Raw genomic sequence first — 230,686 nt, forward strand, 5'->3', positions numbered from 1 at the left:
AAGATTATCTATATTTGTGTTCATTTTTAGGGTTTTCACTTGCAGTGAAGCGGTTGATCTATTCCTATCATGAACAACTTGAAAAAACAGTTATTTTCAGTACCGTCAGCAGAAATGAATTAAAAATTAAAAATTAAAAGTTAAAAATTGAATTACCAATTACCAATTACCAATTACCTAACTCCTGGTTGAAAATTACGCAATCTTAAAGCATTACTAACTACAGAAACGGAAGAAAATGCCATTGCTGCACCGGCAATAATTGGGTTCAGTAACAAACCCAAGAAAGGATAGAGAATACCCGCAGCAATGGGAATACCAATGATATTGTAAATAAAGGCAAAAAATAGATTTTGACGGATATTATTAATGGTAGCGCGACTGAGTTGAATAGCTGTCACAATGGCTTGTAGATCTCCAGAAATTAAAGTAATATCACTAGCAGCGATCGCCACATCTGTTCCTGTCCCGATGGCAATTCCCACATCTGCTTGTGCTAATGCCGGCGCATCATTAATTCCATCTCCTACCATAGCCACAATTTGAAATTTATTCCCTACTTTTCTTTGCTGTAATGATTTAATTATCGCGGCTTTTTGGTCTGGACGCACTTGGGCAAAAACTTGATTGATACCAACTTGATCAGCAATTGTTTGGGCAGTTTTTTGATTATCACCTGTTAACATTACCACTTCTAACCCTAATTTTTGCAGGGCTTTAACTGCTGTTAATGATGAAGGTTTAAGGGCATCAGCAATAGCCATAATTGCTTCTAAATTACCATTTACTGCTAACCAAATTACTGTTTTTCCTTCACCTTCCCAATGGCTTTGATGGGGTTTTAAAATATCTGTATCAATTCCTAATTCTGTAAACCAGCGTTGTGTGCCAACTTGTACTAATTTATCATATACAATTCCTTGAACACCACTACCAACAATAGCTAAAAAATTCTTGACATCAGCTAAACTCACAGCTTGACTTATCGTATATTTCACCACTGCTTCCCCTAAAGGATGTTCAGAATTTTGTTCTACACTAGCAGCTAATTTTAATAACTGAAGTTCATTCCCATTTGCTGTACCTTTAATAGTCACAAAATCTGTAACTGTGGGTTTACCTTGAGTTAAAGTTCCAGTTTTATCGAGAACAATCGTATTTATTTTATGTGCTAATTCTAAACTTTCAGCACTTTTAATTAAAATCCCATTTTCTGCACCTTTACCAGTTCCTACCATCACAGAAGTAGGAGTAGCTAAACCCAAAGCGCAGGGACAAGCAATAATTAAAACTCCCACCATTGTCATCATTGCTAAAGTGAAATTACCTGTAATACTAAACCAGATGATAAAAGTAAAAATTGCGATCGCAATTACAGCCGGCACAAACCACCCAGTTACTTGATCTGCTAACCTTTGAATTGGTGCTTTTGAACCTTGTGCTTCTTGGACTAACTTGACAATTTGCGCTAAAAAAGTATCCTTACCCACCCGCGTGGCTTTAAACTTAAAACTACCAGTTTTATTAATTGTTGATCCAATCACCTCATCTCCTGGTTGTTTTTTCACAGGTACACTTTCACCTGTTACCATTGCTTCATCTACCGTAGAATTACCATCAATTACTTCACCATCTACAGGAATTTTTTCACCAGGACGGACTAAAATTAAATCATTAACTATTACTTGATTAATAGGAATATCCATTTCCAAATCATCTCTTATTACCCTGGCTATTTTCGCCTGCATTCCCATTAATTTATGAATAGCTTCTGAAGTTTGTCCTTTAGCCCGATGTTCAAAAAATCGCCCTAACAAAATTAAAGTAACAACCATTGCTGCAACTTCATAATAAACATGAATTTCTAAGCCTTGGGAAATAAACATCCCTGGAAAAAGCGTCACAAATAAAGAATAGAAATAAGCCGTACCTGTCCCCAAAGCAATCAAAGTATCCATCGTTGCAGTGCGGTGTTTCAAAGACTTCCAAGCATGGCGGAAAAAAGACCCACCACACCAAAACTCAACAGGTGTTGTTAATACCAATTGGAACCAAGGATTATGAAAAAATTTAGGAACAAAAGGCAAATGTAATCCCGTCATCATTGGTAAAGAACCAAAAAACAGAATAATACTAATTACAATCCCGGTTGTTAACTTGAGAATGAGTTCCCGTTCTGCTGCTAATTTACTCGCTGCTTCTGCTGTATCCTCACCTTCTGTTTCTAACTGAAAAGATGAATAACCAGCATCTACAATTGCAGCTTGAATTTTCGCTAAATTTGTTTGTTTAGGTTCATAATTAATAGTTATCTGTTCTGCACCAAAATTAACATGACAATCAATAACTCCAGCAACGGCTAAAATTGCCTGTTCAATATTATTAGCGCAAGAAGCACAACTCATCCCTTTAAGTTTAAGCCTAAGATTATTCATATCACCTCTTATAATTAACTAATTACCCAGATCACCGACTTCTTGAAGAAGTCGGTGATCTATACGATCTATACTTCACCTATTGGTGTAATATATCATTTTAATCAGTTTCTTGACTTTCACCTATCTTACATTGCGGATTCTGGATATAGAAATGTATGTTACAAGTTATTTATTCTGACGAATTTTTAGATCACAAAACGGGAATCTACCACCCAGAAAAACCTGAACGGTTGACAGCAATAGTCAATGCTTTAAAAGCTGCAAATTTTGCCGAGAAAATTACCTGGAAACTACCTACACCCGTAATATCAAAACCATCTTTAATGTCTTGGATAGAAAGTGTTCACCCTATAAACTATATTAAAAAGGTTAAAGATATCTCCTCCTCCGGTGGTGGTTATTTAGACGGAGATACTCCCATTTCTCCCCGCAGTTATGATGTAGCATTATTGGCAGTTAGTGCTTGGTTAGATGGAGTAGATACAGTTCTTGATACAGCAAACAAAGCTTTTGTATTAGCACGTCCACCTGGGCATCATGCGGTAAGTGATACAGGAATGGGATTTTGTTTATTTTCTAATGCTGCAATTGCAGCTTTATATGCTTTGCAACAGCCTAGAATTCAGCGCGTTGCTATCCTAGATTGGGACGTACATCACGGAAATGGGACGGAAGCAATAGTAGAAACTCACTCAGAAATTGCTTATGTTTCTCTTCACCAGTATCCAGCTTATCCCGGTACAGGGAAAACTTCTCAACAAGGTTCACATAATAATGTCTTAAATTTACCTGTTCCCCCTGGTAGCGATATTACCGTCTATCAACCATTGTGGGAAAGAAAAATCTTACCCTTTTTAACTAATTTTTCGCCAGATTTACTGATTATTAGTGCTGGTTATGATGCTAATACTAATGATCCTTTAGCGAGTGTAAATTTGCAACCAGAAGATTTTGGTTTATTTACAGAATACTGTTTAGGTATAACCAAAAAAATTATGTTTGGTTTAGAAGGTGGTTATGATTTACCAAGTCTGGCTGAATCTGTAATTGCTACTATTAAACCTTGTATATGTTAGTATTTTTTAGTTAGTAAAATTCAGAATTTTGTTTTTTACTAATTTTATATTCCACTAGATTTAAGACTTTACCACTCTCGTTAATCAGATCATACTCTCTACCAATTTTACCTCCCATTTTTTCCGCAACCCTACGGCTGGCGGTATTTGCTTTATCCAAATCATATCTAAGATATTCATAATCTAAGTTTTCTTCAGCCCATAATTTCAGGGCTGCAATTGTTTCTGTGGCGTAACCTTGTTTATATGCTGATTTTTTCAGCCAAATTCCATATCGGGGGTATTTACTATTAATTTTATGTATCCCACTACATCCTAAAAACTCTTGAGAATCTTTCTTTAAAATCACAATTACTAACTCTTCTCCTTTTTCCATTTTTAGTAAAGATTGATGAATGAAAATTTCAGTATCCTGAATTTTTTTCGATGGTTTTGAAGATAAATAAGTCGTAACTTCCTGAGTAAATTCTCTAAAAATATCTGCCTTATATTCCATTGATATAGGCTGTAATAACAGACGGTGTGTAGATATCTTGAATTGGAGGAGTTCCATAGTTAGCACCAAAAGCTAAGTAATTATTAGAACAATCAAAATTACAACAATACTGCTATCAAAGTAGATCCAATTTTTACTTTCAGTGTTTTTTAGTATTGTACTTAACCGAATATAGTTAAAAGTTATCAAATTTTTAGTAATAAAATTTTGTCATCATGTCATGAAAGAGCTAAAGTTTTGTTAAGATCCGATTACAAGGAATTCAGTCACCTGGCTGTGAAGAAAAATTAGATAGTACCAGTAGCTGTATAAAGTTCAGAAGGTGAACAAATGACCACCTATATTTTTTTTGACCAAGCTCTTCAGATGCTTGTCAGTGCCTTTCTTGCGTCAGCTATCATGCTAATCGCCGTTTCAAGTATAGGTTTAGCCGTGATTGAAACCATTGAAAAAACAGGAGACAGTTAAAACTACGCTTCAAAGTAGGGACAGGGCTGAAAAAGTCAATAAGTAGTTTATTCTGTTGACGTTTCTGCCTTTTGTCCAATTTTTGGTTCTGTACCCGCAATTAATCGCTCAATATTGGTGCGGTGACGGATAATTACATATAAGCCGCCAGCAAAACCAAGAAGAATATAGGCTAAAGGTTGATGAAAAATTACCATTAAAATAGAAACCGCTACAGCCCCAGCAATAGAACTTAAAGACACAATTCTCGAAATGGCAATTACTACTGCAAAAACCCCTAATGTTGATAATCCTACTTGCCAACTAATAGCTAACAAAATTCCCACACCACTAGCCACAGATTTACCACCAGTAAAGCCGAGAAAGATTGATTTACTATGTCCTAAAAGGGCAGCTAAACCAGCTAAAGTGACTAAATAAGGTTGCCAAATTTCGATATTGACAATTGGTGGAATTAAGTTTTGAGTAGTAGCAATACTAAATAAAGCGTAACCTAAATTTATTGCTAATCCTCCTTTCAAAGCATCAATTAATAATACAAATGCCCCGGGAAGTTTTCCCAAAGTTCTCAGAACATTAGTTGCACCAGTTGAACCAGAACCAACTTCCCGAATATCAATTCCTTTTAATAGCTTACCTGCCAGATATCCAGTCGGAAAAGAACCAAAAAGGTAAGCTAAGAAAATCACCACTCCACACAAACTTAACCAAAGAAACATAAATTTGTCAGTTGTTAGTTGTCAGTTGTCAGTAGGGGCGAAGCATTTGGAAGATAAATTATCGGTCATTGCCAAAAATAGTTCTCCAGATGCTTCGCCCGTACAGTTGTCAGTTGTCAGTAGGGGCGAAGCATTTGGAAGATAAATTATCGGTCATTGCCAAAAATAGTTCTCCAAATGCTTCGCCCGTACAGTTGTCAGTTGTCAGTAGGGGCGAAGCATTTGGAAGATAAATTATCGGTCATTGCCAAAAATAGTTCTCCAAATGCTTCGCCCGTACAGTTGTCAGTTGTCAGTAGGGGCGAAGCATTTGGAAGATAAATTATCGGTCATTGCCAAAAATAGTTCTCCAAATGCTTCGCCCGTACAGTTGTTAGTTGTTTTGCCAATCACCAATCACCAATCACCAATGACTAATTAAAAATCATCGTCAAAATTCCGATCTTTCATAGTTTTCGGGTCAGGGGCAAAAGCTAACCAGAGAGGGAATTGCAGTAAAGCTAAACTAATTTGTTCCTCAGAATCATCAATGATAATAAAAGGCATTTGATTGGCTGTAACTAATCTCTCGGCTTTTTGGGCTAAAGCTGTCGGTGCTTCAAATAATACCACACCTCTGTCGGGGCCAAAATCAGGACGACCAATACCTAAACAATCTTGTAAACCGCGTCGCCATTCGCCTAAACGTTCTGGAGTATTTGCTAAAATCAGAGTTCGCACCCTGTCCCCATATAGTTGATGTAATATCGAAACTGCCGACGAAGCAATTAAAATATTCTGTAAGCGGCTACCCATTGTCCGCAAAGCACCCCGTCCACCTAAGGTAAATAACCAATTTGATAGTTTTTCGGCGTGAATTGGTTCAAAAGTCCGGCGTAACTGCCAGGGTGGTCCATAATAATCTGGCTGGTTACGATATTGGTCAAGCAAGCGGCGGATTTTTTTAGTAGTATCCTGAAACTGCTGTTGGCCAAGTTGTGGGGCTTCTAATTGTTCTTTAACAGGTTTTGCTTCTCCCTGTGGTGGTTTTTCCCGTTCTCGGACAGGTTGTACCAGTTGCATTTGTTCCGCCGCTGATGCCAAATCCTGTAAACTGCCTGTGAGATAGTCCTTAAAACCCTGTACCCGAATTGCTATATCTTGAGAAGTCCCCGCAAAAGTAGTCCGCATTTCATTGCGAATGCGTTCTTGACGACGTTCGAGTTGTTCTACAGAAATTTGTAAAGTTTGTTTGCGTTGTTCTAACTGCGATAATGACTCTTGGACAACTTGCGAAAGTGCGATTTGGGTTACACTTACTTGCTTCTGAAGGGTTTCATAAGTAATTTCCAATTGAGTAATTTCTGCTTTTAAGTCTGCTGACCTATGCTGCAACTGGATTACTTTTTGCGCTGGTTGTGTATATAGTGAATCTGCCGATTCTAATGCTGTTGTTTCTGTGGTTAATGACGTTACCAATTCACCAGATGCTTCAGCTTCTAATTCTAAATCAGCAGATGGTTTTTCTAGTATTTCATCTGTAGGAGGTTGCACTTCTATTTTTTCTAACCACTTATTTATGGTTTCTGGAGTTTGAGATTCTTCTGGGTTCATAAACAACAATATAAATTTTCAGACTTACTGAATTCAGCTATGAAATTCTCTTACTTTAATTTATGGCTGACACCGCACTATCAAAACTCTTCCCTTTGCGCCTTTGCTCCTTTGCGACTCTGCGCGAAACAACAAAATCTAATCAATGCGTGGACAACGTTCTTCTAAACAAGATTTTAAGGTTTTGGGGTCAAATAAAATTGGCAAAAAGTGAATACTGTTCACTTCTTTAAAATAGAACAAAATGGGAACTCGATTCCAGAATATTCGCCAATTTTGCCATTCTTGGTAAGGAAAACGCTTAATTAACTTTTCTCCTCTATAAAGATCAAAATCGGTAGCGGTAAATTGAAAGCGTAGTGTTACAGCTTGCAACATCAAAAACAAACCCAATAACGTCAATATTCCTCCCAACCAAGGTTGTACTAATAGTACGGGAATAGCGCCCAAGACTAAGACAACAGGAATATTGTAACTTGGCTTTAGTTCTACTGTTGATATGGTGTTAGGTGTCAATGAACTGGTCAAAATCTTTTCTCCTACTTTACATAATTCGTAATTCTTAACGACTCTATCTTGCCTCTAAATCATTTTACTAATCCACTACCCGGCCCCTGAAACATGACCCAAGACAGAAAGAAGTTGCTAATGAATATAACTAATAAGGCAGTGACAACAGCAGTTGTTGTTGATTGTCCCACACCTTTAGCACCTCCAGTAGTGGTTAAGCCCCAACTACAACCGATAATGGCAATTAACACACCAAAGCAAGCGGCTTTAATCATAGCACTGCCAATATCCCAGATATCGAGAAAGTCACGCGCTGAGTCTAGAAATACTGTATCTGAAAGGTTGTAAATATGAGTGGCTATAAGCATTCCCCCAGACATTCCTGTAATTAAGGATAACAAAGTTAAAATCGGCAGCATGATGAAGCAAGCCAGAAGCCGGGGAATGACTAGATAATCAATAGGATCTGTTTTTAACATTAACAGAGCATCTATTTGCTCTGTAACTTTCATTGTGCCGATTTCTGCCGCAAAAGCCGAACCTACCCTTCCAGCTAAAACTACTGCTGTTAATACGGGGGTAAGTTCTCTCGTCAATGCTACTGCTAACACGCCACCAACGAGGTTTCCTGCCCCAAAATTGATGAACTCCCTTGCTACCTGAATTGTAAATACTGCACCCACGAATATGGCTGTTAATAGGGCAATAAAGAAGGAATCGGGTCCAACTATTGCCAATTGTTCTAGGGTGTTCCGACGGTGAATTTTACCTTGGATTAGGTGAAATAAGACTTGTCCACCTAAAAATATCGCGGCCAGCAATCGCTGACTCCATGTTTCTAAACTGGATTTAGCCATTGGTCACTGGTAGTGGGGAATGGAATTAACATTACTAATATGCAAATTATTAACTTAGTTTACGACTAGTCTCATAAAATTGAGCGAGTTTTTACAGTGTTTTTACTTCTAGTAAACTGCACACTGAGATACAAACCCTGATTATTTCATGGTTTTACAGATTTGAAACATCGCAAACACTAAATGCACCTGGAGTAACTATTACCAGTACAACTTAATGAAAACTTAAGATTCTTGACGAAATGAATGTTTGGGAGCGATCGCCAGTATTGTAGAGAGTGGCAGATAAATTTTCGGCTATCTCTCAAGTTACCCACTATCCCGGTCTCACAATGACTATTTTTAGTAACTTTTTTCGCTCTCTCATCCTCACCACCATTTTTAGTTTTCTTGTCCCTGTCTTCTTCATTGGGGGTTTGTTGGTGGTTTTATGCCTTTTTGGCTATGTCCCTGGGCTACAAGGGATAATTTCCGATGTCTCTATCCAAATTCTGCATTTTCTCGCCACTTTCGGCAGTGGTAGTTCCTTCAACGGTCTCTTGACAATTGGTCTGACTTGTGGCTTTGTCGGGGCGTTATTTGATATCTATGTTTATTACCGCTATCAAATTCTCCGCACTGACTCTTAAAAGTTAATAACGCATTAAACCAGTGTTGATTATTTACACAATCAAAAACAAGTAATCTTAACCAGTCGTGAATTTTAGCTAATTTTTCTAAAAGCTATTGGCCTTGGGCTGGAAAATTCTGTTTTTTAATGTCCTTATTTTCCCAAATGCTTGTGCAGTGCAGTGGTACGACACAATATTTTTAGATGTCTATATTTAGTAAAAGCAAATATTTTTCAATACTTGTCTTTTGCTCCTTAAACATACCAAATAAAACTACACATCAAATCTAAAAATTTCCTAAAGCTTTTCAATAATGATCTAGCTGCTAACTTTTATTCATAGCCAGGAGAGGACAAAACAATTCAAAATAAAAAATTGTTACTCCCTGTCCCCTTCCCAAGCCCTAATTCCCAATCGGATTAAAGGTAAAGCCCGTTAGCTTCACCCTAGGCGTTCTATATTAAAGATATTCACAAAGATTAAAAAGTTATTTGATTGCCCATGATTTGGCCATTTAAGCCCAACTTTCGGAAACAAATTGCGCGGATTGAAGTTAGCGGTGCTATCGCTGGTGCAACCCGTAAGCACGTCCTAGAAGCCTTGAAAACAGTAGAAGAAAGTAAATTTCCCGCTTTATTACTACGCATTGATAGTCCTGGGGGTACAGTGGGAGACTCCCAAGAAATCTACAGCGCCCTCAAGAGATTAGCTAAAAAAACCAAAATTGTCGCCAGTTTTGGCAATATTTCCGCCTCTGGTGGCGTTTATATTGGTATGGGGGCAGAACATATCATGGCGAATCCAGGCACGATTACAGGCAGTATTGGGGTGATTTTGCGAGGAAATAACCTAGAAGTGCTGCTGGAAAAAATTGGCGTTTCTTTTAAGGTCATTAAGTCAGGACCCTACAAAGATATATTAGCTTTTGATCGGCAACTAACAGAACCAGAAGAAACTATTCTGCAAGACTTGATTGATTGTAGCTATCAACAATTTGTGGAAACGGTAGCAGAAGCTCGTTCACTGACTGTAGAAAAGGTAAAAAGCTTTGCTGACGGCAGGATTTTTACCGGACAGCAAGCCTTAGCATTGGGCGTTGTCGACCGCTTAGGAACAGAAGAAGATGCACGACGGTGGACAGCAGAATTAGTAGGACTTGATCCGGAGAAAACTCTTTGCTATACGCTAGAAGAACGGAAACCATTTTTGAGTCGTGTTTTACCGGGAAGTCGTCAAGCTAAATCGGTTATTGGTGCGGGAATCAATTGGCTAGAATTTGAAGTTTCTACCAGTGGTTTACCTATGTGGTTATATCGTCCATAGTAAAGTTGTCATTGGTCATTAGTCATTAGTCATTAGAAGTAGGAAACAACTGACAACTGACAACTGTACGGGCGAAGCATTTGGAGAACTATTTTTGGCAATGACCGATAATTTATCTTCCAAATGCTTCGCCCCTACTGACAACTAACAACTGACAACTAACAACTGACAACTGACAAAAGGAGGATTTTAGAAGTGGAATGGCAAATGCGAGCAATTCGGGGTGCAACAACCGTTGCAGAAAACAGCGTCGAAGCAATTCGAGATTCAGTGACAGAATTATTAGATGAATTGGAGCAAAGAAATCAACTCCAACCGGACGATATGATTAGTGTGACTTTTTCAGTAACAAAAGATTTAGATGCTATTTTCCCAGCAGCGATCGCTCGCAGTCGTCCTTTGTGGGATAGTGTAGCTATGTTGGATGTTCAACAAATGCACGTTGAGGGCAGTTTACCGCGCTGCATTCGCTTTTTAATTCACGCTAATTTACCAACATCTACCCCCATTCACCATATTTATTTACGTCAAGCAGCTAAACTGCGTCCAGATTGGAGTTTACCCCAAACGTTACAAACTTCACAGCACGTATTGGAGACGAAAGTTTAAAATTAGCAGGTCAATAACATAATTAAAGTTAGCGCATTCATGAGCTATTACAGTGGTGACGCGGCTGCTCAACCTGCTGCTATTGGTGGGAGTATTTTCACTCATCGGGGTACTGGTGTATGTGTGAAATTAGACGCTTTTTTGAATATTCTCACCAAAGGTGAAGAGCCGCTTGTCATTGTCACCAGTGAAGGTTATTTTACGAAAATATATAAGTATGTGACGGCGTATAAGGGTTTTGTATTTTTCACAGAATCCTTAGATAAATTGGAATTTAGTAGCAATATTGAAGTGATATACGCGCAGAGTTTAGGGACGGATATTTGAAGTGACAATTGACAAGGTAAAATATTGAAAATAACTATTTAACTGGAAAAATTTGGTTGTCTTTCAATATCTGACTAGATTGGCATATATAAGACTAATTTTGAAAAAAGATGCCAAAAAAAATTAGAGAGCTTAAGCAAATGCTTGTCCAGGCTGGTTTTACAGAACTACCAGGAAAAGGAAGTCATACTAACTGGATACATCCCCTATATTATGGAAAGGTAACGATTTCAGGCAAAGATGGAGCAGATGCTAAACGCTACCAAGAAAAGGAAGTAAAACAGGCAATTGAGTCAATAGTGGATAAGAAAGAAGATGAATAAACTCAAGTACCAAATGATAATTCAGTGGTCTGAGGAAGATAATTGCTTCTTAGTAGGATTCCCTGATTTTCCAGGACAAAAATGGCGCACTCATGGGGATACTTACGAGTTAGCCGTAACCAATGGAATTGAAGCCTTAGACTCTCTTATTATTGCTTACGAAGCTGCGGGTGATGCACTTCCAAAACCGACAGTTTGTAATGCGGCATAGGCAAGCATTGAAGTAAAATAACCCAACAATGCTGGTTGGGTTTTCTGACCTGGTTTTTGGGTTGATTAAATCATATTATTACGTATAATTACTGTATGTTACTAAGCCAATAGTTAATACATTATACTCACTGTTGTTGTCTTAAATACAAAATCGGGCGATCCTTGGTTACAGAATCCTTAGATAAATTGGATTTTGGTAGCAATATTGAGGTGATTTACGCGCAGAGTTTAGGGACGGATATTTGATAAAATAAATCAGATGGCGGATAAATATTAATCCCTTGCTGGTTATCAAATATATTCGACATTGTGTTAAAAAGATAATTAAAGCTTCTGCTGCTTTATCTAGCAGGAGTTTCAGCATATATGTCACTTTACTTAGGGCAAAGAAATCGTAACGGGTTAACCGATAGACAAATAGAATATTGTATTGAGGCTTGGCAAGTCTTATGTGGTGATGAGGATAGAATCCTAATTACAGATGAAGCCAATATAAATAGTTCTCGAACGCGTTTTGTAGAAGATAGAAATGTTGTTGATTTAGGAGCAGATGCTTATCCTGGAAATAACTCTAGTGCAAATTCTCGAATGTCTGTCCTTGCCTGTTTAGCTCACGAATTATCACATATGCAACGTTTTGATAGGGAATATAGGCGACCTTTGGATATGCCTGATATACTTATTGATGAAGCTGAAACAAGTTTGAATGCTTCTTTTCATATTGCGCTCGGTTCAAAAGATAGAGAAGACTTAATAGAAGATGCAAGAGATAGACTAATCGAATGGTTAGATAATCAATCCCAGTCAAGAGAATAACTATGATTACAAGAGTAGAGCCAAGTGGTGTAATCCTAAAAGATATCTGTGAGATTCAAACAGAAAAGTGTGTTGCCAAAGATTCACCAGCAGCTATTACGGCTGTATGGTATTCTCCAGGACGTAAACAGGTTAATGTATGTCGCTCCTGTCTCGATGAAATGGTACGCAGGGGAGAATGGGAGGTTAAAGGTGCTAGGTTAAGTCCTCGCCCTGATATAACTATTTTTGATGCAGAAGGAAAAATTCAGCTAATAGCAGAAGTTAAGAAGATATCTCTATCCGCAACATCTGCCCAACTTCGGCGTGCAACTGAAATCAGACGTAATTTACTAGCACACTCAGCCATACGAAATACTCCCTTCTTTCTCATTGCTTTTCCTGATAATTTCTATTTATGGAAAGAAGAAACACCTGATAGAGATCACGAATCAGCAGACTATCAATTTAATGCCAAGAATACTATTAAAAACTATGCAGAGAAAAGACAAATTTCTCTAGAAGAAATGTCTCCACAAGAGTTTGAGTTATTAGTTTATGATTGGTTAAGAGATTTAGTTAATTCTCAAAGCTCCAAAGATAGTTTAGAATGGGCAACTACATCAGGACTTTATGATGCTATCAAAGATGGTTCAGTTGCAATGAATGTTACATTACCAGAAACATCACATTCTGTGTTGATTTAGTGTGTAAGAATAATAGCTTATACCCAATAAAAGTTTAATAATTCAGGTAAGGTGATAAGATCCCCGACTTCTGTGATCAATTTATTATTTATGGACAGAATAAATAAAAGAAGTCGGGGATCTGGGTATCAACAAGTATCACAGATGAATACTTACAACTTCAGATGTAGAAAAACACATCAATGGTGATGAAAATGAATACCTATGAAAACATCATAGACAAACTCAAAAAAGTCCTTCTTCTGCAATAACCCAGAAGTTTGCGGACTACCCTTTTCATCCAATAATGGCTTCATCAAATAATAAGCTGGCTGATAATTATACCAAGGAATCGAAGGCCAGAGATGATGAATTAAATGGTAATTCTGTCCCAAAATCAGAATATTGAGAACCTTACCAGGATAGACGCGGGCATTTTTCCAGCGATTTCGCTCCACAAAGGGACGGTGGGGTAAATAATCAAAAAAGAACCCCAAAGTTATTCCAATCACAAAAGCGGGAATAAACCAAAAGTTAAGAATATAGCCCAAAAAATGATATTGGACAGAAATATAAACAATAGTAATGACAATTAAGCGACTAATAAACCATTCTAGTAGTTCATAATTCCGCCATAACCGTCTTTGGAAGAAAAATACCTCATGGTACAAAAATCTCACCGCAATTAACCACAGGGGACCACCTGTAGAAACATAATGATCTGGGTCATCTTTAGGGTGATTTACATTACCATGATGCTGTAAATGTACTCGTGTAAATACTGGAAAAGCAAAAACTAGGATTAAGGCACTACAATGCCCTAAAATAGCGTTAACAATGCGATTGCGATGGGCAGACTGGTGACAAGCATCATGAATCACCGTTCCTGAACAATGTAACGCCAGAGTATTTATACTAAAACATAACCAATCTGGCCATTCCCAACACCAATACCCAAAGTTGGATAAAACCAACATGATCACCACTACTAAAAACAGTAGTAACGTCGGGTTAAAATCACCAGGAGGTGATAAAAGTTCTTTTGGGGGGATTGTCAGTGGCTTTTGTGCCTCCGACGTGAGCATTACTAACTCCTTTAATAATCAATCTTTACGGATCATACTATTAATCTTAGTTAAGAGTAAAGTTATGTAAAGCAAGATTTATTCACAGTCTGGCTGCAGAATCAATAAATCAGGCTATGATTCTTTGCTAAACCAGCGCTGTAGACAAAAAACTCTCCCAGAAGCAGGTTGCCGATCAGATTAGTGTACGATATCAAATCTATACCATAATTACCTCTCTAACCGCTTATAACATTGATATAGCAGTTACTCAAAAAGAGAGTCCGTTTAATTCATACCAATTTGTAAAATGATGGCGATTAATGGAAAAATGGGTGTTGCTGATTTGAGGTATGAACGTGATTTTTAATGATGTGAAAACTCTTGTAGAGACGTTCCATGGAACGTCTCTACACCTCAATTCATACTTGGTTTCAGCAAGTCCGAAAAATGATTTGCTGATACAGTCAGTATTTCATCATCCAAAATCTCAAATTTCAAATGGTATGAGACAACATGACGATTAATTCCCAGGTAGATCCCAAAAATCTTGAACCCAGCCCATGACGAAATTAAGAGATTCTCAGCGCCGAACTAAAATTGTTGCTACTATTGGACCTGCTACCAGCAGCCCAGAAATGCTAAAAGCGATTATTGAAGCGGGCGCAACAACCCTGCGGCTAAACTTCTCCCATGGAACTCATGCTGATCATCAGCGCAGTATTCGGTTAATTCGGCAAACCGCTTTTGAACTGAATAGACCAGTAGCAATTCTGCAAGACTTACAGGGGCCAAAAATTCGCTTGGGGCGGTTTGAAACTGGCTCTATAATTCTAGCAAAAGGCGATCGCTTCACGTTAACAAATCGCCTCATCGAAGGAACACAGCAAATAAGCTGCGTTACCTACGATTACTTAGCAGATGAAGTTCCCGTTGGTTCAAATATCCTCCTCGATGATGGCAAAGTCGAAATGGTAGTAGAGGAAATTAACCGCGAAAAAGGTGATTTACATTGTCGGGTTACAGTTCCCGGTAAACTTTCCAACAACAAAGGTGTTAACTTTCCGGGAGTTTACTTATCCATTAAAGCCATGACCGACAAAGACCGCGAGGATCTGATGTTTGGTCTAGACCAAGGTGTTGACTGGGTAGCCCTTTCCTTTGTTCGCAATCCCCAGGATATTATCGAAATTAAAGAACTAATTTCCAGCACTGGCAAAAATGTGCCTGTGGTTGCCAAAATCGAAAAGCACGAAGCCATTGAACAAATGGAAGCAGTTCTATCTTTGTGTGATGGGGTGATGGTGGCTAGAGGTGATTTAGGGGTAGAATTACCCGCCGAAGATGTACCCGTACTGCAAAAGCGGCTCATTGCGACAGCCAACCGTTTGGGTATTCCCATCATTACCGCCACCCAAATGCTCGATAGCATGGTCAGCAACCCCCGTCCCACCCGTGCGGAAGTATCTGATGTCGCCAACGCGATTTTAGACGGTACAGACGCGGTCATGCTTTCCAATGAAACCGCTGTTGGTAGTTTTCCAGTGGAAGCTGTAGCTACTATGGCCAGAATTGCTGAACGGATTGAACAAGAAGAAACCCTGAACACCAACTCCCGTCTGTCACGAGATAACAGGCGTTCTATTCCCAATGCGATTAGCCAAGCCGTTGGTCAAATTGCGGAAAATTTGGGCGCGGCGGCAATTATGACTTTGACACAAACCGGGGCTACAGCCCGCAACGTTTCTAAGTTCCGTCCCAAAACCCCAATTTTAGCCATTACACCTCATGTCAATGTGGCAAGACAGTTACAGATGGTATGGGGAGTTAGACCGCTGTTGGTGCTAGAATTACCTTCTACGGGTCAGACATTCCAAGCGGCTATTAATGTTGCCCAGGAAAAAAACCTCTTAACTGAAGGTGATTTAGTCGTCATGACTGCTGGTACACTTCAAGGCGTTTCTGGGTCAACGGACTTGATTAAAGTAGAAATAGTCACTGCCGTACTCGGTCAGGGAATTGGTCTAGGACAAGGTTCTGTAAGTGGCCGCGCTAGGGTAGTTCATAATGCTATGGATGCCAGTAATTTCAACCCTGGTGATATTTTGGTGGCATCCCGCACTGGTGTTGATTACGTAGAAGCAATTCGCAAAGCCGGGGGGATTATTACTGAGGAAGAAAGTCTCACAAGTCACGCCGCTGTTATTGGTTTACGTCTTGGTGTGCCTGTGATTGTGGGTGTCAAGGAAGCGACACAGGTAATTAAGGATGGGGCGATTTTGACTTTGGATATGCAGCGAGGTTTAATTTACTCTGGTGCTGTGGGAACTTAAATTCAATCGCTAATCTAATAATCTCATAGCATTAGCACTGCCCCGACTATGAAACAGATAAGTGGAAGCAGTGCTTTTTATTGACACTCTGCGGTCTAAAGACACGCAGATTCTTTAAGACTTGCTTAAAAAGGATAGTCAATTATCCTCCTAGACGCTCAAGGCAACTACCAGTACGACAGGTATTGCAATTGCGCTTACTTTTGATTTTTTTTTGCTGCTTTTGTGAGTCCATCAATTTTTAATGTTAAACGCTCCATGATTTACCATTGCTTGTTTACCCAGGCTACGGCTATGCCGAGACGAGATAAATCAGGGGTTTCTCCTTAATAAAACACTTCTTTGCGCTGATGGTTATTCCTACTTGCTAATTAATTCTATCATGTCACCGCGAATAAATTCGCCGTTGGCACTTCCTCCACTGTCTAAGAGGATGTTTGAAAAGTGGTATTCCGTAATTTTCATCACATTGCTACCCCCCTTTCCCCTTGTAAAGGGGGGAAACAATAAAAATCCAGTTCCCTCCCCTTTACAAGGGGAGGGTTAGGGTGGGGTAAAAAATATTTGATACATCAACCATAACTTTTCAAACACCCTCTAAAGCCAAGTGGCTTCCGTGCCTTTCGTTCTATTTGGTGATACTTTTGTGATAGGGTCCTATTGAATTGACTTTCTTAATTCTTTGAGAACTTTACCAATACCAACGAAATCGGTATCCTTATAAAGTTTCCTGAGATTTTCTGCCTCGCTGGTGAGAATAATGCCATTGTAGGCAACAATGGCATCGTTCAGCTTGTTGATATCTACATTTATTGCCGCACCAGATTGAGCAATAACAAGAATAGGTTTCAAAGCTTTAGTGCTGGCTACTAGCTGTCCTGATGTTGCTTGGGCTAGGGGCTGATTTGGTAAGGAACCTTGAGTAGAACCAAACAAACCTGTGAGAGATGTGACTAGTGCTGTTACTAGTTGTGGGGAAATACCCGCAGCAGTGAAGCTGTTTGTCAGAGCTACCGCAACTTGTTGTGACCCAGCACCGCCTGTCAGCAGTGAAGCAACGTTAGCAGCACTACCACCGCCTGTTGTACCACCACCTGTTGTACCACCACCTGTTGTACCACCACCTGTTGTACCACCACCTGTTGTACCACCATCTGTTGTACCGCCTGTTGTACCACCTGTTGTACCGCCTGTTGTACCGCCTGTTGTACCACCTGTTGTACTAAGAGCCTGAGTAATAGCAGCAGCCACCTGATTCACAGTAACCTGGACTTGCGGTGAAAGAGTGATCACAATAGAGTTTCCCGTTGCACCGTTTGTTACAGTGATACCAGGTGAAGTTGGTTCTACAGTTGCTGCTGAAACGGTAATTGTAAGTGATGCCGTAGTTGTGTCACCAGTTGTGCCACCAGTTGTGCCACCAGTTGTACTAACCGCCGACAGACTACCTGTTGTGGAAACACCAGTTGTAATGGCGGGTGAAACACCAGATATGATGGGAATGGTGATAGAAATTCCTGTTGCTGTTGTTGCTGTTACTGCTGGTGTTGTTGTTCCTCCTATCGTTGTTGTTGTTGTTGTTGTTGTTGTTGTCGTTGGCGTGGAAAAACCACTAGTTTGTGAAGCACCAGTAGCAGCACCACTGTCAACTCCAGCCGTACCTTTACTAACTTGGGCTTGGTTTGGTAATTGCCAAATAACGGATAGTACAGGACTAAGACTGAGGGCAAAAAGGAGATTTCTGATTTTCAACATGATAATGATTCTTTAAATATTGAAGTGTTTATTTAGGCAAGAAATTGAAACCATAACCTACACTCAAGGAGAATACTGTGCCGCCTGCGGTGTTCTCAGTGAGATCCGAAGCTTGGGCTGTAATTGTTAAGGGTAAAGTCGGCACAGGAACAAAGGAAGCCCCAACGTTGAAACCAATTCCACTCCAACCTAGACCTACACCTACTTGGGGATGAACTTGCACACCTGCTCCAGCAAATACACCCGTACTGGCATTACCTTGCCTGAAATCGCCACCCCCAGCCCCTAGTGAGAAGGAGATAGGCATTTTATTAACAGGATCATTAGGCTTTAAAAGGGAGTAAGTTGTTACCACGCCATAAACGCTGGAAGGTCTAATAGGTTCAATACTAGCTTCAGTCTTATACTGAGCAAAGGTTTTCCAGCCAGCAGCTACACCGACTTGATTGGTTCCTTTGGCATAGACAATGCGGTGAGCTTTGAGGTCAAAAGTTCCATTACTACCAAATCTTTTGATACTACCGTTGTTGAAGGATAATTCCAAACCAACTGTTTTTTGGGAATTTCCTAAGCCAAAACCGAGACTGGTACTTCCGTCTATATCATTTAGACTGTTACCTCTCGTACCAGCGGTTGCCCCTGATGCTCCTATAAAAGCGTCACCCATGTTAGCTCCGAAGGCACTGGGAGCAGCAAAACTGAGTCCTGGTGGGTAAGTTGGCTTAGGTAATACTATCTTGGCTTTGATTAGGGGTTCAACTAATAACTCTTGGCGGATTTTATTGAGATCATTGGTATCACTGTCGGCATTTTGGGCAATTAGTTGTTTTTGCCCAGGAGTAGATTCAACCTTTGGTTTTAAGTCTGCGGCTGTGAATACTTGTTTGGTATCGGCTAAAGAAGTGGTTGTTGTCGTTTGATCTGTAATTAATTCATTATTGAGATTTGCTGCTACCATGTCATCTGCCGCAGATGCGGAATTAACTGAGATAGTTGTTCCCAGCAGTAAGCTTGGTAAGGTTAGCCATAAACTCAAGTAGACAAAATGTCTTAAATAATTGACTAGTCTAATAGAATGCTTTTTTATCTTCAAAATATTACTCCTCACAAGATGTTATGCAGTGGCAAAAATCTATAAACAGATATAGCTAGGTACAAAAAAATGTTTAACTCTGACTGAATTAACATTCAGGCAAAATAACTAACTATTTTGTGTATAGACCGACAAAGACTTGGGCAGACACTTGTGATTATACAGGGAATATAACTTTAAAGGCAAGCATTAGATACTGTCCGTTTGCTGATTTTGAGATCCAAAGGGGAATTAAAGCCTTGATGCAAAAGGAACTCAGTGATTTTCAAGTAATTCTGTAATGATTCTTAAAATTTATGATCATTCCAGAAGGCTTTCAGAGGCGATTATTTAAGGAACAGGGATAGCATAAATCATAAAATGGTGAAAATCCTACAAGCAATAGAAAATAACATTTATGGATCGTTGTTTACGGAAATACCCTCAATAATCTTTACAATTTAACTTGTGCTAAATGACTGCGGGGGTTATAGGTACGGATAGCTCGAATTTTTTCATAGTATTCCCGCTCTTGGGGTGTGAGGTCTTTTGGGGGAGCGATCGCTACTTTCACAAATTGATCACCACGTCCGCCTTTAGCTACAGGCCAACCCTTACCACGTAAGCGCAGAGATTGACCAGAACGAACTCCCGCAGGTAATTTGACACTAACATGACCATCGGGTGTGGGTACATCTATCGCTGCACCTAATGTGGCTTCATCAGGGGTAATTAAGACTTCGCAAACCAGATTGTCCCCTTCAAGTTGGAAAAAAGTATGGGGTTGTAATTCTACCTTTAAGTATAAATCTCCCCGTTGTTGACTCATGGGGTTAATTTGGCCTTTTCCTTTCACCCGTAGACGAGTCCCAGTTTTAGCGCCACCAGGAATACGCACATCAATAGTTTCGTTGCCTAAACTAAACCGTTTTTGAACACCGGAAAATGCTTCGGCAAAAGTTAAAATAATTACAGCTTCTGTATCTTGTGTACCACCAGCACCGCCATCTTGAAGACCAAAATCGTTAAAACCGCCACCTGGTCTACCTGGAGAAGTTCGATAAGAGTAACTTTGTCGTCCGCTGCCAGGACCTGCACCACCAAATAATTCAGTTAAGAAGTCATTAAAACTGCCGTATTGACCAAAATCAACTCCCCCCATATCCCCAGGACCACCACCGGGAAAACCTTGACCAGCTTGTTTCCAATATTGACCAAATTGGTCGTATTTTTTGCGTTTATCTGGGTCTGATAATACTTCGTAAGCCTCATTAACTTCTTTAAATTTGGCTTCAGCCTGTTTGTTATTGGGGTTAACATCAGGATGAAATTTACGGGCTAGTTTGCGAAAAGCTTGTTTAATTTCTTCTGAAGTGGCAGTTTTACTAATTCCCAACATTGCATAATAGTCTTTAAAGTCGGTTGCAGCCATCTACTAGCCTCCTGTAGAAGTTTAGGTTATGTTTTTTTTCTAAGATATGAAATTTACTATTAATCAACCTTTGTGGGGGCTGAGTTTTTTCTGTGGACTGTTTCCTTTTATTTGGTCTAGTACAGCACGGCGCAAATAAACCAACCATTCTTAATCGCCAAAAAGCTTGCTGAATATTACTTTTGACTTCCGCCTTGCGGTACTAGTGCCAGGCAAAAGATTCTGATGTTAAACTAACAAACAATTGCCAAAATTAAGTGTGGTTCTTGCTGAATGTACTGGCGCAATTCCCGTACTCTTGCCATGATGAACAGAAAATAAGTTCATCTATTCCTTCTTCTTTACTGGGGGGAGCATCCCGGAGTTGACGGGACATTCGGAGAATTATCTCTTCAGGAACTTGGCGAATCCGGCTTTGATTCCTTGCTAAACATAGCCAAACTGGAGTTCTCACCCAAACCCCCATAATATAACTAAAGCCACAATTACGGGCTAGGGTAATCACTTCCCGGCGATTTTTCCTTTGGGCGTTGGTAGCATCGAAAATCACCCCTTTATCTGCGGTTATGGCTGTTTGCAATTGTTGTTCCAGTTCCCGCCAAATTAGCAGCCAAGGTCCTTGAATTGCTTCTGAACCAAAAAGCTGCCCCCGGATAGCATCTGTGGAAATTAGCTGCATCTGGGGGCATTCTGTGAATAATTGTTTTGCTAGGGTTGATTTACCGCTACCAGGAAGACCAATTAGCAAAATTAATTTAGTCATAGGGAATAGGGAATAGGGAATAGGGAACAGGGAACAGGGGACAAGAAAGATAAATCATCCAATTACCAATTACCAATTACCAATTACCAATCACTACTAACTAAATGATTGTACCATCAGGAATTACAGCATTTTTGAGAACAACAACAATGCCGCTACGGATGTAGAAGCCTTGCTTTTCTCGTTCTGCTTCTTGGATGTTGTCTTTATTGATAATTTTCACATTGTGACCAATGCGGGCATTTTTATCAATGATGGCACGGCGAATAATGGTGTCTGTACCAATACCGACGGGAATATCATTTTCCTCTAAACTGCATTGTCTTTCAACAGATGGTTGATAATAGTCAGCGCCCATGATTAGGGTTTCTTCAATTACAGATCCTGATTCTATGCGCGATCGCACTCCCAAAACTGAATGTTGAATGCGACAATCTTTCAAAATACAACCGTCACCAATCATAGATTCTGTGATTTGGCAATTCAGCAGTTTAGAAGGTGGTAAATAACGAGCGCGAGTATAGATTGGTGCTGCTTCATCGTAGAAGCTAAAGGGAGGAAGGGGTTGCTTCGTCAGGGCTAAATTAGCCTCATAAAAAGATTCAATTGTCCCAATATCTTCCCAGTAGTCATCAAATAAGAAGGCTTGAACGTTGTGATCTTTAGCAGCTTCGGGAATAATCTCTTTACCAAAATCAGTTTGTTCTAAAGATTGTTTCAACAACTTAATCAAAACATCTTTTTTAAAGACATAAATCCCCATGGAGGCGATATATGGCTGTAATGCGGCTTGTTCTTTTGTCAATCCCAATATGGTGGTATCAACACGCATTTGTGCTAAAGCTTCACCTTTGGGTTTTTCGCTAAAATCAATTACCCTACCCGATTCATTAATTTTCATCAAGCCAAAATCGGAGGCGCGACGATCATCCATGGGAATGACGGAAAGTGTAATATCAGCATTTGTATCTCTATGCCGCTGGATAAACTGCCGGTAATCCATGCGGTAAAGGTGATCACCGGAAAGAATCAGAAATTCTTCTACATCCCACTCTTGTAACATCCAGATGTACTGACGCACAGCATCAGCCGTCCCTTGGAACCAGTTGGGGTTTTCTGGGGTTTGTTGTGCTGCTAACACTTCTACAAACCCATCACTAAACCCACTGAAGTTGTAAGCACGGGCGATGTGACGATTCAGAGAGGCTGAGTTAAATTGAGTCAGGACGTAGATTTTGAATATTTCGGAATTGATGCAGTTGCTAACAGGGATATCTATGAGACGATATTTCCCGGCCACTGGTACTGCTGGTTTGGCGCGGAGTTTAGTTAACGGATAAAGCCGAGTCCCCGCACCCCCACCCAGAATAATTGCTAAAACTTTTTTCACAAAATTTCTCCCAACTGCCTTTCACTCTCATCTCCAGTTTAGGACTGTATGTAACAACTGATAAAGGGGGATCAAAGAATCTTAGGGATGAATTTTTGAGATGGTAGTAAATTAGCCAAAATAGAACTTATGTACTATAGTGGTGGGTGGCAGGAGAGTCTAAATTTATAGTTGAAGCAGTATTGCCAATATGAACATTTTGTGCTACTTTTAAGTAGCAATTTACTATTAAAGTTATCATGTTTCAACAACTATCACTATTTGAAGATAGAAATACTCATATTGCTAACTGTTTTTATAGAAGCATTGAGGAGTCTGGTTTTAACTATCAAGAAATTGATATAGGTGATATCACATTTAAAGCAGGACAAACAGAGTCAGTACATAGATGGTATCGGCTGACCCCTAGCTATTCGCCAAATTTAGTTCGCTTTTTTATTGATATATTTAAAATTAGTAAAGATGATTTTGTCGTTGATCCATTTAGTGGTAGAGGCACAACAGTTATTGAATGTCAGAAGCATGGAATTAAGGCTATGGGAATTGAGATTAATCCTCTACTTCAGCAAGTGGGAAATAAGTCGTTACTATGGAATATTGATAATACGCATTTAATTAATATTTATCTTGAAGAAATATTTGATACGATTAAAAAATATCAGACATTTTCACTAGAAGATGTTATTGAGATATTCAATACCAGAGTTCCAATTATTCATAATGTCTTTCGTTGGTGGAAAATTCATGTGTTAAAGAATTTGATTATTTGCCGTGAGATAATGAATCAGGAAAAATATAATCCTATTTCTGAATATATCTGGTTATCTTTGAATAAAGCGTGTTTAGATTGTGCAAATATTCATAGAAATCATCCAACTATTACATTTGATGATAATCATCAGAGGGAGATAGATGTTTATTTGGAAATTAGTACAAATCTCCAGAACATAAAGGAAGATTTGATCAAGCTCAATCAAAAGCAAATATTATTTTCAAATTTTAACTCCATTATAGTCGGTAATTCCACAAACAACTTACAAAATACGATTATTAATCGTTCTATAGATTTTGTAATTACTTCACCTCCCTATCCAAATCGTTATAGTTATATTCATCAAACCAGACCTCAATTGCATTTCTTAGAACTATTAGAAGATATTAGTGAAGCTACGGAAATAGATTTACAAGCAATAGGTGGAACATGGGGTAGAGCGACTTCAATTTTACAGAAGGATTTAATTATAGTTCCTGATGAGATTAAGCCATATCTTTCTTACTATGATGAGCTTAAAAATCAAAATATCTTGATGTGTAATTATGCCACCAAATACTTTATTGATTTGTGGAAACATATAAAATGTTTAAAACAGAGCGTATCCAGAAATTTTCAAGGTGTTTACGTTGTGGGTAATTCTAGGCTCTCAAATGTAGAGATATTTACAGAGGTGATTTTGGGGCAGCTTTTTCAACACGAGGGTTTTGAAGTTGAGAAAATAATTTCCTTTAGGAAAAGGGGTGGTAAAAAACGTTTGTATGAAACAGCAGTATGTATTAAAAATTAGAGAAAATATGAGAAAATATTATCTATCTCTTTTTTCAACAACTCTGAATTTCTCTGAAGGAAATTATAAAGGTCGAAACCAGTAATAGTATGAACTAAATCAAAACTGTTTCTTCCTTCATAGAGTTCCCAACTCTTTGATAATCTAAGTACAGGGCTTTTTAAAGATGTATTGCAGAAAATTAACATTACAGGCAGAATTTCGTAAGACTTCAAAGCTAAGGACGTATCATAATCAGCCTGAATTCTTTTAGAATCACCAATTTGATAGCATGAACGGACTTCAAATCCTATTCCTTCATATTTAATCCAATCTGAGGGAATATTTTGATTGAACTTATCTTTTCTGATTAATCCATCAGTGGATCGAACCTGGTCACGTTTACCAATTTTAACATTGACACTAAAGTGTAGTTCATTCTCATTTAATCCAAAACTCTCTTTTAATAAATAGGCAAATAAATTCTCATACATATCACCAAGTTTGCGATGTAAGGAGGTTACAAGATTTCCTCCCACTCTGGCAATAATGTATCTTTCGTCGTCCAAACCTAAAGAGCCAAAAGCAGGATCATTAGCTATTAATTGCTGAAATTCCTCTTTGTTATTGACACCAGAATAGCTTTTATAAGGTTTAAATTTTGAAACTTTTCTAATATTTCCTATAGCTATATTCAGTAACTCATCTTCATTTATCATTTTGTGTTTTCTCCATTTTCTATTGGATTATCAAACAAATCTTTAGCTGTAACTTGAAGAGCATCAGCTAAACGAAAAATATTCATTAAACTAATATTTCGTTCACCTCGCTCTACAGCACCAATATATGTACGATGTAAGTCAGATTTTTCAGCCAATTCATCTTGGGAAAGTTTTAAACTTTTTCTGAAATAGCGAACTCTGATCCCAAAAGCGTCCATTCTAGCATCCATATTTAAAAAATGTGTGCTTCAATAGAGTAAACATTTTACCTCATCAAAACCAAATTATTATATAATTTTATCTGACCTTGACTCTGTTTATAAAAAATTATGGCTTTCAATTTAGACCTGATTTAGCTCATTTCCTTTACCCAGAAATAGCGATCGCAAAAAACTGTATTTGGGGCTTGACAATTGATTTAAAATTTGTTATCATGAAGTTGATAAGGAAGAACTATCTTGAAATAAAACCAATTATTCGTGAGGTTTGATCGTGGTTATTACTCAAACCAGTCCCCCCAATATTACTCAGGATATAACAACAACTCACTTCACTCCAGATGAGTATCGAGTGATGGAGGAAACCGCAGCCGAAAGACATGAATATTGTAACGGAGAAATTATTGCAATGGCTGGAGGTTCAGAAGTTCATAGCCGTCTTACCGTCAATATTACTACTTTACTTAATGTAGCTCTCAGAGACACTAATTTTCAAACTTATAATGGGGACTTAAGAATCTGGATTTCTGAGTTTAATCATGGTACTTATGCTGATGTTCTTGTAATTAATGGTGAACCGGAGTTTAACGGTGAGCGCACTGACGAAATTCTCAATCCTCTGGTAATTGTGGAAGTTTTATCACCCTCTACTGAAGGTTATGATAGAGGTGATAAATTTAGAAAATATCGCTCACTTCCTAGCTTTTGCGAATATCTGCTAGTTAGCCAAACTGAACCCTATATTGAGCATTATCACAAACTTGATGATAGTAGCGATAGCGTTCGCGGAGCGTCCCGGAGGGAACTAGCGCTGCTGCAAGCAGTTCGCTGGCAATGGCAAGTTTACGATCATCTTGATCAGTCTATATTAGTACATAGTTTAAACGTAGAAGTCCCCCTTGCTGAAGTTTATCGCCGCATTAATTTCTAAAAGCTGACTCACGATTTATACTAAACACGGTTGGGAAATGGACTTTTACGAAATCATGAAAAACCTAGATTTGTAGGGGTTTAGCACTGCTCATTGGTGTCAACTTAAGTTAGAAATGGCTTATCTATTGGCTTTCACACCCACCAGGGAATAAATTCCCTGTCTAATAGCTCAAGTCCGTTAAAACGGACTAATAAATTTTCCTAGTATTCAGTCATCTTTAGATGACTTCCGCTATTAGACTGGGAATTTATTCCCAGGCGGGTTATGGGTTTTACGTTAAGTTGACACCAATGAGCAGTGCTAAACCCCTACCCACAGAATCAAATAATTAAGCCGTGTTGAGTATATAGCGGTAATCTTTAAAGCTGGTTCGTTACAGTTAATTAAGCGATCGCCTAATTCTAATGCTTGAGCAATGTTACCCAAGCGAATGGCGTTGGCTAGTTGTAAACTATTAGCAGCACTTTCACAAGACTAATTCTTTCACCATATCCCCATTGACTGTTTTACCCAAAGCTTATGTTTTGAGCTTTTCTAGTTCGGTGAATATCAGTCGTGTATGATTGCCTGTGTAATCAATCAATACTTTGTAAGCATCGGTGGTGAGTGTTACACTTACTTCGTCAGCTAAAGTACGAGCTTGCTGTATTAATGCTTGGGTTTGCCATTGGGGAATGAGAGGAAATTCCTGTACCTGTGCGTACTCCAGTAGTAATTTGACTGATTTATTTCTCGCGTCAGGTTTGTGAGTGTTGGTGATCAGGAGGGTATTTGTTGAGGGAATTTTGGGGAGAATGGACTCTAACTGCAACAAAATTTCTTTTGAACAAACTCCCAGTAATGTGCTGTTGGTGTACTAATCTTCCTCCACTCCCAACTGGTGGTGTCATGATATCGGATAATGCTTGAGGAATGGTTTCTTTAGATTCTGGGGGGTATTCTGTATAGTTGAAGTTTGCCCATTGTTGATCTAGAGTGTGGGTTTTTAGTTGTTTGATGGTGCGAGTTAGAAAGAATTCGTTTTCACCACGGTAAATGTTGTTCCTTTTACACTATTTTTTGCTATAACATATTGACTTTTGCACATTTTTGTGAGAATTATATAATAGTAAACAAATTAGCAAAATAAATACAAATGAAAACATACAAAATTATTACTTTGGGTGCATCAGGATCAGGAAAAACTGTATTTCTAGCAAGTATGTTTAGGGCACTAGGAATTCAAGCAGATCATGGTTTCTACCTTCATGTTAAAAATCCCAGACAGCAAAGATTACTCAATGCTATTTATACAGAAATAATTGCTGGAGATATTTGGCCTAAAGGAACGAGATACAGTGAGATATCTGAGTGGACGTATATCTGTCGTGTTAAAAATCCTGACGATCTTAAATACTATGATGCTTGTGAGTTTGTCTATTTTGATTATGCTGGAGGACGACTAACTGATATGAATGAAGAGGACACAGAGTTGCAAGATATTATTAAAAAATCTGATGCTCTTTTGGGTCTGATTGATGGAAAAAAAATCCAGGCTTTAATGACTAATGACAACCAATCAGATATTGATTCGTTTCTTAATAAAGATTTACCCAACATTATTCAATGGATGTCAGATTGTCAAGTACCAATTCATTTTGTGATTAGTAAATGGGACTTACTTGAAAAAACGTTTTCTTTAAAACAGATACGCGATCGCCTTATCGAAATTCCTGAATTTCAAATGTTAGTCCACAAACGCAATCTAGCAAATTCTCCAGTTCGACTTATTCCAGTTAGTTCTGTTGGGTCAAATTTTGCAAATCTTGAATCTGATGGAAGTATGAAAAAAATACCTGGTGCAATTCCTAAGCCTTTTCAAGTTGAAGTACCTATTTCTTGTGTTTTTCCAGATGGAATGAAAGCGCAACTTGGTGAATTATTACAGAAAAGAGAACAACTGGAAAATCAAAAACAAAAAATAGTCCAACAAAATCCATTATTACAATTCATGCAAACTGCTGGTAGTTTTGTTGTTGATGTTCTTTTAGAACAAATGTTAGATCAATATTTACCTGGTGAGCTTAAAATTGCTAAACCATTACTAAATAAATTAGATGATTTATTATTTTCTCAAGCACGAATAAAAAACAAAGAAAATCTTGATAAATTACGCGCTGAGAGAGATAGTTCTCTTAAAATAGTAACAGATGACGCAACAGCTTTAACTCATGCAATTGATAGCTTTTTATATATTCAAGATAAACTTGAATTAGACTTTCCTGAATCTGAACTTATTCTTCAATAATCGAATCGAAAACTAATTTTCATGAATAACTATAAAATTATTACTTTAGGAACATCTGGTGCTGGTAAAACTGTATTTTTGGGAAGTCTTTTTAACCAGTTATCAATCCAAGGTGAAGAGGGCTTTTTTCTAAAAGTAGCCGACATTAAAAAGGAACAAAAGCTCAGAAAGATTTACACAGAAATAAGTGCTGGAGATATTTGGCCTGATGGAACGAGAGATGTTACTGATTGGACTTTTACTTGTTGTGTCAAGAATTCCAATTTAGATAAATATCCAGTTTGTCAGTTTACCTATATTGACTATAAAGGAGGACTCCTTACAGATATAGGTGAAGAAGACGACAGCATTATTTTGAATATTCAAGAAGAAGTTAGCAAAGCTGATGCAGTTTTGGCAATTATAGATGGTTTCAAAGTCTATCAGTTTATGGAGGAGCAGAGTCAAAATAATGAGGATAGATCACTATGGTCAAATAGGGATAGATCGCTATGGTTACATACGGATTTGCCTAGCATAATGCAACTAGTAGACAATTGTGGCAAGAACACTCCAGTTCACTTTATTATTAGTAAATGGGATTTGCTGGAAAATCACTACAATTTATCAGAAGTGCGAAATTGCCTGTTAGCTAAAGTTCAAGAGTTTAAGGATGTGGTTGATAGTAGACAAAAAGCAGGCTGCCCAATACGCATAATTCCTGTCAGTTCTGTTGGTAGTAAATTCGCAACTCTCCAACCGGATGGTTCAATGAAAAAGAATCCTGGAGTTATTCCTAAACCATTCCAGGTAGAAATTCCTCTGGTTTGTGTTCTAATTGATAGAGTAAAAGCTTATATTAACTCTTTAGAACCAGACAAAGAATACATTCAAGAATCAGATCAATTTAAAGATAATTTTGTTTTTTTAACCAGGCTAATTCAGTCTTTTTTAAATAAAGAAGCTGAACTGCTACTTCGAGATAAAGAAGAACGACTGAAGGAAGTCAAAAATGACCGAACAGCACTCAATTACTTAGTTGGTGTTTTTTTAGAGCATCTTGAGAAATTTGAGAAAGATTTTGCTGACGCTAATCTAGGTGGAGAAATTCTTTTTCCTTCTCCAAATCCATCTGTAACATCTCCCCAGACTACTCGATCAAAGGCATCTCTAACTCGGACTCTGATTGGACATCAAAAGGTGGTGCTTTCTGTTGGTTTTACGTCCGATAGTCAAATTATTTTTAGTTCCAGTCACGATAAAAGCATTCGATTTTGGCAAGTTGCATCAGGAAAATTAAAAGGAACTGTTAATGAAACATCAGGGCTTGTACTGGCAAGTCTTAGTAAAGATGGACAACTATTATTTACCACCAGTGAAGATAAAAGCATTAAGGTCTGGAATGCTAATACAGGAAAACGCTTACATAATCCGTTGAAGGGTCATTTTGATAGAATTAATGCCTTAATAGTTAGTCCCGATGGACGAACGCTCATCAGTGGTAGTCAGGATAAAACTGTGAAGGTTTGGAAATTGGAAACTGATGGGGGTCAGATAATTCACACATTAATGGGACATAACGGTTTTGTTTATACACTCGCTGTTTCTCCTGATTGGCGTATTGTAGCCAGTGGTAGCAGCGACAAGACAGTATTTTTGTGGGATATTGAGAATGGTAAATTACTTCATTCCTTAGATAAGCATCCTGGCTTTGTTCGCTCTCTGGTTTTTAGCCCCGATGGACAAACACTAATTAGCGGAGGTTATGGTAACAATTTGTATATATGGGACTGGAAAGTCCGCAAGTTGCTGTATAGTTTGGAAGGCCACGATGGATCGATTATGTCGCTCGCTATTAGCTCAGATAGTCAGATTATTGCTAGTGGAGGTGAGGATCGCACAATCAAACTTTGGGATTTATCAACCGGAACTCTATTGGATACTTTGACTGGGCATAATGGTATAGTTAAAACTCTAGCTTTTAGTCCAGATAATCAAACATTGGCTAGTGGTTCTGAAGACAACATGATCAAAATTTGGCAAATTGTATAAATTATTAGTTCAACTAAACTTATGAAGGCCAACGTCCCTAATTATTTAACTCAAGCGATTTTGTTAACTATATTCTGTTGTCTACCATTTGGTATTGTAGCTATTGTTTACGCTGCTCAAGTTAATACAAAATTACAAGCAGGAGATTATGAAGGCGCAATTACAGCATCAGATAATGCTAAAAAATGGTGCTGGATTTCTTTTGTAGCTGGAATTTTGTTCTTAATATTGTATGTTGTTTTGATGATAGCAAGTCAATCATAATTACAACGACTATTATTCTTTATTCACAAGAGTTTTATGCTATCGAGAAATCTTGCCTCCCAGCCCTTATCTCCTCTAGACAAAAGACGATTGAAAGTAGCTATTTTATCAGGAATCATTCTGATTTTAGCCGTTATTCTATACTACTTTAATCCTTCGATACCGGGGCGACTTTATCCACCTAGCCCCTTTCGCACTTTAACTGGTTTTTATTGTCCGGGCTGTGGAACACTGCGGGGAATTCATCAGTTACTTCATGGTCATCTTTGGACGGCTTTTGATCTAAATCCTCTGATGGTATTGTCATTACCTTATCTTTTCTACTCCTATGTTTGCTACAGTTTTCCTGCATTTACAGGGCGTAAACTTACCCAAATTTTCATCAAGCCTACTTGGATTTGGTGGACACTAAAAATCATTTTGGTCTATTGGATTTTGCGGAACATTCCCTTCCCACCGTTTTCTTGGCTTGCTCCATGATGAGCCATCTTTGGGTTTCGGCATTTTCAGCAATGCAATTTTTGTGAAATCTTTTTACTTAACGAGGTTTTTACATATCTTATTACTAACAAAATATTTGAAATATTTTTGTTAGTAATAAGATATTGCAAATATTAACTACATCTGTATTTTCAAATTAGGGAATTGTTTTTTGTTTCCACTTTAAATAAACAAGGTTAGACTGGATTATAGGAAAAATGTAGTGATTCTGAAAGCTGAAAGTATTTCAGCATAAGTATCAGGATTTTGATTTTTTTATTTCTACCTATTTGGAGTATAGCAGTATGATTGTTGAAGCTTGGCATTTTTTAGTAAGCCGAAATCGCCATCTAGATTACAGAACAGTGGTAGCTCCTGATTTTATCTGTCAATCTAAGATTTCTAATTTATTGGCTAGAGTAGCTGAGGGAGATTTAACAGAATCAAAAAGAGGATTGATTAGACAAATTACTGGCTCAAAAGCTGGAGACTTTACTATAGTTTTTCGAGTTATTAAGGCAACGGAAAAATGTCTAAACCCTGAAAAAGAAAATGATATATTGAAGGATCAATTTGGTAGAGAAATATATTTAATTGAGGGTGTTGTTATTAAGGGAATTCGGAACAAAAAAGATTGTTTTGTTGCTGATCAAGATATTGAAGAAGCTCATAATTTGTTAATGGAAGCTTACAGGCAATTTTGGGAGTATAGCGAACCAAATTCAGCCATTTCTTCGCATAAATTTTCCTTAAGTATGAACAATACTAGTAGTTATTTACAACTAGAAGAATTAGAACCCTTCCATTTTAGCTCTAAACAGCAAACTCCTCCTACTACTAAACCAAAAGTTAATTTAGTTGCTTTTTTAGTTCCTATTATTGTAATACTGATTATTGCTATCTGGCTCACCACCATAGGATATCCATTTGGAAAAAGTATTGCAGATGGATGTACTACTATCCAAGAGGTCAATATACTATTTAAGAGTGAAGATAAAATTAATTCTATTATCGATGATAAGCGAAAACAGTGGCAACAAGAATATCCCAAAGCTCAAATATTTCTTAACGGTTCATTGAAAGTGCAGAACTTGAAGAAATGGAAATTTCTAAACGAAAGAGAACAACTAGTAAACAAAAAAACTCAATATACTCTTCTTCTAAATAAAGATAATAGCTTGCAAATGCAATATCATCCTCTTGACTTAGCGATCACTCAACTTCGTAACCAAAAAGTCGTTGATGAAACTACTATCCAAGCAAAAATTATTAATCAAAAGGAATGTATACCCCGTCCATCTTGAAAACTGGATATTTTTCCAACTCTATATTGATACCAGTAGGTAAAGCATTTTGCAGCCTCTCAAATATCAGCAGAGGTTCAGAGTGGGAGAAGAACATACCATCAGTATCACTTTCAACCTGGATACCTCCCGCTTTTTCAATCACATCAATCATGAATCGCAGAATCCGTCTACCATAAGCTGTAACCAGTGCAGCAGCTTCCATATCGTTAAAACCAACACCAGAAGTCCCATAAAAGCCAAACAACGAGTTGATTAACACTTTGAGAGCAGCTTCAGCTTGTTTAGCAGCTTTCTTTACTAGGAATCAGCCCTACTGTATTTCATATATTACTCCCATTCCCGTAACTGCTTATGCACTACGGCTAAATACCACATATAATCATCAATTTTATATTCATCAGCCGCTTTAACTATATATTCCTGCGCTAACTCTAAATTATTCTCAGCTTCATAATATAAACCCAAATAAAGATGACTGTAAAACTTACCTTTTAATCCTGCCAATTTTCCCACATTCAAAACATCATCTATTGTACAATTACCTGCAAATAAATCATAGATAGATTTCATGATTTTTCGCGGATCATTTTTCACGGGTAATAAAGAATTACGAGCTGCTGTAACACCGGATAATCTAGCTATGCAAAGATATCTCCAGACAGTTTCTTCCACATCTTGAGCATTAACAGTTAAATCAATTTCAAACTGTTTTGCACCTTGAGCAAATCGTTCTGCATAATAATAACTTAACCCGCGTTGCCAAAGATAAGGAGTAATTTGAATATCTAACTTTTCTGCATGATCAAAATCTTGAATTGACTCGGTAATTTTTCCTAATTTAAAATAAACCATACCTCGTCGAACATAAGCATTAACATTATTTGGTTGAACGTTAATGGTATTGTTACACTCTTGAAGTTGATTTTCTAAGGAATTGGTAAAAAACATTTTGGTAATGAAATTTGCTACTTTTAATCTAGTTCTCTGCGTCCTTCTAATGCTCTGGCTAAAGTTAATTCATCAGCATATTCTAAATCACCACCGACGGGTAAACCAAAGGCAATACGAGTTACTTTAGTAAATGGTTTTAGTAATTGACCGATATACAATGTTGTGGTTTCCCCTTCGATACTGGGACTAATGGCTAAAATCACCTCTTGGGGTTTTTGTTCACTTACTCGTCTGACTAAAGCTTGAATGGTTAACTGTTCTGGTCCAATACCATCCATAGGGGAAATTACACCACATAAAACATGATATTTACCTTTAAATTCACGGGTTTTTTCTAAGGCAATCACATCACGGGAATCTGCAACTACGCAAATAGTTGTATTATCTCGTTGAGGGTGACGACAAATTTCACAGACTGGATCTGATGAAAGGTGAAAACAAACTTTACATAAACCTACCTGTTTTTTCGCGTCAACAAGTGCTTGGGCTAAGGCCTCTACCTCTGCTTCTGGTCTTTTTAAGATGTGCAAAGCTAATCGTTGGGCGCTTTTGGGTCCAACTCCGGGTAGCCGTTGCAATTGTTCGATTAATCTGGCTAGGGGACGTGCGTAAACCGTAATTCTACCTCCGGGGTTTTTTCTATTTTACAGTTAAATTATGTTTCGCGCAAAGGCGCAAAGGAGCAAAGACGCAAAGTTGGAGGAATTTTAACCAGTAAATATTATAATCATGATTTATGCGAAGAGATTCACTTTTTTATAAACTCTTTCAACAATATCCATCTTTGTTGTTTGAACTGTTGACAGATCCGCCGATTAATGCTCAGGCTTATCGCTTTGATTCTGTGGCTGTTAAAGAACCAACTTTTGCAATTGATGGTGTGTTTTTACCGCCAGAAAGTGATGGACAAGGAGTAGTATATTTTTGTGAAGTGCAATTTCAAAGAGATGAGGAATTGTATGAAAGAATATGCGCGGAAACTTCACTATATTTTTATCGTAATCGCAAAAGGTTTTGTGATTGGCAAGTAGTGATTATTTATCCATCTCGAAATACAGAACAAAATGACATTTATCCTCATCGGGGATTTCTCAACAGTCCTCAAGTACATCGGGTATATTTAGATGAATTGGGAGATATTCAAGAATTACCATTAGGTTTAGGTGTCATGTTACTAACTACTCTGGGAGAAAGTCAAGCCCCAGCAGTAGCTAGATATTTATTAACCAGAACCCATGAGGAGATTGTCACACCATCAAGTCAAGCTATGATGGAGATGATCACGACAATCATGGTCTACAAGTTTGAAAATCTGAGTCGTCGGGAGGTAGAATCAATGTTAGGAATTACACTCAAAGAAACTAGAGTTTATCAAGAAATTAAAGAAGAAGGCAGAGAGGAAGGACTGGAACAAGGCAGAGAAGAAGGACTAGAGGAAGGACTAGAACAAGGCATAGAACAAGGCATAGAACAAGCTACAATTAATTTGGTGATTCGACAATTAACAAAGCGGTTTGGTAAAATATCTCAGAGAAAGATAAAATCTATTTCTGGTTTACCATTATCTGTGTTGGAAGAATTGAGTGAAGCTCTTTTAGATTTTCAGAGTTTGAATGATTTGCAATCTTGGTTGTTAATCCATACTCCGGCAAAAACTGACTAACTATGTATTCTCGGTTCTGGGTGTAAGGTTGATAATAATTGACTTTCCACCTCTGCTAATTCGTCTAATCTGTCCATGACGATTTTTCGGTCAAAATAGGTATCAGCTAAAACCCAATACATCCCAAAATGTCGGGCTTCTGATGCCATTAAACTGCGGTAAAATGCGGCTAATTCTGGTTCTGGACAGTTAGCAGCTAGGAGTCCTAAGCGTTCATGACTACGGGCTTCTATTAAGCCGGTGACGAGTAAGGAGTCTAAAAATCTCTGGGGTTCTTGTCCCCGAACTTGGGATTTTAACCCTGCACCGTAGGGGGGTGCGGATAGGGCTGCTAGTTTGATGTTACGGCGTTCTAGCCATTGATTGACGAGTTCAAAGTGTTCTAGTTCTTCACGAGCGATCGCTGTTAACTCTCTCACCATTTTAGCATGAGATGGATAGCGAAACATCATATTTAATGCTACTCCTGCGGCTTTGCGTTCACAGTGGGAGTGATCTAGTAAGATAATATCAAGGTTAGCGATCGCTTGCTCTACCCAAGCATCACTGGTAGGTTGTTTGAGGGCGTTGATTGTGGGTAAAGGTGAACTTAACACAGCGAAAAACTCCAAATTGAACAATTTAGCTCATTAATTTTAATCTTAAATCAGCTTCTGCATCTTTGGATAAGTTTCTTAATGTTTTACTTTTGAATTCCGTTCTCTGATCCTATCAATTGTGTTTATTAACAGACACGAACGGTAATTTTAATAAACTGATAAAATTAAGATCTCTGGTTTCTTCCGATATACCTAATTGAATAGTTTCTGGTTGGGGCGGATAATAACGAGATTGAAAAATTAGATCCCATATAGTTAATAAACTTGTATAATTACTATTTAAATATTTTGTTAATTGACAATGATGAGCGCGATGATAATTAGGTGTAACAATAAAATAACTCAGGAATTTATCTATTTTAAAAGGTAAGGCAAAATTACTGTGATGAAAAACTAATGATACCGCAAATAAAGATTCATATAATATCCAAGCGTTTGGTGTAATTCCCAACAGATAAATTAACCCAATTTTGGGAATATTGGCAACAATAACTTCTCCTGTATGAAAGCGGTAAGCTGTGGATATATTCATCCATCTATCTGTATGATGGACTTTGTGAAAACGCCAAGCAAAACCCCAAGTGTGGATTAATCTATGCCACGTATACATATACAAATCAAGCAATAAAAAAGAGAGAATAAAATGTAACCAGGGTAAATTAATATCATAAAATAATCCCCGCCATAAAGTTGGTTTCCAGAGAGAATTTAAGATTAAAATAACAGTTAAATTAACCACAAAAAAATTTATTAACCCCAAAATTAAATTGTGAATAACTCTTTTAATGGGATTTTGACGATATTGAAAGAAAGGAACTAAGGTTTCCAGAATTCCAAATATAACGATACTGCTGACAATAGCCAGAGATTTATATTCCATTTTGTTTGATGTCCTGATAATCCTGGCATAGCTGGGGCAATTTTTTCTCTTTCTTCATGAATTTTACCATGAATATTTTCTTCAAGAACAAGATCCCCGACTTCTTAGAGAAGTCGGGGATCTGAAACTCTCAAATTTAAGAAAACTTGGTTAAAAATCCCAATAATTGCTTAGTTCTTGGTGTTAGTAGAGTTTTACGATAAGCGTCTGCGGCTTTTTTAATGGCTTCCGCTTGAGTGGGATAAGGATGAATTACACTACTCAGTTTACTTAAACCAATATTATTAACAATAGCTGTAGTAATTTCCGAAATCATCTCCCCTGCATGATTAGCAACTATGGTTGCACCGAGGATTTGATCTGATCCTTTTTTGTGATGAATCTTTAAAAAACCAGATTCTTCATGATCTGCGATCGCTCGGTCTATACTTTTAAAAGGAATCTTAATAGTTTCTATTTCTATACCTAATTTTTTCGCTTCATTTGCATACATCCCCACATGAGCAATTTCCGGGCTGGTATATGTCACCCAAGGCATCACTAAACTACTGAGTTTAGATCGTCCCCAACCAAAAGGCGAAAACAGGGTATTTTTAATCACAATTCGCGCTGCCGCATCTGCCGCATGAGTAAATTTCCAATTCATGCAGATATCACCAGCGGCGTAAATTTTGGGATTTGTGGTTTGTAAATAATCATTCACTTTTACACCCCAGGTTTGATCATATTCTACACCCACTGCCTCTAAATTCAAATTTTCCACATTGGGAGCCCGTCCCGCACCAACTAATATTTCATCAACTGTCACCGAATCTCGTTCACTATTCACAGAAAAATATAGGCGTTTTCCTTCCGTAACTGTAACAACTTCTTCTAATTGACAATTTAATACTAAACGAATACCTTCATCAATTAAAACTTTTTGCAAAATCTCCGCTGCTTCTGAATCTTCCTGATTTAAAATATGTGAACCTCGATGAAATAATGTCACTTCACAACCCAAACGCTGAAATGTTTGTGCTAATTCACAGCCAACAGGTCCACCACCAATTATGGCTAATTTTTCGGGTTTCTGAGTTAGGGAAAAAACAGTTTCATTAGTTAAATAACCTGCTGCTTCAATTCCCCGAATTTTCGGTTTAACAGCCCTAGCACCAGTAGCAATGACAGCTTTTTTAAATTTTAATGTTTGCTGATCAACTTCTATAGTATTCTTGTTTATAAATTTACCATCACCTAAAAAAACATCAATTCCTAAACTTTTAAATCTTTCCACAGAATCATGATGACTAATACTCGCCCGAATGCGTCTCATTCTCTCCATAACTGTGGCAAAATCCACATCAAATTTCTGAGAAATATTAATCCCTAAATCTTTGGTTTTTCTGATTTCTTCAACTACACGAGAAGAACGAATTAAACATTTAGAAGGAATACAACCAAAATTTAAACAATCTCCTCCCATGAGATTTTTTTCAATTAATGCCACTTTTAAACCCAAATCTAATCCCGCAGCCCCCGCAGCGACAACCAAACCCGCAGTTCCCCCACCAATTACTACTAAATCATAACAATCAGCCCTTTGGGGATTTACCCAATTATCTGGATGAACATTTTTGAGGAGTTTTTGATTATACTCATCCATGGGACGAATTGTGACTCTTGGAGATTCTGAAGTTGACATTAGTATTACCTCTGAATGGTTAAGTATAAACTATGTTTTTGATTATATGATCTGTTATTTATAAATACATTATCATCAGAAATTTATCGGTTTTATATTTAACAAAATTACTAAAATTATTGAAAAATAAAAAACAAAGAATTTTTATAAGTTCTCATCTTCTAAAGCTTTCTTAGCTATCTTCGTGACATAAACTGTGACAGCAATTGTTGCTATCAACCCCATGATTTGAATTACCCAGTGGAGAATGATGTTTCCAGGTTGATTTTTACTGCCAATTAAGGCTATATCTCCTACTAAAGATCCAAAATAAACATACATAATTGTTCCAGGAATCATCCCCACTGAACCAATTAAATAGTCTTGAAAAGAAACACTAGTAATTCCGAAAGCATAGTTTAATAAATTGAAGGGAAAGAGGGGAGAAAGTCGAACTAATAGGACAATTTTTAATCCTTCTTTACTAACTGCTTTATCAATGATGGCAAATTTTTTGTAACTAGATATTTTTTCTTTTACCCAACCTTGCGCTAAATAACGTCCTCCTAAAAATGCTGCTATAGCACCTAATGTAGCCCCAATAAAGACATATATAGAACCCCAAATTACACCAAAAATTACCCCAGCACCCAATGTCAGCAGTGCAGCCGGTAAAAAAGCTAGAGTAGCTATAATATAGATACCAATAAATACTATTCCTCCTATAGCACCAAGGCTATTAATCCACTGTAAAGCATTCTGTAAAAATTCTTGAAGATTGGGAGAAGATACTTTAACAGATTCTTGAATTACAGAAAAATCTATTGCTGATAAAAGGGTAATAATCATAAAAATTCTCTATAATTTTGGGGAAGAGTACCAATTACGAATTTGGGTTGGAGAAATACCGAGTAAATAAGCAATGACAATCATTTGATTCAAAATAGTCGTTTGGATAATTCCTTTTTTTAACCATCTGCGAGGTGAGGTAATTACGGGTGTTGGTAATAGGTGAATTTTGCCCAGAGGTTTTAATTTTCTCATCATTGCAAAGTCTTCCATAATTGATATTGGCGGGAAATTACCAACTTGCTGAAATACATCTTTGGTGAGAAAAATAGCTTGATCACCATAGGGCATTTGCCAAAGATGCGATCGCCATTTTACACCAAATTCTACCAAACGCAACCCCCAATTAGGGGCATTTATCCGTAAAGCAAACGCACCAGCCACAATTCCCGGTTTTGCTAAGGTTGTGCGAATCATCTGCTCGAAATTAGTCGGTAAACGGGTATCAGCATGGAGAAATAGGAGAATTTCCCCACTAGCAGCCATAGCACCTGTATTCATTTGATTAGCACGTCCGGGAGGAGAAATAATTACCTTAACATTCAATGATTTAGCGATTAATAATGTTTCATCTTTTGAACCACCATCAACTACAATTATTTCTACATTACTACTAGATTGACTGCTAATAATTGCTTCTTTAATATTATCCGCTTCATTGAGAGTGGGAATAATAATAGAAATTTGAGCATTCATGTTGACAAAAAGATTTAAATTAACTATTCTGTGATTTTGTGCAAAACTCCACTGCGAATCATCATCTGCGGCCAAATTAACAGAAAAAATCCCATCCAAATCAATAATGGAATAGCAACTAAAATTGTTAACCAAATAATTTTGAAGATTAACCAACTACCGCTGATTAATGTTAAACTGGTTAGGATAATTGACCAAGGTTGACACCACCAAGGTTTAGATTGCCAAGGACTAATGGTTTGTTGTTCAGACATTTTTTGATTTAATCAGTAAACCTATACCTTACCTCATATCTTGCACTTAATCAAGAAACAGGGAAAATGCAAATGTCAATAACTCAGCCCTAAAGGGACTGAGCTTGTAAGAAATCAAGACTTACGTGTTTGACTAGCTCATTGAGACGCAATTTGGTACGAACTTCCGAATACTTCTCTAGTTCGGATTATCTTCAAGCTATCTTGTAATGGCGTTGGTTAAAGCCAAGACATCTTGATTGCGTTGAGCGAAGGGACATTAAACTTTACTCGAAGGATTATCTCTTTATGCGAGTACCCGTAATTTCAGTAGACAATACGCCATTAATGCCAACTAAACCTAGTCGAGCAAGACGATGGATCAAATGCGGTAAAGCAATCGGCAAATTCGATAAACTTGGCATTTTCTATGTCCAGTTATTAGCCGAATCAAGTAATACTGAAACGCAAGAAATAGTTCTTGGTTTAGACCCTGGTAAACTCTTTTCAGGTATAGCGGTTCAGTCCAAAAAGTTCACCTTGCAAATGTTGCATTTAGTTTTGCCTTTCAAAACGGTCAAAGACCGAATGGATCAACGATCAATGATGCGGCGTAATAGGCGAGGAAGGCGAATTAATAGAAAGCTATCTTTCAACAAACGCAATCATCGTCAAGCAAGATTTGATAATCGTCGTGGCTCAAAGTTGCCTCCAAGTATTAGAGCAAACAAAGACTTGGAATATCGAGTAATTAGTTTACTCCTCCAACTTTACCCAATAAAAACAGTTGTTATTGAAGAGGTTGAAGCACGAGGTAACAAAGGCTTTAGTCCCGTCATGGTTGGACAGAGATACCAAATTAGCCGACTATCAAAACTTACAAATGTCGTTTTAAAGAAGGGCTGGGAAACCTCAAACCTTCGTAAGTACCTGGGATTGCATAAAGAAAAATCCGATAAATCTTTGCAAATACCAGAAACACACGCAGTTGATGCGGTTGCCTTAGCAAGTTCTGAATTTGTTAAATACCAGACGTGGGAAGGTGCTAAAAATCATGGCGCATCTTGGATAGGAGGGGTTGATATCACAGAGTCTCAATTCACCATTGTGCGTCGTCCTCCAATTAGTCGTAGACAACTCCATTTAATGACTTTTAGTGAAGGTGGTAATCGTCGGAAATATGGAGGCACTACAACTCGTCATGGCTTTAGAAAAGGTGACTTTGTGGAAGCCACTCAAGGAAGTAAAACTTTCTTTGGTTGGGTTAGCGGAGATACTGAAAAAGCAGTCTCTGTTAGTGACGCTAATTGGAAAAGATTAGGACAATGCACTGTTAAAAAAGTTAAGTTGATTCTAAGATCAACAAGTCTAATTATTACGGCGGTTAAAACCGCCCGTGTCGCTTCCCTCTCAGCACTAAAGTGACTGAGTTTCCCGCTTACCGCGAGGTCTTATGAAAATTGCTTCTGATCCTTACAGACGTTATTAGCAACTGTCAAATATTTAAACAAGGGGAGAATCTCAACAGTTCTGAATTTCTCAACTATATTCATCATCAACATAAGATTCATATATTTCAGGCGTTTCAGTGGAAGTAACAGAATCAGATAATTGAAAACTATCATCTGTCATGCGGATGATTTCTCCAGAAAAGAACTTTGCTAGACTTTCCGCAGCTTTAACCACACCATCATGATCCCAACTTGATGGCGATGGTTGCACTGGTGCTGCATTGGTAACAACAGGCTCAACTCGGACTGGTACGGGTGGTGGTGCGGATACTGTAGCTACTGGCTGTGGTACGGCTGAGGGTGGCTGTGGTGTGGGTTGCGGGGCTGGAGGTTGGTAATTAGATGTAGGTTGGGGTGGTTGTTGATAGGATGTAGGTTGGGGTGGTTGTTGAACGGGAGTAGAATTTTGTGGAGGTGGATTTCGCTTAGTTGATGTGGCGTTGGCAGTGGTAGCTTTTTCTAAGGTAACTTGAATTTCCTGCTGGAAGGTTTGTCTAAAGGCCGTAGTGATGATCGGTAGATAAGATTTCACTTTGTCATACCAAACCGCTTTTACACCTACACGAGCAACTACACCATTAAATTCCATTAAATGGCACATTTGACCCAATAATGCTTGTGTGGGTAGCTGCTGAATATGTCCACGGACTTGTTGCCAAAGTTGAGTTAAATTGTATTGTGAACCTTCTCCTACTGGCTGTATTGGTTCTGGTTGATGGTTAGTAGGTGGTGGTGCATATACAGGTTCTGACGTGGGTACTGGTGCAAAATTCACAGATGAGTTGTGATTTGTGGGCGGATATGCTGGTGGTGCAGCAGCGGGAGGATAAGCTGGAGTGACAGCAGTTGTATTAACTTGCTGAGAAATATTTGCAGTTTGGATTTGAATATTGGCGCTGGGTAATAATCCTAATAATGTTACTTCTAACCATAAACGAGGTTGAGTGGTGTTTTTTAGTTGTAATTCTGCTGTTCTCAGGTGTTGTTGTCCTCGTAAGATGGTACTAATATCAAATTTTTGGGCAAAGTCAACTAATGATGTCCAAGTTGATTCAGTACAAGCAACTAAATCTTGACGATTGGGAGCGGTTTTAGCTATGAGGAAATCTCGATAAAAAGCGGCGAGATTTTGGAGAATGATCAGGGGTTCTCGACCTCGATCTAGGATTTTCCGGGTAGAGTCTAGGACTATTTCGGCTTGATCTTGAGCGATCGCTTCTAATAGTCCAAATAGGTCTTTTTCGCTGACTGAACCTACCAAATCCCAAACCTTATCCGGTGTCACTTCCCCAGCAATTAAAGCTAATTGATCAAGTAAACTTTCTGCATCTCTTAATCCTCCTTGGGCAATTTGTCCCACCAGAGTCAGAGAATCATGAGAAATATGAATACTTTCCTTAGCGGCAATATACGTTAAATGTTTTACCATTGCCTCTAACTGAATCCGTCGAAAATCAAACCTTTGACAACGAGAAATAATTGTTGGTAATACCCTTTGTGCGTCTGTTGTAGCGAGGACAAAAACAACGTGCTTAGGTGGTTCTTCTAGGGTTTTAAGTAACGCGTTGAACGCTGCGGTACTTAGCATATGACAGTTATGTACTAGTAATCCATTAGCGACAAAGTTATGATTATCCTCAACTTCAAGATCATAAACTCGCTCAACTCCAGCGAGGTGAACAGATTCGACCTTCTCCAAATTTGTAATCCATTGCGGGTATGGAATATTGCTTGAAGTCTGCCACCCATTTTCTACTAGTGGTTGCTCCCATCCAGATGTAGTAGTACTGCTTACTGGTGCTACTTCTGGTGTAAAACTTTGCGGCTGCTGGGTATCCCATTGCTGTAAGCCAGTTAGCAATGAGGTGATTTTCTGCGGAAGAGAATCCTTCTGTATGTAGTTGAATTTGTGGGCTTCCTTGTGGACTGAGACTGAGTGAACCATCATCGCAAAACCACCAAGCAATCCCTTCTGGGGTGATTCTATTAAGCCAGTCCATAGAGACGGTTTTTTGTGACCGACTTGGCTTAACGATGTTAAAAACATCTTTGAGTTGGGGATGACAAGCTGTGTTACAGGTGACAGAAATATTTCCGTAGCCTTGATTAACTGTAACCCGTAGTTTGGGACGCAATTCTGAAAGTCGGGAAGCTTTGTATTCCAACCAATCTTTTTGACTGTCTGCGTGTGTCCAGCATAATCTAGGAAATCTGCTGCATTTATTGGGGTAAGTGATTGAGCAATCTCCCAATAATGTTCCGTAGATGAGTCCCAGTTGATCTGGTTGGATAAACCCGGCTTTGGCAAGAAATTTTTCCGTTCTAAGTTCCCAATTTCCGTGTCCTTTTTTGTATGGATGTTTTGTCCAGTGAGACTGGATACTTTTGATGCCTTTGCCTTTTTTTCGTAAAAAGTCTGGGATATCCAGCTTTTCTCCACATCTGCAAGCACACAGAGGTCGGAGTAATTCCGCTTGTTGAAGAATAGATTCCCAATCGTATAATTTTTGTCCGTATGTATTACCTTTGAACTGGTGTCCACTAACAAATCTTCGGGTACGTCCGTCAACACCAAACTTGTAAATGAGCGTGTCGCATCCACATTCACAGGGGATAGTATCTTCATTCCTGCTTTTACGTCTTTGGCTGCTATCCATCCCTGGTCAGTCCTGATTAAATGATTAATTGTACACTTAATTTCTCTGTGAGTTGTTTTGATCACTAAGGTCTGCTTTTCCCCTTGATCTAACCAACGGACAACTTTTTTAAACTCCCATTTTTCAGAGGAGTCATTGTAACTAAGAACTCTCTGACCTTGAATATTCGGGTTATCAAGGCGGACAATTCCGGCATCTGTGAGAATCAATGAGTCTCCAGTCAGGCATTCATCAATCACATAAACTTTATAACGACACTGCATCGGGGCAAACTGCGCCCTTTCAATCAGTTCACGGATATTATCAACACCCGTATTACTAGCAGCGTCAATTTCAATCACATCAGTAGAATAGCCTTTAGTAATACCCTGACAGATTTCACAAACACCGCAGGGTTGGGGGGTTGGCTGGTTGCCTTGGAGACAATTGAGAGATTTAGCGAGAATTCTCGCACTGGAAGTTTTTCCTGTACCTCTAGGGCCAGTGAACAAATAGGCAGGGGCGATTTTCGCTGAGAGAATGGCATTAGTTAGGGTAGTAGCGATCGCCTCTTGACCCACCAGTTCAGCGAAACTCTTTGGCCGATACTTATGGTGCAGGGGTTCGTAAGACATGGAGACAGGTTTAAATCCGTATATCCCAGGTAAATTTTAGGGTTTTACCATTCTAACAACTCATGGTAATTTTGCCTCAGACATAGCCGCTAGTACCGCAGGGCGGAAGTCAAAAGTCAAAAGTCAAAAGTCAAAACTAATATACAGTCAAAATAAATTTGACGAACTACTAGTCACTCACACCGCTAAAATTTTATTAAGCAACATCAATGGTGCATCAAATGTTTAAGCGGCTAATTCAATGGCTCAAAAAATTTTTTCGGCACTTGTTTGGTGGTAAACAAAATTTTACCCCCAGTCGGGAACAAGTCCCCAAAGCAGTAGTTCCACCCCTCACTGACACAGATTTAGAATTTCTCTTTACAGAACTACTAGAAGGAGTTCATCAGGTCAAGGGAGAAACTTGGGCGCAAAAATGGTTACATAATCTTGAACACCGTGTTAGCACCCAACAGTGGCTAGAATGGTTAAATCGTTTTGGTGACAGATTATTAGCATCTTCTAAACCCCATAATGAATTAGCAGCCAGATTAGTTCAACTTGGTGAGTTAGGGGTTGGGGAAATCAGCAATCTGTCCTACGATATAGGCATGAAAGTCTTAACAGGCAATCCAGGAGAACCAGTTTGGGAATACGAAGGTCCCGATGCAGTAGAAAATAATCTTTTAATACCTGCCAACACGGAAGAAAATTTACCAGAAGGGGAATATAAAACTGTCAGCCTAGATGAATTGTTGATGATGTTGCAGCAGGATGAAACCCTATGCGAGCAAATCTCCCAACAACTAGGAGTGGAAACAAATAATCCAGAAGAAATTATTCAGGTATTAGTTAGTCAGTATAATGAAGCGAACGAGTCTTCTGAATCACAAGGATAAATCCCAGTGACCGAAAAGACGGGACACAAGCCCGGTCCTTCCAGGACGGCTTTATGTTAAAATTTGGTCATAGTCGCCATAGGGCATTGGGAGACTTTAAACGGACATGGAGGGACGATAAGACCACTTGTGGCGGGTTCTGGCGAAGTGTCAAGTGTTTCCCCGCACCTTCAGGTCGGTGAGTATGTCAATAAGTTTGATTTGTGCGGTGTAGCTATCAATATTTTTACGTGGGTCTATTTGGTTTTCTAGTCCATTCCGTAACTAATAATTTTTTTTGACACAAGGATAGCTACAATCTAGGAGAAAGAAAATCCCATAAATTGGCAGATGTTCAGGTGGCTCTTGCAGTGGCTTAACAAATTTTTACAGTCCCCCTTGACTATCCTGGGAATCACCGATTCCCAGGATAGTCAAGGCAATCTGGTGGCAGATCAACCACCAGAACTCACGAATGCGGATCTAGAGTTGTTATTTAATGAACTACTAGAAGGTGTGCATCAAGCGCGGGGACAACAGTGGGCGTTGAAGTATTTGCAGCGGATGGAACCAAGAATTACAGTTGATCGGTGGATAGATTGGCTGTTGATATTTGGGGACAAATTATTAGCTTCTCCCGCACCGAATCTTCCTTTAGCCAAGCGCATGGTGAAACTGGGTGAGTTAGGTATTGGTGAGGTTAGCAACCTGGCCTATGATATTGGGATGCAGCTATTGCGGCGCAACCTCAATCAGGAGTATGAGCGCAAGCAAGAGTCACAGGAGTTGGAAAGTTCCATCCCCACAGCAGAGGAGTTAGATACTCCTGGTCAGGAATTGCTCCGCCAATTTGAGGAACAAATCTGGCAAGATCAGAATGTGGAAAGTGTGACTAATCCATCAGTATCCCAAATGGTTGAGGATCTCTTCACTGGTCAGTCTGTAGGGTTAAGTAATGGGTCTTTAGCTGAGAATGCAGTTAAGACAGAAAATGACTATCACAGTTATGAGTATAGAATTCAGGAATTTTCCCAGAATGCTGCGGAAATAATTGCCGATCCAGAATCTCCCAGGGAGAAAAGCTGGAACGAGTCTTTGACGAATATAGAACCGCAGTTAGCATCCACTTTAGATGAGTTGGTGGTGCGGTTGGAGCAAAGTAGCAATCTTGTCCAGCATTTAGCGTCGGAATTGGCAATTCGTGATCGGCAACTTGTCCAGCAATCAACATCACAAATAGTTGTTACTAATCCGGCGGAAAGTTTATTTTATGAGGGTTTACGGCAGGCTAAAGCTGGAGATTTGTTAAATGCTTTGGCTTTATATGAACGGGCAAGTCAAATCCAACCTCATGTTTATGAGTATTGGTTTAATCAGGGTTTAGTATTATTTTACTTGCAACGGTTTTCCGAAGCGATCGCTGCTTATGACCAAACACTGGCTCTCAAACCGGATTTTTATCAGGTTTGGTATAGCCGAGGCAGTATTCTGGGCGAGTTGGGAGACTTTGATGCGGCCATTGCTTCCTTTGATCAAGCGATCGCTATTAAACCAGATTACCAAGCAGCTTGGTCTAGCAGAGGTTTAGCATTACTCAAGTTAGGTTTAATTGGGGAAGCTATTGATAGTTATGATCAAGCGGTGAATTTAGAACCCCAAGATTCTGAAGCTTGGTACTACCGGGGGATAGCTTTGGCTGTGGTTGAGCAATATGCAGAAGCGATTGCTAGTTATGATCAAGCTCTCAATCTCCAACCCAACTATCATGAAGTGTGGATTGATCGGGGTGTGGTGCTATTTAATTTAAAACAATGGTTAGAAGCAATTGAATCATGGGATCAAGCCCTGGCCATTCAGCCAGAATTTTATCTAGCTTGGTATAACCGGGGTGTGTCCTTTGAACACTTAGGTCGTCGGGAAGATGCAATCTCATCCTATCAACAAGCGATCGCCATCAAACCCGATTTCCACCCAGCCTGGTATAACCAAGCCGTAGCCCTATTTTACCTAGACCGTTCTGCCCAAGCTATATCCGGCTATGACAGGGCTTTAGAAATTAAACTAGACTACTGGGAAGCTTGGCTAGGAAGGGGTGCGGCGGCTGGTCATCTCACCCCCCACCAATCATCACTAATTGTAGTTAGTAACATTTCTGCATCCAATCCTGCCCTTAACTTAGGCGGCTATGAAGGTAAATTAGCAAGTTATCAGACAGGTTTGAAACATCTTCGCCCGGATACTCACCCAGAAGGTTGGGGAAGATTACGTATAGCTATTGGTAATACTTACTACGAGCAAGCAAAAAAAACCACCACACCTCGTGATTATTGGCATCATGCCATGTCCGAATATCAACTGGCACTATCTACGCTGACACCAGAAGATTTTCCAGAATTGCATTTGGATATTTTGCAATCTCTGATGAAAGTGCTTGTCTGTTTGGGGGAAACAGTAGCGGCACAGGAATTACAAAAATGGGGAATTGAATTATTACAACAATTACTCACTCAGCCGAATCGGACTGATGAAAATAAAAAACAACTGGTACTAAAATTTGCAGGTTTGGGACAACTAGCAGTTGATTTAGCTGTAAATACAGGAGATTTAGTAGAAGCTTGGGAAATTGCTGAACAGGGGAGAAATAACTGTTTACAGTTGTTAATGCCTGATTTGAATTATCAACTTGAGTCAGGAGATTATCGCTCTATTCAACAATTACTGAATCCCACCACAGCCATAATTTATTGGCATCTTAGCCCAGCCGCTTTGCACACATTCATTATCAAAGATCAAGCCCCAGCTCCGATTTTACTGTTTACACCCATTCAGGAGACAGAAGGAATTCCCGAAGCAATAAAACGCTTAATTGAATTTGAACATTGGTTAGCAGATTGGCAAGAATCATCAACACTATCAAAACTATTGCAGTTGCAAAATATCTTGAATATTTCCACAATTACTCAAGAATTGGCAGGGATAGATACAATAATTTTAGTTCCCCATCGGGACTTGTATAAATTACCTTTGCACAGTTTATTTAATCTGTCTTTTGCTTCAGTATCTTCTGTAAATGTGGCAAATTACAATATTACCTATTTGCCTAGTTTAGCTATGGGAATTTATTTACAATCTCAATCATCCTCCAATGGGCATCAACATCATGGTCTTCCGGCTTATCCCTTACTCAAATCTGATAAATTAGCATCAGAAATTATCAGCGAAACCTTGGCTATTCCTCAGGATTTTCTCAGTTATTAATGTTTAACCTTTAGAGGTTGTTTGAAAACTTTTTCGTGTGGGATCTGATCCCCCTAAATCCCCCTTTCCAAGGGGGACTTTGAGGAATTTAGCCCCCCTTTGTAAGGGGGGTTGGGGGGATCTCGATTAATTCTGATACTTTTCAAACATCCTCTTAGCCATTGCACGGCACTTTCCACATCTGCAACTTGTTCTCCTGGGGGTACAGGTGGACGATTTACCATCACCACCTTTATCCCTAGTTTCCTAGCGGCGATAATTTTGGGATATGTGGCACTACCACCGCTATTTTTGCTGACAATGGTATCTATATTGTATTTGAGGAGAATTTCTTGTTCGTTTTCTAAACTAAAGGGACCGCGATCGCATAAAATTAATCCAGGTGGAACGACAACATCAGCATTTGGTGGATCAATCATCCGCATTAAAAACCAAATTTCCTGTAAATGTGCAAAAGTCGCAATTTCTTGTCTACCAATTGTTAAAAATACTCGGTTAGCTTGATTTGCTAAAACAGCAGCAGCAGCCAAATTATTTTCTACTTCTAACCAATAATCATCCTTGAGTTTTTCCCAAGCTGGACGAATTACCATTAATCGAGGAATACCTACTTCCTGAGTCGCTGCGGCTGCATTCTCAGAAATTTGATTAGCAAAAGGATGAGTAGCATCAATTAATATATCAATTTGCATTTCTCGCAGATAAGTCACCAATCCGGCTACACCACCAAAACCGCCTATTCGCACATTACCAACAGGAGCAGCAGGTTCACGGGTACGACCGGCTAGAGAGGAGATAGCCTCAATACCAGGAATATTTGCTACCTTAGCAGCTAATTCTACCGCATCACCAATTCCACCGATAATTAAAACCCGCAACATATCAATTTAAGACAAATGGGATTGAAGCCAGCAGTTTAAGTTTAACTAATACTAACCAGTTTCTCTGTGTTCATTGACTAGTACTGCAGGGCGGAATTAAAAATTAACAATTAAAAATTAAAAAGCAGATTGTATAAGCTTTTTAGGGACTTTTAATGGTTATCTTACTTACGCTGTACTGTACTAGATTCTAAAGTTTTAACTTGATTTTGGAGTTTTTCTAAAGTTTGTAAATGGGATTGGTGCAATGAATTACTTAGCCAAATCAAACTCCCACTAAATAAAGTTACTGTAATAACTAAAATACCTGTTAACAATTTCACCTGTAAATGCAGACGTTTTATCTGATCAATTTGATTTTCCTCTGGAATCTGAGAAATACTAACTAAACTGAGATTTTCATTTTCTGTCATCACCTCCAATCTCTTTTCTTCTACTCTTATAAATGTAACTTTACCTTGCAGCCATCCAGTAATCAAATCAGGGCAATTTTTCTTAAACCATTGCCAAGCCAGTATTTTAAATGCAGGTTTAGATATTTTAGTCATAAATTTTAGAGTTTTATTGAGAGTTCCAAACTTAAATTTTTGATTTACTAAATTAGTTGAACCAACATCATAGAGACAATCCATGATGGATTTAATTGTAATTTCTTCCTGATAAATCAAAGTTTTTACTAATAACCTAAGTTCATTAATTAGTTGTTTCTCTTTCTCTTTCTCTTGAGACTGTTGTGTTAAATGATTTGATATTTTTATTGATTTAGACATATTTCAATAATAAATTTTGAAGTTTTCCACGTTTTCCTCATACCAAGTCACGTTAATTCAGGAAATGAGATAGGACTGACAAAACGACCTACTTATCTACCCTGATTTCCTGTTCCTCATTCCCTCCCTTAAAAGCTAGTACCGCAAGGCGAAAGTCAAAAGTCAAGCCTAAGACGGTATAGGCTTTTGGGCGATTTAGAATGGACGTTTGGCGTAGCTCAGTTGAGACGTTGGTTGATTTACGCCCTTGTGTACTAGTTAATATCCTGGCAAATCTAAGGCAATTAATAACGCTTGCTCCAAATGTGCCATGACAACTTCAGAAAGTATTCCTCTTAAACGCAAAAAGCGGGTTTTAGATAACACCCGCACCTGATCTGCCATGGCGATTGAGTCTTTCTTGAGTCCGCCATCTGGTGATAAAATTAAAACTTGAGTAGGGTAAACTCGCTTTCCGTCTTGATAGGTGGTACAGGGTACTGCTAAAACGACTGGGCTGGATAGATTAATTACATCGCGACTAACAATAATCACTGGGCGAGTTCCTCCCTGCTCCGAGCCTTCAGTCATTTCTAGACGCGCATCATAAACCTCACCCCTTCTCATCTTGGCGATTCCCCTAACTGCAACGCCTCCCACTGCGCGGTAGCAAATTCTACCTCTAGTTTTAAGACCTCTGCTTGATAATCTGGATCATTAGCCATTTCTGCCAATGCGGCATCAATTTCGGATCGCTTTTGTAAGGCTAGTTCCCTTCGTAAAGCCTGAGCGACAAAATCATTCCGACTTTTAGCTTTCCCTTCCATAACTGCCTTATCTGTAGCTTCTAGCAGTTCCCTGGGAATGGTTAATGTCGTGCGAACGGTTTCTGTTTTCATAGAGCGTTCATTATTTGATGACTGAAGTGATGTCTTATATCATATCGTTTTACGCATCAATTTAGTAAATTTAAGTTGGTCATTAGTCAATTGTCAGTAGGGGCGAAGCATTGGGAAGATAAATTATCGGTCATTGCCAAAAATAATTCTCCAAATGCTTCGCCCGTACAATTGTCAGTAGGGGCGAAGCATTGGGAAGATAAATTATCGGTCATTGCCAAAAATAATTCTCCAAATGCTTCGCCCGTACAGTTGTTAGTTGTAAAACTCTTGGTTATTTTTTGATTTACTTTTCAATTTAGCACCTAAAATACCCCAAATTGTGGCAATCTGAGAAGTATAACCGCTGGCAATCTGATATTTTAGCTACAGAAAATCTACCTATTTAGATTATGCAAACTCTGCCGACTTTGGAAATTACCAACACTACATCTAGTCAACCAACCTTTGATACCACCATCAAACGCCGCAAAACCCGCGCTGTACAAGTGGGAGATGTCACCGTTGGGGGAGGATATCCAGTGGTGGTACAGTCAATGATTAATGAAGATACTCTGGATATTGATGGTTCTGTCGCTGGCATTCGTCGTCTCCATGAAATAGGCTGCGAAATTGTCCGCGTCACTGTTCCTAGTATTGGACACGCTAAAGCACTGGCGGAAATTAAACAAAAATTAATTCAAACTTACCGTGATGTGCCAATTGTAGCCGACGTACATCACAATGGCATGAAAATCGCCTTGGAAGTTGCCAAACATATCGAAAAAGTGCGAATTAATCCAGGTTTGTATATATTTGAGAAAGCAAATACCAGCCGCACCGAATATACAAAAACTGAATTTGACGAAATTGGCGAAAAAATCCGCGAAACCTTGGCACCGCTGGTAATTTCCTTGCGTGATCAAGGTAAAGCTATGCGAATTGGCGTAAATCATGGTTCTTTGGCGGAAAGAATGCTATTTACCTATGGTGACACCCCGGAAGGGATGGTGGAATCTGCCTTAGAATTTATTCGCATTTGTGAATCTTTGGATTTTCATAATGTCGTAATTTCCATGAAAGCCTCACGAGTTCCTGTCATGGTGGCTGCATATCGGCTTATGGCTAAACGCATGGATGATTTAGGCATGGATTATCCTCTTCACCTGGGCGTAACAGAAGCAGGTGACGGGGAATATGGCAGAATTAAATCTACTGCGGGTATTGCCACATTATTGGCTGACGGTATTGGTGACACAATCCGCGTCTCTTTGACAGAAGCACCAGAAAAGGAAATTCCGGTTTGTTACAGCATTCTGCAAGCTTTGGGTTTGCGGAAAACAATGGTTGAATATGTGGCTTGTCCTTCTTGCGGACGGACTTTATTTAACCTAGAGGAAGTGCTGCACGTAGTCCGGGAAGCTACTAAACATTTAACAGGTCTGGATATTGCTGTGATGGGTTGTATTGTGAATGGACCTGGCGAAATGGCCGATGCTGACTATGGATATGTTGGTAAAAACCCTGGTTATATTTCTTTATATCGTGGTCGGGATGAAATTAAAAAAGTTCCAGAAGCCCAAGGTGTAGAGGAATTGATTAATCTGATTAAAGCCGACGGACGTTGGGTAGATCCTTAATTAATAAAATTTTTACTTCTATCTCTCCGGTGAATTACTTAATTTTTTATCTGACCGCGAATAACCCAAAGATAGAAAATTAGTAATTTTGCAGGAGGCAGAAGGTTTATCGCAGATGAAGATCTAACTTCAACGGAACGCCAGCAATCTTCAGATCAGGGATTCTAAAATTTTTTCAAAAAACCCCTTGCTATTTTCTTTAGTCTTGTGATATATTAACAAGAGTGACTTAATAAATTTTAGATGGACAATTTTGGAATCATCCCCACTCCAAAAGTCTAAAATCTCAAGTTCACACTTACGGGACGTAGCGCAGCTTGGTAGCGCGCCACTTTGGGGTAGTGGAGGTCTAGGGTTCAAATCCCTACGTTCCGATTTATGGAAACTTTAATCATGGCACATTCTTCTCATTCAATGTAAATGTTTGAGTTGTTTGTGTGGAATACTGCTTTTGATGGTTGTATGTCTCTCCAAATCTGGGGATATTTTAAGTGCAGGCTATTTCATGCAAGCTATTACAAATTTAAACTGATTGCTATATATGTCTGATTACAACTGGAAATTTGTAAGACTAATTTTGTCTTGGCAAGGTGTATTTACTATAATTATTGCTAGTTGCTTATTAATTCTCAACTTAGTTACCGCACCAGCTATTGCTCAAAAGGGACAGGATTGTCGGGTATCATCAAAAGCAACTCAAGAAAAAGAAAAATTACGTTTATTAGCTTTTAAAGGCAATAAAGAGGCAGAAAGTCGCTATCAGAAATTACTCAAACAGCATACACAAGAATTAAAAACCTGTCGTAGTCAGACTTGGCCACAAACTCAAGCTATTTGGTTGCGCTTGTATCCCTGCGATATCCAGCCGGGAGTAGTTGATCAAATTATGGACCGCATTGTCAACCAAGGCTATAACCAAGTTTATTTAGAAGTATTTTATGATGGCCGGGTACTATTACCAGCCGCAGCTAACCCAACTGTTTGGCCTGCTGTGGTTCGCATTCTTGGTGCAGAAAAATTTGATTTATTGGCATTAGCAATTAAAAAAGGGCAACAACGCGGGTTGAAAGTTTATGCTTGGATGTTTACGAATAACTTTGGTTATACTTATGCTCAACGGGCAGATAGACAAAATGCGATCGCTCGTAATGGCAAAAATCAAACCAGCTTATCCGTAGTAGAAGATAGTTATCAAGTCTTCATTGATCCTTACAACACTCAGGCTAAAAACGATTACTACCGCATGATACAACAGGTTATACGCCGTCGTCCAGATGGTATTCTCTTCGATTATGTTCGCTATCCTCGTCAGATTGGTAATGATTCTATTGCTACCAAAGTTCATGATTTATGGCTATTTACCCCTGCTACCCAAGAAATCTTATTTCGTCGCGCCAAAAATTCCAAAGGATTAGAATTAATTCGCCGTTTTCTCACCAGAGGATATGTGAGTGCTGGTGATATAACAGAAATTGATAAACGCTATCCTCAAGAAGATGAACCATTATGGGAAGGGCGTATTCCTCGAAAAAAACAGAAATCTTTGCCTTCCCCAGCGGAAAAACAGCGGGTTTTGCAATTGGATTTATGGTTATTCACTGTTGCTCATGCTATGCAAGGTATCTTAGATTTTGTGGCTTTAGCAAGTTACCCAGCCAAACAAAAAGGTATTCCCGCTGGAGTGGTATTTTTTCCCGAAGGTAATCAAGCTTTAGGACAAGGGTATGATTCCCGTTTGCAACCTTGGGATAGGTTTTCTAGTAACTTACAATGGCATCCCATGTCCTATGCAAATTGCGGTAATGTTGATTGTATTGTGGCACAAGTTCGACAGGTTTTGAAGATGGCACAACCAGGGACAAAAGTGATTCCGGCTTTAGCTGGTAAGTGGGGAGAATCAATTAGTAATCGTCCATCTTTAGAAGTGCAAATGCAAGCCCTTCATCAATTATTTCCTCAAATTAAGGGTGTTAGTCATTTTGCTTATTCTTGGCAATATCCTCAAGATGATAATGAACGCAAATCTTGTAATGTTCGCTAAATCGTTATAATTCAGTAGGGGAGGGGAAACCCTGCCCTTTTAAGTTTAATTTAAATTTTTAATTCTCCAGTTTTGTTGTATTTTTGCAATATTCCCATGACAACCGCTGGTATTTCTAAATGGGGAAGAATTCCTGTATCGGGTATTTCGTGAAAACCTATAATTGCACCAGGATTTAAATTTGCTAACCGTCGTCCTAATTGCATATTTGTAAATTGGGCTTTTTCTCCCCACAACATGACAGTTGGAACTTGAAGTTGCTGAATATATAAACTCAAATCAAAATAAAGATTTCCGCGTAAGAAGGACAAAGCCGCAAACTTGGCTTGATATTGTTGTGCAGAACTTAAATAAGCTGATACCATTTCTTGGGTCACTCTTTCTGGTTTAGCAAACAGAAAACTTTGTAAAAAGTTCCTAACTGCAATTTCATTTTCTGCACCTAAAGCATAAATTAAATTATCTACCAACGGTGTATTAATTAAAGAAAGTGGTAATCTCCTTCCTGCACCTTCTCCAAAATCGTTAAAACCGGAAGGACAAACTAAAAACAAAGCTTTAAATAAGTCTGGATAAGTAACAGCAAGACGAATAGTTAAAGCCGCTGTTAAAGAAGATGCTACTACAGTTACAGGTTGATTACAGGTTTGAGTAATAAACTCAAGAATCGTCGTTAAATAATCTTGAATTTGATAATCTCGCACGGGGTGAGCAGATTTTCCCCACCCAATTAAATCCGGGGCTAAAATTCGATATGTTGACGCATAAGCCGGGTAAATTTTCGACCATTCATAAGCAGATGCACCACCACCAAAATTATGTAAGAATAATAATGGTGGTAAATCTTGATCTTTGCTATTTTCCCAAGGGGCGCTAATTTGGGTATAGTAAACCATTGCCCCCAAAGAGGTATGAATGAATTTACTACCAAACCCAGGAGGTTGAAATTGCAGCATAATTATGAAAGTGAATCTTTGGTAATTTGTACAAGTTGATTGATATTATCACTATTAATATTATAGGCAGCCCCAAACCCAATGACAAACCGTCCGGTATTCGGTGTAAGTTGCAAAATCCGAAAATCGGGTAAACTGCGTAATGTCGTAATCAATTCTCCAAACCGAAGTTCAAATTTATCAACAACTTCCTGCCATTTCTCTGTTTCCCTGGCTATCAAACTTGCGGTACAATCAAAATTTAACCGCCGACGGGCAAAAATTTGTTGAGTTTTAACTTCGTCGTCAATAAATAAAACACTCACAAAAGGATGATTTTGAATATTTTGGGTGTGAGTAGCTAGTCCACTTACATAAATATAGATATTTTTATCATCGTCCATAATAAAAGGAGCATAACTAGCATTAGGAGTTCCTTGTTTATTTACTGTACTAATGATAATGCTAGTAAATTCTGTGGGAAATTTCTCATATTCAGCTTGGGCTTTTTCAGATTGATTCATCGCAATTATCCTAATTTATAAAAATTATAATACCATTTTTAAGAACAATAAAAATTCCTCCTTAACCTCTTCTCTCTGTGTCCTCTGTGCCTCTGTGGTTAGATAAATTACCTTTAAACCGCAGACGAGATATTTCTGAAGTTACATCAAAAAGGCTGTATAGCAATACTATTTGAGTTTAAAGAATATTCTTTTTAACCAACCACAGAGGCACAGAGAGCGCAGAGAAAGAGGAAAATGAATTATATCCAGGAGTTGATATTTTATCTACTATATACTCGAAAGTTGATACAATAAGACTAAAATAACATGATTAAATCGTAACTATGAGTAACAATGATCGTTCTCAATGGGATTTATGCAGGTTTATCAAAACCCTAACTTACTTTGAAGTATTTCCGGTTCTTAACTGGATAGAGAAACTCTTTCAAGGTAGTCCAAAAGATCATCAAGATATATCAAAAGCAGGAGGAAATATGGCTGTAATTCTGGTAGCTGGGGCGACGGGTGGTGTGGGTAAACGAGTTGTCAAAAAATTGATAGCACAAGGCTATAATGTCCGTTGTTTAGTTCGAGATATTGCAAAAGCGCGGACAATTCTGGGTGATGATATTGATTTGGTAGTTGGGGATATTACGAAATCAGAGACTTTGACAAGTCTAGTTATGGCTAATATTCAAGCTGTAATTTGTTGTACGTCGGTGCGTGTTCAACCTGTGGAGGGAGATACACCAGATAGGGCAAAATATAATCAAGGGGTGAAATTCTATCTACCGGAAATTGTGGGAGATACACCAGAAAATGTTGAATATCAAGGTGTGAAAAATTTAGTAACAGCCGCTGCAAAGTATCTAGTTTCTGTGGGTGAAAAACCGATATTTGATTTTACTAAACCATCAGATGAAATCAAAAATATCTGGGGTGCTTTAGATGATGTGGTTATGGGTGGTGTCAGTTCCAGTAGTTTTCAAATTAGGGAAAATACAGCAGTATTCACAGGTAATGTTTCAACTGCTAATTCTGGGGGTTTTGCTTCAGTAAGGACTAAGAATTTTTCACCATTAGTTGATTTATCTGGTTATCAAGGTGTGAAATTGCGGGTTAAAGGTGACGGTCAACGTTATAAAATATTTATCCGCACAGAATCAACTTGGGACGGTGTTGGTTATAGTTATTCTTTTGATACTGTTGCTAATAATTGGCTAGATATTCAGATTCCTTTTACAGATTTAGTTCCGGTATTTCGTGCCAAAATTGTTAAAGATTGTCCACCAATGGACGTTAGTAAAGTTTGTTCTTTGCAATTAATGTTGAGTAAGTTTGAATATGATGGTGCTTTAAATCCTGCTTTTAATCCGGGGATTTTTGCGCTGGAAGTTGCCTCAATTCAAGCCTATGGTGGGGAAACTTTACCTCAATTTGTATTAATCAGTTCTGCTGGGGTAACTCGTCCAGGAAGACCAGGAATTAATTTAGATGAAGAACCTCCAGCGGTAAGGTTAAATGACCAATTGGGAGGAATTTTAACTTGGAAATTGCGAGGAGAAGAAAGTGTCAAAGCTAGTGGAATTCCTTATACAATTATTCGACCTTGTGCTTTGACGGAAACAGCAGGAGGGAAGGAATTAATCTTTGAACAAGGTGATAATATTAGAGGGAAAATTAGCCGTGATGATGTTGCGGAAATTTGTGTACAAGCAATTAAAGAACCAAAAGCCAGTAATCTCACTTTTGAGGTTAAGGAAAGTGAAGTAATTGCTAATGATTTAGATTGGAAACGGTTATTTTCTTCTTTGCAAGTTGATAAATAGAACTTTAAATAATTAGTGAATTTGTTGGGTTTCCTTTGTCAACCCAACCTACAATTAGAGTTAATCAACTGGAGGAACTTAATGTCAAGTAAAGATAAATATGTTACGTATGAGGGTGGTTGTCATTGTGGTACGGTGCGGTTTCGGGTAGTAGTTAATAATCACAAAGTTGATGATTGTAATTGTTCAATTTGTGCTAAAAAAGGATTTTTGCATTTGATTGTTCCCCAAGAAAAGTTTACTTTGCTACAAGGGGAAGATGTCTTAAAAACTTATAAATTTAATACGGAAGTAGCACAACATAAGTTTTGCAGTATTTGTGGGATTCATTCCTTTTATATTCCCCGTAGTCACCCTGATTGTATTGATGTTAATGTGCGGTGTTTAGACGGAAATATAATTGGCAATTTTGAAATTGTGCCTTTTGATGGTGTAAATTGGGAAGAAAATATTGATAAGTTACAAAGAGGTTAAATGATAACTATGATGGAAACTCAAGCACAGCAAACAGAACAAGGAAATTATTCTTCACCACAAGATAGTTTATCTTTTTCCGGTGAAGACAATCGCAGTTTACCAAAATTACCTGCTGCTAAAGAATCTGAATCCCAATGGCAGCAAATTAGTAGACAAATTCTTGAATTCTTAAATCAACTGCCAGAGTATTTAGGCAGTATTTTTAACAACAATAAACAGGGTTTAATCACCCTAGTTTTAATTTTATCAGCTTTGGTCACAGTTAAGGTAGCGATCGCCGTACTAGATGCTGTGAATGGTGTACCTTTGCTACAACCGATTTTCGAGTTGATTGGCATATTTTACTTTATCTGGTTTGCTTTCCGTTATCTCCTCAAATTTGAGTCTCGGCAAGAATTATCCCAGAAATTTAACTCTTTTAAACAACAATCTTTAGGTTAAAGATTTTTTATCAAGCTAATAAAATGTAGGTTAGTTCTAGACTAGCTTACATTTTTTTATTTTGTCATGGAGGATGTCAAATATATCTATAGATAGAGAATTTTAATCAAAGTATTTTTATTAATTATATCCTAAGATAGTGTATTTATCTGCTAGAAAATTCTAAGCTAGTCCTGGTAATCCTAGAAAAGTACAAGGGGTTAATTGTATGAATGAGAAGATTACCGCAGATACTTATGATAGAGGCATAATTCCCGCTGAAACAGCAGCCCGAATGAAAAGAGAAGGAGTAAATTATAAACACTTGCCGACGGAAGAGGATCTTGCCAGTGCTGCCACTGATGACCAAACTGATATTTACAGTATTCGGACAACGGACGGTTATACTGTGGATAAAGAGGGGCTATTGAATAATTATCCAGTTGAACCGGAAATGTATTATGAAGTTCCTGGTGATGCACGGGAAATAGCAGAACAAGAAAAAGCTGAACGAATACAGGAATTGCGAGAAGTAAATGCAGATAAAACAGGTTTATTAACAGAGGATTTTGATAAAAGAGGTAAAGGACCAGGAATGATCTAATTTACCATTTCTTTGATTTTATCTCGAAAGGCTATTGCCGCATCTAAAGGGTCATCTGCTACTACATATTGCGCCAAAATTGACAAATCTAAGTTTGGCAATAATTCACTTTTTGCCACCAATTCATAACTTTCACCGCGCAGATGATAAACGGCAAATTGATTGTTTTGAAAAAACCAAACTTCTGCCACGCCTAATCTTTTGTAAACTTCTAATTTATCAATTCCCCCACTGGTGACTACAACTTCAATGGCAAGATCAGGAACTTCTTTTTCTATGCCTAGACAGTAGGATTCATCTGGTTCTACTCCTCCTCTTTTCGCTTGTTTACGGAAGGTGGTAGAACCAAGGGGAAAATAGCGAATGCGTTTTTCTTGAAAGTAAATTTCCAGCAAAGATCCAATAATTGTTTTGCGAATTTCATGACGGCGACTTGGTGACATTAATTCTATGACTCCATCTAAATATGTAACTCTATATTGTAAACTGTCACCCAAATCATTGAGTAAAGCTTCATAATTTTTCCAATTAACACCACTGATAGTTTGCCGTTCTTCTGGATCTTCGGCTTGTAATAGTTCAGATAATTCTGAAAGTAAAAGCATATAATTTCCTTAAAACCGAATTATTGCTAACTTGATTATATTCTAATTTCCAGATCCCCGACTTCTCTGAGAAGTCAAGGATATATTTCAAAAATTGTAAATAAATGTAAAGCTACTAGCAAATAAAATCTTCACAGAATTAGGTTAATCTAATCCGGTACGTCACTCCCTGCGGTAGTCTAGATAAATGTTAATTTATCGCCTGGTTTGACAAATAGTTTTATGACTTCAGTTTCCAGTCCTGCACGCGTTATTCGTATTGGTTCACGTAAAAGCCAACTAGCTTTAGTTCAAACATACTGGGTACAAGCGGAACTCCAGAAAAGCTTTCCCCACATTACTTTTGAAGTCCATACCATGTCTACCCAAGGGGACAAAATCCTGGATGTAGCATTGGCTAAAATTGGCGATAAAGGACTATTTACCAAGGAACTGGAATTGGGCATGATCAATAAAGAGATTGATTTTGCTGTGCATTCTCTCAAGGATCTTCCCACCAATCTACCAGAAGGGTTGACACTGGCAGCGATTACAGAACGGGAAAACCCCGCAGACGCGGTGGTATTGCATGAAAAGCATAAAGGTCTGCAAATCGAGACTTTACCCGCAAATGCGGTAATTGGGACTTCTTCCCTGCGACGTTTGGCACAGTTACGCCATAAGTTCCCTGATTTTACCTTCAAAGATGTGCGGGGAAACTTGATCACACGCATGGCAAAACTGGATGCTGGTGAGTATGATGCTTTAATTTTAGCAGTAGCTGGTTTAGAAAGATTGGAAATGAGCGATCGCATCCATCAAGTTCTGACTCCTGAAATCTCCCTCCATGCCGTTGGACAAGGCGCTTTAGGAATAGAATGCCGGGCAGATGATACGGAGGTAATTAGCTTACTGAAAGCGATTGAACACCCGCAAACACGCGATCGCTGTTTAGCAGAAAGATCATTTTTACGAGTTTTAGAAGGTGGTTGTCAAGTTCCCATTGGTGTAAATACGGTAATTAATGGTGACGAATTAACTCTAAAAGGTCTGGTTGCCAGCGTTGATGGTCAACAAATAGTTAAAGATACCGTCACCGGTACGGCTGCTGATGCTGAAAAATTAGGCGCACAACTAGCCAGTATTCTCAGGGAACAAGGCGCTACAGAAATCTTAGAAAAAATCTTCACCGAGATTCAACGAGGATCATAGGGTAATAGGTGACAGGTGACAGGTTACAGGTAACAGCCAAGAGAAGAGAGTTTAATTACCCAATCACCAATTACCAATTACCAATTACCAATCACCAATTACCAATTACCAATTACCAATTACCAATTACCAATTACCAATTACCATGAGAATTTTATTTGTAGCAGCGGAAGCTGCTCCCATTGCCAAAGTTGGCGGTATGGGGGATGTTGTCGGTGCATTACCCAAGGTCTTGAGAGCAATGGGTCATGATGTGCGGATTTTCATGCCTTACTATGGCTTTGTACCCGACAAAATGCCAGTTCCCAAAGAACCCATTTGGAAGGGAGCAGCCATGTTCCAGGAGTTTGCAGTTTACGAAAGTGTACTGCCTGGAACTGATGTTCCTTTGTATTTATTTCAACATCCATCTTTTTCACCTCGGCGGGTTTATGGTGGGGAAGATGAAGATTGGAGATTTACTTTATTTTCCAATGGGGCGGCGGAATTTTGCTGGAATTACTGGAAACCGGAAATTGTCCATTGTCATGATTGGCACACAGGAATGTTACCTGTGTGGTTGAATCAATCTCCAGATATTACCAGTGTATTCACCATTCACAACCTCGCTTATCAGGGTCCTTGGCGGTGGTATTTAGAGAAAATTACTTGGTGTCCCTGGTATATGCAAGGACACAATACAATGGCAGCCGCAGTCCAGTTTGCCAATAAGGTAAATACAGTTTCTCCTACCTATGCGGAGCAAATCAAAACACCTGCCTATGGTGAACAAATAGAAGGGTTATTATCTTTTATTGGCGGCAAATTATCAGGAATAATCAACGGCATAGATACGGAAATTTATGATCCTGCCAATGATAAATACATTAACCAAACCTTTACCATAGATACCCTTGATCAACGCAAAGCTAATAAAATAGCTCTGCAAGAAGAAGTAGGTTTAGAAGTTAATTCTAATGCCTTTCTCATCGGCATGGTGACAAGGTTGGTAGAACAAAAAGGGATGGATTTAGTATTACAAATCCTTGACCGTTTCCTGGCTTATACAGATGCTCAGTTTGTCTTGTTGGGAACAGGCGATCGCTATTATGAAACCCAAATGTGGCAACTCGCATCCCGCTATCCAGGACGCATGGCCACTTACCTGCTGTATAATGATGCCCTTTCCCGCCGTATTTACGCGGGTACAGATGCCTTCTTAATGCCTAGCCGCTTTGAACCCTGCGGAATCAGCCAAATGATGGCTTTGCGTTATGGTTCTGTGCCTATTGTTCGTCGGACAGGGGGATTGGTTGATACTGTCAGCCACTTTGATCCAGTCAATGAAGCAGGTACAGGTTATTGCTTTGACCGCTATGAACCTCTGGACTTATTTACCTGTATGATTCGCGCTTGGGAAGGTTTCCGTTTCAAACCTCAATGGCAAGAATTACAAAAACGGGGGATGAGTGAAAACTTCAGTTGGTATGAATCCGCTAAAGAGTACGATAAACTTTATCGTTCTATCTATGGTTTACCAGATCCAGAACCGGAAGTAATAGCAGAACCAACAGTGGAAGCAAAACCAATACCAGCACTAGAACCAATACAAAAATCAGTTTAAGGTGTTTTAGGAAGTTGGAATTTTAGACAATATTGATGGGGTATTTATCTGGAATACCCCTTTTTAATACACGATAGTATAGAATTAAAAAAAGATGGATTGGTTAGAGTTCATTGCCACAAAAGGTATTAATCTACCCAGAACTTACAAAGACTTTTTGAAGATAATGGGGCATGGGGCAGGTAAGTTTTTACGTGGTTCAGATTGCTTTTATCAGCATTTGCCACAAATTCAAGAATGGGCTAAACAGCTTTTAGTAGAAAATGATTTTCCTCAAACTTTACCGGAGGATGCTTTTGTATTTTTCATGCACCAGGGATATCAGTTCAGCTTTTTCAAACTTTCAGAAGGTGATAACCCACCAACTTATTCATATTGTGAAGGACAAGAAGAGCCTTATTTTGTTAAAAGTCATGATCAGTTTAGTGACTTTCTATTTGTGGAAATCAATCTTTATTTAAAGTCTTTGATGCTGATAGCGAATTAGATATAGCAATTCCCATGCAAGTGAGGTACAAGAAGTCAGAATTAAACGCAGATAAACGCAGATAGACACAGATAATTTTGTACCTCATTAGACTAGAAAACGCTATATTTCTCACACTGAATTGAAAATCATGCCCATTTTTAATAAACGATAGTATAGAATTAGCAAAATAACCTTTAATGGAGATTTAACTTGTCGGCATCTTCGGTATTATCGGTTTTGTAAAACTATTTCTACAGCACTTCCCGGTGTTATGAGGTACATATCTAGCGGGCAAGACTTGTACTGAGCAAGCGATGCCCTGAGCCTGTCGAAGGGTCGAAGTATGCCCGCACTACAAGAGTTTCATGATTCAACTTTGTACCTCATAAGAGCGGAAACCGCTGTATTTAATTACCTAAACTTATGAAATTACTCCAAAAATGTTTGTTCGGTTTAATGCTGATTCCTTCGGGAATATTATTGAATTCCAGGACAATTAATGCCTCACAGGTAGCAAATCAGTGGTATTTTGGTTTATGGGATTGTAATATTGATGGTCGTAATGCCAAAATGCAGTGGCTTGTAGTTGATGACCCTCAAACTAGTTGTAATGGTGATGTTTGTAGCACAACATCAGGTGTTAAGGTTGTAGGACGGTTCAGTGATAATGGTAGTGCATGGGTTCCGCTCGCAAAACGTTCTGCAAATTCCACATCTCTCTCAATTCGTCATCCCGTCAGGCGGAATGTGGGTTATAAACTATTTTTTTTATTTCGATAATCTTTGACAGTCAGAAGTTGCCAACTAGAGTTTTGTGAAAGTTCCAGAACCCATTGATGATAATCAAATAGACTTTCTCTATGTCCAACACTAATAAATGTTGTTTTCGTCTCTTGTAACTGTTGATATAAATTCTCTTCATTCTTCAAATCCAAAGCGCTGGTCGCTTCGTCTAAGATAGTAAAGCTAGGATGAGTCACTAATAGGCGTGCAAAAGCCAGGCGTTGTTGTTCTCCTAGTGATAATATGTTTTCCCAAGGCAGCTCAGTATCAAAACTATCAATTCGACTGAGCAAGTTTTGCAGGTTCACTTTTTGCAATAGTTCTTTGAGTTCTGCATCGGTCATCTGACGATTTCTATTAGGATAAAGCAACTGTTCGCGCAAAGTTCCTAAAATAATGTAAGGACGTTGGGGTAAAAACAACAGGTCTTTTAGAGAAGGTCGCACTAAACGGCCAGTTCCTGCATTCCACAAACCGGCGATCGCGCGCAATAGTGAACTTTTACCGCGACCACTAGGGCCGACAATCAATAAACCTTCTCCCGGTTGAACAGACAATGATAAGTCTTCAACGATTACCTGCTCATAGTTAGGCGTTTGTAAGGTAACATCCTCAAAAGCCAGACGATTTTCTTCTATGGTTTTAATAGTGCTGACATTCTCAGGTTGTTTGGTAACAACTTCTAAAGCATCCGAGAAATAAGCTAAACGCTCAACATAACTGGAAAATCTTCCAGAAGTTCCAAATTCATCAATTAATGTTGCCAGACCATTAGCAAACATACTGCAAGCTATAACTGCTTGGTTAACTTGTCCAAAATCAATTTCACCTCGAATATAGGCAGGTGCAAATATTAAAAACGGAAACAATTGGATTACAGATCGATATCCTCTATTAAAAATGTCTTTATTTTTTTCCCAATTAATTTTACTTTCAGAATTTTTCAAGAGAGTATTAAATCTGCGCTCAATTATATTTAATTCTTGGCTTTCTCCTTGGAAAAAAGCTATAGATTCAGCATGATTCCGAACATGAGTTAGGCTGTAGTTGTAGCTTGCTTTAGATTCAAGTTCCTCTTGCGTAATCTTATCTAATTCTTGACTCATATAAGCAGCAATCAGATTACCTATAATAGTATAAGTAAGTAGAATTGCTACTACTAGTTTGGAAATTGACCAAAGAATTATTAAAAAAGTTGTCATTTCCAGGACTTTTTCCAACAAAGTAGCAGAAAAATTTAGAGCAGTCCTGGCAATAGGTTCGATTTCTTGAGATAGACGTTGGTCTGGGTTATCGATATCGGAGCTAAAATTGATTTTATAATAGGCACGATTGCTAAAATATTTTTCTAAAATCTGCTTGTTGAGCCATTGATACCAATCAAGGGCAATTTTTTTTCTGACAAATTTAGAAAATCCTGTTAAGAGGGTGATTAAGAGCAGCCCAAAGGCGTAAAGTGCTAACGTCTTAACAAATTTAGAAATATCTTTATCTTGAACAATAACATCGACTAAATAGCGATCAACAAAGCTATTAAAGGCAGTTATGCCCACAAGCCCAATTATTAATAAAATGAGGAGAACAAGCATTCCCCATGCCTGAATCACATCTGAAAATGCTCTTACACCTGGCTCTGTTGGAAACCAGTAAGGGGCGGCGATCGCTTTTACAGCCACCCAAAACTGAGTAAAATTAGCAAGGAAAGCAGTATTTTTTGAAGCTTGATTATAAATAACTTGATTTTGCATATTATACATCTTGCAAAAATAATATTTTACTATTATAAATTATTATGAAACTTTGTTTTATATTTCATAAGGTATAGCTATCAAATAAGAAAAATACATTATTAATATTGATATTTATGGCTCTTGCGTTTGTTTTATGGTGGTTGAGGATTGATTATCACAAAACCCTTACGGGGTTACGGGACAAGGGTTATAAACTATAATGCCCATATTTTGAATGAAATGCCGACACAATAAGGTTTTCAAGGATTCTGAACTAGGTTCTCCATAAAAAGTACCGAAGAACCTAAAAAATTATGAATTCCAAACTTTAGGATTGATGATGTAAGGTGGCTTCTCGCCCTGAAGCACTTGCAATATTTGGTTAGCTGCGGAAAGTGCAGCAGCCATACCAGCTTCAGGTGTAACTCCAGCTAGATGAGGTGAGAAAATTACATTGTCAAACTCATATAAAGGATTATTAATAGCTGGAGGTTCTGGCTCAAACACATCGATTGCAGCTCCTGCTATTAATTTTTCGCGTATAGCTGTAACTAAATCTGGTTGGCGAACTACTTTTCCACGAGATGTATTGATTAGAAAAGCAGAAGGCTTCATTTTCTTAAAAGCTTCTAGATCGAACATTTCACAAGTCTCATCAGTTAGCTCAGGATGCAAAGATACAAAGTCAGATTCAGTAAGTAGGTAGTCTAAATCTTGTACTAAAGTTGCTCTGACGGTGTCTGCTTTACCGCTTGGAACATAAGGATCGTATGCTAAAACTCGCATCTGCAATGCTGTACTACAAATTTTCGCAACAGCACTACCAATCCTTCCCAAACCAACAATACCAAGAGTTTTTCCTTCTAATTGAATGGGTTGTACCTGATTACGAATTAAGTAGTTTCCTGCTTTGACACATTGATTGAGAAAAGTTAGTTTTTTAGCAAGTGCTAAAATCATGGAAAGTGTGTGTTCTGTCACAGCCGTTGTTGACAAGCCAGGATTATTAACTACCACAATTCCCCGTTTTGTTGCAGCAGCAATATCAATTGCATCAGTTCCAAATCCAGAAGTACTAATAACTTTTAAATTTTTTGCCAATCCAATTGCTTGGGCATCTAATTTAGTAGGATAACGGACAAATACGCCAGATACATCTTGAATAGCTTCATGGATTTGATGCTGCTTTGGTTCTTTGATAATCTCGACATTAGTGTATTCTGCGAGCAGTTTTTCACCTATCTCATCATACATTTTACCAATTAAAAGAACTTTATGATTTTTAGTCTTGCTTGGGAAATTTTTGGGGGGGTAAATAATTGTCATGTTAATTAACCTTAATTTGTTTGATACAAAGATGCTTTAGACTCAAGATTTTATGAATGAAATTGCTGAGATAATTTCATTGTTTTTGTCAGCAAAAGAGAATTAGATGAGGATGAATCTAATAACTGAAAAAAGGTTTCAGCTATAGTAGTTAAAGGGTCAATTGCTTGAATAGAATCAATTCTATTAAGCTTGAGATGTTTGGCGAGAATATGAAATTCTGTACAACCAGAAATAAAGGAACGAGTATTGTATTTATCTAACAGTTTTTGAACATCTTCAAGAATTATTAGGGGGTTTTGTCCTCGTTTTAATACTTTAAAAATCATCTCATGAATCAAGTGATAATCTTTTTCATCTGGAGAAATAATCATATTTGCAGCAGTACAACCTTGCTCAAACAATTTTTTCTTGTAAGTACCTGAACCTGCAAGTAAAAGTGCAGGTTCATCATGTGCTTGTAGTTGTTGATCAGCAATTTTAATTAAAGAGATTACTTTATTAGTCTGATGCTCTGGTAGATGAGCCAAAGCATAATGAGCAGTACAACAACCAATCACTATGCGGTCTACTAATTGATTCAGTTTTTCTAAATGTATTTGCACAAAATCAATGAATTCTCTTTCATTTCCGCTATGCACTGAAGTCGTGCGATCTGGTGCAGCAGGAAGTGAGAAAACGATAACGTTGGGTGCTTCTTGTTCGTTGTCTATATACTGGTTGTATTCATAAATAGTTTTGAGAAATTCAATAGTAACTACAGGCCCCATTCCGCCTAAAATTCCCAGCACGGGTAGTTTTTTATTCATAGTTTTTCTCCAAATTTGCAATTCTTTATTTGTATAAATTACTAAAAATTAAAATTTGTGGCGAAAAGACTGTTATCTTCTTGACAGGCTTTATCTGTGTGATCGCACAGATGTAATAATGGTGTGTCAGGAGATTTGACTACTTCTTCTAGAAGAGTTTCTAACAACTTTATCATCAATGAAATACGTTCGTTAGCGAATATATCTGTGTTGTAGATTAACTTCAAATATAATTCCGCTTCGTCCACAAAAATGAACTCTAGATCAAATTTAGCAGTAACAAGTTCCTGCTCAAGGGTATTAACAGCAATTCCATCTATTGCTAGGTCTACATTTTGATTATTTTGCAGAACAACTACAACATCAAATAAAGGGTTACGGCTAGGATCGCGTTTAAAATTTAAATCTGATACTAGTTTATCAAAAGGATATTCTTGGTTATCATATGCCTCTATTGTGGTTGTTTTCACTTTTGCCAGTAAAGTAGCAAAGCTATCGTCTACTGTTATTTGATCGCGCAAGACTAAAGTATTAACATAAAAACCTATTTGTTCTTCTAAATCGGGATGATTTCTTCCAGCAATGGGAGAGCCTACTGTAATTTCATTCTGCTCGGTATAGCGAAACAGAAAACCTTTGACTAATGTTAGTAAGCCCATAAATAAACTAGCTTCTTGAGTCTTAGTTAATAACTCAAAATCCTTGATGAATTCTTGATTTGGCTTCCAGATAACCACAGAACCAGAAAAACTTTGTACGGCTGGTCGAGTATAATCTAAAGGTAAATCAAGCGGTGCTGGAGCAGGAATCAGTTTAGGTAACCAGTAATCCCTTTGTGCTTGCAATTTTGGTGTTTGGAGTTGCTGATTTTGCCATGAAGTATAGTCTTTATAATGAATTCTTAGAGGTGGGGGTAATTCTACATTCTCTTTTCCATAGGCATGATAATGTGCAAGAAAATCTTTAATTAAAACGCCTGCTGACCAACCATCTGAAATGATATGGTGCATATTGAATAGGACTATATTACTCTGTTGACTCAGCTTTAGTACATTAATCTTGAGTAGAAGACCGGATTCTAAATCAAAAGTAGTTTTGGCATTGTTACGAATAGCTTCAGCAATTTTTGCTGCTTGGTTTTCATCATCTACTAAGTCTATTTGATTGACTGCAAAATCTACCTGTTCGTTTACTATTTGACGAGGTTCGTTATTGATTAAAGTAAACGTAGTGCGTAAAATTTCATGGCGTTCTATCAATTTTTTAAAAGCATTTTCAAAGGCAGCGATATTTAAATCACCATTGAATTGATAAGCACTTGGCATTCCGTAAGCATAATGGTTATGATCGAGGAATTCTAAAGCCCAGAGACGGCGTTGTCCATGAGACATGGGATAAGATTCTTGTTGAGTTATTGCTGGTATGGGTTCTTGATAGTTAGATTGAGCTTTAGATATTAAAGCTGCTAATCCAAGAATTGTGGGAACTTTGAAGAAATCAGCTAATTTAACTAATACATTTAATTCTTTATGGACGTGAGTGACTACTCTAGAAAGGAGCAGAGAGTGTCCGCCGATTTCAAAAAAGTTATCAAAAATTCCAATGGGATGTTTAGTGAGAATTTTTTCCCAAATATGGACTAGCTTTGATTCTAAAGTATTACGCGGTGCAGTATAAGAGACTTGTGTTAATTGATCTGTTGGCTTGAGAGCGATGAGCGATCGCAAGTCAAATTTGCCATGTTTAGTTAAGGGAAATTGCTTTAAGAAGATAAAGGAACTAGGAATCATGTAAACTGGCAAATATTTAGCTAAAAATTCTCTGATTTCAGAAAATTTTATATCTTTATCAGTTTGACAATAAGCAGATAATTGAATTTGGTTATTTACCTCTATAGGTAAGACAATTGCTTTCTCAATCTCGGCATAGCGGCTAATTTGGTATTCAATTTCTCCTGGATCTACACGATAGCCATTGACCTTAACTTGATTATCTTTTCGCCCTATAAATTCAATCACACCTGGAGCAATTTGTTTACCTAAATCTCCCGTTCTAAAGAGAATTTTTTCTGAATTTAAAAAGTTGGGTTGAAATTTTTCTCTGGTAATTTCAGGAAGATTACGATAACCAACTGCTAATGCTGCACCTTCTACGCAAATTTCACCGATTACGTGCAGAGGTACGGGGTGATTGAATTCATCTAAGACAAATAATCGATTGTTATGGAAAACCTGACCAAGAGGTACGTCTGTATTTAAGTTGTCGTCTATTGTATATTGAGATACTCCTACACAAGTTTCTGTAGAACCGTAGACATTGCTGACAATTTCAGCAGGGAAGCGTTTTCGTAAAGCGATCGCAGTTTCTCGGTCTAATTTTTCTCCCCCGCAAGAGATATATTTTAAAGTGGGGATAGTTTCTTCGGGTGCGAGTACAGCTAAAATTTCTCGGTAAATAGATGGTGTTGTGTGCAGTACATTGATTTTGTTTTCTTGTAAAAATGAAACTAAATGCCCTATATGCTGTACTTCGTACATATATAAAGCAGCACCTATGGTTAAAGGTAGGAAAATATTACGAAAAGATGGGTCATGGGTGACAGGTGCAGTGAAGATATAACGCCATTCAGGATGTTTATTTAAGTTAAATGTCAGTCGTAAACTCCGAATTACATTCAAAATAGAAATGTGACGACCCATGACTCCTTTAGGGTTTCCGGTAGAGCCAGAAGTGTATAAAATATAAGCAATTTGGTTAGTGTCTGGTTGGAAATTAGGCTCATTTATGTCAAAATCCGTCAAAATATTGTCGATTTTATCTAAGCAGATTGCTTCGATTTCTTGGGGTAATTGGGAGATAAAATTACTCTCGGTAAGACAGAGATGACAGCCACTATCTTTTAAAATAAAATCGATGCGACTGCTAGGATATTGGGGGTCTATCGGCACATATATCGCCCCGGTTTTAAAAGTAGCCAGAATGGCGATAATTAAGTTTTGATTGCGTCCGATTGCGAGTGCGATCGCCTTCCCCGCACCAAGGTTATATTTCTCACGTAAGTAATTGGTTAAACGATTTACCTTCTCATTCAATTCTCGATAGGTAAGAGTCTTTTCCTCAACTATTAATGCAGGTGCATCGGGTGTAGATTTAACTTGAGCAATAAAGTCATCAATGATTGTAGAATTTTGGGGTAATTCTATTGTTGAACCTGTTAATTTTGCCAATAATTCTTCCTGTTGCACTTGTGTTAATAAATGCAACTCAGACAGTAAAATATTGGCATCTTTAATTACACCCTGCATCAAAATTTCAAAACTTTCTAGAAACTGTTTGATAGTTTCCGGCTTAAACAGTTCTGTATTGTAGTTGCAGTAGATAATCAGTGCGTCATTGACTTCGATGAAATTAAAGCCCAAATCGAAAGGAGTGTAACCAATTGGCTCTGGTGGTAGCGATACGTTCAGTCCTTCAAATTCAGGTAAAGTTAATTTAGGGTCGAGATTGAAAGAGACTGAAATCAGGGGAGAACGCGAAAAATCTCGTTGTAATTGTAAGGCTGCTAATAATTCTTCTAAGGCGTGAGTTTGGTGTTTAAAAGCGGCTATGAGTGTTTCTTTGGTGTGACGAAGATGTGTAACAAAAGAAGCAGTGACATCTGTCTGGATACGAATCGGTAAAAATTGCGAACAAAAGCCAACTAATTTTTCGCTTCCTTCGACTTGTCGTCCAGAAATGGGAATACCAATTACTAAATCATCATGACCGGAAATGCGCCGCAAAAAAGCTGTGTAAGCAGCAAACATTGTCATAAATAATGTTGCTTGATTTTTGCGTCCTACAGTCTGTAAATTTTGCCATAGTTGAGGAGCAATAATTTTACTTTCTCTACCGCCTGTGTAAGTTTTGACAGCAGGACGAGGAAAGTCTGTAGGAAGTTCAAATATGGGGATTTCTCCCTCATAAGTTTTTAACCAAAAATCACGATGTTCTTGCATTTGTGGACTTTGCGCTTCTTGCTGTCGCAAAGCTAAATATTTGCGAAACTGCATTGGTGGCGATAAAGATTCTGTAGCAACACCAATTTTTGCTGAATAAAGTTTGCCGAGTTCATTCAAAATTAGCCCTAGTGACCAACCATCTGCAACAATATGATGAGTTTTTAAAGTTAGCAGATAATGTTCAGGTGCTAAACGCATCAGCACAGCCGCAAATAAAGGAGCAACACCCAAGTCAAAAGGCTTTTGCGATAACTCAGTTCTCAATACTAAAGCAGTTGCTTCTGGGTTATCTTCATCCATCAAATTGATTAACGGTAAGTCAATTGTGACACTACTGATTACTTCCTGTAGTTCGCCTTGTTCTAATATTTTGGTTCGCAACGCTTCGTGGCGATTGACTACTTCATTAATCGCTTGTTGTAAAGATGAAATATCTAAAGCACCACGCAATTCTAAGGAAGTAGTCACATTATATGATGCTGAAGCGGTTGTATCTAATTCTGCCAATAGCCAAAGCTGACGTTGCGCTTCACTGGTAGGAAATTGCTGATTTAAATTATTCCTAGCATCTTCATCTTCAGTGCGATCGCTTGCTTCTCTTTTCTTTGTTTGTGGTGGTTTAGCATTTGCGAAAAAACCTGCTTGTCGCAGTTCTATAATCGCTTCTTTGACAGCAGCTACTACTTTATTTATATCCTCATTGGTATGGCGAGTTGAGAGAAAACAAACTCGTTTTTCCCATGTATACACACCTTTGAGATTTAATAAGTAGTAAAAAAGTGGTAATTCGATAGGTTTGAGGAAAATACTATAAGCACCAGAAGATTCAAAGCGAAACAAAGAGCCAAAATGAACAATGCGGATAGGAATTCCTGTTTCTTGAAAGAACTGATTAACCTCAATAGCTAATCGATTAGTTAATTGATTGACTGTTTCTTGAAGCGTTGCGCCTTGTTCACGTAAATGTAAAAGCACTGCCCGACAAGCAGCCAAAGCTAAGGGATGACGACAGAAAGTACCACCATAAGCAGTTAATTCTGTTTGCGGATGGGAATCATCTCCATAACTCCAGAAACCGCCATCAACTGTGTCTAAGAAATCTGCTTTACCGCAGATCATACTGATAGGCAAACCACCACCGATCGCCTTACCATAAACTACTATATCTGCCTCAATCTCAAACCATTCCTGCGCTCCTCCTGGAGTAATGCGAAATCCAGTAATAATCTCATCAAAAATTAGGGCAATTTCTTTTTGTTGAGTCAATTTACGTAATTTTTGGATAAATTCTTTAGGCTGTAAATCTGGTTTACGGCTCTGCACAGGTTCTACTAAAACTGCTGCTAAATTATCAGCTTGCTCTGCAATTATTTCTAGACTTTCTTCCGCTCCATAGGTAAGAACTATAACATCTTCAACCATTCCTGATGGTGTACCAAGACTCAATGGTTCAGCTGTTCCTGCTTCCTCGCCAGCGCGGGCTAAAATGCCATCAAAAGTACCGTGATAAGAACCAGCAAAAATCACAATTTTTTGGCGTTTTGTCCGAGAACGAGCAATACGAACTGCTGCCATAATCGCTTCTGTACCAGTATTACTAAAAGCGACTCGTTCTACACCTGTTATTTCACAAATTAAAGCAGCTGTTTCTGCTGCAATATTAGACTGCATTCCTAAACCAATTCCGTGTTGCATTTGTTGCTGAATTTCTGTCAACACAAAATCAGGACTATGCCCAAAAAAGTTAACTCCAAACCCCATTGCTAAGTCGATGTAATCATTGCCATCGATATCACGAAAATATGCACCTTGGGCTGATTCTGAAACGATGGGATACTGAAATTCTTTTAAAGCCATACGGAAGTCAATAGTAGGTTTCACATCAACCATTGTCTTCCGGCTGTTTTGCGAATATGCCTTGGATTTTGCTGTTCTTTGATTATAAACAATCTCTAATTTTTGGATGAAAGCTTGCTGTTGTTCGGTTAAAGATTTACTCTCTGTCAGTTTTAAAGCTAGTGGATTCAAATTTGGAGAACTAATTTTTTGGGTAGGAGGTGTGGTTTCTGTTTTGCTTATTTTAGGAGTAGGCGCAGTTTCTGTTTGAATCAACAAAACTTCTGGTGTATTGCTTGGTGCAACAGGTGCAGATTGCAGTATTTCTAATTGCTTGATAATAGTTTTTTCATGAATATCTTTGAGTTCTTTCAAAGATTGCAATTGAGCCATCATCAAAGCTTCTTTGCCAGAGGTTGGTATTGATACAGCTACTGTTTTTGATTGGTGATCAATAGCACTCTCAGGAGAAGTGGAAGCAATAATTAACTCTTGTCCATTGTAGATGCTGATATTATTTTGTTGAGAATAAATATCTGCATTGACAAATCCACAACGTTTTAAAGCAGCACACCAACTTTCTCCACTTAGCAATGGAGTATCTAAACGTAACTCTTTATCTTGAAAACGCCACCATCCAGGTGTGAGTCCAAAAGTTAAATCAAGCCATGAATTATTTTCTACTGTTTCTAGTAATACCAAGTAACCACCAGGTATTAGTAGTTCTCGAATATTATTGAGTGTTTCTGTAATATTTCGGGTACTATGAAGCACGTTAGCAGCAACAACTATGTGATAGGAATGCGCTGTTAACCCTTGAGAAACTGGTGATTTTTCAATATCTAATTGATTGAAGTTAAACTTATGCCTATTTTTAAATTTTTGCCGTGCTTTATTGAGGAGAACAGGAGAAAGTTCAGTGAAAAAATAAGTTGTATGATTGAGATTTAAATTATTAACAATTGCTTCAGATGTCGCACCTGTACCACCTCCCACTTCAATAATTTGGTAAGGGCGATCGCTACTAGAAAAATTATTTAAAATAGAGTTAATTGCTTGGGATACTCGTTGATTCATCAAACGAGATACAGGAGAATTGCCATATATACTTTCTGCATGGACAACTGAACCTGCTGGGAAAATTAACTCTAAAGGATCTATATTTCCTTTGAGAACTTCTGCTAAATTTTCTCCACAACGTTGTAGCATATCCAATTCAGGTTTTGCTGCTGGACAAATTGTTTGCAGATTCTCTATAGCTTCTGGTAAAGAAAAAGGCGTAGGTAGGCTTTTTACTATCCATACATTACCTTGATTTTGAATAATTCCAGTTTGCTCTAAAGTTTTTAAATAACGATTAACTAAAATATGATATTTTGAGGCTATGGGTAAGGTTTGTAATAAATCCTCTGTTGTCCAGGTGTCTGCTATACTTAGTCTTTTACCTAATACTTCTAAAGCTTTCAAGATATAAGCAACAGCAATTGGTTGTAATTGGGAAATCACCCACAGATAATTATTTAATTCTGACTCGGAATTAGATACTTGAACTGAGGTTTTAGTTAAAATATCATTTATTGCTGTTTCATCAGATGTATTTGATGGTTTTTGTTTAATATAATCAGATAGATAAATAGATATTTCGTCAATTGTTTGTAAATCAGTAAATAATTGATCTATCTTGACTTTTACGCCAAATTTTTCTTCAATTTTGCGAACAAAGTCGGTCAAAATAATCGAATCTGCTCCCAGATTTAATAATGTCTCATCATCTCTAATGTCATTTTCATCTTCTTTAAGTAGCAAAGCCAAGATAGACTTTAATTTATTACCGATTTCTTGCTGATTTTTTTTGATATTTGCAACTTTTGCTAAATTCATATTAGTCTCCATTAGCTCTCTTTCTAAAGGCACTTCTTTGGTCAAACTTGATTGTGATAAAACAGTAGATTTAAATTGAAAACGTTTTCTTTGAAAAGGATAATTTGGTAATTGGATATTTCTATAGCCATAATCTTTATTGAATTTTTCGGCGTTAAAATTAACTCCATTAATGTAGAGTTGGGCAAGTGCTGATAGCATCGTCTGCCAGTTATCCAAGCCTCTATTGAGAGAACTAAGCCATATAGCGTCATCGTTATAACGACGGCCTTGTTCTGCTAGTATTGGTCTTGGACCCACTTCTAAAAATAGGTTATATCCTTTGTTTAACGCCGTAATTAGACTCTGGAAATACTGCACTGCTTGACGGCTTTGTTGTCTCCAGTAACTTGCATCAGGCGCAGTTGTTAAAGGTTGTCCATCAATTCCTGAAACTAGTAGAATTTGAGGAGGATGATACGAAACCTCACGAGCAGCAATTTCAAAATCATCTAAGATTGACTCCATTAATGGAGAATGAAAAGCCCCATTTACAGATAGTAATTGAACGGCTATTTTTTGGCTTTTGCAGTTGGCGACAATCTCATCAATACTATTACTTTCCCCAGAAATCACAATTTGTTGAGGATGATTAATAGCCGCGATGGAAACTGTATTACCATAGTTTTGAATGAGAGCAGATACCGTAGCTTCATCTGCAAAAACTGAAGCCATTTTTCCTAGAGGTGCAGTTTGCATTAATTGCCCACGTTTAACAATTAATGCTAGACCTGCTTCTAAACTAAATACTCCTGCAATACAAGCTGCAACATATTCACCAACGCTATGGCCAATTAGTAAACTAGGTTTGATTCCCCAAGATTGCCACAACATGGCAAGTGAATATTCTAGAGCAAATATAGCTGGTTGAGCGTATGCAGTTTGATTGAGTAAATCTGTGCGATCGCCAAATAATATTTGTTGTAGTGGAAACTCTAAATAATTTCCTAAAATGTCTGCACATTGATCAATATATTGGCGAAATGTCGGTTGGGTTTGGTAAAGTTGATTACCCATACCCGCATAACAAGCTCCTTGACCAGTGAAAAGAAAGACTATTTTAGGGTATTTTTCTCCTGTAAAACGTCGATAAAAAATCCCATGATCAATATTTTTTTCCTCAGCAAAAGCTGCTAATCTTTGTTGCAACTCTGTCAATGTATCTGCAACGATCGCTAAACGTTCAGGTAAAGACGACCTACCAATTGCCGCACTATGACAAATATCTCCCATCTCTGGATGAGACTCTAAGCGGGTGTGAAAACGTAGTGCTAGTTCTTTTAAACCCGTTTCGCTATGAGCAGAAATCGTCAACAGATGGCTGGGACGTTGCAGTTTAATTTCTGGTATGTTGGCAGCAGGTGCTTGTTCAATAATTATGTGAGCATTGGTTCCAGAAAAACCGAAGGAACTGACTCCAGCGATACGGACTTGGCCATTGTTCGACCAGGGTATGGCTTGACTAGGAATTTTGATCGGGTATCCTTGCCAATTAATCAGGGGATTGGGTTCTTGGAAGTGGAGATGAGACGGAATCTCACCATGCTGGAGGGCGAGAATTGTCTTGATTGTGCCTGCTATCCCTGCGGCAGCTTCGAGATGTCCGATATTAGTCTTAACTGAACCGACGTAAAGAGGTTGCGATCGCTCTCCATACACAGCAGCGATCGCGTTCATCTCAATGGGGTCGCCTAAAGAAGTACCCGTACCATGTGCTTCTATATAACCGACTTCCTGGGGTTTGACTCTAGCATCAGCTAAGGCTTGACGAAGTAAATCTTGTTGGGCGGGGCCACTGGGAACTGTTAAACCGGCGGCTGCACCGTTATGATTGACCGCAGACCCCCGTAGTAATGCGAGAATGCGATCGCCATTTTTTTCAGCGACAGACAGGCGTTTGAGAACTAAAACCCCGCATCCTTCGCCCCGCACATATCCATTTGCAGCCGCATCAAAAGTCTTGCAGCGACCATCGGGAGACATCATCCCCGACTGACAAAGGTTAATCGTAATTGCCGGATCTAAGATGAGATTGACACCACCTACTAAGGCTATTTTGCACTCATGATTTCTCAAGCTGCGAATAGCTTGGTGAAGTGCAACCAATGAAGAAGCACAGGCTGCATCAATAGACATACAAGGTCCGCGGAGGTTGAGAAAATAAGATAACCTACCTGCTGCTGCACTTAGGGAGTTTCCTGTACCAAAAAAAGAATCGATTTCATCATACTTGCTTTTGTAGACTGTCATCGCGTGGTCAACACTAGTGATACCGACAAACACACCCACGCGATCGCCTGCTAAATTAGTTGGTGGTAAATTGGCGTTTTCTAACGCTTCCCACGCCACCTCAAGTAATAACCTGTGTTGAGGATCCATTGAAGTTGCTTCGCGGGAAGATATGGAGAAGAAACGGGCATCAAATTCTGTAATATCCTGTTGTAAAAATCCCCCATAACGAGTGTTCATTTTGCCAGGAGTAGGCTCTGGAGCATAAAATTTTGAGATATCCCAACGGCTTTGAGGAACTTCTACAATTGCATCAAGTCCAGCTTGACAAAAGTTCCAATAAGCTTCAGGAGAACTGATTCCTCCAGGGAAACGACAACCCATTCCCACAACAGCAATCGGCTCACTTTGTCTAGTTTCTAATTCAGTAATGCGAGCCTGCATCGCCTCCATTTTTGTGAGGGTTGTAGCTATTAATTTTTTATAATCTGTATTTTGAGCCATGCTTTTGTCCGCGATTTTTTGATTGTCTGGTAATATCTAATCCGGTTTTTCCCCTGAAAATAAAAGATAATCATCAAAAGCCATAAACCAACCTCTATCTCTCGACCAAGCCTCAAGACCTGGATTATCTTGCTGGAGATTGATCACTAAATCGTGTTTACTAATGCCTTTACTGGACTCAGCAAAGTAACGCACAGCAGCAGGCCAAACATATTCACTAATTGATACAGCTTGGATATTTACAAATCCATGTTTTTTGAGTTTTTCAACATAAATATTGCGGTCATATTGGTTAACAAAAGGAATACACATTTTCTTGCTATTGACGCGCAGCCAAAAGTCAATATTTCGTCCTACTCTTGGCAGACAATCAGCTAATGCTAACTTTCCACCGGGGCGCAAAACTCGAAATGCTTCCGCAAAAAAATCTTCACGAGTATTGAAATGAAAAGCACATTCTAAAGCTGTAACTTTATCAAAAGTATTGTCCTCACAAGGAATGTTAGTTGCCGAACCCACCTGAAGATTTATACGTTCAGATAATCCCGCCTTAGCTACTCGTTCTTGAGCAATTTCTACTTGTATTTCTGTCGTATTTATCCCAGTAATTGCATCTACATTGTTTTCACGCACCCAGAGTATATCTTGTTCAGCAAAACCGAAGCCGACATCTAAAACTTTGTCTCCAGGGCTAAGTTTGGCAATTTCTCCCAATTTCCGGGCTAAAGCAGCACAGGCTCCGTTATAAGTCGTTTCCTCTTGCCAATAGCCAAAGTTGAGCCATTGGGGAACATTGGGATCGTGAAGATCACACTCTCGTTTAGCTATCCTAGTATAAAGTTCAGATACCTCAAATTTATCTCGTAAAAACCAAAGTTCTTGAAGTGGATTCTGGATAAATTCTTTGATGATTATCCAGCGATTGCGCCATTCATAGTTGAAGGGGATTTTACCAATATTTTCCAACACTTTACTCTCCTATTTATCAATTAAAAATTTTTGACGCACTGAAATTTAGCTTTAATATTTAATCACCATATTCTTCAAGCTCCGCTAACTTTTGATTAAGTAGTATAGCCAACTCATCTTCATTGAGACTTTCATAAGGATTGACAATCTCACTAGATTCATTTGATTTTATCTCAAAATCAACAGAATCTGCTAACACTTCTTTCTGCAAATAAATGTTGAGACTCGCAATATTAGGATAATCAAAGATTATAGATGTAGGTAAAGTACAAGCTAAATTACTTTGCAGCCGATTTTTAAATTCTAGTACCATTAACGAGTTTAAACCCAACTCTAAAAATGAGGTGTGGTGAGGAATCACACTACTAGCAGATAATCCGGTAACTTCGCGTAAAATTTGCTCAATTCCTTGCGATAAATTTTCTGCTCGCTCATCTATAGATACAGACTTTAATCGTTCTAATAATTTTGCCTCTTTGCTATCTGCTTTAGTTGTAATTACTTCGGCAAAGAATGGTTGATTAATGTTAAAAGCTTGATTAAAAGTAGACCAATCAATATCAAGAATAATTCCTTGATCAACGTCGCTGAGAATTAAGTCACTGAGATATTTGATAGCGGTATCAGAAGGCATACTGTGAATACCCCAATTAGCAAAACGTTGTTTTTCAATTTTATTCCCTGTATCCCATGCGCCCCACTTGATACTAATACCTGGTAATCCTAAACTTTGTCGTTGCTGTATTAAAGCATCCATAAAAGCATTAGCAGCAGCGTAACTACTTTGTCCCGGTGAACCTAGAATTACAGCAGCAGAAGAAAAGGCTATGAAAAAGTCTAAAGATAGATTGCGGGTGTAGCGGTCTAATAATAAAGTGCCTTCCACTTTGGGACGCATAACATTTTGATATTTTTCCCAATTTTGATTAGTTAAAAGCCCATCATCAAGGACAGCTGCCGCGTGAATGACTCCGCGTAAGGGGGGTAAATCCGCGCCAAAACGGGAGAATAGCTGTTCCGTATCTGCGGCTGAGGTAATATCAGCATTGACAATTGTAATCTGTGTACCATTTTTAGTTAATGAGGCGATCGCTTCTGGTTGAGATTTGACATGGCGACTACACAAAACCAAATGGCTAGATCCCATTTGTGATAACCACTGAGCCATGAGCAAGCCAAGTTTACCCAAACCACCTGTAATTAAATAAGCTCCCTCTTTGCTAACTAATTGCTGTTTTTGGGCTGCGGGAATTGTTGCAGATACTAACCTTGCTCCATAACGGTTTCCTCGGCGTAAAGCTAGGCGTGACTCACTGCCTGATGTATGAAATTCGTTGAACAAAAATTCAGCTTCATGAGATTCTACAATTGCTGGTAAATCTAAACATACACAACGAATTTGGGGATATTCATGATTAATTACTGCTCCTAATCCCCAAAGCGGAGATTGTTCCGGTTGCAAATAAGTTTCAGATAAAACTCGATTCGCACCACGAGTTACTAACCATAAATCAGGTAATTTTTTCATATTACTAGTAATAGTTTGAATTAAATACAATACAGCATTACAACTCTTGTAAACTGTATCTGCACTTGCTTCATTAGGTACAGTTTCCCAAGCAAAAATCACACCCGTAGGAAATTCACCCGATGGATATGCTTCTTGATATAAACGTTGAAAATCAGATTTCCGAGATGGATTGATGACAAAACTTTCTAGAGAATGACGTTTATAATCATCACTAAGTTCTACAGTAATAACTCTTTCTCCAGCTTTTTGCAATAAATTAATCGACTGATACAAAGCTGTGCTAGGACGTACAAACACTAACCATGAATGTTGAGAGTTTCCTGTAATAGTTGAAACTGAATCAAGCTTTTGCCATTGCACCTGGTAAAAACAATTATTTTCAGTTTCTTGCCATAAACGTTGTAAAACTGCTGGATTAATCCGCCGTGCTGTTAAGTCTGTAAACCGAGCGCAAAGCTGTTCTTGCTCATCATAAACCTCTACATCTACACAGATTTCACCATCAATCTGAGATTTAATCTCAATGTGCGTCCAAGCTTGAGTACCAGGATTGCCAAATAATTCTAGAGAAGAGAAACCATAAGGTAAATGCAATTCCTGACCGTGAATTTCTGGGAAAGCCGCGCCAATACTTTGTAAACAAGCATCTAAAAGCACAGGATGCAAACAATATCGCCGATCTACCAAACTGCGATCGATACTAATTTTAGCCTGAGAACTACTGCTAAAATACCTGAGTTCTTGAATAGCCTGAAAACGCTGACCATAGCTAATTCCCATCTGCTCATAAAACTCATAAAATCTGGCTAGATCTACAGATTCCCTTCTTTCATCCTTTGCGTCTCTGCGTCTGTGTGTGAGCTTTTCATGTCTTTCATTAACGTTAATCTCACCCGTAACATGAAGTACCCAACTATCTTTTGCTGAATCACTACTAAATATCTCAAAACTATAGCCAGACGACTTCTTAGACTTAAAAATCAGTTGCAATTTAGTTTGAGATTGAGATAAAACTAACCCCTGATGAATAGCAACATTTTGAATAATCGCCAAATCATCAGTAAATATTTGCCGACTAGCTACTAAAATCGTTTCAATGAAACCCGTAGCCGGAAACAAGATTTTTCCAAATACCTTGTGTCCTTCCAGATAATCTGGATACTCAGAACTTATCTCTCCTTCAACAATAATTTCTCCTGTAGCTAGCTTTTTAACCTCATGAATAAAAGGATGCAGTTTAGTCTTAATATCACTTACAAAAAATTGTGGATTTGATAACCAATAACGTTCTCGTTGAAACGGATAAGTAGGTAAAAGAACCCGCTGGACTTGCTTAAATACCTCTGTCCATTCTATAGAATAACCATTAACAAAAAGTGTTGCTAAACTTCTGTACATCTGGGCTTGTTCATCTTGTCCAGGTACAATGCTGGGTAGCCATAATATTTCTTTGCTTTGAGAATTTAGCCGCGCCATACCTAATAACACAGGCTTTGGTCCTAACTCCAAAAAATGGCGATAACCACTGTCAATTAACAATTTAAATCCTTGACCAAAATGTACAGTATTGCGAAGATGGCGCAGCCAATAATCGGCAGTAGCAATTTCTTTGCCAATTGGTTTACCTGTGACATTACTAATAATATTCAGGCTTGGTTCATGGAAAGAAACTTGCTGTAACATCTTAGCAAAATCATCAAGGATTGGCTCCATTAAAGGAGAATGAAAAGCATGAGATACTGCCAAACGTCTAGTTTTATAACCTTGCTCCATAAATGATTTCTCTAGTTGTTCAACAATTTCACTCAAGCCAGAAATAACATTAATTGCACCATTATCTGCGGCAATATTTACTTGATTTCCATAGGGAGTCAGATGATCGGCTACTGTTTGATAATCAGCATAAATTGCTGCCATTGCTCCATTATGCGGTAGTTCTCCCATCAAGCGACCGCGTTGAACAACTAACTGCAAAGCATCTTCTAAAGAAAAGACTCCTGCTAAACAAGCGGCGACATATTCACCAATACTGTGTCCTAAAAGGGCAGCAGGTTGTATTCCCCAAGATTGCCATAATTTCGCAAGTGCGTATTCCAGTGAAAACAGGGCTGGTTGTGTGATTTGAGTCTGTTCTAGCTGTTCACTATTTTGCAATTGAAAAATTAAACCTAAGAGCGACTTTCCTAAAATAGGTTGCAGAATGTTGTCACAAAGTTCCAGAGTATTTTTAAAGACGGGTTCTTGGTTGTAAAGAGTTTGTCCCATCCCTGAATATTGAGAACCTTGTCCTGAAAATAGGAAAACTACTTTTGTTTGAGTTTCTGATGTAATTGGAGTAATTAAATTATCAGAATCTTCACCTTTTTGGAAATCAGCAAGTGCTTTTTCGGCTGTAGTATTTGAGTCAGCCAAGACACACAATCGATGCCGGAAAATAGCCCTTCCTGTACTGGCAGTAAAACAAGTATCTGCGAAATTCACAGATTCATTTAAAGCGTATTGATAATTTTTTGCTAATTCTTTGAGAGATTTTTGAGAACGAGCCGAAAGCGGCAGGAGGTAAAATTTCTGCTCAGATGGCTGTGGAGAATTAGATGCAATTTCTCCAACAATAATATGAGCATTAGTACCACTAAATCCAAAAGAACTTACTCCAGCAATGCGTTCTCGTTGGCTAGGATGCCAGTTTTTTCCATGTACTGGAACTTCAAAAATCTGAGAACTCCAATCAAAACGGGGGTTGGGTTGTTGAAAGTGAAGATGGGGAGGAATTTTGTGATGTTGTAGGGCTAAAACAGTTTTAATTAACCCAGCAATTCCGGCTGCTCCTTCTAAATGTCCTAAATTAGTTTTGACAGAACCAATAATTAAAGGTCGATTTTGGAGACGTTTGCCAAATACCGCAGCCATACTTTCTAATTCAATCGGATCGCCTAAAGCTGTCCCAGTACCATGAGCTTCAATAAAATCTATTTGCTCTGGGTTGAGTTTCGCCGCCTTTAATGCTTGATGTAATAATTTTTCTTGAGCATCACCATTAGGTACAGTCAAACCACTACTTGATCCATCGTGATTTACGGCTGTACTATGAACTTTAGCTAAAATGTGATCGCCACTTTTAACGGCTTGACTCAACCGCTTGAGAACAATCATCCCGCAGCCTTCGCCCCGTACCATACCATTAGCACTCGCATCAAAAGTCTTGCAACGTCCATCAGGTGCAAGCATATGGGCGCGACTTTCAATTAAGGAAATTACCGGAGTTAAAATTATATTCACACCACCTGCTAAGGCAATGTCACACTCACCATTACGCAAAGCATTGCAAGCTAGATGTACTGCTACTAAAGAAGAAGAACAAGCAGTATCAACTGTCATTGATGGTCCCTGTAAGCCCAGTACATACGAAATACGACCGGCAGCTACACTCAGAGAAGTGCCAGAACCAGTATAGGCGTTAATTGCTTCTGGTGCGTAACTCAACTGGGCATAGTCTTGAGTCATCGCCCCCACAAAAACCCCTGTTTGAGTGTTGCGTAACTTTTGGGGGTTTTGCCCAGCAGATTCTAAGGCTTGCCAAGTTGTTTCTAATAGTAGGCGTTGCTGAGGATCGATGGCGACTGCTTCGCGGGGGACAATGCCAAAGAATTCGGCATCAAATTGATCTATTTGCTCTAGAAATGCTCCGTAAGGAGAATAGATTTTTCCTGGTGTATCTGGATCGGGATGATACCATGCTTGCATATCCCAGCGATCGCTGGGAATTTCTCTGACTGCATCTTTCCCCTGTTCTAAAAGTTGCCAGAATGATTCCAAATCATTCGCACCGCCAGGAAATCGACAAGCCATCCCTACAATCACAATTGGATCTTCTTCCTGTTGCGGTTTTTCGGGGGTATATTTTTCAATTTGGATTTGGGGAACTTCTTGTATTAGTTGTTGTACAGGAGTTTGCACCTCAGAGGTAACTAAAATTTCCCGCAGGAGATAATCTGCTAAAGTTTCCACATTGGGAAACCGAAAAGCGATTGTTGTGGGTAGAGAGCAATTAAAATCTGTTTGCAGAAGATTGCGAAGTTCTGTGGAAGTGAGAGAATCCATCCCCATGTCAAAAAAGCCTTGTTGGGGAGATACTTCATGAGTTGATAGTCCTAATACAGTGCAAACTCGCAAACTAATTTGGCGGATAAGTAAATCACGACGCTGTTTTACAGGTATGATTTGCCACTGTTCTAAAAGATTGGATGCAGTTTGAGATTTAGGTTTGATTTGGGGTAAGAAGTTTTGATAAAAGCTTTGATTAATGTATGGAAAACGTTGCCAATCAATAGCAATTACACCAGCACGTACAATTTGATTAAACAGAATTTTTTCTAGAGTATTGAGTGCTAAATCTGGTGCGATCGCATCATAACCTTTGGCTGCTAATCTTTCTAAGACATTGCGATCGACTGCTGCACCGATTTCGCTCCACGGCCCCCAGTTGATGACTGTAGCTGGTAAATTGTGTGCATGACGATAATAGGTAAAGGCATCTTCAAAGGCATTCGCAGCCGCAGCATTAGCTTGTCCCGCCGAACCAATGAGCGACACAGCAGAGGTATAACAAACAAAGAAATCTAAGGTATCGTTCAGGGTTAGTTGATGCAGTAGCCAAGTTCCTTTCACCTTGGGGGCGAGAACATAGTTGAAACGTTCTGGTGTCAGTCGCAGTAATGTTGTATCGTCTAAAGTGCCAGCGATGTGGAAAATTCCTCGCAACGGATATTGCGATCGGCATTCTTCTAGTAGGGCGTGCAGTTTCTCGGCATCTGTGACATCAACATCTTTAATTTGGATGTCTTCGTTAATGGATTGCAGACTTGCTAGAATTTCAGGATTGAGAGCTTTTGCACCACTGCGACTGCACAATACTAAATGGCACGCGCCATGTTCTATCATCCATCGGGCAGTGGCTAAACCTAATCCGCCTGTACCACCAGAAATTAGATAAAAGCCATCTTGACGGAAATTGATGTTTCCATCTGCTAATTTGCGCTCTACCAAACGCGGACAGAAGCGTTGTTCGCCCCGCAAAGCGACGCGGTTTTCTTGGGTGTTGTTGTGGATTTCTCTAAATAATTTTTCTCCTAAATCTTGTGCATGAGGATCTAAATCAATCGCTCTAAAATTTAGTTCGGGATGCTCTAGAACTAAGCTTAAAGCCATTCCTAATAAGGAAGATTGGGCTGGAGAAGTTAAGGTTGTGATTTCTTTTGCTGGTACAGACCCTTGAGTAACAAGAATGAGCGCGGGGGGGTTTTCTTGTTGTAATAATGCCTGAAGTAGAAATAGAAAACGTCTACAATGAATTTCTACAGCTTGATAAATTTCGCCTTCTATTTCTTGTAATGACCAGAGGTAGATGATTTCACGGGTTTCTGGTGTTATCAGGTTTTGTAATAGTGATAGGTAATCGTCGGGGTTATCGGGGTTAATGTCTTGAGGGGAGATGAGGGAACAAGTAATTCCTCGCTGTTGGAATGGGGTGATTAAACTGCGAGCAATTCCGTTAGTGTCAGCAAAGATTATTTCGCGCCAAGACACAGAGGTGCATAGAGAAGGAAGGCTGCTTTTGGCGATGATTACGCTTTGTTGTAATAGGTTCCGTGTCTTTGGATTGGTTGGTTCGATGATGTTAATTTCTGTAAATTGATGCTTGGCGAGTAGGTTTTGCCAATGTTCTGTATCTACTAATGGATAACCATTGCGGTGCGGATCTTGACTGCATAACCACCATCCTTCTGTTAACCCAAAGGTTAAATCTACCCAAGGACGCGCTCCGGTACTTTCTAATAGTATGAGTATGGCATTAGGAGCTAGTAAAGAACGGACATTATTAAGGGTTTCATTAATATCTGCTGTGGCATGAAGGACGTTAGCAGCAATAATAATATCAAAATAACTAGGTAGAAATCCTTGAGAAATGGGGGCTTTTTCTATATCTAAAGTTTGATATTTAATGAAGGGATAATTACTGAAATTTTCTTTGGCTCTGGTTAAAAAGCTAGAAGAAATATCGGTAAATGTGTATTCAATTTGTTCTGGAGGTAAATGTGGTAAAATTGCTGCGGTACTTGAGCCTGTTCCCCCTCCAATTTCGAGGATGCGTAACTGTCGATTTGTTGGTAAATTTGCTACTACAGTTTTAATTGTGGCTGCGACTAGTTCATTCATCAACTTAGCACCAGCCGCATCAGAATATACAGATGCGATCGCATTCAAATCGCCTTGGGGAAATAGTAATTCTAATGGCTCAATTTGGCGGCGCATTACCGCAGCTAAAGCCGAACCACAACGTTCTATCAAATTAATTTCTGCAAGGTAATCAGGAAATTCCCTACGTAGTTGTTGAATTGGTAATTGAGATGAAGATATAACAGGTTCTTTTGCTAATAACCATCCATCTTTTTGCTGAGTAATTATTCCTTCTTCAGCTAGAATTGCTAAACACCGCGACAATAAAGGACGATAAAAATCAACAACTCCACCTTGAGTAGCAATCTGTTCTTCTGGATAAATTTGACCTAATTGGGGTTGCCAGTTAAGCTCTTTTAAACCTTCCCATATATAACTTACGCTTAAAGTTTCCATTTCTTCAAGCAAGCGTTCATATTGGTACAATTTTTCAGCTAATTGCTGTTCTAATTGCTGGGGTTGAACTAGAGTTTTAATGGCATCAGGGTTTAGTAAATAATCTCTACCATCAGGTAACAATGATGCTAAAGTAATCCACTCCTCCATGTAAGATTGTGGTTGGATTTGATGGCGGATAATTTCTTGACTTTGAACTGATTTAAGTTCAAATCCTGTAATTGCTACTAGTAACTCACCTTGTTCTGAATAAATATCAATATTAGAGATAATATAGTTATTAGAATTTTTAGTTAGTCGAGCTGCACTGATGACACTAGCACCTGGGGACTTGAAGAATTGAAATTTAGCAATGCGGACTGGGACATAAGTTACAGATGATTCTTGCTGAAATAAAATTGCAGCGATCGCCTGAAAACAAGCATCCAACATTACTGGATGAAACTTATATTTTTCGGCTTCTAGACACTGAATTTGTGTTAACTTGATTTTAGCAAATGCACTATTTTTGCCACGTTGAAGCTTATTAATGATCTGGAAGCTACTGCCGTAATTAACTCCTGATTTTTGATATCTTTCATAAAATGAATTAATTTCCATCTGCTCTGGACAGTTAGCAGCTATTTGTTCTAGATTTTGGCGATTTGCATCTAGTATATTTAAACTATCAATTCCCCCGGTAACAAGTACATCCCAATTATTATTACTTTGCTGATATATTTGAAAACAATTTTGTTCAATAATTAACTGTAATGTATCCTCTTGTTCTTGCAGCAATAGTGCTTTTTGAAATTCGATATTTTCTAAAATTACAGCTTGGCTTTGTGCCGCTGCTAACGCCATTTCAATAAAAGCTGCACCAGGAAATATCGGTTTATCAAAAACTTGATGTTCTGTTAAAAATTCTGGGTTGTTCTGACTAATACTAGCTCGATATTGAATAGAAGAGAGGGGAGAGGGGAAGCGATCGCCTAATAAAGGGTGTCCAGAGCGATTTGATTTAATAGCATCTACCCAGTAGCGTTTGCGAATAAAAGGAGAACTGGGCAAACTAATTTTTTGTCCTGAGCAAGAGCGATGGAATTCTTGCCAATTAATATTTACTCCTCTTACATATAGTTCAGCTATGACTGTTTGGATTTGCTGATAATTACTGCAATCTTTTGCTAAACTACATAAGCAAAGGATTTCTTTTGCTGGTAATTTACTATGAACGATATTATTTATGGGCTGATTTCCAATCTCTAGAAATATTTGATAGCCCATCTGATGTAAGGTAAAAATCCCTTTTTCAATATTGTCTAGGTGATGTAGCTGTTGCAACCAGTAAGCAGCAGTTTTAATATAATTATTAGCAACCTCACCATTATTAGAAATTAAAGTGAGTTGTGGATTACGATAAGAAACTTCTTCAGCTACTTTTTGAAAAGCTAAAAATTCTTTTTCTCCACTTTGCTCGCTAAATAAATGAACGCGAGTTGCCACTAATTTAACTGCATCTCCAATCGAAAAAATTCCAGCTTGTTGAGCAGCAATATATTCGCCTAAACCATTTCCTAAAATTGCAGAAGGGCGGATTCCCCAAGATTTCCAGAGTTCACAAAGAGCATATTGCAGCGCAAATAATGTTGGGTGAACATATAAAGGATCGTTTATATCTTGATTGTTATCAAGTAAGTCTTCTATAGAGAAATTTAAATAGTTTTGAAATAGGCGATCGCATTGCATCAAAGCATCACGAAATACAGGCTCATTTACAAAAAGCTCTTTCCCCATCGCCGGAAATATAGTTCTTGCATCATTGCAAACAAAAGCGATTTTAGTATTTACTCGTACCTCACCGTAAATGATATTAGCTTCTCGGTCATTACCATTAACAAAAGCTCGAAGTTGTTCTTTAAAACTAGCAGTATTGGAAACTAATAAAGTTAATCGCTGTTTATGATGAAAACGACCTGTATTTACAGAAAAGGCGATATCAGTTAAGTTAACTTCCGGTTTTTGGTCAATATAATTAACAAAGTTAGCAGCCAACAGACGCAATCGTTCTTCATCTTTAGCAGACAGAGTTACCAGTACAGGAAATGTTGTTTTAGTTGAGGATTGTACTTGCGGAGGTTCACTCAATATTGCATGAGCATTTGTTCCCGATGCTCCAAAAGAACTGACTCCAGCCGCTTTTATCTTGCCATTGCCTTGAGTCCAGGGGCGAGTCTGTGTCACCACGTGCAGAGGTATGCTATCCCAATTAATGTGAGGATTTGGTTTTTGGAAATTGAGATGTGCCGGAATTTCGCCATGATAGATAGATAATATAGTCTTGATCAAGCCAGAAATCCCCGCCGCCGCCGCTAGATGACCAAGATTTGTTTTGACAGAACCGATTAACAAAGGTTGGGATGGAGAGCGATTGACACATAAAGCATCAGCGATCGCTTTAATTTCAATCGGATCTCCTAAAGATGTACCCGTACCGTGAGCCTCGACATAATCAATAGCATTGGCACTTAGACGAGCATCAGCTAAAGCATCACGAATTAAATCTGTCTGCATAGGTCCATTAGGAACAGTAAAACCGCCACTGGCACCATCGTTATTGACAGATGTTCCTCGAATTAACGCCCAAATGCGATCACTATCTGCTAAGGCTTCACTCAACCTTTTTAAAACAACAACTCCGCAACCTTCACCAATCCCAAATCCGTCAGCACTTTCGTCAAAGGTTTTGCACCTACCGTCAGCAGCTAACATCTGATTTCTGCACAAGGCGATCGGCACTTCCGGGGTGAGAATTAGGTTTACTCCCCCCACCAAAGCTTGCCGACATTCCTGGGAGCGCAAAGAACGGCAAGCTAAATGCACTGCTACCAGTGAAGAAGAACAAGCCGTATCGATAGCCAAACTAGGGCCATTGAGATTCAAAAGATAAGAAATGCGTCCAGCAGCAGCATTTATATGGTTGCCAGAGATATGATAAGCCCCTATTGTGCTATAATCTCCTCCCGGTGCAATCAGACGAGCATAATCATTGTTTGTGATGCCAATAAAAACACCGGTTTTGCCGATTCTGGCAGTAGGCGCAGCCATACCAGCATCTTCTAACGCCTCATAGCCAACTTCTAAAAGTAACCGTTGCTGAGGATCGATATGCAAAGCTTCTCTCGGTGCAATCCCAAAAAAGTGCGCGTCAAACATCGACACGTCATTGAGAAAACCGCCTTGAGATACATAGATTTTGCCGGGTTTACTACGATCTGAGTCATAAAAATCAGACACATTCCAGCGATCGCTAGGTACATCTGTGAGCGTATTACCACCAGCTTTGAGAAAAGACCAAAAAGCTTCAGGAGTGGAAATATTTTTACCAAAACGACAACCCAAACCCACAACCGCAATCGGTTCGCTTTGTTGAGCTTCAACAGCTTTTAATCTCTCCTTCGCTTCATTTAGCGCCTTAAACACCCTAGCTTGGACAGACTTATCGTTACTTATCTCCAACTCCATCTTTTCTCCTTCCCCTCTTCCTCTGCGTCTACCTAAGTTTGCTTAACGAGGGTTCCCCTAGCACCGCAACTTCTCTCTGCGTGAGCTAAAAAATCAAGAATTACCTAAAAAAGCCTCTAAATCTGCAAGCTCTTGTAAAAATAAATCCTGATCAACCTCCTCCTGAATAGGAACAACATTTACAGAAGCATTAACCTGCCAACTAAACACCTGTTCCACTAAATAATCAACTAATCTTCTAATGTTAGGAAAATCAAATATCAAAGAAGCAGGTAAAGCCACTTCCAATCCTTTCTCTAAACGATTTTTTAATTCAATCGAAAGCAAAGAATCAATCCCCATTTCTAAAAATCCTTGTTCGGTATCTGGTATCTGTTTATTTCCTAAAATTGTCCCTACTTGTTTGCCAATATATTCAAACAAATGTTGCCGACGTTCTCCTGGTGGAATTTCTTCTAGAAAACGACGTGTAGAGATTGACTGTTGAATTCCTTTAACTGAATTTTGGTATTCTCCTAATTTTTCAAAAATTGGTTTATTGCCTTTAGATTGATAAATATTTTTGAATCGCACCCAATCTACATCAGCTAGTAAGATTTGTGTTTTTCCAGATTCCATAACAGCGGTCATTGCTGCAAAAGCTTTATCTAAAGCAATTTCTTTCATACCAATTTGTTTGAGCCAATCTTCATAATCTTGAGAAACTATGCCATTTCCAGCTAATAATGCCCAATTCAAACTAGTAGCTGGTAATTTTTGAAGATGACGTAAATGAGCTAAAGCATCCATAAAATGACTAGCAGTATCGTATAAACCTTGCTCTTTAGCTCCCCAAATTGCACCTGCGGTAGAGAACAAAACAAAGTAGTCTAATTGAGTTGCTAAAGATAACTGATGCAAATTCCAAGAACCGCGAACTTTTGCCTGAAAAACTTCTGCAATATCATCTAATGTACATTCGCTTAATTTAGCTTTGCGTCCTGACACTCCGGCAAGATGGAAAATACCCCGGAGCGGATCAGATATTTTTTGAATTTTGGTAAAGATGCGTGACATTTGCTCAAAATCTCCCACATCTGCTTGACAAACTTCTACAGTTGCTCCCTTTTGTTCTAAAGTCTTGATATTTTGAATTATTTCCCCAAATTCTGCTTGTGAATCCCACTCTGCTCGTAGTGGAAATTGACGACGTGTAGTCAAAATGAGGTGTTTTGCGCCCAAATCAACCAGATGGCGAGCAAGTTGTAATCCTAGATGACCAATACCTCCTGTAATCAAATAAGTAGCTTGAGCTTGGATAGTGACTGGTTTTGTAGGTAGAGATTCCAGTGGGGAAAGACGCGCAACGTAAGCTTGACCTTTGCGGAACATCAGATGATCTTCGGTGACAGAGTTAGTCAATCCTGAGAGTAAAGCAACAAGATTTTGAGCAATATCGGCGTGGGGACAGAGGTCTATCATTCCCCCCCATAGTTCTGGTTCTTCTAGCCCCATCACGCGCCCCAACGCCCAAAGCGGAGACTGAGTAACAAAAGATGGCTGCTCTAATCGAAAGGGTTGACCACCTTGGGTAACGAGGAATAATTTGGGAGGATGAGGTATTTTTTTAATCGCCTGGAGAAGATTTAAAAGATGGTGACAGCGATTGAATAAAGTAGACTCATACTGATCGCCCTCACCACCATTCACAAGATAAATAATTCCACGCCAACAGAGAGATGAAGCCAGCCGTGTTTCTAGCTCAGAGCTATTTTCTAAATTGGCGATCGCACAAGATCCACAATCTTTGCTTAGTTGCTGTTGAATTGCTAGAGCTAGATTATCTGTTTCACTATCGGTAAAAATTAGCCAATTACCCGAAATATCGCTGCTTTTTTCGGCATTTTGGGCAACAATAATACTTTGCTGAAATAAAGGACTGCCAATTTTTTCGTCAGGAGAAATAAATTCAGCTTGAGCAAAACCAGATTCTCGGAGAATAGATTGCCAAGTAGATGCTGCAATAATGGGATGATCTGAGCGTAAATCGCGATCGCTAAAACGCCACCAACCTTGAGTCACGCCAAATATTAAATCAATCCACCGGGACTGATGAGTAAGTTCTAGGAGTAACAAGTGTCCTCCAGGACGCAGTAAACCTCGAATATGGGGTAAGGTTTCTCCTTGTAAATCCCGCGTAGAATGCAATACATTTGCTGCAATAATTAGATCGTAAGAACCGGGTAAAAAACCTTGAATTTCGGGGTCTTTTTCTATGTCCAAAACTTTGTATTCTATGAAAGAATGAGCAAAAGTATCTTTGGCAGTCTCTAGAAAGAATGGCGAGATATCAGTAAATGTGTAGTTAATTTGACGAGAAGCACAAGCTTGGAGAATTTGATGGGTAGTAGCTCCAGTTCCCGCACCAATTTCTAGAATTCGGATTGGTTCTAATGGAGAATAGTTTGATAATAAAAGCTCTACTGTTTTAGAGATACTAAGGTTGAGAACTTTTGCCCAAGATGTGTTTTTATAAAACTCTGCTACTCCAATTTGCCCGTCTTGAGCAAATAAGATGGATAAAGGAGAAATCTTCCCGGTAATTATGGCTGCAAGATTGACCGCAACTCGCTTAAACAGCGTTAATTCTATGGAAGCATTTGGATACTGAACAATCAAATCATCTACTGTTAAATCAGAGTGAGATTGTTGCGGTTCACTGATGATTTTCCAGCCCAAACCCTGCTTTTCTAGAAAGCCTGTTTGTGCCAATATTTTTAAGCAGTGCTGCCATAGTAATCTATACTCCTCTTTAATGCCAGCCTGACGTAAACTATTTTCTGGAGAGAGGATAGTATTTATTTGCCATAATCCCAAATCTTTTAACGTTTTCACAATAAAGTTGGCACTAAGTTCTTCCATTTGGGAAAAAGCTAGAGAAACTCCTGTAAATTGTGTAGATTTGATTTGTTCTGACAAATAAGAGCCTAAATCAGTTTGAATTATTTCTAAATTCTCTAATTTCTTAGCTGATAAAAGATGAGGTAGCCACTCTAACTGATAAAGTAAGTTATCAAAATTAGAATTACCTGTGTCTTGATGATGTAGCTGAATTAATTGTTGAACAATTGCCGATAAAGTTTGTTTTTCAGCTTCAGAATAATTCCCAGTTTCTATTAGAGTCTGGATCAAATTGTTTGTATCTTTTTGAGACAACATCTTGACAACAGCAGATTCCTTGGCAGTTTGGAATTGAGTTTTTAAGGGAATCCAATGTTGACGTTGCTGAAAAGGATAAGTTGGTAAAGCACATCTTTTAGGTTGGTAATCTTTTTCAAGTCCAAACCAATCTATATTTGCACCACGTACATAAAGTTTACCTAGACTTTCTAGTAGAACTTCCCAATCAGAAAATCCTGAGCGTAAACTCGGTAATATTAGAGGGTTAGATAAAGATATCGATGACTGAATAATGCCTAAAAGAACAGGTTGTGGTCCAATTTCGATAAAACTATCACATCCAAGAGATTCTAGAGACACAACTCCTTGATAAAATTGCACAGGATGCAGCAAATGTTGAATCCAATAATCAGGAGTAACAATACTGTCATCTGCAATTTCTCCTGTCAGGTTAGAGATAATAGGAATTTGGGGTTTAGCAAAATCAATTTCTTGCAGGGTATTTTTAAATTCTCCACATACGGGTGCTATTAATGGTGAATGAAAAGCATGAGAAACCTTTAATTGGCGAACTTTTACTCCAGCGTTAATAAAGTGTTCGCTAAGTTGTTGAATGATTGTTTGTTCGCCGGAAATTACTGTATGTTGTTTTGCATTGATTGCTGCGATCGCAACTTTTATCCCCTGATTTTTACACAATTGCCGCACAGATGTTTCATCCAGAAAAACGGCAGCCATCGCTCCTTGCTCTGCGGGTAATCCACCAATTAAATTTGCTCTTTGTACGACCAGTTTTAAACCACTTTCAATATCAAAAACTCCTGCAAAACAAGCAGCCGCATACTCGCCCAAGCTATGCCCTAAAACAGCAGTAGGCTCAATGCCCCAAAAACGCCATAATTGAGCTAGTGCTACTTCGACAACAAATAAAGCTGGTTGGGTATAAGATGTATGATTTAAAGCTACATCAGAATTAGCAAAGATGACTTGCAGTAAAGATCTACCTGTTAGTTCTTGATATATTGTTTCACATTGGTCTAAAGTTCGCCGGAAAGTTGGTTGGGTTTGATAGAGTTGGTTAGCCATTCCCAGATACTGAGAACCCTGTCCTGTGAACAAAAAGGCAATTTTGGGAGGCTGCTTTTCATCAACTTGAGCGTGAATTACTGACTCTATATTTTGTTGTCCAAACTGATGTAATTTAGTAACAAAATCATCAATTTGGCAACCAGTCACCGCTAAACGATTCTGGAAATGAACTCGGCTAGTATTGGCTGTGAATACTATATCGGAGATATCGCTGGCGGGATGATTTTGAAGAAATTCTGCATAGCTTTTTGCTAAATCTACCAAAGCCTGTTCTGTTCTGGCAGAAAGTGTGAGTAAATGGTGGGGACGCTTGATGTCATTGGACTGGGGAATAATGGCGGGCGCTTCTTCCAGCACCACATGAGCATTCACGCCACCAATTCCTAAAGAGTTAACCCCAGCGCGTCGAGGCAACTCCTTGCCATCTTCTTGCTTTGCAGTCCAGGGTATGGCTGCGGTATTGACATAAAAAGGAGTCTGGGAAAAATCAATCTGGGGGTTGGGAGTATTGAAGTGTAAAGTCGGGGGAATAATTTGATGTTTGAGAGCCAAAGCAGCTTTGATTAGACCAACAATACCAGAAGCAATTTGCATATGCCCGATATTGGTCTTCACCGATCCCAAAGCACACTCTCCCTGATTTGCAGTGCTATATGCTCTAGCCAAAGCATCGATTTCGATAGGATCTCCCAGTTTTGTACCTGTGCCATGAGCTTCTACAAAGCCAATGGTATCAGCTTCGACTCCGGCAAAGGCTAGTGCTTCGGCTGCTACTAAAGTTTGACCTTCTCCTCCAGGAGCTGTAAATCCTAGCTTTCTACCGCCATCGTTATTGATGGCAGATCCCTTAATCACAGCGTAGATATGATCGTTATCTGCTAGAGCGTCTTTTAATCTCTTGAGCAAAACAACTCCAACCCCACTGCCAAAAATAGTACCATTCGCTTGGGCATCAAAGGCGCGACAATGCCCATCAGGAGATACAATCAAACCTTCTTGATACAAATAACCAATCTTTTGGGGAGAGTTGATAGAAGCAGCTCCAGCCAAAGCCATGTCACTTTCACCGTTCAACAGACTTTGACAGGCTAGATGCACAACTACTAGTCCAGTGGAACAGGCTGTTTGGACATTCACACTAGGTCCACGCAGGTTCAATTTATAGGAAATCCGTGTAGTCAAATAGTCTTTATCGTTAGCCACCATCGTTTGAAACCCTCCCATCGAATCTAATGTGAAGGGTTGTAACTCGTCGTTGGCATCTAATTGACCGCGATACGGATAGCAATTATTAATAAAATAGGTGTTCATGCTTGCCCCAGCAAACATCCCGATCGCTCCCTCATAGGAGTTAGGATTATAGCCAGCGTTTTCTAAACACTCCCAGCTACATTGCAGCAGTAAACGTTGCTGGGGATCGAGTAATTCTGCTTCTCGGTCTGTGTATCCAAAAAACTCATTATCAAAGGATTCTACCTTGTCGAGAATCGGTCTAGCTTTGACATAGTTAGGCTGCTGGAAAAGTTCAGGAGCAACCCCCGACTCTAGTAGTTCTTCTTCAGAAAAGAAGGATATTGTTTCGACTCCGTTTTTGAGATTTTCCCAAAAACTATCTATGTTGTTAGCTCCAGGAAATCGACCTGCCATACCAATAATAGCAATATCATGAGTGTCCTGATGGCGACGCGAACGATTTTCGGCGCGTTTTCGACTTTTTTCTGCTATAACATTTGTGGTATTAGATTCTTCAGTTAAGAAATGGGCTAATGTGGCAACTGTAGAATTTTTAAATATTTCAGTTAGAGGTATCTGGCGACCAAAAAGTTTTTCTAATTGGTTTTGGACACGAATTAGGTGTAGAGAATTCCCTCCTAATTCAAAGAAGTTATCCTGTATACCTACTGAATCAAGTTGTAAAATCTCACACCAAACTGCTGCTATTTGGCGTTCATTTTCAGACTGTGGTAAGCTGGCGTTTTTTTGGCGATCGCTCGCTAAATATTCATTGATTGCTTGGATGCGATCACTAAATAATCCCTGTTCAAAATCTTTTTTTAATTTAGCTTTTTGAACCTTACCAATAGATGTTTTGGGAATTAACTCAGCCGCCAAAGGAATCACATAAGCAGGTGCAATTCCTACTTTCTGCGTTAAATGGCTGCGAATTTGTCTGACTACTTTTACTGCATTATCAAGATTATTTGATTCCGGATTAAAAGTAATAACTAATAAATCTGTTTCTCTGTTTTGGTCGAAAACTGCAAAGGCAGCCGTATAGGAAATAGCTACACCATCTAATTCTTCTATCGCTGTTTCAATTTCATGGGCGAAGTAGTTAATACCGTTAATAATAATTTCTTGTTTCTCTCTACCAGTAATAACTAATTCACCATTGTGTAGATAACCTAAATCTCCAGTAGTAAACCAACCTCCATCTTGAAAAACTTCTTGGTTAAGATCGGGATTATTATAATATCCTTCAGTTACAGAAGGTCCTTTAATCTGAAGTCGTCCAACTTCGTTTTCTGGCAAAATATTATTCTCTTGGTCAATAATTCTAATAGTAGCTCCAGGAATAGGGCGACCTAGAGAGACAAAACTATTTTCTTCTATCAATTCATCTTTGCTTAAACCTGCTGACCAAGTAATTCCAGAACAAGATTCAGTCATCCCGAATGCTGGTTTAATTACTCTATCCCGCAATTTATGTTTTTCTAGAATTTCTAAAAACAAGCGAATAGTTTTGACCGAAACTTGCTCTCCGGCATTAACTAAAAATTTGATTGAGGAGAGGTCATAACAAGATTGGTTAAGTTCTTCAGTATGCTGATTAATTAAGGAGAATGCAAAGTTGGGAGACCAAGAGATAGTAGCTTGATACTTTTGAATTAGTCCTAACCATTTGAGTGGTTGACGTAAAATTAATTCAATTGGCACATGGATTTGATGACAAGCCAAATCCACAGCCATAATTCCTAAAAATACTATTGCCCCTACATGGTCTAAGGGCATCCAATTTAGGGTAACTTCTTGTCGTGTAAAATTATTCATCCGCACTGTACCGACGGACATAGATAAAAGGTTGCGATGATGCAACATCACTCCCTTGGGTAGTCCTGTACTACCAGAAGTAAATAGTAGTAATGCTGGATCTAATGGTGTAAGATGAGGTAATTCATGAGCCGACAGTTGGTTTGATAGAGATTGATTACTTCGTAATTTATCTATCGATACTACCCGCAATTCCTTTAAATGAGATTGAGTAGTTAATTTTTCTATTTTGCTAATTAATTCACAATCCGTTAATATAATAGGCTTCTCTAAAATCTGCCAGACATTTTCAAGTTTTTTAACTGCGGCATTTTGTATATCATAATTGGGAGCGATGCTCAAAGGTGCAGGTATAATCCCACCTAAAAAACAAGCCCAAAGTGCAGGAATAAAATCTTGATTTCTCCCAATTTGTAATATGGCTTTATCTCCTAATTTAAGTCCGCGTCGATAAAGCCCATCTAAAATAATCAGAGCATCATTATATAAATCTTTATAAGTCTGAAAATATTGACTTTCGTCACTTCTAATATATGTAATACCTTGACTTTCGTACTTAGCAGCATCACTCAATACTTCTGGAAGAGTCCGCCAGATATCTTCTAATTGGTCACCAAAGAGCATTGCATTATCCTGTTGACGCAGCAGTGTCTCCTGTTCCTCTACACTTTCTTGGAAGTCTATCTGTGTTACCCCTGTCATTACATGCCTTTATTGCTAGCTTTTATATTTTTACTATTTGTCGCATTCTTTTTTCGATTCGGTGTCATATTACAAAAATTGATTAACAGCAAACAACCGTACAATTCAAAAAAACAATGTATTCATTTTGATGTTTATAGTCTTCTTATATCTTGCACCGGGAAATTTGATTGTCAATTTCATGACTAAATGCAATCCGGGGCATTCGTTTAAGGTTGAGTAAAAAAAAACACAAAAGTAATTGTAGAAATATTGTTTGAAATGCAATTTGTGCCGCGATGCCCCAATGCGCCAAAATGTAAGCAAAAAGTCAAAAGAAGTAGGGGAGCAGAGGGGAGAGACTGGGACAAAGCTTGTATCCCGTCCCAAGCCAAGCGCCCTGGAAGGGCGGGGCTTCTTACCCATGCTCCGCAACGCTTGTCGCAGAGAGGAAGGGCTTGCTCTCCCTGCTAGAAAGCCCCCTTCCCCTCTGCCTTTTCGGTGAGGGTACAAACCAACGATAAACTCCTAGTGGTCTGTCAAGCAAAAAATTGTGAGTTTGAGGGAAAATAGAGATGTAAGTAGTATTACTTGCTAAACCAATCATTTAATATAGATAAACTTTGTAAATTCTATTCTTAAGTTCTGTATAGATATTTATAGTATAGTAAAGGTAAAATCTAGTGATCGCTGCTGGAACTGCCATGAATCAAAAAGAAAACTAAGTTTGATGGGGAGATGCTCGTGTGAGCGATCCCTACTTAAAAAAAATTTACAATGCAGTTAATTGCAAGCAAATCTATCTATACAAGCATTTTGGCTGTCACTTAAATTCCAGGGTGAAAAATAAATGAAATTTTTTCTTAATTACCTATTGTATCCAAAACGCTTATGCTGTAAATTTAACATTTAAGGCTCTATACCAATTCTCTATGAAACTAGCACTTAATAAGTTCCTCTTTTTTCTTAGCCTTAAAATTTTTGAACCCGCGTAGGCGTGTTGTATCTGTGTAGCCAAGCCAGTGCGGTGGTGAGCCATCACTGCGGGAGAATTTACCGCCATAAAGCATCTGGCGCGCAAATTTAGTCACCAAGGCTTAAACAATATCACACTAATTACTATCTTGAATTAGTCAGAACTTGAATTAGTCAAAAAATATGTGACTAATAGTGGAATTTTAATGTAAAAAAATATCATCTAAATTTTTGGAGAAGTTTATGGACGTGATAGAAACACATCTTGTTTCAATAGATTATCAAATTCGACAACTGCGAGAAATCCAGCCAGTCACAACTTTATTTAATATTGGAATTCAAAATAAAATAGAAAAACAAGACAAAATAATTGATATTATATCTATAGAGCTACGCGATAAAATATATAATTTAACTACTAATTCTCCTGTTAATAACCTAGCTTTATATCTATCAGTTATTAAATTTTTAATATTTAAATATACTGCTCAAGAACAATTTATTGTAGCAACGGGAGCTTTGAACCTAGACAAGTCTAATAGCTTAATATTCTCCAGATTTGACAAACAAAAGCTTATTTCATTTAAGGATTTACTTAAAATAACTCGCAGTAATCTCCAAGAAGGATACCGTTACCAAAATTATGATGTAGACAGTCTTGTAGAAACGTTTATTGCCAGAGGCGGAAATCCAGCAGCGGTTTTTGATATTGCCCTAATCCACAAGGGATTATGCAGTCACAGTTCTTTGTTAAACAACTTTCAATTAGTCTTTGAAATTGATGCTCAAGATACTTCTGTTTCTGTAACTTTCCCAAAAGATGCTTTTAGTGCAGATTTTGTTCAGAGAATGCTGGCACATTTTCGGCAAATTATAGAAACTGTTACAGTTAATCCTGATTGTAAATTGTCAGAAATTGATATATTAACAACAGAAGAACGTAATCAATTAATTAGAAAATGGAATAATACAGAGATCCAATATTCCCAAAAATGCATCCATCAACTATTTGAAGAGCAAGTAGAGCGTAGCCCCGATGCAATAGCAGTAGTATTTGACAATCAGCAATTAACCTATCGCCATTTAAATGAGCGGGCTAATCAGTTAGCGCACTATTTGCAAAAATTAGGTGTAAAACCAGAATTACTAGTAGGTATTTGCATAGAGCGTTCCCTAGAAATGATAGTGGGACTGTTGGGAATTTTAAAAGCTGGAGGAGCGTATGTACCATTAGACCCTAGCTATCCCAAAGAACGCTTGAGTTATATGCTTGAAGATACGGGGGTGAAAGTTTTGCTCACCCAGCGTTCGCTTACTGAACTCTTACCAGAGAATCAAGCGATTGTAGTGTCTTTGGATGGAGATTGGCAAGTTATAGCTCAAGAGAATCAGAACAATCTCAACAGTGGCGTGAAAGGAGAGAACTTAGCTTATGTAATTTATACCTCTGGCTCTACAGGTAAGCCAAAGGGAGCAATGAATACCCATAAAGGCATTAGTAATCGCTTAGTGTGGATGCAGAATACTTATCAGTTAACATCCAGCGATCGCATTCTCCAAAAAACTCCCTTCAGTTTCGATGTTTCAGTATGGGAATTCTTTTGGCCGTTATTGGCAGGTGCAACTTTGGTAGTGGTGAAACCTCAAGGGCATAAAGATAATACTTACTTAATCAAGCTGATACAACAGCAACAAATTACGACAATCCATTTTGTGCCTTCGATGCTGCGAGTGTTTCTGCAAGAACCAAGCTTAGAAAATTGCAGTTGCTTAAAGCGAGTGATTTGTAGTGGAGAAGCACTACCTTATGAACTGACACAACGTTTTTTTGAGCGGTTAAACTGCGAACTACACAATCTCTATGGACCAACAGAAGCAGCAATTGATGTCACATTTTGGCATTGTTTACCACAGATTCAACAGCAGATAGTTCCCATTGGTCGTCCCATTGCCAACACCCAAATTTACATCCTCGATCAATATTTGCAACCAGTTCCAGTTGGTATAGCAGGAGAATTACATATCGGTGGTGTGGGTTTAGCCCGTGGCTACCTTAACCGTCCTGAATTAACTTCTCACAAATTCATTTCTCATTCCTTCGGTGATGGCAAATTATATAAAACAGGTGATTTAGCTCGCTATTTACCCGATGGCAATATTGAATTTCTCGGTCGTATCGACCACCAAGTTAAGATTCGCGGCTTCCGCATTGAACTAGGAGAAATCGAGACTGTACTCAGCCACCACCCAGCAGTAGAACAGTCTATAGTTATAGTTCACGAGGAAGAAACTGGACATAAAAGCCTCATTGCTTACATCGTCGGAAATTCTCAACCCAGCGATGCTGTTGAGCATAACCAAGAAGTAAATTTATTTGACGAACAAATATTGCAATGGCAAATGCTCTACAACCAGACTTACAGCCAAGCTAACCTAGAGCCAGACCCGATGTTTAATATAGTCGGCTGGAACAGTAGCTACACAGGTCAGCCAATTCCAGCAGTACAAATGCGTGATTGGCTAAACGACAAAGTTGAGACAATTCTTGCCCAGCAACCAAATCGAGTCCTTGAAATTGGTTGTGGAACAGGACTAATTTTATTCCAAATTGCTCCGTACTGCCGCCATTATTGGGGAACAGACATCTCATCAAGGGGACTAGACTACATTCAGCAGCACTTGAGCAAACCAGAGTCACAACTGCACCATGTGAATCTATCGCAGCGTCCAGCAGATAATTTTGAGGGTTTAGAGGCACAAGGATTTGACACCATCATCCTTAACTCAGTTGTGCAGTACTTCCCCCATATTGATTATTTGTTGCGTGTCTTAGAAGGAGCAGTGAATACAGTCGCCCCTGGAGGCTGTATTTTCCTGGGAGATGTGCGGAATCTGCAATTACTAGAAGCTTTCCACACCTCTGTAGAACTGCATAAAGCTTCGCCCGATTTATCTGTAGCCCAATGGCAACAGCAGGTGCAGAGGCGAATTGCCCAAGAAAATGAACTGCTGATTGACCCAGCCTTCTTTGCGGCTATTCAACAGCGTTTTCCCCAAATTACTCATGTGCAGATCCATCTACAACGAGGTCAGCACCATAACGAACTGACTCAATTTCGTTATAACGTCCTACTGTATGTGGGAACTACGGTGGATGTCCCCCATGATATTCAGTGGTTGGACTGGCAGAACCAAAAACTTACATTGGCTATGGTACAACATCTGCTAGCAGAGGCGAAACCTGAGATACTGGGCATTACACGGTTACTAAATCCACGATTAATTAAACCTTTAAAAACCTTAGAATTACTGAAAAATCCTCACAAATTCCAGACAGTGAGCCAATTGCGTCAGGACATAGATGCGATTTCTCCAGAGGCAGGAGTAGAACTTGATGACTTATATGCTTTAGCTGAGGCTTTGTCTTATTCTTTAGTTGTTAGTTGGTCAGACTCTAGTGTCTTAGGCTATTACGATGTCATCTTTGTGCAACACCAAAGTCAGGCAAAAGTCCCTCTGAGAGTCTTCACTCCTACAAACGGTCAAGCCAAACCCTTGCATGACTGGCAATTTTATGCGAACCAGCCCTTACAGCCAAGGTTGAACCGTCAACTCATACCCCAACTGCGTAGTTATTTAGAATCACGTCTACCAGAGTACATGATGCCAAATGCTTTCGTCATGTTGGATGCTATACCACTGACAGCCAATGGCAAAATCGACCGTCGTGCCTTACCATCTCTAGAACAAATCCGTCTCGAGTTGGCAAACACCTATGTTGCGCCATGTACTCCCATTGAAGAAATATTAGCTGTAATTTGGGCTGAAGTTCTGGGGATCGAACAGGTGGGTATCCATGACAACTTTTTTGAACTAGGAGGAGACTCAATTCGGGGTATCCAAGTGATCGCCAAAGCTAAACAAATTGGCTTCGATTTTTCTCTACCACAGCTATTACAATATCAGACAATCCAAGAATTGGCTGGTTTAGTTAGCCGCGAACTGGGTTTTTTACCCACACCAAAAACAGAAGCCTTCAGCCTCATCTCTGACGAACAGCGCCTAAATTTGCCAGAGGATGTAGAAGATGCCTATCCGCTTGCAGCACTACAGGCAGGGATGATCTTCCACAGTGAGTATAGTAATGATGTCTCGATCTACCACGATGTCTTTACTTATTACATTCGAGCCACTCTTGACCCCCAGGCTTTACACAGTGCCATTCAACAGGTAGTAAATCGTCATCCGGTGCTACGTACCAGCTTTGTTCTGACTGACTACAAGCAGCCACTACAACTGGTTCATCAACAAGTAGATGTTCCTTTAAAGGTAGACGATCTCAGCCATTTATCGACTACTGAACAAGAAGTATCGCTTGATGCCTGGATTGAACAAGAGAAAAAACGACATTTTGATTGGGGTGTTCCGCCTTTACTACGCTTTTATGTTCATCGCCGCACCTCTGAGACATTTAATTTAACTTTGAGCTTCCACCACTCTATTCTTGACGGCTGGAGTGAGGCCTCGTTGCTCACTGAATTATTGCAACAATATTTATATCTTCTAGGTAAAGACGTTCTTCCTCTGTCAGCACCACCCACAATTACCTTTCGAGATTTTGTCGCATTAGAGCAAACAACTCTTCATACTCAAGAATGCCAAAAATATTGGCAAAAGCAACTCAGCGACATCATTATTACCAAACTGCCACGGTGGTCAAAGTCGAACGCTGCCACTAAAAATTGCGATTTGCCAGTTTCTATATCTTCTAGAGTTTCTCAGGGTTTAAAACAGTTAAGTAAAGCCACGGGAATACCTCTTAAAAGTGTTTTATTAGCGGCTCATTTAAGGGTATTGAGCTTATTAACTAACCAGACAGATATTATCACAGGTTTAGTATCTAATGGCAGACTAGAAGATACTGATGGAGAAAAAGTATTAGGGTTATTTCTTAATACTTTGCCATTGCGTTTAAAACTCCTTGGTGGCAGTTGGATAGACCTAGTAAGGCAGACCTTTGATGCTGAACGGGAATGCTTACCTTGGCGAAGATATCCCCTGGCTGAATTGCAACGGACTTTTGGTGGACAGCCCTTGTTTGAGACTGCGTTTAACTTTGTTCATTTCCACGTTTACCAAAGTATTATCGGTGTTAAAGATTTAGAAGTATTAGATGGTAAATTTTTTAATCAAACTAACTTTGCTTTACTAGCTAACTTTAGTCTCCATCCAATTTCTTACAAAGTAGAGTTTACCCTGAAATACGATCCCAGCCAATTCTGTAAAGAACAGATGAAAATGATTGGCGGATACTATCAAGAAGCTCTAACAGCAATGGCCAATCAATGGTCAGAACTATATGAAAAGCATTGTTTACTCTCAGATAAAGAACAGTATCAACTGTTAGTAGAATGGAATAATACCAAAGCTAACTATCCGCAAGACAAATGTATTCATCAGCTATTTGAAGAACAAGTAGAACGTAGTCCCAATGCAGTAGCGGTAGTATTTGAAAATCAACAATTAACCTATCAAGAGTTAAATGAGCAAGCTAATCAACTAGCCCATTATTTACAAACAAAAGGCGTAAAACCAGAAGTACTAGTAGGCATTTGTCTAGAGCGTTCCCCTCAAATGGTCGTAGGACTATTAGGCATTCTCAAGGCAGGTGGGGCATATGTACCATTAGATCCAACCTACCCAACACAGCGTCTAGAGATGATTTTGGCTGATTCCCAGGTATCGGTGTTACTCACACAACAGAAATTAGTGGCAAGATTACCTGAAAACAAAGCTGACATGGTGATATTAAATACAGATGGCGGGGACATTTCCTTAAAGAATAAGAAAAATCCTATCAGTCAGGTTAATTCTCGCAACTCGGCTTACGCAATTTATACTTCCGGCTCAACAGGCAAACCCAAAGGCGTAGTCATTGAGCATCACAGCACTATAACTCTCTTGTGTTGGGCAAAACAAGTCTTTACTACTGACGAACTAGCGGGTGTTTTGGCTTCAACTTCGATTTGTTTTGATTTGTCAGTCTTCGAGCTATTTGTACCCTTGGCTTGGGGAGGTAAGGTCATTCTGGCACAGAATGCCTTAGATTTACCTAGCTTACAAGCTCAAGAGGTGACATTAATTAATACAGTACCAACCGCGATCGCTCAACTGCTACAAATCAAGGGTATACCTAATTGTGTGCAAACAATTAACCTCGCAGGTGAACCATTATCAAATCAACTGGCACAGCAACTTTACCAGCAGGAAAATATTCAGCGAGTTTACAATCTCTACGGACCGTCCGAAGATACAACCTACTCAACATTTAGTTTGGTGCAAAAAGGGGCAATTAAGCAACCTAGTATTGGGCGACCAATTTCTAATACCCAAATCTACATTTTCAACCCCGATCTCCAACCTGTACCCATTGGTATTGTTGGGGAATTATACATTGGTGGGGAAGGTTTAGCCAGAGGCTACCTTAACCAACCCGAATTAACTTCCCAGAAATTCATTGCCAACCCCTTTGATAATTCCCAAAAATTGTATAAGACTGGGGATTTAGCTCGCTATTTACCGGATGGCAATATAGAATTTCTTGGTCGCATCGATAACCAAGTTAAACTTCGCGGCTTCCGCATTGAATTAGGAGAAGTTGAATCTGTCCTAGAAACTTATCCGCAAATTCAACAAGCAGTAGTCATGCTGCGGGAAGACACTCCTGGTAACAAACGACTGGTAGCTTATTTAGTCACACAGAACCAGTCTATAAGCATGAGTGATTTGCGCCGTTTCTTACAGCAGAAATTGCCAGATTACATAATTCCTTCCAGTTTCGTCATCTTGTCAACTTTGCCATTAACCCCCAATGGTAAGGTAGACCGCAAGATGTTACCTGCACCAGAAGCAGAACTGACACGAGAACAAGAGTTTGTTCCGCCACAGACACCTGTTGAGCAGATTTTAGCCACGATTTGGCAAGATGTCTTGGGAATTAAGCAAGTAAGTCGCTACGATAAATTCTTTGAAGTCGGTGGTGACTCCATCCTCAGTATTCAAGTAGTCGGTCGCGCTCGTCAAGCAGGAATCAAAATCACCCCACGACAAATATTCCAATATTCAACCCTTGCCGAACTAGCTGCTGTAGCTGATACTTGCACATTGATGTTGGTTCAACAGGGTTTAGTGACAGGATTTGTACCTCTAACTCCGATTCAACATTGGTTCTTTGAGCAAAATCGATCTGAACCGCACCATTTCAATCAATCAGTACTGCTGCAAATTCCCTCTGATCTCAAACCAGAGTTACTGTCCCAAGCTATTGGCAAATTATTAGAGCATCATGATGCTTTACGTTTGCGGTTTAGCTTTGAGGAAGGTGAATGGCAGCAAATCAACTATGGCATTTCTGATGAAGTACCTTTCCAAGTCATCGACTTATCCCAAACTCCTCAATCACAACTACCACAAATCTTAGAGCAAATAGCGACTATCCAACAGGCTAGCCTAAATCTCTCAGATGGGCCATTAATGAGAGTGGTATTGTTTCAATTAGGGAATAACCAAGATAGTCGATTACTGATCGTTATCCATCATCTAGCGGTCGATGGGGTCTCCTGGCGGATTTTACTAGAAGATTTGTTCACAGTTTACCAGCAGTTAAAACAACAAGAAACTATTCAACTGCCACCTAAGACCTTAGCTTTTAAAGAATGGGCTATGCTTTTGCAGGAATATGGGCAAGCTGAGGCAGTGCGATCGCAATTACATTACTGGTTAAAACAGCCTTGGTCTGAGGTAAATTCCCTACCAGTAGATGATCCCACAGGAAAACAAAACAACTCAGTAGCTAGTGCTGCTAATGTATTTGTTACTCTCAGTCAAGAACAAACTTGCGCCCTCTTGCAACAAGTTCCCTCTGCCTATAATACCCAAATTAACGAAGTGCTACTGACAGCTTTAGTGCAAACTTTGGCAAAATGGACAGGAAATTCCACAGTACTCATTGACCTAGAAGGGCATGGTCGAGAAGATATATTTGCAGATGTGGATGTATCTAGGACAGTAGGCTGGTTCACAAGCATATTTCCAGTAATATTGCAACTGCAAAATCAAAATCATTTGGGAGAGGCTCTCAAATCAATTAAAGAACAGTTGCGAGCTATTCCTCAACAAGGCATTAGCTATGGAATTTTACGTTATTTGAGTCAAAATCAAGAAATTAGTTTTCAAATAGCCGCACTACCATTCAGGGAAGTTAGTTTTAACTACTTGGGTCAATTCGACCAGGGACAATTACGAGGAATTGATTGGAAATTAGCTAGTGAATCTAAAGGAGCTAATCAAAGTCTGGAGGGGCATCGTACTCATCTATTAGAAATTACTGCCAGAGTAGTAGAAGGGCAGTTGCAAATTAACTGGAGCTACAGTCGCCACCTCCATCGACATTCTACAGTAGAATCACTCGTTCAGAAGTATCTCCAAGCTTTGCTCAAACTAATTGACCATTGTCTGTCTCCTGAAGTTGGGGGATACACTCCCTCTGATTTTCCAGTGGCGAACTTAAATCAACAGGAACTAGACGAAATTCTCGCGGAAATTGACTAAAGAGGATAGAAACGACAATGTTAGTTGAAAAATCTCAGAAAAACAAAAACGTAGAGTCAATTTATCCTCTCTCCCCCATGCAACAGGGGATGCTCTTTCATAGCATTTATGCTCCAGACTCAGGAGTTTATTGCAATCAAACGCTAATCACTATCTGTACAGACATTAACGTTATTGCTTTTAAACGAGCTTGGGAACAAGTCGTAGAACGCTACTCGGTGTTGCGGACTCTTTTTCTCTGGGAGAAGCGTCAACAACCTCTACAAGTAGTGCGAAAGCAGGTGGATTTACCTTGGAACTATCAAGATTGGCGAAACCTTTCCTCCATAGAGCAACAACAGCGTCTAGATTCTTTACTGCAAACAGAATATCAAGAAGGATTTCAACTCAATCAAGCACCTTTGATGCGCTGTACATTAATTCGGCTATCTGATCAAAGCTATAAATTTCTTTGGAATTGGCATCATATCCTGTTAGATGGTTGGTGCTTACCCATAATTTATAAAGAAGTTTTAACCTTCTATACTGCTTACTCTCAAGGTCAAAACTGCTATCTTCCTTCTCCTCGTCCTTATCAAGACTACATTATTTGGTTACAGCAGCAAGACTTATCTGTTGCGGAAATGTTTTGGCGGCGCACCCTTAAGGGCTTCACTGCTCCTACCCCACTAGTGGTAGACCGACCCCAGCTTAGTAACTCTGGAGTACAACCAACTTATCAAGAACAGGAATTGCATTTATCCCGCGCTACCACTAAAGGATTGCAATCTTTGGGTTTGCAATATGGTCTGACTTTATCAACTTTGATCCAAGCAGCCTGGGCTATTCTCCTCAGTCGCTACAGTGGAAGTGGAGAGTCTGAAGTTTTATTTGGTGTCACAGTTTCCGGTCGTCCTGCCAGTTTGCCGATGGTAGAAAACATGGTGGGGTTGTTTATTAATACCTTACCACTGCGAGTATCCACCCCCAAATCAGAATTAATTATACCTTGGCTACAACAATTGCAACAAAAGCAAGCAGAACTTCAGGAGTACACTTATAGTACTCTGGCAGAAGTACAAAACATGAGTGATGTACCACCAGGAGTTCCGTTATTTGAAAGCTTGGTAGTGTTTGAGAACTATCCTATGGATAGCTTGTCAGAGGAGCCAAATCAATTATTGCCAGTCAGCAAGGTGGAGAATTTTGAACAGACAAACTATCCTTTGACCGTAGCAGCAATACCCAAACAAGAGTTGCTCATAAAATTTAGTTACGATACTAGTCGTTTTACAGGCGACACAATTGTGCGGATGGCTGGTCATTTGCAGACCTTATTAACAGCGATTGTTGCTAATCCCCAGCAGCAGATAGCTGAACTACCGTTATTGACACAAGCAGAACGACATCAGTTATTGGTAGAGTGGAACGATACTCAGACTGACTATCCTTTAGATAAATGTATCCATCAACTATTTGAAGAACAAGTAGAACGCAACCCCAATGCAGTTGCAGTGATTTTTGAAGGTCAACAATTAACCTATCAACAATTAAATCAAAAAGCCAATCAATTAGCTCACTATTTGCGAACAAAAGGTGTAGAACCAGAAGTATTGGTGGGAATTTTTGTTGAGCGTTCAATAGAGATGCTAATCGGACTACTGGGAATTTTAAAGGCAGGGGGAGCTTATGTGCCTTTAGACCCTAGTTATCCGAGCGATCGCTTAATTTATATGCTAACTGATGCGGCAGTGTCAATTTTACTAACTCAGCAGTCTCTAGTAGACTCTTTAGAAGCAAATTCAGCCGAGGTGGTGTGTTTAGACCGTGATTGGCACATCATTGCTAATTATAGTCAACACAATCCCGTCAAATTGGTGAAAGCGGAAAATTTGGCTTATGTGATTTATACCTCTGGTTCTACAGGTAAGCCAAAGGGAGTGATGAATATCCATAAAGGTATTTGCAATAATTTATTGCGAACAATTGATACTTATCCGCTTATCGCAGGTGATTGCATCCTGCATATAGGTGTTTTAAGTTTTGATGTTTCAGTCTGGGAAATCTTCTGGTCTTTAACATCTGGCACTACTTTAGTAGTGGCTAAACCCGAAGGTCACAAAGATATAGCTTACCTGATTAATTTAATTGCTCAACAACAAGTTACTCAAGTATTTTTTGTTCCCTCAATGTTGCGAATTTTTCTGCAACAACCAAACTTAGAAAGTTGTCGTTGTTTAAAGCGAGTCTTTAGTGGTGCAGAAACACTATCTTATGAACTAACTCAACGATTCTTTGAGCGATTGGACTGTGAATTACATAATCTTTATGGCCCAACAGAAGCAGCAGTTGATGCTACTTGCTGGCAGTGTCAGCCACAATCTAATTACCAGGTAATTCCCATTGGTCGCCCGATAGCTAATACTCAAACTTACATCCTCGATCAATATTTACAACCAGTTCCCATTGGCATTGCTGGAGAATTACATATTGGGGGTGTACAATTAGCTAGAGGCTACCTCAACCAGCCAGAATTAACTAATGAAAGATTCATTTCTAATCCTTTTGGTGAAGGTAAATTATATAAAACTGGAGATAAGGCACGTTATCTAAGTGATGGAAATATAGAATATCTTGGTCGCATCGATCATCAAGTTAAACTACGAGGTTTACGTATTGAGTTAGGAGAAATAGAATTCCTTTTAGACACTCATCCCCAAGTAGAACAAACAGTTGTAGTTCTGCAAGCAGATACTTCTGAAAACCAACGCTTAGTAGCTTATGTAGTTAGAAAAAACTCATCATTGACTCCTAGCGAACTGCGTCGCTTCCTACAGCAGAAATTGCCAGCTTACATGATACCTTCAGCTTTTGTGGTCTTGTCAGAATTACCATTAAATCCTAATGGCAAGATAGACCGTCGAAAATTGCCTCAACCAGATGAAACATCGATAGTAGAATTACCATATTTACCTCCCCGCAATTCCTCAGAAAGGATTTTAGTAAGCATTTGGCAGCAAGTTCTGCAAGTATCAAAGGTGGGAGTGAATGATAACTTCTTTGATTTAGGAGGACACAGCCTTAAAGCAATTGCTCTAGTCAATCAGATTCAAGAAAAATTGGGTCTTTCTTTTCAAATCAAACAAGTATTTTTGCATCCGACAATAGCAGAACAAGCAGAGTTATTAACTGCTAGTACACCTATTAATGTTCAGGTAATTCCCCATTTATCTAAGCAAGAAAATTATGAAACATCTCATGCACAAAAACGTTTCTTTGTGTTGCAACAGATGGATCTAAACAATGTGGCTTATCATATTGTGTCTACACTCAAAATAAAAGGAAATTTTGACCCTGATGCCTTTGAAAAAGCAATGCAAGTTTTGATTGCTCGCCATGAAACATTGCGGACATCGTTTGTATTAATCAACGGTGAACCGAGGCAAAAGGTACTTGCACATAGTCCTTTTCATGTGGGATTTCAAGATTGGAGCAATCAACCTCATGCTGAAAGCCACATCCTAGAAATTATTAAACAATCCCAAGAACCTTTCGATTTAGAAAATAGCCCACTTTTACGAGCTAATATTTATAAGCTCCCAGAGCAACAATATATTCTGTGCATGGAAATCCATCATATTATTTGTGATGGCTGGTCGATGGATTTATTAGCTAAAGAATGCTTAAAATATTACAATTACTTTGTTAAAGGCTTACAGCCAAATCCAGATAAATTGTCTATACAATACAAAGATTATGCAGCATGGCAAGCTAATATTTTACGCAGTGATGAGTATAGAAAAAACTTAGATTACTGGCGGCAAAAACTTGATAATGGGCAAATACCCCGCATTCACTTACCTACAGATTTTCAACGACCTTCTATTAAGACTTTCAATGGTTCACATTTAAGCTGGACATTCAAACCAGAAATAGTCTGTGGGTTGCGAGGGATTTGTCAACAAAGAGAAAGCACTTTGTTTATGGCACTATTAACAGCAGTAAAAGTATTACTGTATCGCTACAGTGGTCAACACGATATTTCCATTGGTACAGAAATTGCCACTCGCAACCATCCTCAACTGCAATCTTTAATCGGTTTATTTCTGAATACACTAGTTCTGCGTGACCAAATAGAGCCAGAACAAGGTTATAAAAATTTGCTTGCACAAGTTCGTCAAACTGTTACCGAAGCATTTGAACACGCTGATTACCCGTTTGATATTTTGGTAGAAGAACTAGCAATTTCTAAAGAGATTAACCGTACACCATTGTTTGATGTGTTATTACTTCTACAAAATTTTGGTCAACCTATAGCTATAGAAGAATTACAAATCAAATCCCTAAATTCACTAACTCCTACCAGTAAATTTGACCTGTCTTTTGTATTTATTGAGCAAAACGAGCAACTCAGGTTAGATTTAATTTACAATACAGATTTATTCCAAGCGGAGAGGATGCAAAAATGTCTGAGCCATTTCGATAAGTTGCTTACCGAAATGCTAAACAATCCTAGCCAACCAATCTGTAAAATTTCTCTTTTATCTCCAACAGAAACCGCTTTTTTTGAAAGTTTTATTCAACCAATTCCTCGCTTAGAAAGACGCACAGTAATCCATGATTTTATCGAGCAAGTAAGAGCTTTACCAGACAAAACATCTATTATTTATTCTCAGGGAGAATTAAGCTATCTGGAATTAGATACACTTACTAACTCTTGGGCTAACATCTTTAAATATTTAGGCATTCAAAAGGATAATATTTGTGGCGTAATTCTTGAAGGAGATTATCGTCAAGTATTAGCAATGTTAGCGGTATTTAAGGCTGGGGGAATTTATTTACCTCTGCGTTTGGATGAACCAGAAGAACGCTCTTTACGCATGATGAGCAAAACATCCCCCACGATGATAGTAGTCGATTCCGAGAATTTAGATATTATCAAACCTCGATTAGCATTATTACCAAAACCACCTCAAATATTGGTGATAAATGCCCATGAAATTCAGCAATACTATCAATGGGATGGCACAAATTATCAATGCTTGCTTGTAGAAGCAAATCATGATAAAAAAGTTCTAATTATGCCTGACGCAGATGATTCTAACTATATTATGTTTACCTCTGGATCAACAGGTGAACCCAAAGCTATACTTGGTAGTCACGGCAGTTTGCGTCACTTCATCAATTGGGAAAAATTAGAATTTGGAATTAATTCTAATTGGCGCTGTCTCCAAATCGCACAAATTAATTTTGATGCTTATCTTAGGGAAACTCTTGTAACTTTATGTTCTGGAGGAACTCTTTATATTCCTGATAGCACAGACCGCGAAGATTTAGAAAAGTTATTACTGCGGTTAGGAGAATGGCAGATTAACTTACTGCACACTGTTCCTTCGGTGATGCGCCTATTTTTAAAGATTGGTCGCAATTTAACCAATGCTGATCAATTACTCAAGAATTTACGAGTTTTGGTATTGGGAGGAGAACCTTTATTTGTCAAAGAACTGCGTGAATGGCATCAAGTTTTTGGTTCTCAGACAGAATTTGTCAATATTTATGGTGCAAGTGAAACCACCTTTGTCAAACATTTTCATCGGATTCCTGACCCGAATAAAATTACTTATGCCAGAGTTCCTGGAGGTAAAACATTGCCAGAGGCGGCGTTTGCAGTGATTGATGGGACTCGTCCTTGTGCTGTAGGAGAAGTGGGAGAAATTTTCGTCAAGTCACCTTATTTAACAAAAGGCTATTACCAAGACCAAAGATTAACCAATTCTGTTTTTATACCCAATCCTTTGAATCATGGGGCTGATATAGTTTATTGCACAGGAGACTTGGGACGACTGCTACCGGATTTAACGGTGGAAGTGATAGGACGCAGTGATAAGCAAGTGAAGTTGAATGGAGTACGGATTGAGTTGGGAGAAATTGAAGATGCACTAGCTGCTATTGATGGTGTAGAAAAAGCACTGGTAATTGCTGAGGAAAAAGAAGAATTAGTGACAGTTATTGCATATTATCAGGCAAAGAATGCTATAAATCATCAACATATTAGCAGCCAATTAAAACAAGTTTTACCGATTTATATGCAGCCAAATCATTTGATGCAGTTGGCAGATTTTCCGTTATTACCAAATGGCAAAATCAATCGTCTAGGACTACCAAAAGCAGAAGCAAATATTGCTCAAACAAGTCATCAAATTACTAGCTTTAATCCACAAGAAGCTTTATTAGCCTCCATTTGGACTGAATTATTGGAGGTAGAGGTGAGTGATACTAATCAGTCATTTTTTGAGCTAGGAGGAAATAGTTTAAAGGCCATGCGCTTAGTGTCGCACATACGTAACCAATTCGGAGTTGCATTGCGATTGCGAGAAATTTTTACTCAAAACACTTTAAAAGCACAAGCTGATTTGATTCAATTACGACAAGAAAAATGATAAATTCACTACCGAATCAACAATATTATGAAGTATCCCACGCTCAAAGGCGGATGTGGATTCTGCACCATATAAGTGAATATTCTAGTGCTTACAATATTAGGTTGGCAATGAGAATTAATGGCAGCTTAGATATTGCCGCATTCACAGCAGCTTTTCAACAAATTGTAAACCGCCATGAAATTTTGCGTACTACTTTTACAAATATCGCAGGTAGCATTCAGCAAATTGTACATGAAGAAGTGCCTAAAGAACAGTTAGTAGTATTTAGAGATTTAAGAGAACAAAAGGATGCTGAAACAATAGCTGATAGCTTGATTCAAGAATCAGCAAACTCGCGTTTTGATTTAGAGAAATTACATTTGATGCGAGTTTTGTTAGTGCAGATAAAGCCAGAGGAATTTTTGTTTGGTTTGACTATACACCATATTATTGGGGATGCGCGATCGCTCGACATCATTTTTCAAGAGTTCGTCACTTTATACTCTGCTTGCACGCAACAAAAAACTGCCGCTTTACCTGCACTACCATTGCAATATAAGGATTATACAGCATGGCAAAATCAGTGGTTAGAAAGTGAGGAGGCAAAAGAACAATGTAATTATTGGTGCGATCGCTTTGCTGGAGAACCACCCATCCTCAACTTACCTACCGACTTTCCTAGACCACAATTTAAATCTTCTCAAGCTGGTATATATACTTATAATTTTAGTCAGAGTCTAAGCGAAAAATTACGCTCTTTTGCTGCTGGGAATCATACAACTTTATTTATTACCCTCTTAACTTTATTTAAAATATTACTCCATCGCTACACCGGACAGCATGATTTAGTCATTGGTATACCTATTTCTGGACGTAATCATCCAGACCTAGAAAATCAAATTGGCTTTTATGTTAACACTCTAGCTTTAAGAACTTTACTCCCAAAAGTGGGAACTTTTCAACAAGCATTAGCAGAAGTGACAAATACTTGTCTTGATGCTTATGAGTATAATGAATATCCTTTTGATAAATTAGTATCTGCCCTTGATTTAGAACATGATTTAACACGAAATCCTTTATTTGATGTGATGTTTTCACTGCTTAGTAAAGACAGTAAAGCAGTGATAAAAATTCCTGGGATTGAACATCAAGCTTACCCACTAAAACCTCGAACTGCTCAATTCGATTTGAGTTGGAGTTTATTTGAAGATACCAACGATTTAAGATTGGTTATAGAATACGAACCGGATCTATTTCGAGAAGAGACGATCGCTAGAATGAGCGGTCACTTTTTACAAATTATTCAGGCAGTAGTCGAGAATCCTAATTGCCAATTGTCACAAATCAATTTACTAACTTCTGAAGAACTTTATCAGTTACTAATAGAATGGAATAACACAGAAGTCGCATATCCTCAAGATAAATGTATCCATGACCTATTTGAAGAACAAGTAGAACGCAACCCCAATGCAGTTGCAGTGATTTTTGAAGGTCAACAATTAACCTATCAACAATTAAATCAAAAAGCCAATCAATTAGCTCACTATTTGCGAACAAAAGGTGTAGAACCAGAAGTATTGGTGGGAATTTTTGTTGAGCGTTCAATAGAGATGCTAATCGGACTACTGGGAATTTTAAAGGCAGGGGGAGCTTATGTGCCTTTAGACCCTAGTTATCCGAATGATCGCTTAATTTATATGCTAACTGATGCGGCAGTGTCAATTTTACTAACCCAGCAGTCTCTAGTATACTCTTTACAAGCAAATTCAGCCGAGGTGGTGTGTTTAGACCGTGATTGGCACATCATTGCTAATTATAGTCAACACAATCCCGTCAAATTGGTGAAAGCGGAAAATTTGGCTTATGTGATTTATACCTCTGGTTCTACAGGTAAGCCAAAGGGAGTGATGATTACTCATCAGGGTATTTGCAATAACTTATTGCGAACAATTGATACTTATCCGCTTATCGCAGGTGATTGCATCCTGCATATAGGTGTTTTAAGTTTTGATGTTTCAGTCTGGGAGATATTTTGGTCTTTAACATCTGGCACTACTCTAGTAGTGGCTAAACCTGAAGGTCATAAAGATATCGCTTACTTGATTAATTTGATTGCTCAACAACAAGTCACTCAAGCATGTTTTGTTCCCTCAATGTTGCGAATTTTTCTGCAACAACCAAACTTAGAAAGTTGTCGTTATTTAAAGCGAGTCTTTAGTGGTGCAGAAACACTATCTTATGAACTAACTCAACGATTCTTTGAGCGATTGGACTGTGAATTACATAATCTTTACGGGCCAACGGAAACAGCAGTTGATGCCACTTGCTGGCAATGTCAGCCAGATTCTAACTGTCGAATAATTCCCATTGGTCGCCCGATAGCTAATACTCAAACTTACATCCTCGATCAATATTTGCAACCAGTTCCCATTGGCATTGCTGGAGAATTACATATTGGAGGTGTCTCTTTAGCTAGAGGCTACCTCAATCAACCAGAATTAACTAATGAAAAATTCATTTCTAATCCCTTTGGTGAAGGAAAATTATATAAAACTGGAGATTTAGCTCGTTACCTAAGTGATGGAAATATAGAATATCTTGGTCGCATCGATCATCAAGTCAAACTACGAGGTTTACGTATTGAGTTAGGAGAAATTGAATTTCTTTTAGATACTCATCCCCAAGTAGAACAAACAGTTGTCATTCTGCAAGCAAATACTTCTGAAAACCAACGCTTAGTAGCTTATGTAGTTAGAAAAAACTCATCATTGACTCCTAGCGAACTGCGTCGCTTCCTACAGCAGAAATTGCCAGCTTACATGATACCTTCAGCTTTTGTAGTCTTGTCAGAATTACCATTAAATCCTAATGGCAAGATAGACCGTCGAAAATTGCCTCAACCAGATGAAACATCGATAGTAGAATTACCATATTTACCTCCCCGCAATTCCTCAGAAAGGATTTTAGTAAGCATTTGGCAGCAAGTTCTGCAAGTATCAAAGGTGGGAGTGAATGATAACTTCTTTGATTTAGGTGGTCACTCATTACAAGCCATGAATTTGATGGCATTAATTTATCAAGAACTAGAAATTGAAATTCCTTTATCGATGATTTATGAAAAACCAACAGTAGCAGAATTGAGTAAATATATCATCTACGCTAAAGAGATGAATATCCAACCTAAAGAACGTCCTTATATAGTTTTTAATCAAGCACGAGAAAAAGCAGTTTTTATATTTCCGCCAGCTCTTGGTTTTGCCGCAGCTTACGCAAATTTAGCTGATTATTTAACAGATTATGCTATATATACTTTCAGATATATAGCCGATGAAGCAACTTTAGAAAAATATGCAGAATTGATAGACGACATAGCACCAAATCAAGACTTAAAATTGATGGGACATTCAGCAGGTGGTTTTTTGGCAATGTTGATGGCTCAAAAGTTAGAAAGTCGCGATCGCGTGGTTTCTGATGTGATTTTAATAGATACTTATCGAGGCGGTCGTGAAGCTCAACAAGCTGAAATGTCAGAAATTATAGAAGGCGTTGATACTTTCTTGTTAAATCCCAAACGTCAGGAATTGAGGCGTTACTTTATGGAGAATCAAAAATTACGCGATCTCACCTACAATCAAGTCTGGGAATACTTTAATTTTCTCTGGTATTCCGATTTAAAAAATGTGCAAATTAATGGCAATATTCATCTCATCCGTGCTGAAGGCAACTACGATTATGAAGATGATTGGATACAAGCTACAAGGGGACAACGAATCAATTATTATGCCCATGGTGTCCACCGAGAGATAATCGATCCCCCCTATCTCAATCAAAACGCCACTATTATTAATGCGATTCTTAGTCAGAATTGAGAATCTGAAAATTTAGAATAAGCTGTTACGCAGCTAAACTGAATAAACAGCATTACCTTTATTTTTAACTTTGCGCTCCCATTTACAGCACTTCCCCTTGTTATGAGGTACAGTAACAACAATTAGGTGATTTCTGAAAAAGAAATTACCAGCTAAAGAGGTTGAATAAAGATTTCCCATTTGGGTAAAAGTGGATTTCGCTGCAATCTAGATTCGTATCGGCTCAATAAATAGGGGTAACAGAGAAAAATAAGTGCAACGAGGTACACACAGTGTCATAGAATAGGAAACATGACGCAAAAAATTATTGAGAGTGACAAATCAATATCAGATTTACTGCAAACCATCGAGCCAAAAGGGATTGCAGACGAATCAATGCGTCATACAGTAGAGGTATTACTGAATCTAATCTGACGGGATGACGAAATAGTCTAAAAAGCTTATCGTATACAGATTATACAGATTTATGGTAAAAAAGATAGAAGCACTTTTCTCAATAAGGACTATCTATTGATAATGTTACCTGAATTCTACAAAACACACCTAAAAAATCAATTGAATCTGGCAGAGTATATCTTGCTCAAAATTATGATTATTCTGCTGCAATCACTGAAAAAAGTAAGTTTAGAAGCTTTGGCTACTGCTCTACCAATTCCGATTAAATTTGAAAGTAGGAAAAGAAAAATACAGAGATTTCTATCTTTACCAAACCTAACAATTGAGAAAATCTGGTTTCCGATTGTAAAAACATTTTTAGAAACATATTTGAAGGATGAAGAATTAATTTATGTAGTGATGGATAGGACGGCTTGGGGACGCATAAATTTATTCATGATTAGTATAGTTTGGGATCAAAGGGCATTTCCTGTATATTTTGAGTTATTGCCAAAGTTAGGCAGCAGTAACTTTGAGGAGCAATCACGAATATTGAAGAAAATTTTACCCATTTTTAATAACTATAAAATCTGCGGATTAGGTGATAGAGAATTTTGTTCTATAAAACTAGCAAATTGGTTAAAAGACCAGGGCTTATGCTTTTGTACAAGACTTAAAAAGAGTGAATTTGTAGAAATCAAAAAAGAAATTTGGGTGGATTTAAATAATCTAGGTTTATCACCAGGAGTTGCTTTCTTTTTAGCCGGAGTTAAAGTTACAAAAAAACATGGTTTTACAAGTTTTAATGTTGCCTGTAAATGGAAACGCAAGATATTAGGAGTAGCCCCAAAGGAAGGGTGGTTTATTTTAACTAATTTAGATAGTTTGGAATTAGCAATTTCCGCCTATAAGAAGCGATTTTGTATAGAAGAAATGTTCCGTGATTTTAGAAGTGGCGGTTATAATTTGGAAGACACAAAAGTTACAAATAATCGGTTAATATCTATAATTTTATTAATATCAATTGCTTATACGAGTGCCACAATACAAGGGCAAGAAATTAAACGCAAAGGTATCCAGAAATATATTGGTCGAGTGAAAGAATATGGACGTACAGAAAGAAGACATAGTAGTTTTTATATTGGATTATATGCCCAATCTTGGGTTAATTTCATAGATAATTGTAGGGAATTAGTTAGGTCACCATTGAGATTATCTCCTAATAAGTGGAAGTATTATCAACAGGGTGAGAGAGCTATGAGGCTTATTCTGTCTGCATCTTAACCATTTTCGTCATCCCGTCAGCACTATTCCCTATTGAATATATTTATGCAAATCAATTTTGAAACCTTTACTGTCAACAAACGATTTCCCCTCACCATTAGTCGCGGGACAACAGCACAAACAACAAATATCTGGTTACAAATTACCGCAGAAGGAATTACAGGTTGGGGAGAAGCATCACCTTTTGGTGTAGGCAACCACAGGCAATCTACCGAGAGAATCCAAGAAACTTTACAGCAAATCATACCTATTATTAAATCCTTTAGCCCTTGGCAACGACAGGAAATTGAGGCACTATTAGAACAAATGCAAATTCCGTCCGCAGTCAAAGCGGCAGTGGATATGGCATTACATGATTGGCTGGGAAAGCGTGTGAATTTGCCATTGTGGCAACTGTGGGGACTGGATAAAAATGTTATAGTGCCAACATCGGTAACAATTGGTATTAATTCTCCAGCAGGTGCAAGGGCAAGGACGCGAGATTGGTTACAATTTATGGATGTGCAGTTATTCAAGGTAAAATTAGGTTCAACCGAGGGAATAGAAGCAGATCAAAAAATGTTGTTGGCGGTACGGGAAGAAGCCGCCGGAAAAGATGTATTTGTTGATGCTAATGGAGGCTGGATTTTAACGGATGCTATTAATATGTGTAATTGGTTAGCTGATTTGGGAATTAAGTATGTTGAACAACCTTTAGTAAGAGGTGAAGAAGCAAATTTAGCCCAGTTAAAAAAACATTCTTCATTACCAATTTTTGTAGATGAAAGTTGCTTTACCAGTGCGGATATTCCCCAGTTAGCTAATTATGTAGATGGCATTAATATCAAATTAATGAAATCTGGGGGAATCACCGAAGCTATGCGAATGGTTCATACAGCCAAAGCCCACAATTTACAAGTCATGTTTGGCTGTTATTCTGATAGTTGTCTTGCTAATACCGCCGCTTTACAACTTGCACCACTGGCTGATTATTTGGATTTAGATAGTCACTTAAATCTAATTGATGATCCTTTTACTGGTGCTGTGGTAGAAAATGGGCGAGTTTTACCGAATAATTTACCTGGTTTGGGAGTGAAACATTGTGCGTCTGTCGCTTAATCAAAAAATAGCAATTCTTCTTCATGAGGGAATTACTGGAGTTCAGGGAAAAACAGGGTTATCAATTTTACGCTACAGCGAGTCCCCCATTGTAGCGGTGATTGACAGAGAAACTGTAGGTAAATCTTTAGTCGAGTTAACAGGTATTCAGCGAGATGTGCCAATTGTGGCATCTGTGACGGCAGCATTACAGTATAAACCGGAAGTTTTGGTAATTGGGATTGCGCCTAAAGGTGGTGCTGTTCCTGATGATTATTGGCTGGATATCAAAGATGCCCTGAAAGCGGGAATGTCTTTGGTAAATGGATTACATACACCAATGGCAAATATACCGGAATTAAATGCTCTCCTGAACCCAGGACAATTAATTTGGGATGTTCGCAAAGAGCCGGCTAATTTAGAGGTAGCATCAGGAATGGCGCAAACTTTACCCTGTAGACGGGTATTGACCGTGGGAACAGATATGGCCATTGGCAAAATGTCCACCAGTCTGGAATTACACCGGGTGGCTAAGTTACGGGGTATCCGTTCTAAGTTTTTGGCCACTGGTCAAACTGGGTTAATGTTAGAAGGGGAAGGGGTGGCTTTAGACGCGGTGCGGGTAGATTTTGCGGCTGGTGCGGTGGAACAGTTGGTAATGCGTTTTGGTCAACATTACGACATTTTGCAAATTGAGGGGCAGGGTTCTCTTTTACACCCTGGTTCAACGGCAACTTTACCGCTAATTCGGGGTTCTCAGCCTACACATTTAATATTGGTGCATCAAGCGGGACAAACTCACAACCGTAATAATCCTCATATACCGATTCCAGCTTTACCGGAAGTAATTCGGATGTATGAAATTGTTGCTAGTGGTGCGGGGGCTTTTCGTCCTGTTCCTGTGGTGGGAATTGCTTTGAATACTCGGAATTTGGGGGAAGTAGAGGCAAAAAATGCGATCGCTCAAACTATAGCAGAAACTAAGTTACCTTGTACAGATCCTGTTCGGTTTGGGGCTGGGTTGCTATTGGATGCTGTTATGCAGAGTTAATTTTTTTGCACGCAGAGGCGCAGAGGCACGGAGAGTAGGAGTTTTATTGCTGGTGGAGCTAATTTAAAATTCGTCAATTTAAACGAGATAAACTTTGCCTCTACATCCTCAATTCTGTTGTATCTGAACCAAGGCTATGTGATGAACGGAATAAATGATTATGTTCAGGATGATACAAGCGCGAGCGCCCACTTACTGGTAATAGTGCAGGACTAATCACATAAAGTGTCGTTCGGCGTAATTTCTCTTCATGAGTACAATTTGCCATTTGTGCTAAATTCACAACCCGGATTTTTTCATCTGGCCAGCCTAAGCGATAGCAAATTGCTACTGGAGTATCTGGATCATAATGTTCTAACAATTTCCCTTGGGCTTCAGTGATATGAGTCACACTGAGATATAAACATAAACTGGCACGATGTGCTGCTAAAGCTGCTAACTCTTCCGTATCTGGAACATGGGTACGGCCACTAATGCGAGTCAGGATGATAGTCTGCACTAAACCAGGCACAGTTAACTCTATCTTGAGTTTAGCTGCGGCAGCTTGAAAAGCACTGATACCAGGAATGACTTCAAAAGGAATATTAGCATCGGCTAATAGCTGCATTTGTTCATGAATAGCACTATACAGACTAGGATCACCAGAGTGTAATCTTACCACAGATTTATGCGATCGCACGGCATCAATCATCAGTGGTACAATTTCTTCCAAAGTCCGATTTGCTGTTTTGATAATTTCCGCATCTGGACGACAAACATCTAGAATTTGTTCGGGAATTAAAGAATCTGCAAATAAAATCACATCAGCCGCAGCTAACAACTTTTGCGCCCTAACCGTTAATAAATCAGGATCTCCCGGTCCAGCACCAACAATATAAACCCCAGGCTCTAAGGTATTTGGATACTTGAAAAAACTCAAATTATTAGTAGATTCACTCATTAATTTCCCCCTGCAAAACCCTGCAAAAAAACTTTTACCATTTCCCTAGTACCCTTCCGGATTCAGCCACTTTGCCTAGTAGAAATAGATGGTAGATGCACCCTGGTTAAGCCCTAGAGATTAATTACTCTGGGGCATTTTTTTCTCCATTCCCCCCAGCAACAACATCAGGTAAGGAACGCTTGAATATATATAGCCAAGCTAAACCAAATAATCCTAAAGTCATTCCCCCTAAACTTACCATTTGTGCCATCCGTAAAGGTCCTAGCATTAAGCTATCTGTGCGTAAACCTTCAATCCAAACCCGTCCCAAGCTATAAGCAACCCAGTAAACTAAAAATAACGTCCCTACTTTCAACCGGGGTTTTTTAGCTAAAGCTCGAAAAAACAAAGTTATTAACAATGCAAACACCATTAAATTCCACAACGATTCATAAAGAAAAGTGGGATGGAAATATTCAAAATTCACTAAATCCAAAGGACGACGATCTGAGGGAATATATAACTTCCAAGGTAAACTAGTTGGTCTGCCAAAAGCTTCCGAGTTGAAAAAATTTCCCCACCGACCAATTGCTTGCCCTAATATTAATGAAGGAGCAACCAAATCAGTCAATTGCCAAAAAGATACCTTATTCAGTCTAGCAAAAATTAACGCCGCGATCGCCCCGCCAATAATTGCCCCATGAATCGCAATACCCCCTTGCCAAATTGCAATTATCCGTTCTGGATGTTGAGAATATTCTGGCCATTGAAACAAAACATAATATAACCTAGCGGCGGGAATAGCTGCAATCACCAACCAAATTGATAAATCACTGATTAAATCGGGATTAACATGACGACGCTTGGCTAGGTATTGAGAAAGACTAACACCAATTAACACAGCAGAAGCAATCAACAACCCATACCAACGAATAACAATTGGTCCCAATTTAACCACAATCGGACCAGGGGAAGTAAATAAAAACCCCAACGGCAAAACAGAAAAATCCACTATCATACAAAATTACCTATAGGAGTATGAAATCTATGGAGATAAAACACAATAATATAGTACGCCTTCCTGACTTCCTGACTTCCTTCTTCCTCCTTCCTCCTTCCTCCTTCCTTCTTCCTTCTGACTCCTGACTCCTGACTCCTGACTCCTGACTCCTGACTCCTGACTCCTGACTCCTACCTCCTGTGTTAGATTTAATAAAGTTCTGTGGAAAATCCGTCAATATAATCACTTAAAATAACCTTGTGATTGCTATTTATCCTGGTAGTTTTGATCCCATCACCTTGGGACATTTAGACCTTATTCAGCGCAGTAGTCGCCTATTTGAACGAGTCATTGTTGCCGTCCTCCGCAATCCCCATAAAATGCCATTGTTTACAGTAGAGCAAAGATTAGAGCAAATTCGTCTAGCTACAAAACATTTACCAAATGTAGGAGTAGACAGCTTTGACGGTTTGACTGTAAAATATGCTCAAATGCAACAAGCGCAAGTTTTGTTACGGGGGTTAAGAGCGGTTTCTGACTTTGAGATTGAGCTACAAATGGCTCACACTAATAAAACATTGTCTACTCAGATCGAGACAGTTTTTCTGGCAACATCAAATGAGTATAGTTTTTTAAGTAGTAGTGTGGTAAAAGAGATTGCCAGGTTTGGTGGCTCTGTTGATCATCTTGTTCCCCCACACATTGCCCTAGATATATACCAATGCTACAACCAAAAATCCCTAGCCTCGAATCCAACTACAACGGCAACAATCCTCCCCCAAGAGAGTATGTGAATGGTATCCCCTCCATTGGTAATCCAGAACCAACAGCAGGGGTAGATATTCAGCAGGAACTCAACCGCTTAGAGGACATAGTTCTCTCTAGTTTGAGGATTCCCCTGACAGGACGAACTTTAATAGATGAAGATAAATTACTAGAACAACTTGATTTCATCCGTCTGTCTTTGCCAACGGTGTTTCAGGAAGCACTCGATATTTTGGCACAAAAGAATGAAATTCTTCTAGAAGCGGAAGAATATGGACAACAGGTTGTAGATGTAGCCCAAGCAAAAAGAGCGCAAATTTTGGCAGAAAGTGATATTGTCAGGCAAGCACAGCGGGAAGCTGACCAACTGCGGCGACAAGTGCAGGACGATTGTGAAACAATGATGCAAGACACTCTTGCAGAAATTGACCGTAAACGTCGCGCTTGTCAGCAAGAATTAGAAGAAATGCGTCAAACTGCAATTTCTCAAGCTGAAGAAATTGAAGATGGTGCTGATAAATACGCCGATAACGTTCTGGCTAATATTGAACAGGATATACAGGAAATGTTAAAAATTATTACTAATGGCCGCAAACAATTAAATTCTGCTAATGTCCCCAAAAATGGAGATCATCCCCAACAACGCCCCCATAATTCCAAAAAAAGATAGTATCACCTCGTTCCCAGTCTCTGACTGGGAATGCTATTACAGAGGCTCTGCCTCTTAATCATAAGAATACCCGGTAAGTGGGAAACTCAGTGGCTTTAGCCCTGAGAAGGAAACGGCACGAGCGGTTTTAACCGCTGTGAATCTTAAAATTGAAACCAGATTTTTGATTGGAACCTGGAAACCAACTCCCTTGCGGGGTAATGTTAGCTTCGACCTGTTATAAGAGCTTGTTAGGCTGGCAACACTGTTTCAGTGACCTTAAAACTGTTTAATTGCCAGCGACAGAGCAGGGAACTAGCTACGCATTCCAGGGTGTCGTGACTCAAATAACGGCTACCATGAGAGTAAACTCAGGGTGGTCTGGTCAGTACGGCTTGCTTGATTACTCTTGCAAGCCCAGTCCCTTTAGGGCTGGGTTACTGACTATTCTCATCTAGAATATACAAATATTATATAGCAGTTCTTGTGATCTTAGGTACAAAGTTTTTTAGTTTTAGGGAACTGGGAATAGGAAATAAGGAATAAGTTAATGATATATAACAGTTCTTATTTAATTACTATTTTGAAGGATAGCATCGAACGCAGATAAACGCAGATAAACGCGGATTTTTTTGTTCTCTCTGTTTATAGATAATTTTTTCTGCAAATTATATTTAATTCAATCAGAAGTTTTAATTTGATCTAGGATAATACTCGCGTATTTATCCCAATTTATGGTACAAATAAAACAATTAGAGTAGTTATTGTTCTGCTGACAATTAAGAAGGGGTAGTTTTTATGGTTGAACCACTCACTGGCTCTGTTATTGTTTCTTTATCTTCCTCGGAAGCAATCAAGGAAGGTGGAAAATTTGCAGTTAAAGGAGTCGCGGATACTTTTGCAAAGTTGGTTAGCACTATTCGACAAAAGCTAACTACAGAAGGAATGGAAGGTTTATTAATTCGGGCTGAAAAAGATCCAAATGAAAAAAATAAACTTCAGTTACAAGATGAATTGCAAGAATACATTAATGCTGATAAAATTTTTGCTAATCAACTTAAATTGCTAGTTGAAGAACTCAAAACACAAGACCCTAAGATTCGTCAGGTAATTCTGAGTGGAATTGAATTAACTGGTGATTTACAAGCTCAGAATATCACTCAAAAAACTTCAGGAAGTAGTGGTTCTGTTGACCAGGAAATGCTCACCAATATCAAAGCTAATAATATTAATGTAGGTAATTTAAATCAAGAAGGTTAAGTTCTAATCATGAATACAAATCATCTTCCTCAAGTTGTTCAAGAGCTTTTCAAAAATGTGCAAGTGGGGGGTGATATCTCTGTGAGAGATATTACTCAAGTTTTTCAAACTGTCAATAATTTAAATGATTGGGATAAACCTCTAGGTTTTCCCCACAATATCCCTAATAGTAATACTAAAAAGTTTGTTGGTCGAGAAAATGAATTAGTTTTAATTCATCAACATTTACAAACTAGCAATCATGCTGTAATTTCTGCTGTTGAAGGTATGGGTGGTATTGGTAAAACTGAATTAGCTACCCAATATTCTCTTCTGCATTTATTCCTAAATTTTTATCCAAGAGGTATTTGTTGGTTGTCGGCTACAAATTAAAATCTCGGTTTACAAATAATTCAATTTTGTCGCACACATTTAGGTTTAAATCCCCTAGATGATTTTGATGTATTACTACAAGTAAAGTGGTGTTGGCAACGTTGGCAAGAAGGTAGGGTTTTATTAGTTATTGATGATGTCCAAAATTATTCGGCGATTCAGCCTTATTTGCCGCCACAATCATCTCAATTTCAGGTTTTGATCACAACAAGACTAAAACTAGATTTATCTGGTTCTTTGTCTTTACAAATCCTTTCTCTACCGGAGGCAATGGCATTATTATCAAAATTAATTGGTGAAGATAGCTTAAATCAAGAAACAGCACTAGCAGAGGAACTTTGTCAACGATTAGGTCGTTTACCACTAGCTTTACAATTGGTTGGTCGTTATGTCAAATATCGTCAGATATCTTGCGCGGAAATGTTGCGAAGATTAGCAGCTAAAGGTATCAATCATCCTGCTTTTGATATTGATGCTCATGACCCTACTTGGACTTTATCTATAACTCGTGGTGTTCAAGCTGCTTTTGAATTAAGTTGGGAAATTATCAGTTATTCTGCTCAAGAGTTAGGTTGTCTACTCAGTTTATTTGCTTTAGCTCCCATTCCTTGGTTATTGATTCAAAGTGCTTCACGGGAGAAAAACATAGAAAGTCTAGAAAATGCCAGAATTGAATTAGAACGATTACATCTTTTACAAACTGAAAATATTGATCATTATCAATTACATCAACTAATTCATGATTTTTTACAAGTCAAGTTAGAAAAACTGTCAACGGTTACACAGGAAAAGATCACCTTGGCAAACTTTTTGTTTTTAGATATTGGTCAACTTTTTAGTAATTTATTCAATCGTCAATCTGTCAGCACTACACTAAAACGTAATTTTTGCCAAGCAATGGTTAATATAGCTCAAGAAATTCCAGAACAACCAATACAGAAAGATATTCAAAGATTCAAATTAGCTATACCCCATTTACAGGAAGTAGCAGATCATTTACTGGATACTGTGAGTGATGAAAATTTAATTTGGCCTTTTGTGGGAGTAGGAAGATTTTATAAAGGACAAGGATTATATAATGATGCAGAACCTTGGCAGAAAAAATGTGTATTATTGCTAAAACGGCGTTTAGGTGATGATCATCCTGATGTTGCTACCAGTCTCAACAATTTGGCATTACTTTACAAATCTCAAGGCAAGTACAAGGAAGCAGAACCTCTCTACCAACAAGCTTTAGCTCTCAGGCAAAAACTGCTGGGTGATGATCATCCTGATGTTGCTACCAGTCTCAACAATTTGGCATCACTTTACGATTCTCAAGGCAAGTACAAGGAAGCAGAACCTCTCTACCAACAAGCTTTAGCTCTCAGGCAAAAACTGCTGGGTGATGATCATCCTGATGTTGCTACCAGTCTCAACAATTTGGCATCACTTTACGAATCTCAAGGCAGGTACAACGAAGCAGAACCTCTCTACCAACAAGCTTTAGCTCTCTGGCAAAAACTGCTGGGTGATGATCATCCTCATGTTGCTACCAGTCTCAACAATTTGGCATTACTTTACGAATCTCAAGGCAGGTACAACGAAGCAGAACCTCTCTACCAACAAGCTTTAGCTCTCAGGCAAAAACTGCTGGGTGATGATCATCCTCATGTTGCTATCAGTCTCAACAATTTGGCATCACTTTACAATTCTCAAGGCAAGTACAACGAAGCAGAACCTCTCTACCAACAAGCTTTAGCTCTCTGGCAAAAACTGCTGGGTGATGATCATCCTCATGTTGCTACCAGTCTCAACAATTTGGCATTACTTTACGAATCTCAAGGCAGGTACAACGAAGCAGAACCTCTCTACCAACAAGCTTTAGCTCTCAGGCAAAAACTGCTGGGTGATGATCATCCTCATGTTGCTATCAGTCTCAACAATTTGGCATCACTTTACAATTCTCAAGGCAAGTACAACGAAGCAGAACCTCTCTACCAACAAGCTTTAGCTCTCAGGCAAAAACTGCTGGGTGATGATCATCCTGATGTTGCTCAAAGTCTCAACAATTTGGCAGGACTTTACTATTCTCAAGGCAAGTACAAGGAAGCAGAACCTCTCTACCAACAAGCTTTAAATATTTTTGAACAACGATTAGGAGTAAATCACCCTCATACTATTATTGTACGTGATAATCTTGAACGTTTACGCAATCTTTAAGTAAATGCTGTTAATCTTAAAGCATTTATTTTCAGACAAATCTATTGGATAAGACAACAATAGCTTTGTTTAGCAATCTGATGTTTAACGTTAAGATTCCCATAAATTTCGTTGCTATGACAATACTTTTGTTAAGCAATCTGCTAATACTGGTTTTTATTTCCTGTTTTCCGTTGCCTTTTGCTTCTTAACCCTTGCCGATTCTTCCTTTCAAAATAGGTTTACAATTAGACTGGCGATAAGCTATACTTTATAACTTCTGTACTTTGTATTTCCTCATGAACTTAGTTTGGGAAAGATTAACTTTATCTTCTTTACCACTGAAAGAATATTTGTCTAGCAGTTACCTCCATAAGTTTTTGGTGGGACTGTTAAAACCTTGGCGACAAAGTAGTATTTTCATCCAGTGGGGAGATATAATTGCTGTAGGCTTACTTAGCCTTGTTTATGGTCTTGCACCTTTTGTTTCTAGCACCTTAATGGGTTTATTGTTAGTAGCTTGTGTGGGATTGTGGTTATTATTGACCTTATCCGATGATTATACATCAGTTAATGCTCCTACTGCCACTCCCATTCATTTACTAGTATTGCTGTATTGGAGTATTGCTGCCATATCAACAGCATTATCACCGGTGAAAAAAGCAGCATTAGGTGATTTACAAACATTAACACTTTATTTATTGCTGTTTGTTCTTTGTGCTAGAGTGTTGAGAGTGGCGCGGTTTCGGTCTTGGTTAATTACCCTCTATTTGCATATTTCCCTAATCGTCAGCGTCTATGGGTTGCGACAATGGTTTTTTGGTGCGAAGGCCTTAGCTACGTGGGTTGACCCAGAATCTTCTTTGGCTAAAACTACGAGAGTTTACAGTTACTTAGGAAATCCTAACCTATTAGCTGGATATCTTTTACCCGCTGTAATTTTGAGCTTAGTTGCTATTGTAGCTTGGCCGGGTTGGATTAGGAAATCATTAGCCTTAACAATGTTTGTGGTTAACGCTACTGTTTTAATTTTGACCTTTAGTCGCGGTGGTTGGATTGCCTTATTAGTGGAATTATTGACAATAGCGGTGTTGCTGTTTTATTGGTGGAGTATAAGTATGCCCCCATTTTGGCGGACTTGGTCTTTACCAATATTCTTAGGAACTGTAGTGGGGTTATTGATAATTGGATTGATATTTGTCGAACCCTTCCGGGTGCGAATCGTGAGTATATTTGCCGACCGCAAAGACAGTAGTAATAATTTCCGTAAAAATGTCTGGGAATCGGTATTTCAAATGATCCGCGATCGCCCTATAATTGGTATAGGACCAGGACATGGTGCTTTTAATAAAGTTTATCCTCTGTACCAACATCCGAAATTTACAGCCTTAAGTGCCTATTCTGTGTTTCTAGAAACGATTGTAGAAACTGGCTTTTTGGGTTTTACTTGTTTTATGTGGTTGATTGTCGTTGCATTAAATACAGGATATTTGCAATTAAGTCGGTTACGAAAAACTAAGAATATGGAAGGCTTGTGGCTAATGGGGGCAATAGCTGCTATAATAGGTTTATTAACTCAGGGTTTATTTGATACAGTTTTCTATCGTCCTGAAGTTAATACTCTCTGGTGGTTAATGATGGCTTTAATTGCCAGTTATTGGCAACCTTTAACCCGCAATAATCATAATCACGCTTAGAAAAGAGTTTCCTAACCCGCCTGGGAATGAATTCCCAGTCTAATAGTTCAAGTCCACTGAAGTGGACTCAAAGCCTTTAATAGTCGTCTTTAGACGACTTTTGCTATGAGACTCCGAATTCATTCGGAGGCGGTTGTGGGAATTTCCCCTGCCCTCTGCCTCCTAGTACCTCTTCATTGCCCTTTGCATATCTCGCTGGTCGTCACGACGTTTGAGACTTTCGCGTTTGTCGTGGAGTTTTTTACCTTTACCCAGGGCAATGACTATTTTTACCCAACCCCGTTTCAGATACATTTTTAAGGGGACTAGGGTTAAACCTTCCTGTTGTACCCTCCCAATAAGTTTACGCAGTTCTTGTTTATGGAGTAATAATTTGCGGGTTCGTCTGGGTTCGTGATTAAAGTATGCACCACTAGAGGCATAAGGAGAAATATGGACGTTGATTAACCATGCTTCACCGTCACGAAGCAACGCATAGCCATCTTGCAAATTGGCTTTACCCGCACGAATTGATTTTACTTCAGTTCCTGTCAACTGAACTCCCGCTTCATAGGTTTCTATGATTTCATATAAAAACCGTGCTTGCCGATTATCACAAATAACTTTGTAACCTTCACTCTGTTTATCACTCATCGAAAATCTTCTTAGTTTTAATAAATACGCCTAAAAATTTATTTAGACTAACTCTTTTATTGATTGTAGTTCACAAAGACAGGTGACAGGTAAACCTGTTTAGTCTCTAAATTACGTAAAGTTTTGTTAACTATTCCTAAAAATTTAATATTTTCTTTAGAAATCATTGATGATGTCATCATGAGTAAGTAATCTTGTCATAGTATTAAAGATCAAATTAGTATTCTTGCTTGTGTCTATTAATATTTGTGATTACAGTAAATTACTCGGTCAAAAAATTATAGGGGTGTATTATCCATGCCCTTGACTATTCTTGTCGCAGATGATGATTTAGGCACCCGTCTATCTATTAGTGATTATCTTGATCTGTCTGGGTATAGTGTCATTACTGTTGATAATGGTATAGATGCTTTGGCTATGGTTGAAAAGCGTCATCCTGATTTGATGGTGACAGATATTATGATGCCACAGATGAATGGTTATGAGTTGGTGCGTCGTGTTCGGCAATTATCGGCGTTTCGATTATTACCTGTGATTTTGTTGACAGAGAGAACGAAAACCCAAGAACGAATTTTGGGCTATCAGTCTGGTTGTGATTTGTATTTGCCTAAGCCTTTTGAATTAGAGGAAATAGCCGCTGCTATACGTAATTTATTAGAGCGATCGCAAATCATCCAATCAGAATGTCGTTTTCTTTATCAGGAAGAAATCAGTTTTGCCACTTATACAAAAGCAAAAAACGGTCATATTTCTATCCCTACTCAAGTGCAACAATCTCAAGTATTGACACCGTTAACTGTTAGAGAACAGGAAGTTTTAGACTTATTAACTCATGGTTTTTCTAATGGGGAAATTGGTAATCATTTACATTTGAGTCCGCGCACGGTGGAGAAATATGTTAGTAGTTTATTGAGAAAAACAGAAACCAGCAACCGCGCAGAATTAGTTAGGTTTGCGATTAAACATGGTTTAGTGGAATAGGATTTTTGCCCAAATTTACATTTTTAGTCTGGTAATATTCAGTGAAATTGAGTATTTTGAGGGTGCGTTAGTAAGTCCATAACGCACGAAAATATAACCAGACTATAAATTCAAATAGACTCTGGTTTCAGGGGACATTATTTAAAGGTAAATGGATTTTCCCAAAGGTAAAGTTCAGTCAAATTAGTCAGATTGGACAAAGGTTTGATATCGCTGATTGGATTTTCCCAAAGGGAAAGATAAGTCAAATTAGTCAGATTAGACAAAGGTTTTATGTCGCTGATTTTATTTTCACTAAGGCCAAGAGAAGTCAAATTAGTCAAGTTAGACAAAGGTTTGATATCGCTGATTTGATTTTTTGAAAGGATAAGAAAAGTCAAATTAGTCAGACTAGACAAAGGTTTGATATCGCTGATTTGATTTAACGAAAGGAAAAGCAAAGTCAAATTAGTCAGATTAGACAAAGGTTTGATATCGCTGATTTTATTTGACAAAAGGTAAAGATAAGTCAAATTGGTCAGATTAGACAAAGGTTTGATATCGCTGATTTTATTTCCCCAAAGGTCAAGATAAGTCAAATTGGTCAGATTAGACAAAGGTTTGATATCGCTGATTTGATTTAACGAAAGGGTAAGAGAAGTCAAATTAGTCAGGTTAGACAAAGGTTTAATATTGCTGATTTGATTTCCCCAAAGGATAAGAAAAGTCAAATTAGTCAGGTTAGACAAAGGTTTAATATCGCTGATTTGATTCCCCCAAAGGTCAAGAGAAGTCAATTTAGTCAGATTAGATAAAGGTGTGGTGTCGCTGATTTGATTTCCCACAAGGTCAAGTTTAGTCAAATTAGTGAAATTAGACAAAGATTTGATATCGCTGATTTTATTTTTTGAAAGACCAAGAGAAGTCAATTTAGTCAGGTTAGACAAAGGTTTGATATCGCTGATTTTATTTCCCACAAGGTTAAGAAAAGTCAAATTAGTCAGGTTAGACAAAGGTTTAATATCGCTGATTTGATTCCCCCAAAGGTCAAGAGAAGTCAATTTAGTCAGATTAGATAAAGGTGTGGTGTCGCTGATTTGATTTCCCACAAGGTCAAGTTTAGTCAATTTAGTCAGGTTAGACAAAGATTTGATATCGCTGATTTTATTTTTTGAAAGACCAAGAGAAGTCAATTTAGTCAGGTTAGACAAAGATTTGATATCGCTGATTTTATTTTTTGAAAGACCAAGAGAAGTCAATTTAGTGAGATTAGACAAAGGTTTGATATCGCTGATTTTATTTTCACTAAGGCCAAGAGAAGTCAAATTAGTCAATATTTGATTAGCTTGACTACAATTTTGTGTTTTGGCAACTTTTAATAATACTTCAACCGTGTGTCTTGTCTCTTGAGGTAAACTTCCTTTTTGTTCACACCATTCTGTAAAAGTCTTGGGTGTGTTTGCAGGTGCAGCAGTAACTTTTGGTGTGTACAATCCTAAAGTCAAGGTAAAAATAGTGGTCGCTACTAAAGCTAGTTTCATGATTTTACAAGTTATACAAAAAAGACACAGTAATTTTACCATCTTCCAACTTGCAAAATAAGTCTGCTTTTAGCTATTTTTCGGACGTTTGAGGGGAATAGAATTAATCGGACCAAGAATTTGATTTAAATCCCGCAATTGTTCAGCCGTACCCATACAAATTAATGTATCTCCCGACATTAAAACAGTATCTCCAGTTGGACCACCAATGAGTTTACCATCAAGGCGACGAATTGCCAGAACTAATGCTCCTGATTGCGATCGCAATTTTGCCTTTTGTAAACTTTGACCGACAAAGGGACACCTATCGGAATCTAGTAAAAATTCTTCCATATATAACTGACGGTCTGTACCAGAAAGCATCCCATCTACAAAGTCTAAAATCTGCGGTCTGAGGGCTGCTGCTGCCATGCGTTTGCCGCCGGTGATATACGGTGAAATTACGGCATCTGCACCACCGCGTTGTAACTTTTGTACCGCTTCTTCCGTACTAGCGCGAGCGATCGCCCGAATGCCTGGATTCAGAGTTTTTGCTGAGAGAACAGTATATAAATTTTCCGCATCTGAAGGTAAAGCCGCGACAATACAAATTGCTTTAGTAACGCCAACTTTTAACAAAGTATCATCTAACGTCGCATCACCTTGAAAAACAATGTAACCAATTTCCTGAGCTTTTTGGACAGATTCAAGTTCCGAATCAATAATCACAAAAGAAACAGCTTCAGCCTGAAATTCCTTAGCAATTTGTCGCCCAGTGCGACTAAATCCACAGATAATATAATGTTCTGATAATGATTCCATTAAACGCCTTTGTTGTCGGAGTCGAATTCCTTCTAGAAAATAACCTTCAATGACTGCGGCTGTAAATCTATTAACAATATAAGTAAGATTCACCACACCCATTAAAATTAAGACAATGGTAAATAAACGCCCTCGACTACCTAATGGGTGAGTTTCTCCATAACCGACAGTTGCTAGAGTAATTACAGTCATGTAAGCTGCATCTTCCCATTTCCAGCCCTCAACCAGGGAATACCATAAAGTCCCAATTAGGGAAATACCAGCTAAAGCAAGCGCCCCAGCCATTAATTCTTTTTGAATCCGTTGATATTTTTGTTCAAGGGTAGAATACACAGGCAATTAAAAATTAAGAATTAAAAATTAAACAACTCCCGACATCAGGGACGACAAATAATAAATTACCCAATTTTGTGGGATGGGCATCCTTGCCCGTCCTTAATGATTTAGCGGACAAGATGCCCGTACCACAAGAAACTTTTTTTAATTGGAAGTCCATAAGGGTTCAGAATAAATAATATTTGCACAATTATGGGTAATTTTTCCTCCTTTTTTCTCTTTCCTCTTTCTTCTTCTTGACTCGGTGACTCCTCCTAAAACCATCAGAAATTTTGAAAGATTTCCCAGAACCTAGTAAAGTATTACGATAAAAGCTTTTCAGGAGTAGCGGTAGTGAGCGTCCAAACTCTAATTGAACAAGCCATGAACCCCTCGGAGTCAGGTATTATGCCATCTACACCTTTTGATGTTGATAGCTTTGATACGGCTGTTATGTCTACGTACAGTCGCTTTCCTTTGGCTTTGGAACGGGGTGCTGGTTGCCGTGTTTGGGATAGTCAGGGCAACGAATATCTGGATTTTGTCGCGGGCATTGCCACTTGTACTCTAGGACACGCCCATCCAGCAATGGTAGAGGCTGTAACTAGACAAATCCAGAAATTGCATCATGTTTCTAATTTGTACTATATTCCTGAACAGGGTGAATTAGCTAAATGGATTGTTAATCATTCCTGTGCAGATAGAGTATTTTTCTGCAATTCTGGCGCTGAAGCCAACGAAGCAGCAATTAAACTAGCGCGGAAATATGCCCACACTGTCCTAGAAATTGCCCACCCAATCATTTTAACTGCCCATGCCAGTTTTCACGGAAGGACTTTAGCCACTGTGACTGCCACTGGACAACCCAAGTATCAAAAGCATTTTGATCCTTTAGTTCCTGGTTTCCACTATGTAAATTACAACGATATTAGAGCAGTTGAAGCCGCTGTTACTGAATTAGATGAAGGTAATTATCGGGTCGGGGCAATTTTAATTGAACCATTGCAAGGGGAAGGTGGCGTTCGTCCTGGGGATATTGCTTACTTTAAGCGGTTACGGGAGATTTGCGACGAAACTGGCATTTTGTTGATTTTTGATGAAGTACAGGTTGGTATGGGACGCAGTGGCAAATTATGGGGTTATGAACATTTGGGAGTAGAACCAGATATTTTCACCAGTGCGAAAGGTTTGGGCGGTGGTATTCCCATCGGTGCGATGATGAGTAAGAAATTCTGCGATATTTTCCAACCAGGAGAACACGCAAGTACATTTGGCGGTAATCCCTTTGTCTGTGGTGTGGCGCTGAGTGTGTGTGAGACTTTGGAAAAAGAGAATATTTTAGAGAATGTCAGAGAACAGGGCGCACATTTACGAGAAGGATTAAGAGCGATCGCTCGTCAATATCCTCAGCATATCTCAGAAGTACGCGGTTGGGGTTTAATTAGCGGCATGGAAATCAAAGCCGATATTCCCTTAACTGCTGGTGAAGTTGTCAAAGCTGCAATGGCAGAAGGTTTATTACTTGTTCCCGCAGGTCCTAAAGTAGTGCGGTTTGTTCCCCCTCTCATTGTCACAGAGGCAGAAATCAAGCAAGCATTAAAAGCTGTAGAAAAGGCATTAGCTAAACTGACAGCATAGGTAATTAAAAATTCGTAATTCGTAATTTCAAGAATTATCAATTACGAATTTTTCATCTTGATAATTTTCAACATATCAATTTGGAATAAATTAATCAAAAAATGCGATAAAATGGAATAATATATTTTTCATTAATACACAACGAAGCTATGCCAGAAACAAAATCTACTCATACAGTCCGCAGAGGCAGAATCTTCCCAGAAATTCAATGGACTCAAGAACAGAAAGCACAATGGCAGACTGAACGGGAAACATTGTCTCAAAACTGTAAAATAATTTTTGAGCAGTTACAAGCAGAACTCATTAAAACTCACTATAACTGGTACATAGCAATTGAGCCAAATAGCCGTGAATATTTTATTCATGAAGATCCCTTATTAGCCGCACAACAAGCACATCAAAAATACCCAAACGTCAAACTGCACGTTTTCCGAATTAATGAAACTGGAGTATGTGGCAAAATATGATTTTAAAATAATACTTACTACAAATAAAAGAAAGACCCTTCAAATATTACCAGTATCATTCATAATCACATCTAAGGTTAATTATCATGAAATGCAATAAAATATTTAGATTAAGTTCCCTGAGAACGTCCATTCACCTAGATGGCTGCAATGTTACCCATTATCAAGAACTGCATAAATTCTCTTCAGAAGCAGAAGCAGAAGCTTTTTTTAATCAAAGTATTCAAGAATTACTCACACACGGTTGGTATGATATCGAATCTGTGACCGTAGACGAAAATAACAAAGATCTCACTCCAGATGAATTGTATGGAATGTTCTTAGAATTAAAAAATCAAGTAGATGAATTTGCCAATGCAATTATCAAACCTTATATAGAAATTACTCCATCTTCAACAACAGAAACTACCCTATGGCAAAGTAAATTTGGTGGTTTACCTTACCTGCCCAAAAATACGACCTATCCTGAAGCCCCAGATGGTACACCCCTCCATCTTTTAGCACAAATCAACTTTGCTGAAACTCCTAAATTAGAAGATTTACCAGAAAAAGGGATTCTTCAGTTTTATATTGAAGCCGGAGGTGAAACAGCCTATGGAATTGAAGAATATCCCCAATTAAAACAAACTACCTTTAGAGTTATTTACTTTCCTGAACCAGATTTAAATATTGATAATCTCCTAGATAACTTTGATTTTTTACCTCCAGGAATAGGTTTGCCATTATTAGACTGTCTGGGTTTGAATTTCGCTATTAAATCAACTCCTATGTGTGCATCAGATTATCGGTTTAGAAACTTAGTTAAAAGCCATTTTCCCATCTTTCAACAAGATAATCTAACCAAAGCAATGGAAAATTCTTTAGAAGAACTTGTAGATGATTTTCTCAATGAATATGAAGAAAAATATGAGGAATCATTAGGAGGACATTGTTTAGGAGGATATCCCGCATTTGTGCAAAATGATGATCGTGCAGATTTGCAGGAAGAGGAAGGTTATGATTTTCTGCTATTGCAAATGAACTCTGATGATGAGCATTCAATTATGTGGGGAGATGAGGGAGTTGGTAACTTTTATATTCAACCTTCTGCACTGAAACGGTTGGATTTTTCTCAGATTTTGTACACCTATAATTGTTGTTGAGAGAAGGTGAATTAGGCTTTTATAAGTTTAAATAAATTTATTCAAACTTAATCATAAACGTACTTTTAGTTCGTTTTAACATTTTGATGCTTTGTATAAGATTCAAGACGTACTTTTAGTTCGTTTTAGTTTTTTATGAGTTTTGAAAGATATAAAGAAGTTAAACAGCTTTTTGGTGATAGAGTCCAAGCCCTTCGCAAAGACAGAGGTATTACACAAGAGCAGTTAGCAGAGGATATTGATAAATCCGTTGAGCATATTAGCTACATAGAACGAGGTGAACGCGCTCCGTCTTTTGAAACAATTTTAGATATTGCTGAAGCCCTGAAAGTGTCAGTACCATACTTAATGAATGTCACACCCCAAACAGATATCAGTACAAACTTTCTCACTGAATTACAAACTCCGGTAGTTCTTCCCTCTCTTGTTGAACCTGTTAAGGAAGCAGTTAACACAACTAAAGAGCGCCGTTCAGATTTAGAACGATTACAGACAGCACTTGGGGCTATTCAGGAATTACAGAGTCTGGCAAATGAGTATGGTATTAATGATGTTTTTCAAGACAATGGAGGGAAAGTTCTTCAAGTTTTAATCTTACTTGGTTTGCGGATATCACCTGGACGTGAAGGCAATGATGCAATTGATGCAGAAAAAAATGAATATGAATTAAAAACAATTAATAAACTTTTAAGTAAAAGTGTCACCACAAATCATCATCTTAACCTTGATATCTTAGCCAAATATCGTGCTGTAAAAGCTTGGTATATTGCTGTTTATGAAGGAATTTTATTAAAAGCTATATACAGAGTTGACCCTACTTCACTTGAAACTAAGTTCAGTTACTGGGAATCTAGAATACGTGGCGGAATGGAATCTATTAATAATCCTAAAATCCCTTTAAGTTTAATAGAAAAAGAAGGTGAGTTGGTTTATCCTAAACAGAATCAACAAACAATTCCAGGAAATTTGCCAATTTAAAGTAACCTTCATAATTTCAAAGCTAATTGCTTTGAAGTAGTTAAACAAACAGATTCTTTTTGAGCAAGAAGACATTCATAAAGAGTCAGAGCCTCCTTCGAGCTTTGAGTTTTATCTAGAAACCGGAAAGCTGAAGATGCTAAATAAGATGGCTCTTGTTCAAAAGCCATCCAACTTCTTTCTAGCTGTTCAGCGGCAAAACCTGTAGTATTTGATCCTGCAAATATATCTAGAACTTTATCTCCAGTATCAGTCAAAAATTTAATGAAAAACATTGGCAACTTTTGAGGAAATCTCGCTGGATGAGGGGGTATGGAAATAGATTTACATAATTGAATATAACTAGAATTACTTTCAGTATTTGCAATCTCTAACAAATTTGATGGTATAGCACCACCATTATCAGTAGCAAAATTCTTACTGATATCATGGCCTGAAGGTCTTTCTTTCGGTGTATAGTATTTTTGAGGATCTGCCTGTAGCTTCTTCATTCGCTCAGAGTAAGGGACTAAAACATTACTAACATTTGCTTTAGGATGATCAGTTTTTGAGAGCCACCAGACGGTATTTACAGAGTCCTTTGCTCGAATTTTTCGCTTATTAACCCACTCAATTGGTGAAGGTAGTTTAGCTGGGTTATACCAAAAAAATTCTTCAGCCAGTCTAAATCCCAATTCATCACAAAGTTTAATTAAAACTCGATAGTTATAGAGAGAGCGAACTGGACGTTTACTTTCATAAGCTCCACCTAAATCAAGTACGAAACTACCAGTTGAATTCAGAACTCGATAAACTTTTTTGGAAAACTCAAGCAACCAATCAACATAATCTTCCTGCTCTACATTGCCATAAGCCTTTTTGCGTTGCAAGGCAAAAGGTGGTGATGTCAGCACTAAATCTATTGAGTCAGATTCCAGTTGATCCAGCAATTGTAGGGAATCACCAAGATAAGCCGCACCGCAGTCTGTAGTATATAGTGGATTGGGAAGAACCATTGTCAGACGCACTAAGAGTTGGTTCTATAACTATAATCCTAAAATATCAAAACGACATATTTTTGGTATCAGTTCTTGTAAAGGCCTACACATAGTGAAAGATTGTGCCATTGACGGCACGGCATTGTATGAACAATGCCAGAAAAGGATATTCGTAACCTTTACCGTTTTATAGACTGGGTTATGATGTTACCAAAGGCATTAGAAGCGGACTTTTGGCAAGATTTTAAACAATTTGAAACAAAATAATATAAATTAACTTTATCATAGCTTAATTATTTCTGGTTGTTTCAACGCAAAAACAACCAAAATTATCTTATTTTGTCTCTGATATTGCATAAGTATTGCGAAAATAAAAACATTAATCTATCATCACTTATTAATGTGTGGTGTGCAAGCAAAGATGATCAAGTTAATCACAAGAATATTACTGGTATCTGTAGTTAATTTAACTTATGCCTTATTTAGTCATGCTATAGCTAATGCCGAAAATGTTGATTCATTAGAGATAGAACAAGTTACATCAGTTTCTCAATTAAGAGATGTAGAACCCACAGATTGGGCATTTCAGGCTTTACAATCTCTAGTTGAACGATATGCTTGCATTGCTGGATATCCCAATGGAACTTTCCGAGGAAATCGAGCTTTAACGCGCTATGAATTCGCTGCTGGGTTAAATGCTTGTTTAGATAGAGTTAATGAATTGATAGCTACAAGTGCAAGTAATGCAGTAACAAAAGAAGATTTCACTAAATTACAAAAACTTACAGAAGAATTCGCAGCCGAATTAGCCACACTCCGGGGAAAAGTAGATACTTTAGAGGCAAAAACCACAGAACTAGAAGCAAATCAATTTTCCACAACTACCAAACTATTTGGACAAGCAATTTTTGGTATTCAAGGACGGAGTGAAAATAGTGCAGATTTGTCACCAAAAGATGGGATTAAAGAAACAATAGATAACGGGACAAAAATTAACGTTATTAGTAATGTTCAACTCACACTACTTACCCAATTTAAAAACCGCAGCTTTTTAGTAACAGGATTACAAGCTGGTAATGGGGGTACAGCTAGTTTCAATGCCCCCCGAATCACCAACGATACCCGATTAGCTTATGAAGGTAATACAGATAATAGCTTAGTTTTAACTGACCTCAATTATCGGTTTTTAGTAGGTGATAAAGTAGCAGTAATAGTTGGTCCAGCAGGGGTTAATCCTATCAACACTTTTCGGGGAGCAAACCGCATAGAAAGTGCAGGTAAAGGTCCCATTTCTACCTTTGCTCAACGTAACCCAATTTTAGCAATTGGTAATGGTACAGGTGGTTTGGGCTTGGATTGGCAAATGAATAAACGAATTAGTTTGCAAGCAGTTTATACAGCAAATAAACCCGCCGATAGTAGCCAAAATGCCGGATTATTTAATGGGGGAAATGCCACCGGAGTGCAATTAAATCTTGCTCCTACTAATAACATTGATTTAGCACTAAATTATATTAATTCCTACTCGACTACAGGATTTTTAGGAACTGGAATTGGTGATGATTTATTGGCTTATACACCTACTTCTACTAGTCCCCTGACAACTGATGCTTTTGGTGCTACTGCATCTTGGCAGGTTAATCCTAAGTTGACAATTGGTGGTTGGGGCGGTTTTACGACTTCTCGCATACCTGGACAATCAGGGAGTGTAAAAACTAATAATTGGATGGCTTTTCTTAACCTTCCCGATTTATTGGGACAAGGAAATTTGGGGGGGATTTATGTCGGACAACCTCCGAAAATTGTTAGTAGTGATTTACCAACAGGTAATAATCTTCCAGGTATTCTTAAAGATTCTCTTGGTAGTGCGGGAGGACAACCAGGAACTACTACTCATGTAGAAGCTTTTTATCGTTATCGAATGTCAAATAATATTAATATTACTCCTGGTGTAATCTTGATATTTGAGCCAAGACATAGCCCGAATAGCGACATGATTACCATTGGTGTTCTCCGAACAACTTTTAGTTTCTAAAGATATATTCTTACCAATTAAAATACAAATTTTTCTATAATAGGAGTTGCAAAAAAAATGTGGACTAAATCTATTAGTAATATTTTAAAAGTGGGAATATTTAGTAGTTATATTTTAGCTGCTAGTTTACCTGTTCAAGGGCAAATCATGATTCAAGGTGGTAATCTATCTGGAAATCTGAATTATAACTATGACAATCCCATAGTACCTGTTTTTAATGGATTAACTGGGTTAGATGTTAACTCATTTAATTTAGAAACTGACATTGGTAGAATATCTAATTTTCAAGGGACTGGACAATTAAAAGAAGTTAGTAATTTAGCAGGTATTCTCCAAAATGGTCAACCGACAATTGGGACTTTATCTGGTTTAATAACTGGGAGATCACAAACTGCTGATGGTAATTCTCTACTTTTTAATAATACGCCTATAACTATCAATGGTGTTGTCTCTTCTCTTCAGAAAATTAATAACTTTACCCAAGCCGGAAATATCGCCATTACTGGTGGCAAGATTGATACTAATTTACTCACAAATCTAACTCAACCTGGAGCATTTAATTTTGGGACAAATTTAACAAACCTTGGTGTATTATCAAATTTAGGGAGAACAGCCACAGAGCAGTTTAACTTACCTCAATTAGGCTTGAATCCCCAAGTTATTCAATCATTAACTAATAATCCCAACTATGGGAGAGTTGGTTCTCCTGGGTTGATAACAACTCCTGGACTACCTTCGAGAATTTACCCCGGTTTAACAGCACCCAGAAAATAAATCAACTATAATTCGATAAACTTACAGTATTTTATTGTACAACAGTATAACTGAGTTTATTAATTACAGAAAATGCCGCAAGATTTAACTTTAATCCATAGCTTACTTCTGTTCAGCACCGCATTTATTGCCGGTGGACTCAATGCTGTAGCGGGTGGTGGCAGTTTTATTACCTTTCCTACCCTGATATTTACAGGTATCGCCCCAATTAACGCTAATGCTACAAATAATACTGCACTGTGGATAGCAGCTATAGCTAGTGCAGGAGCTTATCGTCGAGATTTAAACATCGAAAAACGACAATTATTATTACTAGCTGGTACCAGTTTAGTTGGTGGTGTCATTGGTTCTGTAGCTTTATTATACACATCACCGGATGTATTTAAAAAGATGCTGCCCTATTTGTTACTATCAGCAACATTGATATTTACATTTAGTGAATCTCTAAAAAGCTGGCTGCAACTTCAGAGTAAAAATGATGTTTCTGCACCTCCACCTTTATTTATTCTCCTAGTTTCTCAATTGGCAATCTCTATATATGGTGGGTTTTTCGGTGCGGGTATAGGCATTTTAATGTTAGCAACTTTAACCTTTTTAGGGATGAAAAATATTCACTCTATTAATGCTTTTAAAACTTTATTGGGTAGTTGCATTAATGGTGTGGCAATTATTCCTTTTATGTTCGCTAATTTGATTGCTTGGCATCAAGTTATGATCATGGCGGTTGGTGGTTCTCTGGGTGGTTATTTATGCGCTCATTTTGCCCGCAGACTAGAACCCAGCTTGGTGCGGAAATTCGTGATTGTGGTAGCTTTTGGGATGACTACTTACTTTTTTATTCATGGTTAAGTAGGTAAATACAATTATACTCAAAACGGCTTATCTGTTGCCTTCCACAACCGTCAGGGAATAAATTCCCTGTCTCATAGCTCAAGTCCGTTAAAACGGACTAATATATTTTCCTAGTATCTAGTATAAGGGACTTCCAATTAAAAAAATACCCAAAAATTTCTTGTAGTGCGGGCATACTATGGCTAACGCCACGCTGCGCTATCGACCAGCTCAGTACAAGTCTTGCCCGCTAATCATCAAGGACGGGCAGGATGCCCATCCCACAAAATTGGGTAATTTATTTTTTGATGTTCCCTAAATACTAAATGGACGGGCTAGAAGCCCACCCCACAATAATTGTATGACTGGTGGGATAGGTATGTGGTCTGTGCAAATATTAATTAAATATAAAACTATTGATTTTGTGACTTTGATTACAGTTTTTTCTATTTGGTAACGCTTGAATGGAAAAATAATTTATTTTTCCACAAGAATAAACAAGACTATCTCAAGGATTGCACCATAGGGATCACTGCTAATCTAAGGAAAGTTACATCTAAAGTAAATTTATATATCTCAGGTATGATGATAATAATTATCAGGTTTAAGATAATGACCGAAGATATCAAATTTTTCACATTCACAACAATTAAACAATTTTTGTCACTTTTTCTAAAAAATTATTAAATCCAGGGGTTTTAAAATGCAAGTATCACAAAAGATTCATTGCCCAAATTGCGGTAGTGCTGCTGAACGTCACTATATTTCTGATAGTCAAATTACGCGGACACAATGCCCTAGTTGCGATTACCTAATGATAACTTGCACCCGCACCGGTAAAGTAATTGAGGCTTATGCACCAGGAATTTATGCTAGGAAATAATTGACAATTATAATTACCTTTTTGTTGTTCTTAATTGTCCACAAGCAGCATCAGCTTCTAAACCGCGAGAATAACGGACACTAACCGCAGTATTTTGTTGTTGAAGAACATTAACAAAGGCTTCTATTCTCTCACGGGTTGGTCTTTTATAATCTACTTCTTGAATGGGATTATAGGGAATTAAGTTAACGTGACTTTGAAAACCCCGCAGACGTTTTGATAGTTCTAAAGCGTGTTCGGGTAAGTCGTTGACTCCAGCGAGAAGAACATATTCAAAACTAACTCTGCGTCCAGTTATTTCTACATATTCTCGACATTCTGCCAGTAAGTCTTCTATGGGGTAGGGTTTGGCGCTGGGAATGAGTTGTTCTCGTAATGCTTGGTTGGGTGCGTGGAGACTGACAGCGAGGGTAATTTGTAGTTGGTGTTGGGCGACTTCAAGAATGCGATCGCGGATACCTACAGTAGACAGTGTAATAAATCGCGCACCAATTCCCAGATCTTGATTAATGGATTTAATCGCTAAAAGCACATTTTCCGTATTCAACAATGGTTCACCCATGCCCATGAATACCACATTACTCACCCGTTCTTGAAAATCCTCTTGGACAGTCAGGACTTGATCAACAATTTCCGCACGGGTAAGATTACGCTTGTAACCACCTTTCCCAGTCGCACAAAAATCACAAGCCATAGGACAACCAACTTGAGTAGAAACGCAGACTGTTAAGCGTTTATCGCTGGGAATACCCACTGTTTCCACAATTTCCCCGTCAGTCAATTTGAGGAGATATTTGACGGTATCATCGGGGGCAACAGAACGGTAATGTAGAGAAGAACGACCTATGGGAACATCTGCAACTTGCAAACGCCAATTTTTCGGAAATACAGAAATATCAGCGAGCGATCGCACACTCTTATTATAGATCCAATCATGCAATTGCTTACCCCGATAACTCGGTTGTCCCTGCTGCTGTACCCAAGCAGTTAACTCCGTCACGGAAGCACCAAGGAGAGGGGGAAGAAGTTGAGATTTAGTGGAGTTAGGAGAATCTAGCTGAGATACAAACGGCGTAGCAGACATAAAAAATCACAATTTGATGCTAATTTTCTATTGTACTATATTGTTTTTGTTTCGCGCAAAGGGGCAAAGGAGCAAAGGCGCAAAGGAAGAAATTATTCATCCGTCTTCATCTGCGTTTATCTGCGTTTATCTGCGGTCTATTATTCTATAAATCTTCATGGAGAGACTTCCAAAGTAATAATAGTAACCTCTGGTGGACAAAATAACCGTCCGGGGAAATAAGTTCCTAGACCTCGATTTACATATAATTGATTATTTCCCACTTTATGTAAACCCTGTGACCATTGCCAATGGCGTAATATAGAATGGGTTTTCCGTAAAAATGGTAATTTACGCCGAATTTTTTTGGGGATTTTTTTGACTATTTTTGCATAGTAAATCATTGCGGGTCCCAGTCCAGGAATTACGATTTGTCCACCGTGACTATGACCAGATAATTGTAAATCTACCCGCCATTTTTTGAGGATTTCGGCTGTATCTGGGTGATGAGATAAGACAATCCGAGGTGTAGTAGAATCAAGTTGATTCATAATTGCTTCTGGATTAAATTCTTTGGCATAAAAATCCGCTAATCCCACTAGAGGTAATTTTTCTCCAACTGGGTAAGCAATTTGATTCCAAAGTACATTAATCCCCACATTTGTTAAAGCATTTGTAATTTCTGATTTTGAACTGGGATAACAAATATCATGATTGCCAAGGATAGCATAGACACCATAGCGACTTTCTAGATTTTTTAATCTTAGTGCTAGTTGATGAATTGGTTTAGCAATTGTGTTAACATAGTCGCCAGTTAAAATAACTAAATCTGGTTTTGTGGCATTACTAACTGCAATTGCTTCTGTTAACATTTTTTCTGATAATAGACCATTATCATAGTGAAAATCTGACATTTGTACCAACTTTAATCCTGCTAATGATAGAGGTAAGTTGGGGATTTTTACTGTCAATTTTTCTGTACTCAAAGATCCAGTTAATAATTTGTGCATAATAGAATAAAACTATGTTTATAAATCAAGACAACATTTCTGAAATTTTGTTGGGTTGCTGTCGCTTAACCCAACCTACAATTATCAAAATATAATCGGATTTCTTTTGACATTAACAAAATATTTTGATATTAACTGTAGCAAAAGAGTAATATATTTGAATACTCAGATACCCGACTTATTTAAGAAGTCGGGTATCTATAATCTATCATTTTATTATGATCTACTTATAGCTATTAGGAAACTAATCTATCTTGTAGTTTTGCCACCATTTCCGCACGAGTAGAAACCTCTAATTTACGGAACATCCTTTTTAAAGCTTGCTTGACAGAATTTTGAGTAATCCATAATTTAACGGCAATTTCCCCATTAGTTAAACCTTGAGCCACTAATTTGGCAATTTCTAATTCTCGCGCTGTGAGAGGACAATTACCAGCAGATGCAAAGGTTTTTGGTGTTGCTTGGAGTGTGGCCATTTTCGCTGATAAATGTAAACAAACTGCACTTAAATCAGCTAAATCATTACTATCAAAAGGCTGACTTCCGGGGTCACGAGCAAAGTTTAAAGTCCCCACTAATTGACCATTACAAACTATCGGACCAGTCATTACGTGTTCGTGACGAGTGCAATAGTTTTTCCAGTCTTCTGGGGATAAAATTAATTGTTCATGGGTGGGGGCGTGACGTTCGACAACATAACGCCCAATGGGGTTAGCTTCTAAGCAGACAGCGGGAATTTCAATTTGAGTATCTAATTGGTCACCTAGGAGATCCATACCCCAATGTTGTACTGCAAAATGGTCGCCAATGGTATCCATGAGAGCTAGTTTTAATTCTTGCTCATTTTGGACATTAGCGATCGCTTGAAAAATGGCGTGGAGAGTTTTAGCCATAAGTGTACCCATTTGGGGTCTATGCGAACCTCGATAATTACCTCTATGCTAATACCAGCAACGATAAAAAGCTATTTTAACTTGTAACCAGAGGACAAGCACGATGACAGTTACTCAAATCTCAGCCCAAGAACTTTTTCAGGCTGCTTATCAAAACCGTTATACTTGGGATGAAAATTTCCCTGGCTATACCGCAGATATTACTTATAAGTATGATGACCAAGTGATCAAAGGTCAAGTGGTGATTGATGCCAATATGAAGGCAGAAGTTCTGAATGTGGAAGACGAAGCTGCTAAAAAAGCCATTCACGGACAAGCTTGGGAAATCGCCGTTCACCGTGTCCGTCGCGCTTTTGAACAAACCCACGGCGCAAATACTTTTAGACCCGGTGAAACTGACGCAACCGGCGCAGTCGAAATTTTTGTTGGTGGAAAGTCAGAAGGAGATAAGTACAAAGTGCGTAACAATGAAGTTTGCCACGTTCACCGTTTAATTCACGGTACTTTTGTGACTATTGACACTTTCAGCAGTCACGACACTGGAGAAGGATATCTTTCTCACACATACAATTCTGTTTATCATGACCCCGAAACCGGCGCTCAAAAGGGCGGTAAAAGCGATTTTACTGATGAATATGAGAAGGTAGGAAATTACTACATTCTTAACCGTCGGGAAATCCGCACGGAAATCGCAGAACGCATTTCTATTCAAGATTTCATCTTTTCTAACATTGAGTTGTTAGGTTAAGTAGAACGGCTTGAATAATTTAAAGTTCGTAGTGAGGAATTTATGCCCCATTTGCGGGCTGAAGCCCTCACTAAGAAATCATCTCCAGATTTTTTTCCTTTCTTTGTGAGAAATCCCATGTAAGTCCTGTGTTTAAGCTTATTGTTGGCAGTTTTGCCAAAAATTATCTTTAGCTAAGGTATTGTCATATATTAGATTGTCTATTATTATATTTTTGGTTGTGCTTCTAGCCTGCCGTAGTCAGCAATAATTCTTGGTATTTTCATACGACGAAAAGTGCCAAATCAATGCTATTTTCAAAATTGTCAATGTTTTTACTGAGGGAAGTTCAGCTTTAACAATTTAAAGATGTATTAATCCTTATTAGTACCAACGCCGTAAGAGACTTCCAAGCTAATAGGTAAGTGTCTTGGGAATCAGGACTCCTGTCCTTGGGGGGAATGTCTAACTCTCAGGCCAACAGAACTACTAAGACAAGAGAGGCTATTCCCGATGAATTGGGAAGCCCTGTCCGTAAGACTTACAGGGTAGTTCACTTAACAAATACGGAAAAATGGGGTCTTTAAGTAAGCCATCTTATCGGATTGTCGCCATACCGGGGGAAGGAATTGGTCCAGAAGTTGTAGAAGCTTCCTTGCAAATTCTTCAACACGTCGCTAAAATTGAAGGATTTACCTTGCGGGTAGACTATGGTTGGCTTGGTGCAACTGCCTTCTTGCAAATGGGTAGTTATTTCCCTCAAGCCACTGTCCAACTGTGCGATGGAGCTAATGGGATTGTATTTGGTGCGGTTAGCCAAGGGGGACTCCTAGAACTGCGAAAGCACTATGACTTTTTTTGCAATCTGCGTCCAATTCGGATTATTGATAGTTTAGTGCATAAATCTAGCCTTCGGCCAGAAAAGGTTCAAGGACTCGATATACTAATCATTCGAGAATTAGTTAGTGGGATTTATTTTGGACCGGCTGGACGTTCTTCAGATGAAAAGGGAGCTTATGGCTACCATACCATGCTCTACTACGATGAAGAGATTCGACGAATCGCTCGTATAGCTTTACAAAAAGCCCAAGAGCGAAGAGGATTGCTCACCGTAGCTCACAAAGAAAATGCTTTGCCTCATTTGCCATGGACTCGTATAGTCCAAGAAGAAGCAATCAAGTTTCCAGGTGTTGTTGTTGAACCAATGCTGGTAGACAACTTAGCCATGCAAATGGTTCTTAATCCCCAGAGATTTGATACAGTTTTGGCGGGCAATATGTTTGGAGATATTCTGAGCGATATTGGTGGAGCTTTAGTTGGATCTATTGGCTTATTAGGGTCAGCCAGTCTGAATGCTGATGGATTTGGACTATACGAAGCCATTCACGGTACAGCCCCAGACATTGCTGGCAAAGGAATTGCTAATCCTCTAGGAACTCTTGGAGCTTGTGTTTTAATGCTTCAGCAATGGGGGGAAGTGGGTGCTGCCCAACGAATTATAGCAGCGCAAGAGCAAGTGTTATCTGAAGGATATCGGACAGCCGATTTGTTTCCCCAAGGCTCTGAAATATTTGTCAATACTGAAAAATTAATTGACCTTTTACTAGAAGAACTTTCCAGCTAACAACATTCTCAATTCCGGGGGCTTTATGAGTAGTATCAAACAGATTTTATACTTAGGTGATGATATCAATACTGATGATATTATGCCTGCCAACCGGGCGACAAATGATGACCCTGATAATTTGAAACACTATGCTTTAGAACATCTCATTGGAGTAGGGGAGTTACTAAAATACGATGTGATTGAAGCCGGAGAAAATTTCGGCTGTGGTTCTAGTCGAGAAATTGCCCCCATTGCCATCAAAGCTGCCGGAATAGAACTGATTCGGGCGAAATCGTTCGCAGAAATTTTTTATCGCAATAGCATTAATATTGGACTTCCCCTGGAAATTTTAGGAGAAAAACCAGAGAATCCGGTAGTTAATGTGATCGCCGCAGCCGGTGGATTGATACCTTTTAATCAAAAGCGTCGTCAGGGAAAAATTACCATTCCTGCCAGCGCGACTTCCCCGCGACCCATGACTTTAGTGGAAAAACTTTTAGCCAAATCCTCTGGTAATACCTACGTCACTCCAGGAGAAGTGGTTTTTGCTCAAGTTGATTTAGCCCTATCCCACGATGCTGTGGCCAGCCCTGTCGCTAAAATATTTTATAAACACTATGGAGAAGATGCAAAGCTGTGGGATGCTCAACGGGTAGTTTTAGTCGCAGATCACTTCATCCAAGTCAATGACATCCGTGTTGATCACAAAGCTGAACTCATGTATCAACAGATGGTTCAGTTTGCCAAAGACCAAGAATGTTACTTATTTGATGTAGTTTCCCCAGGGGAAGCCGCAGGTATCTGTCACGTTTTACTTCCAGAAAAAGGATTTGTCCGACCAGGGATGATCATTGCCGGCACAGATTCCCATACCTGCACCTATGGAGCATTAGGAGCTTTTTCCACAGGAGTGGGAACTACGGATATGGCGAATATCTATGCTATGGGGGATATGTGGATTCGTGTTCCATCAACATTAGTATTTGATTTATCGGGAACTCTACCGCACCATATTAGTGCCAAAGATATTATCTTGTTTATCTTAGGTCAAATTGGTTGTGCTGGTGCTACCGGTAAGGTAATGGAGTTTAGAGGATCAATACTCGCACAACTACCTTTTGATGAACGATTGACTTTAGCTAATATGGCTATTGAGTGTGGTGCAGTCTGTGGGTTAATTGTTCCTGATGAAACAACCCGAAATTATGTCAGAAGTCGTTCTACACAAGGGTTTGTAGAAATGATTGCCGATCCTGATGCTGAATACGAAAAAGTATATCAATTTGACCTCAGTAATTTAGAACCACAAGTTGCCCGTCCTCCAAAACCAGATCAGGTCATACCTATTAGCCAGTTAGAGGAGACTCCGATTACCAAAGCTTTTATTGGCTCTTGTACGGGGGGCAAGCTTTATGATTTAGCCCAGGCTGCTGAAGTTTTACAAGGTCGTCAACTGGCAGATGGCGTGAGCTTGTTTGTGGTCCCTGCTTCCGTAGAGATTCGTGAACAAGCTGAAGCCTTGGGTTATCTGGAAATTTTTGCACAAGCAGGCGCACAGATTCTCAAGTCAGGTTGTGGAGCTTGTATTAATTCTGGAATGGGGGTGTTAGATAAAGAAGAAACAGGAGTTTATGCAACCAATCGCAACTTTAAAGGACGTAGTGGCGATCCTACAGGTAAAAACTATTTGGCCTCGCCAAGAACAGTGGCAATATCAGCCATAAAGGGGAAAATTAGCCACCTTCTGGATGAAAAATAAATCTAAAAAAGAGGGAAATAAAAAATATTTAACCCACAATACGAGAATGCTAGGTGATAAAATGGATGAAATTGTGAAAAAATTTGCAGGTCTAGGTCTTCCGGGCGTAATTCTTCTCCTTTTAGCAGTCACATCAGCAGGTAGTAATGCTGGTATTGTTGCTGCCATTACAGCAGTAGGCGGACCATTTGGCATTGTCGGAGGGATAGGTTTACTCGGACTGACAAAAGTTTTAGGAGATGCAATTGCTGCATACGGGATTGAAGCTATTATTAAGTCCGTCTATTCAGAACGAATCAAAACTGAGTCAGTGAGATTGCTTGTCAAAGAAATTGAAGAGCTACCCATTTCAGACGAGTTAAAACTCAAATTGAAAAATCATCTGAGTTCAGAAAGCAAAAACTATTTAGGGTTTGCTGAAAAAGTTGTCTGTGAGGGCTAGGAGTCAGGAGTCAGGAGCGATGCCCTGAGCTTGTCGAAGGGTCAGGAGCGATGCCCTGAGCTTGTCGAAGGGTCAGGAGCGATGCCCTGAGCTTGTCGAAGGGTCAGGAGGAAGAATTAGAAGAAGAGAAGAGAAGAATAGTATTGAATCCAAGTGATAGGTTTTTGCTAATTTCAACCCTTATTCCTTGCACCTGATTCACCTTTTTTACCTTCAAACTCTTGATATATCTCAGTTCTAGCTTTATTCAGCAGCCCCTATTTACCCTCGCTAGGAAAAGTAGGTATTTCAACCTTCAAATAGGAAATTGGACACCTTTTTGAGTAATAATAAAGCTACTATTTTATTTCATATTGCTGAATTACTATGCATGGAAATGTTATTCTAGCTATCAGTTCATCGTCATGTTTTTGACTTTTCTAAATTTCCTGATTTGTAGTGTTTTTTGATTAATCATAAAACTTACGTATGGACAGAAAATACCAAATAGGTTGTATAGTTTTCACAGATGCAAATGATGGTTAATTCTTGTAGTGTGTAAGTCCCAAATTATTGAGAATGGCTATAAATTTAAGGTGAATAGGGAGGGAAATGTTAAAAATTGATTTGAAAGCGAATGACTTTTAGCTAACTTAGTATAAATTCTAGAATCGGTTTCTTGCCATATCAAGACTCCAATTTCATTCCCACTAGAAAAGTTTCAACCAACAATATCAGGACTTTAGGTGATCAAAATGGACGAAATCGCAAAAAAACTTGCTGGTCTGGGTCTTCCAGGCGTAATTCTATTAATTTTAGCAGTCACATCAGCAGGTAGTAATGCTGCTATTGTTGCTGCGCTCACAGCAATAGGCGGACCCTTGGGCATCCTTGGTGGTATAGGGTTACTTGGTCTGACAACAGTTGTAGGAGATAGTGTTGCTGCATACGGGATTGAAGCTATTATTAAGGCCGTTTATTCAGAACGGCTCAAAACCGAGTCAGAAACATTACTTATCAAGGAAATTGAAGAGCTACCCATTTCAGACGAGCTAAAAGCTAAATTGAAAGATCATCTAAGTTCAGTAAGTTCTACTTCCACAGAACCAGCTTCAGAACCCAGAATAGTGGAAATTGTTGATGAAAACGAATAATTTCACTATTAAATTGGGTAACATTTAAGAGCGAATAGTAAGTGCCAAGACAGAATTAATTGCATATTGGTTATTTACCAATCTTTTGCCAATCGAGGATTTCAGTCCAGATTTTTGTGTAATTGATTTTGTCCAATTATTTACCAAGTGCATACCGCTATAGTGAGAATAGAAAAATGGCCTGTGGGTCTGATTTTTTCGGGTCACACTCTCAAAGGCCATTATTTTCTAACAAAAAATGATCCAGGATGCGAATGCAACGCAGTGTGTTGTAAAATATCTTAGTTGAAACTGTTCCCTATGACTTACGTCACGCTACGCTATCACCAACAACTTATTCAACAACCCGTAAACTTATGTTGAAACAATGTATTCATGAGTTATTTAAAGCCCAGGTTGCTCGAACTCCGCAAGCAATAGCTGTCGTGTTTAGGGATAAGCAACTGACATACCAGGAATTAGATTTGCAAACAGACCTCCTGGCTAATTATTTGCAAAAACTAGGGGTAGGAACTGAGGTACTTGTAGGAATTTGTCTAGACCGCTCCCTAGAGATGATAGTGGGTTTATTAGGAATTCTCAAAGCTGGGGGAGCGTATCTGCCGCTAGATCCTAATTATCCAGCAGAAAGATTGAACTACATGATACAAGATGCTCAAATCTCTGTGTTGGTAAGGCAAGAAAAATGGTCCACTTTAATATCTGATTATTCAGGGACAATTATTTGTTTGGATAGTCAACATGATGCAATTTTTGATCATAGTGATAGCGAAGCGCGACCTAGGAATCGCCATCTTGTGAATACAGTTAAACCTGATCATTTGGCTTATGTCATCTACACATCAGGGTCAACGGGAAAACCCAAAGGGGTAATGATTGAACACCATTCATTGGTGAATTTTACCCAGATGGCGATAGCTCAATACAACATATCCACGGGCGATAGAATTCTCCAATTTAGCTCGATCAGTTTTGATGTTGCCGCTGAAGAAATCTATCCTGGTTTAAGTTGTGGTGCAACTTTAGTTCTACGAACTGAGGAAATGATAAGTTCCGTCTCCTCATTTGTACAGCAATCTCAAGATTGGCAAATAACTGTCTGGGATTTACCGACAGCTTACTGGCACTTAATAGTAAATGAATTAGCTATGAATCCCATAGCATTACCTGAATCACTACGCTTAGTAATTATTGGCGGAGAACGGGTATTACCAGAACGAGTGAAAATGTGGCTCAAGAATGTCGGAAATTTCCCTCAGTTAATTAATAGCTACGGTCCCACTGAAACTACCGTTGCTGCTTCAATTTGCTGTTTATCCAGTTTGAGTGCCACCCAACTAGAAAGAACAGAAATACCTATTGGTAAACCAATGGGGGATAATATCGAAATTTATATCTTAGATCAAAACCTGGAATCAGTTCCGACTGAAACCATAGGAGAAATATACATTGGTGGTGCTGGACTTGCAAAGGGCTATTTGCACCGCCCAGAACTGACCGCAGAAAAGTTTATTAAAAATCCCCTTGACAATTCAAAATTATATAAAACTGGTGATTTAGGACGGTATTTACCAGATGGCAACATAGAATTTTTAGGACGAATTGACAATCAAATAAAATTTAACGGCTTCCGCATTGAACTAGAAGAAATTGAATCCCTCCTCAATCAACATCCCCAAGTTTTTCAAAGCATAGTTATTCTGCGGGAAGATGTTCCTGGAAACAAACGTTTGGTAGCTTATATTGTCCCATCATCAAAAGAGGAAATTAACTGTACAACGCTGCCCAGCTTCCTGAAAAACCAGCTACCCAGCTACATGATCCCAAGTGTCTTTGTTTCCCTAGACGCTTTACCTCTGACTCCCAATGGGAAAATTGATCGTCAAGCACTTCCCATACCTGATATTCAAGAAACCTTTGTAGCACCGCGCAACTCACAGGAAGAAACTCTTGCCCAAATCTGGGGTAAGGTTTTTGGTGTAGAACAGATTGGTATTGATGATAATTTTTTCCAATTAGGCGGTCATTCGCTAATCGCCACACAAATTGTGTCTCGAATTCGGGATGTTTTCCAAATTGAATTATCCTTTGGACAACTTTTTGCAAACCCGACGATTAACGATTTAATTAAGGTAATTATCCAGCAGCAGCAACTACAACAACCATTACCCCTAGCCAAAATTACGCCGATTTCCAGAGAGGGTTATTTACCTGTTTCTTTTGCCCAAGAACGAGTGTATTTTATTGAGCAATTAGCGCCCTCCATGACTGCTTACCAATTTCAAGAGAGTTTGCGAATCAAGGGCAATTTAAACATAGATATTCTAGAAGAAAGTCTCAGCGAAATTTTGCGTCGTCATGAAATTTTCCGCACGACATTTCCGGCAGTAGAGGGCAAGTTGGTACAATTAATTCATCCACCTCAACCTGTAAAATTACCAGTAATTGATCTGTCAAATTTTCCCAAATCAGCACAGGAATCGGAAGTACAAAAATTAACAGAGATTGCAGTTCACGAGCCTTTTGATATTAGTCAATTACCATTAATTCGTTGGACATTATTAAAATTAAGCGACCAAGAATATGTGTTAGTTCATGTTGAACATCACATGGTTCATGATGGTTGGTCATTCAATTTATTTTTGCGAGAATTATTAACATTATATCAAGCCTATTCAGAAGGAAAACCCTCACCCCTAACTGAACCCTCACTCCAGTTTGCCGATTTTGCCCATTGGCAACGACAGTGGGTGTTAACAGAACCAGCACAAGCCCAACTAAAATATTGGCAACAAAAATTAGCTGGTAGTCCTCCTGTATTAGAGTTACCAGGCGATCGCCCGCGACCAGTCGAGCAAACTTACCAAGGCGGCATGGTACGCATGGAACTGCCCCTAGATGTTTGTGAAGCCCTGAGAAAAATGGGTCGTCAAGAAGGGGTGACTTTATTTATGAGTATGTTTACGGTTTTTGTGACCATGCTCTACCGCTACACCGGACAAGAAGACCTTTGCGTGGGATCTGGGGTAGCTAATCGCCGTTGGCGAGAGACAGAAGGGTTAATTGGCATGATTGTTAATAACATCGTCCTCCGCACAGATTTATCTGGCAACCCCACCTTTCGAGAACTTCTGGCTCAAGTGCGTAATGTCACCTTGGAAGGTTACGCTAACGAAGATCTACCCTTTGATAAAGTTGTAGAAATTCTCAAACCAGAAAGAAATCTCAGCTACAATCCTCTATTTCAAGTGATGTTCAGCTTCCATGATGCTCTTTTACCTGATTTGAATCTACCTGGATTGAGCATTAAACAGCATGAGACACTCAACAATAAATCAGCCAAATTCGATCTTGATGTTGTTGTGATGCCTCGTTCTGAACAACGGGTAGGGCGCAATTCTCAAGAAGAAGCCAAAGGAATAGAAACAGAGGGCATAACTCTTGTTTGGGAATATAATAGTGACCTGTTTGATGTCACCACCATTGAACGGATGACGGGTGAATATCAAACGTTAGTAGCAGAGATTGTGGCTAACCCTGATCAACGAATTTCCCAATATCCCCTCCTCACAAAAGAGCAGCAGCATCAATTATTAATTAACTGGAACGAGACTAAAACAGCTTATCCTCAAGGGAAATGTATTCATCAGTTAGTGGAAGAACAGGTAGACAAAAATCCTGATGCAGTAGCACTGATATTTGATCATCAAAAACTTACCTATGGAGAATTAAATACACAAGCTAATCAACTGGCGCACTACCTGAAAAACTTAGGAGTAAAACCCGATACATTAGTTGGCATCTGCATTGAACGTTCCTTTGAGATGATCGTGGGACTTTTGGCAATCCTCAAAGCAGGGGGCGCTTATGTATCCTTAGATCCTGCCTATCCCGCCGAACGATTGAGCGATATAATCAATGATGCTCAACTACCAATTCTGGTAACAATGCAACAATGGGCAACCATCGCCGCCGATCATCACATAGAAATAGTTTGTTTAGATACCGAAAGAACTGTAATTGCTACCCAAAGTCAAGAAAACCCTGACCAGGCAGTAGCAGCCACCAACTTAGCTTATGTCATCTATACATCAGGTTCCACAGGCAAACCCAAAGGAGTGCTGATTGAACACCATTCCTTAGTTAATTTTACTCAAACTGCGATCGCCGCATATCAAATCATCCCCACCGATAGGGTTCTCCAATTTGCCTCCATTAGTTTTGATACCGCCGCCGAAGAAATCTATCCCTGTTTAGGCAGTGGTGCTACCTTAGTGCTGCGGACAGAAGAAATGTTACAGTCTGTGTCTGCATTTGTGCAGCAGTCCCAAAATTGGGGACTAACAGTATGGGATTTACCAACAGCCTACTGGCATTTGCTAGTAAATGAATTAGCCAATGGCAATTTATCCTTACCAGAAACATTACGACTAGTAATAATTGGTGGAGAAAGAGCGCTACCTGAAAAAGTAGCAACATGGCATAAATGGGTAGGTAATTATCCAAAATTAGTTAATAGCTATGGTCCAACGGAAACCACTGTAATTGCCACTTTGAGTCAATTATCAGACAATACTCTCCATCGTCAGGAAATCCCCATTGGTAAACCTATTAGCAATGTACAAGTATATGTCTTAGATAAATACTTGCAACCCGTTCCCATCGGAGTACCAGGAGAACTCCATATTGGTGGTGCAGGTGTGGCACGGGGTTATTTGCACCTGCCAGAATTGACCGCAGAAAAATTTATTAAAAATCCTTTTGTCAACACAGAGGAAAGTAGATTATACAAAACCGGGGATTTAGTTCGTTATCAACCTGATGGCAACCTAGAATACCTGGGACGGATAGATTCTCAAGTAAAAATTCGTGGTTTTAGGATTGAACTTGGTGAGATTGAAACAATATTAAATCAACATTCCCAGGTGAATCAAGCCGTCGTCATTGCCCGTGAAGACATTCCTGGCAATAAGCGTCTTGTCGCCTACATCATTGGTAATCAAGCACAAGTCCAATTGGAGCAAATCCGCCAATTTCTCCAACAGAAGTTGCCTCCATACATGATTCCTGCTACCTTTGTGCCATTAGATCAACTACCAATGACTCCTAACGGCAAGGTAGACCATCGTGCTTTACCAATCCCAGATACTACTGACACCAATTTAGCGGCAGGATTTGTTGCGCCTCAGACTCCCATAGAAGAAAAGTTAGTCGCAATTTGGGCTGAAGTTTTAAGACAACCGAATATCAGCATTCACGACAATTTCTTTGAATTGGGTGGTGATTCAATCATCAGTATTCAGATGATTTCTAGAGCGAATCAAGCCGGATTACAACTGACTCCCAAACAACTGTTTCAGTATCAAACTATTGCCGAGTTAGCCAATGTTGTCGGCACAAATCGGCAAATTAAAGCCAATCAGGGATTAGTTACAGGTTCAATACCGCTAATGCCTATTCAACATTGGTTTTTCGAGCAAAATTTCCCCGATGCTCATTACTTTAATCAATCAGCCTTGTTAGAGATTCCATCAATAACACAGCCAGACTTATTAAAACAAGCAGTGCAAAAATTATTATCGCATCACGATATTTTGCGTTCATGCTTTGTTCTTGAAAGCCACCCCCCGCAACATATTAATGCTACAACCCAAGAAACAGTGCCGTTTATGCTTATAGATTTGTCGGCATTGTCTTTAGAGGAACAACAAACTGTAATTAAAACCAAAGAGTCCGAACTTCAAGCCAGCTTGAATTTATCATCAGGGGAAATTGTCCGAGTTGCGCTGTTTAACCGAGGAATTAATCGGCCAAGTCAATTACTAATTATTATTCATCACCTAGTAGTAGATGGCATTTCATGGCGGATTTTACTGGAAGATTTAGCAACGGCTTATCAGCAACTTAGTAGTGGCGAAACTATCAAATTACCAGCCAAAACAACTTCCTTTCAAGAGTGGGCAAATCAGTTACAAGCATATAGCCAATCAGAAAACCTGTCCACAGAAATTGATTATTGGTTATCCCAGTTTGCGGGGAATATTACTTCATTGCCCATAGATTATCCTGACCAAAAAACAGAAAATACACTAGCTGCTACTAATTCTCTGACTCTCTGTTTAAATGAGGAGGAAACCCGCGCCTTATTGCAGGATGTTCCCGCTGCCTATAATACACAAATTAATGATATTTTGTTGACTGCATTAGCACAAAGCTTTCATGAATGGACAGGAGCAAATTCATTAATTGTTGATTTAGAGGGACATGGACGAGAAGACTTATTTGAAGATATAGATTTATCCCGGACTGTCGGTTGGTTTACTACTTTATTTCCTGTACAATTCAACCTTGGGTTGGGGAATCAGTTAGCAGAAACTTTGAAATTAGTTAAAGAACAACTGCGTCGCCTACCTAAACATGGTATTGGCTATGGTATCTTGCGATATTTACATCCAAGTTCCATAATTCAAAATAAATTCCAAACTTTACCTCAAGCAGAAATCAGTTTTAATTATTTAGGTCAATTTGATCAAGTTCTGTCTGCTTCTGCCATGTTGGGAGCAGTTAAAGAATGGAAATCAGAACAAAGTCAGCGGGGGTATTGCAGCCATCTCTTGGCAATAAGTGGATTGATTCACTCAGGAAAGTTAGAAATGGAGTTTGCTTATAGCGAGAAAATTCACAAGGGAGCGAGTATTGAAAAGTTCGGGCTGGGATTCATGGAAGTATTAAGAACCCTGATTCTTCACTGCAAATCAAAGGAGTCATCCACCTATACCCCTTCTGATTTTGCTGCTGCTAAAATCAATCAACAACAGCTCGATAAATTCTTAGAAAAAATTAATAGAAAAACCCCCAAGAGTTAGATGAATTAATAGTTTACCTAAAACCTACAATCCTGCTGTGAGATGCTTGATTTCCAAGATTAATTATTGACAACCATTTAATTAAATTTATGCAAGAAATAGTGATTGATTCTAATGATGACGTTGATGATTATTCTGCCTTAACTGAGCAGGAGCGACATAAAATATTGGTAGAATGGAATGATACCAGGGCAGATTATCCTCGACATTTGTGTGTACATGAATTATTTGCAGCACAAGTGGCAAAAACTCCAGACAATATTGCTGTCATTTTTGAGGGGCAGAAACTTACTTATCAAGAGTTGAATCACCGAGCTAACCAAGTGGCTCATTATTTGCAATCTTTGGGTGTTGAGCCAGAAGTGCTGGTAGGGATTTGTGTGGAGCGTTCCCTAGAAATGATCATCGGAATGTTGGGCATTCTCAAAGCGGGTGCAGCTTATCTGCCACTAGATCCCACATACCCCAAAGAGCGTTTATCGTTCATGCTTTCAGATTCACAAGTACAAGTGCTGTTAACACAACAAAAGTTTGTAGAAAGCTTTGCTGACAGTGGTGCAAAAACAGTTTGTTTAGATCAAGATTGGGAATTAATTACTCGCCAAAATCAAGAAAATCCTACTAGCGATGTCACGGCAGAAAATCTAGCCTATGTGATTTATACATCTGGTTCTACAGGCACACCAAAGGGTGTAATGATTCAGCATCGAGGGGTATGTAATCTTGCTCAAGCACAAGTAAAACTGTTTGGCGTAAACCAAAATAGCCGTGTTCTCCAGTTTGCTTCTTTCAGTTTTGATGCTTCAGTTTCGGAAATTGTGATGGCCTTGTGTTCTGGAGCTAGTCTTTATCTGGGAAATCAAGATTCTTTGCGTCCAGGTATAGACTTAATCCGATTTTTGCGTCAACAATCAATCACTCACGCCACACTACCACCCACAGCACTAGCAGCTTTGCCCAAAGAGGAATTGCCAAACTTGCAAACTCTCATCGTTGCTGGAGAAGCTTGTAATCCAAAATTGATCGCTCAATGGTCAAAAGAGCGGCGTTTCTTTAATGCTTATGGACCAACGGAATCAACTGTTTGTGCCACAGTTGCAGAATGTACTTTTGGGGAAACTCAACCAACCATTGGCCGGGCGATCGCTAATATACAAATTTATATTCTTGATCACAATCTTCAACCAGTTCCTATTGGCGTTCCGGGTGAATTATATATTGGTGGTGATGGGTTAGCTAGAGGCTACCTGAACCGTCCAGAATTAACTAAGGAAAAATTTATTTCCAATCCATTTAAGAAGACAGAAGGGAGTAGATTATATAAAACTGGTGATTTAGCTCGTTATTTACCAGATGGCAACATTGAGTTTCTGGGGCGAGTGGATAATCAAGTCAAGATTCGCGGCTTCCGCATAGAATTGGATGAAATCGAGAAGTTGTTAATTCAACACCCAGATGTTAAGCAAGCGGCGGTAATTGCTCGTGAAGACATTCCTGGAGATAAACGGCTGCTTGCTTATGTGGTTCTGAATCAAAAGCCGGAAGCAATTGTTACTACCCTCAAAAACTTACTTCAAGAAAATCTACCTCAATACATGATTCCAGGGGTATTTGTCGTTTTAGATTCTTTACCCCTCACCCCCAATGGCAAAGTAGATCGTCAGAATCTTCCAGTTTGCGATCGCACACGCCCCGATTTAGAAGAAAGCTTTGTTGCACCTCGTAACCCAATTGAAGAAAAATTAGCGGCTATTTGGGCTGATTTACTAGGTTATGAGCAAATAGGAGTTAATGACAACTTTTTTAATCTCGGTGGACATTCCCTGATAGTGGCTCAAATCCTTTCCCGTGTACGCGACAGTTTTCAAGTTGAGTTATCGTTTGCAAACATCTTTGCTAATCCTACCGTAGCGGGTTTAGCTAGTGTCATTCAACAGCATGAACTCCTAGAACAAAAACTACAAAGTCCTGCTATACAAAGGATTTCACGGGCTGGAATGTTACCTGTTTCCTTTGCTCAAGAGCGCGTGTACTTCATCCAGGAAGTAGCACCCGAAAATACAGCATACCAAGCTCAAGCAACTCTCAGATTTCAGGGACACCTCGATGTCATAGTCCTCAAAAAATGTCTCAGTGAGATTGTGCAAAGACATGAAATCTTCCGCACAACTTTTCCAGCAGTCAATGGACGGTTATTTCAGGTCATCCACTCATCCTTACCAATTGAATTAAACGTCGTAGACATCGAGAAATTTACGGGGTCAGAGCAAGAAGCAGAAATTCAACGTCTATTTGATGCAGAGGTAAAGAAGCCCTTTTACTTGGATAAATTGCCTTTAGTCAGATGGTTATTGTTAAAGTTGAATGACCAAGACCATCTTTTAGTCCACATTGAACATCACATGGTTCATGATGGCTGGTCTTTCAATAACGTCTTTTTGAAAGAGTTTTTAGCACTTTATCAAGCCTTCTGTGAGGGTCATCCCTCCCCACTGCCAGAATTACCAATCCAGTTTGTAGACTTTGCGAGTTGGCAGAGAGAATGGGTGCAAAGCCAGGAAGCCCAAGCCCAATTAGCCTACTGGCAGCAGCAGTTATCCGGCAGTCCGCCCCTCTTGGAATTACCATATGACCGCCCACGACCAGCAGAACAAACTTACAACGGCGCTCAAGTCAGGTTAGAGTTGCCCATTACTTTGTGCGAATCCTTGAGAGTTCTGAGCCGTCAAGAGGGAATTACCTTATTTATGACGACCTTGGCGGCATTTTTAGTAATTGTCCGCCGATACACTGGACAGGACGATCTTTGTGTGGGTACGGCTGTTGCCAATCGGCGGATGCGCGAGACAGAACAATTAATTGGCATGATCGTCAATAACCTGGTTTTACGCACCGATTTATCTGGTAATCCCACGTTTCGGGAGTTGCTGGGTCGAGTCCGCAAAGTGAGTCTGGAAGCCTTTGCTAACGAAGATTTACCCTTTGATAAGGTCGTGGAGGTGATCAAGCCAATACGGAACTTAAGTTATAATCCTCTGTTTCAAGTGATGTTTAGCTTCCATGATTCTCCCCGTCCAGACTTAACTTTACCAGGCTTGAACATCACAACGAATGTAGCCCTCAGCAACAAATCAACAAAGTTTGATCTTGATGTTGTGTTGATTCCGCATTCCCAGCTAAATGGCAAAGATAAGGGAATTACTCTTATTTGGGAATACAACGCTGACTTATTCGACGCTGCCACAATCCAGCAGATGGTAGATCAGTATCAAGTTTTACTAAAAGGGATTGTTGATAACCCAGAGCAGCGAGTTTCTGAATTACCGATCCTAAACCAGCCTCAGCAGGAATTATTGATGGAATGGAATCAGACTCATAGAGAATATACGCAGAAAAATTGTATCCATAAGTTGTTTGAGTCTCAGGTAGAGTTAACACCCGATGCTGTAGCTGTAGAACAGGATGGTCAAAAATTAACTTATCGTCAATTGAGCGATCGCGCCAACCAATTAGCCCACTATCTGCAAAGTTTGGGAGTTAAACCAGAAACCCTAGTGGGAATCTGCATTGAACGCTCCTTAGATATGATTATCGGCTTACTTGGGGTGATTAAAGCAGGTGGCGCTTATGTTCCTATTGACCCATCCTACCCCCAAGAGCGAATAGCTGAAATTCTCGCAGATACGCAACTAGGAATTTTGCTAACCCAAGATAAATTCCCAAATCAACGGCTAGATTACACAGGAAAAACAATTTGTTTAGATACAGATTGGTCAATCATTTCTCAACACAGCACAGCTAACCCGCACAGTGATGTCAAACTTCATCACCTATCCTATATTATTTATACTTCTGGTTCTACGGGTAAACCCAAGGGGGTAATGATTGAACATCGGTCATTAATGAATTTTGTAATCACTGCCATTGATAAATATGGAATCAATACCAGCGATAGGATTTTACAGTTTGCGTCTGTTTGCTTTGATACTTCCATTGAGGAAATCTTTCCCTGTCTGTCCGTTGGTGCAACCTTAGTGTTACGCACGGAAGAAATGCTCCACTCCAGTGATGAATTTTGGCGGTATTGCCAAAAATGGCAATTGACTGTTTTGGATCTGCCCACAGCATACTGGCATCAGTTAGTAGCAGAACTTAACCCTGAAGATGCCCCCATTCCTGAAGGTTTGAGAACTGTAATTATTGGTGGTGAAGAAGTCCAACTAGAAAAGGTGCAACATTGGCATAATTGTGTAGCTGATCTTTCCCCAGCCCCCCAATTGTTTAATAGTTACGGACCAACAGAAGCAACGGTTGTCACCACCTTAGAACTTTTAACCCCAGTTGCACCTGTTAGCATTGGCCGACCCATTAGTAATGCTCAGGTTTATATTTTAGATCAATATCTGCAACCTGTACCCATAGGAGTTCCTGGAGAAATGCACATTGGGGGAGCAGGACTAGCTAGAGGCTATTGGCAACGTCCAGAATTAACCCATGCCAAATTTATCCCCAATCCCTTTGAGGAGCTAGGGAATAGTAAACTGTACAAAACTGGGGATTTAGCAAGATTCCGCGCCAATGGCAGTCTAGAATATCTGGGACGAGTTGACAATCAAGTGAAGATTCGCGGTTTCCGGATTGAGTTGGGAGAAATCGAAACGGTATTGAGACAACACCCACAAGTGTTACAATCCGTGGCTATCGCCCATGAAGACGTTCCCGGACAAAAGCGACTCGTTGCTTATATTGTTCCCCAGCATCAGCAACCAACAATTGATGAATTGCGCCATTTCCTCAAGGAAAAACTCCCAAATTACATGATTCCAGCGGCGTTTATGCTGCTGAAAACTCTCCCCATAACTGCCAACGGCAAAGTAGATTATCGCGCTCTCCCAACCCCCGATTTTTCTCATCATGTCGAAGATAAATTTATTGCTCCTCGTACAGTTATAGAAGAGAAATTAGTGGCGATTTGGTCGGAAGTTCTCAGAATAGGAAAAGTTGGCATCCACGATAACTTTTTTGAACTGGGTGGAGACTCGATTCTCAGCATTCAGTTAATTTCCAAAGCTAATCAGGTGGGTGTCCAAATTGCTGCTAAACAGCTATTTAAGTATCAAACCATTGCCGAATTAGCGGCTGTAGTGGGTATCACTCGCCAAATCAATGCTGAACAAGGTTTAGTAACTGGTGCTGTAAGGTTGACACCTATTCAAAATTGGTTTTTCGAGCAGAAATTACCCAGACCTAATTATTTTAACCAGTCAACACTGTTAGAAGTGCCATCAGATTTGCAACCTGAGTTATTGCAGTCAGTATTACAACAACTGTTAGGACATCACGATGCTTTACGGCTGCGGTTTGTGCAGGAAGGAGAAAACTGGCAACAAATTAACACCGCGACACGGGAATCTGTGCCATTGAGTATCTTTGATTTGTCCCACCTATCACCACAAGAACAGCAAACAGCAATAAAAGCGACTGATGCTGAACTTCAGGCTAGTCTGGATTTATCTACGGGGGTAATAGCACAAGTCGCTTTATTTCAATTAGGCAATGATAAACCGAGTTATTTACTCTTCATTATCCATCATTTAGCTGTTGATGCTGTCTCATGGCGGATTTTGCTAGAAGACTTGGCGACTGCTTACCAACAAATTAGCCGCAATGAAGTTATCAAATTACCACCTAAGACAACTTCCTGGCAATATTGGAGCGATCGCCTCACAGAGTATGCCCAAATCAAGGCTATCAAAGAGTTGGATTACTGGCTAAATCAATCTAGCATTCCAGTCACAGCTTTACCAGTAGACTATCCTTCAGATCAAGAAAATAACACTGTAGCCTCAACCGCGTCTGTGTCACTGGCTTTAAATGAAGAACAAACCCGCGCCCTCTTACAAGATGTACCCTCTGCCTACAATACTCAAATCAATGATGTCCTGTTGACTGCCCTAGTGCAAAGTTTTGCCCAATGGACAGGAGAAAGTTCTTTACTAATTGATTTGGAAGGACATGGCAGGGAAGACTTATTTGAGGATGTAGATTTATCGCGCACTGTCGGTTGGTTTACGACATTATTCCCCGTGAGGTTACAACTACAAGAAATTGACCATCCAGGAAACGCTTTAAAGTTTGTTAAAGAACAACTGCGGCAGATTCCCAACCGAGGAATTGGTTATGGTGTATTGCGATATTTGCAGGAAAACAGCACAATCCGCGAAAAATTACAGTCACTACCATCAGCACAAATCAGTTTTAACTACCTTGGTCAATTCGATCAAGTGCTGAAAGCCTCTGAATCCTTGGGTTTGGCTAAAGAATTCACAGCCAAACAAAGCTTACTCAATCAGCGTAGTCATTTATTAGGCATCAGTGGTTTTATTCGTGGAGGAAAACTGGAAATGACTTGGACTTATAGTGAGAAAATTCACAAGCAAGACACCATTGAAAAGTTAGCTGTAGGATTTATAGAAGCATTAAAAAACCTAATAAATCACTGTCAATTAACGGAGTCTCAAAGCTATACTCCTGCGGATTTTTCAGCAGCCAAACTCAATCAACAACAGCTAGATAAATTCCTATTCAAAATTAACAAAAACAAACCCAAGTAGCTATCATCAACTAATTCCCAATTCCCAATTCCCAATTCCCAATTCAGAGGTAATTTCATGCAAAATATCCAAGACCTTTATGAACTTTCGCCCATGCAACAAGGGATGTTGTTTCATACCCTTTATGCACCCGAATCAGAAGTTTATTTTGAGCAGTTGCTTTGTATCCTCTCTGGGGAATTGAACTTTCCCGCGTTCCAAAAAGCTTGGGAACAAGTTGTGGCGAGACACTCAGTATTACGCAGTTCTTTTTATTGGGAGGAGATAGAAAAGCCCTTGCAAATGGTAAGTAAGCAAGTGGATATCCCATGGATGAAAATAGACTGGCGAAATTTCACAGCTGATGAACAACAAAATAACTTAGAGGATTTTTTGTTGAGCGATCGCCAAAAAGGATTTGATCTGAGTATTGCTCCCTTAATGCGCTTCACCCTCATCCAATTAACAGAGCAGACCTATCAACTTATTTGGAGTCATCATCATATTCTATTTGATGGCTGGTCAATGCAGATTATCCTCAAAGAAGTTTTAGCTTTCTATGAAGCACAACAGCGAGGCGAACATTTATACCTCCAACCTGTTCGTCCCTATCGAGAATATATTGATTGGTTACAACAACAGGATATTGATCAAGCCAAGAGATTTTGGCAAACAACTCTCCAGGGTTTTGAAACTCCTACCTTGTTGGGAGGAAATAGGGGAGAGGGAACATATCATGAGCAGCATTTCCAATTATCGCCAACTGTTACTGAAAAATTACAAGGTATGGCCAGACAGCACCATTTAACCTTGAATAATTTGGTACAGGGAGCTTATGGGTTATTAATTTCCCGCTACAGTGGGGAAAGTGATGTCATCTTTGGTGCAACTGTATCCGGTCGTCCACCGACCCTGGAGCAAGTAGACTCAATGGTAGGACTATTAATTAACACTCTCCCCATCCGAGTCAAAGTTACCAACAAGACAGAATTATTACCCTGGCTCAAGCAATTACAAACCCAAGCATTAGAACAAGAACAGTATGCTTATTGTTCTCTCGCAGAAATTCAAAATCAGAGTGATATTCTCCCCGGATTGCCACTATTTGCAAGTCTTTTAGTCTTTGAAAATTATCCATTAGATTCTTCCCCACAAGAGACCAGAAAAACTTTAGAAATTAGTCATATTAGTTGTTTTGAACGCACAAATTATCCGCTAACGATAGTTATTAATCCTGGTTTGCAATTAGCTGGCAGAATTGTTTATGATACTAGCTGCTTCGACGACAAGAAAATTGCTCGCATGATTGGACATTTCCTGACATTGCTAACAGGAATGGCAGCTAATTTACAACAAAATATTTCTGACTTATCTCTAATGAGTGCAGCCGAAGCAGAAGAATTAATGCTGCTAGAAAATCAACAAGCAACAAATACTATTAATTACAAATGTGTTCATGTTTTATTTGAAGAACAGGTAGAAAAAAGCCCTGATGCAATAGCAATTATATATGAACAACAACATTTAACTTATCGAGAATTAAATAACCGCGCCAATCAATTAGCCCATTATTTGCAATCACTGGGAGTTAAACCCGAAGTCCGAGTGGGAATTTGTGTTGAACGTTCCCTAGAAATGGTCATCGGTATTCTGGCCATTCTCAAAGCTGGTGGGGCTTATTTTACCCTAGATCCAGCTTATCCTCCCGAAAGATTAGAGTTCATGGTGGCAGATGTACAAACACCGATCTTACTAACACAAACTCATTTACAAAATGGACTACCACTGAATAATCAAACTGTGGTGAATCTTGACACAGATTGGGAAATTATTGCCCAATACAAACAAGACAATTTAAACAGTGAAGTTAATCCAGAAAATTTAGCTTATATCATTTATACCTCCGGCTCGACAGGAACACCAAAAGGTACAGAAGTTCCTCATCGTAGCTTCATGGGTTTTATGTTTGAAGTTGATTATGTTCACCTTGATGCAGAAAAAATTTGGCTACAACATTCATCAATTTCTTGGGATGCACTCACGCTAGAACTTTGGCCATCATTACTTTACGGTGGACGTTGTGTGCTTTATCCAGAGAAAATTCCCACACCAGCAGGCTTAACCCGCATTATCCAAGAACAAGGAATTAATATCCTTTGGCTAACTTCCGCTTTCTTCAATCTGATGATTGATACAATGCCACAAGGGTTATCGGGAGTTAAACAACTACTCATTGGGGGAGAATCTATTTCTGTAGATCATGTTCGTCGCGCTTTAGAAATCTTGCCAGAAACGCAAATAATTAACGGTTATGGACCTTCAGAATGTACAGTATTTACCTGTTGTTATGCCATTCCTAAACAAATTACTGAAAATATCCATTCTATTCCTATTGGTAAACCCATTGGCGATCGCACAGTTTACATATTAGATGAAAATTTACATCGAGTGCCAATTGGTATCCCTGGTGAACTTTATGTGGGTGGTGCGAGTGTTGCGAGGGGTTACTTAAATCAGCCCGTATTAACCAGTGAAAAGTTTATTCCTAATCCCTTTATTCAAGGAGATACCCTTTACAAAACCGGAGATTTAGTCCGCCGTCTACCTAATGGAAATCTGGAATTTATCGGTCGAATTGATACCCAAGTAAAAATTCGCGGTTTTCGGATTGAATTGGCAGAAATTGAGGCAGTTTTGATGCAAAATCCTGACATCAAACAAGTTCTAGTTATTGCACGGGAAGATGAGTCAGGGAAGAAATTCCTAGTAGCCTATTTGGTTACGAAGGATAATTCACCTACTTCTAGCAGCCTCCGAACTTTCCTCAAGGAAAAGCTACCAGATTACATGATACCTACTGCTTTCGTAGTTCTGGCAGCATTTCCCCTCACTCCTAATGGTAAAGTCAACCGCCTTGGTTTGCCTATTCCCGAAGGTTTCCAAAGAAATGTAGAGGTTGATTTTGTGCTGCCTCGCACGGCTACAGAACAAGAATTAGCAACAATTTGGACTGAAGTTTTGAAATTAAAACAGGTGGGAATTTATGATAACTTTTTTGAGTTAGGAGGACATTCTTTACTCGCTACTCAAGTGATTTCTCGATTAAGAGAAGCCTTTTCTCTAGATTTTCCTTTACGTTATTTATTTGAGAATCCCACAATTGCTGAACTTGCCCAAAAGGTTATGGAACAACAAATTGAACAAGCAGAAAATGATGCCCTCGCTCAGATTTTAGGCGAAGTTGATGGGTTATCAGATGAAGAGGTAACACAAGCATTAATGTTTTGATAATTTATTTGATAATTTAATTTAGCAATTTGATGATACTAAATATCAAATCACCAGGAGCGAAAATATGTCGAATAGATTCAATACTATTCTTCTCTTCTTCTAATTCTTCCTCCTGACTTCTGACTCCTGACTCCTGACTCCTGACTCCTAGCCCTCACAGACAACTTTTTCAGCAAACCCTACTTACTTATATGAGCGATTTACTAAAACGGCTGGAAAATCTTTCACCAGAAAAGCGAGAATTAGTCTTACAAAAACTAAAAAAACAACAACAATCTCCACAGCTTACACCAGTATCAAGGGATCAATTTTTGCCTCTTTCTTTTGCTCAACAAAGACTGTGGTTTATTGACCAACTAGAAGGCGAAAACTGCGTCTATAATGTCCCATTTTTCTGGCAAATTAGCGGATTGCTGAATATCAATGCTTTAGAACAAGCTATAACAGCAATTGTCCACCGTCATGAAGTATTACGTACTAATTTTTGTGTGATCAATGAGTCACCTATACAGGTGATTCATCCTCATCCGCAAATGAAAATGCAAGTGCTGGACTGGCGACAATTAACAGCAGAAGATCAGTTAAGCAAAGCCCAGCATTTAGCTACAACAGAATTACAACAGTCCTTTGATTTATCAAATGCGCCTTTGCTGCGGGTAAAGTTGTTGCAACTAGCTGACCAATCCCATTTATTGTTGCTTGTCATTCATCACATTGTTTGTGATGGTTGGTCAATGGGAATCTTCCGTCAGGAATTGTTCACCCTTTATACTGCTTTTTGTAAACAAGAATCGTCTCCCCTGCCAGAATTATCGCTGCAATATGCGGATTTTGCCCACTGGCAAAGACAATGGCTACAGGGCGATGTTTTGCAAAATCAACTCAATTACTGGCAAAAACAATTAGCCGCAGTTCCGCCGCTGTTAGAATTGCCGACAGACCGACCCCGCCCGTCCACGCAAACCTATCAGGGAAGTAGTCAGTTTTTGCAACTTGATCAGGATGTAACTCAGCAGTTGAAGCATTTAAGTCAACAGTCAGGAACAACTCTGTTTATGACTTTATTGACAGTATTTACGCTCTTACTTTCACGCTACACTGGACAAGAAGATATTGTAGTTGGTTCAGCGATCGCTAATCGTAACCGCCAGGAAACAGAGTCACTAATTGGCTTTTTTGTCAATACTCTAGCATTGCGAACTAATCTACAAGGGAATCCAACTTTTAAAGAATTACTGGAACGAGTCAAACAAGTAACTCTGGATGCTTATGATCATCAGGATTTGCCCTTTGAAAAACTGGTTGATGAACTGGGATTAGAGCGATCGCTTTCTCATCATCCCCTATTTCAAGTTGTTTTTGGTTTTCAAAATGAAACTCAAGAAATATTGTCAACCAATGGATTAACCCTGACCCCATTTACATGGGAAAATACAACGACTTTGTTGGATTTGTCGTTAATTTTCCGAGAAACACCGCAAGGTTTAACAGGAGAATGGGAATATACGACTGATTTATTTGAATCTGAAACAATCCAACGAATGGTGGGACATTTTGAAGTTCTACTGAAGCAAATTATTGATCATCCAAATAAACCAATTAATACTCTATCCTTGCTGACAGAAACAGAAATTCAGCAACTACAAAATTGGAACCAAACTCAAACATCATACCCCCGCGATCAGACTTTAGTGGACTTATTTGAACAACAAGTTATTAAAAATCCTGATCATATTGCTGTAGTTTTTGAATCTCAGCAGCTAACTTATCAACAATTGAATAAAAAAGCCAATCAATTAGCTAATTATTTACTAAAAAATCACCAAATTCAACCAGATAAATTAATTGGTATTGCTGTTGAACGTTCTTTAGAAATGATTATTGGTGTACTTGGTATCCTCAAGTCTGGTGGTGCTTATGTACCAATTGATCCCAATTATCCCCAAGAACGGATTCAGTTTATGTTAGCAGACTCCGAGATATCGGTATTACTAACACAAAGTTTTTTATTAGAGCAATTACCTTTAGATAATTTAGAAAATTCTGTTCAAGTTATTTGTTTAGATCCAGAAAATTTTGCTCAAGAAACAACAGATAATCCTCATTCTCAAAGCCAGCCTGATAATTTAGCCTATGTTATTTATACTTCCGGTTCAACAGGACAACCCAAGGGGGTAATGATTGAACATCGGGCAATTGTCAATCTAGCTTTAGCCTGGACTACAACTTTTCAAGTTCAAAATTACAGCCACTTACTGCAATTTGGGTCTTTTAGTTTTGATTTATCTATTGGTGAAATTGCGACTGCTTTATCAGCAGGTGCTTGTTTATATTTAGGCAATAAAGATACTTTGTTACCTGGTCAAAGCTTAGTTAACTTTTTAACTGAACACAAAATTACTCACGGCTTTTTATCACCTTCAGCTTTATCTGTCTTACCAAAGGCGAGTTTCCCTGATTTACAATGTTTAACTGTTGGAGGAGAGGCTTGTCCGGCTGAATTAGTAAGTCAATGGGGAAGAGAACAACATTTATATAATTGCTACGGTCCAACAGAATCTACTGTGACCGCAGCTATTTATCTTTGTCAACCCAATGGCGAAAAACCAGCAATTGGTAAACCAATACCTAATGCTAATATCTATATTTTAGATGCAAACAATCAACTATTACCTCCAGGAATACCAGGAGAATTATGTATTTCTGGGGTTGGTTTAGCTAGAGGTTATCTCAATCGTCCTGAAATTACAGCCGAAAAATTTATGGAAATTGATTTATTCGGTAAAACTGAGCGCATTTATAAAACTGGTGATTTAGCAAAATGGAATGCTAAGGGGAATTTAGAATATTTGGGTCGGATTGATGAGCAAGTAAAATTACGGGGTTTTAGAATTGAACTCGGAGAAATTGAATCACTGTTATTACAACATCCATTAGTTCAAGAAGCTGTTGTCATTTTGTATGAAATTGATAATAATCCTAGATTAGTAGCTTATATTATGGCAACAGAAAAATCCGCCAATGTAGCTGAAAAAGTGAGGGAATACCTCAAAAATCGCCTCCCAAATTATATGATTCCTAGCCAGATTATGGTTTTGGATCAATTTCCTCTGACTGCTAATGGTAAACTAGATCGCCGCGCATTACCAGCACCACACACTGCTACTTCCTCTGATTTGGAAATACCAGTTACTCCCACAGAAGAACTACTCGCTAGTTTATGGCAAGGTTTATTAAAAGTTAAATCTGTTGGTCGTTCTGATAACTTCTTTGAATTAGGTGGACATTCCCTGTTAGCAACTCAATTAGTTACCCGAATTCGTGATATTTTCGGGGTAGAAGTACCTGTTCGTAAGATATTTGAGCAAAACATTTTATCTGAGTTAGCGAGGGAAATTGATCAAGCATCTGCGAGTGTTGCTTTACCTCCCATTTCACCCCAGCCAGAAAATGAACCAAAAACTCCGTCTTTTGCCCAATCAAGACTTTGGTTTATCGCTCAACTGGAAGCGAAAGGAACTTCTTCTACCTATAATATGCCAGTGGCCTTTCAACTAGATGGCAACCTAAATTTAGAAGCTATGCGGCAAAGTTTAACTTATCTGCTAGAACGGCATAGCAGTCTACGCTCTTATTTCCCTACTTTGGAGGGAGAACCCCAAGTAGTAGTTAAAAATGTCGAAGATATAGAAGTATTAGAAATTGCCGACTTACAAGCACTCCCTCCCCAAACTCAAGGGGAAACTGTGCAACATTTATCTGATCTTCACGCTCAAAAATCCTTTGACTTAAATACTGGTCCAGTGTTCAAAGCGAAACTGCTGCAACTGAGTGAGCAGAAAAATGTCCTGCTAATTAATATGCACCACATTATTAGTGATGGCTGGTCCATGGGAGTATTTAAGCGAGAATGGGAACAAGCTTATACTGCTTATGCTGCGGGATCTGTGCCGAACTTGTCACCATTAGCGATTCAATATAGTGATTTTGCAGCTTGGCAGCGCAGTTGGTTACAAGGGGAAACCTTATTAACTCAAGAAAATTATTGGCAACAACAGCTAGGGGATGCGCCTCGCTTGCTGGAATTACCCACTGATTATCTCCGTCCAGCGCAACAAAGTTACCAAGGTGAGCGGGAAGAATTTTCTTTGAGCAAAGAACTGACTCAGAAACTTAAAGCTATTAGTCAACAACAAGGGGTGAGTTTATTTATGACCCTGTTGACTGCTTTTAATATCTTACTATCCCGTTACAGCCGCCAAGAGGATTTATGTGTTGGTTCTGCGATCGCTAATCGCACCCATAGCTATACAGAAGGGTTAATTGGCTTTTTTGTCAATACCTTAGTATTGCGAAGCAAAATCAAGTCAGAGCAAAGCTTTAGTGAGTTACTGCAACAAACTCGCCAAACTTGCTTAGATGCTTATGCTCATCAAGACATTCCTTTTGAGTATTTAGTTGAAAAGTTACAACCAGAACGCAGTCTCAGCCACAATCCCTTGTTCCAAGTGATGATGGTGTTGCAAAATGCGGTTGGCGCAGGGGCGAAGGTTCATTTACCAGGGCTGGAGATTCAATACTTAGAACAAAGTTTCCCATTTGCCAAGTTTGATATCCTGCTAGATTTGAGCGAAAGAGACGAGCAACTACACTGTATGTGGGAATATGCCACAGATTTATTTGCGGCATCAACCATTAGGCGCATGGCGGCACATTTTGAAGTTTTGCTCACAGCAATAGTTCAAAATTCCCAACAACCGATTTATCAGCTACCCATCATCACCCCCGCAGAAATCCAACAACTGCAAGTTTGGAATCAAACTGAGACAGATTACCCTCAAAATCATACTTTGGTGAGTTTGTTTGAAAATCAGGCTGCAAAAACGCCCGATCAAATTGCAGTAGTGTCGGTAGATCAAAGCTTGAGTTATCAAGAACTCAATCAAAAAGCGAATCGCCTAGCAAATTATTTATTGCAACTCAAAAGTCAGCAACAATTATCTGATCCCCCATTGATGGCGATTTGCATGGAGCGATCGCTGGAAATGCTGATCGGCATATTTGCGATCCTCAAAGCAGGTGGTACATACCTACCAATTGATCCGAGTTATCCCCAAGAACGCATTCATTTAATGCTCGAAGATAGTCATGCTGCGGTATTACTGACAACGAAATCTCTGCCACAGCAACTTCCCTTAGAAAAACTCAAAAGTACCTGCCAATTAGTATTTTTAGATCAACCCACCTGGAGCGATAGCCCAACAGAGAATCCTCAAAAATTCATTCGTTTTGATGACTTAGCTTATGTAATTTATACTTCTGGTTCTACAGGCAAACCTAAGGGCGTTGCTATTGCCCATGCTAGTGCGGTAGCATTTGTAAACTGGGCGCATTCAGTCTTTAGTACAGAACAGCTTGCAGGTGTTTTAGCATCAACTTCAATCTGTTTTGATCTCTCCATTTTTGAAATTTTTGTCCCCCTGACTCAAGGGGGGAGTGTAATTTTGGTGGAAAATGCGCTCTACATTGAGCAAGCACATCAGAGTTCGATCCCGATAACTTTGATTAATACTGTACCGAGTGCGGCGGCTGAACTCCTGAATATGAATGTAATTCCGTCCAGTGTACAGGTTATTAATTTAGCGGGTGAACCCTTAAGAAATAACTTGGTACAAGCTTTATATCAAAATACATCTGTACAAGAAGTTTATAACCTCTATGGACCTTCTGAGGACACAACTTATTCAACATTTACGAAAGTTGCCAAAAATGCCCAGCACGAACCTACCATTGGCAAAGCGATCGCCAACACTCGCATCTATATTTTAGATCATGCTAATCAACCCCTGCCCCCCGGTGTTCCTGGGGAACTGTGCATTGGGGGTGCAGGTTTAGCACAGGGCTATTTGCATCGTCCCGATTTAACTGCCGAAAAATTTATCACATTAGAATTATTTGGTAAAACTGAGCGAATTTATAAAACTGGTGATTTAGCCCGATGGCTACCTGACGGTAATTTGCAATATTTAGGGCGGATCGATCATCAAGTCAAATTGCGGGGTTTCCGGATTGAATTAGGTGAAATTGAAGCATCTTTACTCAAACACCCCAAAATTCAGGAAGCGGTTGTTTTGGTGCGGGAAGACAGCGAATGCTATCAACGTCTAGTTACTTATGTTGTCCCCACAACAGAAAGCGACTATACCAGCCAAAGTGAACAGGTAGAATTGTGGGAACAAGTTTTTAATGATAGCTACACTCAACAAACAACACCAACCGATGATCCAACTTTGAATCTTGCAGGTTGGAAGGATAGCTACACAGGAGAGCCAATTTTGCGATCAGCCATGCAAGAATGGCGTGATACAACAGTTGACCAAATTTTAGAACTTGCACCCAAACGAGTTTGGGAAATTGGTTGCGGAACAGGGATGTTATTATTTAAAGTTGCATCCCATTGTCAACATTATTTAGGTACAGATTTTGCATCGAGCGGATTGCAGTATATTGAACAACATCTCAAACAGCAATCTCTCCAAAACAAAGTTACTTTAAAACAAAGTGCTGCTAACCAGTTTGATGGCATTGAATCCAATGTTTATGACTTGGTAATCATTAATTCTGTAATTCAGTATTTCCCTTCTTTAGATTACTTGTTGTTAGTAATTGCAGGGGCAATCAAAACTGTGAGCCATCAGGGAAAAATATTGATTGGGGACGTGCGAAATCTCCATTTATTATCAGCTTTCCACACCACCACAGAATTTTATCGCGCCCCTGATGACTTATCAATTCAGGACTTGCGCCAAAAAATTCAAAACAGGATTCGCACGGAAGAAGAATTGCTGATTGACCCTGATTTCTTTATCGCTCTCAAGCAAAGATTTTCTCGGATTAGTCACGTCCAAATTGAATTAAAACGGGGTTACAGTCATACGGAAATGAGTCGTTTTCGTTATGATGTTATTTTACATTTAGATCAAGTAGATATTCCCCTAACTCAACCTCAATGCTTAGATTGGCAAGAACAACAGTTAAATCTGGCAACAATTGAGAGAATTTTAACAACCGAGCAACCAGATTTACTAGGGATTAAGAGTATTCCTAATGCACGTCTAACTTCAGAAATGGCGTTGTTAGCACAAATTCCTCAATTAGATGGTACTGTCACAGATTTAAAAGCGGCAATTGCCCAAGTCAAATCAGGGATAGAACCGGAAGCATTCCGAAATTTAGCGCGAGATTTGCCCTATAAGGCTTTTATCCAATATAGCTCCACAGGATTTTCTGATTACGATGTTGTTTTTCAACGGCATATCTTTGAAGAAGACAAAATCCCAAGATTTGCGACAAAAGGCAATTGGCGGCTGAAACCTTGGCAAAATTACGCTAATCAACCGTTGCAATATCGTACCAATCAAATTGATCCAGCTTTATTAGCAGAATGGCGGGACTTTTTAGAGAAAACCCTGCCTGATTATATGATTCCCAGTCATTTTGTTGTTTTGGACAAACTGCCACTGACACATAATGGCAAAGTAGACCGAAAAGCTTTACCTGCACCAGATCCAAAAGTTGCAGTCACAGATATTGAGTTGCCTGTAACGGAGACCGAAAAATTGCTGGCTCAACTTTGGGCGAAGTTATTGAAATATGAGGTCATAGGCCGACAAGATAACTTCTTCAACTTGGGAGGACATTCTTTATTAGCTACCCAACTTTGCTACCGCATTCGTGACACTTTCAAAGTAGAATTGCCACTGCGTCAAGTATTTGAGTCTCCTACTATCATTGACTTGGCAAATTATATAGATAGCTGCATTTGGGTTAATTCGACAACCACAGATATACAACCTTTAAACTCAGACGAAGAGGAAATTGAACTATGACCATAACACAAAATCAGCAAATAGTTTCTTTAATGCTGCGTTTGCAGAACATGGGCTGCCGAATTTGGGCTGAAGATGATAAGTTACGGATTCGTACTAGCAAAAACGCCCTCACTGCTGAACTCAAGCAGGAAATTCAAGACCAGAAGGCAGATATTCTCGCTTTCTTGAAAGCTGCTAAAACACAAGCTGTTTCTACAGCGGAAATTCCGGCTTTAAGTGCTGACTCTCCCAAGCTTCTGTCCTTTGCTCAACAACGTCTCTGGCTATTAGCACAACTCCAAGGGTCATCAGCTACTTACAATATGCCGATCGCTTTACAACTGAACGGCAACCTGAATATTGATGCCCTACATTCTAGTTTGGCTGATCTGCTGAATCGGCACGAGAGTCTGAGGATGTATTTTCCCACAGTTGCCGGACAACCACAAGTTGCCATCCGCAGTTTAGACGAAATCGCAGTTTTAACAGTACAAGATTGCCGGGAATTAGGGACTGGGAACAAGGGAGAGCTTGATTTAGATACCCAATGCCCAAATATCCAAGATTTAATTGACGCTCATGCACAACAACACTTGGACTTAAATACTGGCCCTTTATTTAAAGCTAAACTGCTGCAATTGGAGGAGCAAAAATCTGTCTTGGCCATCAATATGCACCACATTATCAGTGATGGCTGGTCAATGGGAGTATTTTTGCGGGAGTTATGGCAGGCTTATACTGCTTATTCTCAAGGTAAGACCCCGAATTTTGCTCCTTTACCGATTCAATACAGTGACTATGCAACTTGGCAACGCCACTGGTTACAAGGAGAAGTATTAGAAAAGCAGATTAATTACTGGAAACATCAACTAGGTGATGCTTCCCCATTACTGGAATTACCTACAGATTATCCCCGTCCAGCACAGCAAAGTTACAGAGGCGATCGCTATATCTATGCTCTTACACCGGAATTAACTGCTGCTGTTAATGCTTTTAGCCAACAGCAAGGCGTAAGTTTATATATGACCTTGTTGGCTACTTTGAGCATTTTACTATCTCGTTACAGTCGGCAAGAAGACTTATGTATTGGTTCTCCCATTGCTAACCGCACCCATAGCCAGACTGAAGGGTTAATTGGCTTTTTTGTGAATACTTTGGTTATGCGTCAGCAAATCAAACTAGAGCTAAGTTTTATTGAGTTTTTACAACAAACTCGCCAAACTTGTTTAGATGCTTATGTTCATCAAGACGTTCCCTTTGATGTGCTGGTAGAAAAGTTACGACCAGAACGCAGTATGAGCTATAACCCTTTATTCCAGGTCATGTTTACTCTGGAAAATAATGCTAGTCCAGATTTGGATTTATCAGGGTTAGATACTGAATTGCTGGGAGTCAAGGGTGCGATCGCTAAGTTTGATTTAACGCTGTTAGTAACCGAATCTGACAACCAGTTGAATTGCTCTTGGGAATATGCTACAGACTTGTTTGAACGGGGTACTATCCAACGCATGGCGGAACAGTTTACAGTGCTGCTGAAGGGAATTATTGATCATCCACACCAATCAATCAATACTTTACCTTTGATGACAGCAACGGAACTGCTACAAATACAACGCTGGAATCAAACTCAAACTGATTATCCTCAAGATAAAACTTTTGTTGATTTATTTGCAGAACAAGTTGCCAAAAATCCTCATAATATTGCTGTAGTTTTTGAATCGGAAATCCTCAATTATCAACAACTAAACCAAAAAGCCAACCAACTAGCGCATTATTTACTGAAAAATCACCAAATTCAACCAGATACCTTAATTGGTATTAGTGTTGAACGCTCACTAGAAATGATTATTGGGTTACTGGGTATCCTCAAAGCCGGTGGTGCTTATGTACCGATTGACCCTAATTATCCCCCAGAACGGATTCAATTCATGTTAGAAGATTCTGGGATATCTATATTGTTAACCCAAAGTTTGATCTTAAATAAATTACCATTAAATGAACTGGTAAACTCCCCGCAAGTAATTTGTTTAGATGCAGAAAATTTGGCTGAAGAATCAACAGCAAATCCCAGTCCTCAAAGTACGCCTGATAATTTAGCTTATGTCATTTATACCTCTGGTTCAACGGGAAAACCCAAAGGGGTAATGATTGAACATCAAGGACTGGTAAATTTAATTTTGGCAGTTGATGAAATTTTGCAAATTCAACCCCAAAGTCGTGTACTACAGTTTGCTAATTTCAGTTTTGATGCTTCCATTTGGGAAATTGCTCCTACTCTTTCTGCAGGTGCTTGTTTGTATCTAACAAAAAAAGAAACCTTGTTACCTAGTCAAGAACTGATTGACTTTTTAACTGAACACAAAATTACTCATCTTACTATCCCACCTTCAGTTTTATCTTTGTTACCTCAAGCCACCTTACCTGATTTGCAAATTTTAATTACTGCTGGTGAAGTTTGCTCCAAAGAATTAGTTAACCGTTGGGCAAAAGGAAGAAGTTTTTTTAATGGTTATGGACCAACAGAATCTACAGTTTGTACCAGTATAGCTGTTTGTCAACCCGATGGGAAAAAACCACTAATTGGTCAACCGTTATCTAATCTCCGCACTTACATTTTAGATAGACATCATCAACCATTACCCCCTACTATTCCTGGTGAATTGTGCATTGCGGGTGTGGGTTTAGCTAGAGGTTATCTGAATCGTCCTGAAACTACTGCCGAAAAATTTATTGAAGTGGAATTATTCAGTCAAGTTGAGCGAATTTATAAAACTGGGGATTTAGCAAGATGGAGAGATGATGGCAATTTAGAATATCTAGGACGCATGGATGAGCAGGTAAAATTACGGGGTTTTAGGATTGAATTAGGGGAAATTGAATCACTTTTATTACAATATCCATTAGTTAAAGAAGCTGTTGTAACTGTAAATAAAACTGAGAATAACCAAAGTTTAATTGCTTATGTAACGGGAATTGATGATGATTTTTGCAGTGATTTGAAAAATTACCTCAAATCGAGTTTACCTGATTACATGATTCCTGCTCAAATTGTCGTATTGGACAAGTTACCTTTAACTCCCAATGGCAAAATTGACCGGAAAGCTTTACCTGTTCCTAATATTAGCGTTCAAGCTGCATACACACCCCCGCGCCACAAAGTCGAAGCACAATTAGCGCAAATTTGGTCTGCTCTTCTTGAACGTCAAAAAATTGGCATTCATGATAACTTTTTCGATTTGGGCGGCCATTCTTTATTGGCAGTCAAATTACTCAATCTTGTGCAACAAGAGTTGGGACAACAACTGGCCTTGAAAAGTTTATTTCAGAATCCTACTATTGCTCAACTGGCACAACACATAGGTAATAGGGAGATTCAAGAGTCAAATCCTGATTTAGTAACGATTCAGCCTCTAGGAGATGCCACCCCCCTATTTTGCGTATCTGGCTCCAACGGACACGGTTTCTATTTTCGAGATTTGGCAATCAATTTAGGCACTGAACATCCTGTCTATGGACTCGATGCACCAGGAAGAGACGGACTGAGCATACTTCCTCACTCAGTAGCTGACCACGCAAGTCAACTGATTGCCCAATTACGTCAACAACAACCCCAAGGACCTTATATATTGCTGGGGTACTCTTCCGGTTGTAGTGTCGCTTTTGAAATAGCTTCCCAACTGGAGCAGCAAGGTGAAAAGGTGAGTTTACTAGCTATCTTGGATTCGGGATTGGTTTCTAATCCGGAACATTTCAAAAATAGAGCAGATATTGATTGGATTTGGCAAATAATCCAACGAATCGAAGCTTTAAAAGGAGTTTCTTTCGGTTTAGAATACGCTGATTTAGCGGCTCAACGCGATGACCAAGCCCGTTGGGATTTGGCGGCAGATTATTTATACCGTCATAATGTCCTACCGGAACACGCCAGCCTTGATTTACTTAAAACTAATATGCAAATTATGAGAGTACAGACGCTCAATTACGTAGATTATCAGCCTGCTCATCCCATTTCTGCCCCGATTGTTTTATTCCGCGCTGAAGACGTGCCGGAAATACTGGTGCGAGAACTCCAAACGCTTACTGATTACGACTTACCGGACTGGGGATGGCAGGCATACACTCAAAATCACGTCAAGGTGATATCTGTACCTGGAACCCACGGTCAAATGCTTCATGAACCCAATGTAAACATATTGACTTCAAACTTACGGTTAATGATGACTTAATTCTAATTTTCTTGATTTTCAATTTTAAATTGGTATAAAACAATGCAAACTCTTCCGATTAAAATTTCCGACGAAACCCTCCGGGATGGAGAACAGCAAGTAGGCATTTTTTTCTCTTATCCCACCAAACACAAACTGGCTCATCTGATTGCCCAAACAGGAGTTGATGAACTTTGCATCATGCCCTATGTTTATGAACAGGAGGCTAAACTGGTTAAAACATTAGTATCAGAGGGATTGGATGGTGTTGTCACTGCTTCTACGATGATGGGAAAAGAGTATATTGATCATGCGAAGAACTGCGGAGTTAAGCGCATTATTTTGTTTCATGCTGTTTCTGATCGTCTACTGTTTCTGCGAGATCCCCAAATTCGCCTCATGAGCGAATTCCAAGGAAAAACAATTGATGATGATATCCCATCTGCAATCATCAATAGAATTCGTCAGAATGCTATTAATGTCATTGTAGAAAATTTGCACTATGCCACAAAAGTGGCCGGACTCAGAGTCAATTTTGCTGCGGAGGATGCTTCTAGAGCGGATTTTGACTTTTTGGTGGAATGTATTCGCTCATGCAGTCCTTATATTGAAAACTTTTTACTGTGTGATACAGTAGGGGTGCTAAATCCAGAAAAGAGTTATATCTGGATTCATGATTTGCTGCAATCCACTACTGGGGTAGGACTGGGGGTACACTACCACAATGATATAGGATTGGCACTGGAAAATACTCTCCAGTCTCTGATGGCGGGAGCGACTTTAGTATCGGGGACGTTTTGCGGGATTGGAGAACGAGCCGGAAATGTTGCCATTGAGCAGGTGTTAAATGGGTTGCGAGTCCGGTTTGGCATTGAAGTCCAGGGGATCAACTATGATGCGATCGCCGCAGTGACTAATTATATTGAGCAACTGGGGATTCGTCCCGCATCTCCTTACTCTCAAACTGCACAACGCCACGAATCAGGTATTCATGTTAATTCTTTGTTTCGTGATCCCAAGAGCTATGCAGTATTTCCACATAACAAAATAGATGTTGTCTTTGGCAAATGGAGTGGAGTCAGTAATTTCCAATATCTATTTGAAAAACAACTGCAAAATCCTCAATCTAGAAAGCAGTATGAAAAAATGCGTTCCGTCATCAAATCTCTGGCAATGGAAAAAGAATGTTACTTTACAGCTAACGAAGTCTTAGAACTATGGAAAGATGGTATCTTTGAATAATCAATCGTAAAAATTTACGACTCAGAATTCGGAATATTTAAAGACTCAGAAGAGTATTAAGTAGGTGAACGGAAAAAAACCGTAGACGCGAAGCGGCTTCTCGAAGAGTAATATGTAACGAAAAGTAAAATCGCCCAAACCCTCTTCACTCTTGCCTCTGGTTACTGAGCGAAGTCGAAGTATTGCCTCTTGCCTAGTGCCATAACGACGATTTTCAATGCTAACCTACTTAGCTCAATACTGGATTGCTAGTCTGGCTTTTTGCTCCTGAGTATTAATATGGAATTCTATCGGACTCCTATTTAATTTTTGATAGCTTGCTGTAGCCATACAAGACTTAGTAGGTATCAAGTCCGTCTTTTCTGTTCCCTGTTCCCTACCTCAAAACACTAAAATAATTTTTTTAAGATGCAAGCTAAACCTTTTATTGATAAATCCGCCACAAATAATTCTGCTCCAGTTGCTAACCGATTTTGGGAAAATGTCAAAGCGGTTATTGGTCCTTACTGGTATCCCACAGAAGCCAACGGTAGAGCATTCTCAGATGTAGTGCGGACATGGGGAATGCTGATTCTTCTCATATTATTAATTGTCGCACTTGTAAGCGTAACTGCTTTTAATAGCTTTGTTAGCCGTTATTTGCTTGATGTGATTACTGAAGAAAAAGATTTAAAGAAATTTATTGATATATTATTGGTTTACGCTGCTGCTCTGGTTTTGGTGACACTTTTAGTAGGATTTTCTAGATTTGTTAGGAAACAAATTTCTCTTGATTGGTATGAATGGTTAAATCATCAAATTTTATCAAAATATTTAAGTAATCGTGCCTACTATAAAATCAACTTTCAATCTGATGTTAGTAATCCAGATCAACAAATATCCCAAGAAATCGAACCTTTGACTAGAAATGCTCTCAGCTTTTCAGCGACTTGTTTAGAAAAAGTCCTGGAAATGACAACTTTTTTAATTATTCTCTGGAGCCTTTCTAAATTTGTAGCAATTGCCCTGCTTGTTTATACTATAGCGGGCAATTTAATTGCTCTTTATTTAGCTGAACAATTAAATAAGATCCAAGAAGAGGGACTCGAATTTACGGCAGACCACACTTATAGTCTGACTCATGTTCGTAATCATGCTGAATCAATAGCTTTCTTTCAAGGAGAAGAACAAGAATTAAATATGATTCAGCGCAGATTTAATAAGATTATTCAAAATACCAAACGCAAGATTAATTGGGAAAGAAGTCAGGATATTTTTAACAGAGCATATCAGGCTATTATCCAAATATTTCCATTTATAGTATTCGGACCTTTACAGATTAAAGGGGAAATTGATTTTGGGGAAATTGCTCAAGCTAGTTTAGCTTGTAATCTGTTTGCCAATGCTATAGCCGAATTAATCAGAGAATTTGCAACTTCAGGAAGATTTTCTATTTATGTTGAACGTTTAGTTGAATTGTCAAATGCGTTAGAAGCAGTCAACAAATTACCAGAAAATGTCAGTACGATTAAGACAATAGAAGAAAACCGTTTAGCTTTTGAGAATGTTACTTTACAAACACCCAACTATGAACAGGTAATCGTCGAAAATTTGTCTTTGAGTGTTCAACCTGGAGAGGGGTTATTAATTGTTGGGCCTAGTGGTCGAGGTAAAAGTTCTCTGTTGAGAGCGATCGCTGGTTTGTGGAATGCGGGAACTGGTCGTTTGGTAAGACCCCCCCTAGAAGAAGTTTTATTCCTACCCCAACGTCCTTATATAATTCTAGGTACTTTGCGCGAACAGTTACTTTATCCGCATACAAATCGCAAAATGAGCGATGCAGAACTTAAAGAGATTTTACAACAAGTTAATTTACAAAACTTAGTTAGTCGTATAGATGGCTTTGATACAGAAGTTCCTTGGGAAAATATACTCTCATTAGGAGAACAACAACGTCTTGCCTTCGCACGCTTATTAGTTACTCGTCCTAGTTTCACTATCTTAGATGAAGCCACAAGTGCTTTAGATTTAAATAATGAAGGAAATTTATATGAACAATTACAATCAACGAAAACAACTTTTATCAGTGTGGGACATCGAGAAAGTTTGTTTAATTATCATGACTGGGTTTTGGAACTTTCACAAGATTCTAGTTGGCAACTTGTAACTGTGGAGGATTATCGGCAGCAGAAGGTAAAAGAAACAGTCACTAATGCTCCCAAAAATCCTCAAGTCACAATAGATATTTTACCTAACAATGAATCTTCAACTCCACCAGAAATAGCCATAAATTCTCCCGGAAATCCTCAAATCACGACAGATATTTTACCTAACAATGAATCTTCGACTCCACCAGAAATAGCCATAAATTCTCCCGAAAATCCTCAAATCACGACAGATATTTTACCTAACAATGAATCTTCAACTCCACCAGAAATAGCCATAAATTCCCCCGAAAATCCTCAAATCACAATAGATATTTTACCTAACAATGAATCTTCAACTCCACCAGAAATAGCCATAAATTCTCCCGAAAATCCTCAAATCACGACAGATATAGATAAAATTGTCGGGCTTTCTCATCAGGAAATGCACAAATTAACAACCTATTCATCACTTGGTACTGTTAGAAGTAAAGCCAGCAAAGGTAAATCTATTACTACTCAGGATGGCTCTACCTACCGCTATAATAAAGACTCAAAGGTGTTAAAATGGGTAAAAGATTAACAAATATTCATACTTTTGATAATCAAGCTTATGCGAACTAGACAGCAGAAACAACTAATTACTTACAAAAGTATTTCAATTTACAACCAAAACTATCAAGTACCCGTAATGAAAAATAACGGGGTAAAAATAGTTCAAAAAAAAATCCAAGAACGTCAAACCTTATTTAAAGAGGGTGTGCGATATCATCATCATCTTGGTGGACTAATTAAGCGAAAATCAGAAATTAGCCAGGGAGAAATTCTTGAGGAAATCCAATTATTTATTAATGACTATACACATATTATTGATTTTTTAGAAAATTACAAGAATAGTTATCATGATTTTTTATTAATCCTTACGGAAGATTTGAAAAAATTATTCAAACAAAAATATTTAGAAATAAAAAAAATAGAAGATGAAAGAAGTAATTTAGAACTTAAAAATCATCATAATCCGGCAATACTAGATGAACTAAGATGGGAGAAAAAAGAAAATTTTAAAGCAGTGTTACTCTTGAGTAATGCTTACTTTTTAATGTTGGAAAAAATCAGTTTAATCAGCGTAGGAATTACAAGAATTGCCGAAGATACACAAAATCAAAAAGAAATAGTCAAAAAAATAGTTAAAGACTTAGAAGTCTATCAAGAAATTTACGAATATCAAAGAAAAGCCCAGAAAATTCGTCAAGAAATAGCCAACATTGCCCATACTGCCATCAATCTCGAAACCTCTTTACAAGCATACTTTAGACCCTTTCAATCATTAATAGAAGAAGTCGTCAAAATAGATGAATATTTTTACGCAATTGTCGGAGATATTAAAAATTTAGGAGATAACGTTTTAAAGTATCAGTCAAATTTAGATCACATTGAAGTCAAGGAGGGTATTTCTGATACTTTTCTTGATTTTATGGTAACAAGTTATGAAAGAAAAGCTAGATTAAAAGATGCTTTTATTCAATCTCAATTATTAGATTGGCAAATCCATAATTTTGATTTGAACGAAAATAGTGTCTTTTTGGATCAAGGTATTGATTTAATATCAAACTATATATCTGAGCAATTCACCGACCAAGAAAACTTGCTCAATATAGCAGACATAAATTTTACTACTGTCGTTCCGCTATCTGCTGATAAAGAAACAAGATTGATGGGATTGGTGAATAATAATGTTACTTTGACAAAAGAATTTTTCAGCAATCAAGATATTGATTATACTCAATTACGGGATCTTCTAGCGCAGCATAGGTGGCAAGAAGCTGATATTGAAACCGCTAAATTAATGCTAACAGTCATGAAAAAGAATTATTGGAATGAAGTTTATCAGCAAGATATTGATAATTTTCCTTGTCAAGATATTCATAATATCGATCAACTGTGGGAACAATATAGTTATGGTTATTTTGGCTTTAGTATTCAACAAACTATTTGGAGCGAAATGGGTGGTCAAGTAGACTATGAAACAGAAAAGAAACTTGGCGATCGCCTTGGTTGGCGAAAAGAGGGAAACTGGTTAGAATATGAAGCACTAACTTTCAAATTGTCCCCGATGACACCGATGGGACACTTACCAGTCAAATGGTTACACTATGATCAACACAGTGCTGAATTAACCTCACAATCATCTACAGAAAACCTTTCCATGGCAGCTTGGCGGGTAAAATCTTGGTTAGTTCGGCAAATGCACTTATTCTTTTCTCGTGTAAAAAGCTGTCAGGACCTATGTGCGAATAACAAATTTGTTAATCGCAGAAAAAATTAGAACTAGATTTAATTTGAGGACAGTTAGGGTGCGGAAGGTGGGCTTAATCTATCTAGGTTTTCGGTTTATTCAGCAAGCCCTAATTATCGCATCTTGTCAAGTCTTGACATGAAGAATAATGGAAAAAGTAAAAATCTCCATCACAAATCAACATCCTGTAAATCCTAATTCTGACAATCCAAACAATTACTATATATGCGCGGACAGATTTCTACTCCTAACATAAGTGTAAACCAAAATTTTCGTCTTGTCAAGTCTTGAAGTAAATTAAATTGTCCATACCTGGGAGAGAAAAGAATTTAGAAAGGGCAAATATCGGATAGGATTCTGGGATATCCTTAGATAGAAAGGATATTGGCGAAATTAAAGTAGAATGAAGCTGGCAGCAAGAGTAAGTCAGGTAACACCCTCCATCACCTTAGCCATTGCAGCGAAAGCTAAGGCCATGAAAGCCGAGGGGATAGATGTTTGTAGTTTTAGCGCAGGTGAACCGGATTTTGACACGCCAGCGCATATCAAAGCCGCAGCCGCAAAGGCTTTGGATGAAGGTAAAACCAAGTATGGCCCCGCCGCTGGAGAACCAAAATTACGGGAAGCGATCGCCCACAAGCTAAAAAATGATAATGGTCTTAATTATAAGGCAGAGAATGTCCTTGTCACCAATGGCGGTAAGCATTCCCTGTATAATTTGATTGTGGCACTGATTGACCCAGGTGATGAGGTAATTATTCCCTCACCCTACTGGTTAAGTTATCCCGAAATGGTAACTTTAGTTGGTGGTAAGTCGGTGATTGTGGAAACAGATGCTTCCACTGGCTACAAAATCACACCAGAACAGCTAAAAAAAGCTATTACCCCAAAAACCAAGTTATTTGTTCTTAACTCCCCTTCTAACCCCACAGGGATGGTATACACGCCAGGGGAAATTAAAGCCTTGGCGCAGGTAATAGTTGATGCAGATATCTATGTTGTATCTGACGAGATTTACGAGAAGATTCTCTATGATGGTGCAGAACATATCAGCATTGGTTCTTTAGGTGAGGAAATTTTTTCTCGCACCTTAATTAGTAACGGTTTCGCTAAAGGTTACTCAATGACCGGTTGGCGCTTGGGTTATTTAGCTGGACCTGTGGAAATTATCAAAGCCGCTAGTACCATTCAGGGACATAGTACATCAAATGTGTGTACTTTTGCTCAATATGGAGCGATCGCCGCGTTAGAAAGTTCCCAAGACTGTGTAGAGGAAATGCGTCAAGCTTTCGCTAAACGTCGTCAGGTAATGTTTGAAAGACTCAAAGCTATTCCGGGTTTGAGTACCGCTAAACCAGACGGTGCATTTTACCTCTTCCCTGATATCAGCAAAACCGGCTTGAAATCCCTGGAATTTTGTGATGCTTTATTAGCAGAACATCAAGTTGCACTTATTCCCGGTGTCGCTTTCGGCGCTGATAAAAATATTCGTCTTTCCTACGCTACGGATATGACGACAATTGAAAAGGGAATGGATAGACTAGAGAAATTCGTGCGTTCTCAGATTTAGAAATTACAACAAACCCATTTCCTTTAAACCCTGATGAAGTCTTTGTGCTTCTTCAGGGTTGTTTAATTCATGGAGAGAAATGGCATATTCAAAAGCTTCTAAACTACCTTGAACATCGCCAATTTTCAACAGTACAACCCCTAAATTTTGATAAGCTTCTGCATAATCAGGATTCAAATTAATGGCGTTATTATAGGCATCAATAGCTTCAGCAAATAATCCCATGGCTTTACATACCATCCCTAAATTATAATAACCAGTTACAAAATTAGGATCAATTTTTATGGCTGTTTCATAAGCAATTTTTGCTTCTGAAAAATTCCCCATATTTTTAAATAAATTTCCTAAATTATTATATCCTCCTAATTTTAAAAGCGGATAAATAGGCAATTTTACCGCAGCTTGATAATGAGAAATGGCTGAGGGCAAATTTTTTAAATTTGTATAAGCAATTCCTAAATGGTAATGCAATTCATACAAAATATCATAATTTATATCTTCATCAAAAGCAACTTCAACTTTTTGTGACTGCGAATATTTGAATTTACTTAATGGTTTTTTATCTTCATTAACCTGATTACCAATAATTTGATTTAATCCATGATTCAATAACTCCATACCTTCATTAATCTTCCCCATTTGCATATACAAAGCCCCCAACTTACTACAAACATAAGCATCATCAGGATGATTTGCCAAAAACTCTGCCATTGCGGCTGCGGCTTTAGCAGATTTATTCTGCTCATTAATCACAGCTTTTTGATAACCAGTATGGAGAATTGCTACCCCTGGTAAATAACCGATTTCCCAATTTGCTTCTTTGGCTAAAATTGCCATAACACTATCATCAATTAAAGCATGATAAGGGCGATCAAAATAGATATCTGGATGATGACGAAATAATCGAGAAACCAGAGAATAAGGTGATTGTGTTGAACCAACTTCTTGACGCACCAGATTAATAACTAAATATTCTTCTTTATTAATAGCCACTTCCAAAAAAGGAATAATTTCTGGTGTTAAAGTTTCATCAGCATCTAAAACTAAAATCCAGTCACCTGTGACATATTTTAAAGCCTCATTTCTTGCATCACTAAAATTATTATTCCATGTAAAATAATGAACTTTAGCCCCAAATTGTGCCGCTATTTGGGGAGTTTTATCAGTTGAACCCGTATCCAGAACTACAATTTCATCAACAAAATTTTTAACACTTCCTAAGCACTTTGGCAAGGTAGTTTCTTCATTTTTAACAATCATGCACAAGCTAATTTTCATCTGGTAACACTATGGTATTTACAACGTTGATTAATAATACAGAATGAATCAGGAGTCAAGACAACTGAGTAAAAAATTTCTTCCCTCTGTGTCCTCTGTGCCTCTGTGGTTCGTATCTCTTAAAAAATATATTTAAACAGGATGGAAATAATCATAAATATCTTGCGCTAATCGTAAACCAATTCCGGGAACTTCTGTTAATTGTGTAGTTGTAGCTTGACGAATATAATCAAGAGAGCGAAAATGCGCTAATAACAACTTTTGCCGATTTTGTCCTAAACCGGGAATTTCATCTAAATGCGATCGCTTGAGTTTATCACTTCTTTGTTGACGATGAAAACTGACAGCAAATCTATGAGCTTCATCTCGCAATCTTCGTAATAACTGGACTCCTGGCTGTTCTGAGTCTGTTTCTAAAGGTTTTGATGAGTGGGGTAAAAAGATTTCTTCTCGTTTTTTGGCTAAACTGACAACCCGCAAATCTGCGAATAGATTCATTTCCTGTAAAATACCCACAACAGCAGATAATTGACCTTTACCACCATCAATCATCATTAAATCAGGCCAGTCAGCATTACCCAATCTTGCTAATTTGGGATCTTCAATATATTTACGAAACCGTCTATTAATAACTTCCGCTAAACTGGCAAAATCATCGGAATGACCAATTTTAATATCAGGATTTTTAATTTTATAATGTCGGTAATGTTGTTTAGCTGGTAAACCATCAATAAAAACTACTTGCGAACCTACCGCATGAGTTCCTTGAATATGAGAAATATCATAACCTTCAATGCGTTTGGGTAAATCTGGTAAGTCGAGAATAGCAGCTAAATCTTGGGTTGCTTGCAGATTACTATCTCCCAATTTTTGCATTCTCTGTAATTCATATTGGGCATTTTTTTCCACCATTTCTATTAATTCTGCTTTACTTTGTCGCAAAGGGTTGGAAATTGTGACTTTTCTGCCCTTGCGTTCTGTCAAAATATCAGATAAGATCTCACTATCTGGTAAATCATGTTGTACTAAAATTTCGCTAGGAATTTCCACACTTTCCGCTGTTTGATAATGTTCCTCTAAAACTCGTTGTAAAATTGCTCCCGGTTCAGCGTGAGATTCAGCAACAAAAGCCAAACGGCCAACTAATTGACCAGCGCGAATTTGGAATAATTGAATATAGGCGTGTTGGTCATCGGCAGCTAAAGCGATCGCATCTCGTGATACAGTATCATCAGGTAAGGAGACTTTTTGGGCGGCATTGAGGGATTTTAAAGCTACAATTTGATCACGAATTTTTGCGGCATTTTCAAAATTTAATTCTTCGGCAGCAGTTTCCATTTGTGCTGTTAAAATATCAATTAGTTCCTGAGTCCTTCCTTGAAAAACCATTGCTACTTTTTGGACAATTTTTGCATATTCAACTGTGGAAACTAATTTTTGACAAACTCCAGGACAACGACCAATATCATAATTTAAACAGGGACGATCTTTAAATAAAGGTTGTGGTCTTTGTCGTAAAGGGAAAATCTTTTTACACAAATGGACAATTTCTCGTAATAAGCCGGAATCTGTATAGGGACCGTAATATTTATCTTTGGCTTTTCCTAATTGACGTTTGCGGGTAATGAAAATGCGCGGATATTCCTCTGACCAAGTAATGCAGAGATAAGGATACTTTTTATCATCTTTGAGTAAAACGTTAAAATAGGGCTGATGCTGCTTAATTAAATTGGCTTCTAGGGCTAATGCTTCAGCTTCTGTATCAGTGACAATAAATTCAATTTCTGTCACTAACTTGACCATTGTGTTAATGCGTTCAGTCTTGTTAGTGGAGTCCCGGAAATAGGAACGGACACGAGAACGCAATTTACGAGATTTACCTATATATATTAAGCGATCGCTGCCATCCCGCAACAAATAGACCCCCGGTTCTGGGGGAATTTCTCCCAGCCGATTTTCTAACCGTTCTGGGTTCTTATACAGTGGTAATATTTGTTCAGATCTAGTCACGGATGTATTTTACATAACTTTATAGTTTACCCATATTGATTTTAAACCATAAATTAAAAATACCCAGATCCCCGACTTCTTTTTTATTTTTGCAATAAATTATGAATTGATCCAGGAATTCGGGGATATTGATTAGTATTATCAAAAGTTAATTTAATGATTGGTTCTTACTTTCGATAGAATCTCTGGTGGCTTTATATGCTTCAATAAAAGTCCGGAATGATTCTTGAGAAATATTTTCTAAGACTAAATCACTAACTACCTGCTCAAGAATTGTATCTAACTTTTGTTGAACTATTGTACTTTGATTTTGTTGTCCATATCGTAATAGTTTTACCACGATTTTTATATATTTAGCTGCATTTTCTCTTTGGATTTTTTCAATTGCTTGTTGAGCGATTTGTTTATCCCTTTCTATGGCTTCTTTAGTATTTTTATAAGCCTCGTTAAATGTCCGAAAAGACTCTTGGGAAATTCTTTCATCAATCAAAGATTTTGCAGCTTCATCAAAGGTTTTGTCAAGTTTTCTTTGTCTATCTCCAATCTGATATTGTCCTGCTTTCATTAAACTAATGGCTGATTTAATATATTCATCAGCTTCATCTTTTTTACTCTTCTCAATCCATAATTTGAGTTGACGAATCCATTGAAATGCTAATAAAAAAATTGTCAATAATAACCCGATATAATCTGCGTATTCCTGAATAAAAGATGGTTTATCTTTGTCATAAAAAGCCGCAGCCCCAGGATGTAAGAAAATATCAACACCACTATTTTCTTTAGGAGGACTAATACTAGAAATCAAAGGTTTAACTTCAGCATTATCTAGAGGAATTTCATTAGCTATTTCTTGACGATTTTCATAAATTGTCTGAATTAATTTTCTGATAATATTGGCATCTACTTGATCATTTGTTAATAGCAATCTTGATATTGCTACCGTAGATAAATTAGTATTAGGAACAGGATAATTGCCTCTATATGCACCTTGAGGAATTATCGCAGATTCAAAAGCAGGTTGCTTGATTTTCATTGCTTCTGCTTGAGGAATTGATATTAATTTTCCCTGATGATTATTAACAAGATTAGCAATGGACTTATTACCTATAGCCCGAACTCGAAATACAGCATCAGCTTTATTTTCCCGAAAATCTTTATCTGCAAACCGATCATTATAACCAGGAATAGGCTTACCATTACTATCTAAACCTGTAATCTCAAAGTCTTTTTCACTTAAACCAAAATGCTTTTCCTGTTGATAACATTTCTATATTTTGAGTTGTTCCTCTAGTTTCTTCTACTTGAATTTGGATATTAGTTCTGCGTTCAATTACCTTTTTAATAGCTTCACTGATAATATAACTTTCTCCTGTTTTATCTCCAGCCGCTAGAGTCAGGTGAGGTGGTGTGAGATAATTAACAATATTCCCAACAATGATCACAACCGTACCAAAACTAGCAAACCCAAGTCCTAAAAAAATTAGCCTAGAGAAAGGATCTAGAACTAAAAAAAATTGCAAAAAGTTGGTTTGATGATTGTTTTTAGCTGTTGACATATATGCAAAATAGTGTATTTACCAAGGATTAGATACATACTTTTATACAATAACAGAGATTGATATTCCAGATTTTATAGTATTTTTTTCACTATCCAGTGGTAAAACTGCTGAAAATAATCTTTTTACCACTAATTGCTGACCGCTGATAGCTGCTATATCATAATCGTAGACAAGTAAATACACTCCATAGGAAGATGCAGAGAAATAAAAGTAGATTTACATTACTCCTGGTGTGTCGAATAACTGCTTTTTATGAGGGTTTAGTATGAAGCTAAACCTTTTTTTATTGAGGTATTGCGGCAGGAATAGGAGTCAGAAGAAAGAATGATATAGAAATTAAAAAAGTGCTTGATTTTTTAATTGATACACATACCATAGATAGATGATTTTCAGGATTAATTCCGGTAAATTAACCAATTATGGTAAACACTTGGTATATATGGGCTTGGCGATTTACCAAGCCTTTTTTATGAAATTTAATGGTTTAGCCCTAATTCATCATTAATTCCATTAAACCATCAGCCATGTCAAAATTAGCTGTCACATTTTGAACATCATCTAATCCTTCTAGTGTATCAATTAATTTAAGAAGAGATTTAGCCTGATCTACATCTGTAACTTCTACCTGATTACCAGGAAGCCAACGTAATTCTATATCTGTGACTTTAAAACCTTTTGTTTGTAATGTTTGGCTAAGTTTCTCTAAATTCCCTATGGCTGTAAATACTTCAACTGTTTCCTCGGCAATGATTTCATAAGACTGGGCATTTCCTTCTAAGGAAGCTTCTAAAAGCTGTTCTTCATCAATTACACCCTCAACTACACAAACTCCTTTTTGGGAAAACATCCAACTTACACAACCTGTTTCTCCCAAGTTTCCGCCATTTTTACTAAAAGAGACGCGCAAATCCGCCGCAGTCCGATTCCGGTTATCTGTGAGGGCTTCAATTAAAATCGCAACACCCCCTGGACCATAACCTTCATAGCGAATTTCTTCGAGGATGTTGTTATCACTGAAAGTACCTGCACCTTTAGCTACTGCCCTATCAATATTATCATTAGGAATGCCCGCAGCTTTGGCTTTATCAATGGCTGTGCGGAGTTGAAAATTACCTGCTGGATCTGGTATACCGTTTCTTGACGCAACAATTATTGCCCGTGATAGTTGGGTAAATATACTTCCCCTTCTGGCATCTACTACGGCTTTCTGACGTTTAATATTTGCCCATTTACTATGTCCTGCCATAATTAAAAAAAATATTTATTCTCTATTCAAACATAAAATATCTAGGAATTATACATTATCTTTGAAAAATTCTCAGTAGTGTATGGTAAACATTGCCCATCCTACCTGTAGTTTTTACTTAGATGTGCTGAAATTGGCTTAACAACCAAGCACAAACTTGACTATGATCCATTTGTCGAGTTTTTCTTAATGCTTCATTTAGTAGAGAAATTTGTAACCCTGGTAATACTTGAGATTCACTAATTCTTTTACTGCCACCATTTTCAATCATAAAAGGGATAACCTGGACATTCTGCACATCGAGTACCCAATATTCGGCTACACCTAAATCTTCATACATCAGGCGTTTTTCCCCTTGATCATCAGCTAGGGAACTACTCGCAACTTCAATTACTAAATCTGGTATGGGATAAATATCTAAATTAACAATGGAAGTTCCATAGGGAATAGCATTTGCTTTTTCAGCAATGTAATAAGAAACATCTGGTTGGACTTCTTGAAATCCTATTTTTCTGTATGTACAATTATCTTTGCTATTAAACTTAATTCCCTTCATAGTCGCAAATAGATTAACAGCAAAAATAATAATACTATGGTCGCTGGCATGATCATTTCCGATTGGTGGCATTTCTATCCTCATTTTTCCATTGTGGTAATAGCCTTTGGCTTTTTGATGGGCATAATTTTCAGTAACTTGAATATATTCATCCCAAGTTGCTGTTATCCAAGTGTTAGTTAGTAATTGGGTTGACACTTCAGTGATTATCATCTTTTGGTACTCCTGAATATTTCACTGTTCTTGCTATTTATAACCTAGAGGCAGACAAAGCTGCACCAATTAATCCAACTTGTTGATTAAGAATTATATGCACGGGTATTTCTTCCAGTAAAGAACCCATTCTCCCTTTTTGGGTAAAATTCGTGAGGAAACTACCATTTTGCATTAAAGGGAGGATTTTGGGAGCGATACCACCAGCAATGTATAATCCGCCATAGGGGAGGAGTTTGAGGGCTAGATTGCCGGCTTCGGCACCGTAGGCTTCTACAAATAATTGCATGGTTTGTTCGGAAAGGCGATCGCTTTTTTCCAGCGCCGCACTCCCAATAAATGCCCCAGGATCAATGGTTTTTTCGGCTTTTCCGGCTTCTTGTTCCCAAGTTCTGACTGCTTGGGCAATTTCTGGTGATTCGGTGGCTATTTTCCTATCTCGTAAAAATTGGTAAATGGAGGTAATTCCTAACCCGGAAACCACTCTTTCTACAGAAACTCGTTGAATATTATGTTTATCTACCAGATATTTCAACAGTTGAAATTCTAACTCATTCCGGGGGGCAAAATCTGCGTGTCCACCCTCGGAAGGAAAGACTTGATATTGATGATCCTGTTTAATCAAAAATCCCTGGCCTAATCCAGTTCCTGCACCGATTACAGCCATTGGTGCTGCTGGTTGATATTTACCAACTTGTAAAGTTAGTAAATCCTGTTTTGTTAACCCAAAAATGCCATAACCAACAGCCGCAAAGTCATTAATTAGGGAAATTGACAAAATACCCAATTCTTGAGTTAACCGATTTGTATCGAGAAACCAGGCTAAATTGGTCAACTTAGCGGTGTTTTCCACTACTGGTCCGGCGATCGCAAAACAAGCCTTTTCTGGTGTGCTAGAATTAGCTGTACTCAAAAACTTTTGCACTATAGGAACTAAATCAGGAAAATCTCCACTGCGGAAACTTTCCTCATACAGAGTTTTTAACTCTAGTGTTTCCGAAAGTTCCACCAAACGCAAAATAGTTTTTGTTCCGCCTATGTCTCCGGCCAGTAGCAATGTCATAAAATTTATCAGTTAGTAAGTTACTTTTGCCCAGTTGTAGCGATATGCACTTGAATGAGATACAGAATCTACAGTAAAAGCCATAAGTTAAAAGTCTCTTAACTCCTGACTCCTGACTCGGTGACTCCTGACTCGGTGACTCCTGCTATAGCGTCAGTGGCGATTTAGAGAAAATCCCCATTAAATATTTACACAAATCGCACCAATTCTTCAATTTTTGTCAAATGGGATGTATCTCCCTTTAGTTCTAGCAACCATTCTGAATCTTGACGGACAACTTTTACCAAAGAACATAGAGAAGCTTTGACTTCATTTTTGGCTATGTCACCCACAAATCCCATTGCTGCACCCAAGACAGACGCGCCATGTGCCACCAATAGGATATCATGGGGGAAGAATTCAGTAGACAGACATCTGGCAGTTTGCGCCGAACGTTCCCGCACTTTTTCATGAGTTTCGGGGTATTTTGCGGCTATACGTGATGTGTAGCTAGTATCAATTCTGGGAAATAATTTGACTAAAGCTGAAGTTGAGAGTTTTTCGGGTTCTTCAGTCATCCATGCGGGATTAAGCCATTCACTCAAACCTATTTCTAGTTTAATCTGTAAATCCAAAACTTCAGCGATCGCATTTGCCGTTTGGATAGTTCGCAAAAATGGAGAAGCAAAAATATGGGTGATTCTTTCCCCTTTGAGTCGTTTTGCTAACTGCTGCGCCTGAATCATACCATCATCGGACAAAGGTGGATCATACCGTCTTTCGGCGGTCAGAAACCAATCGGGATATACGAAATCAAGGCGGTTAGCGTGTCTTGCTATCCAAACTATTTGACTCATGGAGAAATACAAGTGTTAATTTTTGTTATGCGATTATAATACGATAGTTTGCAAACCTTTGACTAATCTTTCTATACCTGCTTTAGCTGTATCTGCTGGTAACGCACCATAAGCAACCCGCAAATAACAGCCATCTTCCATCCCAAAGGTTGTTCCCGGAATTACCGCTATTTTATATTCTTGAATCAGTTTTTTCACTAATTCCAAATCATTCATTTTTGTATGCACTTTTATAAAAAAGTAAAATGCACCATTAGCGGGTGTAATTGTACATAAATTTTCCAGAGATTGCAATGCGTTAATTACTATTTCTCGAACTTTAGCAATTGTCCCAATATGATCTTTTAAATAATCATCTTTTGCTTGTAAAGCCCCCAAAGCTGCATATTGAGAAACCACAGGTGGACAAATTAAAATAGTATCTTGAACTTTTTTCACAGCAATTAATAAATGTTGAGGAATTACCATATAACCAATTCGCCAACTAGCAAAACCATAAGCTTTCGACAAACTAAAAAGAGAAATTGTATATTGATTACTGCCCGTAAATGCCCCCGGAGAAATATGTTTTACATGATCATAAGTAAAATATTCATAAGCTTCATCACTAATATGATAAATTCCCCTTTCTCGACAAATTTCATTAACTTGTTTTAATGCTGTTTCTGAATAAATAACACCCGTCGGATTATTTGGAGAAATCGTCACTACTGCACGGGTTTTATCTGTAATTGCAGCGGCTATGGCTTCAGGAATTAATTGATAATTTGCATCTGTCGCCACTAATACCGGATGACAACCTGCCATTTTAATCGCCATTTCATGATTAAAATAGTAGGGAGTATTTAAAATAATTTCATCACCAGGAGAAGTAATTGCTAAAATAGCATTTATAAACCCCATATTGCTACCTGCTGTCACCACAATAGCATTTTCTTCATTGATATCAATATCATTAAATATTGATAACTTTGCCGTTAAAGCTGTTAATAATTCAGGAATCCCGACAACAGCTTGATAAAGATGATTTTTAGGTTCAGCAAGAAATTTTGGTAATAGTTCCATTGCTGTATCTGGTGGTTGATAGTGAACCACACCTTGTCCTAGAGAAATTGTTCCTGGAGAGTTTTTTATTAATTCTCCCACCACCGGAATAATTGGCAATTGAATCGTTTCCATTCGTGATATTTTATAATTCATAACTCGGGAAAATGTATGTTTAGTATGTACAGTAATAAAGAATTAACCGCAGATAGAAGATGATGGACGCAGATAAACGCAGATAATTTTGTACATGGATAGACTAGGAAATGATGTACAAATTTGAAAAACTTACTTTAAGGGAGGTTGAAGTCATGCTAGGAATTTCACTAGAAAGAAGTCGCGCTTACAGAGAAATTAAACAAGAAGGAATAGAACAAGCTACTTTCAATCTAGTTATTCGACAGTTAACAAAACGGTTTGGAGAATTATCGGCAGAAATACGCGGTTCTATTTCGGCTTTACCTTTACCTGTCATGGAAAATTTGAGTGAGGCATTGTTAGATTTTACCAAATAGCTAAAGTTTACTAAAGTAAACTAAACAAGTTCAAAAACTTTCTAGTTCTTTTAGTCATCTTCAGATGACTTCTGCTATGAGACTGGGAATTCATTCCTAGTCGGGTTATGGGTTTTACGTTAAGTTGACACCATTAAGCAATGCTAAACCCCTACGTAAATCTTAATTACTTCGCTGTACATCTATTGATAGTTTTTAGGAATACCAACTTGTGATAAACCAGCAATTACTTTCAAGTTTTGACAACGAATTAATTCACTAAAATTTAAACCAGAACGCCCTTCTATTGTTCCTACTGCTTCAATAGCTGTTAACAAATGTTGGGCGGCTTCAGTTTCTGAATAACCTCGTCTTTGGGCGATTCTAATAGCGACTGTATCAGCAGTTAATTCTGACTCCTGGGATTTATTCGTGCGCCAAATCCGGATAGCCGCTACAGCACTTAATCCCCCGGCTATTACCACACCTACCACATCCCCCTGGACTGCCTCCAGTATTCCGCCTACAAGCCCTGCTAACACCACACCTTGATAAATATTAGGTTGTAACCATTTCACCCCTATTAACCAGCTTACCCTCTGTAATAGGAGTAAATCTCGTTGGGGTTTTGTCAACCGTCTCCATAAGTCGAAATTAATATATATTGGTCTTGCTTGACTCAATGGCAGGGGAAAAGCCGCATCTATTACCTGTTTTTGTTCTGGTTTACTGACGATTTTAGTCATCATTCGCCCAGAAGCGGGCATGACATCCAACAACCGACGAATTTCAATATTTGGTTCCATAACATCCATTGTTAGTCATAATTATGTATATTCAATGACTACTAAGATTACACTCTATTCCAGTTTATATTTATATGGACGCTTTTGATCCCAATCCGCCAGAATGGACTAATCAAGCCGTACACGCCTATCAATTCCATTGTCCCAAATGCCATGCTGGTAGTCGAGAAGCCGTTAATGTGTGGTTAAATAGAAGGTCTCCTGTCAGTACCCCAGAACGTCGTCGGAAGTGGCAAGAATTTTACCATTGTCATTGCGGTTATGTCTGGTGGGCTTGGAGTAATGATAGACCACCGACGGATTTATCTAAGGAAAATCAAAATAATTAACTGCTTTGAGGCAGAGCCTCTATGGTGGCATTCCCAGTCGGAGACTGGGAACGAGAGATTGTATTTATTCTAAATCTGGTTCAACACCAAGCGATCGAAGTTGGGCAATTAATCTTTCGGTTTTTTGCCTTTCTTGTTCTAACTTTTGTCTTTCTTGTTCTAACTTTTGTCTTTCTTGTTCAGCTTTTTGTCTTTCCTGTTCAGCTTTCTGTCTTTCTTGTTCAGCTTTCTGTCTTTCCTCTTCTGTGCTGGTTAATATCCAATTACCGTCTTTGTCGTACCAACGTAACCAAGGCATTTCGACGGTTTTATAACTTCCTTGCCACACTCCTAAACCTAATTCTATTTCGGGAATCCAAAACCGAAAATCTGATAAGTCTACTTCAGCATAACGAGCGCCAGTTAACTGAAACATTCTAAATTCAGATTTATAACGATCAAAGATGGCGTAATAGGGTACTCTTAAAATTTGTTCGTAAACTTCCCATTTACCAGGAGGTTTTTCGACATCTCTTAATATTGTCCCTAAGTCTTCTTTTTCTGTTCCTGGTGAGAGTAATTCAACAATAATATGAGGATTAACTGCTTCTTGCCAAACTACATAACTTAAACGTAAATCTCTTTTTTCATAAAGAGAGGGAACACCTAAAACTGCAAACCAATCTGGACGTTTATACCATGAAGGATGACGCAAATCATAATAAAGATTCAGATCACTTCCTGTAAATATTTGGTCCCTAGGATAGTCAGGTGGACGGAATGTTTCTGCTAATAATTGTGGTTGGAATAAATGAAATTGATCTGGCAAACCAGGTTGATCTTGATCTTCGCTAGGAAGATCATACATTGTCGGTAATGTTTCTTTAGGGGAAAGTGGCGGATCTGTTTGATACATTCTTAACAATCCTAAAGATAGAATTTCTATTTCTATTATGTAGTAATATGATTCGGTTTAGAAAATGGTAGCGACTGTTTTGAATATTCGGTTTTGTGGGTGAGAAAGTCTTGTTTATTGAAAATTTACAAGAATCAAATCTTCCTAATTATGAATTGACCCATCTGGCATTGTAGCGCCTGTGAGTATCGCTCCTTTGAGGTCGGCTTCTGTGAGCAAAACTTTTGTTATCCAGTCCGGTTCCAAGCGGTAGGCTCCTGTGAGGTAGGCTCCTGTGAGGTAGGCTCCTGTGAGGTCGGCTTCTGTGAGGTTGGCTCCTGTGAGGTCGGCTTTGTAGTGTAACAGCAACAGCTATCAAAAACAAAAATATACTTCCAGTTATCACCCAATTTTTAATACAATCGTTTTCATCATCTGTGAACATAATACAATTTTTACTCCCTGTGTAAAATGGCTTTATTAAGTAAGCAATGCAAGATACAGACATTTTAGCACATCAAAAAGCAAATACACTAGAACAAGAAAAAATTTTATTGTTAAAATAACCTTAAATAACGGCAGAAAAATTAAAATTTATTCTTCCTCGTTCCTAGTCTCTGACTAGGAATGCTATCAAGAGGCTCTGCCTCAATATCTCACAAATCAATCAATTCCACCTCTAATAAACTCGGCAATTCCATATAATTCCGGTAACTAGAATAACGCCAATGAGCCGGATCATCAACATACCCACGTCGCACCGGATTATTATGAATATATTCTAATTTTTGGATAAACATTTCTTCATTAGCAATTGCTTGAGGATGAAAACCTTCTTGCCATAGTTGATAATCTTGTTTTATCTTGTGTTTTAATTTATGAAATTCTAATTGATTAAGTATATATTCAGCATTATTTTTCTGGAGTAAATCAATAATGGAACGAGCCGTAAATGATTTAAAATTCCCTATTTCTTTAGATAAGTTTGCAGCCGCAGCGATGAGATGAAGATGATTTTCCATAATGACATAACCATATAATGTCAAACGCTGCTGACGTTGGAGAAAGTTGAGGGAATCTATGATAATTTGGACAAGTTCAATATTGCCAAATAATGGCATCCAATTTACTAATGTGCAGGTGAGGAAATGCGGTTGAGTTCCTAATACATGATAGCGGCTGCGTCCCATTGTTTCATTTAATTTGGTAGATGTGGTGATTTTATTTTAATATGAGAGGCAGTTTTTTAATAATAATGAGGGAATATGGGAGGCAGAGCCTCTAGAGGGCATTCCCAGTCAGAGACTGGGAACGAGGGAACTACACATTCAACGGCTTTTTGGTGACAATTGGCGTGTGATTATCACTATTTGCAATTGGTACAGGGGCAATAGTTTCCTTACCTGTAATTAATCTCGCGCCACGATTGCGGGTAAAATAACTCCACAACCATTGAATCATCACAACTAACTTATTATCAAATTCAATCAAGAAGTAGATATGAATAAATAACCAAACAAACCACGCAAAGAAACCTCTGAGTTTGATAAATCCTAAATCAACAACTGCGGCGTGTTGCCCAATCATTGCTAAACTACCTCTATCCACATATTTGAATGGACGTAATGTTTCACCTTTCAACCGTTTTTGAATGAGTTTAGCCACATATTCGCCTTCCTGCATGGCGACTGGTGCAACTCCCGGTAAAGGTTTATCATTTTGATGGGCAAAATTTGCTAAGTCACCAACTACGAAAATGTTGGGAAATCCTTTAATACTTAGGTCTGGTTCAACCATAACACGACCAGCGCGATCGCTCTCAACTCCCGTCTTCTCTGTCAAAACTTTCCCCATTGGTGAGGCTTTCACACCCGCAGCCCACAACACGGTTTTTGCTGCAATTTCTTTAACATCATCACCTTGCTTAATCGTCACAATATCATTTTCAATATGTGTAACTAAGGTTTTGGTTTGCACATCCACACCCAAAGCTTTTAAAGATGCTTCCGCTGTGTGAGATAATTCCGGTGCAAAAGGGGGAAGAATCCGATCTAAACCTTCTAACAATAAAACTCTGGTTTCTGCGGTGTCAATGTTGCGGAAATCTTCTGTCAGGGTTTTAGTTGCCAATTCAGCGATCGCTCCCGCCAATTCTACCCCAGTTGGACCACCACCAACAATTACAAAAGTTAACAAAGCTTGGCGTTTTACCGGATCACTTTCGCTTTCAGCCGCTTCAAATGCTGAAAATATCCGCCGACGCATCTCAATGGCATCTTCTACAGTCTTTAAACCCGGTGCAAACTCTTCCCAGTTATCCTTCCCAAAATAGGAATGCTTCGCCCCTGTAGCCACAATTAAAGTATCGTAGGGGACAGATTCCGCGCCTACCATCACATTTTGGGCGGTAGTGTCAATATCATTCACCTCACCCAACAGCACCTTTGTATTTTTGCTCTTGCTGAGAACAGACCGCAAGGGAGAGGAAATATCCGCTGGGGACAAAGAACCTGTAGCGACTTGGTACAGCAGTGGTTGAAAGAGATGAAAATTGCGTTTATCAATCAGCGTGATTTGCACATTGGCTTTAGCCATAGACTTAGCGGCATACAATCCACCGAAGCCACCACCAATAATCACGACTTGATGAACCGGTTTCTTGTCAGATAGATCAACCATAAAAAATATTTCCTTCCATTACAGGGCTGTAACTATTCTTAACAAATTTGTATCAAAATTATCACAATTATTTCTGTTTATCTTGAACTTCTGAAAAAAAAATAAAAGTATCTACAGATCCCCGACTTCTCAAAGAAGTCGGGGATCTGATAGTCCGATTTGCGATACAATCGTAAGTCTGCCAATTTCATGACAGCCTTTATAAACAGGAGATGCTTCTATGGCACGTATGTATTATGATGAAGATGCTAATTTAGACCTTTTAAAAGGTAAAACCGTTGCTATTATTGGTTATGGTTCTCAAGGTCATGCTCACGCGCTGAATCTTAAAGATAGCGGTGTTAATGTCATTGTGGGATTATATCCCGGCAGTAAGTCCACAGCTAAGGCCGAAGCTGCTGGCTTGACTGTAAAAAATGTTGCTGATGCGGCCAAAGCTGCTGATTTCATCATGATTTTATTACCTGATGAAGTCCAAAAAACAATTTACAAAAACGAAATTGAACCCAATTTAGAAGCTGGAAACGTTTTAGCTTTTGCACATGGTTTTAATATCCATTTTGCACAGGTTGTACCTCCTGCTGATGTTGATGTCGTCATGGTTGCACCTAAAGGCCCTGGACATTTAGTGCGTCGTACTTATGAACAAGGACAAGGTGTACCTGCGTTATTTGCAGTTTATCAAGATGCCACTGGTCATGCCCGCGATCGCGCTATGGCTTATGCTAAAGGTGTTGGTGGTACACGTGCCGGTATTTTGGAAACTACTTTCCGGGAAGAAACCGAAACCGATTTGTTTGGGGAACAAGCAGTATTGTGTGGTGGTTTGAGTGCTTTAATCAAAGCCGGTTTTGAAACTTTAGTAGAAGCAGGTTATCAACCAGAACTCGCTTATTTTGAATGTCTGCACGAAGTCAAATTAATTGTGGATTTGGTGGTAGAAGGTGGTTTAGCGACAATGCGTGATAGTATTTCTAATACTGCCGAATATGGTGATTATACTCGCGGTCCTCGCGTTGTTACCGCCCAAACTAAAGCGGAAATGAAGAAGATTCTCAGCGAAATTCAATCTGGACAATTTGCGCGGGAATTTGTCTTAGAAAACCAAGCTGGTAAACCTGGTTTTACTGCTATGCGTCGTCAAGAAGCTGAACATCCTATTGAGGCTGTTGGTAAGGATTTACGTGCCATGTTTAGCTGGTTAAAGAAAGCGTAGTCCAATTTTGGATTTTAGATTTTAGATTTTGGATTTGAGAGACGGAAATTTCGTGTCTCTCAAATTTAATTTTTGCAAAAATTAAAATATTGTATCTATAACAGGCAATGCCCATCTTATAGGCATACAAAATCACATCTTCAATAATCATGTAGAAAGCTAAAAAATCGGTTATTTCATTTGCATAAAATCTCTGAGTAATGAAATGATAGAGTTATAATTGAGTTACCAAATTATTACAGTTGCTGAGAAATATTATTGGTGTGGGCTGTTATTGAAATAGGATGAAATTAGTAACGCAACATGATCAAGGATTTTGGTGCGCTACGCTATCATGATTCTACAGCCAATGGAATAATCTCTGGAGTGTAGAAAATGGAATCTCTAATTTCAACTTTCACCCAAAATTTAGATTTTTCCGAATCGGAAATAACAGCAATACTTTCCACACCGTTAAATGAGGTACTAAATTCACCGGCTCTGAAACAAGAATTAGACAGTTTAGATATTAGCTTACTCAAAAAAACCTTACCTACAGCCGGTGCGGTATTGGCTGAACATTTACCACTTTTTTATGATTGGCTAAAAAACGAGTTAGGAGTTGAGCGTGTTCCCGACAGTCCAGATCATACAACAAAATGGGTGGTTGGTTTTCTCAATAATCAAGAAAGTATCAATCACTTAGTTGAATTACATCGTCCCGTACCCCACGCAGCTTTAGAACAAGCTGTTCCCCGGTTGGTGGGTTTATTTGATGGTGTGGAAGATGTGAAAGTGCGTCAAGAATGGGAAAAAGCAGTTGCCGCACTTTGTTTAGTTTTAGTAGTAGATGCCCGTGAACAGGAAAAACTGGCTAATTAATTGGAATTTATAGTCCGAATCAGGATTATTAAGATTAAATGATTAATAGGATTTAGTATGCAGATATTTGCAAACTTTCTGTTTTTCAGATTATTTCTCTGTCTGAATCAGGATGCTCAGGATTGAAGGATTAACAGGATTCAATATGCAGATATTTGCAAACTTTCTGTTTTTCAGATTATTTCTCTGTCTGAATCAGGATGCTCAGGATTGAAGGATTAACAGGATTCAATATGCAGATATTTGCAAACTTTCTGTTTTTCAGATTATTTCTCTGTCTGAATCAGGATGCTCAGGATTGAAGGATTAACAGGATTCAATATGCAGATATTTGCAAACTTTCTGTTTTTCAGATTATTTCAAGAATAACAATCCTGTAAATCTCTAAATCCTGTAAATCCTGATTCAGACATTTTATAAATCCTGATTTTGACTTAAAGTGCTGGACGATGTTGAATCCAAGGGTTAGCGGCTTCTAATTGCGCTGCTAAACTAATTAAGGTAGACTCAGCCGCAGGTTTACCAATTAACTGTACACTTAGGGGTAAACCATGACTATCGAAACCGACAGGAAGGGCGATCGCAGGTAATCCGGTAGCATTTGCAACAGGACAAGGCGCGACCCAATGGGCAATTTTGGCAAATGTTTCTTCCGCACTCAAATCTGCCCATTCACCGACGCGAATGGGAGAATGGAGATAAACTGGTAATACCAATACATCTACAGTATCAAAAAATGCGATAATTTGCCGGGAGACAATTTGCATTTGGGAAAGTGCTTGCAGATATTCAGCTACAGAACCATTTTTTGCTAATAACCATTGGTTTAAAGGCTGTAAGGCTGGCGAAGGAATTCCTGCTGCTGCTATTCCAGCTTGCCAAACTACTATAAATGGTTCAATTAAACTACTAAAATCTGGGTATTTTTCCTCAACTTGATGTCCAAATTGTGCTAATAACCCGACGGTTTTTAATACTCCTTGTTTACAGTTAGCGTCAGCTTCTCCAAAGGGCAGAATACTGGTACTAAAGGCAATTTTCAGACTATCTAATTTGACTTGAGTTGCAGAGAGAAATGATGGTTGCGGATTTGGTAGCCAATAAGGATCACCTGTGACATAGCCAGAGATCACATCTAACATAGCCGCTGCATCAGCCACTGTGCGGGCAAGGGGACCATCCACCGCAATGCCCCCCAAGCGATCGCCTACAGGGGCTTTAGAGACCCTGCCTCTGGCTGGTTTGATGCCAACAACACCACAGCAAGCCGCCGGACCACGCACTGAACCACCACCATCTGAACCTTGGGCAATTGCACTTAATCCCGCTGCTACTGATGATGCGGCACCACCACTAGAACCACCAGGAGTATAGCCTAAATTCCAAGGGTTTCTCGCTGGGGGAAATCCCGCAGGTTCACTGTAAGGATAAGAACCTAATTCCGAAGTTGCGGTTTTACCAAGAATAATAAAACCAGCTTGTTTAATTCTGGTAACTACACCATCATCATGATTGGCAATATTATTTAACAGTGCCGAATTTCCGTAAGTACAAGTAACACCCGCAACCGCACTTAAGTCTTTAATGGAAATTGGTACACCAAAAAATGGCGGTAATTCTGAAGTCGTTGTCAGTAATTCTGTTTTGTTTTTAGCATCAGCAATGGCTAAATCTGCCGTGACTGTAAAATAACTTCCCAGTTGGGGATTTAAGCGTTCGATTCTTTCTAAATATACTTCCACCAACTCTAGAGGTGACACTTCCCGCAGACGGATTAATTGCGCTAACTCTAAAGCTGGGGTAAAAGCTAAATCATTGTTATTCATAGATATAAATTTGCCAACTTCACTTGTGACTTTAGCAGGATTTTTGAGAATTATCGCTATTGGACTTATTGCAAGAATCGGAAAAGTTGACAGGAAAATACTCTCCTTTTCCCGAATTCTACAAAAGGTCTAATTCGTGTTTTTATACTTTACAACAACTCTGAACTTACAGAGTCATAATTTAATAGGGCGAACGATGGGGATCGAACCCACGAATGGTGGTACCACAAACCACTGCCTTAACCACTTGGCTACGCTCGCCATTCACTCTGTGAGTATAGCATTACCTCCAGAAAATAATCAAGCTTTTTTTAGCAGAAATTAGATAATTTTCTTGGTAGTGTTTAAAAGACTAATAAATATACCAGTTCAGGCTAGAATATGAAACCTTTGACTATTCTTATATGTGTAGGAGCAGCGAGCGTTACCGTCCTGGGAGCAATTATGGCGAAAACTAACCCCAATCAGGGTGAATATGAACAATATGCCGTTCAAAAGCTGACAACATATTTAGAAGCTGATGTCTGTCACAAAACACCAAGTTTCTTGGAAAAATTAATCAAAGTTAATTGTCAAGAATTGCTTCAATCCGCCACACCACACATCAAAGAACTGATTACCACCACAACTAACCGACAAGACTATATAATCTTTAGTATTTACCGCACGGAAATCAAACTTGATTCTTGGATACCAGGATACAAATTTGAAACAGTGGGAGCATTGAATCAATTTTATACTTACAATGCTGAAGAAAAATAAATTAGCATCTTTCTCCTGTGTTTCTCAGTCCCCCAGTCCCCAATCCCCAAATATGCAAATTAATAAAATTACAGCTTATCTTTTAGTGTCTCATGGGAGTCGTGATCCTCGTCCAGATATTGCTATGCAGCAATTAGCGGGAATGTTAAGTGAGATATTACCCCAAGGTGAAAATTTCGTAGGTGTTGCTACCCTAGAGGCTAATATCCAACCTTTACACCTGCAAATTCAAGATTTTGCTCATCGTGTTCAGGCTTTTGGTTGTCAAAGGGTGCAAATTATCCCCCTATTTTTGTTACCGGGATTTCATGTCATGACTGATATTCCCGCAGAAATCGCCCTTGCAGAACAGGCTATAACTGAAGGAATGACAATAGAATTGCGTCCTTATATTGGTAGTTATCCTGGTTTAGAAAAGTTTTTCGCGGGGATGATGACTACGATTAAAGCAGATGTATCTATTATTTTGGCTCATGGTAGCCGACGGGCTGGTTCTCATACCCCTGTGGAAAATATAGCAGCTACGGTGGACGCAGTTACAGCTTATTGGTCTGTCCCTCCCAGTTTAGAAGTCAGAGTACAGGAATTGATAGCCGCTGGTTATGGACGAATTGCGATTTTCCCCTATTTTTTATTTACAGGTGGGATAACTGATGCGATCGCTCTGGCAGTAGAAACGCTAAAATTACAATTTCCATCAGTCAGTTTTCAACTCGCACAACCATTAGGAACAAGTCGAGAATTTGCGAATTTAATCGAGAATTTCATCAAAGAAGAGGACAAAGTTTTTGGGTAAAGTTTATTTAGTTGGTGCTGGACCTGGAGATCCTGGACTCATGACTCTCAAAGGAAAGGGTTTATTAGCCTGTGCAGATGTGGTTATTTATGATGCTTTGGTAAGTCCAGAAGTGCTGGAAATGATCAATCCTGAAGCAGAAAAAATCAATGCGGGTAAACGCATGGGTAGACATTCACTGTTACAGGAAGTCACTACCCAATTACTGATTGAGAAAGCGGAGAATAATGCCATAGTTGTTCGGCTTAAAGGTGGTGATCCTTTTATCTTCGGTCGTGGTGGTGAAGAAATGGCGGAATTAGTAGCCGCCGGGATTTCCGTGGAAGTTGTGCCAGGGATTACATCAGGAATCGCCGCAGCGGCCTATGCTGGTATTCCTTTAACCCATCGTCTTTATAGTTCTTCTGTTACTTTTGTAACTGGGCATGAATCCGCCGGTAAGTATAAACCCCAGGTAAATTGGCAAGCCATAGCGCACGGTTCGGAAACTATCGTAATTTATATGGGTATTCACAATTTACCCTACATTATTGAACAGTTTACTCTAGCTGGGTTGAGTTTAGATACACCTATTGCTTTAATTCGCTGGGGAACTCGGCCAGAACAGGAAGAATTAATTGGTGAATTGGGGACAATTGTAGAACAAGTGGAAGCAAAGGGATTTCTTGCACCGGCAATAGCTGTAATTGGTGCAGTCGTTAAAATGCACGGTATATTATCTGATTCTGTACAGGAAAAGTTTGGTTAGGGTTAGAGGTTGTTTGATAGCGAAGCGTGGCGTTAGCCATAAAGTATCAGATGAAACCCATAATCTCCAAAAACCTAACCCCCCTGCCCCCCTTCCCTACCAGGGAATGGGGTTTTCAAAGCCTCTCCCCGCGTCGGGGAGAGGTTTGGAGAGGGGTCAATTTATACATTCAAAACTTTTCAAACATCCTCTTACACATCCTTTTTATTTGTCCTTTGTGTTGATATTCTGTTGTTGAATAATCTCGCTAATTTCTGCCAAACTTAAATTTAAAACCTGTGCGATTTGTTCTCTAGTTAAACCCAATGCTATCAAACCAGGAACTGCGTCTAACTTGGCTTTGTGTTCACCTTCTTCTATTCCCTCTTCTTTTGCTTCTTGATAAAATCGGGTTTGTTTTAACTCACTTAATCCAAACATGGCTTCTATTTCCTCCCTATTCATTCTTGGAAACTTGTAAATTAAAATTGTCTCGATGATTTGTAATACTTGTTGCTGTTGCAGTTGAGAATCTATTTCTTGTTTAGTTCTGGTGATTAATTCTCTAGCTTGGGTAATGGAATTATCTGGGTTAGCGATGATTAGTTTTATTGTAGCAATACCAATGGGTAAAGATGTTGTTTCTGCTAATTCATCGAGATAAATAACTCTAACTCGTTGACTCGTAAAAAATTCCTGATAATGCTGAATATCTTGTGTATCTATGCTGCGGGTTGGATAGATAACTACAGCACTCCAGTGATTTTTGGGGTTGTTTTGGCGAATGTAAAGAAATATTTCGCTAAAAAGTCTATGGTAGAGATCCTTGTCTGATTGAAATTGTACTTCTAAAAAGTAGATGGGGTTATCTGTATTTTGGTTAGGTAAGAAAACTCCATCTATTCTCAAGGCTGTTTGTTTGACTTCAACTGATGAAAATTGATAAAGTTCGGCTAGTTGGGGAGAGTTACCAATCAGTTCAAAAAATATACTAGGTATTTCTTGAAACAATCGGTAAAATATGCTGTCTGTTTTCATTTTAAAAAGGTTTATTACATTTTATTAATGCAGCCTACAGGATTAGCGATCGCTTCATGTTCGAGATGTAGGTACTAAGTCATAAAAACTCATGAAATAGGTTATCAAAGGGTTCTGTATTTTTCCAGCGATAGGTGTTAAAGTCTCGATAATCAACTGATAAAATTTGTCCATGACCTAATTCTTCTGCCAGAATAACGAGAGAGGCATCGGCTAAATCCATCGGTAAATCTTTATATTTTTCCATTAGTTCTTCAATACGCTGGCAATGATGTTGTTTGAGATCAAATATTTGTAGCTTTCCTGTGGAAATTTTATTAATAAAGATTTTTGGAGCATCTATTCCTACTCTTTTTTCTAATAGATAGCACGTTTCTGTGACGACACACCAGGTTGTAATAAATTTCTGATTAGCTAAATCTTGAAATCGTTTTTTGGCGGATATATGAACTGCATCTTTTTTATTAGCAAGAGCTAACCAAAAGCCTGTATCAACTATGATCATATTTTTGATTAAGTTCACGGTCTAAGTAGTTTTTATGGTTTTTAGAGAGGTCTGTTTCAGCTCCTATGCAACCGATAAAATCTGACCAGTCTTGCAAGGAATTTTCTGAGGATTTCTGTTGATTCTGAAGGTAGCGTTTTTTTAGGACTTCTACGAGTTCGACTATGATTTGTTGTGCATCGGGAGGAAGAGACGCAATATCTTGTTGAATTGTATTTAAGTTCATAATTTGATTTTGGTGTTTCCCTGATTATAGTTTAGCAACAAATGTTTTTACTAAACCACCTGAGTTCGATATAAATAATCATCCTGAAAACTAATTATATCAGGCTTTTCTCAATTAGCAATGATTGTTGACAATAAATAAACAAGAGAAAACAATCCAAAATTGAATATTTTGGACTCATAATTTAATTGCATGAAAATAATTAAATTAATAAAGCTGGTAGAGAAGTTACTTCATGTTTATCTAATTTTAAATAAGGTTTTTTATCTTGCCAAGTATAAGCAATTAAACCAGTGGTCGGTGAGCGAAGCCGAACCGCAATAATATTAACCATAAAATTAGAAATACTGCGATGACGAGAATGAACAACTTGGGAAATATTTTGATAGCCTGCGTGGCGTAGCCATAGTTGGTCGTTGACAGTTTCGATTAAAGCTCTTTTTCTTAACATAAATTTTTCCCACAATTCAACTAATTTATTCTTCATATTCTTCTTAAAAGGAGTAATTAATTTCACATCATTTTCCAATAGTTTCTGAAATAAACTTTTAGAAATATATCCTTTATCTCCAAAAAGTCTTCCCCATAAATTTTGTGCCAAAGTAGGAACTGGTTTCCGGTCATCAACATTTCCGGGAGTAACTTGAAAAGCTAATAATTCGCCTTGTTCATTAATAATTAAATGAAGTTTAAATCCAAAGTACCAATCCACAGAACTCTTGCCCCAGCCCGATAAGCCACGGAAAACTTTATTTCTTTTTGCTCTTTTATTATGACAAATATACCCATGCTGTCAATAAAAGAGATGCCACTACATTGACCTTTTCGACTATTAAGATAACAAATTAAAGGCAGTAAAGCATCAGGCATTAATTCAACAAAGCGATTATAACTCACTAAAGATGGAAAATATCTGTGGTAGTTTGTTAAAATGCTTTTTTGATAATAGTCCTGAAAATTACGATAACTTGATTGGTGAAAATGAACAATAATAGTCATGACTTCACTTAAACATAAGCGACTTTTTCTTTTTCTTTTTTGTGACTGGCTCGAAATTAGTTCTGAGTTCAATTTTGCTTCAAAATCCCAACAGAAATCATCTATTGCACAAAATAATTGTTCTAATTCCATTGTCCATTTTCCTTGCTCAAACAACTACTTTATTCTTAAATCTTTGGTGCAATCTTGAGAATGATTAATAATGTTATTTAATGGTTTTTAAGAAAAATTTACAATTTATATTATTTATTCCCAATCAATTGTCAACAACCGAAAATTATTGACAACCGCTAAAAATTTATTTAATCCTGAAACTCTTTCCAGTCAACACTTGTAAGTTATTCTCTTACGTCGAACTCAGGTAGGTTCAGCATAACAGCTTCGCCATCAGGGGCGCGAACGGATATTGAAAAAACACCAACGATATGGAGCAACGCCCCAAAAAGTTATTAGAGCCGGTGTAAGATGTTATCGCCCTTTCAGTTAATTTATAGTTTTCAGTTCTTTTTTAGATATTATATCGTTAATGTTGGGTTTCGTTCCTCAACCCAACCTACAAGATCAGCGATCACACTCAGGTTTTATTTGGAACTTCAATTAGTCAAAAATCGTAGGTTGGGTTAAGCGATCGCGCAACCCAACATTTTAATTTTAATCTTCACCATTTCTACCATACTCTTGTACGAAAAAAATCTGTCCGACTGCTTTTATATTTTGCTTCATAACCCGCAACAAACGATTCTCTAAGGTTCGACTATCCTCATCCAAAAAATCAATTATTGTCTTGACTTTCCCCGCATAATCACGATCGTGTTTAAAAATAATCATGCCAGCATGATTTGGTGCAGTGCGATGTAGATCGATAAAATCTTGGCGATTTTCCGTAATCAAAATGCGACCTGTCGCTGTGGCATACTGCAAAACAACATCGTCAGGAATCCCTTGATTTGCTTGACCTGCTTCGTAGGAAGTTAATACATCGTGTCCCTCCGATCTGAGTAAGTTTACCATTGCGATCGGAAAATTTTCATGTTTTGTAAAATTGTAATGCCATTAAACTAAATCATCTTGGGCAATTTCTTGATCGATTTGTTCGGGATTTTGTTCGTAGTAATGCCAAGCTGCACTTAAATCTTCCGCAGTCAATCCAGGATAATTTGCCAATAATTCTTCATCCGGCGCACCTTGTTGACGATATGATACCAAAGTCCATAGGGGAATTCGTGTATTTCTAATTCGCGCTTGTCCCCCGCAAACTCCAGGTGTAATCTGAATTGGATGTTGCAACATTTGCACGTAATTCAATGCTTGGTCAACTAATTCCTCTGGTAAAGCTGCAATTACTTCGAGCAGTTGAGTCCTCTTATTCATGACAACAAAATCTCTCTCGCTTATTTCATCCTAACTTGAAAATAAGCGATACCACAAAGTGGTTGCCAAGGGCATCGCCAATACTAAAACCGACTAATATTATTATATCAATGTTGGGTTTCGTTCCTCAACCCAACCTACAAGATCTGCGATCGCACTAATATTAGCGATCGCAGTTAATCCCAGTTAAGGAAGCACAAGACAATGGATTTTGAGCGAGATCGCTTTTCCCAAAGATGTTTAACGGTGAAGTTGTAAGGTGCGTTACATTTCATTAACGCACCCTACAGGATCAAGTGAACTGCTTGCAGCAGCGCTTCGCTATCGCACTTGTGGTATTCCTCTATTGTTAGATAATTCAGTCAATATTCGTTTATTCTTGATTAGAATCCTAAAATATGGACATTTTCCATTTATTGACAAATCTTTTTCATCATTCCCTTTTCTAAATTTAATTATTTCAAACTGATCGGGATTGAATTTATGTAGAAATGTTATAGGTACACCCATAAATCCTTTGTAGTCTAATGGTATGTCTTGTGTTTTATTCACATTAATACCATCATAGTTGTCATAATGGGGATATTCAATTTCGTTTCCAAAATATCTCTTTGTGAGAGTAATACCTTCGTGTCGTTTAAAAGTGTCTAAATTAGTTAACCATAGACAATTGTTTGGAGAAACTATTCTATTTCCAGAGCTATCAATCCTAGTCTCTGTGCCATAGAGTTCATAGTGTTCGGGGACAATAAAACCTGAAATACCTCTACCAAGGTTTATTCCTAACCACGCCTTGTTTTCCTTAATTAACTTAAATATTTCTTTATAGGTGATAGCATTAATATTGCCAATTATTAAGAATTTTTTATCGTATTTAATTAATTGAGCCACATACTCCCTAAATAATGAAAATGGAGGATTAGTAACAACAATATCGGATTGCTTTAATAGTTCGATACTTTCAGCACTACGAAAATCGCCATCACCTTTAAAATGAACGATGTCAGTTGAACTTGGTTTAATTCTTTCTCCCTCTACACCTGTATATTCAAAGAAAAAACCATTTTCAACTTCTTCGGTATTAAACAAATCCCTTTCTTGTTTTCTATAACAAGCTGTTATTAATTTTTTAATACCCAATTCTGCGAAATTTGATGCGAAGTAATTAAAAAAATTGCTAATCCGAGCATCATCGCAATTACAAAAAACTACTTTATTTTTAAAATGACTTTTATAATGTTTTAACTCATTTTCTATATCTGAAAGCTGTGTATAAAACTCGTCATTTTTGTTTTGTTTTGCTTTTTTCAACAAAGAGTGCTGTACTTTTCTTGCCATTATCAACCCGTATTATTCGTTATTGGTAATTTGGTTAAATATTTCACTACCTAATGCCTTAAGAGAGGACTTAGACACTTCAATCATAATATCAAACATTTTTTTTGCATCCCATTTTTCTCCATTTCCTTGTGTATAAATTGAAGCTGCTTGAAGCATAATTGTTTTATCATGATGCTTAACAAATTTATTTTTACACAAATTAGTGTTAATTGGCATTCCATAATTTGCAGAGGTCAATCTATCTAATCTATTTAGCATCCCTGAATCATAATCAAGAGTTACCACCCTTCCATCAGGTCTTTTAATTGAAATAGTTTCAGTTAGAAAATTTGACCCTTCCAGAAATAAGATGTAGGGAAAATGGGATTTAGATAGCATAAAATTAGCAATTTCTGATATGTTTTTATGAGATCTTTCTATTGCATTACCAGCAGCCATCAAGTCTTGATTATTATCTGTACCAACTAGTTTTCCTTTGTGGATATTTTCAATGTCTTTCCCTTGATGTTTAGCTTCCGTTACAAGCACCACCCTCCAATTACCGTTATCGTCTTTTACTTGAATTATTCCACCATCAGGTTTAATACGTGAATTTGGCACAAAAAGTGTTTGTCCTAATTGTGAATCAAGTTTCTGTAACGCTTCGTTTATTTCTTTTTTACTTATGCTTGTTTTGTATTTAAAAGATAATTGAGGAAATTCCTTTTCAAGCTGTTTAATTACAAGGCGTGAAATTTGTCCAACTGCTATATCGTGGGACTTTGCTTCCTTTCCAAATATACCAACTACACCTTGAGACTCTTTATGTTGATTCGTTAATCTTTTTGATTGATTTTTTTTAGACATATTGTTTCTTTACTATTACCTCATTTTTACTTAAAACTTTTGGTACTTTGTTCTCTTTATGTATGACTATGTATTATACAAAAATTTTCTGTATAACACTTTTGAATACAGGTATCTAGTAAACATTACAGGCGATTCTTGTCAAGTTATGCAGAATTTGTCTGCATAATACACCCGTGTAATGAGATTATATAGAATTTTTCCGTATATCCCTTGGTATTATCCAGAATTTTTCTGTATAATGTCCTATGGAACAACGTCCTAAAAAACTGCTAGAGCAGGTACAAGATGTGATCAGGCTCAAGCACTATTGGATTGTTAGACATTCTCCAAAAATTTAAACTTTTCCACCTCCAACTTCAACCTTTCATTCTCCATCCTTAACGCCAATATTTCATTTTTCTGCAACTCAATTAACGACTTTTGACTAATTACCTCACCAAAGGCTTTTTTCCTATTTTCCATCCCAAATCATCTTTGATAAGTCTTTGTATGTTCATCAACAGTATGACCTAAATTATCTGCTGCTGCTTTCATCGCTATTCCCTGAAGATTCTGTTATTTTTATCCTGTAACTTTTATCCCTGCTCTAAATTCCCGCAGTGCTTGAGCATGATTTTCTATATTAATACAACCCATCAATAAATCTACATCTAAACTCGGTAAAAGTTGCGATTTACTAACAGCTTCATACCCCTCATTTCCTAAACTATAAAACAATAATTCATCATTAATCCAAAACCAAACTTCAGGAATTTGTAACCGTTTATATGCTTCCAGTTTATCAATTCCTCCACTACTAATAACCACCTCAATCACTAAATCAGGGCGTTTTCTATTCGCTCCCAATTCATAAGATTCATCACCTTCTTTTTTAACTTTTTCAAATTCATTTTCTAAAGTAACAGAACCAGTAGGAGTAAAATCTAATTCCAAAAACTCTAAATAAATTTCTAGTAAAGCCCCAATACGTTCTTTGATAGTTTCGTGTTTTTTCCCTGGCATTTTCCGAATCTCTAAAACTCCATCTAAAAAGGATAACCTTAACCCTGGGCGCTCAATTAGCTGTTCAACAGCTTTAAATTCTCTCCAGGTTAAGTCGCTAATTAAAATTGGTTCTGCTTCTCGTTCAATGAGTGTAGTTATCATAATTTAAACCCAAATTTAGAGATTGAATTTTGCTCAACGGGAGATAATATAAAAACAGAGTCTCATGAAAAACATCATGCAAGCATACAAACTCAAAGGAAAAATTGATCAATCTGGTAACTTGCTGATTACCGAACCCGTGAATTTACCCCCCTGGAAATGTGGAAATAATAGTCTGGTAAACTACAAATACCCTTTAATATTGAATAGAATTTTCCTGAAGCCATTCTGATATGGTTTCTTGACTTTCTTGACCGTTTGCTAGTCGTTCCATTATTAAAACAACTTCCGGTTCTGGAACATCCAACGAATATCCATTTAATTCCAGAAAGATAGCCATTACTACGAAAGCTACCCGTTTATTACCGTCTATAAAAGCATGATTTTTAGCAAATCCATAACCATAAGCCGCTGCTAAATCAAATATACTGGGTGTAGGTTGACCATAAGCAAGTAAATTCTTTGGTCTATCTAAACTAGCTACAAACAAACTGTTATCTCGCACACCTGCAAGACCACCATGCTGTATTAATTGGTCTTCATGTATAGCTGTAACAATTATTTCATCTAACCAGAAAATTCCATTCATTTCCCTAACTCATGAAGTGCATTTCTGTATTTTGTGCTGACTTTTTTGTAGGCTTCCATTGCTTTTTCAAAATCAGGATTACAAGAAGTTATCATAACACCTGCTGGGGTTTCAGTGACAAATACGCTGTCTCCTTCTTGAACTTTAAGTTTTTCCAGGGCTTCTTTAGGTAATGTTAAGCCCAAGGAATTTCCAACTCTACGAATTTTTAAGGTGTACATAAGTTAATAGCTTCTTTATCAGAGTAATACTATTGTAATAACATATTTTATGAACCACCCCATATTAGTTCCTTGAAGATGTGGTTTTTTACTTTAGTCAGTCACTTAGTGATAGATGAAGATTACACTGGATAAATGTAATCCTCAATATTTCCCGATTGTAAGCTGTTACGCAGCTAAATTTGATAACCTTTTATTGATAGGTATTGTCATCCTGTCAGGGTTTATTAACCTGAATACTGAATTTTCACACAATATGTTGAAAAATTATTTTCAGTAAATCTCCTTGGGAAAAAGGCTTTTCTAAATAACCATTAGCTTTCACAAACTTAGCTTTGGCTTTATCTCTTAATCCCATTCTTTCAGTCATCAAAATCACAGGAGTATTTTTATAATGCGTGTGCTTCCGTAATAAAGAACAGATTTCATAGCCATTTAAATTAGGCATTTCTACACTTAGTAAAATTATATCTGGCTGCGCTCGCAGAATTTCCATTAAAGCTTGGGAAGAATCCATGAATTTCAGCACAGAAAATATTTGCTCATCTAAAAAATTTTCCACAGCATTTAATATGCTATAATCATCGTCCACACCCAAAATACTGTATTTCTTTCTAGCAGTAACTTGAGGGTTAATCGGCTGATTTATATGTGGTTCAGAATCAACTTGCTCAGAATTATTTTTGGGTAATTGCTCCTGAGATGTGCTATGTAAATTTGACTGATAATGATTTTCAAAATTCAAATTTTCCTGAACATCAACCTTTACCCCTGATTGAGATTGTTCCACTAAAGTTCTTAAATTCAAATGACAAAATTTAGGCAGATTATCTAAAAAAGTATGAGGAACAAATTCATAACTGCCATATTCTAAATTCAGTAATGGTTGTAAAACCTCCAGCGCCAATTTTTCAATCAGCAAAGCAGCCTGGACGTGACTAATATATTTTTGATCAACTAACCAACAAATTGCTAAGTAATCTGGATTGGGGATTGATTGATTCTCAATATCTTTTTCAAAAATCATCCGTACCTGTTCGTTGATACCCATAGGAAGAGTAGAAATTTGCTGACTTAATTGCTGTAAATTTCGGTAAAGAGGTTCAAACATTTCCTCAGAGTAACCAGCGTAAATTAACTTACCCTGATCCATATATATTGACCATGCACCCGACTCGCTAAAGACTTGTAAACAACCAGTAAAAGAATTATTAGTAATCTTCTTTAATAAAGTAATTGGTTGTAGCTTTTGGAAAAATCTATATCTACTAATCGGAATTGTATTCATACTCTGAGATTGATCATTAAAATTTTCTCTCATGATCATTTAATTACTGGATTTTACAAAGGTTTTAAATTCTAATTCTTGAATTCTTACTTTTAGGTTACTATAGATTTTTTAGAGAAATAAAAAAGTATGTTAAACATAATATGAAAAAATGAAGTCTAGAGGTTTGACCCGAACACCTCTAATTTTTAAGCTCAATGTTTCTTAAATCACCCAATACCTAATCGTGTCTGCAATTAATAATATCCAAGTTACCGAAAATAGCGATCGCCTAGATCGTTACCTATCCCAAGAGTTATCAGATTTATCCCGTTCTCGCATCCAGCAGTTAATAGAACAGGGTCATGTCCAAATTAATAATCTCATCTGCACATCTAAGAAGATTAACCTGAAAACAGGCGATCTCATTACCCTCGAAATTCCCACCGTTCAACCTTTAGCAATAAGCGCCGAGAATATTCCTCTAGACATCCTCTATGAAGACGACGAGTTAATTATTATCAATAAACCCGCCGGTTTGGTTGTTCACCCCGCACCAGGCCATCCTGACGGAACTTTAGTTAATGCTATCTTGGCACACTGTCCCAATTTACCGGGAATTGGTGGCATTCAGCGTCCGGGAATTGTCCATCGTTTGGACAAGGATACAACGGGAGCGATTGCGATCGCTAAAACAGACCTGGCTTATCAACATCTACAAGCACAACTACAAGCAAAAACCGCCAGAAGAGAATATTTAGGTTTAATTTACGGAGTCCCCAAAACAGAAACCGGAAGCATAGACTTACCCATTGGTCGCAATCCCCAGGACCGCAAAAGAATGGCCATTGTTTCTATAGAAGATGGTGGACGTAATGCTGTCACCCATTGGCGAGTAAAAGAACGCTTTGGAAATTACACATTAATTCACTTTCAACTAGAAACAGGCCGGACCCATCAAATTCGCGTCCACAGTGCCAAAATGGGTCATCCTCTCGTTGGCGACCCCATTTATAGTTCTGGTCATTCCCTCGGCGTAAATTTGCCAGGACAAGCATTACACGCTTGGAAACTCCAGCTACAACATCCCGTTGCTGGAAATTTGGTGGAAGTGACAGCACCCCTTCCCCGCAGCTTTGCAACTTTACTGGAAGTGTTGCGCCGTCGTAGTGGTCTTTATTAAGAATTTCTGCAAAAATAGCCATTTATTCTCAATTTGTGAATATAGCTTTTTTAGTATTTATATCCCCCCTGGGGGGAAAAAGTAGCAGGTTTTCCAAATATTTAAGAATGTAAATTTAACAATTCTTAACAAAACTTAGCTAAAACTTATACAACAAAAAACTGCTGTAATCCATTTATGATAGTGAGTTTCTGGAAAATTAAAACAATCTTTAACTGCTGAATATTGCGATTGTTGTCAAAAAATGTAAAGTTGTGCAACAAAAATATTGACTTTTTATCAGATGTAATCCTTGTATATAAAGGATTTGAGCTAGTTTGTAGGCGATGATCTTATTTATTCATAATTTGTAACAAATAATGGCTCTATGGCATTGTATAAACATAAACTGTAGGGGTTAAACAACAGGAGAAAGTTGAAAAAAGCAGGCAATTCAGCAGGTTTGCCAGTTTCTCAAAAAATTCCCCTTGACTCTCATAATTTCTGGTTTGTAAACTGTAAACTAGTAGATGAGAGGACAGAATGAGAGACGCTTTGATTTGACTCCGTTGCGAACAGATCCAAATTAGTTTTAATTTAGACATCTCTCAACTAAGTAATTTAGGAGATTAGAGTCCATGACATTAGATGTATTTTCCAAAGTTGTTTCCCAAGCTGACGCTAGAGGCGAATTCCTCAGCACCGAACAACTAGATGCTTTAACCGCAGTTGTAGCTTCCGGCAGCAAGCGTTTAGATGTTGTTAACCGCATTACCAGCAACGCTTCCGCTATCGTTACCAACGCGGCTCGTTCTTTGTTTGAAGAACAACCCAACTTGATCGCTCCTGGTGGAAACGCTTACACCAACCGTCGTATGGCTGCTTGTCTCCGCGACATGGAAATCATTTTACGCTATGTAACCTACGCAGCGATCGCTGGTGATGCTAGTGTTCTTGATGACCGTTGCTTAAATGGTTTGCGCGAAACATACCAAGCTTTGGGTACTCCTGGTTCTTCCGTAGCAGTTGGTGTTGGTAAAATGAAAGAAGCAGCGATCGCTATCGTTAACGATCCTAACGGTATCACCAAAGGTGATTGCAGTTCTTTGGTTTCTGAAGTTGCAAGCTACTTCGACCGCGCTGCGGCTGCTGTTGCCTAACAATTCATTACAAATTAGCTCGAATCTTAATTGAGCTTTTCCCAGTAAAACAAGCAAGAAACTATCTAGGAGATTTTCACCAATGAAAACACCAATTACCGAAGCAATCGCATCTGCTGATACCCAAGGACGCTTTTTAAGCAACACCGAATTACAAGCAGTTAATGGTCGTCTAGTTCGTGCTGCTGCCAGCATGGAAGCTGCTCGTGGTTTGACAGCTAACGCTCAAAAATTAATTGACGGCGCTACCAGTGCTGTATACAGCAAATTCCCTTACACCACCTCTACACCAGGCAATCAATTTGCAGCTGATAGCCGTGGTAAAGCTAAATGCGCTCGTGACGTTGGTCACTACCTCCGCATCATCACCTACAGCCTAGTTGCTGGTGGAACAGGTCCTTTGGATGAGTTCTTGATTGCTGGTTTGACTGAAATGCACGCAGCTTTCGACTTATCTCCTAGCTGGTACGTAGAAGCTTTGAAATCTATCAAAGCTAGTCATGGTTTGAGCGGTCAAGCTGCTAACGAAGCTAATACCTACATTGACTACGCAATCAACGCTCTTAGCTAGATAGCGTCATGCCCGGAGAGGGATACAATTGTTAGATGGAGTTACCCCTCAAGGGGTTTGCCAGTTATTCATGGGGAGTCACTGCGTAAGTTGGAAAATATTCCGACGGGGAATTAAGTGACGTTAAGACCGTACATGATCACTCTGGTTCACCTAGCAATTGGATCTAGCTCCGGGCATAGTTTTATCTACAAATAAAATAGGTCAAGAGGCAAGAGGCAAGAGGCAAGAGGCAAGAGGCAAGAGGCAAGAGGCAAGAGGCAATAGTCAACTGACCACTGACCACTGACCAAGCTTTATTCAGCCAAAATTCGGCACAATAAAGGGGAAAAATATGGCAATTACAACAGCAGCTTCCAGACTGGGAACAGAGCCTTTTAGTGACGCACGCAGAGTTGAACTGCGCCCTAACCCCAGCCGCGAAGAAGTCGAAGCGGTAATTCGTGCCGTTTATCGGCAAGTCTTAGGGAATGATTATATATTGGCATCAGATCGTTTGATTGGTGCAGAATCACTTCTCCGCGATGGGAATTTAAGCGTGCGCGAGTTTGTTCGCAGCGTGGCTAAATCAGAACTCTACAAAGCTAAATTCTTCTACAACAGTTTCCAAACTCGGTTAATTGAACTCAACTATAAACATTTGTTGGGTCGCGCACCATACAATGAGTCCGAAGTAACTTATCACTTAGACTTATATATTAACCAAGGTTACGACGCGGAAATTGACTCCTACATTGATTCTCAAGAATATCAAAACAGCTTTGGGGAAAGTGTTGTTCCCTACTATCGCGGTTTTGATTTTCAAGCAGGACAAAGTGCCGCTGGTTTTACGCGGATGTTCCGTTTATATCGTGGTTATGCCAACAGCGATACTGCTCAAGTAGAAGGTTCTAAATCTCGTTTAGCGCGGGAATTAGCTAGTAATAAATCTTCCTCAGTTGTTGGCCCATCTGGTAGTAACGATAATTGGGGTTTCCGTGTATCTGCGGATAACGCTCCTAAGCAAAATCTCGGTAATGCCGTAGGACAATCGAATCGCACTTACCGTGTTGAAGTTACAGGCATTCGCAATCCTGGATACCCCAGTGTGCGCCGTAGCAGCACAGTATTTATTGTCCCTTACGAGCGCCTTCTAGACAAAATGCAGCAAATTCAGAGAGTTGGCGGCAAAATTGTCAGCGTAATTTCTACGTAAGATCCGGTGCTATTCACCGACAAAACTCATCATAGGAGATATAGAAGTAATGTTCGGTCAAACCACACTTGGTGCTAGTAGTGTTTCTTCATCTGCCAGCCGCGTGTTTCGTTACGAAGTTGTCGGCTTAAAGCAAAACCAAGAAACCGACAAAAATAAATTCGACATTCGCCGCAGTGGTAGCGTATTTATTACCGTACCCTACGGACGCATGACTGAAGAAATGCAGCGGATTAGCCGTTTAGGTGGCAGAATCGTCAAAATTGAAGCTTTGACAGTAGCAGAATAAGTATAACTTCCTGGCAATGATAGAAACCAGTGGAGAAGAATATTCTGCCCAGAATGCACCAAATCTGACACCAGAGATAGCTATTGCTAACCTGCAATCATCAGATTTAAGTCTCCGCTATTATGCTGCTTGGTGGTTGGGTAAGTTCCGAGTTCGTCAGCCAGAAGCCATAGACGCGCTCATTGCTGCGCTAGAGGATGAATCTGACAGAACCGAACTGGGTGGTTATCCCTTACGGCGTAATGCTGCCAGGGCGCTTGGTAAATTAGGCAATTTAAAAGCCGTACCAGGTTTGATTAGGTGTTTAGAATGTGCTGATTTTTATGTCCGCGAAGCAGCAGCCCAATCTTTAGCTATGCTTGGAGATAAAACCGCATTACCAGCCCTGATAAAACTGCTAGATGGGGGAGTTGAGGCTGCTGTACAAGTACCTGGTTTTCCCCACCTTACCCAGCCCTATACAGCAGTAATAGAAGCCTTGGGAGCTATGGGTGCAACTGAGGCTACTTCCCTTGTTCAGCCTTTTCTCAAGCATTCAGTTCCTCGATTGCAATGCTCCGCCGCCAGAGCCATGTACCAACTGACACAAGACTCTATTTATGGTGAGTTATTAGTGACAACTTTGGCCACAGGTGATTTGAAAATGCGCCGCGTTGTTTTGGGGGACTTGGGGGCAATTGGGTATTTGGCCGCAGCAGAAGCGATCGCCCAAGCGCAAGTGGAAAATAGCTTTAAACTTATCGCTTTGAAAGGATTATTAGAGTATCAACTGCCAAAACAGTCTGATACTTTTGGTATTTCTGAACAAGCTATCCGAGTCATGAATCTCATGGATTCACTCTTGTAGTCAGTAGTCAGTTGTTAATTGTCAGTTGTAAAACTACTGACCACTGACCACTGACCACTGACCACTGACCACTGACAACGGAAAAATGGATGAACTAATTCGGGCTATTACCGTAGCAGACACACCTTCCCAGATGGTGACAGCAGTTAAAAATCTGGCAGCAGCCAAAGATCCATCGGCAATTCCGACCTTAATTGCTGTCTTTGGTTATAACAATCCAGAAGCAGCCATAGTGGCAGCAGCAGCATTGACGCAGTTGGGAGGAATAGCAGTTCCACAATTGCTAGACCAAATTGATGATTATAACTATGGCGCACGGGCTTATTCGATTCGCACTCTCGCAGCGATCGCAGATCCCCGTGCTTTGGATATTCTCATCTCTACAACACTCACTGATTTTGCCCCCAGTGTTCGCCGTGCCGCTGCTAAGGGACTAGGAAATCTACATTGGCAGAAGCTAGACATTTCCGCCAGTCAAATAGCCATCAACCGCGCCCTAGAGACACTTCTCTTTATCTGTGAAGATACAGACTGGTCAATTCGTTATGCTGCTATTGTTGGATTACAAGCTTTAGCAAAAGTAGCTCTAGTCCAATCGCCTATTCTTGCTAAATTTCAATTAATGCTGACTAACGATCCTGAAAAAGCAGTTCGCGCTCGCGTTCAGTTGGCCTGTAGCCAGTAAACTGATTTATATACCATATAACAAGGTAAAAGTAAAGATGTCAATACCACTACTAGAATACGCGCCCAAATCGCAAAACCAGCGAGTAGAAGGTTATGAAGTCCCCAACGAAGACACCCCAACTATTTATCGCTTAGATCGGGCTACCTCAGATCAAGATATTGATAGCATCATCTGGGCTGCATACCGCCAAATTTTCAGCGAACACCTGATTTTAGCCAGCTATAAGCAAACCGCTTTAGAATCACAACTGCGAAATCGGGCAATTACCCTGCGTGATTTTATCCGGGGTTTAGGTAAATCAGAGGTTTACCGCACCCAAGTAGCAGATACCAACTCCAACTATCGCTTAGTTGACATCACCTTAAAACGGTTCTTAGGCCGGGCTGCTTACAACAAAGCCGAAGAAATCGCTTGGTCAATTGTCATTGCGACCAAAGGTTTACACGGTTTTATAGATGCTTTATTAGAATCAGACGAGTATTTAGATAACTTTGGTGATGATGTTGTCCCCTACCAACGTCGTCGTTTTGGTTCACGCCCCTTTAACCTGGCTAACCCCCGTTATGGTTCTGACTGGCGCGATACCCAAAACATTCGCGAAATGGCTGGCCGTTCCTACTATAGCATCCGCACATCAGGACAACTAACTACAGCAGATATCCGTCGGGCAATTCCTGCCAACTTCTTCATTATGGCTGGGTCTATTATTACCAACGAATGCAACTACCAACGGAGTTTGGCCACTGCCCAATCTTTTGTTAGTAGCAGCGAAATCCCTGATACAAGCAGAGATCATCAAGAACAACCCACAATTAAACCTGTAGCAGTTTCTTTACCTTATCGTTATATTCCTGCTAACGCCAAAAATTAGTTATTGGTGATTGGTGATTGGTGATTGGTAATTGGTAATTGGTAATTGGTAAAAATAACCAACAACCAACAACTGTACGGGCGAAGCATTTGGAGAACTATTTTTGGCAATGACCGATAATTTATCTTCCAAATGCTTCGCCCCTACTAACAACTGACAACTGTACGGGCGAAGCATTTGGAGAACTATTTTTGGCAATGACCGATAATTTATCTTCCAAATGCTTCGCCCCTACTAACAACTAACAACTGTACGGGCGAAGCATTTGGAGAACTATTTTTGGCAATGACCGATAATTTATCTTCCAAATGCTTCGCCCCTACTAACAACTGACAACTGTACGGGCGAAGCATTTGGAGAACTATTTTTGGCAATGACCGATAATTTATCTTCCAAATGCTTCGCCCCTACTAACAACCAACAACTGTACGGGCGAAGCATTTGGAGAACTATTTTTGGCAATGACCGATAATTTATCTTCCAAATGCTTCGCCCCTACTAACAACCAACAACTGTACGGGCGAAGCATTTGGAGAACTATTTTTGGCAATGACCGATAATTTATCTTCCAAATGCTTCGCCCCTACTAACAACCAACAACTGACAAACATGACAATACCTTTACTAGAATACAAACCCAGTTCTCAAAACCAGCGCGTTTCTGGTTATGAAGTTCCCAACGAAGATACACCCACAATTTACCGCATCGAAGACTACGCCTTTGGTGGAGAAGTAGAAGAATTAATTTGGGCTGCTTATCGGCAACTTTTTAGCGAACACGTCATTCTCAAATTTTATCGCCAAGTTCATTTAGAATCCCAAGTAAAAAACAAAGCTATTACCGTCCGCGATTTTATCCGGGGTTTAGCTAAATCTGACGCTTTCCAAAGTTTGGTAATTCAGAGTAATTCTAATTACAGATTAGTAGAAATTGGGCTGAAACGGTTATTAGGTCGCGCACCTTACAACAACAAAGAAGAAATCGCTTGGTCAATTGTGATTGCTACCAAAGGTTGGGGTGGTTTTGTTGACGCTTTGCTCGATTCTGAAGAATATCAAAGCAACTTTGGGGAAAATATCGTTCCCTACCAAAGACGACGTTATAAGGATAGACCCTTTAATTTGGTAACACCACGATACAGCGATTACTGGCGCGACCAACTTGAAGAAGCTCGTTATAAATGGGGTGACATTAAAAACTTTTTGGATATGGCAAATTCCATTAAGATTAAAACAGTGACTTACACACCAGTTAGCACTGCCAATATCCAAATTCCTAACACTACCAAGGAAACGACATCAACAGGTATCCCTGTTTCTATTAGTCCTAGTGCTGGGTTTCCCGGACGCTAGATAGTTTTTTAACTAGCTGGGTAATCTCGGTTACAAAAGTGATAACGTTTGTATTTTTTTAAGGATTTTAATTTTAGTTAGTTTGCTAAGTATTAGAGCATTTTGAAATGCCAAATTTACCAAAAGGCAGGTTCTTTAAAATGGCAATTCCTTTACTTGAATACAAACCTACAACTCAAAACCAAAGAGTTAGCAGCTTTGGTACGGCAGATATTAACGAGGACAATCCTTATATCTACCGCATTGAAAATGCTAACTCTGCCGGCGAAATTGAACAACTAATTTGGGCTGCTTATCGCCAAGTCTTCAACGAACAGGAGATTCTCAAATTTAACCGCCAAATTACCTTAGAAACTCAACTCAAAAATCGGTCAATTACGGTTAAAGACTTCATTCGTGGTTTGGTGAAATCAGAGCGATTTTATCAGCTAGTTGTGACACCAAATAACAACTATCGGTTGGTAGAAATGTTCCTGAAAAGGATCTTAGGTCGTTCTCCCTACAATGAGCAAGAAAAAATTGCCTGGTCAATTCAAATTGCTACTTTAGGTTGGGGAAAATTTGTGGATGTTTTGATTGATAGTAGTGAGTATGAACAAGCCTTTGGCGAGTATACCGTACCCTATCAACGCAAACGGATGACCACAGACCGCCCAATCAGTTTTACTCCCCGCTATGGTGCTGATTATCGTGACCGGGCAGGTATTGTCCAAAAATGGCCGTATCTTCGTCAATGGCGTGGAGGTTTCTACCCAGGCTCTGGGCAAAATGTTGATTTGGGGGCATTGTCTGCTGTATTACTGGTAATAACCGCAGGCATTACTTTCTTGTTGATTCTCAATTGGTTAGGAATTAGTGATATCTACTAGCCTTTTGAGGGGAAAATAAGTAAGTAACCCCGCCTCAGAATGAATTCTGATAGCTTGCGTGGCGTAGCCATGTCTAATAGCAAAAGTCGTCTCAAGACGACTGAAAAAAAAGTTTATAGTCCGTTTTAACGGACTTTAGTTATTAGCCCT

170 protein-coding genes, 2 tRNA genes and 5 pseudogenes (1 of these 177 cut by a window edge) are annotated in these 230,686 nt (G+C 38.6%); 92 read left to right on the top strand and 85 right to left on the bottom strand.

The window, feature by feature from the left end:
- Positions 1-24: the start of an aromatic ring-hydroxylating oxygenase subunit alpha gene (locus ANA_RS04470; protein WP_015078867.1), read on the bottom strand. 1,080 nt of this gene lie to the left of the window's left edge; 24 of the gene's 1,104 nt are visible here — the first part of the coding sequence; the start codon lies at positions 22-24; its stop codon lies beyond the left edge, outside the window.
- Between the two features lie 149 nt (positions 25-173).
- Positions 174-2,435, bottom strand: coding sequence for a heavy metal translocating P-type ATPase (locus ANA_RS04475; RefSeq protein WP_015078868.1), 2,262 nt, complete (start codon positions 2,433-2,435; stop codon positions 174-176).
- A gap of 158 nt (positions 2,436-2,593) precedes the next feature.
- On the opposite strand from ANA_RS04475, the gene ANA_RS04480 reads away from it, so the two are divergent.
- A complete protein-coding gene (locus ANA_RS04480) occupies positions 2,594-3,514 on the top strand; it encodes a histone deacetylase family protein (protein WP_015078869.1) in 921 nt (306 codons plus the stop codon).
- 10 nt (positions 3,515-3,524) lie between these two features.
- On the opposite strand, the gene ANA_RS04485 is transcribed toward ANA_RS04480, so the two are convergent.
- Positions 3,525-4,067, bottom strand: a complete 543-nt coding sequence (locus tag ANA_RS04485; protein ID WP_015078870.1) for a GNAT family N-acetyltransferase — start codon at positions 4,065-4,067, stop codon at positions 3,525-3,527.
- Positions 4,068-4,340: 273 nt separating this feature from the next.
- On the opposite strand from ANA_RS04485, the gene ANA_RS26935 reads away from it, so the two are divergent.
- Positions 4,341-4,478 carry a hypothetical protein gene (locus tag ANA_RS26935; RefSeq protein ID WP_015078871.1) on the top strand — a complete coding sequence of 46 codons (138 nt, stop codon included), beginning with the start codon at positions 4,341-4,343 and terminating at the stop codon, positions 4,476-4,478.
- Between the two features lie 47 nt (positions 4,479-4,525).
- On the opposite strand, the gene plsY is transcribed toward ANA_RS26935, so the two are convergent.
- Positions 4,526-5,197, bottom strand: coding sequence for a glycerol-3-phosphate 1-O-acyltransferase PlsY (plsY, locus tag ANA_RS04495; RefSeq protein ID WP_015078872.1), 672 nt, complete (start codon positions 5,195-5,197; stop codon positions 4,526-4,528).
- A gap of 4 nt (positions 5,198-5,201) precedes the next feature.
- Between plsY and ANA_RS27345 the strand changes: the two genes are divergently transcribed.
- From ANA_RS27345 to ANA_RS27360, 4 genes are read left to right on the top strand one after another with little or no spacing between them, the layout of a single operon-like run.
- On the top strand, positions 5,202-5,342 hold the full coding sequence (locus ANA_RS27345; RefSeq protein WP_235081948.1) for a hypothetical protein: 141 nt from the start codon (positions 5,202-5,204) through the stop codon (positions 5,340-5,342).
- Entirely contained in the window at positions 5,287-5,430 is a 144-nt protein-coding gene (locus ANA_RS27350; protein WP_168694533.1) for a hypothetical protein, read from the top strand. The genes ANA_RS27345 and ANA_RS27350 overlap by 56 nt, the downstream gene beginning before the upstream one ends.
- Complete coding sequence (locus tag ANA_RS27355; RefSeq protein WP_168694533.1) at positions 5,375-5,518, top strand: hypothetical protein; 144 nt, start codon at positions 5,375-5,377, stop codon at positions 5,516-5,518. Before ANA_RS27350 ends, ANA_RS27355 begins: the two co-directional genes overlap by 56 nt.
- Positions 5,463-5,618 carry a hypothetical protein gene (locus tag ANA_RS27360; protein ID WP_235081949.1) on the top strand — a complete coding sequence of 52 codons (156 nt, stop codon included), beginning with the start codon at positions 5,463-5,465 and terminating at the stop codon, positions 5,616-5,618. The genes ANA_RS27355 and ANA_RS27360 overlap by 56 nt, the downstream gene beginning before the upstream one ends.
- On the opposite strand, the gene ANA_RS04500 is transcribed toward ANA_RS27360, so the two are convergent.
- From ANA_RS04500 to ANA_RS04510, 3 genes are all read right to left on the bottom strand, one after another.
- On the bottom strand, positions 5,615-6,790 hold the full coding sequence (locus tag ANA_RS04500; RefSeq protein ID WP_015078873.1) for a DUF3086 domain-containing protein: 1,176 nt from the start codon (positions 6,788-6,790) through the stop codon (positions 5,615-5,617). The two genes, ANA_RS27360 and ANA_RS04500, sit on opposite strands and share 4 nt — an antisense overlap.
- Positions 6,791-6,928: 138 nt before the next feature.
- Entirely contained in the window at positions 6,929-7,318 is a 390-nt protein-coding gene (locus ANA_RS04505) for a DUF3119 family protein (protein ID WP_015078874.1), read from the bottom strand.
- A gap of 59 nt (positions 7,319-7,377) precedes the next feature.
- Complete coding sequence (locus tag ANA_RS04510) at positions 7,378-8,157, bottom strand: MlaE family lipid ABC transporter permease subunit (RefSeq protein WP_015078875.1); 780 nt, start codon at positions 8,155-8,157, stop codon at positions 7,378-7,380.
- 332 nt (positions 8,158-8,489) lie between these two features.
- Between ANA_RS04510 and ANA_RS04515 the strand changes: the two genes are divergently transcribed.
- Together ANA_RS04515 and sppA are read left to right on the top strand one after the other, a co-directional pair.
- Positions 8,490-8,786: a hypothetical protein gene (locus tag ANA_RS04515; protein WP_015078876.1), complete on the top strand. Its 297-nt coding sequence runs from the start codon at positions 8,490-8,492 to the stop codon at positions 8,784-8,786.
- A gap of 483 nt (positions 8,787-9,269) precedes the next feature.
- Positions 9,270-10,091 carry a signal peptide peptidase SppA gene (sppA, locus tag ANA_RS04520; protein ID WP_015078877.1) on the top strand — a complete coding sequence of 274 codons (822 nt, stop codon included), beginning with the start codon at positions 9,270-9,272 and terminating at the stop codon, positions 10,089-10,091.
- Between the two features lie 18 nt (positions 10,092-10,109).
- Here the strand turns inward: sppA and ANA_RS28100 are convergent, their stop codons facing one another.
- Entirely contained in the window at positions 10,110-10,235 is a 126-nt protein-coding gene (locus ANA_RS28100; protein ID WP_256380190.1) for a hypothetical protein, read from the bottom strand.
- A 51-nt stretch (positions 10,236-10,286) separates the two neighbouring features.
- Here ANA_RS28100 and aroH point away from each other — a divergent pair, with 51 nt between their 5' ends.
- From aroH to ANA_RS26940, 6 genes are all read left to right on the top strand, one after another.
- On the top strand, positions 10,287-10,700 hold the full coding sequence (aroH, locus tag ANA_RS04525; protein WP_015078878.1) for a chorismate mutase: 414 nt from the start codon (positions 10,287-10,289) through the stop codon (positions 10,698-10,700).
- Positions 10,701-10,739: 39 nt separating this feature from the next.
- Positions 10,740-11,027 carry a hypothetical protein gene (locus ANA_RS04530; protein ID WP_015078879.1) on the top strand — a complete coding sequence of 96 codons (288 nt, stop codon included), beginning with the start codon at positions 10,740-10,742 and terminating at the stop codon, positions 11,025-11,027.
- A 110-nt stretch (positions 11,028-11,137) separates the two neighbouring features.
- A complete protein-coding gene (locus tag ANA_RS04535; protein WP_015078880.1) occupies positions 11,138-11,350 on the top strand; it encodes a type II toxin-antitoxin system HicA family toxin in 213 nt (70 codons plus the stop codon).
- On the top strand, positions 11,343-11,561 hold the full coding sequence (locus tag ANA_RS04540) for a type II toxin-antitoxin system HicB family antitoxin (protein ID WP_015078881.1): 219 nt from the start codon (positions 11,343-11,345) through the stop codon (positions 11,559-11,561). Before ANA_RS04535 ends, ANA_RS04540 begins: the two co-directional genes overlap by 8 nt.
- A 368-nt stretch (positions 11,562-11,929) precedes the next feature.
- Complete coding sequence (locus tag ANA_RS04545; RefSeq protein ID WP_015078882.1) at positions 11,930-12,379, top strand: hypothetical protein; 450 nt, start codon at positions 11,930-11,932, stop codon at positions 12,377-12,379.
- Between the two features lie 2 nt (positions 12,380-12,381).
- Positions 12,382-13,065 (top strand): hypothetical protein, encoded by a 684-nt coding sequence (locus ANA_RS26940; RefSeq protein WP_015078883.1) that lies wholly within the window; start codon positions 12,382-12,384, stop codon positions 13,063-13,065.
- A gap of 179 nt (positions 13,066-13,244) precedes the next feature.
- Here the strand turns inward: ANA_RS26940 and crtR are convergent, their stop codons facing one another.
- Entirely contained in the window at positions 13,245-14,129 is an 885-nt protein-coding gene (gene crtR / locus ANA_RS04555) for a beta-carotene hydroxylase (RefSeq protein WP_015078884.1), read from the bottom strand.
- A gap of 542 nt (positions 14,130-14,671) precedes the next feature.
- Between crtR and pyk the strand changes: the two genes are divergently transcribed.
- Positions 14,672-16,441 carry a pyruvate kinase gene (gene pyk / locus ANA_RS04560; protein ID WP_015078885.1) on the top strand — a complete coding sequence of 590 codons (1,770 nt, stop codon included), beginning with the start codon at positions 14,672-14,674 and terminating at the stop codon, positions 16,439-16,441.
- A gap of 657 nt (positions 16,442-17,098) precedes the next feature.
- Here the strand turns inward: pyk and ANA_RS26430 are convergent.
- The 5 genes from ANA_RS26430 to ANA_RS04590 form a co-directional block, all read right to left on the bottom strand.
- A complete protein-coding gene (locus tag ANA_RS26430) occupies positions 17,099-18,196 on the bottom strand; it encodes a hypothetical protein (protein ID WP_015078887.1) in 1,098 nt (365 codons plus the stop codon).
- A 28-nt stretch (positions 18,197-18,224) separates the two neighbouring features.
- Positions 18,225-19,289: a hypothetical protein gene (locus tag ANA_RS04575; protein ID WP_015078888.1), complete on the bottom strand. Its 1,065-nt coding sequence runs from the start codon at positions 19,287-19,289 to the stop codon at positions 18,225-18,227.
- A 433-nt stretch (positions 19,290-19,722) separates the two neighbouring features.
- A complete protein-coding gene (locus tag ANA_RS04580) occupies positions 19,723-20,700 on the bottom strand; it encodes a DnaJ C-terminal domain-containing protein (protein WP_015078889.1) in 978 nt (325 codons plus the stop codon).
- A gap of 253 nt (positions 20,701-20,953) precedes the next feature.
- A complete protein-coding gene (locus ANA_RS04585; RefSeq protein WP_015078890.1) occupies positions 20,954-21,463 on the bottom strand; it encodes an AAA family ATPase in 510 nt (169 codons plus the stop codon).
- 100 nt (positions 21,464-21,563) lie between these two features.
- Positions 21,564-22,853 (bottom strand): glucose-1-phosphate adenylyltransferase, encoded by a 1,290-nt coding sequence (locus ANA_RS04590; protein ID WP_015078891.1) that lies wholly within the window; start codon positions 22,851-22,853, stop codon positions 21,564-21,566.
- Between the two features lie 239 nt (positions 22,854-23,092).
- On the opposite strand from ANA_RS04590, the gene ANA_RS04595 reads away from it, so the two are divergent.
- Positions 23,093-24,415: a DNA methyltransferase gene (locus ANA_RS04595; RefSeq protein ID WP_015078892.1), complete on the top strand. Its 1,323-nt coding sequence runs from the start codon at positions 23,093-23,095 to the stop codon at positions 24,413-24,415.
- Here the strand turns inward: ANA_RS04595 and ANA_RS04600 are convergent.
- Together ANA_RS04600 and ANA_RS04605 are read right to left on the bottom strand one after the other, a co-directional pair.
- Positions 24,412-25,113, bottom strand: coding sequence for a hypothetical protein (locus ANA_RS04600; protein ID WP_015078893.1), 702 nt, complete (start codon positions 25,111-25,113; stop codon positions 24,412-24,414). The genes ANA_RS04595 and ANA_RS04600 overlap by 4 nt on opposite strands.
- A complete protein-coding gene (locus ANA_RS04605; RefSeq protein WP_041457682.1) occupies positions 25,110-25,346 on the bottom strand; it encodes a helix-turn-helix domain-containing protein in 237 nt (78 codons plus the stop codon). The genes ANA_RS04600 and ANA_RS04605 overlap by 4 nt, the downstream gene beginning before the upstream one ends.
- Before the next feature lie 262 nt (positions 25,347-25,608).
- Here ANA_RS04605 and ANA_RS04610 point away from each other — a divergent pair, with 262 nt between their 5' ends.
- Positions 25,609-26,265, top strand: coding sequence for a Uma2 family endonuclease (locus ANA_RS04610; protein WP_015078895.1), 657 nt, complete (start codon positions 25,609-25,611; stop codon positions 26,263-26,265).
- Positions 26,266-26,568: 303 nt separating this feature from the next.
- On the opposite strand, the gene ANA_RS28105 is transcribed toward ANA_RS04610, so the two are convergent.
- The 3 genes from ANA_RS28105 to ANA_RS28115 form a co-directional block, all read right to left on the bottom strand.
- Complete coding sequence (locus ANA_RS28105) at positions 26,569-26,694, bottom strand: hypothetical protein (RefSeq protein WP_256380192.1); 126 nt, start codon at positions 26,692-26,694, stop codon at positions 26,569-26,571.
- Positions 26,695-26,785: 91 nt separating this feature from the next.
- Entirely contained in the window at positions 26,786-27,082 is a 297-nt protein-coding gene (locus ANA_RS28110; RefSeq protein WP_254433057.1) for a hypothetical protein, read from the bottom strand.
- Positions 27,006-27,305, bottom strand: coding sequence for a hypothetical protein (locus tag ANA_RS28115; protein ID WP_371260398.1), 300 nt, complete (start codon positions 27,303-27,305; stop codon positions 27,006-27,008). Before ANA_RS28115 ends, ANA_RS28110 begins: the two co-directional genes overlap by 77 nt.
- 98 nt (positions 27,306-27,403) lie before the next feature.
- On the opposite strand from ANA_RS28115, the gene ANA_RS04620 reads away from it, so the two are divergent.
- The 5 genes from ANA_RS04620 (at position 27,404) to ANA_RS04645 (ending at position 32,634) form a co-directional block, all read left to right on the top strand.
- Positions 27,404-28,555 carry a hypothetical protein gene (locus tag ANA_RS04620; protein ID WP_015078896.1) on the top strand — a complete coding sequence of 384 codons (1,152 nt, stop codon included), beginning with the start codon at positions 27,404-27,406 and terminating at the stop codon, positions 28,553-28,555.
- Positions 28,556-28,576: 21 nt separating this feature from the next.
- Positions 28,577-30,586: a WD40 repeat domain-containing protein gene (locus ANA_RS23435; protein WP_015078897.1), complete on the top strand. Its 2,010-nt coding sequence runs from the start codon at positions 28,577-28,579 to the stop codon at positions 30,584-30,586.
- A 21-nt stretch (positions 30,587-30,607) separates the two neighbouring features.
- Entirely contained in the window at positions 30,608-30,850 is a 243-nt protein-coding gene (locus ANA_RS04635) for a CD225/dispanin family protein (RefSeq protein WP_015078898.1), read from the top strand.
- Between the two features lie 90 nt (positions 30,851-30,940).
- A complete protein-coding gene (locus tag ANA_RS04640; RefSeq protein WP_235081950.1) occupies positions 30,941-31,330 on the top strand; it encodes a DUF2752 domain-containing protein in 390 nt (129 codons plus the stop codon).
- A gap of 305 nt (positions 31,331-31,635) precedes the next feature.
- A complete protein-coding gene (locus ANA_RS04645; protein ID WP_041457683.1) occupies positions 31,636-32,634 on the top strand; it encodes a hypothetical protein in 999 nt (332 codons plus the stop codon).
- Here the strand turns inward: ANA_RS04645 and ANA_RS04650 are convergent.
- The 3 genes and pseudogenes from ANA_RS04650 to recR form a co-directional block, all read right to left on the bottom strand.
- Positions 32,600-32,902: pseudogene (locus tag ANA_RS04650) on the bottom strand (DNA polymerase domain-containing protein); the annotation flags it as partial. The gene ANA_RS04645 and the pseudogene ANA_RS04650 sit on opposite strands and share 35 nt — an antisense overlap.
- Before the next feature lie 62 nt (positions 32,903-32,964).
- Positions 32,965-33,585, bottom strand: a complete 621-nt coding sequence (locus ANA_RS04655; protein WP_015078901.1) for a tetratricopeptide repeat protein — start codon at positions 33,583-33,585, stop codon at positions 32,965-32,967.
- A gap of 23 nt (positions 33,586-33,608) precedes the next feature.
- Entirely contained in the window at positions 33,609-34,208 is a 600-nt protein-coding gene (gene recR, locus ANA_RS04660) for a recombination mediator RecR (RefSeq protein ID WP_015078902.1), read from the bottom strand.
- A 116-nt stretch (positions 34,209-34,324) separates the two neighbouring features.
- Here recR and ANA_RS04665 point away from each other — a divergent pair, with 116 nt between their 5' ends.
- Positions 34,325-35,251, top strand: coding sequence for an Rpn family recombination-promoting nuclease/putative transposase (locus ANA_RS04665; protein WP_015078903.1), 927 nt, complete (start codon positions 34,325-34,327; stop codon positions 35,249-35,251).
- On the opposite strand, the gene ANA_RS04670 is transcribed toward ANA_RS04665, so the two are convergent.
- The 6 genes from ANA_RS04670 to ANA_RS04695 all read right to left on the bottom strand — a co-directional run bounded on the left by ANA_RS04670 (position 35,248) and on the right by ANA_RS04695 (position 40,192).
- The gene (locus ANA_RS04670) at positions 35,248-35,847 is read right to left on the bottom strand and encodes a tRNA-(ms[2]io[6]A)-hydroxylase (RefSeq protein WP_015078904.1); all 600 of its coding nucleotides are present in this window, start codon (positions 35,845-35,847) and stop codon (positions 35,248-35,250) included. The genes ANA_RS04665 and ANA_RS04670 overlap by 4 nt on opposite strands.
- 115 nt (positions 35,848-35,962) lie before the next feature.
- Positions 35,963-36,730: a sterol desaturase family protein gene (locus ANA_RS04675; protein ID WP_015078905.1), complete on the bottom strand. Its 768-nt coding sequence runs from the start codon at positions 36,728-36,730 to the stop codon at positions 35,963-35,965.
- A 136-nt stretch (positions 36,731-36,866) separates the two neighbouring features.
- A complete protein-coding gene (locus ANA_RS04680) occupies positions 36,867-38,414 on the bottom strand; it encodes a mercuric reductase (protein ID WP_015078906.1) in 1,548 nt (515 codons plus the stop codon).
- Between the two features lie 144 nt (positions 38,415-38,558).
- Complete coding sequence (locus ANA_RS25300) at positions 38,559-39,242, bottom strand: TVP38/TMEM64 family protein (protein ID WP_015078907.1); 684 nt, start codon at positions 39,240-39,242, stop codon at positions 38,559-38,561.
- A gap of 9 nt (positions 39,243-39,251) precedes the next feature.
- Entirely contained in the window at positions 39,252-39,938 is a 687-nt protein-coding gene (locus ANA_RS25305; protein WP_041457690.1) for a TIGR04283 family arsenosugar biosynthesis glycosyltransferase, read from the bottom strand.
- Between the two features lie 23 nt (positions 39,939-39,961).
- Positions 39,962-40,192 (bottom strand): DUF6737 family protein, encoded by a 231-nt coding sequence (locus ANA_RS04695; protein WP_015078909.1) that lies wholly within the window; start codon positions 40,190-40,192, stop codon positions 39,962-39,964.
- Positions 40,193-40,480: 288 nt separating this feature from the next.
- Here ANA_RS04695 and ANA_RS04700 point away from each other — a divergent pair, with 288 nt between their 5' ends.
- Positions 40,481-41,596 carry an RRXRR domain-containing protein gene (locus ANA_RS04700; protein ID WP_015078910.1) on the top strand — a complete coding sequence of 372 codons (1,116 nt, stop codon included), beginning with the start codon at positions 40,481-40,483 and terminating at the stop codon, positions 41,594-41,596.
- Between the two features lie 114 nt (positions 41,597-41,710).
- Here ANA_RS04700 and dnaX read toward each other — a convergent pair whose 3' ends face one another.
- On the bottom strand, positions 41,711-44,953 hold the full coding sequence (gene dnaX / locus ANA_RS04705; protein WP_015078911.1) for a DNA polymerase III subunit gamma/tau: 3,243 nt from the start codon (positions 44,951-44,953) through the stop codon (positions 41,711-41,713).
- A gap of 221 nt (positions 44,954-45,174) precedes the next feature.
- Between dnaX and ANA_RS04710 the strand changes: the two genes are divergently transcribed.
- Together ANA_RS04710 and ANA_RS04715 are read left to right on the top strand one after the other, a co-directional pair.
- On the top strand, positions 45,175-45,831 hold the full coding sequence (locus ANA_RS04710) for a hypothetical protein (protein ID WP_041458249.1): 657 nt from the start codon (positions 45,175-45,177) through the stop codon (positions 45,829-45,831).
- A 330-nt stretch (positions 45,832-46,161) separates the two neighbouring features.
- Complete coding sequence (locus ANA_RS04715) at positions 46,162-49,068, top strand: tetratricopeptide repeat protein (protein ID WP_051155168.1); 2,907 nt, start codon at positions 46,162-46,164, stop codon at positions 49,066-49,068.
- 53 nt (positions 49,069-49,121) lie between these two features.
- Here the strand turns inward: ANA_RS04715 and ANA_RS04720 are convergent, their stop codons facing one another.
- The 4 genes from ANA_RS04720 to ANA_RS04735 form a co-directional block, all read right to left on the bottom strand.
- Positions 49,122-49,949 (bottom strand): cobalt-precorrin-6A reductase, encoded by an 828-nt coding sequence (locus ANA_RS04720; protein ID WP_015078914.1) that lies wholly within the window; start codon positions 49,947-49,949, stop codon positions 49,122-49,124.
- A gap of 164 nt (positions 49,950-50,113) precedes the next feature.
- Entirely contained in the window at positions 50,114-50,719 is a 606-nt protein-coding gene (locus ANA_RS04725) for a hypothetical protein (protein WP_015078915.1), read from the bottom strand.
- A 258-nt stretch (positions 50,720-50,977) separates the two neighbouring features.
- On the bottom strand, positions 50,978-51,325 hold the full coding sequence (locus ANA_RS04730; protein ID WP_015078916.1) for a type II toxin-antitoxin system PemK/MazF family toxin: 348 nt from the start codon (positions 51,323-51,325) through the stop codon (positions 50,978-50,980).
- The gene (locus ANA_RS04735) at positions 51,322-51,597 is read right to left on the bottom strand and encodes a ribbon-helix-helix domain-containing protein (protein WP_015078917.1); all 276 of its coding nucleotides are present in this window, start codon (positions 51,595-51,597) and stop codon (positions 51,322-51,324) included. Before ANA_RS04735 ends, ANA_RS04730 begins: the two co-directional genes overlap by 4 nt.
- A 90-nt stretch (positions 51,598-51,687) precedes the next feature.
- Between ANA_RS04735 and ANA_RS04740 the strand changes: the two genes are divergently transcribed.
- The 4 genes from ANA_RS04740 to ANA_RS04755 all read left to right on the top strand — a co-directional run bounded on the left by ANA_RS04740 (position 51,688) and on the right by ANA_RS04755 (position 55,257).
- On the top strand, positions 51,688-51,882 hold the full coding sequence (locus ANA_RS04740) for a hypothetical protein (protein ID WP_083881501.1): 195 nt from the start codon (positions 51,688-51,690) through the stop codon (positions 51,880-51,882).
- Positions 51,883-51,989: 107 nt separating this feature from the next.
- On the top strand, positions 51,990-53,216 hold the full coding sequence (gene ispG / locus ANA_RS04745) for a (E)-4-hydroxy-3-methylbut-2-enyl-diphosphate synthase (RefSeq protein ID WP_015078918.1): 1,227 nt from the start codon (positions 51,990-51,992) through the stop codon (positions 53,214-53,216).
- Positions 53,217-53,517: 301 nt separating this feature from the next.
- Positions 53,518-53,591, top strand: a tRNA-Pro gene (locus ANA_RS04750).
- Positions 53,592-53,757: 166 nt separating this feature from the next.
- The gene (locus ANA_RS04755; protein WP_015078919.1) at positions 53,758-55,257 is read left to right on the top strand and encodes a family 10 glycosylhydrolase; all 1,500 of its coding nucleotides are present in this window, start codon (positions 53,758-53,760) and stop codon (positions 55,255-55,257) included.
- 50 nt (positions 55,258-55,307) lie between these two features.
- Here the strand turns inward: ANA_RS04755 and ANA_RS04760 are convergent, their stop codons facing one another.
- On the bottom strand, positions 55,308-56,213 hold the full coding sequence (locus ANA_RS04760) for an alpha/beta fold hydrolase (RefSeq protein ID WP_015078920.1): 906 nt from the start codon (positions 56,211-56,213) through the stop codon (positions 55,308-55,310).
- A gap of 2 nt (positions 56,214-56,215) precedes the next feature.
- On the bottom strand, positions 56,216-56,716 hold the full coding sequence (locus tag ANA_RS04765) for a HugZ family pyridoxamine 5'-phosphate oxidase (RefSeq protein WP_015078921.1): 501 nt from the start codon (positions 56,714-56,716) through the stop codon (positions 56,216-56,218).
- Positions 56,717-57,042: 326 nt separating this feature from the next.
- On the opposite strand from ANA_RS04765, the gene ANA_RS04770 reads away from it, so the two are divergent.
- From ANA_RS04770 to ANA_RS04785, 4 genes are all read left to right on the top strand, one after another.
- Positions 57,043-58,527 carry a CIA30 family protein gene (locus tag ANA_RS04770; RefSeq protein WP_015078922.1) on the top strand — a complete coding sequence of 495 codons (1,485 nt, stop codon included), beginning with the start codon at positions 57,043-57,045 and terminating at the stop codon, positions 58,525-58,527.
- Positions 58,528-58,608: 81 nt separating this feature from the next.
- The gene (locus ANA_RS04775) at positions 58,609-59,001 is read left to right on the top strand and encodes a GFA family protein (protein WP_015078923.1); all 393 of its coding nucleotides are present in this window, start codon (positions 58,609-58,611) and stop codon (positions 58,999-59,001) included.
- A 9-nt stretch (positions 59,002-59,010) separates the two neighbouring features.
- Positions 59,011-59,445: a CAAD domain-containing protein gene (locus ANA_RS04780; protein ID WP_235081951.1), complete on the top strand. Its 435-nt coding sequence runs from the start codon at positions 59,011-59,013 to the stop codon at positions 59,443-59,445.
- Between the two features lie 208 nt (positions 59,446-59,653).
- Positions 59,654-60,028 carry a hypothetical protein gene (locus ANA_RS04785; RefSeq protein WP_015078925.1) on the top strand — a complete coding sequence of 125 codons (375 nt, stop codon included), beginning with the start codon at positions 59,654-59,656 and terminating at the stop codon, positions 60,026-60,028.
- Here the strand turns inward: ANA_RS04785 and ANA_RS04790 are convergent.
- Positions 60,025-60,633, bottom strand: coding sequence for a Uma2 family endonuclease (locus tag ANA_RS04790; protein WP_015078926.1), 609 nt, complete (start codon positions 60,631-60,633; stop codon positions 60,025-60,027). The genes ANA_RS04785 and ANA_RS04790 overlap by 4 nt on opposite strands.
- Positions 60,634-60,855: 222 nt before the next feature.
- Here ANA_RS04790 and hemC point away from each other — a divergent pair, with 222 nt between their 5' ends.
- From hemC to ANA_RS04815, 5 genes are all read left to right on the top strand, one after another.
- Positions 60,856-61,824, top strand: a complete 969-nt coding sequence (gene hemC / locus ANA_RS04795; protein ID WP_041457699.1) for a hydroxymethylbilane synthase — start codon at positions 60,856-60,858, stop codon at positions 61,822-61,824.
- Positions 61,825-61,832: 8 nt separating this feature from the next.
- A complete protein-coding gene (locus ANA_RS25310; RefSeq protein WP_015078928.1) occupies positions 61,833-61,973 on the top strand; it encodes a hypothetical protein in 141 nt (46 codons plus the stop codon).
- Positions 61,970-63,427, top strand: a complete 1,458-nt coding sequence (gene glgA, locus ANA_RS04805; RefSeq protein ID WP_015078929.1) for a glycogen synthase GlgA — start codon at positions 61,970-61,972, stop codon at positions 63,425-63,427. Before ANA_RS25310 ends, glgA begins: the two co-directional genes overlap by 4 nt.
- A 94-nt stretch (positions 63,428-63,521) precedes the next feature.
- The gene (locus ANA_RS04810) at positions 63,522-63,914 is read left to right on the top strand and encodes an SMI1/KNR4 family protein (protein WP_015078930.1); all 393 of its coding nucleotides are present in this window, start codon (positions 63,522-63,524) and stop codon (positions 63,912-63,914) included.
- A 405-nt stretch (positions 63,915-64,319) separates the two neighbouring features.
- The gene (locus ANA_RS04815) at positions 64,320-64,676 is read left to right on the top strand and encodes a DUF6006 family protein (protein WP_015078931.1); all 357 of its coding nucleotides are present in this window, start codon (positions 64,320-64,322) and stop codon (positions 64,674-64,676) included.
- Here ANA_RS04815 and ANA_RS04820 read toward each other — a convergent pair.
- The 7 genes from ANA_RS04820 to ANA_RS04850 all read right to left on the bottom strand — a co-directional run bounded on the left by ANA_RS04820 (position 64,649) and on the right by ANA_RS04850 (position 99,672).
- Entirely contained in the window at positions 64,649-66,427 is a 1,779-nt protein-coding gene (locus ANA_RS04820; RefSeq protein WP_015078932.1) for an ABC transporter ATP-binding protein/permease, read from the bottom strand. The two genes, ANA_RS04815 and ANA_RS04820, sit on opposite strands and share 28 nt — an antisense overlap.
- 294 nt (positions 66,428-66,721) lie before the next feature.
- Complete coding sequence (locus ANA_RS04825) at positions 66,722-67,735, bottom strand: hydroxyacid dehydrogenase (RefSeq protein WP_015078933.1); 1,014 nt, start codon at positions 67,733-67,735, stop codon at positions 66,722-66,724.
- Between the two features lie 50 nt (positions 67,736-67,785).
- Entirely contained in the window at positions 67,786-68,544 is a 759-nt protein-coding gene (locus tag ANA_RS04830; RefSeq protein ID WP_015078934.1) for an aspartate/glutamate racemase family protein, read from the bottom strand.
- A gap of 41 nt (positions 68,545-68,585) precedes the next feature.
- Positions 68,586-79,034 carry a hybrid non-ribosomal peptide synthetase/type I polyketide synthase gene (locus ANA_RS04835; RefSeq protein ID WP_015078935.1) on the bottom strand — a complete coding sequence of 3,483 codons (10,449 nt, stop codon included), beginning with the start codon at positions 79,032-79,034 and terminating at the stop codon, positions 68,586-68,588.
- A 36-nt stretch (positions 79,035-79,070) separates the two neighbouring features.
- Positions 79,071-80,003 carry an SAM-dependent methyltransferase gene (locus tag ANA_RS04840; RefSeq protein WP_015078936.1) on the bottom strand — a complete coding sequence of 311 codons (933 nt, stop codon included), beginning with the start codon at positions 80,001-80,003 and terminating at the stop codon, positions 79,071-79,073.
- A 58-nt stretch (positions 80,004-80,061) separates the two neighbouring features.
- A complete protein-coding gene (locus ANA_RS04845; protein ID WP_015078937.1) occupies positions 80,062-91,671 on the bottom strand; it encodes a type I polyketide synthase in 11,610 nt (3,869 codons plus the stop codon).
- Between the two features lie 93 nt (positions 91,672-91,764).
- Positions 91,765-99,672: a type I polyketide synthase gene (locus ANA_RS04850; RefSeq protein WP_015078938.1), complete on the bottom strand. Its 7,908-nt coding sequence runs from the start codon at positions 99,670-99,672 to the stop codon at positions 91,765-91,767.
- A 1,197-nt stretch (positions 99,673-100,869) separates the two neighbouring features.
- On the opposite strand from ANA_RS04850, the gene ANA_RS04860 reads away from it, so the two are divergent.
- The 6 genes from ANA_RS04860 (at position 100,870) to ANA_RS04885 (ending at position 123,293) form a co-directional block, all read left to right on the top strand.
- On the top strand, positions 100,870-109,236 hold the full coding sequence (locus tag ANA_RS04860; RefSeq protein WP_015078939.1) for a non-ribosomal peptide synthetase: 8,367 nt from the start codon (positions 100,870-100,872) through the stop codon (positions 109,234-109,236).
- Between the two features lie 17 nt (positions 109,237-109,253).
- The gene (locus ANA_RS04865) at positions 109,254-115,655 is read left to right on the top strand and encodes a non-ribosomal peptide synthetase (protein ID WP_015078940.1); all 6,402 of its coding nucleotides are present in this window, start codon (positions 109,254-109,256) and stop codon (positions 115,653-115,655) included.
- Entirely contained in the window at positions 115,652-119,506 is a 3,855-nt protein-coding gene (locus ANA_RS04870; RefSeq protein ID WP_015078941.1) for a non-ribosomal peptide synthetase, read from the top strand. Before ANA_RS04865 ends, ANA_RS04870 begins: the two co-directional genes overlap by 4 nt.
- Before the next feature lie 516 nt (positions 119,507-120,022).
- On the top strand, positions 120,023-121,165 hold the full coding sequence (locus ANA_RS04875) for an IS4-like element ISAsp10 family transposase (protein WP_015078942.1): 1,143 nt from the start codon (positions 120,023-120,025) through the stop codon (positions 121,163-121,165).
- A 45-nt stretch (positions 121,166-121,210) separates the two neighbouring features.
- On the top strand, positions 121,211-122,263 hold the full coding sequence (locus tag ANA_RS04880) for a dipeptide epimerase (RefSeq protein WP_015078943.1): 1,053 nt from the start codon (positions 121,211-121,213) through the stop codon (positions 122,261-122,263).
- Entirely contained in the window at positions 122,247-123,293 is a 1,047-nt protein-coding gene (locus ANA_RS04885; protein WP_015078944.1) for a DUF1611 domain-containing protein, read from the top strand. The genes ANA_RS04880 and ANA_RS04885 overlap by 17 nt, the downstream gene beginning before the upstream one ends.
- A gap of 100 nt (positions 123,294-123,393) precedes the next feature.
- Here the strand turns inward: ANA_RS04885 and cobM are convergent, their stop codons facing one another.
- The 3 genes from cobM to ANA_RS25630 all read right to left on the bottom strand — a co-directional run bounded on the left by cobM (position 123,394) and on the right by ANA_RS25630 (position 125,453).
- Entirely contained in the window at positions 123,394-124,233 is an 840-nt protein-coding gene (gene cobM, locus ANA_RS04890; RefSeq protein WP_015078945.1) for a precorrin-4 C(11)-methyltransferase, read from the bottom strand.
- A 124-nt stretch (positions 124,234-124,357) separates the two neighbouring features.
- Positions 124,358-125,233 (bottom strand): prolipoprotein diacylglyceryl transferase, encoded by an 876-nt coding sequence (gene lgt / locus ANA_RS04895; protein WP_015078946.1) that lies wholly within the window; start codon positions 125,231-125,233, stop codon positions 124,358-124,360.
- Between the two features lie 10 nt (positions 125,234-125,243).
- Positions 125,244-125,453: a hypothetical protein gene (locus ANA_RS25630; protein WP_200863841.1), complete on the bottom strand. Its 210-nt coding sequence runs from the start codon at positions 125,451-125,453 to the stop codon at positions 125,244-125,246.
- 22 nt (positions 125,454-125,475) lie between these two features.
- On the opposite strand from ANA_RS25630, the gene coaD reads away from it, so the two are divergent.
- From coaD to ANA_RS04925, 6 genes are all read left to right on the top strand, one after another.
- Positions 125,476-126,009: a pantetheine-phosphate adenylyltransferase gene (coaD, locus tag ANA_RS04900; protein ID WP_015078948.1), complete on the top strand. Its 534-nt coding sequence runs from the start codon at positions 125,476-125,478 to the stop codon at positions 126,007-126,009.
- Complete coding sequence (locus tag ANA_RS04905) at positions 125,937-126,650, top strand: DivIVA domain-containing protein (RefSeq protein ID WP_041457704.1); 714 nt, start codon at positions 125,937-125,939, stop codon at positions 126,648-126,650. Before coaD ends, ANA_RS04905 begins: the two co-directional genes overlap by 73 nt.
- A 777-nt stretch (positions 126,651-127,427) precedes the next feature.
- Complete coding sequence (locus ANA_RS04910) at positions 127,428-127,889, top strand: hypothetical protein (protein ID WP_015078950.1); 462 nt, start codon at positions 127,428-127,430, stop codon at positions 127,887-127,889.
- Positions 127,890-127,898: 9 nt separating this feature from the next.
- Positions 127,899-128,261 (top strand): ATP-binding protein, encoded by a 363-nt coding sequence (locus tag ANA_RS27365; protein ID WP_015078951.1) that lies wholly within the window; start codon positions 127,899-127,901, stop codon positions 128,259-128,261.
- Between the two features lie 15 nt (positions 128,262-128,276).
- Positions 128,277-130,463, top strand: a complete 2,187-nt coding sequence (locus tag ANA_RS04920) for a tetratricopeptide repeat protein (protein WP_015078952.1) — start codon at positions 128,277-128,279, stop codon at positions 130,461-130,463.
- Between the two features lie 278 nt (positions 130,464-130,741).
- Positions 130,742-132,139 carry an IctB family putative bicarbonate transporter gene (locus tag ANA_RS04925; RefSeq protein WP_015078953.1) on the top strand — a complete coding sequence of 466 codons (1,398 nt, stop codon included), beginning with the start codon at positions 130,742-130,744 and terminating at the stop codon, positions 132,137-132,139.
- Positions 132,140-132,301: 162 nt separating this feature from the next.
- Here ANA_RS04925 and smpB read toward each other — a convergent pair whose 3' ends face one another.
- The gene (smpB, locus tag ANA_RS04930) at positions 132,302-132,772 is read right to left on the bottom strand and encodes an SsrA-binding protein SmpB (protein ID WP_015078954.1); all 471 of its coding nucleotides are present in this window, start codon (positions 132,770-132,772) and stop codon (positions 132,302-132,304) included.
- A gap of 297 nt (positions 132,773-133,069) precedes the next feature.
- Between smpB and ANA_RS04935 the strand changes: the two genes are divergently transcribed.
- The gene (locus ANA_RS04935) at positions 133,070-133,753 is read left to right on the top strand and encodes a response regulator transcription factor (RefSeq protein ID WP_015078955.1); all 684 of its coding nucleotides are present in this window, start codon (positions 133,070-133,072) and stop codon (positions 133,751-133,753) included.
- Positions 133,754-133,890: 137 nt separating this feature from the next.
- Here ANA_RS04935 and ANA_RS04940 read toward each other — a convergent pair whose 3' ends face one another.
- Positions 133,891-135,273, bottom strand: a complete 1,383-nt coding sequence (locus ANA_RS04940) for a leucine-rich repeat domain-containing protein (protein WP_041458259.1) — start codon at positions 135,271-135,273, stop codon at positions 133,891-133,893.
- Between the two features lie 69 nt (positions 135,274-135,342).
- The gene (locus tag ANA_RS04945; protein WP_015078957.1) at positions 135,343-136,407 is read right to left on the bottom strand and encodes a potassium channel family protein; all 1,065 of its coding nucleotides are present in this window, start codon (positions 136,405-136,407) and stop codon (positions 135,343-135,345) included.
- Positions 136,408-136,743: 336 nt separating this feature from the next.
- Between ANA_RS04945 and ANA_RS04950 the strand changes: the two genes are divergently transcribed.
- From ANA_RS04950 to ANA_RS04965, 4 genes are all read left to right on the top strand, one after another.
- On the top strand, positions 136,744-138,027 hold the full coding sequence (locus tag ANA_RS04950; protein WP_015078958.1) for an aspartate aminotransferase family protein: 1,284 nt from the start codon (positions 136,744-136,746) through the stop codon (positions 138,025-138,027).
- A 149-nt stretch (positions 138,028-138,176) separates the two neighbouring features.
- Complete coding sequence (locus ANA_RS04955) at positions 138,177-138,494, top strand: hypothetical protein (RefSeq protein WP_015078959.1); 318 nt, start codon at positions 138,177-138,179, stop codon at positions 138,492-138,494.
- Positions 138,495-138,580: 86 nt separating this feature from the next.
- Positions 138,581-139,636, top strand: coding sequence for a YwqG family protein (locus ANA_RS04960; RefSeq protein ID WP_015078960.1), 1,056 nt, complete (start codon positions 138,581-138,583; stop codon positions 139,634-139,636).
- Between the two features lie 135 nt (positions 139,637-139,771).
- Entirely contained in the window at positions 139,772-140,614 is an 843-nt protein-coding gene (locus ANA_RS04965) for a helix-turn-helix domain-containing protein (RefSeq protein ID WP_015078961.1), read from the top strand.
- An 8-nt stretch (positions 140,615-140,622) separates the two neighbouring features.
- On the opposite strand, the gene ANA_RS04970 is transcribed toward ANA_RS04965, so the two are convergent.
- Complete coding sequence (locus tag ANA_RS04970) at positions 140,623-141,609, bottom strand: DNA-methyltransferase (protein ID WP_015078962.1); 987 nt, start codon at positions 141,607-141,609, stop codon at positions 140,623-140,625.
- 403 nt (positions 141,610-142,012) lie between these two features.
- Between ANA_RS04970 and ANA_RS04975 the strand changes: the two genes are divergently transcribed.
- The 4 genes from ANA_RS04975 (at position 142,013) to ANA_RS24130 (ending at position 146,114) form a co-directional block, all read left to right on the top strand.
- On the top strand, positions 142,013-143,626 hold the full coding sequence (locus tag ANA_RS04975) for an iron uptake porin (RefSeq protein WP_015078963.1): 1,614 nt from the start codon (positions 142,013-142,015) through the stop codon (positions 143,624-143,626).
- A 57-nt stretch (positions 143,627-143,683) separates the two neighbouring features.
- Positions 143,684-144,400 (top strand): hypothetical protein, encoded by a 717-nt coding sequence (locus ANA_RS04980; protein WP_015078964.1) that lies wholly within the window; start codon positions 143,684-143,686, stop codon positions 144,398-144,400.
- Positions 144,401-144,472: 72 nt separating this feature from the next.
- On the top strand, positions 144,473-145,249 hold the full coding sequence (locus ANA_RS04985) for a sulfite exporter TauE/SafE family protein (RefSeq protein ID WP_015078965.1): 777 nt from the start codon (positions 144,473-144,475) through the stop codon (positions 145,247-145,249).
- A gap of 685 nt (positions 145,250-145,934) precedes the next feature.
- Positions 145,935-146,114, top strand: a complete 180-nt coding sequence (locus tag ANA_RS24130) for a hypothetical protein (RefSeq protein ID WP_015078966.1) — start codon at positions 145,935-145,937, stop codon at positions 146,112-146,114.
- A gap of 13 nt (positions 146,115-146,127) precedes the next feature.
- Here the strand turns inward: ANA_RS24130 and rlmN are convergent, their stop codons facing one another.
- The 3 genes from rlmN to ANA_RS05005 form a co-directional block, all read right to left on the bottom strand.
- On the bottom strand, positions 146,128-147,198 hold the full coding sequence (gene rlmN, locus ANA_RS04995; protein ID WP_015078967.1) for a 23S rRNA (adenine(2503)-C(2))-methyltransferase RlmN: 1,071 nt from the start codon (positions 147,196-147,198) through the stop codon (positions 146,128-146,130).
- Positions 147,199-147,353: 155 nt separating this feature from the next.
- Positions 147,354-148,187 (bottom strand): metallophosphoesterase, encoded by an 834-nt coding sequence (locus tag ANA_RS05000; RefSeq protein ID WP_015078968.1) that lies wholly within the window; start codon positions 148,185-148,187, stop codon positions 147,354-147,356.
- A gap of 236 nt (positions 148,188-148,423) precedes the next feature.
- On the bottom strand, positions 148,424-149,080 hold the full coding sequence (locus ANA_RS05005; RefSeq protein WP_015078969.1) for a LuxR C-terminal-related transcriptional regulator: 657 nt from the start codon (positions 149,078-149,080) through the stop codon (positions 148,424-148,426).
- A 103-nt stretch (positions 149,081-149,183) separates the two neighbouring features.
- Here ANA_RS05005 and ANA_RS05010 point away from each other — a divergent pair, with 103 nt between their 5' ends.
- From ANA_RS05010 to ANA_RS05075, 15 genes and pseudogenes are all read left to right on the top strand, one after another.
- A complete protein-coding gene (locus ANA_RS05010; protein ID WP_015078970.1) occupies positions 149,184-149,828 on the top strand; it encodes a DUF3386 domain-containing protein in 645 nt (214 codons plus the stop codon).
- 553 nt (positions 149,829-150,381) lie between these two features.
- Positions 150,382-151,431, top strand: a complete 1,050-nt coding sequence (locus tag ANA_RS05015) for an isocitrate/isopropylmalate dehydrogenase family protein (RefSeq protein ID WP_015078971.1) — start codon at positions 150,382-150,384, stop codon at positions 151,429-151,431.
- A 175-nt stretch (positions 151,432-151,606) separates the two neighbouring features.
- Positions 151,607-151,756, top strand: a pseudogene (gene leuD, locus ANA_RS28440) (3-isopropylmalate dehydratase small subunit); the annotation flags it as partial.
- A gap of 132 nt (positions 151,757-151,888) precedes the next feature.
- Positions 151,889-153,172 carry a 3-isopropylmalate dehydratase large subunit gene (locus ANA_RS05020; RefSeq protein WP_371260399.1) on the top strand — a complete coding sequence of 428 codons (1,284 nt, stop codon included), beginning with the start codon at positions 151,889-151,891 and terminating at the stop codon, positions 153,170-153,172.
- Between the two features lie 61 nt (positions 153,173-153,233).
- A complete protein-coding gene (locus tag ANA_RS05025) occupies positions 153,234-153,614 on the top strand; it encodes a hypothetical protein (protein WP_174783013.1) in 381 nt (126 codons plus the stop codon).
- Positions 153,615-154,348: 734 nt separating this feature from the next.
- Complete coding sequence (locus tag ANA_RS05030) at positions 154,349-154,747, top strand: hypothetical protein (RefSeq protein ID WP_015078974.1); 399 nt, start codon at positions 154,349-154,351, stop codon at positions 154,745-154,747.
- A gap of 356 nt (positions 154,748-155,103) precedes the next feature.
- A complete protein-coding gene (locus tag ANA_RS05035) occupies positions 155,104-161,613 on the top strand; it encodes a non-ribosomal peptide synthetase (RefSeq protein ID WP_041457714.1) in 6,510 nt (2,169 codons plus the stop codon).
- An 89-nt stretch (positions 161,614-161,702) separates the two neighbouring features.
- Positions 161,703-168,227 carry a non-ribosomal peptide synthetase gene (locus tag ANA_RS05040; RefSeq protein WP_015078976.1) on the top strand — a complete coding sequence of 2,175 codons (6,525 nt, stop codon included), beginning with the start codon at positions 161,703-161,705 and terminating at the stop codon, positions 168,225-168,227.
- 57 nt (positions 168,228-168,284) lie between these two features.
- Positions 168,285-171,494: a non-ribosomal peptide synthetase gene (locus tag ANA_RS05045; RefSeq protein WP_015078977.1), complete on the top strand. Its 3,210-nt coding sequence runs from the start codon at positions 168,285-168,287 to the stop codon at positions 171,492-171,494.
- Between the two features lie 194 nt (positions 171,495-171,688).
- Positions 171,689-179,386 carry a non-ribosomal peptide synthetase gene (locus tag ANA_RS05050; RefSeq protein WP_015078978.1) on the top strand — a complete coding sequence of 2,566 codons (7,698 nt, stop codon included), beginning with the start codon at positions 171,689-171,691 and terminating at the stop codon, positions 179,384-179,386.
- The gene (locus tag ANA_RS05055; RefSeq protein ID WP_015078979.1) at positions 179,383-183,594 is read left to right on the top strand and encodes a non-ribosomal peptide synthetase; all 4,212 of its coding nucleotides are present in this window, start codon (positions 179,383-179,385) and stop codon (positions 183,592-183,594) included. The genes ANA_RS05050 and ANA_RS05055 overlap by 4 nt, the downstream gene beginning before the upstream one ends.
- Positions 183,595-183,636: 42 nt before the next feature.
- Positions 183,637-184,815: an AptE protein gene (locus ANA_RS05060; RefSeq protein WP_015078980.1), complete on the top strand. Its 1,179-nt coding sequence runs from the start codon at positions 183,637-183,639 to the stop codon at positions 184,813-184,815.
- Between the two features lie 408 nt (positions 184,816-185,223).
- On the top strand, positions 185,224-187,521 hold the full coding sequence (locus ANA_RS05065) for an ABC transporter ATP-binding protein/permease (protein ID WP_015078981.1): 2,298 nt from the start codon (positions 185,224-185,226) through the stop codon (positions 187,519-187,521).
- A 30-nt stretch (positions 187,522-187,551) separates the two neighbouring features.
- Positions 187,552-189,264: a GUN4 domain-containing protein gene (locus ANA_RS05070; RefSeq protein WP_015078982.1), complete on the top strand. Its 1,713-nt coding sequence runs from the start codon at positions 187,552-187,554 to the stop codon at positions 189,262-189,264.
- Positions 189,265-189,637: 373 nt separating this feature from the next.
- Positions 189,638-190,804 (top strand): pyridoxal phosphate-dependent aminotransferase, encoded by a 1,167-nt coding sequence (locus ANA_RS05075; protein WP_015078983.1) that lies wholly within the window; start codon positions 189,638-189,640, stop codon positions 190,802-190,804.
- A gap of 3 nt (positions 190,805-190,807) precedes the next feature.
- Here the strand turns inward: ANA_RS05075 and ANA_RS05080 are convergent, their stop codons facing one another.
- The 9 genes from ANA_RS05080 to ANA_RS05115 all read right to left on the bottom strand — a co-directional run bounded on the left by ANA_RS05080 (position 190,808) and on the right by ANA_RS05115 (position 200,765).
- Entirely contained in the window at positions 190,808-192,082 is a 1,275-nt protein-coding gene (locus ANA_RS05080) for a tetratricopeptide repeat protein (RefSeq protein ID WP_015078984.1), read from the bottom strand.
- 132 nt (positions 192,083-192,214) lie between these two features.
- Positions 192,215-194,092 (bottom strand): excinuclease ABC subunit UvrC, encoded by a 1,878-nt coding sequence (gene uvrC, locus ANA_RS05085; protein WP_015078985.1) that lies wholly within the window; start codon positions 194,090-194,092, stop codon positions 192,215-192,217.
- Between the two features lie 148 nt (positions 194,093-194,240).
- Positions 194,241-195,308: a TAXI family TRAP transporter solute-binding subunit gene (locus tag ANA_RS05090; protein ID WP_371260400.1), complete on the bottom strand. Its 1,068-nt coding sequence runs from the start codon at positions 195,306-195,308 to the stop codon at positions 194,241-194,243.
- 13 nt (positions 195,309-195,321) lie between these two features.
- Positions 195,322-195,648, bottom strand: coding sequence for a hypothetical protein (locus ANA_RS28445; RefSeq protein WP_371260384.1), 327 nt, complete (start codon positions 195,646-195,648; stop codon positions 195,322-195,324).
- 493 nt (positions 195,649-196,141) lie between these two features.
- Positions 196,142-196,897, bottom strand: coding sequence for a YebC/PmpR family DNA-binding transcriptional regulator (locus ANA_RS05095; protein ID WP_015078986.1), 756 nt, complete (start codon positions 196,895-196,897; stop codon positions 196,142-196,144).
- A 118-nt stretch (positions 196,898-197,015) separates the two neighbouring features.
- Complete coding sequence (locus ANA_RS05100; protein WP_015078987.1) at positions 197,016-197,666, bottom strand: Uma2 family endonuclease; 651 nt, start codon at positions 197,664-197,666, stop codon at positions 197,016-197,018.
- 37 nt (positions 197,667-197,703) lie between these two features.
- Positions 197,704-198,729 (bottom strand): glucokinase, encoded by a 1,026-nt coding sequence (locus ANA_RS05105; protein WP_015078988.1) that lies wholly within the window; start codon positions 198,727-198,729, stop codon positions 197,704-197,706.
- 188 nt (positions 198,730-198,917) lie between these two features.
- Positions 198,918-199,565 carry a histidine phosphatase family protein gene (locus tag ANA_RS05110; RefSeq protein WP_015078989.1) on the bottom strand — a complete coding sequence of 216 codons (648 nt, stop codon included), beginning with the start codon at positions 199,563-199,565 and terminating at the stop codon, positions 198,918-198,920.
- Between the two features lie 33 nt (positions 199,566-199,598).
- Positions 199,599-200,765, bottom strand: coding sequence for a pyridoxal phosphate-dependent aminotransferase (locus ANA_RS05115; protein ID WP_015078990.1), 1,167 nt, complete (start codon positions 200,763-200,765; stop codon positions 199,599-199,601).
- A 110-nt stretch (positions 200,766-200,875) separates the two neighbouring features.
- Here ANA_RS05115 and ANA_RS05120 point away from each other — a divergent pair.
- Positions 200,876-201,124, top strand: a pseudogene (locus ANA_RS05120) (DUF4351 domain-containing protein); the annotation flags it as partial.
- A gap of 182 nt (positions 201,125-201,306) precedes the next feature.
- Here ANA_RS05120 and ANA_RS05125 read toward each other — a convergent pair.
- Positions 201,307-201,909 carry a DUF3318 domain-containing protein gene (locus ANA_RS05125; protein WP_015078991.1) on the bottom strand — a complete coding sequence of 201 codons (603 nt, stop codon included), beginning with the start codon at positions 201,907-201,909 and terminating at the stop codon, positions 201,307-201,309.
- A gap of 74 nt (positions 201,910-201,983) precedes the next feature.
- Between ANA_RS05125 and ANA_RS05130 the strand changes: the two genes are divergently transcribed.
- Entirely contained in the window at positions 201,984-202,238 is a 255-nt protein-coding gene (locus ANA_RS05130; RefSeq protein ID WP_015078992.1) for a hypothetical protein, read from the top strand.
- Between the two features lie 64 nt (positions 202,239-202,302).
- Here the strand turns inward: ANA_RS05130 and ANA_RS05135 are convergent, their stop codons facing one another.
- The 4 genes from ANA_RS05135 to ANA_RS05150 form a co-directional block, all read right to left on the bottom strand.
- Positions 202,303-203,133 (bottom strand): Uma2 family endonuclease, encoded by an 831-nt coding sequence (locus ANA_RS05135; protein WP_015078993.1) that lies wholly within the window; start codon positions 203,131-203,133, stop codon positions 202,303-202,305.
- A gap of 144 nt (positions 203,134-203,277) precedes the next feature.
- A complete protein-coding gene (locus ANA_RS28450) occupies positions 203,278-203,481 on the bottom strand; it encodes a pentapeptide repeat-containing protein (protein ID WP_015078994.1) in 204 nt (67 codons plus the stop codon).
- A 287-nt stretch (positions 203,482-203,768) separates the two neighbouring features.
- Positions 203,769-204,302, bottom strand: a complete 534-nt coding sequence (locus ANA_RS05145; RefSeq protein WP_015078995.1) for an REP-associated tyrosine transposase — start codon at positions 204,300-204,302, stop codon at positions 203,769-203,771.
- Between the two features lie 130 nt (positions 204,303-204,432).
- Positions 204,433-205,791, bottom strand: a complete 1,359-nt coding sequence (locus ANA_RS05150) for an NAD(P)/FAD-dependent oxidoreductase (RefSeq protein WP_015078996.1) — start codon at positions 205,789-205,791, stop codon at positions 204,433-204,435.
- A gap of 220 nt (positions 205,792-206,011) precedes the next feature.
- Here ANA_RS05150 and ilvC point away from each other — a divergent pair, with 220 nt between their 5' ends.
- The gene (gene ilvC / locus ANA_RS05155; protein ID WP_015078997.1) at positions 206,012-207,007 is read left to right on the top strand and encodes a ketol-acid reductoisomerase; all 996 of its coding nucleotides are present in this window, start codon (positions 206,012-206,014) and stop codon (positions 207,005-207,007) included.
- A 375-nt stretch (positions 207,008-207,382) separates the two neighbouring features.
- Positions 207,383-207,868, top strand: a complete 486-nt coding sequence (locus ANA_RS05160) for a hypothetical protein (protein WP_015078998.1) — start codon at positions 207,383-207,385, stop codon at positions 207,866-207,868.
- Between the two features lie 434 nt (positions 207,869-208,302).
- On the opposite strand, the gene ANA_RS05165 is transcribed toward ANA_RS05160, so the two are convergent.
- Together ANA_RS05165 and ANA_RS05170 are read right to left on the bottom strand one after the other, a co-directional pair.
- Positions 208,303-209,694, bottom strand: a complete 1,392-nt coding sequence (locus tag ANA_RS05165) for an amidase (protein ID WP_015078999.1) — start codon at positions 209,692-209,694, stop codon at positions 208,303-208,305.
- Positions 209,695-209,882: 188 nt separating this feature from the next.
- Positions 209,883-209,955: transfer RNA gene (locus ANA_RS05170), tRNA-His, on the bottom strand.
- A 120-nt stretch (positions 209,956-210,075) separates the two neighbouring features.
- Here ANA_RS05170 and ANA_RS05175 point away from each other — a divergent pair.
- From ANA_RS05175 to cobA, 3 genes are read left to right on the top strand one after another with little or no spacing between them, the layout of a single operon-like run.
- The gene (locus ANA_RS05175) at positions 210,076-210,456 is read left to right on the top strand and encodes a DUF4359 domain-containing protein (RefSeq protein ID WP_015079000.1); all 381 of its coding nucleotides are present in this window, start codon (positions 210,076-210,078) and stop codon (positions 210,454-210,456) included.
- Positions 210,440-211,252: a sirohydrochlorin chelatase gene (locus ANA_RS05180; RefSeq protein WP_015079001.1), complete on the top strand. Its 813-nt coding sequence runs from the start codon at positions 210,440-210,442 to the stop codon at positions 211,250-211,252. The genes ANA_RS05175 and ANA_RS05180 overlap by 17 nt, the downstream gene beginning before the upstream one ends.
- Positions 211,245-212,000: a uroporphyrinogen-III C-methyltransferase gene (gene cobA, locus ANA_RS05185; RefSeq protein WP_015079002.1), complete on the top strand. Its 756-nt coding sequence runs from the start codon at positions 211,245-211,247 to the stop codon at positions 211,998-212,000. Before ANA_RS05180 ends, cobA begins: the two co-directional genes overlap by 8 nt.
- Before the next feature lie 204 nt (positions 212,001-212,204).
- On the opposite strand, the gene ANA_RS05190 is transcribed toward cobA, so the two are convergent.
- The 13 genes and pseudogenes from ANA_RS05190 to ANA_RS05245 all read right to left on the bottom strand — a co-directional run bounded on the left by ANA_RS05190 (position 212,205) and on the right by ANA_RS05245 (position 221,552).
- Positions 212,205-213,017: an Rpn family recombination-promoting nuclease/putative transposase gene (locus tag ANA_RS05190; protein WP_015079003.1), complete on the bottom strand. Its 813-nt coding sequence runs from the start codon at positions 213,015-213,017 to the stop codon at positions 212,205-212,207.
- Between the two features lie 79 nt (positions 213,018-213,096).
- Positions 213,097-213,522: a type II toxin-antitoxin system VapC family toxin gene (locus ANA_RS05195; RefSeq protein ID WP_015079004.1), complete on the bottom strand. Its 426-nt coding sequence runs from the start codon at positions 213,520-213,522 to the stop codon at positions 213,097-213,099.
- Positions 213,509-213,748 (bottom strand): hypothetical protein, encoded by a 240-nt coding sequence (locus ANA_RS05200; RefSeq protein ID WP_015079005.1) that lies wholly within the window; start codon positions 213,746-213,748, stop codon positions 213,509-213,511. The genes ANA_RS05195 and ANA_RS05200 overlap by 14 nt, the downstream gene beginning before the upstream one ends.
- A gap of 202 nt (positions 213,749-213,950) precedes the next feature.
- A pseudogene (locus ANA_RS05205) lies at positions 213,951-214,879 on the bottom strand (IS982 family transposase).
- 519 nt (positions 214,880-215,398) lie between these two features.
- Positions 215,399-215,758 (bottom strand): DUF5615 family PIN-like protein, encoded by a 360-nt coding sequence (locus ANA_RS05210; protein ID WP_015079006.1) that lies wholly within the window; start codon positions 215,756-215,758, stop codon positions 215,399-215,401.
- A 42-nt stretch (positions 215,759-215,800) separates the two neighbouring features.
- Complete coding sequence (locus tag ANA_RS05215; protein WP_015079007.1) at positions 215,801-216,118, bottom strand: DUF433 domain-containing protein; 318 nt, start codon at positions 216,116-216,118, stop codon at positions 215,801-215,803.
- Positions 216,119-216,439: 321 nt separating this feature from the next.
- Complete coding sequence (locus ANA_RS05220) at positions 216,440-217,456, bottom strand: adenine-specific methyltransferase EcoRI family protein (RefSeq protein WP_015079008.1); 1,017 nt, start codon at positions 217,454-217,456, stop codon at positions 216,440-216,442.
- Positions 217,457-217,468: 12 nt separating this feature from the next.
- Positions 217,469-218,305 (bottom strand): EcoRI family type II restriction endonuclease, encoded by an 837-nt coding sequence (locus ANA_RS05225; protein WP_015079009.1) that lies wholly within the window; start codon positions 218,303-218,305, stop codon positions 217,469-217,471.
- Between the two features lie 318 nt (positions 218,306-218,623).
- Positions 218,624-218,860 (bottom strand): annotated as a pseudogene (locus ANA_RS27370) (site-specific integrase); the annotation flags it as partial.
- Positions 218,861-218,869: 9 nt separating this feature from the next.
- Complete coding sequence (locus tag ANA_RS05230) at positions 218,870-219,454, bottom strand: Uma2 family endonuclease (RefSeq protein ID WP_015079010.1); 585 nt, start codon at positions 219,452-219,454, stop codon at positions 218,870-218,872.
- Positions 219,455-219,650: 196 nt separating this feature from the next.
- Positions 219,651-220,043: a type II toxin-antitoxin system death-on-curing family toxin gene (locus ANA_RS05235; RefSeq protein ID WP_015079011.1), complete on the bottom strand. Its 393-nt coding sequence runs from the start codon at positions 220,041-220,043 to the stop codon at positions 219,651-219,653.
- Positions 220,040-220,264, bottom strand: coding sequence for an AbrB/MazE/SpoVT family DNA-binding domain-containing protein (locus ANA_RS05240; protein ID WP_015079012.1), 225 nt, complete (start codon positions 220,262-220,264; stop codon positions 220,040-220,042). Before ANA_RS05240 ends, ANA_RS05235 begins: the two co-directional genes overlap by 4 nt.
- Positions 220,265-220,511: 247 nt before the next feature.
- Entirely contained in the window at positions 220,512-221,552 is a 1,041-nt protein-coding gene (locus tag ANA_RS05245) for a response regulator (RefSeq protein ID WP_015079013.1), read from the bottom strand.
- Positions 221,553-221,778: 226 nt separating this feature from the next.
- On the opposite strand from ANA_RS05245, the gene ANA_RS05250 reads away from it, so the two are divergent.
- From ANA_RS05250 to ANA_RS05285, 8 genes are all read left to right on the top strand, one after another.
- Positions 221,779-222,714: an RluA family pseudouridine synthase gene (locus tag ANA_RS05250; RefSeq protein ID WP_015079014.1), complete on the top strand. Its 936-nt coding sequence runs from the start codon at positions 221,779-221,781 to the stop codon at positions 222,712-222,714.
- Positions 222,715-223,331: 617 nt separating this feature from the next.
- Positions 223,332-223,853: a phycocyanin subunit beta gene (locus ANA_RS05255; RefSeq protein ID WP_015079015.1), complete on the top strand. Its 522-nt coding sequence runs from the start codon at positions 223,332-223,334 to the stop codon at positions 223,851-223,853.
- An 82-nt stretch (positions 223,854-223,935) separates the two neighbouring features.
- Positions 223,936-224,424 (top strand): phycocyanin subunit alpha, encoded by a 489-nt coding sequence (gene cpcA / locus ANA_RS05260; RefSeq protein ID WP_015079016.1) that lies wholly within the window; start codon positions 223,936-223,938, stop codon positions 224,422-224,424.
- A 334-nt stretch (positions 224,425-224,758) separates the two neighbouring features.
- Positions 224,759-225,619, top strand: a complete 861-nt coding sequence (locus ANA_RS05265) for a phycobilisome linker polypeptide (protein WP_015079017.1) — start codon at positions 224,759-224,761, stop codon at positions 225,617-225,619.
- Positions 225,620-225,668: 49 nt separating this feature from the next.
- The gene (locus ANA_RS05270; protein ID WP_015079018.1) at positions 225,669-225,908 is read left to right on the top strand and encodes a phycobilisome linker polypeptide; all 240 of its coding nucleotides are present in this window, start codon (positions 225,669-225,671) and stop codon (positions 225,906-225,908) included.
- Positions 225,909-225,924: 16 nt separating this feature from the next.
- On the top strand, positions 225,925-226,755 hold the full coding sequence (locus ANA_RS05275; protein WP_015079019.1) for a HEAT repeat domain-containing protein: 831 nt from the start codon (positions 225,925-225,927) through the stop codon (positions 226,753-226,755).
- Between the two features lie 85 nt (positions 226,756-226,840).
- Positions 226,841-227,440 (top strand): HEAT repeat domain-containing protein, encoded by a 600-nt coding sequence (locus tag ANA_RS05280; RefSeq protein WP_015079020.1) that lies wholly within the window; start codon positions 226,841-226,843, stop codon positions 227,438-227,440.
- 37 nt (positions 227,441-227,477) lie between these two features.
- A complete protein-coding gene (locus ANA_RS05285; RefSeq protein WP_015079021.1) occupies positions 227,478-228,314 on the top strand; it encodes a phycobilisome rod-core linker polypeptide in 837 nt (278 codons plus the stop codon).
- On the opposite strand, the gene ANA_RS24140 is transcribed toward ANA_RS05285, so the two are convergent.
- The 3 genes from ANA_RS24140 to ANA_RS27375 are packed head-to-tail and all read right to left on the bottom strand — an operon-like array spanning position 228,315 to position 228,843.
- Positions 228,315-228,491, bottom strand: coding sequence for a hypothetical protein (locus ANA_RS24140; RefSeq protein ID WP_235081952.1), 177 nt, complete (start codon positions 228,489-228,491; stop codon positions 228,315-228,317).
- Positions 228,492-228,523: 32 nt separating this feature from the next.
- On the bottom strand, positions 228,524-228,667 hold the full coding sequence (locus tag ANA_RS26435) for a hypothetical protein (protein ID WP_158310506.1): 144 nt from the start codon (positions 228,665-228,667) through the stop codon (positions 228,524-228,526).
- A 32-nt stretch (positions 228,668-228,699) separates the two neighbouring features.
- Positions 228,700-228,843, bottom strand: coding sequence for a hypothetical protein (locus tag ANA_RS27375; protein WP_168654215.1), 144 nt, complete (start codon positions 228,841-228,843; stop codon positions 228,700-228,702).
- A gap of 80 nt (positions 228,844-228,923) precedes the next feature.
- On the opposite strand from ANA_RS27375, the gene ANA_RS05290 reads away from it, so the two are divergent.
- Together ANA_RS05290 and ANA_RS05295 are read left to right on the top strand one after the other, a co-directional pair.
- Positions 228,924-229,667, top strand: a complete 744-nt coding sequence (locus ANA_RS05290) for a phycobilisome rod-core linker polypeptide (protein ID WP_015079022.1) — start codon at positions 228,924-228,926, stop codon at positions 229,665-229,667.
- A 140-nt stretch (positions 229,668-229,807) separates the two neighbouring features.
- The gene (locus tag ANA_RS05295; protein WP_015079023.1) at positions 229,808-230,536 is read left to right on the top strand and encodes a phycobilisome rod-core linker polypeptide; all 729 of its coding nucleotides are present in this window, start codon (positions 229,808-229,810) and stop codon (positions 230,534-230,536) included.
- The last annotated feature ends 150 nt before the right edge of the window (positions 230,537-230,686 follow it).

The sequence above is a fragment of the Anabaena sp. 90 genome, assembly GCF_000312705.1.
GTDB lineage: Bacteria > Cyanobacteriota > Cyanobacteriia > Cyanobacteriales > Nostocaceae > Dolichospermum > Dolichospermum lemmermannii.

Bases quoted from the DNA above. Each gene is read 5' to 3' on its own strand.
- ANA_RS04475 (WP_015078868.1), bottom strand. From the start codon at position 2,435: ATGAATAATCTTAGGCTTAAACTTAAAGGGATGAGTTGTGCTTCTTGC.
- ANA_RS04480 (WP_015078869.1), top strand. From the start codon at position 2,594: ATGTTACAAGTTATTTATTCTGACGAATTTTTAGATCACAAAACGGGA.
- ANA_RS04485 (WP_015078870.1), bottom strand. From the start codon at position 4,067: ATGGAACTCCTCCAATTCAAGATATCTACACACCGTCTGTTATTACAG.
- ANA_RS26935 (WP_015078871.1), top strand. From the start codon at position 4,341: ATGACCACCTATATTTTTTTTGACCAAGCTCTTCAGATGCTTGTCAGT.
- plsY (WP_015078872.1), bottom strand. From the start codon at position 5,197: ATGTTTCTTTGGTTAAGTTTGTGTGGAGTGGTGATTTTCTTAGCTTAC.
- ANA_RS27350 (WP_168694533.1), top strand. From the start codon at position 5,287: ATGCTTCGCCCGTACAGTTGTCAGTTGTCAGTAGGGGCGAAGCATTTG.
- ANA_RS27355 (WP_168694533.1), top strand. From the start codon at position 5,375: ATGCTTCGCCCGTACAGTTGTCAGTTGTCAGTAGGGGCGAAGCATTTG.
- ANA_RS27360 (WP_235081949.1), top strand. From the start codon at position 5,463: ATGCTTCGCCCGTACAGTTGTCAGTTGTCAGTAGGGGCGAAGCATTTG.
- ANA_RS04500 (WP_015078873.1), bottom strand. From the start codon at position 6,790: ATGAACCCAGAAGAATCTCAAACTCCAGAAACCATAAATAAGTGGTTA.
- ANA_RS04510 (WP_015078875.1), bottom strand. From the start codon at position 8,157: ATGGCTAAATCCAGTTTAGAAACATGGAGTCAGCGATTGCTGGCCGCG.
- ANA_RS04515 (WP_015078876.1), top strand. From the start codon at position 8,490: ATGACTATTTTTAGTAACTTTTTTCGCTCTCTCATCCTCACCACCATT.
- sppA (WP_015078877.1), top strand. From the start codon at position 9,270: ATGATTTGGCCATTTAAGCCCAACTTTCGGAAACAAATTGCGCGGATT.
- ANA_RS04530 (WP_015078879.1), top strand. From the start codon at position 10,740: ATGAGCTATTACAGTGGTGACGCGGCTGCTCAACCTGCTGCTATTGGT.
- ANA_RS04535 (WP_015078880.1), top strand. From the start codon at position 11,138: ATGCCAAAAAAAATTAGAGAGCTTAAGCAAATGCTTGTCCAGGCTGGT.
- ANA_RS04540 (WP_015078881.1), top strand. From the start codon at position 11,343: ATGAATAAACTCAAGTACCAAATGATAATTCAGTGGTCTGAGGAAGAT.
- ANA_RS04545 (WP_015078882.1), top strand. From the start codon at position 11,930: ATGTCACTTTACTTAGGGCAAAGAAATCGTAACGGGTTAACCGATAGA.
- ANA_RS26940 (WP_015078883.1), top strand. From the start codon at position 12,382: ATGATTACAAGAGTAGAGCCAAGTGGTGTAATCCTAAAAGATATCTGT.
- crtR (WP_015078884.1), bottom strand. From the start codon at position 14,129: ATGCTCACGTCGGAGGCACAAAAGCCACTGACAATCCCCCCAAAAGAA.
- pyk (WP_015078885.1), top strand. From the start codon at position 14,672: ATGACGAAATTAAGAGATTCTCAGCGCCGAACTAAAATTGTTGCTACT.
- ANA_RS26430 (WP_015078887.1), bottom strand. From the start codon at position 18,196: ATGTTGAAAATCAGAAATCTCCTTTTTGCCCTCAGTCTTAGTCCTGTA.
- ANA_RS04580 (WP_015078889.1), bottom strand. From the start codon at position 20,700: ATGGCTGCAACCGACTTTAAAGACTATTATGCAATGTTGGGAATTAGT.
- ANA_RS04585 (WP_015078890.1), bottom strand. From the start codon at position 21,463: ATGACTAAATTAATTTTGCTAATTGGTCTTCCTGGTAGCGGTAAATCA.
- ANA_RS04595 (WP_015078892.1), top strand. From the start codon at position 23,093: ATGTTTCAACAACTATCACTATTTGAAGATAGAAATACTCATATTGCT.
- ANA_RS04600 (WP_015078893.1), bottom strand. From the start codon at position 25,113: ATGATAAATGAAGATGAGTTACTGAATATAGCTATAGGAAATATTAGA.
- ANA_RS04605 (WP_041457682.1), bottom strand. From the start codon at position 25,346: ATGGATGCTAGAATGGACGCTTTTGGGATCAGAGTTCGCTATTTCAGA.
- ANA_RS04620 (WP_015078896.1), top strand. From the start codon at position 27,404: ATGAAAACATACAAAATTATTACTTTGGGTGCATCAGGATCAGGAAAA.
- ANA_RS23435 (WP_015078897.1), top strand. From the start codon at position 28,577: ATGAATAACTATAAAATTATTACTTTAGGAACATCTGGTGCTGGTAAA.
- ANA_RS04635 (WP_015078898.1), top strand. From the start codon at position 30,608: ATGAAGGCCAACGTCCCTAATTATTTAACTCAAGCGATTTTGTTAACT.
- ANA_RS04645 (WP_041457683.1), top strand. From the start codon at position 31,636: ATGATTGTTGAAGCTTGGCATTTTTTAGTAAGCCGAAATCGCCATCTA.
- ANA_RS04655 (WP_015078901.1), bottom strand. From the start codon at position 33,585: ATGTTTTTTACCAATTCCTTAGAAAATCAACTTCAAGAGTGTAACAAT.
- ANA_RS04665 (WP_015078903.1), top strand. From the start codon at position 34,325: ATGCGAAGAGATTCACTTTTTTATAAACTCTTTCAACAATATCCATCT.
- ANA_RS04675 (WP_015078905.1), bottom strand. From the start codon at position 36,730: ATGGAATATAAATCTCTGGCTATTGTCAGCAGTATCGTTATATTTGGA.
- ANA_RS04680 (WP_015078906.1), bottom strand. From the start codon at position 38,414: ATGTCAACTTCAGAATCTCCAAGAGTCACAATTCGTCCCATGGATGAG.
- ANA_RS25300 (WP_015078907.1), bottom strand. From the start codon at position 39,242: ATGATTATTACCCTTTTATCAGCAATAGATTTTTCTGTAATTCAAGAA.
- ANA_RS25305 (WP_041457690.1), bottom strand. From the start codon at position 39,938: ATGAATGCTCAAATTTCTATTATTATTCCCACTCTCAATGAAGCGGAT.
- ANA_RS04695 (WP_015078909.1), bottom strand. From the start codon at position 40,192: ATGTCTGAACAACAAACCATTAGTCCTTGGCAATCTAAACCTTGGTGG.
- ANA_RS04700 (WP_015078910.1), top strand. From the start codon at position 40,481: ATGCGAGTACCCGTAATTTCAGTAGACAATACGCCATTAATGCCAACT.
- dnaX (WP_015078911.1), bottom strand. From the start codon at position 44,953: ATGTCTTACGAACCCCTGCACCATAAGTATCGGCCAAAGAGTTTCGCT.
- ANA_RS04710 (WP_041458249.1), top strand. From the start codon at position 45,175: ATGTTTAAGCGGCTAATTCAATGGCTCAAAAAATTTTTTCGGCACTTG.
- ANA_RS04715 (WP_051155168.1), top strand. From the start codon at position 46,162: ATGTTCAGGTGGCTCTTGCAGTGGCTTAACAAATTTTTACAGTCCCCC.
- ANA_RS04720 (WP_015078914.1), bottom strand. From the start codon at position 49,949: ATGTTGCGGGTTTTAATTATCGGTGGAATTGGTGATGCGGTAGAATTA.
- ANA_RS04725 (WP_015078915.1), bottom strand. From the start codon at position 50,719: ATGTCTAAATCAATAAAAATATCAAATCATTTAACACAACAGTCTCAA.
- ANA_RS04730 (WP_015078916.1), bottom strand. From the start codon at position 51,325: ATGAGAAGGGGTGAGGTTTATGATGCGCGTCTAGAAATGACTGAAGGC.
- ANA_RS04735 (WP_015078917.1), bottom strand. From the start codon at position 51,597: ATGAAAACAGAAACCGTTCGCACGACATTAACCATTCCCAGGGAACTG.
- ispG (WP_015078918.1), top strand. From the start codon at position 51,990: ATGCAAACTCTGCCGACTTTGGAAATTACCAACACTACATCTAGTCAA.
- ANA_RS04755 (WP_015078919.1), top strand. From the start codon at position 53,758: ATGTCTGATTACAACTGGAAATTTGTAAGACTAATTTTGTCTTGGCAA.
- ANA_RS04760 (WP_015078920.1), bottom strand. From the start codon at position 56,213: ATGCTGCAATTTCAACCTCCTGGGTTTGGTAGTAAATTCATTCATACC.
- ANA_RS04765 (WP_015078921.1), bottom strand. From the start codon at position 56,716: ATGAATCAATCTGAAAAAGCCCAAGCTGAATATGAGAAATTTCCCACA.
- ANA_RS04770 (WP_015078922.1), top strand. From the start codon at position 57,043: ATGAGTAACAATGATCGTTCTCAATGGGATTTATGCAGGTTTATCAAA.
- ANA_RS04775 (WP_015078923.1), top strand. From the start codon at position 58,609: ATGTCAAGTAAAGATAAATATGTTACGTATGAGGGTGGTTGTCATTGT.
- ANA_RS04780 (WP_235081951.1), top strand. From the start codon at position 59,011: ATGATGGAAACTCAAGCACAGCAAACAGAACAAGGAAATTATTCTTCA.
- ANA_RS04785 (WP_015078925.1), top strand. From the start codon at position 59,654: ATGAATGAGAAGATTACCGCAGATACTTATGATAGAGGCATAATTCCC.
- ANA_RS04790 (WP_015078926.1), bottom strand. From the start codon at position 60,633: ATGCTTTTACTTTCAGAATTATCTGAACTATTACAAGCCGAAGATCCA.
- hemC (WP_041457699.1), top strand. From the start codon at position 60,856: ATGACTTCAGTTTCCAGTCCTGCACGCGTTATTCGTATTGGTTCACGT.
- glgA (WP_015078929.1), top strand. From the start codon at position 61,970: ATGAGAATTTTATTTGTAGCAGCGGAAGCTGCTCCCATTGCCAAAGTT.
- ANA_RS04810 (WP_015078930.1), top strand. From the start codon at position 63,522: ATGGATTGGTTAGAGTTCATTGCCACAAAAGGTATTAATCTACCCAGA.
- ANA_RS04815 (WP_015078931.1), top strand. From the start codon at position 64,320: ATGAAATTACTCCAAAAATGTTTGTTCGGTTTAATGCTGATTCCTTCG.
- ANA_RS04820 (WP_015078932.1), bottom strand. From the start codon at position 66,427: ATGCAAAATCAAGTTATTTATAATCAAGCTTCAAAAAATACTGCTTTC.
- ANA_RS04825 (WP_015078933.1), bottom strand. From the start codon at position 67,735: ATGACAATTATTTACCCCCCCAAAAATTTCCCAAGCAAGACTAAAAAT.
- ANA_RS04830 (WP_015078934.1), bottom strand. From the start codon at position 68,544: ATGAATAAAAAACTACCCGTGCTGGGAATTTTAGGCGGAATGGGGCCT.
- ANA_RS04835 (WP_015078935.1), bottom strand. From the start codon at position 79,034: ATGGCTCAAAATACAGATTATAAAAAATTAATAGCTACAACCCTCACA.
- ANA_RS04845 (WP_015078937.1), bottom strand. From the start codon at position 91,671: ATGGAGTTGGAGATAAGTAACGATAAGTCTGTCCAAGCTAGGGTGTTT.
- ANA_RS04850 (WP_015078938.1), bottom strand. From the start codon at position 99,672: ATGACAGGGGTAACACAGATAGACTTCCAAGAAAGTGTAGAGGAACAG.
- ANA_RS04860 (WP_015078939.1), top strand. From the start codon at position 100,870: ATGGACGTGATAGAAACACATCTTGTTTCAATAGATTATCAAATTCGA.
- ANA_RS04865 (WP_015078940.1), top strand. From the start codon at position 109,254: ATGTTAGTTGAAAAATCTCAGAAAAACAAAAACGTAGAGTCAATTTAT.
- ANA_RS04870 (WP_015078941.1), top strand. From the start codon at position 115,652: ATGATAAATTCACTACCGAATCAACAATATTATGAAGTATCCCACGCT.
- ANA_RS04875 (WP_015078942.1), top strand. From the start codon at position 120,023: ATGTTACCTGAATTCTACAAAACACACCTAAAAAATCAATTGAATCTG.
- ANA_RS04880 (WP_015078943.1), top strand. From the start codon at position 121,211: ATGCAAATCAATTTTGAAACCTTTACTGTCAACAAACGATTTCCCCTC.
- cobM (WP_015078945.1), bottom strand. From the start codon at position 124,233: ATGAGTGAATCTACTAATAATTTGAGTTTTTTCAAGTATCCAAATACC.
- lgt (WP_015078946.1), bottom strand. From the start codon at position 125,233: ATGATAGTGGATTTTTCTGTTTTGCCGTTGGGGTTTTTATTTACTTCC.
- ANA_RS04905 (WP_041457704.1), top strand. From the start codon at position 125,937: ATGCTACAACCAAAAATCCCTAGCCTCGAATCCAACTACAACGGCAAC.
- ANA_RS04910 (WP_015078950.1), top strand. From the start codon at position 127,428: ATGGTTGAACCACTCACTGGCTCTGTTATTGTTTCTTTATCTTCCTCG.
- ANA_RS27365 (WP_015078951.1), top strand. From the start codon at position 127,899: ATGAATACAAATCATCTTCCTCAAGTTGTTCAAGAGCTTTTCAAAAAT.
- ANA_RS04925 (WP_015078953.1), top strand. From the start codon at position 130,742: ATGAACTTAGTTTGGGAAAGATTAACTTTATCTTCTTTACCACTGAAA.
- smpB (WP_015078954.1), bottom strand. From the start codon at position 132,772: ATGAGTGATAAACAGAGTGAAGGTTACAAAGTTATTTGTGATAATCGG.
- ANA_RS04935 (WP_015078955.1), top strand. From the start codon at position 133,070: ATGCCCTTGACTATTCTTGTCGCAGATGATGATTTAGGCACCCGTCTA.
- ANA_RS04940 (WP_041458259.1), bottom strand. From the start codon at position 135,273: ATGAAACTAGCTTTAGTAGCGACCACTATTTTTACCTTGACTTTAGGA.
- ANA_RS04955 (WP_015078959.1), top strand. From the start codon at position 138,177: ATGCCAGAAACAAAATCTACTCATACAGTCCGCAGAGGCAGAATCTTC.
- ANA_RS04960 (WP_015078960.1), top strand. From the start codon at position 138,581: ATGAAATGCAATAAAATATTTAGATTAAGTTCCCTGAGAACGTCCATT.
- ANA_RS04965 (WP_015078961.1), top strand. From the start codon at position 139,772: ATGAGTTTTGAAAGATATAAAGAAGTTAAACAGCTTTTTGGTGATAGA.
- ANA_RS04970 (WP_015078962.1), bottom strand. From the start codon at position 141,609: ATGGTTCTTCCCAATCCACTATATACTACAGACTGCGGTGCGGCTTAT.
- ANA_RS04975 (WP_015078963.1), top strand. From the start codon at position 142,013: ATGATCAAGTTAATCACAAGAATATTACTGGTATCTGTAGTTAATTTA.
- ANA_RS04980 (WP_015078964.1), top strand. From the start codon at position 143,684: ATGTGGACTAAATCTATTAGTAATATTTTAAAAGTGGGAATATTTAGT.
- ANA_RS04985 (WP_015078965.1), top strand. From the start codon at position 144,473: ATGCCGCAAGATTTAACTTTAATCCATAGCTTACTTCTGTTCAGCACC.
- ANA_RS24130 (WP_015078966.1), top strand. From the start codon at position 145,935: ATGCAAGTATCACAAAAGATTCATTGCCCAAATTGCGGTAGTGCTGCT.
- rlmN (WP_015078967.1), bottom strand. From the start codon at position 147,198: ATGTCTGCTACGCCGTTTGTATCTCAGCTAGATTCTCCTAACTCCACT.
- ANA_RS05000 (WP_015078968.1), bottom strand. From the start codon at position 148,187: ATGCACAAATTATTAACTGGATCTTTGAGTACAGAAAAATTGACAGTA.
- ANA_RS05005 (WP_015078969.1), bottom strand. From the start codon at position 149,080: ATGGCTAAAACTCTCCACGCCATTTTTCAAGCGATCGCTAATGTCCAA.
- ANA_RS05010 (WP_015078970.1), top strand. From the start codon at position 149,184: ATGACAGTTACTCAAATCTCAGCCCAAGAACTTTTTCAGGCTGCTTAT.
- ANA_RS05015 (WP_015078971.1), top strand. From the start codon at position 150,382: ATGGGGTCTTTAAGTAAGCCATCTTATCGGATTGTCGCCATACCGGGG.
- ANA_RS05020 (WP_371260399.1), top strand. From the start codon at position 151,889: ATGACTTTAGTGGAAAAACTTTTAGCCAAATCCTCTGGTAATACCTAC.
- ANA_RS05025 (WP_174783013.1), top strand. From the start codon at position 153,234: ATGGATGAAATTGTGAAAAAATTTGCAGGTCTAGGTCTTCCGGGCGTA.
- ANA_RS05030 (WP_015078974.1), top strand. From the start codon at position 154,349: ATGGACGAAATCGCAAAAAAACTTGCTGGTCTGGGTCTTCCAGGCGTA.
- ANA_RS05035 (WP_041457714.1), top strand. From the start codon at position 155,104: ATGTTGAAACAATGTATTCATGAGTTATTTAAAGCCCAGGTTGCTCGA.
- ANA_RS05040 (WP_015078976.1), top strand. From the start codon at position 161,703: ATGCAAGAAATAGTGATTGATTCTAATGATGACGTTGATGATTATTCT.
- ANA_RS05045 (WP_015078977.1), top strand. From the start codon at position 168,285: ATGCAAAATATCCAAGACCTTTATGAACTTTCGCCCATGCAACAAGGG.
- ANA_RS05050 (WP_015078978.1), top strand. From the start codon at position 171,689: ATGAGCGATTTACTAAAACGGCTGGAAAATCTTTCACCAGAAAAGCGA.
- ANA_RS05055 (WP_015078979.1), top strand. From the start codon at position 179,383: ATGACCATAACACAAAATCAGCAAATAGTTTCTTTAATGCTGCGTTTG.
- ANA_RS05060 (WP_015078980.1), top strand. From the start codon at position 183,637: ATGCAAACTCTTCCGATTAAAATTTCCGACGAAACCCTCCGGGATGGA.
- ANA_RS05065 (WP_015078981.1), top strand. From the start codon at position 185,224: ATGCAAGCTAAACCTTTTATTGATAAATCCGCCACAAATAATTCTGCT.
- ANA_RS05070 (WP_015078982.1), top strand. From the start codon at position 187,552: ATGCGAACTAGACAGCAGAAACAACTAATTACTTACAAAAGTATTTCA.
- ANA_RS05075 (WP_015078983.1), top strand. From the start codon at position 189,638: ATGAAGCTGGCAGCAAGAGTAAGTCAGGTAACACCCTCCATCACCTTA.
- ANA_RS05080 (WP_015078984.1), bottom strand. From the start codon at position 192,082: ATGAAAATTAGCTTGTGCATGATTGTTAAAAATGAAGAAACTACCTTG.
- ANA_RS28445 (WP_371260384.1), bottom strand. From the start codon at position 195,648: ATGTCAACAGCTAAAAACAATCATCAAACCAACTTTTTGCAATTTTTT.
- ANA_RS05095 (WP_015078986.1), bottom strand. From the start codon at position 196,897: ATGGCAGGACATAGTAAATGGGCAAATATTAAACGTCAGAAAGCCGTA.
- ANA_RS05100 (WP_015078987.1), bottom strand. From the start codon at position 197,666: ATGATAATCACTGAAGTGTCAACCCAATTACTAACTAACACTTGGATA.
- ANA_RS05105 (WP_015078988.1), bottom strand. From the start codon at position 198,729: ATGACATTGCTACTGGCCGGAGACATAGGCGGAACAAAAACTATTTTG.
- ANA_RS05110 (WP_015078989.1), bottom strand. From the start codon at position 199,565: ATGAGTCAAATAGTTTGGATAGCAAGACACGCTAACCGCCTTGATTTC.
- ANA_RS05115 (WP_015078990.1), bottom strand. From the start codon at position 200,765: ATGAATTATAAAATATCACGAATGGAAACGATTCAATTGCCAATTATT.
- ANA_RS05125 (WP_015078991.1), bottom strand. From the start codon at position 201,909: ATGGAACCAAATATTGAAATTCGTCGGTTGTTGGATGTCATGCCCGCT.
- ANA_RS05130 (WP_015078992.1), top strand. From the start codon at position 201,984: ATGGACGCTTTTGATCCCAATCCGCCAGAATGGACTAATCAAGCCGTA.
- ANA_RS05135 (WP_015078993.1), bottom strand. From the start codon at position 203,133: ATGTATCAAACAGATCCGCCACTTTCCCCTAAAGAAACATTACCGACA.
- ANA_RS05145 (WP_015078995.1), bottom strand. From the start codon at position 204,302: ATGGGACGCAGCCGCTATCATGTATTAGGAACTCAACCGCATTTCCTC.
- ANA_RS05150 (WP_015078996.1), bottom strand. From the start codon at position 205,791: ATGGTTGATCTATCTGACAAGAAACCGGTTCATCAAGTCGTGATTATT.
- ilvC (WP_015078997.1), top strand. From the start codon at position 206,012: ATGGCACGTATGTATTATGATGAAGATGCTAATTTAGACCTTTTAAAA.
- ANA_RS05160 (WP_015078998.1), top strand. From the start codon at position 207,383: ATGGAATCTCTAATTTCAACTTTCACCCAAAATTTAGATTTTTCCGAA.
- ANA_RS05165 (WP_015078999.1), bottom strand. From the start codon at position 209,694: ATGAATAACAATGATTTAGCTTTTACCCCAGCTTTAGAGTTAGCGCAA.
- ANA_RS05175 (WP_015079000.1), top strand. From the start codon at position 210,076: ATGAAACCTTTGACTATTCTTATATGTGTAGGAGCAGCGAGCGTTACC.
- ANA_RS05180 (WP_015079001.1), top strand. From the start codon at position 210,440: ATGCTGAAGAAAAATAAATTAGCATCTTTCTCCTGTGTTTCTCAGTCC.
- ANA_RS05190 (WP_015079003.1), bottom strand. From the start codon at position 213,017: ATGAAAACAGACAGCATATTTTACCGATTGTTTCAAGAAATACCTAGT.
- ANA_RS05195 (WP_015079004.1), bottom strand. From the start codon at position 213,522: ATGATCATAGTTGATACAGGCTTTTGGTTAGCTCTTGCTAATAAAAAA.
- ANA_RS05200 (WP_015079005.1), bottom strand. From the start codon at position 213,748: ATGAACTTAAATACAATTCAACAAGATATTGCGTCTCTTCCTCCCGAT.
- ANA_RS05210 (WP_015079006.1), bottom strand. From the start codon at position 215,758: ATGGTAAACTTACTCAGATCGGAGGGACACGATGTATTAACTTCCTAC.
- ANA_RS05215 (WP_015079007.1), bottom strand. From the start codon at position 216,118: ATGAATAAGAGGACTCAACTGCTCGAAGTAATTGCAGCTTTACCAGAG.
- ANA_RS05220 (WP_015079008.1), bottom strand. From the start codon at position 217,456: ATGGCAAGAAAAGTACAGCACTCTTTGTTGAAAAAAGCAAAACAAAAC.
- ANA_RS05225 (WP_015079009.1), bottom strand. From the start codon at position 218,305: ATGTCTAAAAAAAATCAATCAAAAAGATTAACGAATCAACATAAAGAG.
- ANA_RS05230 (WP_015079010.1), bottom strand. From the start codon at position 219,454: ATGATAACTACACTCATTGAACGAGAAGCAGAACCAATTTTAATTAGC.
- ANA_RS05235 (WP_015079011.1), bottom strand. From the start codon at position 220,043: ATGAATGGAATTTTCTGGTTAGATGAAATAATTGTTACAGCTATACAT.
- ANA_RS05240 (WP_015079012.1), bottom strand. From the start codon at position 220,264: ATGTACACCTTAAAAATTCGTAGAGTTGGAAATTCCTTGGGCTTAACA.
- ANA_RS05245 (WP_015079013.1), bottom strand. From the start codon at position 221,552: ATGAATACAATTCCGATTAGTAGATATAGATTTTTCCAAAAGCTACAA.
- ANA_RS05255 (WP_015079015.1), top strand. From the start codon at position 223,332: ATGACATTAGATGTATTTTCCAAAGTTGTTTCCCAAGCTGACGCTAGA.
- cpcA (WP_015079016.1), top strand. From the start codon at position 223,936: ATGAAAACACCAATTACCGAAGCAATCGCATCTGCTGATACCCAAGGA.
- ANA_RS05265 (WP_015079017.1), top strand. From the start codon at position 224,759: ATGGCAATTACAACAGCAGCTTCCAGACTGGGAACAGAGCCTTTTAGT.
- ANA_RS05270 (WP_015079018.1), top strand. From the start codon at position 225,669: ATGTTCGGTCAAACCACACTTGGTGCTAGTAGTGTTTCTTCATCTGCC.
- ANA_RS05275 (WP_015079019.1), top strand. From the start codon at position 225,925: ATGATAGAAACCAGTGGAGAAGAATATTCTGCCCAGAATGCACCAAAT.
- ANA_RS05280 (WP_015079020.1), top strand. From the start codon at position 226,841: ATGGATGAACTAATTCGGGCTATTACCGTAGCAGACACACCTTCCCAG.
- ANA_RS05285 (WP_015079021.1), top strand. From the start codon at position 227,478: ATGTCAATACCACTACTAGAATACGCGCCCAAATCGCAAAACCAGCGA.
- ANA_RS24140 (WP_235081952.1), bottom strand. From the start codon at position 228,491: ATGCTTCGCCCGTACAGTTGTCAGTTGTTAGTAGGGGCGAAGCATTTG.
- ANA_RS26435 (WP_158310506.1), bottom strand. From the start codon at position 228,667: ATGCTTCGCCCGTACAGTTGTCAGTTGTTAGTAGGGGCGAAGCATTTG.
- ANA_RS27375 (WP_168654215.1), bottom strand. From the start codon at position 228,843: ATGCTTCGCCCGTACAGTTGTTGGTTGTTAGTAGGGGCGAAGCATTTG.
- ANA_RS05290 (WP_015079022.1), top strand. From the start codon at position 228,924: ATGACAATACCTTTACTAGAATACAAACCCAGTTCTCAAAACCAGCGC.
- ANA_RS05295 (WP_015079023.1), top strand. From the start codon at position 229,808: ATGGCAATTCCTTTACTTGAATACAAACCTACAACTCAAAACCAAAGA.